The 229,410-nt window shown below is 71.7% G+C and carries 210 protein-coding genes and 1 tRNA gene (2 of these 211 running past the window's edge); 85 read left to right on the top strand and 126 right to left on the bottom strand.

All coding sequences use genetic code 11. From position 1 onward, the window contains the following. From ABTW72_RS23730 to efeU, 6 genes are all read right to left on the bottom strand, one after another. Positions 1-27: the beginning of an LpqB family beta-propeller domain-containing protein gene (locus ABTW72_RS23730; protein WP_350862229.1), read on the bottom strand. It extends 1,752 nt beyond the left edge of the window; the window shows 27 of its 1,779 coding nt (coding positions 1-27); it begins with the start codon at positions 25-27; the stop codon falls past the left edge of the window. A gap of 32 nt (positions 28-59) precedes the next feature. Next, positions 60-1,817 carry an MtrAB system histidine kinase MtrB gene (gene mtrB / locus ABTW72_RS23735; RefSeq protein WP_350861935.1) on the bottom strand — a complete coding sequence of 586 codons (1,758 nt, stop codon included), beginning with the start codon at positions 1,815-1,817 and terminating at the stop codon, positions 60-62. A 12-nt stretch (positions 1,818-1,829) separates the two neighbouring features. Next, positions 1,830-2,519: an MtrAB system response regulator MtrA gene (gene mtrA / locus ABTW72_RS23740; RefSeq protein ID WP_030331519.1), complete on the bottom strand. Its 690-nt coding sequence runs from the start codon at positions 2,517-2,519 to the stop codon at positions 1,830-1,832. A 223-nt stretch (positions 2,520-2,742) separates the two neighbouring features. Further along, positions 2,743-4,020, bottom strand: coding sequence for an iron uptake transporter deferrochelatase/peroxidase subunit (efeB, locus tag ABTW72_RS23745; RefSeq protein ID WP_350861937.1), 1,278 nt, complete (start codon positions 4,018-4,020; stop codon positions 2,743-2,745). A gap of 25 nt (positions 4,021-4,045) precedes the next feature. Then, a complete protein-coding gene (efeO, locus tag ABTW72_RS23750) occupies positions 4,046-5,179 on the bottom strand; it encodes an iron uptake system protein EfeO (RefSeq protein ID WP_091394006.1) in 1,134 nt (377 codons plus the stop codon). A 22-nt stretch (positions 5,180-5,201) separates the two neighbouring features. Then, on the bottom strand, positions 5,202-6,101 hold the full coding sequence (efeU, locus tag ABTW72_RS23755) for an iron uptake transporter permease EfeU (protein ID WP_350861940.1): 900 nt from the start codon (positions 6,099-6,101) through the stop codon (positions 5,202-5,204). Between the two features lie 169 nt (positions 6,102-6,270). Between efeU and ABTW72_RS23760 the strand changes: the two genes are divergently transcribed. After that, the gene (locus ABTW72_RS23760) at positions 6,271-6,429 is read left to right on the top strand and encodes a hypothetical protein (RefSeq protein WP_350861942.1); all 159 of its coding nucleotides are present in this window, start codon (positions 6,271-6,273) and stop codon (positions 6,427-6,429) included. A gap of 86 nt (positions 6,430-6,515) precedes the next feature. Here the strand turns inward: ABTW72_RS23760 and ahcY are convergent, their stop codons facing one another. From ahcY to ABTW72_RS23825, 13 genes are all read right to left on the bottom strand, one after another. Further along, positions 6,516-8,015 (bottom strand): adenosylhomocysteinase, encoded by a 1,500-nt coding sequence (gene ahcY / locus ABTW72_RS23765; protein ID WP_091394012.1) that lies wholly within the window; start codon positions 8,013-8,015, stop codon positions 6,516-6,518. 280 nt (positions 8,016-8,295) lie between these two features. Continuing rightward, the gene (manA, locus tag ABTW72_RS23770; protein WP_350861944.1) at positions 8,296-9,459 is read right to left on the bottom strand and encodes a mannose-6-phosphate isomerase, class I; all 1,164 of its coding nucleotides are present in this window, start codon (positions 9,457-9,459) and stop codon (positions 8,296-8,298) included. 3 nt (positions 9,460-9,462) lie between these two features. Then, positions 9,463-10,470 (bottom strand): cation diffusion facilitator family transporter, encoded by a 1,008-nt coding sequence (locus ABTW72_RS23775; RefSeq protein WP_350861946.1) that lies wholly within the window; start codon positions 10,468-10,470, stop codon positions 9,463-9,465. 67 nt (positions 10,471-10,537) lie between these two features. Continuing rightward, a complete protein-coding gene (locus tag ABTW72_RS23780) occupies positions 10,538-11,734 on the bottom strand; it encodes an SIS domain-containing protein (RefSeq protein ID WP_091394020.1) in 1,197 nt (398 codons plus the stop codon). Beyond that, positions 11,731-11,916: a Trm112 family protein gene (locus tag ABTW72_RS23785; protein WP_091394023.1), complete on the bottom strand. Its 186-nt coding sequence runs from the start codon at positions 11,914-11,916 to the stop codon at positions 11,731-11,733. The genes ABTW72_RS23780 and ABTW72_RS23785 overlap by 4 nt, the downstream gene beginning before the upstream one ends. Positions 11,917-11,977: 61 nt before the next feature. Then, positions 11,978-13,363, bottom strand: a complete 1,386-nt coding sequence (locus tag ABTW72_RS23790; protein WP_350861949.1) for a phosphomannomutase/phosphoglucomutase — start codon at positions 13,361-13,363, stop codon at positions 11,978-11,980. A 69-nt stretch (positions 13,364-13,432) separates the two neighbouring features. After that, on the bottom strand, positions 13,433-14,494 hold the full coding sequence (locus ABTW72_RS23795; protein WP_350861951.1) for a hypothetical protein: 1,062 nt from the start codon (positions 14,492-14,494) through the stop codon (positions 13,433-13,435). A 152-nt stretch (positions 14,495-14,646) separates the two neighbouring features. Then, positions 14,647-15,288, bottom strand: coding sequence for an endonuclease V (locus ABTW72_RS23800; protein WP_350861953.1), 642 nt, complete (start codon positions 15,286-15,288; stop codon positions 14,647-14,649). Between the two features lie 179 nt (positions 15,289-15,467). Continuing rightward, positions 15,468-15,716: a hypothetical protein gene (locus tag ABTW72_RS23805; RefSeq protein ID WP_350861954.1), complete on the bottom strand. Its 249-nt coding sequence runs from the start codon at positions 15,714-15,716 to the stop codon at positions 15,468-15,470. A 63-nt stretch (positions 15,717-15,779) separates the two neighbouring features. Then, positions 15,780-16,220 carry a hypothetical protein gene (locus ABTW72_RS23810; protein ID WP_350861956.1) on the bottom strand — a complete coding sequence of 147 codons (441 nt, stop codon included), beginning with the start codon at positions 16,218-16,220 and terminating at the stop codon, positions 15,780-15,782. Further along, positions 16,220-20,650 (bottom strand): toxin glutamine deamidase domain-containing protein, encoded by a 4,431-nt coding sequence (locus tag ABTW72_RS23815; protein ID WP_350861958.1) that lies wholly within the window; start codon positions 20,648-20,650, stop codon positions 16,220-16,222. The genes ABTW72_RS23810 and ABTW72_RS23815 overlap by 1 nt, the downstream gene beginning before the upstream one ends. 16 nt (positions 20,651-20,666) lie before the next feature. Then, positions 20,667-20,999: a hypothetical protein gene (locus ABTW72_RS23820; RefSeq protein ID WP_112582405.1), complete on the bottom strand. Its 333-nt coding sequence runs from the start codon at positions 20,997-20,999 to the stop codon at positions 20,667-20,669. Then, the gene (locus ABTW72_RS23825; RefSeq protein ID WP_350861960.1) at positions 20,996-21,418 is read right to left on the bottom strand and encodes a YbaB/EbfC family nucleoid-associated protein; all 423 of its coding nucleotides are present in this window, start codon (positions 21,416-21,418) and stop codon (positions 20,996-20,998) included. Before ABTW72_RS23825 ends, ABTW72_RS23820 begins: the two co-directional genes overlap by 4 nt. Positions 21,419-21,496: 78 nt before the next feature. Between ABTW72_RS23825 and ABTW72_RS23830 the strand changes: the two genes are divergently transcribed. Further along, on the top strand, positions 21,497-22,738 hold the full coding sequence (locus ABTW72_RS23830) for an SUKH-3 domain-containing protein (RefSeq protein ID WP_350861962.1): 1,242 nt from the start codon (positions 21,497-21,499) through the stop codon (positions 22,736-22,738). Positions 22,739-22,756: 18 nt separating this feature from the next. Here the strand turns inward: ABTW72_RS23830 and ABTW72_RS23835 are convergent, their stop codons facing one another. Then, complete coding sequence (locus ABTW72_RS23835) at positions 22,757-24,196, bottom strand: aldehyde dehydrogenase family protein (RefSeq protein ID WP_350861964.1); 1,440 nt, start codon at positions 24,194-24,196, stop codon at positions 22,757-22,759. Positions 24,197-24,338: 142 nt separating this feature from the next. Here ABTW72_RS23835 and ABTW72_RS23840 point away from each other — a divergent pair, with 142 nt between their 5' ends. Together ABTW72_RS23840 and gabT are read left to right on the top strand one after the other, a co-directional pair. Beyond that, positions 24,339-25,775 carry a gamma-aminobutyraldehyde dehydrogenase gene (locus tag ABTW72_RS23840; protein WP_238683549.1) on the top strand — a complete coding sequence of 479 codons (1,437 nt, stop codon included), beginning with the start codon at positions 24,339-24,341 and terminating at the stop codon, positions 25,773-25,775. Between the two features lie 27 nt (positions 25,776-25,802). Then, positions 25,803-27,110, top strand: coding sequence for a 4-aminobutyrate--2-oxoglutarate transaminase (gene gabT, locus ABTW72_RS23845; protein WP_350861966.1), 1,308 nt, complete (start codon positions 25,803-25,805; stop codon positions 27,108-27,110). Between the two features lie 47 nt (positions 27,111-27,157). On the opposite strand, the gene ABTW72_RS23850 is transcribed toward gabT, so the two are convergent. From ABTW72_RS23850 to ABTW72_RS23875, 6 genes are all read right to left on the bottom strand, one after another. Beyond that, positions 27,158-27,832 (bottom strand): hypothetical protein, encoded by a 675-nt coding sequence (locus ABTW72_RS23850; protein ID WP_266303627.1) that lies wholly within the window; start codon positions 27,830-27,832, stop codon positions 27,158-27,160. A 57-nt stretch (positions 27,833-27,889) separates the two neighbouring features. Next, on the bottom strand, positions 27,890-28,567 hold the full coding sequence (locus ABTW72_RS23855) for a M15 family metallopeptidase (RefSeq protein ID WP_350861969.1): 678 nt from the start codon (positions 28,565-28,567) through the stop codon (positions 27,890-27,892). After that, positions 28,564-29,694: a D-alanine--D-alanine ligase family protein gene (locus ABTW72_RS23860; protein ID WP_350861971.1), complete on the bottom strand. Its 1,131-nt coding sequence runs from the start codon at positions 29,692-29,694 to the stop codon at positions 28,564-28,566. The genes ABTW72_RS23855 and ABTW72_RS23860 overlap by 4 nt, the downstream gene beginning before the upstream one ends. Further along, positions 29,691-30,701: a threonine ammonia-lyase gene (locus tag ABTW72_RS23865; RefSeq protein WP_350861972.1), complete on the bottom strand. Its 1,011-nt coding sequence runs from the start codon at positions 30,699-30,701 to the stop codon at positions 29,691-29,693. Before ABTW72_RS23865 ends, ABTW72_RS23860 begins: the two co-directional genes overlap by 4 nt. Positions 30,702-30,774: 73 nt before the next feature. Continuing rightward, the gene (locus tag ABTW72_RS23870) at positions 30,775-31,839 is read right to left on the bottom strand and encodes a sensor histidine kinase (RefSeq protein ID WP_350861974.1); all 1,065 of its coding nucleotides are present in this window, start codon (positions 31,837-31,839) and stop codon (positions 30,775-30,777) included. Beyond that, on the bottom strand, positions 31,836-32,501 hold the full coding sequence (locus tag ABTW72_RS23875) for a response regulator transcription factor (protein ID WP_350861976.1): 666 nt from the start codon (positions 32,499-32,501) through the stop codon (positions 31,836-31,838). Before ABTW72_RS23875 ends, ABTW72_RS23870 begins: the two co-directional genes overlap by 4 nt. A 240-nt stretch (positions 32,502-32,741) precedes the next feature. Here ABTW72_RS23875 and ABTW72_RS23880 point away from each other — a divergent pair, with 240 nt between their 5' ends. From ABTW72_RS23880 to ABTW72_RS23890, 3 genes are read left to right on the top strand one after another with little or no spacing between them, the layout of a single operon-like run. Then, on the top strand, positions 32,742-34,019 hold the full coding sequence (locus tag ABTW72_RS23880; RefSeq protein WP_350861978.1) for a GAF domain-containing protein: 1,278 nt from the start codon (positions 32,742-32,744) through the stop codon (positions 34,017-34,019). Positions 34,020-34,067: 48 nt separating this feature from the next. Further along, positions 34,068-35,573: an aldehyde dehydrogenase gene (gene adh / locus ABTW72_RS23885; protein ID WP_091394080.1), complete on the top strand. Its 1,506-nt coding sequence runs from the start codon at positions 34,068-34,070 to the stop codon at positions 35,571-35,573. Then, positions 35,573-35,917: a DUF779 domain-containing protein gene (locus ABTW72_RS23890; protein ID WP_502892240.1), complete on the top strand. Its 345-nt coding sequence runs from the start codon at positions 35,573-35,575 to the stop codon at positions 35,915-35,917. The genes adh and ABTW72_RS23890 overlap by 1 nt, the downstream gene beginning before the upstream one ends. A 138-nt stretch (positions 35,918-36,055) precedes the next feature. Here the strand turns inward: ABTW72_RS23890 and ABTW72_RS23895 are convergent, their stop codons facing one another. The 8 genes from ABTW72_RS23895 to ABTW72_RS23930 all read right to left on the bottom strand — a co-directional run bounded on the left by ABTW72_RS23895 (position 36,056) and on the right by ABTW72_RS23930 (position 44,970). Continuing rightward, on the bottom strand, positions 36,056-36,868 hold the full coding sequence (locus tag ABTW72_RS23895) for a type IV toxin-antitoxin system AbiEi family antitoxin (protein WP_350861980.1): 813 nt from the start codon (positions 36,866-36,868) through the stop codon (positions 36,056-36,058). 308 nt (positions 36,869-37,176) lie between these two features. Further along, on the bottom strand, positions 37,177-37,935 hold the full coding sequence (locus tag ABTW72_RS23900) for a G5 domain-containing protein (RefSeq protein ID WP_350862233.1): 759 nt from the start codon (positions 37,933-37,935) through the stop codon (positions 37,177-37,179). A gap of 270 nt (positions 37,936-38,205) precedes the next feature. After that, the gene (locus ABTW72_RS23905; protein ID WP_350861982.1) at positions 38,206-39,387 is read right to left on the bottom strand and encodes a saccharopine dehydrogenase family protein; all 1,182 of its coding nucleotides are present in this window, start codon (positions 39,385-39,387) and stop codon (positions 38,206-38,208) included. After that, positions 39,387-40,853 carry an NAD(P)/FAD-dependent oxidoreductase gene (locus ABTW72_RS23910; RefSeq protein ID WP_350861984.1) on the bottom strand — a complete coding sequence of 489 codons (1,467 nt, stop codon included), beginning with the start codon at positions 40,851-40,853 and terminating at the stop codon, positions 39,387-39,389. The genes ABTW72_RS23905 and ABTW72_RS23910 overlap by 1 nt, the downstream gene beginning before the upstream one ends. A gap of 37 nt (positions 40,854-40,890) precedes the next feature. Beyond that, positions 40,891-41,727: an ABC transporter permease gene (locus ABTW72_RS23915; RefSeq protein WP_350861986.1), complete on the bottom strand. Its 837-nt coding sequence runs from the start codon at positions 41,725-41,727 to the stop codon at positions 40,891-40,893. Then, positions 41,724-42,632: an ABC transporter permease gene (locus ABTW72_RS23920; RefSeq protein ID WP_350861988.1), complete on the bottom strand. Its 909-nt coding sequence runs from the start codon at positions 42,630-42,632 to the stop codon at positions 41,724-41,726. Before ABTW72_RS23920 ends, ABTW72_RS23915 begins: the two co-directional genes overlap by 4 nt. Next, entirely contained in the window at positions 42,629-43,780 is a 1,152-nt protein-coding gene (locus tag ABTW72_RS23925; RefSeq protein WP_350862235.1) for an ABC transporter ATP-binding protein, read from the bottom strand. Before ABTW72_RS23925 ends, ABTW72_RS23920 begins: the two co-directional genes overlap by 4 nt. Before the next feature lie 5 nt (positions 43,781-43,785). Beyond that, positions 43,786-44,970, bottom strand: a complete 1,185-nt coding sequence (locus ABTW72_RS23930) for a polyamine ABC transporter substrate-binding protein (protein ID WP_350861990.1) — start codon at positions 44,968-44,970, stop codon at positions 43,786-43,788. 214 nt (positions 44,971-45,184) lie between these two features. Between ABTW72_RS23930 and ABTW72_RS23935 the strand changes: the two genes are divergently transcribed. Both ABTW72_RS23935 and ABTW72_RS23940 read left to right on the top strand, forming a co-directional pair. After that, positions 45,185-45,697 carry an Lrp/AsnC family transcriptional regulator gene (locus ABTW72_RS23935; protein ID WP_091394101.1) on the top strand — a complete coding sequence of 171 codons (513 nt, stop codon included), beginning with the start codon at positions 45,185-45,187 and terminating at the stop codon, positions 45,695-45,697. Positions 45,698-46,092: 395 nt separating this feature from the next. Continuing rightward, positions 46,093-47,439, top strand: coding sequence for an aspartate aminotransferase family protein (locus ABTW72_RS23940; protein WP_350861992.1), 1,347 nt, complete (start codon positions 46,093-46,095; stop codon positions 47,437-47,439). Between the two features lie 167 nt (positions 47,440-47,606). On the opposite strand, the gene ABTW72_RS23945 is transcribed toward ABTW72_RS23940, so the two are convergent. Next, positions 47,607-47,975 carry a DUF3499 domain-containing protein gene (locus ABTW72_RS23945; RefSeq protein WP_091394110.1) on the bottom strand — a complete coding sequence of 123 codons (369 nt, stop codon included), beginning with the start codon at positions 47,973-47,975 and terminating at the stop codon, positions 47,607-47,609. A gap of 153 nt (positions 47,976-48,128) precedes the next feature. Between ABTW72_RS23945 and ABTW72_RS23950 the strand changes: the two genes are divergently transcribed. Beyond that, positions 48,129-48,578 (top strand): metallopeptidase family protein, encoded by a 450-nt coding sequence (locus tag ABTW72_RS23950; protein WP_074316962.1) that lies wholly within the window; start codon positions 48,129-48,131, stop codon positions 48,576-48,578. A gap of 116 nt (positions 48,579-48,694) precedes the next feature. Here ABTW72_RS23950 and ABTW72_RS23955 read toward each other — a convergent pair whose 3' ends face one another. The 6 genes from ABTW72_RS23955 to ABTW72_RS23980 all read right to left on the bottom strand — a co-directional run bounded on the left by ABTW72_RS23955 (position 48,695) and on the right by ABTW72_RS23980 (position 55,544). Further along, positions 48,695-48,952: a WhiB family transcriptional regulator gene (locus ABTW72_RS23955; protein ID WP_007455784.1), complete on the bottom strand. Its 258-nt coding sequence runs from the start codon at positions 48,950-48,952 to the stop codon at positions 48,695-48,697. Between the two features lie 458 nt (positions 48,953-49,410). After that, positions 49,411-49,740: a phospholipase gene (locus ABTW72_RS23960; protein ID WP_350861995.1), complete on the bottom strand. Its 330-nt coding sequence runs from the start codon at positions 49,738-49,740 to the stop codon at positions 49,411-49,413. 18 nt (positions 49,741-49,758) lie between these two features. Beyond that, a complete protein-coding gene (locus tag ABTW72_RS23965) occupies positions 49,759-51,153 on the bottom strand; it encodes a DUF4331 domain-containing protein (protein ID WP_350861997.1) in 1,395 nt (464 codons plus the stop codon). Positions 51,154-51,204: 51 nt separating this feature from the next. After that, positions 51,205-51,483, bottom strand: a complete 279-nt coding sequence (locus ABTW72_RS23970) for a hypothetical protein (RefSeq protein WP_196921188.1) — start codon at positions 51,481-51,483, stop codon at positions 51,205-51,207. A 162-nt stretch (positions 51,484-51,645) separates the two neighbouring features. Continuing rightward, the gene (locus ABTW72_RS23975) at positions 51,646-54,189 is read right to left on the bottom strand and encodes a bifunctional FO biosynthesis protein CofGH (RefSeq protein WP_350861998.1); all 2,544 of its coding nucleotides are present in this window, start codon (positions 54,187-54,189) and stop codon (positions 51,646-51,648) included. Between the two features lie 356 nt (positions 54,190-54,545). Continuing rightward, complete coding sequence (locus ABTW72_RS23980; RefSeq protein WP_350862000.1) at positions 54,546-55,544, bottom strand: hypothetical protein; 999 nt, start codon at positions 55,542-55,544, stop codon at positions 54,546-54,548. A gap of 97 nt (positions 55,545-55,641) precedes the next feature. Between ABTW72_RS23980 and cofD the strand changes: the two genes are divergently transcribed. Both cofD and ABTW72_RS23990 read left to right on the top strand, forming a co-directional pair. Then, positions 55,642-56,589 (top strand): 2-phospho-L-lactate transferase, encoded by a 948-nt coding sequence (cofD, locus tag ABTW72_RS23985; RefSeq protein ID WP_350862002.1) that lies wholly within the window; start codon positions 55,642-55,644, stop codon positions 56,587-56,589. Further along, positions 56,586-57,671, top strand: coding sequence for a coenzyme F420-0:L-glutamate ligase (locus ABTW72_RS23990; RefSeq protein WP_350862004.1), 1,086 nt, complete (start codon positions 56,586-56,588; stop codon positions 57,669-57,671). Before cofD ends, ABTW72_RS23990 begins: the two co-directional genes overlap by 4 nt. Before the next feature lie 30 nt (positions 57,672-57,701). Here the strand turns inward: ABTW72_RS23990 and ABTW72_RS23995 are convergent, their stop codons facing one another. Beyond that, the gene (locus ABTW72_RS23995) at positions 57,702-58,694 is read right to left on the bottom strand and encodes an ArsR/SmtB family transcription factor (RefSeq protein ID WP_350862006.1); all 993 of its coding nucleotides are present in this window, start codon (positions 58,692-58,694) and stop codon (positions 57,702-57,704) included. A gap of 278 nt (positions 58,695-58,972) precedes the next feature. After that, positions 58,973-60,019, bottom strand: a complete 1,047-nt coding sequence (locus ABTW72_RS24000) for a hypothetical protein (protein WP_350862008.1) — start codon at positions 60,017-60,019, stop codon at positions 58,973-58,975. 39 nt (positions 60,020-60,058) lie between these two features. Here ABTW72_RS24000 and ABTW72_RS24005 point away from each other — a divergent pair, with 39 nt between their 5' ends. Next, positions 60,059-60,676, top strand: a complete 618-nt coding sequence (locus ABTW72_RS24005) for an NUDIX hydrolase (protein ID WP_350862010.1) — start codon at positions 60,059-60,061, stop codon at positions 60,674-60,676. Here ABTW72_RS24005 and ABTW72_RS24010 read toward each other — a convergent pair. Next, positions 60,645-61,736 (bottom strand): mannose-1-phosphate guanylyltransferase, encoded by a 1,092-nt coding sequence (locus ABTW72_RS24010; protein ID WP_350862012.1) that lies wholly within the window; start codon positions 61,734-61,736, stop codon positions 60,645-60,647. The genes ABTW72_RS24005 and ABTW72_RS24010 overlap by 32 nt on opposite strands. Positions 61,737-61,799: 63 nt before the next feature. Next, a complete protein-coding gene (locus ABTW72_RS24015) occupies positions 61,800-62,945 on the bottom strand; it encodes a glycosyltransferase family 4 protein (RefSeq protein WP_350862014.1) in 1,146 nt (381 codons plus the stop codon). A gap of 153 nt (positions 62,946-63,098) precedes the next feature. Between ABTW72_RS24015 and ABTW72_RS24020 the strand changes: the two genes are divergently transcribed. Continuing rightward, positions 63,099-63,788 carry a TIGR03089 family protein gene (locus ABTW72_RS24020; RefSeq protein WP_350862016.1) on the top strand — a complete coding sequence of 230 codons (690 nt, stop codon included), beginning with the start codon at positions 63,099-63,101 and terminating at the stop codon, positions 63,786-63,788. Positions 63,789-63,895: 107 nt separating this feature from the next. Here the strand turns inward: ABTW72_RS24020 and ABTW72_RS24025 are convergent, their stop codons facing one another. Next, complete coding sequence (locus ABTW72_RS24025; protein ID WP_350862018.1) at positions 63,896-65,893, bottom strand: acetoacetate--CoA ligase; 1,998 nt, start codon at positions 65,891-65,893, stop codon at positions 63,896-63,898. 143 nt (positions 65,894-66,036) lie between these two features. Then, complete coding sequence (locus ABTW72_RS24030) at positions 66,037-66,555, bottom strand: acyl-CoA thioesterase (RefSeq protein ID WP_091394150.1); 519 nt, start codon at positions 66,553-66,555, stop codon at positions 66,037-66,039. A 23-nt stretch (positions 66,556-66,578) separates the two neighbouring features. Between ABTW72_RS24030 and ABTW72_RS24035 the strand changes: the two genes are divergently transcribed. Then, positions 66,579-67,250: a hypothetical protein gene (locus ABTW72_RS24035; protein WP_350862020.1), complete on the top strand. Its 672-nt coding sequence runs from the start codon at positions 66,579-66,581 to the stop codon at positions 67,248-67,250. 49 nt (positions 67,251-67,299) lie between these two features. Here the strand turns inward: ABTW72_RS24035 and ABTW72_RS24040 are convergent, their stop codons facing one another. After that, positions 67,300-68,592: a multidrug effflux MFS transporter gene (locus ABTW72_RS24040; protein WP_350862022.1), complete on the bottom strand. Its 1,293-nt coding sequence runs from the start codon at positions 68,590-68,592 to the stop codon at positions 67,300-67,302. Between the two features lie 307 nt (positions 68,593-68,899). On the opposite strand from ABTW72_RS24040, the gene ABTW72_RS24045 reads away from it, so the two are divergent. From ABTW72_RS24045 to ABTW72_RS24065, 5 genes are read left to right on the top strand one after another with little or no spacing between them, the layout of a single operon-like run. After that, the gene (locus ABTW72_RS24045; RefSeq protein ID WP_350862024.1) at positions 68,900-69,451 is read left to right on the top strand and encodes an RNA polymerase sigma factor; all 552 of its coding nucleotides are present in this window, start codon (positions 68,900-68,902) and stop codon (positions 69,449-69,451) included. Next, positions 69,448-70,251, top strand: a complete 804-nt coding sequence (locus ABTW72_RS24050; protein WP_350862026.1) for a cupin domain-containing protein — start codon at positions 69,448-69,450, stop codon at positions 70,249-70,251. The genes ABTW72_RS24045 and ABTW72_RS24050 overlap by 4 nt, the downstream gene beginning before the upstream one ends. Positions 70,252-70,285: 34 nt before the next feature. Then, complete coding sequence (locus ABTW72_RS24055; RefSeq protein ID WP_210784928.1) at positions 70,286-71,086, top strand: ABC transporter ATP-binding protein; 801 nt, start codon at positions 70,286-70,288, stop codon at positions 71,084-71,086. Then, entirely contained in the window at positions 71,083-72,471 is a 1,389-nt protein-coding gene (locus ABTW72_RS24060; RefSeq protein ID WP_350862028.1) for a hypothetical protein, read from the top strand. The genes ABTW72_RS24055 and ABTW72_RS24060 overlap by 4 nt, the downstream gene beginning before the upstream one ends. Then, the gene (locus tag ABTW72_RS24065; RefSeq protein ID WP_350862030.1) at positions 72,468-73,082 is read left to right on the top strand and encodes a hypothetical protein; all 615 of its coding nucleotides are present in this window, start codon (positions 72,468-72,470) and stop codon (positions 73,080-73,082) included. Before ABTW72_RS24060 ends, ABTW72_RS24065 begins: the two co-directional genes overlap by 4 nt. Positions 73,083-73,126: 44 nt before the next feature. Here ABTW72_RS24065 and ABTW72_RS24070 read toward each other — a convergent pair whose 3' ends face one another. After that, complete coding sequence (locus ABTW72_RS24070) at positions 73,127-74,296, bottom strand: acyl-CoA dehydrogenase family protein (protein ID WP_350862032.1); 1,170 nt, start codon at positions 74,294-74,296, stop codon at positions 73,127-73,129. Between the two features lie 250 nt (positions 74,297-74,546). Between ABTW72_RS24070 and ABTW72_RS24075 the strand changes: the two genes are divergently transcribed. Together ABTW72_RS24075 and ABTW72_RS24080 are read left to right on the top strand one after the other, a co-directional pair. Beyond that, on the top strand, positions 74,547-75,974 hold the full coding sequence (locus ABTW72_RS24075; protein ID WP_350862034.1) for a UDP-glucose dehydrogenase family protein: 1,428 nt from the start codon (positions 74,547-74,549) through the stop codon (positions 75,972-75,974). A 151-nt stretch (positions 75,975-76,125) separates the two neighbouring features. Beyond that, complete coding sequence (locus ABTW72_RS24080; RefSeq protein WP_350862036.1) at positions 76,126-81,021, top strand: SCO7613 C-terminal domain-containing membrane protein; 4,896 nt, start codon at positions 76,126-76,128, stop codon at positions 81,019-81,021. Between the two features lie 165 nt (positions 81,022-81,186). On the opposite strand, the gene purE is transcribed toward ABTW72_RS24080, so the two are convergent. The 6 genes from purE to mca all read right to left on the bottom strand — a co-directional run bounded on the left by purE (position 81,187) and on the right by mca (position 89,148). Beyond that, the gene (purE, locus tag ABTW72_RS24085) at positions 81,187-81,678 is read right to left on the bottom strand and encodes a 5-(carboxyamino)imidazole ribonucleotide mutase (RefSeq protein WP_350862038.1); all 492 of its coding nucleotides are present in this window, start codon (positions 81,676-81,678) and stop codon (positions 81,187-81,189) included. Between the two features lie 32 nt (positions 81,679-81,710). Then, positions 81,711-82,886 (bottom strand): 5-(carboxyamino)imidazole ribonucleotide synthase, encoded by a 1,176-nt coding sequence (locus ABTW72_RS24090; RefSeq protein ID WP_350862040.1) that lies wholly within the window; start codon positions 82,884-82,886, stop codon positions 81,711-81,713. Positions 82,887-83,007: 121 nt separating this feature from the next. Further along, entirely contained in the window at positions 83,008-85,044 is a 2,037-nt protein-coding gene (locus ABTW72_RS24095; protein WP_350862042.1) for a thioredoxin domain-containing protein, read from the bottom strand. Between the two features lie 169 nt (positions 85,045-85,213). Further along, positions 85,214-87,745, bottom strand: coding sequence for a putative bifunctional diguanylate cyclase/phosphodiesterase (locus tag ABTW72_RS24100; protein ID WP_350862044.1), 2,532 nt, complete (start codon positions 87,743-87,745; stop codon positions 85,214-85,216). A 179-nt stretch (positions 87,746-87,924) separates the two neighbouring features. Then, the gene (locus tag ABTW72_RS24105) at positions 87,925-88,218 is read right to left on the bottom strand and encodes a hypothetical protein (RefSeq protein ID WP_091394183.1); all 294 of its coding nucleotides are present in this window, start codon (positions 88,216-88,218) and stop codon (positions 87,925-87,927) included. A 48-nt stretch (positions 88,219-88,266) separates the two neighbouring features. After that, a complete protein-coding gene (mca, locus tag ABTW72_RS24110; protein WP_091394187.1) occupies positions 88,267-89,148 on the bottom strand; it encodes a mycothiol conjugate amidase Mca in 882 nt (293 codons plus the stop codon). 202 nt (positions 89,149-89,350) lie between these two features. Between mca and ABTW72_RS24115 the strand changes: the two genes are divergently transcribed. Beyond that, positions 89,351-89,791: a DUF4307 domain-containing protein gene (locus tag ABTW72_RS24115; RefSeq protein WP_350862046.1), complete on the top strand. Its 441-nt coding sequence runs from the start codon at positions 89,351-89,353 to the stop codon at positions 89,789-89,791. Between the two features lie 156 nt (positions 89,792-89,947). Beyond that, positions 89,948-90,445, top strand: coding sequence for a transcription elongation factor GreA (gene greA, locus ABTW72_RS24120; RefSeq protein WP_091394193.1), 498 nt, complete (start codon positions 89,948-89,950; stop codon positions 90,443-90,445). Between the two features lie 95 nt (positions 90,446-90,540). On the opposite strand, the gene ilvA is transcribed toward greA, so the two are convergent. The 4 genes from ilvA to ABTW72_RS24140 all read right to left on the bottom strand — a co-directional run bounded on the left by ilvA (position 90,541) and on the right by ABTW72_RS24140 (position 95,551). Beyond that, the gene (gene ilvA / locus ABTW72_RS24125; protein ID WP_091397178.1) at positions 90,541-91,761 is read right to left on the bottom strand and encodes a threonine ammonia-lyase; all 1,221 of its coding nucleotides are present in this window, start codon (positions 91,759-91,761) and stop codon (positions 90,541-90,543) included. Between the two features lie 77 nt (positions 91,762-91,838). After that, positions 91,839-93,248 (bottom strand): amidase, encoded by a 1,410-nt coding sequence (locus ABTW72_RS24130; RefSeq protein WP_112733108.1) that lies wholly within the window; start codon positions 93,246-93,248, stop codon positions 91,839-91,841. Between the two features lie 13 nt (positions 93,249-93,261). Continuing rightward, positions 93,262-94,404 carry a cystathionine gamma-synthase gene (locus ABTW72_RS24135; protein ID WP_350862049.1) on the bottom strand — a complete coding sequence of 381 codons (1,143 nt, stop codon included), beginning with the start codon at positions 94,402-94,404 and terminating at the stop codon, positions 93,262-93,264. Between the two features lie 100 nt (positions 94,405-94,504). Then, positions 94,505-95,551: a YncE family protein gene (locus ABTW72_RS24140; RefSeq protein ID WP_350862051.1), complete on the bottom strand. Its 1,047-nt coding sequence runs from the start codon at positions 95,549-95,551 to the stop codon at positions 94,505-94,507. Between the two features lie 141 nt (positions 95,552-95,692). Here ABTW72_RS24140 and ABTW72_RS24145 point away from each other — a divergent pair, with 141 nt between their 5' ends. The 4 genes from ABTW72_RS24145 (at position 95,693) to ABTW72_RS24160 (ending at position 98,657) form a co-directional block, all read left to right on the top strand. After that, entirely contained in the window at positions 95,693-96,133 is a 441-nt protein-coding gene (locus ABTW72_RS24145; protein WP_350862053.1) for an HIT family protein, read from the top strand. 57 nt (positions 96,134-96,190) lie between these two features. Further along, positions 96,191-96,853, top strand: coding sequence for a peptide-methionine (S)-S-oxide reductase MsrA (msrA, locus tag ABTW72_RS24150; RefSeq protein ID WP_350862055.1), 663 nt, complete (start codon positions 96,191-96,193; stop codon positions 96,851-96,853). A 368-nt stretch (positions 96,854-97,221) separates the two neighbouring features. Further along, positions 97,222-98,151, top strand: coding sequence for a ribonuclease Z (locus ABTW72_RS24155; RefSeq protein ID WP_350862057.1), 930 nt, complete (start codon positions 97,222-97,224; stop codon positions 98,149-98,151). Beyond that, positions 98,148-98,657 (top strand): GNAT family N-acetyltransferase, encoded by a 510-nt coding sequence (locus ABTW72_RS24160; protein ID WP_350862059.1) that lies wholly within the window; start codon positions 98,148-98,150, stop codon positions 98,655-98,657. The genes ABTW72_RS24155 and ABTW72_RS24160 overlap by 4 nt, the downstream gene beginning before the upstream one ends. A gap of 150 nt (positions 98,658-98,807) precedes the next feature. Here ABTW72_RS24160 and ABTW72_RS24165 read toward each other — a convergent pair whose 3' ends face one another. Together ABTW72_RS24165 and ABTW72_RS24170 are read right to left on the bottom strand one after the other, a co-directional pair. Then, complete coding sequence (locus ABTW72_RS24165; RefSeq protein WP_210787667.1) at positions 98,808-100,178, bottom strand: cystathionine beta-synthase; 1,371 nt, start codon at positions 100,176-100,178, stop codon at positions 98,808-98,810. A 72-nt stretch (positions 100,179-100,250) separates the two neighbouring features. After that, positions 100,251-100,607, bottom strand: a complete 357-nt coding sequence (locus ABTW72_RS24170) for a YkvA family protein (protein WP_030328742.1) — start codon at positions 100,605-100,607, stop codon at positions 100,251-100,253. 150 nt (positions 100,608-100,757) lie between these two features. On the opposite strand from ABTW72_RS24170, the gene ABTW72_RS24175 reads away from it, so the two are divergent. The 3 genes from ABTW72_RS24175 (at position 100,758) to ABTW72_RS24185 (ending at position 103,959) form a co-directional block, all read left to right on the top strand. Then, entirely contained in the window at positions 100,758-101,810 is a 1,053-nt protein-coding gene (locus ABTW72_RS24175) for an SGNH/GDSL hydrolase family protein (protein WP_350862061.1), read from the top strand. Next, positions 101,807-102,619: an SGNH/GDSL hydrolase family protein gene (locus ABTW72_RS24180; protein ID WP_350862063.1), complete on the top strand. Its 813-nt coding sequence runs from the start codon at positions 101,807-101,809 to the stop codon at positions 102,617-102,619. Before ABTW72_RS24175 ends, ABTW72_RS24180 begins: the two co-directional genes overlap by 4 nt. Positions 102,620-102,696: 77 nt before the next feature. Further along, the gene (locus ABTW72_RS24185) at positions 102,697-103,959 is read left to right on the top strand and encodes an acetyl-CoA C-acetyltransferase (RefSeq protein ID WP_112582469.1); all 1,263 of its coding nucleotides are present in this window, start codon (positions 102,697-102,699) and stop codon (positions 103,957-103,959) included. Positions 103,960-103,970: 11 nt separating this feature from the next. Here the strand turns inward: ABTW72_RS24185 and ABTW72_RS24190 are convergent, their stop codons facing one another. The 4 genes from ABTW72_RS24190 to ABTW72_RS24205 form a co-directional block, all read right to left on the bottom strand. Continuing rightward, positions 103,971-104,291 carry a hypothetical protein gene (locus ABTW72_RS24190; RefSeq protein ID WP_112582470.1) on the bottom strand — a complete coding sequence of 107 codons (321 nt, stop codon included), beginning with the start codon at positions 104,289-104,291 and terminating at the stop codon, positions 103,971-103,973. Between the two features lie 46 nt (positions 104,292-104,337). Next, positions 104,338-105,096 (bottom strand): Bax inhibitor-1/YccA family protein, encoded by a 759-nt coding sequence (locus ABTW72_RS24195; RefSeq protein WP_350862065.1) that lies wholly within the window; start codon positions 105,094-105,096, stop codon positions 104,338-104,340. Positions 105,097-105,246: 150 nt separating this feature from the next. Further along, positions 105,247-106,062 (bottom strand): Bax inhibitor-1/YccA family protein, encoded by an 816-nt coding sequence (locus tag ABTW72_RS24200; RefSeq protein ID WP_091394231.1) that lies wholly within the window; start codon positions 106,060-106,062, stop codon positions 105,247-105,249. Between the two features lie 106 nt (positions 106,063-106,168). Further along, positions 106,169-106,249: transfer RNA gene (locus tag ABTW72_RS24205), tRNA-Leu, on the bottom strand. A gap of 101 nt (positions 106,250-106,350) precedes the next feature. Here ABTW72_RS24205 and ABTW72_RS24210 point away from each other — a divergent pair. Then, positions 106,351-108,210, top strand: a complete 1,860-nt coding sequence (locus ABTW72_RS24210; RefSeq protein ID WP_350862066.1) for a hypothetical protein — start codon at positions 106,351-106,353, stop codon at positions 108,208-108,210. 110 nt (positions 108,211-108,320) lie between these two features. Here the strand turns inward: ABTW72_RS24210 and ABTW72_RS24215 are convergent, their stop codons facing one another. The 13 genes from ABTW72_RS24215 to ABTW72_RS24275 all read right to left on the bottom strand — a co-directional run bounded on the left by ABTW72_RS24215 (position 108,321) and on the right by ABTW72_RS24275 (position 120,026). After that, positions 108,321-109,652, bottom strand: a complete 1,332-nt coding sequence (locus ABTW72_RS24215) for an NAD(P)/FAD-dependent oxidoreductase (protein WP_124857748.1) — start codon at positions 109,650-109,652, stop codon at positions 108,321-108,323. Between the two features lie 102 nt (positions 109,653-109,754). Further along, positions 109,755-110,315, bottom strand: a complete 561-nt coding sequence (locus tag ABTW72_RS24220; RefSeq protein ID WP_350862068.1) for a hypothetical protein — start codon at positions 110,313-110,315, stop codon at positions 109,755-109,757. A gap of 52 nt (positions 110,316-110,367) precedes the next feature. Continuing rightward, positions 110,368-111,810: a DUF58 domain-containing protein gene (locus ABTW72_RS24225; RefSeq protein WP_350862070.1), complete on the bottom strand. Its 1,443-nt coding sequence runs from the start codon at positions 111,808-111,810 to the stop codon at positions 110,368-110,370. Further along, entirely contained in the window at positions 111,810-112,817 is a 1,008-nt protein-coding gene (locus ABTW72_RS24230) for an AAA family ATPase (RefSeq protein WP_091394243.1), read from the bottom strand. Before ABTW72_RS24230 ends, ABTW72_RS24225 begins: the two co-directional genes overlap by 1 nt. Beyond that, positions 112,817-113,401, bottom strand: coding sequence for a hypothetical protein (locus ABTW72_RS24235; protein WP_350862072.1), 585 nt, complete (start codon positions 113,399-113,401; stop codon positions 112,817-112,819). The genes ABTW72_RS24230 and ABTW72_RS24235 overlap by 1 nt, the downstream gene beginning before the upstream one ends. Beyond that, positions 113,398-114,183 (bottom strand): DUF4129 domain-containing protein, encoded by a 786-nt coding sequence (locus tag ABTW72_RS24240; RefSeq protein WP_350862074.1) that lies wholly within the window; start codon positions 114,181-114,183, stop codon positions 113,398-113,400. The genes ABTW72_RS24235 and ABTW72_RS24240 overlap by 4 nt, the downstream gene beginning before the upstream one ends. A gap of 22 nt (positions 114,184-114,205) precedes the next feature. Then, entirely contained in the window at positions 114,206-114,919 is a 714-nt protein-coding gene (locus ABTW72_RS24245; protein WP_350862076.1) for a uracil-DNA glycosylase, read from the bottom strand. A gap of 19 nt (positions 114,920-114,938) precedes the next feature. After that, positions 114,939-115,625 (bottom strand): dienelactone hydrolase family protein, encoded by a 687-nt coding sequence (locus ABTW72_RS24250; RefSeq protein ID WP_112621668.1) that lies wholly within the window; start codon positions 115,623-115,625, stop codon positions 114,939-114,941. 199 nt (positions 115,626-115,824) lie between these two features. Beyond that, entirely contained in the window at positions 115,825-116,394 is a 570-nt protein-coding gene (locus ABTW72_RS24255; protein ID WP_350862078.1) for an LppU/SCO3897 family protein, read from the bottom strand. A 130-nt stretch (positions 116,395-116,524) separates the two neighbouring features. Beyond that, positions 116,525-117,529: an HAAS signaling domain-containing protein gene (locus ABTW72_RS24260; protein WP_350862080.1), complete on the bottom strand. Its 1,005-nt coding sequence runs from the start codon at positions 117,527-117,529 to the stop codon at positions 116,525-116,527. Beyond that, on the bottom strand, positions 117,526-117,858 hold the full coding sequence (locus ABTW72_RS24265) for a PadR family transcriptional regulator (protein ID WP_350862082.1): 333 nt from the start codon (positions 117,856-117,858) through the stop codon (positions 117,526-117,528). Before ABTW72_RS24265 ends, ABTW72_RS24260 begins: the two co-directional genes overlap by 4 nt. Positions 117,859-118,033: 175 nt before the next feature. Continuing rightward, complete coding sequence (locus tag ABTW72_RS24270) at positions 118,034-118,963, bottom strand: Ppx/GppA phosphatase family protein (protein ID WP_350862237.1); 930 nt, start codon at positions 118,961-118,963, stop codon at positions 118,034-118,036. Between the two features lie 22 nt (positions 118,964-118,985). After that, positions 118,986-120,026, bottom strand: coding sequence for an ArsR/SmtB family transcription factor (locus tag ABTW72_RS24275; RefSeq protein ID WP_350862084.1), 1,041 nt, complete (start codon positions 120,024-120,026; stop codon positions 118,986-118,988). 96 nt (positions 120,027-120,122) lie between these two features. Here ABTW72_RS24275 and ABTW72_RS24280 point away from each other — a divergent pair, with 96 nt between their 5' ends. Then, positions 120,123-121,013 (top strand): CE1 family esterase, encoded by an 891-nt coding sequence (locus ABTW72_RS24280; protein WP_350862086.1) that lies wholly within the window; start codon positions 120,123-120,125, stop codon positions 121,011-121,013. Between the two features lies 1 nt (position 121,014). On the opposite strand, the gene ABTW72_RS24285 is transcribed toward ABTW72_RS24280, so the two are convergent. The 4 genes from ABTW72_RS24285 to eno are packed head-to-tail and all read right to left on the bottom strand — an operon-like array spanning position 121,015 to position 124,094. Further along, on the bottom strand, positions 121,015-121,551 hold the full coding sequence (locus tag ABTW72_RS24285) for an amino-acid N-acetyltransferase (RefSeq protein ID WP_350862088.1): 537 nt from the start codon (positions 121,549-121,551) through the stop codon (positions 121,015-121,017). After that, positions 121,548-122,105: a DUF501 domain-containing protein gene (locus ABTW72_RS24290; protein WP_091397196.1), complete on the bottom strand. Its 558-nt coding sequence runs from the start codon at positions 122,103-122,105 to the stop codon at positions 121,548-121,550. Before ABTW72_RS24290 ends, ABTW72_RS24285 begins: the two co-directional genes overlap by 4 nt. Positions 122,106-122,139: 34 nt before the next feature. Next, complete coding sequence (locus ABTW72_RS24295) at positions 122,140-122,778, bottom strand: FtsB family cell division protein (RefSeq protein WP_350862239.1); 639 nt, start codon at positions 122,776-122,778, stop codon at positions 122,140-122,142. A gap of 32 nt (positions 122,779-122,810) precedes the next feature. Beyond that, positions 122,811-124,094, bottom strand: coding sequence for a phosphopyruvate hydratase (gene eno, locus ABTW72_RS24300; protein WP_350862090.1), 1,284 nt, complete (start codon positions 124,092-124,094; stop codon positions 122,811-122,813). 213 nt (positions 124,095-124,307) lie between these two features. Between eno and ABTW72_RS24305 the strand changes: the two genes are divergently transcribed. Both ABTW72_RS24305 and nudC read left to right on the top strand, forming a co-directional pair. Next, positions 124,308-125,003, top strand: a complete 696-nt coding sequence (locus ABTW72_RS24305) for a hypothetical protein (protein ID WP_350862092.1) — start codon at positions 124,308-124,310, stop codon at positions 125,001-125,003. Continuing rightward, the gene (gene nudC, locus ABTW72_RS24310; RefSeq protein ID WP_350862094.1) at positions 125,000-125,917 is read left to right on the top strand and encodes an NAD(+) diphosphatase; all 918 of its coding nucleotides are present in this window, start codon (positions 125,000-125,002) and stop codon (positions 125,915-125,917) included. Before ABTW72_RS24305 ends, nudC begins: the two co-directional genes overlap by 4 nt. A gap of 25 nt (positions 125,918-125,942) precedes the next feature. Here nudC and ABTW72_RS24315 read toward each other — a convergent pair whose 3' ends face one another. From ABTW72_RS24315 to mfd, 4 genes are all read right to left on the bottom strand, one after another. Then, a complete protein-coding gene (locus tag ABTW72_RS24315) occupies positions 125,943-127,562 on the bottom strand; it encodes a DUF885 domain-containing protein (protein ID WP_350862096.1) in 1,620 nt (539 codons plus the stop codon). Positions 127,563-127,682: 120 nt separating this feature from the next. Beyond that, on the bottom strand, positions 127,683-128,675 hold the full coding sequence (locus tag ABTW72_RS24320) for a nucleoside triphosphate pyrophosphohydrolase (protein ID WP_350862098.1): 993 nt from the start codon (positions 128,673-128,675) through the stop codon (positions 127,683-127,685). Between the two features lie 2 nt (positions 128,676-128,677). After that, positions 128,678-129,430, bottom strand: a complete 753-nt coding sequence (locus tag ABTW72_RS24325; RefSeq protein WP_350862100.1) for a hypothetical protein — start codon at positions 129,428-129,430, stop codon at positions 128,678-128,680. 140 nt (positions 129,431-129,570) lie between these two features. Next, positions 129,571-133,203, bottom strand: coding sequence for a transcription-repair coupling factor (mfd, locus tag ABTW72_RS24330; RefSeq protein ID WP_350862102.1), 3,633 nt, complete (start codon positions 133,201-133,203; stop codon positions 129,571-129,573). A gap of 519 nt (positions 133,204-133,722) precedes the next feature. On the opposite strand from mfd, the gene ABTW72_RS24335 reads away from it, so the two are divergent. After that, positions 133,723-134,091 carry a hypothetical protein gene (locus tag ABTW72_RS24335; protein ID WP_350862104.1) on the top strand — a complete coding sequence of 123 codons (369 nt, stop codon included), beginning with the start codon at positions 133,723-133,725 and terminating at the stop codon, positions 134,089-134,091. Here ABTW72_RS24335 and ABTW72_RS24340 read toward each other — a convergent pair. After that, positions 134,082-134,420: a helix-turn-helix domain-containing protein gene (locus ABTW72_RS24340; RefSeq protein ID WP_350862106.1), complete on the bottom strand. Its 339-nt coding sequence runs from the start codon at positions 134,418-134,420 to the stop codon at positions 134,082-134,084. The genes ABTW72_RS24335 and ABTW72_RS24340 overlap by 10 nt on opposite strands. 322 nt (positions 134,421-134,742) lie before the next feature. On the opposite strand from ABTW72_RS24340, the gene ABTW72_RS24345 reads away from it, so the two are divergent. The 3 genes from ABTW72_RS24345 (at position 134,743) to ppc (ending at position 139,762) form a co-directional block, all read left to right on the top strand. Then, positions 134,743-135,657 (top strand): cyclase family protein, encoded by a 915-nt coding sequence (locus ABTW72_RS24345; protein WP_350862241.1) that lies wholly within the window; start codon positions 134,743-134,745, stop codon positions 135,655-135,657. A 136-nt stretch (positions 135,658-135,793) separates the two neighbouring features. Further along, a complete protein-coding gene (locus ABTW72_RS24350) occupies positions 135,794-136,846 on the top strand; it encodes a hypothetical protein (protein WP_350862108.1) in 1,053 nt (350 codons plus the stop codon). A gap of 129 nt (positions 136,847-136,975) precedes the next feature. Further along, positions 136,976-139,762, top strand: coding sequence for a phosphoenolpyruvate carboxylase (ppc, locus tag ABTW72_RS24355; RefSeq protein WP_350862110.1), 2,787 nt, complete (start codon positions 136,976-136,978; stop codon positions 139,760-139,762). Between the two features lie 69 nt (positions 139,763-139,831). Here the strand turns inward: ppc and ABTW72_RS24360 are convergent, their stop codons facing one another. Beyond that, the gene (locus tag ABTW72_RS24360; RefSeq protein ID WP_350862112.1) at positions 139,832-140,656 is read right to left on the bottom strand and encodes a hypothetical protein; all 825 of its coding nucleotides are present in this window, start codon (positions 140,654-140,656) and stop codon (positions 139,832-139,834) included. A 54-nt stretch (positions 140,657-140,710) separates the two neighbouring features. Here ABTW72_RS24360 and ABTW72_RS24365 point away from each other — a divergent pair, with 54 nt between their 5' ends. Together ABTW72_RS24365 and ABTW72_RS24370 are read left to right on the top strand one after the other, a co-directional pair. Then, positions 140,711-141,871, top strand: coding sequence for a DNA recombination protein RmuC (locus tag ABTW72_RS24365; protein ID WP_350862114.1), 1,161 nt, complete (start codon positions 140,711-140,713; stop codon positions 141,869-141,871). Positions 141,872-142,020: 149 nt separating this feature from the next. Beyond that, a complete protein-coding gene (locus ABTW72_RS24370) occupies positions 142,021-145,317 on the top strand; it encodes a S8 family serine peptidase (protein ID WP_350862116.1) in 3,297 nt (1,098 codons plus the stop codon). Between the two features lie 71 nt (positions 145,318-145,388). Here ABTW72_RS24370 and ABTW72_RS24375 read toward each other — a convergent pair whose 3' ends face one another. Next, positions 145,389-145,823 carry a hypothetical protein gene (locus ABTW72_RS24375; protein WP_350862118.1) on the bottom strand — a complete coding sequence of 145 codons (435 nt, stop codon included), beginning with the start codon at positions 145,821-145,823 and terminating at the stop codon, positions 145,389-145,391. A 41-nt stretch (positions 145,824-145,864) separates the two neighbouring features. Then, a complete protein-coding gene (locus tag ABTW72_RS24380; RefSeq protein ID WP_091397205.1) occupies positions 145,865-146,851 on the bottom strand; it encodes a 4-hydroxy-3-methylbut-2-enyl diphosphate reductase in 987 nt (328 codons plus the stop codon). 157 nt (positions 146,852-147,008) lie between these two features. On the opposite strand from ABTW72_RS24380, the gene xseA reads away from it, so the two are divergent. Together xseA and ABTW72_RS24390 are read left to right on the top strand one after the other, a co-directional pair. After that, positions 147,009-148,253, top strand: coding sequence for an exodeoxyribonuclease VII large subunit (gene xseA, locus ABTW72_RS24385; protein WP_350862120.1), 1,245 nt, complete (start codon positions 147,009-147,011; stop codon positions 148,251-148,253). A 45-nt stretch (positions 148,254-148,298) separates the two neighbouring features. Then, positions 148,299-148,520 (top strand): exodeoxyribonuclease VII small subunit, encoded by a 222-nt coding sequence (locus ABTW72_RS24390; protein ID WP_030328827.1) that lies wholly within the window; start codon positions 148,299-148,301, stop codon positions 148,518-148,520. A 43-nt stretch (positions 148,521-148,563) separates the two neighbouring features. Here ABTW72_RS24390 and ABTW72_RS24395 read toward each other — a convergent pair whose 3' ends face one another. Continuing rightward, positions 148,564-149,409, bottom strand: coding sequence for a hypothetical protein (locus ABTW72_RS24395; RefSeq protein ID WP_350862122.1), 846 nt, complete (start codon positions 149,407-149,409; stop codon positions 148,564-148,566). A 204-nt stretch (positions 149,410-149,613) separates the two neighbouring features. Beyond that, positions 149,614-150,261 (bottom strand): DUF4245 domain-containing protein, encoded by a 648-nt coding sequence (locus ABTW72_RS24400; protein ID WP_350862124.1) that lies wholly within the window; start codon positions 150,259-150,261, stop codon positions 149,614-149,616. Positions 150,262-150,420: 159 nt separating this feature from the next. Here ABTW72_RS24400 and glpX point away from each other — a divergent pair, with 159 nt between their 5' ends. Then, positions 150,421-151,452 carry a class II fructose-bisphosphatase gene (gene glpX / locus ABTW72_RS24405; protein ID WP_238661612.1) on the top strand — a complete coding sequence of 344 codons (1,032 nt, stop codon included), beginning with the start codon at positions 150,421-150,423 and terminating at the stop codon, positions 151,450-151,452. Further along, entirely contained in the window at positions 151,449-152,420 is a 972-nt protein-coding gene (locus ABTW72_RS24410) for a DMT family transporter (RefSeq protein ID WP_350862126.1), read from the top strand. The genes glpX and ABTW72_RS24410 overlap by 4 nt, the downstream gene beginning before the upstream one ends. A 140-nt stretch (positions 152,421-152,560) precedes the next feature. Here the strand turns inward: ABTW72_RS24410 and ABTW72_RS24415 are convergent, their stop codons facing one another. The 6 genes from ABTW72_RS24415 to ABTW72_RS24440 all read right to left on the bottom strand — a co-directional run bounded on the left by ABTW72_RS24415 (position 152,561) and on the right by ABTW72_RS24440 (position 157,893). Further along, complete coding sequence (locus ABTW72_RS24415; RefSeq protein WP_350862243.1) at positions 152,561-153,529, bottom strand: NAD(P)/FAD-dependent oxidoreductase; 969 nt, start codon at positions 153,527-153,529, stop codon at positions 152,561-152,563. Positions 153,530-153,635: 106 nt separating this feature from the next. After that, positions 153,636-154,289 carry a rhomboid family intramembrane serine protease gene (locus tag ABTW72_RS24420; protein ID WP_091394326.1) on the bottom strand — a complete coding sequence of 218 codons (654 nt, stop codon included), beginning with the start codon at positions 154,287-154,289 and terminating at the stop codon, positions 153,636-153,638. A 106-nt stretch (positions 154,290-154,395) separates the two neighbouring features. Further along, on the bottom strand, positions 154,396-155,076 hold the full coding sequence (locus tag ABTW72_RS24425) for an aggregation-promoting factor C-terminal-like domain-containing protein (RefSeq protein WP_350862129.1): 681 nt from the start codon (positions 155,074-155,076) through the stop codon (positions 154,396-154,398). Positions 155,077-155,353: 277 nt separating this feature from the next. After that, entirely contained in the window at positions 155,354-156,769 is a 1,416-nt protein-coding gene (gene phoH2 / locus ABTW72_RS24430; protein ID WP_112581923.1) for an RNA 5'-3' helicase PhoH2, read from the bottom strand. A gap of 412 nt (positions 156,770-157,181) precedes the next feature. Next, the gene (locus tag ABTW72_RS24435) at positions 157,182-157,517 is read right to left on the bottom strand and encodes a hypothetical protein (protein WP_091394339.1); all 336 of its coding nucleotides are present in this window, start codon (positions 157,515-157,517) and stop codon (positions 157,182-157,184) included. A 31-nt stretch (positions 157,518-157,548) separates the two neighbouring features. Continuing rightward, positions 157,549-157,893 (bottom strand): hypothetical protein, encoded by a 345-nt coding sequence (locus ABTW72_RS24440; RefSeq protein ID WP_030328857.1) that lies wholly within the window; start codon positions 157,891-157,893, stop codon positions 157,549-157,551. A gap of 264 nt (positions 157,894-158,157) precedes the next feature. Here ABTW72_RS24440 and ABTW72_RS24445 point away from each other — a divergent pair, with 264 nt between their 5' ends. The 3 genes from ABTW72_RS24445 (at position 158,158) to otsB (ending at position 160,009) form a co-directional block, all read left to right on the top strand. Continuing rightward, complete coding sequence (locus tag ABTW72_RS24445; RefSeq protein WP_091394342.1) at positions 158,158-158,601, top strand: XRE family transcriptional regulator; 444 nt, start codon at positions 158,158-158,160, stop codon at positions 158,599-158,601. Positions 158,602-158,763: 162 nt separating this feature from the next. Then, entirely contained in the window at positions 158,764-159,117 is a 354-nt protein-coding gene (locus tag ABTW72_RS24450; RefSeq protein ID WP_091394345.1) for a hypothetical protein, read from the top strand. A gap of 67 nt (positions 159,118-159,184) precedes the next feature. Then, positions 159,185-160,009 carry a trehalose-phosphatase gene (gene otsB / locus ABTW72_RS24455; protein ID WP_350862132.1) on the top strand — a complete coding sequence of 275 codons (825 nt, stop codon included), beginning with the start codon at positions 159,185-159,187 and terminating at the stop codon, positions 160,007-160,009. A 45-nt stretch (positions 160,010-160,054) separates the two neighbouring features. Here otsB and ABTW72_RS24460 read toward each other — a convergent pair whose 3' ends face one another. From ABTW72_RS24460 to ABTW72_RS24475, 4 genes are all read right to left on the bottom strand, one after another. Beyond that, the gene (locus ABTW72_RS24460) at positions 160,055-160,825 is read right to left on the bottom strand and encodes an isoprenyl transferase (protein WP_091394347.1); all 771 of its coding nucleotides are present in this window, start codon (positions 160,823-160,825) and stop codon (positions 160,055-160,057) included. Between the two features lie 31 nt (positions 160,826-160,856). Continuing rightward, positions 160,857-161,999: a geranylgeranyl reductase family protein gene (locus ABTW72_RS24465; protein WP_350862134.1), complete on the bottom strand. Its 1,143-nt coding sequence runs from the start codon at positions 161,997-161,999 to the stop codon at positions 160,857-160,859. A gap of 274 nt (positions 162,000-162,273) precedes the next feature. Then, a complete protein-coding gene (locus tag ABTW72_RS24470; RefSeq protein WP_350862136.1) occupies positions 162,274-163,131 on the bottom strand; it encodes a hypothetical protein in 858 nt (285 codons plus the stop codon). A gap of 37 nt (positions 163,132-163,168) precedes the next feature. Continuing rightward, complete coding sequence (locus tag ABTW72_RS24475) at positions 163,169-165,013, bottom strand: phosphoenolpyruvate carboxykinase (GTP) (protein WP_350862138.1); 1,845 nt, start codon at positions 165,011-165,013, stop codon at positions 163,169-163,171. A gap of 439 nt (positions 165,014-165,452) precedes the next feature. On the opposite strand from ABTW72_RS24475, the gene ABTW72_RS32750 reads away from it, so the two are divergent. From ABTW72_RS32750 to ABTW72_RS24490, 3 genes are all read left to right on the top strand, one after another. Then, complete coding sequence (locus ABTW72_RS32750; RefSeq protein ID WP_502892242.1) at positions 165,453-165,989, top strand: GtrA family protein; 537 nt, start codon at positions 165,453-165,455, stop codon at positions 165,987-165,989. Positions 165,990-166,052: 63 nt separating this feature from the next. Then, on the top strand, positions 166,053-166,760 hold the full coding sequence (locus ABTW72_RS24485) for a GtrA family protein (RefSeq protein WP_350862140.1): 708 nt from the start codon (positions 166,053-166,055) through the stop codon (positions 166,758-166,760). Continuing rightward, positions 166,757-167,419 (top strand): MaoC/PaaZ C-terminal domain-containing protein, encoded by a 663-nt coding sequence (locus ABTW72_RS24490; RefSeq protein WP_350862141.1) that lies wholly within the window; start codon positions 166,757-166,759, stop codon positions 167,417-167,419. The genes ABTW72_RS24485 and ABTW72_RS24490 overlap by 4 nt, the downstream gene beginning before the upstream one ends. A gap of 44 nt (positions 167,420-167,463) precedes the next feature. Here the strand turns inward: ABTW72_RS24490 and ABTW72_RS24495 are convergent, their stop codons facing one another. After that, positions 167,464-168,036 (bottom strand): PH domain-containing protein, encoded by a 573-nt coding sequence (locus tag ABTW72_RS24495; protein WP_350862143.1) that lies wholly within the window; start codon positions 168,034-168,036, stop codon positions 167,464-167,466. A gap of 107 nt (positions 168,037-168,143) precedes the next feature. Continuing rightward, complete coding sequence (locus ABTW72_RS24500) at positions 168,144-169,019, bottom strand: biotin--[acetyl-CoA-carboxylase] ligase (protein ID WP_091394370.1); 876 nt, start codon at positions 169,017-169,019, stop codon at positions 168,144-168,146. 84 nt (positions 169,020-169,103) lie between these two features. On the opposite strand from ABTW72_RS24500, the gene ABTW72_RS24505 reads away from it, so the two are divergent. Then, the gene (locus tag ABTW72_RS24505) at positions 169,104-170,687 is read left to right on the top strand and encodes an acyl-CoA carboxylase subunit beta (protein ID WP_350862145.1); all 1,584 of its coding nucleotides are present in this window, start codon (positions 169,104-169,106) and stop codon (positions 170,685-170,687) included. 99 nt (positions 170,688-170,786) lie between these two features. Here ABTW72_RS24505 and ABTW72_RS24510 read toward each other — a convergent pair whose 3' ends face one another. The 4 genes from ABTW72_RS24510 to ABTW72_RS24525 all read right to left on the bottom strand — a co-directional run bounded on the left by ABTW72_RS24510 (position 170,787) and on the right by ABTW72_RS24525 (position 173,958). Then, entirely contained in the window at positions 170,787-171,653 is an 867-nt protein-coding gene (locus tag ABTW72_RS24510) for a hypothetical protein (protein ID WP_350862147.1), read from the bottom strand. Then, positions 171,646-172,146, bottom strand: a complete 501-nt coding sequence (locus ABTW72_RS24515) for a SigE family RNA polymerase sigma factor (protein ID WP_091394380.1) — start codon at positions 172,144-172,146, stop codon at positions 171,646-171,648. Before ABTW72_RS24515 ends, ABTW72_RS24510 begins: the two co-directional genes overlap by 8 nt. Before the next feature lie 62 nt (positions 172,147-172,208). Further along, on the bottom strand, positions 172,209-173,192 hold the full coding sequence (locus ABTW72_RS24520) for a ketopantoate reductase family protein (protein ID WP_350862149.1): 984 nt from the start codon (positions 173,190-173,192) through the stop codon (positions 172,209-172,211). Between the two features lie 22 nt (positions 173,193-173,214). After that, the gene (locus ABTW72_RS24525) at positions 173,215-173,958 is read right to left on the bottom strand and encodes a M50 family metallopeptidase (protein WP_350862151.1); all 744 of its coding nucleotides are present in this window, start codon (positions 173,956-173,958) and stop codon (positions 173,215-173,217) included. A 100-nt stretch (positions 173,959-174,058) separates the two neighbouring features. Between ABTW72_RS24525 and ABTW72_RS24530 the strand changes: the two genes are divergently transcribed. Both ABTW72_RS24530 and ABTW72_RS24535 read left to right on the top strand, forming a co-directional pair. Further along, entirely contained in the window at positions 174,059-174,610 is a 552-nt protein-coding gene (locus ABTW72_RS24530) for a Uma2 family endonuclease (RefSeq protein ID WP_350862153.1), read from the top strand. 127 nt (positions 174,611-174,737) lie between these two features. Next, positions 174,738-175,490 (top strand): GH25 family lysozyme, encoded by a 753-nt coding sequence (locus ABTW72_RS24535; RefSeq protein WP_203124209.1) that lies wholly within the window; start codon positions 174,738-174,740, stop codon positions 175,488-175,490. A gap of 82 nt (positions 175,491-175,572) precedes the next feature. Here the strand turns inward: ABTW72_RS24535 and ABTW72_RS24540 are convergent, their stop codons facing one another. Both ABTW72_RS24540 and ABTW72_RS24545 read right to left on the bottom strand, forming a co-directional pair. Beyond that, on the bottom strand, positions 175,573-175,800 hold the full coding sequence (locus ABTW72_RS24540) for a hypothetical protein (protein WP_350862155.1): 228 nt from the start codon (positions 175,798-175,800) through the stop codon (positions 175,573-175,575). 66 nt (positions 175,801-175,866) lie between these two features. Then, on the bottom strand, positions 175,867-177,891 hold the full coding sequence (locus ABTW72_RS24545; protein ID WP_350862157.1) for a serine/threonine-protein kinase: 2,025 nt from the start codon (positions 177,889-177,891) through the stop codon (positions 175,867-175,869). A 91-nt stretch (positions 177,892-177,982) separates the two neighbouring features. Here ABTW72_RS24545 and ABTW72_RS24550 point away from each other — a divergent pair, with 91 nt between their 5' ends. The 6 genes from ABTW72_RS24550 to ABTW72_RS24575 all read left to right on the top strand — a co-directional run bounded on the left by ABTW72_RS24550 (position 177,983) and on the right by ABTW72_RS24575 (position 182,732). Continuing rightward, on the top strand, positions 177,983-178,177 hold the full coding sequence (locus ABTW72_RS24550; RefSeq protein WP_350862159.1) for an acyl-CoA carboxylase subunit epsilon: 195 nt from the start codon (positions 177,983-177,985) through the stop codon (positions 178,175-178,177). An 89-nt stretch (positions 178,178-178,266) separates the two neighbouring features. Continuing rightward, entirely contained in the window at positions 178,267-178,725 is a 459-nt protein-coding gene (locus tag ABTW72_RS24555) for a hypothetical protein (RefSeq protein WP_091394404.1), read from the top strand. Continuing rightward, positions 178,722-180,080 (top strand): hypothetical protein, encoded by a 1,359-nt coding sequence (locus ABTW72_RS24560; protein WP_350862161.1) that lies wholly within the window; start codon positions 178,722-178,724, stop codon positions 180,078-180,080. Before ABTW72_RS24555 ends, ABTW72_RS24560 begins: the two co-directional genes overlap by 4 nt. Next, on the top strand, positions 180,077-181,249 hold the full coding sequence (locus ABTW72_RS24565; protein ID WP_350862163.1) for a S8 family serine peptidase: 1,173 nt from the start codon (positions 180,077-180,079) through the stop codon (positions 181,247-181,249). Before ABTW72_RS24560 ends, ABTW72_RS24565 begins: the two co-directional genes overlap by 4 nt. Positions 181,250-181,413: 164 nt before the next feature. Next, positions 181,414-182,082: a Maf family protein gene (locus ABTW72_RS24570; protein WP_350862165.1), complete on the top strand. Its 669-nt coding sequence runs from the start codon at positions 181,414-181,416 to the stop codon at positions 182,080-182,082. Then, positions 182,079-182,732, top strand: a complete 654-nt coding sequence (locus ABTW72_RS24575; RefSeq protein ID WP_350862167.1) for an O-methyltransferase — start codon at positions 182,079-182,081, stop codon at positions 182,730-182,732. The genes ABTW72_RS24570 and ABTW72_RS24575 overlap by 4 nt, the downstream gene beginning before the upstream one ends. Before the next feature lie 96 nt (positions 182,733-182,828). Here the strand turns inward: ABTW72_RS24575 and ABTW72_RS24580 are convergent, their stop codons facing one another. The 3 genes from ABTW72_RS24580 to ABTW72_RS24590 form a co-directional block, all read right to left on the bottom strand. Then, a complete protein-coding gene (locus ABTW72_RS24580; protein WP_091394415.1) occupies positions 182,829-183,584 on the bottom strand; it encodes an ABC transporter permease in 756 nt (251 codons plus the stop codon). Between the two features lie 18 nt (positions 183,585-183,602). Further along, a complete protein-coding gene (locus ABTW72_RS24585) occupies positions 183,603-184,562 on the bottom strand; it encodes an ATP-binding cassette domain-containing protein (protein WP_350862170.1) in 960 nt (319 codons plus the stop codon). A 121-nt stretch (positions 184,563-184,683) separates the two neighbouring features. Then, positions 184,684-185,295 carry a PadR family transcriptional regulator gene (locus ABTW72_RS24590; protein ID WP_350862245.1) on the bottom strand — a complete coding sequence of 204 codons (612 nt, stop codon included), beginning with the start codon at positions 185,293-185,295 and terminating at the stop codon, positions 184,684-184,686. Between the two features lie 150 nt (positions 185,296-185,445). On the opposite strand from ABTW72_RS24590, the gene ABTW72_RS24595 reads away from it, so the two are divergent. Further along, on the top strand, positions 185,446-187,197 hold the full coding sequence (locus ABTW72_RS24595) for an acetyl/propionyl/methylcrotonyl-CoA carboxylase subunit alpha (protein WP_350862172.1): 1,752 nt from the start codon (positions 185,446-185,448) through the stop codon (positions 187,195-187,197). A 17-nt stretch (positions 187,198-187,214) separates the two neighbouring features. On the opposite strand, the gene ABTW72_RS24600 is transcribed toward ABTW72_RS24595, so the two are convergent. Then, positions 187,215-188,108 (bottom strand): LysR family transcriptional regulator ArgP, encoded by an 894-nt coding sequence (locus ABTW72_RS24600; protein ID WP_350862174.1) that lies wholly within the window; start codon positions 188,106-188,108, stop codon positions 187,215-187,217. A 70-nt stretch (positions 188,109-188,178) separates the two neighbouring features. On the opposite strand from ABTW72_RS24600, the gene ABTW72_RS24605 reads away from it, so the two are divergent. Together ABTW72_RS24605 and ABTW72_RS24610 are read left to right on the top strand one after the other, a co-directional pair. Further along, positions 188,179-188,775: a LysE/ArgO family amino acid transporter gene (locus tag ABTW72_RS24605; protein ID WP_350862175.1), complete on the top strand. Its 597-nt coding sequence runs from the start codon at positions 188,179-188,181 to the stop codon at positions 188,773-188,775. Between the two features lie 159 nt (positions 188,776-188,934). Next, positions 188,935-190,374, top strand: a complete 1,440-nt coding sequence (locus ABTW72_RS24610) for a GuaB1 family IMP dehydrogenase-related protein (RefSeq protein WP_350862177.1) — start codon at positions 188,935-188,937, stop codon at positions 190,372-190,374. Between the two features lie 123 nt (positions 190,375-190,497). On the opposite strand, the gene ABTW72_RS24615 is transcribed toward ABTW72_RS24610, so the two are convergent. After that, entirely contained in the window at positions 190,498-191,058 is a 561-nt protein-coding gene (locus tag ABTW72_RS24615) for a TetR/AcrR family transcriptional regulator (protein WP_350862179.1), read from the bottom strand. A gap of 83 nt (positions 191,059-191,141) precedes the next feature. On the opposite strand from ABTW72_RS24615, the gene ABTW72_RS24620 reads away from it, so the two are divergent. The 4 genes from ABTW72_RS24620 to ABTW72_RS24635 are packed head-to-tail and all read left to right on the top strand — an operon-like array spanning position 191,142 to position 195,925. After that, complete coding sequence (locus ABTW72_RS24620) at positions 191,142-191,588, top strand: DoxX family protein (protein ID WP_350862181.1); 447 nt, start codon at positions 191,142-191,144, stop codon at positions 191,586-191,588. Between the two features lie 25 nt (positions 191,589-191,613). Further along, on the top strand, positions 191,614-192,096 hold the full coding sequence (locus ABTW72_RS24625; protein WP_091394443.1) for a MarR family winged helix-turn-helix transcriptional regulator: 483 nt from the start codon (positions 191,614-191,616) through the stop codon (positions 192,094-192,096). Then, positions 192,090-193,823 (top strand): ABC transporter ATP-binding protein, encoded by a 1,734-nt coding sequence (locus ABTW72_RS24630; RefSeq protein WP_350862183.1) that lies wholly within the window; start codon positions 192,090-192,092, stop codon positions 193,821-193,823. The genes ABTW72_RS24625 and ABTW72_RS24630 overlap by 7 nt, the downstream gene beginning before the upstream one ends. Next, positions 193,820-195,925 (top strand): ABC transporter ATP-binding protein, encoded by a 2,106-nt coding sequence (locus tag ABTW72_RS24635; RefSeq protein WP_502892241.1) that lies wholly within the window; start codon positions 193,820-193,822, stop codon positions 195,923-195,925. Before ABTW72_RS24630 ends, ABTW72_RS24635 begins: the two co-directional genes overlap by 4 nt. 39 nt (positions 195,926-195,964) lie before the next feature. Here ABTW72_RS24635 and thrS read toward each other — a convergent pair whose 3' ends face one another. After that, positions 195,965-197,182, bottom strand: coding sequence for a threonine--tRNA ligase (gene thrS / locus ABTW72_RS24640; RefSeq protein WP_350862185.1), 1,218 nt, complete (start codon positions 197,180-197,182; stop codon positions 195,965-195,967). A 508-nt stretch (positions 197,183-197,690) separates the two neighbouring features. On the opposite strand from thrS, the gene ABTW72_RS24645 reads away from it, so the two are divergent. After that, a complete protein-coding gene (locus ABTW72_RS24645) occupies positions 197,691-198,314 on the top strand; it encodes a DedA family protein (RefSeq protein WP_350862187.1) in 624 nt (207 codons plus the stop codon). Positions 198,315-198,432: 118 nt separating this feature from the next. Then, positions 198,433-199,098 (top strand): DUF998 domain-containing protein, encoded by a 666-nt coding sequence (locus ABTW72_RS24650; RefSeq protein WP_350862189.1) that lies wholly within the window; start codon positions 198,433-198,435, stop codon positions 199,096-199,098. On the opposite strand, the gene ABTW72_RS24655 is transcribed toward ABTW72_RS24650, so the two are convergent. Beyond that, positions 199,032-200,435: an NAD(P)H-quinone dehydrogenase gene (locus ABTW72_RS24655; RefSeq protein ID WP_350862191.1), complete on the bottom strand. Its 1,404-nt coding sequence runs from the start codon at positions 200,433-200,435 to the stop codon at positions 199,032-199,034. The two genes, ABTW72_RS24650 and ABTW72_RS24655, sit on opposite strands and share 67 nt — an antisense overlap. Before the next feature lie 106 nt (positions 200,436-200,541). Between ABTW72_RS24655 and ABTW72_RS24660 the strand changes: the two genes are divergently transcribed. After that, positions 200,542-200,997, top strand: a complete 456-nt coding sequence (locus tag ABTW72_RS24660; RefSeq protein WP_091394460.1) for a gamma-glutamylcyclotransferase family protein — start codon at positions 200,542-200,544, stop codon at positions 200,995-200,997. Between the two features lie 75 nt (positions 200,998-201,072). Here ABTW72_RS24660 and ABTW72_RS24665 read toward each other — a convergent pair whose 3' ends face one another. The 4 genes from ABTW72_RS24665 to ABTW72_RS24680 all read right to left on the bottom strand — a co-directional run bounded on the left by ABTW72_RS24665 (position 201,073) and on the right by ABTW72_RS24680 (position 204,549). Continuing rightward, positions 201,073-202,032, bottom strand: coding sequence for a GNAT family N-acetyltransferase (locus tag ABTW72_RS24665; protein WP_350862193.1), 960 nt, complete (start codon positions 202,030-202,032; stop codon positions 201,073-201,075). Positions 202,033-202,095: 63 nt separating this feature from the next. Further along, entirely contained in the window at positions 202,096-202,830 is a 735-nt protein-coding gene (locus ABTW72_RS24670) for an SCO6745 family protein (RefSeq protein WP_091397233.1), read from the bottom strand. A 98-nt stretch (positions 202,831-202,928) separates the two neighbouring features. After that, positions 202,929-203,912 (bottom strand): hypothetical protein, encoded by a 984-nt coding sequence (locus tag ABTW72_RS24675; RefSeq protein WP_350862196.1) that lies wholly within the window; start codon positions 203,910-203,912, stop codon positions 202,929-202,931. A gap of 4 nt (positions 203,913-203,916) precedes the next feature. Continuing rightward, positions 203,917-204,549, bottom strand: coding sequence for an MBL fold metallo-hydrolase (locus ABTW72_RS24680; RefSeq protein ID WP_350862198.1), 633 nt, complete (start codon positions 204,547-204,549; stop codon positions 203,917-203,919). Between the two features lie 93 nt (positions 204,550-204,642). On the opposite strand from ABTW72_RS24680, the gene ABTW72_RS24685 reads away from it, so the two are divergent. Further along, complete coding sequence (locus ABTW72_RS24685) at positions 204,643-205,605, top strand: DUF4349 domain-containing protein (protein WP_350862200.1); 963 nt, start codon at positions 204,643-204,645, stop codon at positions 205,603-205,605. Here the strand turns inward: ABTW72_RS24685 and ABTW72_RS24690 are convergent. Further along, a complete protein-coding gene (locus ABTW72_RS24690) occupies positions 205,562-206,821 on the bottom strand; it encodes an amidohydrolase (protein WP_112601945.1) in 1,260 nt (419 codons plus the stop codon). The two genes, ABTW72_RS24685 and ABTW72_RS24690, sit on opposite strands and share 44 nt — an antisense overlap. A gap of 456 nt (positions 206,822-207,277) precedes the next feature. Further along, positions 207,278-208,861, bottom strand: a complete 1,584-nt coding sequence (locus ABTW72_RS24695) for an acyl-CoA mutase large subunit family protein (protein WP_350862202.1) — start codon at positions 208,859-208,861, stop codon at positions 207,278-207,280. Positions 208,862-209,067: 206 nt separating this feature from the next. Here ABTW72_RS24695 and ABTW72_RS24700 point away from each other — a divergent pair, with 206 nt between their 5' ends. Together ABTW72_RS24700 and ABTW72_RS24705 are read left to right on the top strand one after the other, a co-directional pair. Then, positions 209,068-211,137 (top strand): serine/threonine-protein kinase, encoded by a 2,070-nt coding sequence (locus ABTW72_RS24700; RefSeq protein WP_350862204.1) that lies wholly within the window; start codon positions 209,068-209,070, stop codon positions 211,135-211,137. Between the two features lie 48 nt (positions 211,138-211,185). Further along, positions 211,186-212,853: a phospho-sugar mutase gene (locus ABTW72_RS24705; protein WP_350862206.1), complete on the top strand. Its 1,668-nt coding sequence runs from the start codon at positions 211,186-211,188 to the stop codon at positions 212,851-212,853. A 13-nt stretch (positions 212,854-212,866) separates the two neighbouring features. Here ABTW72_RS24705 and ABTW72_RS24710 read toward each other — a convergent pair whose 3' ends face one another. Both ABTW72_RS24710 and upp read right to left on the bottom strand, forming a co-directional pair. Beyond that, positions 212,867-213,544 (bottom strand): GOLPH3/VPS74 family protein, encoded by a 678-nt coding sequence (locus ABTW72_RS24710; protein ID WP_238684464.1) that lies wholly within the window; start codon positions 213,542-213,544, stop codon positions 212,867-212,869. Between the two features lie 72 nt (positions 213,545-213,616). Beyond that, on the bottom strand, positions 213,617-214,249 hold the full coding sequence (upp, locus tag ABTW72_RS24715) for a uracil phosphoribosyltransferase (protein ID WP_124862038.1): 633 nt from the start codon (positions 214,247-214,249) through the stop codon (positions 213,617-213,619). 134 nt (positions 214,250-214,383) lie between these two features. On the opposite strand from upp, the gene deoC reads away from it, so the two are divergent. The 10 genes from deoC (at position 214,384) to ABTW72_RS24765 (ending at position 226,411) form a co-directional block, all read left to right on the top strand. Continuing rightward, positions 214,384-215,343: a deoxyribose-phosphate aldolase gene (gene deoC, locus ABTW72_RS24720; RefSeq protein ID WP_091394490.1), complete on the top strand. Its 960-nt coding sequence runs from the start codon at positions 214,384-214,386 to the stop codon at positions 215,341-215,343. A gap of 6 nt (positions 215,344-215,349) precedes the next feature. Further along, positions 215,350-216,780, top strand: coding sequence for an aldehyde dehydrogenase family protein (locus ABTW72_RS24725; protein ID WP_350862209.1), 1,431 nt, complete (start codon positions 215,350-215,352; stop codon positions 216,778-216,780). Further along, complete coding sequence (locus ABTW72_RS24730; RefSeq protein ID WP_350862211.1) at positions 216,773-217,597, top strand: aldehyde dehydrogenase family protein; 825 nt, start codon at positions 216,773-216,775, stop codon at positions 217,595-217,597. The genes ABTW72_RS24725 and ABTW72_RS24730 overlap by 8 nt, the downstream gene beginning before the upstream one ends. Positions 217,598-217,990: 393 nt before the next feature. Continuing rightward, entirely contained in the window at positions 217,991-218,464 is a 474-nt protein-coding gene (locus ABTW72_RS24735; RefSeq protein WP_091394501.1) for a BlaI/MecI/CopY family transcriptional regulator, read from the top strand. A gap of 10 nt (positions 218,465-218,474) precedes the next feature. Then, positions 218,475-219,380 carry a M56 family metallopeptidase gene (locus ABTW72_RS24740; protein ID WP_350862213.1) on the top strand — a complete coding sequence of 302 codons (906 nt, stop codon included), beginning with the start codon at positions 218,475-218,477 and terminating at the stop codon, positions 219,378-219,380. Positions 219,381-219,936: 556 nt separating this feature from the next. Beyond that, positions 219,937-221,190 carry a cytochrome ubiquinol oxidase subunit I gene (locus tag ABTW72_RS24745; RefSeq protein ID WP_350862215.1) on the top strand — a complete coding sequence of 418 codons (1,254 nt, stop codon included), beginning with the start codon at positions 219,937-219,939 and terminating at the stop codon, positions 221,188-221,190. 10 nt (positions 221,191-221,200) lie between these two features. Further along, positions 221,201-222,208, top strand: coding sequence for a cytochrome d ubiquinol oxidase subunit II (locus ABTW72_RS24750; RefSeq protein ID WP_350862217.1), 1,008 nt, complete (start codon positions 221,201-221,203; stop codon positions 222,206-222,208). Continuing rightward, on the top strand, positions 222,205-223,881 hold the full coding sequence (cydD, locus tag ABTW72_RS24755; protein ID WP_350862219.1) for a thiol reductant ABC exporter subunit CydD: 1,677 nt from the start codon (positions 222,205-222,207) through the stop codon (positions 223,879-223,881). The genes ABTW72_RS24750 and cydD overlap by 4 nt, the downstream gene beginning before the upstream one ends. Further along, positions 223,878-225,668 carry a thiol reductant ABC exporter subunit CydC gene (gene cydC / locus ABTW72_RS24760; RefSeq protein ID WP_350862221.1) on the top strand — a complete coding sequence of 597 codons (1,791 nt, stop codon included), beginning with the start codon at positions 223,878-223,880 and terminating at the stop codon, positions 225,666-225,668. The genes cydD and cydC overlap by 4 nt, the downstream gene beginning before the upstream one ends. A 68-nt stretch (positions 225,669-225,736) precedes the next feature. Next, positions 225,737-226,411 carry a permease prefix domain 1-containing protein gene (locus ABTW72_RS24765; protein ID WP_350862223.1) on the top strand — a complete coding sequence of 225 codons (675 nt, stop codon included), beginning with the start codon at positions 225,737-225,739 and terminating at the stop codon, positions 226,409-226,411. 21 nt (positions 226,412-226,432) lie between these two features. Here ABTW72_RS24765 and ABTW72_RS24770 read toward each other — a convergent pair whose 3' ends face one another. Continuing rightward, positions 226,433-226,771, bottom strand: a complete 339-nt coding sequence (locus ABTW72_RS24770) for a PadR family transcriptional regulator (protein ID WP_091394524.1) — start codon at positions 226,769-226,771, stop codon at positions 226,433-226,435. 160 nt (positions 226,772-226,931) lie between these two features. Between ABTW72_RS24770 and ABTW72_RS24775 the strand changes: the two genes are divergently transcribed. Beyond that, a complete protein-coding gene (locus tag ABTW72_RS24775) occupies positions 226,932-227,873 on the top strand; it encodes a SatS C-terminal domain-containing protein (RefSeq protein ID WP_350862225.1) in 942 nt (313 codons plus the stop codon). A gap of 39 nt (positions 227,874-227,912) precedes the next feature. Then, positions 227,913-229,410: the 5' portion of a transposase gene (locus tag ABTW72_RS24780; RefSeq protein WP_350862247.1), read on the top strand. It continues 947 nt past the right edge of the window; the window shows 1,498 of its 2,445 coding nt (coding positions 1-1,498); the start codon lies at positions 227,913-227,915; its stop codon lies beyond the right edge, outside the window.

The raw sequence follows: 229,410 nt of genomic DNA on the forward strand, positions 1-229,410 counted from the left end.
GCCACAGCCGGCGCCCAGCAGCACCATCACGCCGAGGGCCCCGAGCACAGTTGGCCGTCTCACGAGCGCACCTCCGTCCGCTGCCCGTCTCCGGCCGGAGCCGGGCCGATCGCCAATGCACCGCCGGTGCCGGGACCGATGGCCAGTGGCCCACCGTCGCGGGGGCCGCCGAACGGCAGCGCGGCGTCGGCGGGCACCAGCCGCAGCGGTGAGGTGGTCAGCCGATCGCCCGCACGGGCCGGCAGGGTGAGCCGGAACTGCGCGCCCTGCCCGGGCGCACCCCACGCCTCCAGCCAGCCGCCGTGCAGCCGTGCGTCCTCCAGGCTGATCGACAGCCCCAGCCCGGTGCCCCCGGTCTGCCGGGCCCGGGACGGGTCCGCCCGCCAGAACCGGTTGAACACCAGCTTCTCCTCGCCCACCTTCAGCCCCACACCGTGGTCGCGGACGGTGATCGCCACGGCGGTCTCGTCGATGCCGAGGGTGATCAGCACCGGGCGGGCCTCACCGTGCTCGACGGCGTTGCCGACCAGGTTGCGCAACACCCGCTCGACCCGGCGGGGGTCGACCTCGGCGATCACCGGCGTGCCCGGCAGGTCGAGTTCGATCGGTACGCCCACCCGCTCGGCCAGGCCAGCCAGCCGGTCGACCACCCGGTGCACCACCGGCACCAGGTCGGTCGGCTCGGAATCCAGCATGGCGAAGCCCGCGTCGAACCGACTGATCTCCAGCAGGTCGGTGAGCAGCTCCTCGAATCGATCCAGCTCGGCCTGGAGCAGCTCGGCGCTGCGGGCGACCGCCGGGTCGAACTCGTCGCGCTCAGCGAAGATCAGGTCGGCGGCCATCCGGACCGTGGTCAGCGGGGTACGCAGCTCGTGGGAGACGTCTGAGGTGAAGCGGCGCTGCAACCGGGACATCTCTTCCAGGCGCAGGATCTGCCGTTGCAGGTTGGTGGCCATCTGGTTGAACGACGCGGCGAGCAGGGCCAGGTCGTCCTCGCCGTTGACCACCATCCGTTGATCGAGCAGGCCCGCGGAGAGCCGCTGGGCGGTTCGTGCGGCGACCCGGACCGGGTTGACCACCAGCCGGGTGACCAGTGCCGCGAGCAACCCGAGCAGGATCACCAGCGCGACGCCGGTGGCCACCACTGTGGCGCGGGCGTCGGCGGCGGTGACGTCCTGCTGGCCCAGCGGGACCAGATAGTAGAGCTCGATCTGGCCGAAGCGGGTGGGCACCGGCGAGCCGTAGACCAGGTATTTGGTGGTCTCGCCGGTGAGTCGCCCGGTGCGGATCTGGCTGGCCACCTTGCCGTCGGCGATCGCGGCCCGCAGCTCGGGGCTGATCAGCGACTGCACGTTCGCCGACGGGGCGGTGCGCGTCTGGATGTCGTTGGGATAGTCGTCGGCGGTGATCGCCACCACCACGCCGCTGGTCTGCTGAGGGTCGCCGCCGGCCAGGTAGTTGACCGTGCCGTCGATGGTCTCCTGGAGCTGCGCCTCCTGCGGTTGCCCGTAGAAGGAGACCTGCTTGGCCGCGTAGCTGGCACCGCTGGTCACCCGCTGCCGGACGTCGCTGCGCGCGCTGTCGAGCAGGATGGTGGTGATCTTGTCAGCGATCAGGAACGCGAACCCGCCGACCAGCAGACTGGACGCGACCAGCGTGATGGTCACGACCCGGACCTGGAGCGAGCGGCGCCAGGTCTGGTGCGCCCGACCCACCGCACGGGCGACCCGACCGCTCACCGCACGCCAGAGCTCCCCGCCGGCGCTGGGCCGGCGGGCAGCCGTACTCGGGGAGGGTGGGGGCGGCGTGGTCGACACAGTGCGACCAGGCTATCCGGTCCCTGCCTTGTAGCCCACGCCCCGCACGGTGAGGATGATTTCCGGTCGCTCCGGGTCCGGCTCGATCTTGGCCCGCAACCGCTGGACGTGCACGTTGACCAGACGGGTGTCGGCAGCGTGCCGGTAGCCCCAGACCTGTTCGAGCAGCACCTCGCGGGTGAAGACCTGACGTGGCTTGCGGGCGAGCGCGACCAGCAGGTCGAACTCCAGCGGCGTCAGCTTCACCTCCTCGTCGTTGCGGCTCACTGTGTGCGCGGGCACGTCGATGGTGATCTGGTTGTCCGGAGGGCCGATGGTGAGCATCTCCGGGGCCACGTCCTCGCCTCGGCGCAGTCGGGCCCGCATCCGGGCCACCAGCTCCTTGGGCTTGAACGGCTTGACCACGTAGTCGTCGGCGCCGGACTCCAGGCCGAGCACGACGTCCACGGTGTCGCTCTTCGCGGTCAGCATGACGATGGGCACGCCGGACTCCGCCCGGATCGACCGGGCCACGTCGATACCGCTCATACCGGGAAGCATCAGGTCAAGCAGCACGATATCGGGACGACTGTCGCGAAAGGCGGCCAACGCCCGCTCGCCGTCCGCCACAAACGAGGGCAGGAAACCCTCACTGCGCAGCACGATGCCGAGCATCTCGGCGAGCGCGGGGTCATCGTCGACCACCAGTACGCGGGCTCTCATGGGATTAATATTGCATCCTCATTCAGTTCGGTGGGACCGGCGTCCGCCGGTAACGCTTCGCGCCGCCGGCAAACCGGTGACCGCGGTCCGCGGCGGCGGCGCCACGGCTGCGGTGCCTGGCGCGCGAACGGGCCGTCGCCAGGCTGCCACCATGATCCCCCTTTGGCGCCGCCCGGCGCCACCGCAGGCTGGGCCGATCCGGTTGTCGCAATCCGGACGACGGTCAGCCGAACAGCCCACGCCCCCAGTGGTCTCCGCCGTCGCGTACCCCGGGAGGGCAGGCGAACACCCCACTGGAGACGTGTCGCAGGTACTCGTTCATCACGTCGTGCCGGGCCAACTGCGTCTGGATCGGCACGAACTGACGGCGTGGATCGCGCTGGTAGGCGATGAAGAAGAGGCCCGCGTCGAGTCGGCCGAGGCCGTCCGAGCCGTCGACGAAGTTGTAACCCCGGCGCAGCAGCTGAGCGCCGCCGTTCCGACTCGGGTGGGCAAGCGTGACATGGGCGTGCTCGGCGATCACCGGCTTCCCGTCCGCGCCACGGGCGGCGAAGTCGGGCTCGTCGAACTCGTCGCTGCGCCCCAGCGGCGCGCCGCTGCCCTTGGCGCGGCCGACGATCTCCTCCTGCTCAGCGAGGGAGGTCCGGTCCCAGGTCTCCACGAGCATCCGGATCTTGCGGGTGACCAGGTACGAGCCTCCGGCCATCCAGTCCGGTCCGTCGCCCGGCTGCACCCACAACTGGTCGCGCAGCAGGTCGGTGTCCTCGGCCTTGAGGTTGGCCGTGCCGTCCTTGAACCCGAAGAGGTTGCGCGCGGTGGCCTGCTCCCGGGAGGTCGACGAGGTGCGGCCGAAGCCCAACTGCGACCAGCGGACGCTCACCACGCCCATGCCGAGCCGGGCCAGGTTGCGGATCGCGTGCACCGCCACCTGCGGGTCGTTGGAGCAGGCCTGGACGCAGAGGTCGCCGCCGGAGAGCTGCGGCTGCAACGCGTCGCCGGGGAACTTCGGCAACTCGGCGAGGGCGGCCGGCCGACGGTCGGCGAGGCCGAAGCGGTCCCGTCCGTCGGCGTCGCGGAACAGCGTCGGCCCGAAGCCGATGGTGAGGGTGAGCTGCGAGGGAGGCAGGCCGAGTGCTTCACCGGTGTCGTCCGGTGGGGCCTCCGGCATCCCGCCGACCGCACCCAGTACCCCGGCGTCGCGCCCCGCGGTCATCCGGGCGGCGGCGGCCGTCCACTCCTCCAGCAGTTCGACGAGTCGGGCCCGGTCCTTGGTGATCACGTCGAAGGCCACGAAGTGCAGCCGGTCCTGCGCCGGGGTGACGATGCCGGCCTGGTGCTCACCGTGGAACGGCACGGCCCCGGCCGGGTGGTCGTTCGCCGCGGCCGGGTCGTGGGAGCCGTTCAGCAGCGCCCCCGCGCCGGCCGCCACCCCGGCGACCCCGGCCACCCCGGCGCCGGCCAGGGTGATGGCCCGGCGCCGGGTGAACCTGCTCCCGCTCATGGACTCGACTCTTTCTGCCAGGTGGTCACTTCGCGACGGCCGCGGCGACCTTGCTGATCGGCTCGGCGAGCGCGTTGATCCCGTCGGAGAGCTCCTTGAGCTCGGCCTTGCTCAGCGCGGTGTGCAGCTTCCAGCCGTCACCGTCGCGGTGCTTGCCGAGCAGTCCCTCGACGTTGGCGAACTCGGTGTCCAACTGTGTGACCAGCTCCGGCGAGCGCTGCTGCAACGCCGGACGCAGGGCGGACACGGCGGCCTTGGAACCTTCGAGGTTGGCGGCGAAGTCCCACAGGTCGGTGTGCGAGTAGCGGTCCTCCTCGCCGGTGATCTTGCCGCTGGCGACCTCGTCGAGCAGTTCCTTGGCACCGTTGGCGAGCTGGAGCGGGGAGAGCTTCTCGGCGTTCGCCTTGGCCACGATCTCCTTGACGTCGACCAGCAGCCGGTCGGCGATCGGGCCGTCCTTGCTGATGTCACCGGACTGCCAGAGGTCCTTCTCGATCCGGTGGAAGCCGGTGAACTCCATCCCCTCCTCGATGACCTCCTCGCGGCCGTCGATCTTGGGGTCGAGGTCACCGAAGATCTCGGCGACCGGCTCGATCCGCTCCCAGTAGGTGCGGGCGACCGGGTAGAGCGCCTTGGACTTCGCCACATCGCCGGCCTTGACCGCGCCGACGAACTCCTCGGTCTTGTCCAGCAGCGCGGCGGTCTGGCTCTTGACGTAGCGCTGGTAGTTGTCGGTGGCGTCACCCAGCGCGGCGTCCGCGGTGAGCGGCTGCGCCGACCCGCTGACCTTGAGCGCACCCCGGATGCCCTTGCCGCTCATCCCTGGCTTGCAGGCCGTCTGGTACGTGCCGGCCGGCAACTCCACGTGCAGCTCGCGGCTCAACCCGGGGGCGATGTTCTCCACCTCGCCCATGACGCGGTCGCCGTCGGCGTACACGTAGAACTCGGTCACCTTCGCGCCCGAATTGGTGATCTTGAAGGTGGCGGTGCCGGCACCCAGGTCGGTCGAGCCGACCTCACAGGCGGTGTCGCTGGCCTTGACCACGATCGGCCCGCCGGACGCGGCCGAGTCACCCTTGTCGGAGTCGGAGCAGGCGGCCAGACCGGCCGTCGCCAGCACGCCGGCGGCGGCCAGCGCGAAGAACTGGGTGGTACGCATCTGGACTGTCTCTCCTCGTGGGTCAGGCACGCTGCGGCGTGGACGCCGCCTCGGCCTCGGCGCCGGTGTCGGCCCCGCGCTCGGTGACGGTGGTGGTGGTCGCGGTGGGTGCCGGCTTGCGCCGGGCCGGTCGCAGGAAGAGCAGGAGCACCGGTACGGCGTACGCGACCCAGGCGATCGTCTCCAGCACGGTCGGCGCGGGAGTCACGTTGAACATGCCGGCGAGCAGGGCCGCGTACCAGGTGCTCGGGTCGAGCGTGCCGGTGATGTCGAAGGCCAGGTCGTTCAGGCCGGGCAGGACGCCGGCCTCCTGGAAGTCGTGCACGCCGTACTTGAGGATGCCGGCGGCGACCAGGATCAGCAGCGCTCCGGTCCAGGTGAAGAACTTGCTGAGGTTGATCCGCAGAGCGCTGGCGTAGAGCAGCACACCGAGGACCACGGCGGTGACGATGCCGCCGATCAACGCGAGCAACGGACCGCTGTCGCCGGCCGCGCCCTGGGCGGCCGAGTAGAAGATCAGCGCGGTCTCCAGGCCCTCGCGGATCACCGCGAGGAAGGCCATGCCGGCGACGGCGAGAGACCCGACGGCCAGGGCCTCGGTGAGTTTGCCCCGCAGTTCGCCGGCGATGGTCCGGGCGGCCGGGCGCATCCAGAAGATCATCCAGGTCACGAAGACCACGGCGGCGACCGAGGTGATCGCCTCGAACAGCTCACGATCCTCGGAACGGGACAGCAGCGAGGTCGACGTGTACTCGATCAGCCAGCCGAAGAGCACCGAGAGCGCCACGGCCAGGCCGACGCCGGCCCAGACCTGCGGCAGCCGGTCCCGGCGCTGCGACTTCACCAGGAAGGCGACCAGGATGCTGACCACCAGGGTGGCTTCCAGCCCTTCCCGCAGGCCGATCAGGTAGGTGGCGAACATCCGGGCTCCGAGTAGTTAGGCACGCCTTGGCTGACTTAGGGCAGGCATACCTTCCTCCCTGCTCAGGGCCCTCGTCAAGTCGTTCACGACAAGCTCACCAGGTCCGTGGCGAGGACGACGCCCGCCGGCAGCCGGCCTGTCGCCGGTCGGCTGTGGAAGGATCCCCGCCGTGAGGGGATTCCTGCCGTGGTTGACGGTGCTGGCCGTGGTGCTGCTGCTCAGCGCGCTACGCCTGCGGGCGCTGGCCACCGTCGTGTCGGTCGGCTGGCTGATCTGGTGCGTCTGGACGTGGTTCCGGCCCACCCGACGCGGCCCCCGTTCCAGCTGAGCCGGAGACGCCGAGCCCGCCGAGCCGGCGGCGGAGACGACGAACCGGGCCGGCTGCGAACAGCCGACCCGGTCCGGAGATGTCGATCAGTAGCGGTAGTGATCCGGCTTGAACGGACCCTCCGTGGAGACGCCGAGGTAGGCGGCCTGCTCCTTGGTCAGCGTGCTCAGCTTGGCGCCGAGCGCGCCGAGGTGCAGCCGGGCCACCTTCTCGTCCAGGTGCTTGGGCAGCACGTAGACGCCGATCGGGTACTCCTCGGTCTTGGTGAAGAGCTCGATCTGGGCGATCGTCTGGTTGGCGAACGAGTTCGACATGACGAAGCTCGGGTGCCCGGTCGCGTTGCCCAGGTTCAGCAGGCGGCCCTCGGAGAGCACGATGATGGCGTGCCCGTCGGCGAAGCGCCACAGGTCGACCTGCGGCTTGATGTTGATCCGCTCGACGTCGGACCGCTTGGCCAGCCCGGCCATGTCGATCTCGTTGTCGAAGTGGCCGATGTTGCCGACGATGGCCTGGTGCTTCATCCGGGCCATGTGCTCGTTGGTGATGACGTCGAAGCAGCCGGTGGCGGTGATGAAGATGTCGGCCTGCTCGACCACGTCGTCCAGCGTGGCGACCTGGTAGCCGTCCATCGCGGCCTGCAACGCGCAGATCGGGTCCACCTCGGTCACCACGACCCGGGCGCCCTGGCCGCGCAGCGACTCGGCGCAGCCCTTGCCCACGTCGCCGTAGCCCATGACGACCGCCATCTTGCCGCCGATCAGCACGTCGGTGGCGCGGTTGATGCCGTCGATGAGCGAGTGCCGGCAGCCGTACTTGTTGTCGAACTTGCTCTTGGTCACCGAGTCGTTGACGTTGATGGCCGGGAAGAGCAGGGTGCCAGCCCGGTGCATCTCGTAGAGCCGGTGCACGCCGGTGGTGGTCTCCTCGGTCACGCCCTTGATGCCGGCGGAGATCCGGGTCCACCGCTGGCCGTCCTCGCCGAGCGAGCGGTGCAGCAGTTCGAGGATGACCGCGTACTCCTCGGAGTCGGCGGACTCGACCGGCGGGACCGCCCCGGCCCGCTCGAACTCGGCACCCTTGTGTACGAGCAGGGTGGCGTCGCCGCCGTCGTCGAGGATCATGTTGGGGCCCTGCCCGTCCGGCCAGGCGAGCACCTGCTCGGTGCACCACCAGTACTCCGGCAGGGTCTCGCCCTTCCAGGCGTACACCGGAACCCCGGCCGGAGCCTCGGGGGTGCCGTCCGGGCCGACGACGATCGCCGCGGCGGCGTGATCCTGGGTGGAGAAGATGTTGCAGGACGCCCAGCGCACCTGCGCGCCGAGCGCGACCAACGTCTCGATCAGGACGGCGGTCTGGATGGTCATGTGCAGGGAGCCGGTGATCCGCGCGCCGGCGAGCGGCTGCGCCTCGGCGAACTCGCGCCGGATCGCCATCAGGCCGGGCATCTCGTGCTCGGCGAGCTGGATCTCTTTACGCCCGAACTCGGCGAGCGACAGATCCGCCACCTTGAAGTCGCCGTCGGCGAGCGTGCTCGGCCGGGCCTCGGACGGCGTGCCGCTGGCGGACGCCGGGAGGGTGCTGGTCATGAAAGCTCCTGTCGAACGATGTCTGCGCCGACCCTCCACCTTACGCGCGTCGGCGACGGGCATCAGGCACGGTCGGCGGACAGCGCACGGGGCGGTCGGTGATGGACGGACCTTCCCGCCCACGTCCCGCCCGCCCCGTGCATCCCCCCGGTTTGGTTTCCCCCGCACGTTCTCGGACCGTCGTCGCGATAACGCTGCGTACTCATAGAGTCACACTCAGGCAGGGTGACGTCAAGCTATTCCGGGAAAGTCGGACTTGTGTCGTTGGCCCGAGTCGAGGTCAGCGCAGCCCGGACGTCGCCACGTACGCCACACCGGCGCCGTCGATCCGCAGCGGCGCTCCCAACGCCGTACCGATCGCCGCCTCGCCCGAGACCAGCGTCAACGCGCCGGCCCCGTCGTCCACGGTGATCGAACCGCCAGCGCAGAGCACCACCCGGGGGCCGGGCAGCGGCAGCGTCACCGAGGGCACCGCCTGGTCGACCCGCACCCGGTGCAGCGCGAAATCGTCCACCGGCACGGGCCACCAGTCCACGCCCGGGCCGACCGGCTGCGCGGCCCGCACCGGATCGTCGAGCACCTCGAAGCGCAGCACCCGCAACAACTCGTCGACGTCCACCCGCTTCGGGGTCAGGCCGCCGCGGAGCACGTTGTCGCTGGCCGCCATGATCTCCACGCCGCAGCCGCTCAGGTAGGCGTGCAGGTTGCCGGCGGGCATCCAGATCGCCTCCCCCGCCTCCAGCCGCAGATGGTGCAACAGCAGCGCGACCAGCGCACCCGGATCCCCCGGGTACGCCTCGGCCAGCCGGCGGGTCAGCTCGGCGTCCGGGCCGTCGGCCGGCGCTGCCACCACCGCGGCCAGCAGGTCGTGACGCCTGGCGACCGGCCAGCCGAGCAGCGTCCGCACCGCCGTCCGCAAACCCGCCGGCCCGGCCCGCAACGCGGCGACCACGGGCGCCAACGCCGGTACGCCGAACGCGGCGAGCGCCTCGGCCGACTCCGCCGGATCCCGGAAACCGCACAGGGCCTCGAACGGGGTGAGCGCGACCAGCAGCTCCGGCTTGTGGTGCGGATCGGAGTAGTTGCGCTGCCCCTCGGGACGCCCCGCCTCCGCCGCGTAACCGGCCTGTGCCTGCTCGGCGTCCGGGTGGGCCTGCAGGCTCAGCGGTGCGTCGGCCGCGAGCACCTTGAGCAGGAACGGCAGCCGGCTGCCGAACCGCTCGGAAACCCGCTGGCCGAGCCACTGCCCTGGCTCGTCCCGCACCAGGTCACAGAGGCTCACCCGCAGACCGGCGCGATCCACGTGTGCCGGGGCGCCCGGATGGGCCCCCAACCACAGCTCCGCCTCCGGACCCGCGCTCGGCACCGATCGCCCCTGGAGAAGGGCGATGGCCGAGCGCGAGCCCCAGGCGTAGTCCCGGATCGGCCCGTACAGTGGCTCCACCCGTCAGCCCCCGGGCCGCCCGGCCGGCTCGCCCGACGTGTCCTGCGGTTGGGGCACGGCGGTGGCGGCCGCGGCACCGGTGCCGGCCTCGGCGGCAGCGGCGCTGTAGACGTCCGGCTCCAGATAGATCACCCGGGCGATCGGCACCGCGGCGCGGATCCGCGCCTCGACGGCGTTGATGCCACGGGCCAGGTCGCGGGCGCTCTCCCACTCCGGAACGGCGATCTTGGCAGCCACCATCAGCTCTTCCGGGCCCAGGTAGAGCGTCTTCATGTGGATGATCCGCTCCACCTCGGGGCCGTCGGTGACGGCCCGCTCGATGGCGGCCAGCTCGGACGCCTCGGCGCCCTCACCGAGCAGCAGGCTCTTCGTCTCGATGGCCAGCACGACGGCGATGACGACCAGCAGGATGCCGATCATCGCGGTGCCGGCGGCGTCCCACTCGCCGTTGCCCGTGATCAGCGTCATGGTGACGCCGAACAGGGCGAACACCAGACCGACCAGCGCGCCGAAGTCCTCCAGGAGCACCACCGGCAGCTCCGGCGCCTTGGCCCGCCGGATGAAACGCACCCAGGACTGGTTGCCCCGGACGTGGTTGGACTCCTTGATGGCGGTCCGGAAGGAGAACGACTCCATGATGATCGCCGACACCAGCACGACCACCGGCAGCCAGTGCCAGGACTCGATGCCGCCCTTGTGATGCCACTTGTGGTACGCCTCGTAGAGCGCGAACAGGCCACCGATGCTGAACAGCACGATGGACACGATGAACGCGTAGATGTAGCGCTCCCGGCCGTACCCGAAAGGGTGTTCCGGGGTGGCCGCGCGCTTCGCCCGCTTGCCACCGAGCAGCAGGAGGCCCTGGTTACCGGAGTCGGCGACCGAGTGGACCGCCTCGGCCAGCATCGACGACGAGCCGGAGAGCAGGAACGCGATGAACTTGGTGACGGCGATGCCGATGTTGGCCAGCAGGGCGGCGACAATCGCCTTCGTCCCACCGTTGGCGCTCATGCCACCGCTCCGCTTCGCCGCACGAAGCCGCCCGGTCCGCGCATGACGCGCCGCCCCCTACGTTCGTTCACTGGTTCGACAGCTCCTTCATCTCGGTGATGGCCGGAACGGCCATCGGGTCCAGCCCATGTGCCAGAGCAAGGTAGATCGAGGCGAAATCCGGAACGGCGATCAGCGACGCCAGCCGTTCCAGGGCGGAGCCGCCCTCGGCGGTCACCACGTCGCACCGCACGCCACGGCGCTCCGCGAGGGTCTGCACCGCGTCCGCACGGCGCTCCTCGACGGCGAGCGGCTCGTCGGTGTCGTCCTCGGCGTTGAGCCCGCCGTCGCGCAGCAGCACCAGCCGCAGCCTGGTGCCCTCGCCGTCGTCCTCGGCCGGGTCGGCGAAGATGTCCCGCTCCCCCTCGGCCAGGCCGCCGAAGACGCCGTCGAGCAGCCCGACCCGACCCCGCCCGGCCTCACCCAGCGCTCCGGTGACCACCGGGTAGCGGGCGTTGGCCGACAGGGTGTCGCCGAACCGGCGGGCCGCCACCGTGGCCAGCGGGGACGAACCCCAGACGATCGGGATCGAGCCGGCCAGGCCCAGCGCCAGTGACTTCGCCGGATTGACGAAGGACTCGGCGGCGGACCGGCAGCGGTCGGCGTCCGCGTCGAGCCGGGCCGCGGTCTCTGCCAGGTCCGCCTCGTTGACCTTCACGAGCCCGAGGGAACGGGCGGCGAGCAGGACCGGCACGGTGAGCGCCCAGAGGCTGGCCCGGGCCGGGGCACGCCGGGGCACCGGGATGAACGGCGCCCGGGCCTGCTCGGCGATCGACTGCAACTGCGAGTCCGGGGCACCCACGGCGACGAGCCGGGCACCGCGGCGGTGGGCCGCCTCGGCCGCGCCGAGCGCCTCCGGGCTACGTCCGGACGCGCTCACCGCGATCACCACGTCGGCCGCGCCCACCCAACCGGGTACGCCGGCGGAGCGGTGCCCGATGATCGGGACCGGGCAGCGCGGCCCGGCGACCGTGGCCAGCACGTCCCCGGTACGCCCGGCGGTGCCGATGCCGGCGATCACGACGGCTCGGGGCCGCCCGTCGTCGGCGAGCACCGCGAGGTTCGCCTCGGCTGCCAGTGCGGCGCTCTCGCGAACCTGCGCACCGGCCGACGCCGTGTGCCGGAGCATGCCGCCCGGGTCGGCCTCGGCCAACGCCTGCGGGTTGTCGAGCAGGGCCTCGTCGGCGTCGCGGCGCCCACTGACCCCGGCCGTACCGTCGATCATGAGGACTGCCCGGGGCCGCCGCGCGCCTCGTCGAGCAGCAGCACCGGCACGTCGTCGCGGACCTCGAAGATCCGGCCGCACTCCGTACAGGTCAACGTCTGCGCCTCGGCGTCATAGGTGAGCGGGGCGTGGTGCGTGTCCGGACAGGCAAGAATCTCGAGCAACTGCGGATCCAGGGCCATGGCGCGGCTCCTTCCACGTGTACGGCTTGACCGACGGCGGTGCCGACCGGCGCAGGCGATCTTATCGGCGAACGCGGTCGAGCACGTCGTCCCGGAGCGAGACCATCCGATCCCGGGTGGGCGCCTCGACGTTGAGTCGCAGCAGCGGCTCCGTGTTGGAGGCGCGCAGGTTGAACCAGGCGCCGTCGGGGAAACGCAGGGTGAGCCCGTCCATCTCGTCGGCCACCGCGTCGGGGTACGCGGCGCGCACCTCGGCCACCGCTGCCGCCTGGTCGACCACCGTCGAGTTGATCTCGCCGGAGGCGACGTAGCGCTCGTACTCACCGGCCAACACGGACAGCGGCAGCGACTGCTCGCCCAGCGCGGCCAACGTGTGCATCGCCGCGAGCATCCCGGTGTCGGCGAACCAGAAGTCCCGGAAGTAGTAGTGCGCCGAGTGCTCGCCGCCGAAGACGGCGTTGGTGCGGGCCATCTCCGCCTTGATGAAGGAGTGCCCGACCCGGGCGACGACCGGCTGCCCACCGTGCTCCCGGATGATCTCCGCGACGGCGCTGGAGGTGATCAGGCCGTGGATCACCGTGGAACCCGGGTGCTTGGCCAACTCACGGGCGGCCACGAGTGCGGTGATCGCCGACGGTGAGACCGGCTCACCGCGCTCGTCCACCACGAAGCACCGGTCGGCGTCACCGTCGAAGGCCAACCCGATGTCGGCCCCGTGCTCGACCACCGCGCGCTGGAGGTCGACCAGGTTCGCCGGGTCAAGTGGGTTGGCCTCATGGTTGGGGAAGCTGCCGTCCAACTCGAAGTAGAGCGGCACGATCTCCAACGGCAGCGGCGACAGGGCCGCGTCGCCCAGCACTGTCGGAACGGTGAAGCCACCCATGCCGTTGCCGGCGTCGACGACCACCTTCAACGGCCGGATGCCCGACAGGTCGACCAACTTGCGCAGGTAGCCGGCGTAGTCGGGGAGCAGGTCGCGCCGCTCGGCGGGCCTGGTCGGCGCACCGGCGGGACGAGCGTCGCCCGAGTCCAGGAGGGCCTGGGCCCGCTCCCGGATCTCGGCCAGGCCGCTCTCCTGCCCGATCGGGCGGGCACCGGAGCGGCACATCTTGATGCCGTTGTACTGCGCGGGGTTGTGGCTGGCGGTGAACATCGCGCCGGGCAGGTCGAGCGAACCGGACGCGTAGTAGAGCAGGTCGGTGGAGGCGAGGCCGATCTCGATCACCGAGCGGCCCTCGGCGCGTACGCCGGCAGCGAACGCGGCGGCCAGGCCGGGCGAGGTGGCCCGCATGTCGTACCCGACGACGACGGCGTCGCCCGGCTCGTCGGTGGAGTTGAGCAGTTGGGTGAAGGCGGCGCCCAGTGCCTCGGCGACCCGTTCGTCCCACTGGTCCGGCACCGTCCCGCGGACGTCGTACGCCTTCACAATCTGGGACAGATCAGACACGTGTTCCACTCCTTGGCCGCAGGTTAGACACCGATCCTGAGCCTAACGGAGGGTCGGGCCGTACTCCGCTCAGCCGGGGAGCCGGGGAATGAACACGGTCTGACCGCCACCATCGGTGGGCGGGTCACCAGGCTTCGGGCGACCGTCGGGCCGACCCGGCATCGGCTGGGTGGCCTCCGGCGCCGGGGTGTCCGGCCGGGCACCGTAAACCCCGCCGGTGGCGGGACGCGGTGACGGCACCGCACCACCCCAGGCGGCGCCCGGCGGCTGCTGGCCGTACACCTGGCCAGGGCGACCGGGCGCGGGCGGCAACCCACCCCCGGCGCGGTAGGTGGTGCCGCCGGGGTTGCCCGGCAGGGTGCCGGGCGCGTCGTCGGACGGCTTCCGGTCCTGCCGCGAGCGACGGAACAGCAGCACGATGAGCAGCAGACCGACCGCCACCAGCACAATGCCGAAGTACATCACCGGTGATCCTCCTCCGGACGACTCGGCGGCGGTCGCCGTGGTGTTCGGCGCCGCGGAGACGCCAGCCTGCGCGGCCGGGTTCACCGCCTCGTCCACGGTCGCGACCTCGGTCGGGCTCGGGGTCGGCGTCGGCTTCTTCGACCGCGACGGAGTCGGCGACGGAGTGACCCGCGCTCCGGTCAGCCGCGCCGCGTCGGTGGCGTGACCAAGCGTCTGGCCCGCGGCGCTGATGCCCGCGCCGGAGACCACGAGACGGCCGCCCGGCGAACCCGCCGCGAACGCCACCCGGTACCGCACCGTGATGCTCTTGCCCTTGCACAGCGTCGGCTTCAAGGGTGACGTCTGCGCGGTCGACACGGTGCCGGTGCCGCCGGTGACGGCGACCGGGAACCAGCGCCCGCCCGCGTTGACCTCCACCGCCACCTGGTTCGGCTGGAGACCCTCCAGGCTGAAGCCCAGCGCGGTACGCAGCAGGACGCACCCGTCGGTGCGCTTGCGCACCGCGACGTTCACCCCCTGTGCGGAACCACCGGCGGCGAAGCTACTGGCCGCGCCCACCCGGACCGAGTCCTGATCGGCCAGCGCCGGTGACGCACCGAGCATCACCAGGCCGCCCGCAAGACCGCAGACCGCCGCGAGCCGTGCCACGCGTCGACGCACTGTCATGATTACCTCGCCTGTTCTCCCCGGGTGGGGTCCGCAGGTCAGGCTACTACCGGCCCACCCACCCCACCGGTCATAGAGCGCCCCGCATGTGTGCGGCGTTACGGTTTACGGCTCCTCCGGCCGACCTCCTGGTGGCCGGACTGACCAGCCGATCAGCGGGCCTGCTCCGCCTCTGCGAGGGCGTCACGGCACAGCCGGTCGGCGGTGCGGGTGGTCTCCGGCAGCCGGTGGCGCGGAGTCAACGCGAGCACCCGCGCGGTCGCGTTCTCCAGGCTCACCCGATGGCCGACGCTGACGAAGACCGGCTTCACCCCGTCACGGGTCCGCAGCACCCGACCGACGACCTCGTCACCGTCGCGCAACGACGACCAGGAACCCCGCTCGGCGGACGGCTGATCCCACACCCCGACCAGTGGCGTCTTCGCCACCCCGATCGCGGGCAACCCGGTGACCACCCCCAGATGGCAGGCGAGCCCGAACCGGCGCGGATGGGCCAGCCCGTGCCCGTCGCAGACCAGCAGGTCCGGGATGGTGGTCAGCCGGTCGAGCGCAGCGAGCAACGCGGGCAACTCACGGAAGGCGAACAACCCCGGCACATAGCCGAACGCGGGTCGCCCCACACCGACCGCGGAGTCCACCACCGCCAGGGTCCGGGCGTCCAGGACCGTCACGGCCGCCGCCAGCAGGTCACCACCCTCGGCGTACGCGACGTCCAGGCCGGCCACCGTCGCGGGCGCGCTCGGCCCCGGCCCCACCAGGTCCACCAGCGGTCGCAACTCCTCCTGTACGGCCACCGCCTCGGCGACACTGCCCGGCCCGGTTGTCCCCGTGGCCGGCGCGCCGCTCGTGCCCGGCGTGCCCGGCGCTCCCGGCGCTCCCGGCGCTCCCGGCGCTCGCCATGATCCACTCGGCTCTACGGAAGTCGGGCCGTCCCACGGCCCTGGATGCCCCGACTTCGAGGAACCGGAGTCGATCACCCTCGGCCTGGGGCGTCGACGCCATTCCCGGCGGCCCTACCGTCCGGGCCACCCCGAGCGGGCTCACCGTCGGCCCGGCCCCTGATCACACCCAGCCCGAGCGCAAAGGCAATGCCGAGAGCGACACCGAAGGCGACGCCACCCTTCGCGCCGAACACCGGAATGCCGATCGCCAGGCCGATCAGAATGCCGACCGGCCAGGCCCAGACCGTGGACCTGACGCTGTGCGTACCGAATCTCGCCATGCGTCGATCTTATTCGGCCCCGCCACCCACCCGTCCCTCCGTCTGTCCATCCGCGAAGCGCGCCTACTGCCCTCTCGCTATGTCCGGGTCCGCGCCAGGATCACCGGCCGCGCGAAGCTGCTCCTCGAACATGACGAACGTCCGCTGCCGGATCCCACGAATGAGCGCCTGCTCCTTCGGCGTCAGGTGACGATCTTCCGCCTTCGCCACGTCCCTGACCGCCTGCACCGTTTCGTAGAGAGCGAAGATCGGGCCTTCGCCCTCGAGATAGTGAGCCCGAAAGCGCTCCACCTCCTGCACAAAGTCCTCAGGAGTGCGCCGAAATACGTCGCCCCCGATGTCAAAGACGATCTCGCTGAACAGGTCGTTCTTCTCCTGCCAAGCGCCAGTGTCGATCGCAACACGCCAAACCCTGGCGCCGCCGTCGGGCGTCTCCACGATTTTGACGGGCGACTGGTAGTACAGGTAGTAGGACGGGAGCACCAGACCTGGCATTTGGGCCATCAAGCGTTCCCCTCGTAAGTCGACTGCAGCGCCTGCCAAAACAGCTGTTGTTCGCGACGAAGGATTCCGTCTGCGATCGCTCCCTCGCGCCTCGTCAAGGCTCGACCCTCGATCCGGGCCACGGCGTCCACATCGCGGCGCACCTCATACAGCGCATGTTCCCAGACCGCGATTTCGTCGAGCGCGGCCAGGTGTAGACGAAACTCCGCAAGGTGCCCGTTCCGGGTCCTTAGTACGAGTTGTACGTCCCGGTAGCCACTGTCCTCGGGAGACACGAACCGGTCCTGGAAATTCACGATGACGACGTCAGGGTGGTCGCGTAGCCGCCCGAGTGCCGCGTAGAGGTCGTCGAGGTTGCGGAACTCGACCTTCGCGGCGGCCAGGTCGAGCAGCTTGGAAGCATCGCCCTGGTGTTTGGCCACCTTGTCCTCGGCTCGACGACGATCCTTGGGCTGCTCACGCCAGCCGGGCTCACCGACCCGACGATCACCGACAAGGGCCAGGGACGTAGCCAACTGATTCAGCTCCGCCTGGGCAACAGTTGCCGCCGCATAGAGATCGTCGAGGTAAAGCTGCCGATAGGAGGGGTCAGACTGAAGACGCTTCTCGAATCCCGGTTGGGTAGGTGGATCATCCGGAATCCGAATACGCGCGCTGATCCGCCGCTGGTCGTCCGTGAGTGGCGTTGGTTGTGGTTGATCCACATCGTTGCCGGTACCGGTTGTCTGTCCCAACAGCCCGGGCCCCATGGCCTCCTGCTGGGAGACGTCGTCCAGCACCTCGGCGAGGACGTCGATGGCCTGTTGATGGCTGGCCAGGTGGTACAGGGTCAGCGGACGGGCCGTCAGCGACTTCGCGAGTTCAGGCGTGGACTGGATCATGTGCGCCAGGTCGGGGTGCTGCACCAACTGCCGCACCAGCAGCTCGGCCAGGTCCGGCTCGTTCGGGGGCGGCTCTCGCCGGGCGCTGTCGAGCATGTCCCGGACCCGGTCGTCGGCGAACAGTCGCACGAGATCCCGTGCCGACGCTTCGTCCAGGTCCGGTACCAGCCGACGAAGGGTGGGCGGGTCGACCGCCGTCGCGAACTCGACGGGAGTCACACCCGCGGCGAAGACGTCGTCCACGCTGTCGGCCGACAGAACGGCGCGGGTAGGACCGCCACCCGGTGTGGGCTGGTCGAGGTCGGCGCTCGCTGGAACGTTGGCGTCGGCATCGGGGGCCGAGCCCGGGCCGTCGAGGAGCAGGTACATCCGGTTGATGTACGGGTCGCCGTGGCCGCCGTCGTCGTGCGTCGGCGGGTGATCCGGCAGGTCGGGCCGTTCGCTGAACCGGCCCCGGGGTAGTCCGCCGAGCGGCATCGGTCGGCCGTCTCCGCTCAGCACCAGCGCGTCGATGCCGACCACGTTGGGGTAGAGCGGCCGGTCCCGGACCACGCCGTTCTGCGGGTCAACGAAGAGCACCGTGCCGTTCTGGTTGAGCGCCACCCAGGCGTGCGAACCACCGTGCGCCCACTCGGTGACCAGGAACGAGTAGCTGCCGTGGCCGCCCAGCAGCAGTTGGTCGTGCAGGTTGCGGTAGCCCCGGTCGGCGGCCTGCCGCGCCTGCGCGGGGTCCGTACGTTGACCGGACGCCGGGGCGAGGAGTTGTTGGAAGCGCCCGCCGGTCACGTCCTCCACCCGGCCTGGGCCGCCTGCCTCGCCACGGATGGGGCGCCGGATGTCACCGTCGAGGTAGCCGTCGAAGGTTCGGGGCGCCGACACGCGGGGTCGCCCGTGCACCCACGTCTCGAACAGGGACAGCGTGCAGTCCAGGCAGTTGATGCCCCGGGTGGCGTCGGCCGCGGGACCGCCGTCGTTGAGCAGCCCGAACCAGCCGCCGTGTCGGGGGTCGGCGGTGCGGGTGACGGTGCCGTCTGGATCGCGGGGCATCTGCCGTTCGACGTCGACCTGGTGCAGGGCGAGCGGTGGCCGGAGTCCTCCGGGTTGCCCGTACGGCCGGGAGTCGTCGATCGGCGGCGGGTCGTCGTCGCCGGTGAGCCTGGACGGGCCGGCAGTCTCCACCGCGCCGAGCGCGAGCGCGCCCACGTCCCGGTTGGCGTGCTCGAAGGTGGCGCTGATGTCCACGACCGGCGGGGCCGTGGTGCCGGCCAGTACCGCGTCTGCCACGTCACGCCATTCGGCGTACGCGCGAGCTTCCTCGTTCGCGGCGCGCTGCCAGCCGTCGGCCCACTGCCGGTTGCCGGCCTGGTGCAGTTGTCGGGCGTAGGTGGCGTACTCGACGGCTCGGCGATCGTGCTCCACGGCACGGGTGCGCAGTCGGGCGGCCTCGGCCTGCCGGCGGTTGTTCTCGAACCCGATCCGCAGCGACTCGTAGTGGTCCTGGTAGCGCCGCCGCTCGGCGGCTTCCGCCGCTGCGGCCCACTGCGCCGCGTACGCGTCGTTGGTCTCGGGCTCGCGCACCGACGGGGCGCCGAACGCGGCCACGTCGACGGGGATCGACGCTCTTCCCCGGGCGGGATGGTCGGGCGCTCGCACCGGTGCGGGCGTCTCCCGGGTCGGGACACGCGACGGCACGGCGAACCGACCCACCACCGGTGCCGGGGTGGCGACCGGCAGCGGCCCGTTGGTGGTGGTCGGGACGCCGAAGGTGACCGGTGCCGCCGGGCCGGGGGTGATCGTCGGTGCGGAGGGCCCGGTCGTCGGAGACCAGGTGGTCGGCCCGGCGGTGGTGGGGTGCGGCGAGTTGCCGGGCTGGACCGGCGGCACACCGGTGGCAGCCGGCCCGCCGCTCGATTCGAGGGGGCCGGCCACCGGCGCGGACGCCGACGAGAGCCTCGGGTCGGCACCCACCACCGACCGACTCGGATCAGCCACCGCCGAAGTGGTCGGATCGGCAGCCGAAGCCGACGCGATCGGACCGGCACCCACCGCTGACGTGGCCGGGTTGGTGGTCGCCGCCGAGAGCACGGGGTCGGCCGGGTGCGCGACGCCCGCTCTGTCGCCGAACGATCCGCCCGCCGATGATGTCACCTCGGACGCGCCCACCGAACGGTCGACCGCGTCCACGTCGGACACCGCAGCGACCGGCATCGGTGACGAGGTGTGCAGGTCGGGCGCGACCGGAGACGCCAGCCCGGCTCCCCGTGACTGCTCGACAACGGGTGGCGTCGGCGCCGCCAACTGGTTCGGCGGCGTGGTGGCAACGGCCTCCGTCGCCTGCACCGGAATGCCGGCGGCTGTGACCAGACCACCCGAGGCCACACCACCGACAGCCCCCGTAGAGGCAGCCCCCGCTGCGGCGGAGGCCGCAGCGGACGAGACCCCGGGAGAGGGAGACGCCCCCGCAGAGGCCGCATCCCCCGCGACAGGCAGCACGGCCGGGAGGGAGGGACCCGTGAACGATGCTCCGGCGAGGGCGTTGGCCTGTGCGTCGAGCCGGGCGCGTAGCGCGTGGTCGGTCTGCCCGGTCGCCGAACCGGTGGCCCCGGACGCGGCGGCGCGCGCCACGTCCTCCATCGAGGTCAGACCCTGACCGGTGGCCAGGCTCGCCGCGCTGTCGGCGAGCACCTCGCCGGTCATCTCCCGCCCCAGGTGCTCCCCGACCTTCGCCGCTCGCCCGGTCGCGTGCCGGCCCAGGCCGGCCAGCGGCGCCACCGCCCCGCCGGCCAGCCCGCCGACCGCCGAGGCACCGAGATCGGTCAGGTCCAGGCCGTGTGCCCGCCCGGTGGAGTTCTGGTACGCCTGGGTGGCCAGGGTGACCCCGGCCTCCTCGGTGGCCTCCTCCAGCCCTCCCCGGACGGCCCGCTTGGCGAGCCCGCGTGCACCACCCCGGGCGACCTCCTTGGCGGCCCGCTCGCCGGCCTCCTTGAGCCCGTGCCTGAGGGACTTGCTGGCCAGTTGGCCCATCAGCCGCTTGAAGATCTGTTGGACCAGCAGCCGCGTCGCGGTGATCGCCGCCCCGGCGGCGGGGCTTGCCGCACCGGCGGTCAACACCGCCGCCACCGCCACGGTGAGAAGCTCGATGACCAGGATGCCCAGCTCGATCCAGACTTCCAGCTTGGCGCCCTCGATGTCGCAACCGCACTCCTCGACCAGTCGGCCCAGGTCGGCCGTGACCGCGAGCAGCACGGGCAGCGGCGCGTCGGCGCCCTCGGCGATCCCCCGCCAGGCCGCCTCGAACGCCGCGTCGACAACCCCGACGCCGCCGTACCCGTTGTGCACCTCGACGGCGGCCGCGGCGGCGTCGGCGTGCGGCCCGGCGAGCACGGAGGCGACCGCGTACCACTGGTCGGCGACGTCCCAGACGGCCCGCTCGTTGCCCTCCGGCCACTGCACGCCGACCACCCAGTCGAGGGCCTCGTAGATCCAGCCGGGCACGTCCCACGGCGCGTAGTCCAGGGGGTGCGGGATGGGGCTCGGCAGCACGCTCATCTCAGATCGTCGGCCGTCAGCGCCGGTCGGCGGCCCGACCGACCCGGGCGGCGCTGGCCCCGTCGGTCTGCACGCTCGCGTCGACCGCCTCGACCACGTCGCTGCCCAGCTCGGTGAGCCGGTGCCCGACGCCGGCCCAGGCCCGCAGCACGGTCTGCTCGAACCCGCGGTAGTTGCGCTCGAAGGCGGCGCCGATGTCGTCGCGACCCCAGGGCCGGGCACCGCTGGCGGCCTCGATCGCGCCTCCCTCCGCCGCGCGACGGGCCGTCACCGCCTCGCCGGCGAGCGCCAGGTCGGCGCCACCGCGGCGGGCCCGGGACGGATCAAGCCAGAGCTGCCCGTCGGTCATGGCTTCGCCTCACCCTTGCCGAGTACGGCGTCGGCCCGACCGAGCAGCGTGGCGTAATCGCCGGTCCTGAGGAAGTCCGTCGCCCCGGAGCCCGCCGGCATGCTCTCGGCGACGAGGTCGCGCGTGGCGTCGGCGGCGGCAGTCGCCGCGGCCCGGATCGTTTCGGTGACATTTCGGCCGAGCGCGTCAGCGTCGCGGTCCCGGTAGATGGCCGGCGTCAGCTCGACCTCGATCAACTGGCCCTGCGCGCCCACGGTCGCGGTCACCTGCCCGTCGGCCGACCGGCGGGTCACCCGCAGCGCGGCGAGTCGCGTCTGGAGGGTGTCCAAACCGGATCTGAGCTGCTGGTACTGCCCATAGACCTCGTCGAATCGGGCCCGTAGCTCGCGATTGACGCCCCGGTCCGCCTGTTCGTCCACCGCCGCCCTCCCGTCACCGTCGGTAGAGCGAAACAATACCGGCCGCCATCGATCCGTGTAGTCCGGTAGTTTCAATGCGTGATCGACCGTCAACAGGCCGAGCAGCTTGCGGCCACCTGGGCCCGCCGTGACTCGCAGCGCCTCGGCCACGAGTGCACAGCGATGGTCGACGAGTTCGACCTGGGGTGGGTCATCACGTCCGTCGTGCCCACCGAGGTGCGCACGGTGCCGGGTGACCTGCCGACGACCGTCATCGACAAGCAGACCGGCACGGTCACCACCTGGCCCCGGGTGCCGAGCACGGTGGTGGCGGAGCTGTACCGGCGTAGCCAGCCCTCGGGGCCGACAGCTCCCCGCACTCTCGACCCGTCGAGCCTGCTGGTCCGGGAAATCCATCGCGGTGCCACCCCGAACACCGCCGCGCACCTGACCATCGACGGCCGGATCTGGACGGCCCAGGGCACGAAGGCCGACGTGCCACTCAACCATCACCCGCTGGTCCGCGACTATCTCGACCAGTTGCCGCCCGGCGAGCTGGTTCGCGGTGGGGAGGCGCACGCCGAGCTGATCGTGGTCTCCGACGTCCTGCACGAGTACGACCACCGCCGCGCCGCCGAGGGCATCGCGCCGATGGGGCGGGCCGAGGCAGCGGCGCTGCTGGAGGGCGCCCGCTTCGAGATCTTCCGGATCCGCGAGCCGGGCGATCCCGCTGGTGGGCCCGCCGAGCGGCCCTGCGACTCGTGCATCGCCTTCCTGGTGCGGGCGAACGTCCTGCCGGAGTCGTCTCGCGCCTACACCGAGACCTGGAACGCGCCGGAGGCACCCGACCCCGATCCTGGGCGGTTCCCGGCGGAGGTCGCGAACGCGCTGGTCGCCGCCGGGTGGCGGCCACACATCGGGGATCAGATCATGGCCGCCGCCGCCGTACGGGACGTCACGTCGGTGCCGGGGCGCAACCATCGACACGAGGTCTTTCCCGCCGCCGTGGAGGCGCTCACCGCGTTCCCCAGCCTGGTCGGTGCGCGGCGCGGCCGGGGCGAGCAGGTGTGGATCTCCCGTTTCGACATCCGCCCGCACACCATCGCGCACACCGCCGACACCCTCGCGGACTTCGGCGCGGTGCTCGGCGTACGCCTCTTTCCGATCGGCACCGAGCAGCAGGACAGCATCCTGGCGGTGGACGAGCGCGGCCGGGTCTTCGCGCTCGACCAGGCCGGCGAGTGGTTCCTCGGCGACACCATCGACGCCGCGCTGACCACCCTGCTGCTCGGCCGCGCGCCCGCCCGGGTCCGCGACGACGGCACCTGGCAGGCCGACTAGCCCGGCAGCGTTGCCGGCCTAGAGAGCGAGGCCGGTCAGCACCATGACCCGGGGCTCGGTGTAGTCGTCCATCGCGCTGCGCAGCCCCTCCCGGCCGACGCCGCTGCCCTTCACCCCGCCGTAGGGCATCTGGTCGGCACGGTACGACGGCACGTCACCGATGATCACCCCGCCCACCTCCAGCGCGCGGGCGGCGGCGAAGGCCACGTCCAGGCGCCGGGTGAAGACGCCGGCCTGCAAGCCGTACGCCGAGTCGTTGACCGCCGTGAACGCGGCCTGGTCGTCGGCGACCGGGGTGACCACCAGCACCGGCCCGAACACCTCCTCGGCCACGACCTTGGCGTTCGCCGGCACGCCGGTGAGCACGGTCGGGGGGTAGGTCGCGCCGTCGCGGAGGCCGCCCACCTCGACGGTGCCGCCGGCGGCGACGGCCTCGGCCACCCACGTCTCGACCCGGCGGGCCGCGTCCTCGGACACCATCGGCCCGACGTCGGTCAGCTCGGACGCGGGGTCTCCGGTCCGCAGCCCCCGCACCGCCGCCACCAGCCGGGGCAGGAAGTCGGCGTGCACCGCGTGGTGCACGTACACCCGCTGGACGGCGATGCACGACTGGCCGGCCTGGTAGTTGGCGAACGTCGCGATGCGCTGCGCGGCGAAGTCCAGGTCCTCGTCGGCCGTCCAGTCCGCACAGAGCACCGCGGCGGCGTTGCCGCCCAACTCCAGCGTCACGTGCTTCTCCGGCGCGGCGCGGCGGATGGCCGCTCCGACCGGCCCGGAGCCGGTGAACGACACCACCGGTAGCCGGGGTTCGGTGACCAGTTCGGCGGCGCGGTCGTTGGGCAGCGGCAGCACCGAGAACATCCCGGCCGGGAGGTCGGTCTCGGCCAGCAGTTCGCCGAGCAGCAGCGCGGTCAGGGGCGTCGCGGGCGCGGGCTTGACGATGATGGGCGCGCCGACGGCGATGGCCGGCGCCACCTTGTGGGCGACGAGGTTGAGCGGAAAGTTGAACGGCGTGATGCCCAGCACCGGCCCACGCGGCACTCTTCGGACCAGCGCGATCCGCCCGCCGGCGGCCGGGTCGGTGTCGAGTCGTTGCAACTCGCCGGAGAAGCGGCGGGCTTCCTCGGCGGCCCAGCGGAAGGTCGACACCGCACGTCCGACCTCGGCGCGGGCCCACTTGAGCGGCTTGCCGTTCTCCGCGGTGATCAGGGCGGCGATCTCTCCCGCACGCTCGGCGAGCCGCCGGGACACGTGGTCGAGGGCCGCCGCGCGGGCGTGCGCGGGCAGGGCCGCGGCCTGCGCGGCCACCCCGGCCGCCGCGGCGACGGCGGCGTCGACCTGGTCGGGCGTGGCGACTGTGGTACGCCCCACCGGGCGGCCGTCGTACGGGTGGTGGACGGTCAACTCACCCTCGCCGGTGGCGGGGCGGGAGGCGACGAAGAAGGCTGCGGGCTCCACGCCGAGCAGCGTAGCCGAGCGACCAGTCGACGGAAACAGTCGCGATAACCCTTGTCTGCCGCGAATTCAGTAGCGAAGATGGCAGAGAGATTGCGATAACCGCCGCAGAACCGCGCCCCCGGCCCCCTCGGAGTGATCCCTCATGAGTGACCAGCAGCAGCTGCGCAACTTCGTCAACGGCTCCTACGTCGACCCGTCCGATGGCGGTTACGCCGACCTCGTCGACCCCTGCACGGGCGAGGTGTTCGCCCAGGCCCCGGTCTCCGGCGCCGCCGACGTGGACGCGGCGATGAGCGCCGCCGCCACCGCCTTCGAGAGCTGGCGGGAGGTCACCCCCGCCGAGCGGCAGCGGGCACTGCTCAAGCTCGCCGACGCCGTGGAGGCGCGCGCCGCCGAGCTGGTCGACGCCGAGGTCCGCAACACCGGCAAGCCCCGCCAGCTCACCGCCGAGGAGGAGCTTCCTCCGGCGGTGGACCAGTTCCGGTTCTTCGCCGGTGCCGCCCGGATGTTGGAGGGACGGTCCGCCGGGGAGTACCTGGCCGGGCACACCTCCTACGTGCGGCGTGAGCCGATCGGCGTCTGCGCGCAGGTCACCCCCTGGAACTACCCGCTGATGATGGCGGTCTGGAAGATCGCCCCCGCGCTCGCCGCCGGCAACACGGTGGTGCTCAAGCCGTCGGACACCACCCCGGTGTCGACGCTGCTGCTCGCCGAGATCGCCGCCGAGTTCTTCCCACCGGGGGTGTTCAACGTGGTCTGCGGCGACCGCGACACCGGTCGTACCCTCGTGTCGCACCCGACCCCGCAGCTGGTGTCGATCACCGGCTCGACCCGCGCGGGCATGGAGGTCGCCGCCGCGGCGGCCCCCGACCTGAAGCGCACCCACCTGGAGTTGGGCGGCAAGGCCCCGGTGGTGATCTTCGACGACGCGGACGTGGCGGCGGCCGCCGAGGCCATCGCGCTGGGCGGCTACTTCAACGCCGGGCAGGACTGCACGGCGGCCACCCGGGTGCTGGCCGGCCCCGGCGTCCACGACGACTTCGTGGCGGCGCTCGCCGAGCAGGCCCGCAACACGAAGACCGGCGCCCCGGACGACGCCGACGTGCTCTACGGCCCGCTGAACAACGCCAACCAGCTCACCCGGGTCAGCGGTTTCGTGGACCGCCTGCCGGACCACGCGGCGATCCAGACCGGCGGGTCCCGGCAGGGCGAACGCGGCTACTTCTACGCGCCGACGGTGGTCTCCGGGCTGCGTCAGGCCGACGAGATCATCCAGGACGAGGTGTTCGGGCCGGTCATCACCGTGCAGCGCTTCTCCGACGAGGACGAGGCGGTGCGCTGGGCCAACGGCGTCGACTACGGCCTGTCCGCGTCGGTCTGGACGCGGGACCACGGCCGGGCCATGCGGATGACCCGTCGACTGGACTTCGGCTGCGTCTGGGTCAACACGCACATCCCGTTCGTCTCCGAGATGCCGCACGGTGGCTTCAAGCACTCCGGGCACGGCAAGGACCTCTCGGTCTACAGCCTGGAGGACTACACCCGGATCAAGCACGTCATGCACAACATCGAGGGCTGAACCGTGGGCGCGAGGAGTGAGCCGGGTTTGCGAGCCCCGCAGCCGCGAACGAAAAGCGCCGCCGCGCCGACGTCCGAGGAGCTGCACAAGCGGCGCGGCGATGCCGTGGCCCGGGGTGTCGGCAGTGTGATTCCGTCCTACGTGGACCGCGCCTCCGGCGGGACGATCACCGACGTGGACGGCCGGGAGTGGATCGACTTCGCCGCCGGCATCGCCGTGACCAGCGTGGGCAACTCGGCCCCGAGGGTGGTCGAGGCGGTCCGGGCGCAGGTGGAACGGTTCACCCACACCTGCTTCATGGTCGCGCCGTACGAGTCGTACGTGGCGGTGTGCGAGCAGCTCAATGCGTTGACGCCCGGCGGGTTCGAGAAACGCTCGGCGTTGTTCAACTCCGGCGCGGAGGCGGTGGAGAACGCCGTCAAGGTCGCCCGGCACGCCACCGGGCGGCCGGCGGTCGTGGTGTTCGACCACGCGTACCACGGCCGGACCAACCTGACCATGGCGTTGACCGCGAAGAACATGCCGTACAAGCACCGGTTCGGGCCGTTCGCCGGGGAGATCTACCGGGTGCCGATGTCGTACCCGCTGCGCGATGGTGGGCTCTCCGGCGCGGAGGCGGCGGCCCGGGCCGTCGAGATGATCGAGAAGCAGGTCGGCGCGGAGAACGTAGCCGCGCTGCTCATCGAGCCGATCCAGGGCGAGGGTGGCTTCGTCGTACCCGCGCCGGGTTTCCTGCCCGCGCTGCGGGCCTGGGCGACGGCGGCCGGGGTGGTCTTCGTCGCCGACGAGATCCAGACCGGTTTCTGCCGTACCGGCGACTGGTTCGCCTGTCAGCACGAGGGCGTCGAACCCGACCTGGTGGCAGTGGCCAAGGGCATCGCCGGTGGCCTGCCGCTGGCAGCGGTGACCGGTCGGGCGGAGCTGATGGACGCGGTGCACGTCGGTGGGCTCGGCGGCACGTACGGCGGCAACCCGATCGCCTGCGCCGCCGCGCTGGCCACCATCGAGACCATGCACGAGCTGGACCTCGCCGGTGCGGCCCGACGGATCGAGTCGGTGCTGGTCCCCCGACTACGGGCCATCGCCGAGCGGGATCCCCGGGTCGCCGAGGTACGCGGCCGGGGCGCGATGCTCGCCGTGGAGCTGGTGCTGCCGGGCACCCTCACCCCCGACCCGGTCGCCACCGCGGCGATCTCGGCGGCCTGTCACGCCGCCGGCCTGCTCACCCTGACCTGCGGCACGTACGGCAACGTGCTGCGTTTCCTGCCCCCGCTGGTGATCTCCGACGGGCACCTCGGCCGGGGTGCCGACCTCCTCGACGCCGCCTTCGGCTGAGCGGCTGAGCGGTGGAGGGGCCCGGTGCACGGGCCCCTCCACCGATGTCAGCGAAGCACCTCGACCGTGTTGCGGCGCACCAGGTTCTTGCCCGGCTCGCGGATCTGCTCCATGGCGGCGGAGTTGAGCAGCACGCAACTGCCCGACGGGCCGGTCACCGTCACAGTGGTCGCCCGGTTGTTGTCCAGGTTGGTCACCCGCAGCCGGGTCCCCACCGGGAACTGCCCACTGGTCGCCGCCGGTCCGGCCGCCTCCTCGAAGAAGGTGATCGCCCCCGAGCAGGCCGACTGGGGCGCCGGGCCGGGCGCACCGGGAGACGCGGCGCCGGGGCGGACGGTGCCGGGGGCCGGAGCGCCGGCGGGCGGGGCCGCGCCGTCGACGCGTTCCACCACGTTGCGGCGGATCACGTTCTTCCCCGGCTCGCGGACCAGCTCCATGGCCGCCGCGTTGAGCAGCACGCAACTGCCCGACGGGCCGGTCACCGTCACCGTGGCCGCCCGGTTGTTGTCCAGGTTCGTCACCCGCAGCCGGGTCCCCACCGGGAAGCGGTCGCTGGTCGCCGCCGGCGCCCCGCCCTCCGCGGAGAAGGTGACCGAGCCGGAGCAGACCGACGACCGTGCCGGGGCCGTGTCGGCGAACCCGAAGCTGGTCCCCACCGACACGCCCACCGCGGCGAGCACCGCCACGCTCGCTGCCAGCACGTGCCTGCGCTGCACCCTCATCGCCGTCACTCCCGTCCTCGGTGGTGTCCTTCACCCACCGGTACGGACCAAAGCGCCCTACCGTTCAGCCGGCACGGGTATCGATCGTGCGGCGGCCAGGTCCACCGGCCCGTACCGGGTGCGCGGGGCCCCGGTGATCAGCGCCCAGTAGCGGTCGCCGTACGACCAGTGCCACCACTCGGTCGGGTAGTTCACCATGCCCGCGCCGCCGAGGGCGTCCACCAAGATCTGCCGGTGCCGACGGGCGGTGCCGCCGATCGTCGGCGCGTCGGTGAAGCAGGCGTCGGCGCTGTCCTCCGGGGTGGCGTCGATCGCCGTGCCCAGGTCCAGCTCCACACCGTCGTCGGTGCAGAGCGTCAGGTCCACCGCGCCGCCCGTGCTGTGCGGGGCCACCTCGACCGGCGAGACGAACTTCGTGGTCTCCCGGTGCAGCCGCTGCGGTGACCACTCCGGGTGCCGTCGGCGCAGCTCGTCGCGGTAGCCGGTGAAGATGACCAGCTGCGCCTGGTACGGCCGGTAGCCCTCGACCACCAGCAGCCGCAGCCCACCGGGCAGGGCACGCTGCGCGGCCAGCAGGCGGTCCACGACACCGGCGCGCAACCGGGCGTACGCCCCGGCCGGGTCGGCCGCCCGGCCGTCGAGCCGCAGCTCCGGCAGCTCACGCAGGTCCACGAACTCCTCGCCGTCGTCGGCGCTGGGCACCGCCGCCACCCGGGGGTCGGAGAGCAGGATCATCGGATGCTCCCCGCCGTGCTCGCGGACCGTTCGGCGTGCCGGAGCCGGGCCAACTCGACGAGGCGGTCCACCACCTCCCGATAGCTGACCCCGACGGCGGCCCACACCTTCGGGTACATCGAGTGCGCGGTGAAGCCGGGCATCGTGTTCAGCTCGTTGACGTACAGCTCACCGGTCGTCTCGTCGTAGAAGAAGTCGACCCGGGCCAGACCCCAACCGCCGATCGCGGCGAACGCGCGCAGCGACAGCTCGCGGACCCGCGCGGTCACCTCGTCCGGCAGTACGGCGGGGACGATCATCGGGTCGGCGTCGCCGAAGTACTTCTGCTGGTAGTCGAACCAGCCGCCGCTGACCTGCACCTCGCCCACCGCCGACGCCTCGGGACGCCAGCCACCGAGCACCGCGCACTCCAGCTCCCGGCCGGCGACCCCCTGCTCGACCATGACGAGTTGGTCGTGGCGAAGCGCCTCCTCCACGGCGGTGGCCAGGTCGTCGCCCTCGCCGACGCGGGAGATGCCGATCGACGAACCCATGCTGGCCGGCTTGACGAAGAGTGGCCGGCTCAGCCCGGTCACCAACTTCTGCGGGTCGTCGACCGCCCGGTAGGTCTGCGCGTCGAACGACACGTACGGGGTGACGGGGATGCCCTCGGCGCGCAACGCCCGCTTCATCGCCACCTTGTTCATGCCGACCGCCGAGGCGAGGATGCCGCACCCGACGTACGGCACGTTCAGCGACTCCAACAGCCCCTGCACCACCCCGTCCTCGCCGTACGGACCGTGCAGCACCGGGAAGACCACGTCCAGCTCGGCGTGCACCGCGCCGGGGGCGTTACCGGCGGACACCTGCACGACACCCGGACGCGGACCGGCCCGCAACTCGACGGCCGGCCCGGTCACCACCAACTGGTCGTCGATGGCCCGCTCGCCGGCCGGTCGGTCGCGCAACTCGGCCAACAGCGCGTCGGGCATCAGCCGGAACCCGCCACTGCGGGTGACGCCGATGGCGACAGTGCGGTAGCCGCCACCGGCGAGCGCCCGGGCCACCCCGAGCGCGGAGGCACAGGAGACCTCGTGCTCCGCCGACGGTCCACCGAACAGGATTCCGATCCGAACTGGCGCGCTCACGCCGCCGCCCCTTCCTCAGCCAGGTCGGCGGATCGCGGGGCCATCAACCGGGCCACCAGCGACTCCTCCACGTTTCCGCCGGTCAGCACCACGCCGACCGTCCGCTGCCGGTCCCTCTCCGGGGCGAGCCGGAGGGCGCCGGCCAGGCCTGCCGCCCCGGACGGCTCGGCGAGCACCTTGAGCTCCGTCAGGATCAGCCGGAACGCCGCCGCGATCTCGTCGTCGTCGACCCGGACGACCCCCCGCAGCGTGTCCCGCACGATGGCGAACGGCAGCTCCCCCACGCAGGACGGCCGCAGCCCGTCCGCGATGGTGGGCGCCGGCGTGACCGGCACCCGTACACCTGCCGCCAGGCTGCGGGCGAGCGAGTCGCAGCCCACCGGCTCCACCCCGTACACCTCGATGCCGGAGCCGGCGGCGGCCAGGCACGCGCCGGCCACCCCGCCACCACCACCCACCGGTACGACCAACGCGTCCAACGGCGTCCCCGCGCGCTCGGCGTCCTCGATCAGCTCCAGGCTCGCGGTGCCCTGCCCGGCGATCACGTCCGGGTGGTCGTACGCGTCGACGACGGGGTGGCCGCTCTCGTCGCTGAGCCCGTCGGCCACCGCCACCCGCTCCTCGACGCCGGTGCCGGCGAACACCACCCGCGCCCCCGCCGCGCGCGCCCGGTCGACCTTCGTCGGTGCCGCGTCGACCGGCAGCACCACTGTCGCCGCAAGCCGGTGCTGCCGGGCCGCCAACGCCACCGCCACCGCGTGGTTGCCGGTGCTCTGCGCGATCACCCCGGTGTGGCCGGCCATCGCGAGGCGGCCGACCGCGCGCAGCGCGCCCCGCATCTTGTACGAGCCGCCGTTCTGGAGGTTCTCCGCCTTGAGCAGGACCCGCGCCCCGGCTAGCTCGTCGATCACCGGGGACCGCAGCACGGGGGTGCGGACCACGCGGCCGGCAAGCCAGCGGCTGGCCTCCTCGACATCGGCCCGGACCTGGCCAACGGTGCGTGTCATCGTGTCTCCTTTTCGGGCACACCACAGGCGGGGTCCAGCGGTACGTGGACCCCGGTGAAGGTGGGTGGAAGTGTCAGTTCACGGTGGGTAGCTGGACGTCGACCCGCAGGCCGCCGTACTCGGCGGGCCGGGCCGCGATGATGCCGTCGTGGGCCTGGGTGATCGAGCGGGCGATGGCCAGGCCCAGGCCGGCCCCGCCGCCCTGCGAGGTCCGGTCCCGGGCGAGCCGGCGGAACGGCTCGAACAGACCGGCCACCGCCTCGGCCGGCACGGGCTGGCCGGTGTTGACCACTGACAGCGCGGGCACGCCGCTCACCACGACGGTCAGGGAGCCGCCCGGCCGGTTGTACTTGATCCCGTTCTCCACCAGGTTGGTGACCAGGCGTTCCAGCAGCACCCGCTCGCCAACGACGACCCGGGGTACGAGGTGGGTCTCCACGGTGACCCCGGCCTCCCGGGCCCGGTCCAGGTATCCGGCCAGCACCGCCTCGACGATCGTGTCCAACCGCTGCGGTATCCGCGATCGGAGGCCCTGGTCGCTCTCGCTCAGCGCGAGCAGGCCCTCGATCAGGCGTTCGTTGCGCTCGTTGGTCTCCAGCAGTTGGCTGGTCAGCAGCTCCAACTGCTCGCCGCTGAGCGCCCTGGCCATGCCGACCTCGATGAGCGTCCGCTGCACGGCGAGGGGCGTCCGCAGCTCGTGCGAGGCGTTCGCGGCGAACCGCCGCTGCCCCTCGTACCCGGCGGAGACGCGTTCCATCATCTCGTCGATCGCCCGGGACAGCCGGGCCAACTCGTCGCTGCCCCGGGGCCGGATCCGGTGACCGAGGTTCTGCGGGCCGAGGTGCCCGATCGGCCCGGCCAGGTCGGCGACCGGGCGCAGGCACCACGCCGCGGCGAACCAGAGCCCCACCAGGACGGCCACTGTCACGAGCAGGACGGCCACCAGGGGCAGCATGAACGCCCCGGGCCGTACGTTGCCGCACACCGTCGACAACCCGGGCATGGGCACGTCACAGAACTGCTGCCCCCAGGCCCAGGTCATCCCCGACAGCCACTTGCCCATCGCCGGCAGTATCGGGCCGGCCAGCAGCGCCAGCAGCCCCACCAGCAGCACCCGTCGTCGGGGCGTCCAGCTCACGCCGTGCCGCCGATGCGGTAGCCGGCCTTCGGAACGGTGTGGATGATCGCGGGATCGCCGAGCTTCTTGCGCAGGGTCATCACGGTGACCCGTACGGCGTTGGTGAACGGGTCGGCGAACTCGTCCCAGGCCTGCTCCAGCAACTCCTCGGCGCTGACCACCTGACCGTCCGCGCGCAGCAGCACGTGCAGCACCGCGAACTCCTTGGGGCTCAACGCGAGCGGGCGGCCGTCCCGGGTGGCCAGGTGTCGGCCCACGTCCAGCGCCAGGCCGTCCTGGGCGAGCACCGGTGGCAGCGCCGGCGTGGACCGTCGCCCGAGGGCCTGCACCCGGGCCACCAGCTCGGCGAAGGCGAACGGCTTGGTCAGGTAGTCGTCCGCGCCGAGGCCGAGGCCCTCCACCCGGTCCCGGATGCCGGCCGCCGCGGTGAGCAGCAGTACCCGGGTGCCAACCTGGGAGTCGGCGATGCTGCGGCACACCTCGTCGCCGGTGTGTCCGGGCATGTCCCGGTCCAGCACCGCGACGTCGTACCGGTTCACCCCGACCCGCTCCAACGCACCGGCACCGTCGTAGCAGACGTCGACGGCCATCGAGAGGCGGCGCAGCCCTTCGGCCACCGTGTCCGCCAACAACCGCTCGTCGTCCGCCACCAGCACCCGCACGTTTTTCCGCTCCCCCAGTTCGGCTTGCCCGGCATACCGTCGCAGGCCCGGGTTAAGGGTTCTGTAAGCACCCGCCGCAGCCATCCTCCACGTGGGTGTCCAGCGGGCAAACCACCGCAAGCCAGTCCTGGTCGACTTCGTGCCCGTGTCACGTCTTCTGGGTCGTCCGTCCCCCGAAGGCCCCGGCGGTTGGCGTGCAGGGGTGAGCTGCGTCACGATGGGGGCCGAGGAGGTCGCCCGATGGCTGACCCGTGGCTCGCCCTGGAGTTCGGCGTCGATCCGGCGGAGAGGATCGCGCAGGTCGGTGCCGCCCACGAAGCCTTCCTGACCGCCGGCGCGGCGCCGCACCGGGTGCGGGAGGTGGTCCGCCGCTCCTGGGAGCGTTCGGCACGGCTCGACCCGGAGGCCACCCCGCCGGTCGACCTGGCCGACGACGTTCTGGCCGCGTACCGGGCGGTTCACCCGTTGGCCCGGGTGCTGCCGCTGTTCCGGGACCTGCTCGGCGGTATCGCCCAGGACGGCGCGCACCTGATGGCGGTCTGCGACGCGCACGGGCGACTGCTCTGGGTCGAGGGGCATCCGGGTGTGCTGCGGCACGCCGAGCGGATGAACTTCATGCCCGGCGCCCGTTGGGACGAGACGCACGCCGGCACCAACGCCCCCGGCACCGCGCTGGCCGTGGACCACAGCGTGCAGATCTTCGCCACCGAGCACTTCAGTCGCCCGGTCCAGCGGTGGACCTGCGCGGCCGCGCCGATCCACGATCCGACCACCGGGCGGCTGCTCGGCGCGATCGACATCACCGGCGGGGACCATCTGGCGAACCCGCAGAGCCTGGCGCTGGTCCGGGCCACGGCCCGGGCCGCCGAATCGCAGCTCGCCGCCGACCGACCACCGGAACCCGGCGTCGCCACCGTGACCGCGCTCGGCCGGGACGAGGCGGAGCTGCGGTTCGAGGGCCGACGGATCCGGTTGGGTCGACGGCACAGCGAACTGCTGGTGCTGCTGCTCCAGCACCCCGAGGGGCGCACGGGCGTTCAGCTCGGCCTCGACCTGTACGGCGACGACCGACTGCACCCGGTCACCCTGCGCGCCGAACTGTCCCGGTTGCGCCGGGTGCTCGGTCCGGAGCTGCTCGATTCCCGCCCGTACCGGCTACGCGGGACCGTCCGCGCCGACTTCACCACCGTCGCCGACCGGCTGGACCAGGGCGATCCGACGGGCGCGCTCGACGCGTACCCCGGGTCGCTGCTGCCCGGCTCGGACGCGCCGGGAGTGGCCCGACTGCGCCGGCTCATCGACGGCCACCTCCGCGCGGCCGTGCTGGCCGCCGCGGACCCGGCGCTGCTCGCGGCCTGGACTGCGACGCCGGCCGGTGCCGACGACCTGGCCGCCTGGCAGGCCCTGGCACGGGCGCTGCCGCTGGGCGCGCCGCGTCGGCCCCTCGCCCTCGCACGCATCGACCAGCTCGCCGGGGAGTACGACCTTCCGCGCGCAACGTGGCTGCAACGTCGCTGAAACTACCGTCGCCGTCGGCACACCCGCACAACGACGGCGGAGGTAACCATGACGCGCTACGACGCGCCCACCCACTGGCAGTCCCGTTACGACCACTACATCGGTGGCGAGTACGTCAAGCCGCACGGCGGCGCCTACTTCGAGAACCCGACACCGGTCACCGGGCAGACCTTCACCGAGGTCGCCCGGGGCACCGCACCCGACGTGGAGAAGGCCCTCGACGCCGCCCATGGCGCCGCCGACGCCTGGGGCCGCACCTCGGTGGCCGAACGGGCGCTGATCCTCAACCGGATCGCCGACCGGATGCAGGAGAACCTGGAATCCCTGGCCGTGGCCGAGAGCTGGGAGAACGGCAAGCCGGTCCGGGAGACCCTCGCTGCCGACATCCCGCTCGCCATCGACCACTTCCGCTACTTCGCCGGGGCGATCCGGGCCCAGGAGGGCTCCCTGGGCGAACTCGACGACGACACCGTGGCGTACCACTTCCACGAGCCGCTCGGCGTGGTCGGGCAGATCATTCCGTGGAACTTCCCGATCCTGATGGCGACCTGGAAGCTCGCGCCCGCGCTGGCCGCCGGCAACGCCGTGGTGCTCAAACCCGCCGAGCAGACACCGGCGTCCATCCACTACTGGCTGTCGCTGGTGGCGGACCTGCTGCCGCCGGGAGTGCTGAACATCGTCAACGGGTTCGGTGTGGAGGCTGGCAAACCGCTGGCGTCCTCGGCCCGGGTCGCGAAGGTGGCCTTCACCGGCGAGACGACCACCGGGCGGCTGATCATGCAGTACGCCAGTGAGAACATCAAACCGGTCACGCTGGAGCTGGGCGGCAAGAGCCCGAACATCTTCTTCGACGACGTCAGCGCCGCATCCGACGACTTCCTGGACAAGGCCCTGGAAGGCTTCACCATGTTCGCGCTCAACCAGGGCGAGGTCTGCACCTGCCCATCCCGGGCGCTGATCCAGCAGGGCCACTACAGCGACTTCCTCGCCGCAGCGGTCTCCCGCACCGAGCAGATCGTGCAGGGGCATCCCCTGGACACCGACACGATGATCGGAGCACAGGCCTCCAACGACCAGTTGGAGAAGATCCTGTCCTATCTCGACATCGGGCGGAAAGAGGGCGCCAAGGTGCTCACCGGCGGGTCACGCGCCGATCTGGGCGGCGACCTGTCGGGCGGGTACTACGTCGAGCCGACCATCTTCGAGGGCGACAACTCGATGCGGATCTTCCAGGAGGAGATCTTCGGACCGGTCGTCTCGGTGACCTCCTTCGCCGACCTCGACGACGCCGTGAAGATCGCCAACGACACCCTGTACGGGCTGGGCGCGGGTGTGTGGAGCCGGGACATGAACACCGCGTACCGGGCCGGGCGGGCCATCCAGGCCGGGCGGGTGTGGACCAACTGCTATCACGCGTACCCGGCGCACGCCGCGTTCGGCGGGTACAAGCAGTCCGGCATCGGCCGGGAGAACCACAAGATGATGCTGGAGCACTACCAGCAGACCAAGAATCTGCTGGTCAGCTACTCCACCAAGAAGCTCGGCTTCTTCTGATGCCGGTCGTTTCCGTCACCCCCGCCGCGGCCGAGTTGATCCGGTCGCTGCGGGGGCGGCACGGTCCGCTGATGTTCCACCAGTCCGGTGGCTGTTGCGACGGCAGCGCCCCGATGTGCTTCCCGGCGGGCGAGTTCCGCACCGGCTCGTCCGACGTGCTGCTCGCCTCCCTCGCGGTCGACGGGGTGACCGAGCCGGTCGAGTTCTGGATGTCGAAGTCCCAGTGGGAGCTGTGGAAACACACCACGCTGACCGTCGACGTGGTCCCCGGCAGGGGCAGCGGCTTCTCCCTGGAGGCCCCCGAAGGCGTCCGCTTCCTCATCCGCTCCCACCTCGCCGCCTGAGACGGGTGCCCCAGGCTCGGCGGCACTCGCCCCACTCCCGTCGATCTTGCAGTTCGTGTTGCCGTAATGCCCCTTGATGAGCTGTTTGTCGGGACAGAAAGCGCAAGATCGGCGGGGACGGGGGTGGGGGTGGGGCGGTTAGGAGAGTGCGGCGCGGATGGTGGCTTTGATGTGCTGGGGGCGGCGGTAGAGGTCACGATCGGTGAAATAGCGCATCCGCCAACCCGCTGCATCCAGCCAGTTGACCCGCTCTCGGTCGTGCCTGAGCCTGTCACGGTCCAGGTGCGACAGTCCGTCGTACTCGATACCGATCCGGCGTTCGCGGTAGCCCAGATCGAGCCGGTAGAGAGGTATGCCATGACGGTCGGCCACCCATAGTTGCGGTTCCGGTGGAGGCAGTCCCCCATCGATCAGAATCAGTCGCAACTGGCTCTCCTGTCGGCACTCCGCCCTGCCGTCCGCCAGCGGTATGAGTTGTCGAGCTTGACGGACACCACGCAACGCGTTGTGGGCTGCGACCTCGGCGAGCAGTTCATCCTGGGTGACCAAGCCCGACCGGAGCGCGGCATCGAGTACCGGGAGTGCGTCGAGTCGCCGAACGGCGCGAGCCAGGTCGACTGCACAGCGAGCCGCCGGCACACAGGGCAGACCGCCGACGAAGACCGGCCGAGCGGGTAGAACCGTCCGGTGAACGACCACCCCGGGTAGACGGGGTTTTGGCACCTCGGCGGGCAGATGAACGTGGATCAGATCATCACGCAGCACCCCGAAGCCGTGTCGGCGGGCGGCGCTCTGCCTCGCCAACATCGCCCCATCGGGCAGCCGGAGCATCAGTGCACGCAGCGCGTCATCGTCGCTGCAGGGTTGGTCGGCGTAGACCCCTCTGCGTACGCGGTGCAGTTCTTCGCGGTCGAGCCGACTACGGATCCGACCAACGGTGAGCTGCCGCATGAGTGCGTCAGTACGCCACAACTGAGTAGCCATGGGAGCAGGCTGACCAACCCAGGACCCCGTAGAGGTCCCGCGACGACCACCTGTGGAAAACCCTCCCCCCTGTGGAAAACCCCCAACCCCATCTCCTGCCGTGCTAGCGCCGCACGCCCCGGACTCTCCGCCCCCGCGATCTTGCATTTCCTGTCGCCGATACGCCCTATATAAAGCGAAAGGTGAGCACAGAAACTGCAAGATCGCGGGGGCGGGGGCGGGGGCGGGGGCGAGGGCGGGCGGGCAGGGGCGGGCGGGGCGCGGGGGCGCGGGGGTTAGTCGCAGGCGATGCCGTCGCCGTCTCGGTCCAGGTCGTAGATGTCGTCGCCGATCACCCTGATCGGTCCGCTGACGTAGGCGGGGCCGTTTCCACTGCCACCCGCGCAGTCGACGTCGCTGGCGATCGGGACGCAGCCGCTGTAGTTCGGGTCGCACTTCGACGACTGCTGCTTCTTGGTGCCGACGGCGACGACCTGGGTCACCGGCTGCTTCGTCACGGCGGATTTGACCAGCTTCCTGGCCGTCCGCACGCCGTCGGTGGTGGTCACCTCGTAGGTCAGGGTCCGGACGCCGTTCACGCCCTTGGTCCGGACGACCCGCTTGCCCTCGGCCAGTGACGAGTCCTTGACGGTCCGCTCGCCGTACCTGATGGTGGCCTGCTCGGTCACTGTCGTCACCTGCACCACCGGCACGGCTGCCGCCGACGAGGGTGCAGTGGCGGGCGCCGACGAGGGTGCGGCGATCGGCGACTCCTCCTGGGCCGGGGCTTCCTGGGTCGGCTCGCCGGGTGCGGCCAGGATGGGCTGCTGCGGCTGCTCGGCGGCAGTGCCGCCAGCCTTGGTCGGTTCCGCTTCGCCGGTCAACGCGCCGACGATGGCGGTGCCGGTGCAGCAGAGCAGCAGGAGCGACAGCGTCACCGAGCCGAGGATCACGGCGACCCGGCCGGCGGGAGTGGCCCGGCGGAACCAGTTCGGTCGGGGTGTCTGGTCGAACGACGGCGGGTACGGCGGCCCCGGGTTCTGTGGTGGTTGCATCGTCACGGCGATGAGTGTCGTCGCAAACACAGCCTGCAATATCCCCCGTCGCGTTCGTCACCTGCGCCTTTCGCTTGGCGGGGAAGATCGGTGGGCGCGCTCGCCGGCGACGAGTCGGCAGGTGCGGCACACCTCCAGGTCGGCGGGGCAGGGCCGATCGTGCGGGTGTCAGCACCAACAAAAGCCGCAGATCACCACGCACCGAATCGACGAGGGATCGGGGGCCATCGGCGACGGCGGAACTGTCGCGATGCCGTCAGCGGGGTGGGCTCACCGCTCCTCCATCGCCCATGGCGACCCGTAACCGTTCAGCAGGTCGAGGAAGGGCATCGGGGGCAGCGCCTCCGGCCCGAGCACCCCGACACCGGCCCACGCGCCGCTGGCGAGCAACTCCAACGCGACGACCGGGTTGACGGCGGTCTGCCAGACCACCGCCTGGTGCCCGTACTCCCGCATCGACCACTCGTTGTCGACCACGTGGTACAGGTAGACCTCGCGGGGTCGCCCGTCCGGGCCGAGGCCGCGTACCCAGGTGCCGGCGCAGGTCTTGCCGCGCATCCGGGCACCGAGCGTGGCCGGGTCGGGCAGGCTCGCGGCCACCACGTCACGCGGGGAGACCTCGACGCCGCGTACCCGCACCGGGGAGACCGCGTCCAGACCGAGCTTGTGCAGGGTCTTGAGCACCTCGATGAACTCGTCGCCGAGGCCGTACTTGAAGGTGACCCGGCGGGCCTTGACCCAGCGCGGGATGAGCAGAACCTCCTCGTGCTCGACGTTGACGCACTCGACCGGCCCGATCCCTTCCGGAAAGTGGAAGACCTCCGGCTCGGAGAACGGTTCGGTGGTGAACCAGCCCCGGTCCCTCTCCCAGACGACCGGCGGGTTGAGGCACTCCTCGATGGTGGTCCAGATGGAGAACGAGGGCGCGAAGTCGTACCCGTCGACGGTGAGGTTCGCCCCGTCCCGGACACCGATCTCGTCGATCTCACTGAACAGTTCGTCGGCGGCGTAACGGGCGAACACGTCGGAGAGGCCGGGCTCGACCCCGATGCCGCACAGCGCCAGCCGACCGGCCGCCGACCAGGTGTCGGCCAGCGCGAACTGTTCGTCGCCAAGCTTCACGCCGGTCTCGACGTGCGACAGCGACATCGCCATGTCCAGGTAGTCCGCGCCGGCCGCGAACGCTCCATCGAAGATCGGCATGACGAACCGCGGGTCGACGGCGTTGAGCACGTGCGTGATCCGGTGCTCCCGGCACAGCGCGGTGACCGCGTCGGCCGAGGCGGCGTCCACCTGGGCGGCGACGAACCGGTCACCGTGCCCGGCGACCGCACGCCGGGCCCGAACGGGGTCGTGGTCGGCGACCACCATGGTCTCGAAGAAGGTCCGTCGGGCGGCGATGGCTACGGCGGCGGAGCCGACGCCACCGGCGCCGACGAGGAGGACACGCATCAGGAATCAAACCCCAAACCGAAACGATCGAGAGTACGGAGCCAGAGGTCGCGCCGGCCCTCGCGCGCGTCGGCGCGGGCCAGTGACCAGCGGGTGAGATTGATGCCGACCGCGCGGACGGGTTCCGGCGGGAACGGCAGTGGCTTGCGGCGAACCAGGTCGAGCCGGGTCAGCGGGGTGTTCCCGCCGTCGAGCAGGTCGAGCAGCACCCGGGCGCCGAAGCGGGTGGCCCCGACGCCGAGACCGGTGTAGCCGGCCGCGTACGCCAACCGACCGCCGTAGGCGGTGCCGAAGAACGGGCAGAACCGGGTGCAGGTGTCGATGACCCCGCCCCAACGGTGGCTGAACCGCACGTCAGCGAGCTGCGGGAACGTGGTGAAAAAGTGGCGGGCGAGGGTGGTGAAGGTGGCCTGTCGTTGCTCCAGCTCGGGCGCGACCCGATTGCCGTAGTGGTAGACGGCGTCGTAGCCGCCGAAGAGGATCCGCCCGTCGGCGGTGATCCGGTAGTAGTGGAACTGGTTGGCGGTGTCGGCGAGCCCCTGCCGGTTGCGCCAACCGATGGCGTCGCGCTGGGCCGGGGTGAGCGGCTCGGTCATCAGCACGTGGTCGTAGACCGGCACCAGGTACGCCCGCAGCCGGCGCAGCAGCGGCGGGAACGCGTTGGTGGCCAGCACGACCCGGCGCGCCCGTATCGAGCCGGGCAGGCCGGCGGCCCGGGTGTCGGCCCGGCCACTGTCGGCCGATCGGGGGGCGGGACCGGTGCCCAGGGTGCTGGCGTGCAGCGCGGCACTGTCGGCGCGCAGGCCGGTGACCCTTGTGTGTTCGTGCACGCGTACGCCGAGGTCGAGGCAGGCGCGGCGAAGCCCCCAGGCCAGCTTCGCCGGGTCCACCATGGCCACCCGGTCGGCGTCGAACATCCCACCCAGGTACGTCGGTGAGTGCACCTCGGCGCGCACCTCGTCCCGGTCGAGCAACCGCACCCGGTGGCCGTACCGGCGGGCCAGGTCCGCGTCGGCGGCCAGCCCGTCGAGTTGGTACGGCTCGACGGCGACGGCCAGCTCACCGGTGCGCTCGAAGTCGCAGTCGATGTCGAACTTCGCGACTGTGGCGGCAATGGCGTCCAGGTTGTCCCGGCCGAGACGTTCCAACTCGCCGACCTCGTCGGGGAACCGGTCGACGCCGTTGGCGAGGCCGTGGGTCAGCGAGGCGGCACAGAAGCCGCCGTTGCGCCCGGACGCGGCCCAACCGCAGGTCCCGGCGTCGACGAGCAGCACGTCCCGGTCCGGGTCCGCCTGCTTCGCCAACAACGCGGCCCACAGTCCGCTGTAACCGCCACCGATCACCAGCAGGTCGGCGGAGTGCCGACCGGTCAGTGGCGGTAGCGGGTCGGGGCGGTCCGGGCGATCGAGCCAGTACGGCACGGGTGCCGCGTCGGCCAACGCCCGGCCGGTGTGCGGAATCGTCATGACGGAACACCGGTCGGAAGACCCGCATCCGGGAGGGTCATGACGACCGACGCAGGTGACCCGGCGGCCCGGCCAGCAGGTTGGCGCGGCGGGCCCGTCGACCGCGCAGCGAGCTGAGCCCCACCAACAGCAGCGCGACCGCGAACATCGCGGTGCCGATCACGTTGACCTGCGGTGGGATGCCACGCTGGGCAGCGCCCCAGACGTACATCGGGAACGTGACTGTGGTGCCGGCGTTGAAGTTCGTGATGATGAAGTCGTCGAAGCTCAGCGAGAAGGCCAGCAACGCGGCGGCCACGATGCCGGGCAGCACCAGCGGCAGGGTGATCCGCCGGAAGGTCTGCCACTCGTTGGCGTAGAGGTCCATGGCGGCTTCCTCCAGCCGCCGGTCCATCCCGGCGAGCCGCGCCTTCACGGTGACCACGACGAACGACACGCAGAACATCACGTGCGCGATCACGATGGTCCAGAAACCCTGCGGTACGCCCGCCGACACGAACAGGGCCAGCAACGACGTGCCCATCACCAGTTCCGGGGTGGCCATCGGCAGGAAGATCAGCACGTTGATCCCGGATCGGCCACGGAAGCGGTGCCGGACCAGCGCGAACGCCATCAGGGTGCCGAGCACGGTGGCGACCACGGTGGCGATGAAGCCGATCTGCACGCTGCGGACCACCGCGTCGCACATGTCCGAGGTGGCGCACGGCTGCCGCCAGTTGTCCACTGTGAACTCGTTGAAGTCGTACGACAGCCGGCTCGACGGCCGGTTGAACGACAGCGCGGCCACCACCAGGATCGGCAGCGCCAGGTAGCCGAGCACCAGCAACGCCACGATCATCACCCAGCGGTCCGCGAGCCAACGGGAAACCCTCACAGGACCTCCTCCGTGCCGGCTCGACGGAGGTAGCCGAAGACCACCGCGAGGATCGCCGCCATCAGCAGGAACGACAGCGCGGCGCCCTGCGGGTAGTCCAGTCGGACCAGGAACGCCGAGTCGATGACGTTGCCGATCATGTATTCGTTCGGGGTGCCGAGCAGTTCGGCGTTGATGTAGTCGCCGCTGGCCGGGATGAAGAACAGCAGGGTGCCGGCGACCAGACCGGGCATGGACAGCGGCAGCGTCACCCGACGGAACGCCTGCACCGGGCTCGCGTACAGGTCGGTGGCCGCCTCCAGCAACCGGGGATCCAACCGCTCCAGGCTCGCGTACAGCGGCAGCACCAGGAACGGCAGGAAGTTGTACGTCAGGCCGAGCACCACCGCGAACGGGGTGGCCAGCAGCCGACCGTCCGGGGCGAGCAGGTGCACGTCGCGCAGCAGACCGACGAGCGCACCGTTGTCCGACAGGATCGTCTTCCAGGCCAGCGTGCGGACCAGGAAGCTGGTGAACATCGGCGCGACGACGCAGACCAGCAGCAGGTTCTTCCAGCGGCCGGCCTTCTGCGCGATGGCGTACGCCAGTGGGTAGCCCAGCAGCAACGCCAGCACCAGGGCCAGCCCGGCGTAGCCGAACGAGCGCAGGAACTGCGGCCAGTACGCCTGCAGCACGTCCGGGTAGTTGCTGACCGCCCAGGTCATCGCGTACCCGGTGGAGAGCGAGCCGCTGGGGTCGTACAGGCTGGCCGCCGCCAACTGCACCAGGGGCACACCGAAGAAGATGAGCAGCCAGGCCGCACCGGGCAGCAACAGGAGGTACGGCAGGAGTCCGCGCCGCCCGGATCGGGCTGCCGGTGGCGCGGGTGGCGGGTGCCCCGCCCTGGTGGGGGCCAGCAGGGTCACGACGACGCACCCACCGGCTCGTCGAGCACCGGCGACGTCCGGTCGGTGTCGGCGGCGTCGCGGGGCAGCAGGAACGCGTGCCGCGGATCCCAGTACGCCACCGCCTCGCTGCCGACCGCCACGGGCGTCGACGTCCCGCTGTTGGCGGCGAAGACCGACAACTCGGTGCCCCAGCCGGTGCGCAGCAGGTATTGCGTGCTGACTCCCACGTAGGAGGCGTCGGTGACGACTCCGGTGACGTGCTGATGCCCGGCGGGCACCTGGTCGGCGGAGCCGACCAGAATCAGCTTTTCGGGGCGTACCCCCAGGTGGACCGGGCCGTGCTCGGCCCGCGACCGGCCGGCGGGCACGGAGAAGCGCGTGCCGTGCGCCGTCACCGCGACGTCGCCGCCACCGGCGCCGGTGGCCTCGCCGGCGAGCAGGTTGGACTGGCCGAGGAAGTTCGCCACGAAGGCGGTGGCGGGGAACTCGTAGATGTCGGCCGGGGCACCCAACTGCTCGATCCGGCCGGCGTTCATCACCGCGACGGTGTCGGCCATGGTCATGGCCTCCTCCTGGTCGTGGGTGACGTGCACGAAGGTGATGCCGACCTCGGTCTGGATGCGCTTCAGCTCGATCTGCATCTGTCGGCGCAGCTTGAGGTCGAGTGCGCCCAACGGTTCGTCGAGCAGCAGCACCTGCGGCCGGTTGATCAGGGCGCGGGCCAGCGCGACCCGCTGCTGCTGACCCCCGGAGAGCTGGGCGGGGCGGCGGTTGCCGTACCCGTCGAGTTGCACCAGCGACAGCATCTGGGTGACCTCGTCGTCGACCGAGCGGATGCCACGTCGACGCAGCCCGAAGGCCACGTTCTCGAAGATGTTCAGGTGCGGGAAGAGCGCGTAGCTCTGGAAGACGGTGTTGACCGGCCGCTTGTACGGTCGCAGCCGGGCGATGTCCCGGTCACCGAGCAGCACTTGGCCGCTGGTCGGCTCCTCCAGGCCGGCGATCATCCGCAACGTCGTGGTCTTGCCGCAGCCGGACGCGCCGAGCAGCGCGAAGAACGAGTCCTGCTCGATGGTCAGGCTCAGGTCGTCGACAGCGGTGAAGACGCCGAACCGTTTGGTGAGGTCGGCCAGGCGCAGGTCGCCGGCGGGTGTCTCGCGCGCCATTCCCGTCACGCCCCGATGACCTGTTGGAACTTGCCCTCGTACTCCTTCTCCTGCTTCTCGTCCAGGGCCATGAACACCTTGGACTTCGACAGCAGCGCGTCGTCGGGGAAGATCAGCGGGTTGGCGGCCAGCTCGGGGTCGATCTTCTCCATCTCGGCCTGGGCGCCCTTGACCGGGCAGATGTAGTTGACGTACGCGGCCAGCTTCGCCGCGACCGCCGGCTCGTAGTAGTAGTTGATCAGCGTTTCGGCGTTGCCTTTGTGGGTGGCCTTGTTGGGGACCATCATGTTGTCGCTGTAGAGCATCACGCCCGAGTCCGGCGCGACGAACCGCACCTTCTCGTCCTCACCGGACAGTTGGATGACGTCGCCGGACCAGCCGATGCACGCGGCGATGTCGCCCTTGGCCAGATCGGGCGCGTAGTCGTTACCGGTGAACTTGCGGATCTGCCCGGAGTCGACGGCCTTCTTGAGTTTGTTGAGGGCGTCGTCGAACTGGGCGGCGGTGAAGTTCGCCGGGTCGTGCCCGTTCGACCCGAGCAGCAGGCCCATGGTGTCGCGCATCTCGCTGAGCGCTGTCACCTTGCCCTTGAGGTCGGGGCGGGTGAGCAGTTCGTCGACCGTCCGCAGTTCCTTCGTGACGTTGCCGTTGTAGGCAAGGCCAGCGAGGCCGGACTGCCACGGAATGGAGATGCGGTTCTCGGTGTCGAAGGGGCGGTTGAGCAGCGACGGAAGCAGGTTGGCCTGCACGTTCGGGATCTTCGCCGGGTCCAGTTTCTGGATCCAGCCGAGCCGGATCATCCGGGCCGCCATCCAGTCGGTCAGCACGATGATGTCCCGGTCGGTGCTCTGGCAGGCGGCGAGCTGGTTCTGCACCTTGCCGAAGAATTCGTTGTTGTCGTTGATGTCCTCGGTGTAGGTCACCTGAATGCCGGTCTTCGTGATGAACTCGTCGAGGCTCGGCCGCTTGGACTCGTCAGTGTCGTCGACGTCCATGTACTGCGGCCAGTTGGCGAAGGCCAGTTTCTTCTCGGTGCCGGAGAGGTCCTCGCTGACGCAGCCAGCTTCGGTCTGTTGCGCGCCCTTGGTGCCGCAGCCCGCGAGGCTGCCACCCATGGTGAGCAGGGCGGCCGAACCGAGAGTGCCGGTGAGCAGTCCACGCCGGGAGAGGGGCCGGAGGGGAGTACGCATGACGACTCCTAGGGGGTCATCGTCGGCGGGCGGGACGGGGAGGCGCGCCGGCGGGAATGTCGGGAGGGTCAAGTGCCATGGACGACTGATCCTGACATGAGGTGACCTCCCTTACAAGGGATTCCGTTGCGGGAATAGCGATACACGACGAAATACGCCAGACTACGCGGGGATACACGCGCGACATCACGATTCGGGACATGGGGAGCGGGCAATGACAAACCGGCAGCACGAGAACAGCAATGGCGGTCGACGCGTCGCTGTCCGTGACGGTGCCAATCACGCTCTGCTGGATGACGTGGCCAAGCAGATCATCGAGCAGCTCCAGGAGGACGGCCGCCGCCCGTACGCGACGATCGGCAAGGCGGTGGGGCTGTCCGAGGCGGCGGTCCGGCAGCGGGTGCAGCGACTGCTCGACTCCGGCGTGATGCAGATCGTGGCGGTGACCGATCCGCTCCAGCTCGGCTTCAACCGGCAGGCGATGATCGGCCTACGTACCGACGGCGACCTGGAAGCGGTCGCGGACCGGCTGGCCGAGTTGGACGAGGTCGACTACGTGGTGATCACCGCCGGGTCGTTCGACCTGCTCACCGAGGTGGTCTGCCGCAACGACGACCACCTGCTGGAGATCCTGCAACGGCTGCGCGCGGTGCCCGGGGTGCTCTCCACCGAGGCGTTCGTCTACCTCAAGCTGCGCAAGCAGACCTACACCTGGGGTACGGCCTGAGGGCGGTGATCGCCTGTTGATCCACTCGGCTCTCCGGAAGTCGGGGTGTCCCGGCCGCCGTGATGCCCCGGTTTCCGTGATGCGGGGTGGATCGAGCCGGCGGCCGAGGGAGGCGCTACCACCAGGCGGGCCCTTTGGAGCTGATGCCGCAGACGATTCAGCTCCAAAGGCACCCACCAGCACACCTCCAACTCCTGCCGACTGCCGACTGCCGACCAAGCGGTCAACGACGGTGCGGATTCCGTTGCATCGGTGAGACCTCTGCGCTAAATCCGTCGCCAACCGACCGTGATACCGCCGATAACACTTGCCTCGGAGGTTGAGACTGTGCGATAACCGTTGGCAGAGCGGCCGGCCTCACCCCGTTGACCGGCCCGACGACCGATGGGGCTGACATGGCCAACGCCACCGACCACCTCTGGATGCACTTCACCCGGATGGCGAGCTACTCCGCCGGTGAGGTGCCGACCATCGTGCGCGGCGAGGGAGCGTACGTGTGGGACGCGCAGGGTCGCCGCTACCTGGACGGGCTCGCCGGGCTCTTCGTGGTCAACGCCGGCCACGGCCGCACCGAACTGGCCGAGGCCGCCGCCAAGCAGGCCGGCGAGCTGGCCTACTTCCCGCTCTGGTCGTACGCGCACCCGAAGGCCATCGAGCTGGCCGAGAGAATCGCCGCACTCACCCCCGGCGACCTCAACCGGATCTTCTTCACCACCGGCGGCTCCGAGGCCGTCGAGGCGGCGTGGAAGCTGGCCCGCGCGTACTTCAAGCGCACCGGGAAGCCCACCAAGTACAAGGTGATCAGCAGGTACATCGCCTACCACGGCACCTCAATGGGCGCCCTGTCGATCACCGGCCTGCCCGGCATCAAGAGCGACTTCGAGCCGCTGGTGCCGGGCGCGATCAAGGTGCCGAACACGAACTTCTACCGGGCGCCCGAGCACGGCGACGACCCCGAGGCGTTCGGCCGCTGGGCCGCCGACGAGATCGGTCGGGCCATCGAGCGCGAGGGGCCGGACACTGTCGCCGCGGTCTTCCTTGAGCCCGTGCAGAACTCCGGCGGGTGCTTCCCACCACCGCCCGGCTACTTCGAGCGGGTGCGGGAGATCTGCGACGCGTACGACGTGCTGCTCGTCTCGGACGAGGTGATCTGCTCGTGGGGGCGGTTGGGCGAGTACTTCGGCGCGGTGCGCTACGGCTACCAGCCGGACATCATCACCACCGCCAAGGGCATCACCTCCGGCTACGCCCCGCTCGGCGCGATGATCGCCAGCGACCGGCTGATGGAACCGTTCCTCACCGAGACCGGCATGTTCGCCCACGGGGTGACCTTCGGTGGCCACCCGGTCTCCTGCGCGGTGGCCCTGGCCAACCTGGAGGTGTTCGCCCGCGAGGACCTGGTCGGGCACGTACGCGCCAACGAGGACGCCTTCCGGGCCACCCTGGAGAAGCTGTACGACCTGCCGATCGTCGGCGACGTCCGCGGCGACGGCTACTTCTACGGCATTGAACTGGTCAAGGACAAGACCACCCGGGAGACCTTCACCGAGGCCGAGTCGGAGCGTCTGCTGCGCGGCTTCCTCTCGACCGCCCTGTTCCAGGCGGGCCTCTACTGCCGGGCCGACGACCGGGGCGACCCGGTCATCCAACTGGCCCCACCCCTGATCGCCGAGCAGCAGCACTTCGACGAGATCGAGCAGATCCTCCGCACAGTCCTGACCCAAGCCTGGACCAAGCTCTAACCCCAACCCCAACCCCAACCCCAACCCCAACCCCCGTGTTGATCAAGAGGTTTGCGTCAAGGACGCGCCGGCTGATGACCGGAACCTCTTGATCAACGCAGAGAGGGACGCGGAGCGCTGGGGGCCGGGGTGGGGTGGGGTGAGGTGGGGTGAGGTGGGGTGGGGGGTTAGTGGTTGGGGGGGATTACTCGGAGGTGGCCCCGGCGGCCGGTCTGGTGGGGGTTCTCGGGACGGTTCTGGTCCGGCTCCGGGGGGCGGGGGGCCGGGCGGGCGGCTTCGCGGACCGCTTCGGCCAGCGCGACCAGGTCGTCCGTGGTGGGCGGCGGCGGCTCGAACTCGCCCTCGTGGCGGACGACGTCCCAGCCCCGCGGCGCGGTCAGGCTGCGGGCGTGCGGCTCGCACAGGTCGTACGTGTGCGGCTCGGCGAACGCCGCCAGCGGCCCCACCACCGCTGTCGACTCGTTGTAGACATAGGTCAATGTGGCGACCGCTTGCCGGGGGCAGCCGTTACGGGAGCAGCGCCGTGGTGACCTCACGTGCGGCAGGGTATCTCCATTACCGGGTCCGGCGCATCGCTTCGCGTTGCGACACGCCCGTCATGGTGATCACAGTCGACCGTCCTGGGCGCGCCGCGCCACGGTAGCGGCGCTGCCGCTGACCAGCCCGACGCGGGCGCTACCCTTTGCCTCATGACGAGCCCGGAACACCGCCGCCCCGGCTCCGGCCGGCGCGCGCATCGTGACCGGCACGGGCGCGGCCTGCGCGGGCGGCTGGTTCCGGCCACCGTGCCGCTGGCCCGGACCAAGGCCGAGGTCTTCGACGACCTGGTCCTGGACACCGTCGAGACGCTGGAGCGTCGGTTCGCCAAGGAGCTGGCCGGGGTCGAGTTCGCGGTCGAGGACGTCCCGCCGGACCTGAACGTCTACGACTCGGACGTCCTGGAGGACGGCGAGGTCCCGTTGGCCCGGCTGCTGCCCGGCCGCCCGGGCCGGCAGGAGGTGCCGCCGCGGATCGTGCTGTACCGGCGGCCCCTGGAGTTCCGGGCGATGGACCGTGAGGACCTCGCCGATCTCGTTCATGACGTGATCATCGAGCAGGTGGCGAACCTTCTCGGGGTGGACCCGGACGAGCTCGCCTGAGCCACCCCCCGAGCGGAGAGTCGGGCGGCCCCCACCGCCTCGACCTCACACCGCTCAGGCGGCCCCTCGCCCAGACCTGCACCGCTCAGACGCCCGCCGCCTCGACCTCACACCGGTCAGGCGGCCCGCCGCTTCAACTTGCGCCGCTCCCGCTCGGAGAGCCCACCCCAGATGCCGAACCGCTCGTCGTGACCCAGTGCGTATTCGAGGCACTCGGTCTTGACCTCGCAACGCGAGCAGATCCGCTTCGCCTCGCGGGTCGAGCCGCCCTTCTCGGGAAAGAACGCCTCGGGGTCGGTCTGCGAGCACAACGCCCGCTCCTGCCACTCCGGCGCGTTTCCGAGCAGGTCGGCCACCTCAAGCTGGCCGTCCATCAAATGCCTCCTTGTCGCGCACCGGCGTCATCGCCGCTGCAACCCCCCACGCGAAAGGCGTGCTTGTCCGTCCGGTCCCGTTTTGTTGCGTTCCGTGCGAACAACCCCATTCAAATTACACGCGTGTAATGCGTGCGCCGTCAAGCCAAACTTGATAATGGAGTCGCCCTCCCGACACCCCCGGCCGGCCACTCGGGCCGTCCAGCCTCGCAACCTGCCCTATCGATTCAGACCCCGGCCGAGTAACGCCCTCTCCGGCGAGTTGCCCGACTTTTCTGCCGTGGCGCTTCACCGACGAGTCGCCGACCGGACGGCACCAGAGACCTCCACCCCTAAGCTGATCTTGGTGGGGGACAGGTTAACGCGGTGCGGCGCAGACCGCCCGTCGAGCTGCGGACAGCACTCGCGCCCCGTCCACATTGTGGACGGGGCGCGGTGGTGAAACCGATGCGACGAGGTCAGCCAGCGGCCCCGAAACCGCTGCTGGGCCAGGCAAATTCGGCTATCTCTCCACCATGGACGGAAATGGTGCCCGCAGGCGTACGATCGTCCCACCAGACGGTATAAATTCCGCTCGGCAGATCGGGATAGACCGCAGTGTGGAACGAGCCGTCCCGCACCCGACGCTCACGCACCGCCGAGTGGACCCGCCGTTCGCCGTTGCGACTGATCTCGATCTCCCGGCCGTGCAGATCCCGACCCGTGTGGACGATCAGGGCACCGGTGTCGCCGCCCAGATCGAGGACGACGCTCCCAGTCTCCGACGGTCCGTACGTGTGCTCGTGCATCCGCTCCCCCCGCCCCGATCAGGACTCCGCCGGCGGGTTGTTGAACCCGTCGTACGGCGTACCCAGGTAGGGGAAGTTTCCGAGGAACGGCGCTGTCACGTCGGCGGCGCTCAGCCCCGGGGTGACCGCGGCGGCCGCTGCGTCCGGTTGGAACGTCTTGTCCACCAGCGGGACGGTGACCCCGGCGATCGCCCGCAACGCGATGCTGACCACGTCGTCACCGACCCGCCGGCCGTTCGGAAACCCGGCCAGGTCGCCACCGAGCACCCCGAACCGGTCCGGACGCCTGGTCGGCGGGATCGCCGTGTTCAGTCGCAGCATGTCGGCCTGCACCTCACCGGTGGCGTTGGTGAAGCCGTCGATCAGCCCGGACGGCACCCCGGTGAGCAGGATCGCCACCAGGTCGGCTCGGGCCTTCTTGGCCTTGGTGAGCTTGTCCAGGTTGGGGAAGACGTCCGGGTAGAGCGCCGGCAGCAACGCGGCCAGCTCCGGTTGCTCGACGAACTGGGCGAACCGCTTGTCCTCCGTCGGCGGCAGCGAGTTCCACAGGTCCTTCTTGGACATCGGCACGATGACCTCGTTGAACAATGGATTACCCAACCGCGAGACCTGTGTGAACGGGCCGGTGCTGGTGTCCGCCCCGCCCCGGTCGCCGAGCACCCGCACCTGCCGGCGCGACGCCGACGTCCACACCCCGATCACCGACGCCCGATCGGCGGCACCGTACCGGTTGGCGCGCCGACGCACCCGCTCCAGCGGCACCTGCACCGCGATGCTGTGCACGTTCATCCGGTCGGTGGCGTTGACCGGCTCCCCCTCGGCCTTGAAGATCCTCTTCCCGGCGACGTGCAGTTGCTGGAACGGCCGCAACGTGCCGAGGTCGAAGATCGCCCCGAGGTCGACGAAGAACCCGTCGGCGCGCTGCCCGGCGAAGACCCGCTCCCCCGTGGAGAGCGAATAGGTGGCCTGCCGCACCAGGTCGGCGTAGCTCGGGGTGGACAGCGGGCCGACGTTGCACGGCGGGCACTGCAGCTTGTGCGCCAGCCGGTGCTCGCGACCGTCGGCCACCCGGGTCAGGCTGTAGAACTGCCGCCGGTTCCAGTTCTTGCTGTCCAGCGAATCGATCGGACCGGTGTTGTAGAGAAAGCTGTTCGGGTTGGTGATCTCGGTGGTGAATTCGAACCGGTAGGTGACATCCGGACGACCGTCACCGTCGTTGTCGATATGGATCTCGTACCGCACGTCGTCGCCGAACTCGAAGAAGTTCGGGCCCCCGGAGGGAAGCTGCAACGGCACGTAGTTGGCGATCAACGTGACCGTGTCGCGTTTGTCGGGGCTGACGAACGCGTACAGGTCGGAGCTGTCGGCGACCGGATCCTTGGCTATCTCCGGGGCCTCGCGGTGGGAAGACATGACGGACCAACCTCACTGGGCGGGGACAGGATGGCGGGGCGGAGGGTCGGGTCAACGCCGGGCGGCGCGCCGCAGCCGGTCCGCCAGGCCGCGATCGCGTACCTCGATGCGCGTCTCACCGACGAAGACGTCCATCGTTCCGGAGTCGGCGTCACGCAGGTGCACGACGATTGGTTCGTCGGCTCGTCCGGCCGCGCCGGGGGCGTTCTGCGCGGCCGACAGGCCCGGCACGGTGAGCGCGGCGGCGCCGAGGGTGGCGCTGGCCGCGGCGGTCAACGTCTGCCGGCGGGTCAGTCGCGGCCACTGCCGCTTCCGCTGGTCACTGGTCATGGGCAACCTTTCCGACGGTGGCGCGAGCGCGCCCGCGGAGACGGACGGGTCCGGTGCCGTCTCGCGACGCCGCCGGGCCCCTGAGGGGACACCGGCGGCGGTCCTCGCCGCGACCGCCACCGGCATCGCGTGGTACGGCCGGTGGCGGGGAAAGGTTCGACGTCAGGGCCGGGCGTGACCGTACGCAGTCGACCGCTTGCGCGCCGGACGACCGGCGGCCTTCGCGATGGCCCGCAACTGCTCCTCGGTACGCGCCGAACCGTTGTCGGAGCCGGCCATCCGGGAGATGGTCTCCTCCATCAGCGTGCCGCCGAGGTCGTTGCAGCCGCCCTGGAGCATCGCGACAGTGCCCTCGTCACCGAGCTTCACCCAGGAGCACTGGATGTTGTCGATCCGGCCGTGCAGCAGGAGCCGGGACATGGCGTGCACCACTCGGTTCTCCCGCCAGGTCGGGCCCGGTCGGGCGATACCCGCCAGATAGATCGGAGCATTCGTGTGCACGAACGGCAGCGCCACGAACTCGGTGAACCCACCGGTGCGGTCCTGCACCCCGGCCAGCACCCGGAAGTGCGCCAGCCACTGCCCGGGGTGGTCGACGTGGCCGTACATCATGGTGGAGCTGGACCGGATGCCCATCTCGTGGGCGGTAGTGACCACCTCGACCCAGGCGGCGGCCGGGAGTTTGCCCTTGGTCAGCACCCAGCGCACGTCGTCGTCGAGGATCTCGGCGGCGGTGCCCGGGATGGTGTCCAGCCCGGCCTCGCGCAGCTGGAGGAGCCACTCACGGACCGGCACCCCGGCCTTCGCGGCGGCGGTGACGATCTCCATGGGCGAGAACGCGTGCACGTGCATCTCGGGCACCCGGGCCTTGATCGCGCGCACGATGTCGGCGTACCCGGTGACCGGCATCTTCGGGTCGATGCCGCCCTGGAGGCACACCTCGCTGGCGCCGAGGGCCCACGCCTGCTCGGCCCGGTCGGCGACCTGTTCGACGGAGAGCCGGTACGCGTCGGCGTCCCGCTCACGCTGCGCGAACGCACAGAAGCGGCAGCCCACGTAGCACACGTTGCTGAAGTTGATGTTGCGGTTGACCACGTAGGTCACGTCGTCGCCGACCGTCGCGCGGCGAACGTCGTCGGCGAGGCGGCACAGCTCGTCGAGCGCCGGCCCGTCCGCGCCGAACAGCGCCAGCGCGGCATCGGTGTGCCCGGGGTCGAGCAGCGCCGCCGGGTCGTCGGCGGCGAGCTTGAGCCCGGCCGCCAGGTCACGGTCCGCACCACTCCCGGCCGGCGCCACGGGTACGCCCGCCCGGCGGGCGGTCGCCTCCGGGGTGACCTTGCCAGCGACCTCGGACCAGTCGCCGTAGACGCTGTCGAAGTCGCCGCGCCGGTCGTCGGTGCGGCCGGTGGTGTCGATGGTGGCGTGCAGGTCGACCCGCCCGCCGAACACCTCCTCCGGCTCCTGCCACGGTCGTCCCTGCGGCATCGCCGACTCGACCGCCATGCCCGTCGACGGATCGGCCAGGGCACCGACGTGCGGCAGCAACCGTGGGTCGAGCCACGGGTCACCCGCGCGCACGTACTCGGGGTAGATCGTCAACCGCTCCCGCAACGTGAACCCGGCCAGCTCGGTGTGCCGGGCCAGCTCGTCGATCTGCGGCCAGGGGCGCTCCGGGTTGACGTGGTCGGGGGTGAGCGGGGAGACGCCGCCCCAGTCGTCGATGCCGGCGCGCAGCAGCAGGTCGTACTCGCCGGCGATGAGGTTCGGCGGGGCCTGGATCCGGGCCTTCGGGCCGAGCAGCAGCCGGGCCACCGCCACCGTGGCGGCCAGGTCGTGCAGCTCCGCGTCGGGCATGCCGCGCATCGCCGTGTCCGGCTTGGCGCGGAAGTTCTGCACGATCACCTCCTGGAGGTGCCCGTACTCCCGGTGAGCGCGGCGGATCGCGAAGAGCGCGTCCACCCGCTCCGCCGGGGTCTCCCCGATGCCGATCAGGATGCCGGTGGTGAACGGCATTCCGACCCGCCCCGCGTCCTCGAGCACCCGCAACCGGACCGCCGGCTCCTTGTCCGGTGAGCCGAAGTGCGGGCCACCCGGCTCGGACCAGAGCCGGGTCGCTGTCGTCTCCAGCATCATGCCCATGCTCGGCGCGACCGGCTTGAGCCGTTGCAGCTCCGACCAGGACAGCACCCCGGGGTTGAGGTGCGGCAGCAGGCCGGTCTCCTCCAGCACGGCCACCGCACAGGCACGCAGGTAGTCCAGGGTCGAGTCGTAACCACGTTCGTCCAACCAGGTCCGGGCCGCCGGCCAACGCTCCTCCGGCCGGTCACCCAGGGTGAACAGCGCCTCCTTGCAGCCCTGCGCGGCACCGGCCCGGGCGATGGCCAGCACCTCGTCGCGGTCCAGGAACGGCGCCGGCAGCCGGTGCGGCACTGTCGCGAAGGTGCAGTAGTGGCAGCGGTCCCGGCAGAGCCGGGTCAGCGGAATGAAGACCTTCTTGGAGTACGTGACCACACCCGGCCGCCCGGCATCCCGCAGCCCGGCGTCGCGGATTCCCCCGGCGAGCCGCAGCAGTTCGTCGAGCGCGTCGCCACGAGCGGACAACAGCGCGGTCGCCTCGTCGACATCCAGCGCCCGCCCGTTCGCGGCCCGGCCCAGGGCCCGCCGCACGCTCGCATCGCTCGGGCCGGAGTGGGTGCGATCAACCATCCACTCACCCTATGCGCAGCCCGACGCCTCCCAACCAGTCCCAGCCCGCACCGTGGGAAACGGCACTCGACGATCACGGCAGCGTCGCCCACGACGAGAAGTAGCTCCACCCCTTGGCGTTGGCGGCCGTCCGAGGACCACCCGGCCTCGTCGATCATGGAGTTGTGGTGGGCGCGACAGGTGGCCCGCGCCGCGACCCAGGCCGTTCACACCCCCGCAGCTGGCAATCTTGGACAGTTTCCGTCAACGCGGAACGGAAAGTGTCCAAGATCTACCCTGCCGGCTCCCACCCGCGCCGCTACCGGCGTAGCCGGCACGGGCGGGACCGTCAGACTGGGCTGCTGATCGTGACGGACTCAGCGGGGCTGGTCGGGGTGGTCGTTGGGCCTGATGTGTTGGGTGCGGTCGGTGTCCGGGTCGGCAGGGTGGGAGATGACCTCGGTCGGGTCGGCGGACTGGCGCGGGATCGCCTGAGTGGGGTCGGCCGACGGTGGCTGCCCGAACGGCGGCGCGGCCGGGGACGGCGGCGCCGACTGGGGAGCGGGGTTCGCCGGCGGCGCGGACTGCGGTGCCTGGAACGGCGGCGCGGACTGCGGGAACGGCGGGGCCGACTGCGGGTGCGGCGGGGCCGACTGCGGGTGCGGCGGCGCGGACTGCGGGGCCTGGAACGGCGGCGACTGCTGGCCGTACTGGCCCGCCTGCGGGTAACCACCCGGCTGACCGGCCTGCGGGTAGCCGCCGCCAGGCTGGCCCGGAGCGGGCCATCCACCCTGCGGCTGGCCGCCGGGCTGACCCGGGGCCGGCCAACCGCCCTGCTGCTGCGGCCAGCCCGGCTGGGGCTGGCCGTAGACGCCCGGCTGCGGCTTGGGGCGCGGCACGTAGTAATGGGCGCGCCAGATGGTGTAGACCACCCAGGCGGCGACCGCGAGGATCACCATCCAGGCGAACCGGGTGAGCACGCCGAGCAGCGCGTCGAGGACCTCGGCCTCGGCCAGCCGACCCACCGTCCAGATCAGCATGGTCAGCGTGCCGAACAGGGCGCTGACCGCGTACTCGACGACAGCGGCCTGCGTGATCAGCTTCGCCTTCGCCAACACCGGCGAGATGTGCGTGGCCAGGAGCACCGCCAGCAGTGGCAGACCCACCGCCTCCACCCCGACGAACGCGTAGAAGGCGCTGCCCGCGCGGTCGGTGAAGGAGCTGTAGTCGTTCGGGGCGATGAGCCGGAGCAGGCCCACGAAGAGGAACACGGCGTTGGCGCCAAGCAGCGCGAGCGCGGCGAGCTCCCGTAGCGGCTTGGTCAGCTGGCGGGCCTGCGTCGCGTCGGCGGACGCGGGCTCGGCGGGGCTGGTCACGAGCTCCCCCTCGGGGCATCAACGGACAGGTGCACGTGAGCCTAGTCTCCCGGGCCACCCACGGATCGGAGGCGTCACGTGCGCGAGGATGGTCGACATGCGCATCGTGGTACTGGCCGGCGGCATCGGCGGCGCCCGGTTCCTGCTCGGGGTCCGGGCGTACGCCCGTGACGTCGGCGCGGAGGTGACCGCCGTTGTCAACGTCGGCGACGACCTGTGGTTACACGGGTTGAAGATCTGCCCCGACCTGGACAGCGTCATGTACACCCTCGGCGGGGGCGCCGACCCGGAACGGGGCTGGGGTCGGGTCGGCGAGAGCTGGACGGTCAAACAGGAGCTGGCCGCGTACGGGGCGGAGCCGACCTGGTTCGGCCTCGGCGACAAGGACATCGCCACCCACCTGGTCCGCAGCACCATGCTCAACGGCGGTTACCCGTTGAGCGCGGTCACCGAGGCGGTGGCCAGCCGCTGGGAGCCGGGCGTACGCCTGGTGCCGGCGACGGACGACCGCCTGGAGACCCATGCCGTGGTGGAGGACGACCAGGGTCAGCGGGCGATCCACTTCCAGGAGTGGTGGGTGCGGTATCGGGCCGACATCCTCACGCACCGTTTCGTGTTCGTCGGCGCGGAGACGGCGAAGCCGGCCCCCGGGGTGCTGGACGCGATCGCCTCGGCCGACCTGGTGCTGATCGCGCCGAGCAACCCGGTGGTGAGCGTCGCGCCGGTGCTGGCCGTACCCGGGCTGCGTGCGGCGGTGGCGGACGGCCCGGCGCCGGTGGTGGGTGTCTCTCCGATCATCGGCGGCGCGCCGGTGCGGGGGATGGCCGACCGTTGCCTGGCCGTGCTCGGTGTGGAGTGCAGCGCGGCGGGGGTGGGTCGGCTCTACGGCGGCCGGGCGAGCGGCGGTCTGCTCGACGGTTGGCTGGTGGCCGAGGAGGACGCGGGCACCGTGGTGCCCGAGGTGACGGTCCGCGCGGTGCCGCTGCGGATGACCGACGAGGCGGCGACGGCGGCCATGGTCCGCGCCGCGGTGGAGTTGACGTGAGGCTGGAGATTCTGCCGGTGCTCGGCATCGGCCACGTGACCGAGGGTGACGACCTGGCCGCGGTGATCGCGACCGCTGCGCCATGGCTGCGCAACGGCGACGTGCTGGTGGTGACCAGCAAGATCGTGTCCAAGGCGGAGGGGCGGCTCGTCGACGTGCCGGCGGACGGGCCGGAACGGCTGGCCGCCCGGGACGAGGTCCTGGCCGGTGAGACCGCCCGGGTGGTCGCCAGCCGGGGGGCGACCCGGATCGTGCAGACCCACCACGGCTTCGTCATGGCCTCGGCGGGGATCGACGCGTCGAACGTGGACAAGACCCAGCTGGTGCTGCTGCCGGTCGACCCGGACGCCTCGGCGCGGGCTCTGCGGGGCGCGCTGCGGGAGCGCTACGACCTGGACCTGGCTGTGATCATCAGCGACACGATGGGCCGGCCCTGGCGCAACGGGCTCACCGATGTGGCGCTCGGGGTGGCCGGGATGCCGGCCATCCGCGACCACCGGGGCGAGGTCGACCCGTACGGCAACGAGTTGCAGTTGACCCAGATGGCCGTGGTGGACGAACTGGCGGGCGCCGGCGAGCTGATCAAGGGCAAGTGCGATCAGGTGCCCGTCGCGGTGGTGCGGGGTTACCTGCCCGCCACCAACCCGGACGACGCCGGTGGGGCGCGGGCGCTGATCCGCGACGCGGCGCAGGACCTGTTCTCGCTCGGTACCGCCGAGGCCCGCGCCGCCGGGCTCTCCGACGCCGCCACCCTGACCGACGGTCCCGGTCCGACACCGGCCGACCTGACCGCGGTGCGACGGGCCATCGACGCGGTCGCCGAGGTGATCGCCCCCGGTACGGTCTTCACCCTGGTGGACGAGGCCGAGGTACGCGCCGGTCTGGTCGCCGAGATGCCCGGGTGGCCGGACGGCGCCGACCTGCTGCTCGGCTCGGCCCCGACGCCCGTCGAGCCGCTCGGTCTGGTCCGCTTCGGCGCCGACCTGCACCGGCTGCGCGTCGCCCTGGCCGCCCAGGGCGTCGGGTCGACCCTGTTGCCGCCACCGCCCGGCAGCCCGGCGAGCGCCGCGCTCGCCCTGTAGCGCCGCCCTCGGCCTGTGCGAACGGCCGGGTCACGCGTCCAGCATGGCCCGGCCCAGCGGGGTCAACGTGTGCAGCACGCTGTTGCGTTCGCGGTGGCTGACCAGCAGACCAGCGTTGCGCAGCACCGTGGCGTGCTGGCTCGCCGCCGCCGGCGAGATGTTGAGCTGGCGGGCGACTTCTCCGGTGGTGCAGCCCTCGTCGCTGGCCTGCAACACCGCCGCCCTGGTGCGGCCCAGCAGCGCGGCGAGTGATTCGCGGCCGGCACCGGACGCGGCGCTGGCGTCGGCGGAGACCAGCGCGCCCAGCCGGTCCACCGGGTAGACCAGCACCGGTGGCAGCGCCGGGTCGAGCAGTGCGACCGGAGTGGCCGCGCAGAAGAACGACGGCACCAGCAGCAGCCCACGGCCGTCCAGGTGCAGCTCCCGGCTGTGCGGGTAGCTGCGGACCTCCAGCACCCCGCTCTCCCAGCGCATCGCCGGCCGGAGGCTGGTGAGCAGGCCCTCGACGCCGCCGTCGAGCAGCGCCCGCGCCCGTCGCGCGCGGTCCGCCGCAACCGCGGCCTGGATCCGGCTCCAGTACGGGCTGATCGCCAACGAGCGGTACTGCTCCATCGACTCGGCCAGGTGGTGCAGCGCCGACACCTCACCCCGAGCGAGCGCGGCCGCCGAGGCGGGCAGCTGGTTCTCGGCGGCCAGGACGCTCAGGTCCCGGTGCAGCAACTCGACGGGGGTACTGCGGAGTGCGTCCAGCCCGGCCTCGAAGCCCTCGACGCTGGCGTACGGGGTGAGGAAGTCGGGGAAGTAGCCGCGCGGCGGGTTCAACGCGAAGAGCAGCCGGAGCTGCTCGGAGCCGGAGTCCTGGCGCAGATCCCGGGCCACACTGCGCCGCCAGTTGGCCGTCAGCGGATCGCGGGTGCGACCGCGCAGCACGTGCAGGCTGAGGACCAGCTCCCAGACCGGGTCCGCCGCCGGCGCCACCCGGGTCCGGAGGATGTCCTCCCCAGAAAAGTGGATCTTCAGCATGGAGCGCTCCCGTGTCGCCGGCAGGGGGATGCCGGTTGACCGTTCGACTCTACCTGGCCGGCAGTAATCTCCATCTTTAAGCCTGGACTGAAAAACCTCGACGCTTCCGGGGCCGGTTGGGCATGCTTCCCATGCCCGAACACGGCGCCGCGCGTCCTAGACGCCCGTGCTGACAGGGCACCGGGACCGGGGAGGCCCCGGTGATCGGACGGCACCACGAGGGTCTGCGGCCCTTGCTCCGCAGAGGTGCCGTCCGGTCATCCCGCCCCCGCGCCGGCTCAGCCGACCCAGAGCGCGACACGATGGTCCTCGTCCGTGACGTAGAACGACAGTCCGTCCAGCTCCGCCACCCCCTCGACGTGGTGGAACGGGGCCAGGTCCGCCACCTGCTCCCCGACGAGCCGCCGCCCGTCGCCCGCCTCGCCGCCGGTGAGCCGGAACCGGACGTGCCGGGAGGTGACCTCGCCCCCGCCCGGATGGTCGTCGAGCAGAACCGATCCCTTGCCCAACGCGTCGATCGACCCGATCACGGCCGTGTACCCGCCGTCCACCGTCGGGGTGATCGCGCGGAAGCCGGTCAGCTGCCCCGGCGGAGTGACCCCGGTCAACACGTACGCGCCCAACGCCCGCGGCCACGCCTGGTCGGCCGTGAACATGCCCGGCACGCCGGCCACCTCGACCAGGATCGGCTCACCGGCATCGGTGACCGGGAAACGCAGCCCGAGCAGCACCGTCCCGGCCGGGGTGAAGGCCGACGCCTCCACGTTCAACGGCAGGTCGCCCGGGGCCAACCGACTCACCCAGCTCTTCTCCCGGAGGGTCCCCCGGGCCAGCGTCTCCACGATGAACCGCTCCCGCACCCGCTCCCCCGCCGGCAGGAGGGTCAGCGGCGCCGCGGCGAGAGCATCGTTCACCGCCCGGTGCAGTCGAAACGAGTTGCGCACCACGTGCACCGGCACCGGCCCGGCCGCCGCGTCGTCCTCACGGAACCGGGCCACGAAGGCGCGCCGAGGTCGCAGCGGGCCAGCCTTCGAGCCGAAGTGGGAGCCGAAGACGTACACCCAGCCGTCGTGGTGGGCGAGCGCCTCACCGTCCTCGGTCCGCCCGTTCTCCACACCGGCGTCCGCCCGCACGTGCAGGGCCGTCCACTCCCCGTCGTCGCGCTCCAGCAGCAGCGCGAGGCAGCGCTCCACCGGCCCCTCGTCCAGCACCGTCCAGAAGCCCCGCCGGGCACCGTACGCGCGCAGCAGCGCCGCCGACCGCACGGGCAGCAGATCGCTGGCCTCGTTACCGGCCACCACGAATTCGACGAGTCGCAGGGTCACCGAGCCAGCGTACGGAGCACACGCTCGTACAGTGGCGGGGTGCCCGACACCGTGATTACCGGCCCGACCGCCCAGACGACCGACCCCGAGACGTACAAGGCGCTGCACGCCGACGCCACCGCTTTGCTGGAGGGCTGGCAGCCCACCAGCCCGGACGCGGCCAGCGCGCGCGACCGGACCCTCGCGCTGCTCGCCGCCGGCCCGGTAGCGATGAGCCGGCAGCACCGGCCCGGGCACGTCACCGCCAGCGCGTTGGTGCTGGACTCCACCGGCTCCCGGGTGCTGCTCTGCCTGCACCTCAAGTTCGGGCGTTGGGTGCAGCTCGGCGGGCACTGCGAGCCGACCGACCAGACCCTGGTCGCCGCCGCGCTCCGCGAGGCCACCGAGGAGTCCGGGATCGCCGGCCTGCGCATCGACCCGGTGCCGATCGACGTGGACGTGCACCAGGTGCAGTGTCAGGGCGGCTCGGCGCACCACGACGTCCGGTTCGCGATGATCGCCCCGCCCTCGGCGGTGGAGCAGGTCAGCGACGAGGCCGAGGAGCTGGGCTGGTTCCCAGCGGACCAGCTGCCCGAGCCGCTGGCCGGCGGGACCGTCCAACTGGTCGCACCGGCCCTCGCCGCCCTCAGACGTAGCCCTCTTCGCCTCGCTCCTTGAGCTCGTCGACCAGGGTCTTGACGTCCTGCGCCCGGTCGCGCGGACAGACCAGCACCGCGTCCGGGGTGTCCACCACGATCAGGTCGCGCAGGCCGAGGACGGCCACCAACCGACCCGACTGCGGCACGACCACGAGGTTGCTGCTGTCCCGCAGCAGCACGCCCGGCTTGGCCTCCGTGCCGAGCACCACGTTGCCGGCGTCGTCAGTTGGCAGCACGTCACCCAGGGTGTGGAAGTCACCGACGTCGTTCCAGCCGAAGTCGCCCGGCACCGTCGCGACCCGACCCGCCGTGGCCGCACCCTCCATCACCGCGTAGTCGACGGAGATTTTCGGCAGGGTCGGCCAGATCGCGCCCAGGACGTCGTCCTGCTCCGGGGTGCCCCAGGCGGCGGCGATCGCGGCGACGCCGGCGTGCAGCGCCGGCTGCTGGCGAGCCAGCTCGGCGAGGAAGACGTCCACCCGCCACACGAACATGCTCGCGTTCCACAGGTGCCGGCCCGAACGGACGTACGCCTCGGCGACCTCGGCGGCCGGCTTCTCCTTGAACTCGGCCACCGGCCGCCACGGCACACCCTCGGTCGGATCGCCGGTCTCCAGGTACCCGTAGCCGGTCTCCGCACGGGTCGGAGTGATCCCGACGGTCATCAGCAGGCCCTGCTCGGCCCCGCGGACCGCCTCCTGGACCGTGCAGACCCAGCTGTCCGTGTCGCGGATCAGGTGGTCGGCCGCGAAGCTGCCCATCACCGCGTTCGGGTCACGCGACGCGATCACCGCGGCGGCCAACGCGATCGCCGCGCAGGAATCCCGGGGGGAGGGCTCGACCAGGATGTTCTCCTCCGGCAGCACGGTCAGCTGCCGTGCCACCGCCGCCACGTGCGCGGCACCGGTGACCACAAGGGTCCGATCCGGTGTGGTCAGCGGCGCGAGCCGTTCCACGGTCGCCTGGAGCAGCGAGGCGCTGGTGCCGGTCAGCGGGTGGAGGAACTTGGGATGGCCAGCGCGGGACAACGGCCACAACCTCGTGCCACTGCCACCTGCCGGAATGACCGCATAGAGCATCCGCACATCATGCCCGACGTACCTGCCCAAAGTGGCACGGGTCACCCGCAGCGGCGCGGAGGATCAGGAACGGGCGCGACTCCACGCCGCGATGTGCACCTCGGCGCTGGACTCCCAGGTGAACTCCTTGGCCCGGTCGAACCCCGCCTTCGCCAGCGACAAGCGCCGCTGCTCGTCGTCGAGCAGGGCGGCCAGGTCGGTGCCGATCTGCTCCGGGTCCTCCGAGGTGTACGCGACCGCGTCGCCGCCCACCTCGGGCAGCGAGAGCCGGGGCGTGGTCAGCACCGGGGCGGCGCACGCCATCGCCTCCAGGATCGGCAGCCCGAACCCCTCGCCGTAGGACGGGTAGGCGGCGACCAGGGCACCGCCGAGGAAACCCGGCAGGTCGCCGTAGCGCAGGTAGCCGGGGCGCAGCAGACGCAGGTGCGACGGCACCTCGGCCACCGCCCGGTCGATGTCCTCGTCGTGCCCCTGCCCGCCGGCGATCACCAGGGCCGGCGGGTCGACCCGGTCAGCCACGGCCCGCGCCCACCCACGGATCAGGTTGGGCACGTTCTTGCGAGGCTCCTTGGCACCGAGGAAGGCGACGTAGCTGCTGTTGCCCAGCCCCAGACGCGCACGTACCCGCGCCTTCTCCTCCTCGGTGGGAGCGTGGAAGGCAGCCTGGTCGACGCCGTGGTAGGCCACGTCGATCCGCGTCGGGTCGGCGTCGAGCAGACGGATCAGCTCGTCCCGGGTGGCCTTGCTGGGCACGATCACGCGGTCGGCGCGGCGCAACGAGGTCTTGATGGCGCTGCGGAAGAACGTGCGGCGCGACTTGTCGTAATGCTCCGGCTCGGTGAAGAACGTCGCGTCGTGCACGGTGACCGTGACCGGACACCCGGCCCGAAGCGGGCAGGTGTAGAAGGGCGAGTGCAGCACCTCTGCGCCCACCTGCTGAGCGAGCAGCGGCAGGCCGGTCTGCTCCCAGGCCAGCCGGGCCGGGCGGTGCGCCACGGCGGCCGGGGCCGGGATGATCTCCGCGCCGGGCAGCATGCGGGTGTAACGCTCCAGATCGGTGCGGAGACTGACCACCGCCAGCTCCACCCCCGACCCGCACACCTTGCCGAGGGCACCGAGCAGACCGTCGACGTATCGACCGACACCACCACGGTCGGCGGGGACACTCGTGGCGTCGATGAGCACGCGGGGCGGGCGACCGGCGGTCACGGGGCGACTCCTTGTACTGGCGGGCTGTGGGGAACAACACTCCGGGGGTAAAGCCTACGCCGGGGCGTGGGGCCGACGCTGACTGCGACCCGACGGTACGCCGACTTGTCATCGTCATCGAGTACGGCCCGCAGGGGCGTATCGTTCGCGCCGATGGCCGACAACATTGCCCGGGTGTTCGCCGACGCGATCGCGACCGACCCGACCCGACCGCTGCTCACCTGGTACGACGACGCCACCGGCGACCGCACCGAACTCTCCGGCGTCACCTTGGCGAACTGGGTGGCGAAGACCGCCAATCTCCTCGTCGACGAGGTCGGCCTCGCGCCGGGCACCCCGGCCGGCGTGCTGCTGCCGCCGCACTGGCAGACCGCGGCCGTGCTGCTGGCCTGCTGGTCGGCCAAGCTGAGCGTCGTCGACACGCCGGGCGACGTGGGGGTGCTCTTCGCCGCCGCCGACCAGTTCGACGAGGCGCAGTCCTGGTCCGCCGACGAGCGGTACGCCCTCGGGTTGGCCCCGCTCGCCGCCCCACTTCGGCAGGTGCCGCCCGGGTTCGCCGACTACGTCGTCGAGGTACGCGGACACGGTGATCACTTCACGCCGCAATCCGGCCCTGGCCCCACCGACGCGCACCTGCTGGCTCGCGCCGAGGCCCGCGCTGTGGAACTGGGCATCGAGCCCGGCGCGCGGATCTTCGTGGACGCCACCCGTCACCCCGACCCGGTCGACTGGCTGCTGGCCCCGCTGACCCGGGCCGCCACAGTGGTCCTCAACGCCAACCTGGACCCGACCCGGCTGACCGCCCGACTAGCCACGGAAAAGGTCACGCACCCCCTCCCCTAGCCCCCACCCCCACTCGGTCGATCATGGAGTTGCAGTGGGCAACTGATGCTGGTATGCCCTTTTTGCGAGGCACCACAGCTCCGTGATCGACGCCTGAGGGGCGGGGGTCAGGACGTCGTGCGGGATCGGGCCAGGGCGGCGAAGGCGGTCAGGGACTCGGGGTTGACCAGGGCGCCCTTCGCCGCGGCCTGGTCGACCGGGGTGCCGGTGAGGATCTTCTTGACCGGCACCTCCAGCTTCTTCGCCGAAAGGGTGCGCGGCACCGAACGCACCTGGTGGATCTCGTCGGGCACGTGCCGGGGTGAGAGCGCCGTGCGCAGTTCACGGCAGATCTTCGCGCGCATCGGGTCGTCCAGCTCCAGACCCTCGGCCAGCACCACGAAGAGCAGCAGTTCCCCGGCACCGCCCTCGTCGTCCTCCAGGTGCACGACGACCGAGTCGAGCACCTCCTCGAGCCCTTCCACCACCGAGTAGAACTCGGCGGTGCCGAGGCGCACCCCGCCTCGGTTCAGGGTGGCGTCGGAGCGGCCGGTGATCACGCAGCCACCCCGCTCGTTGATGGTGATCCAGTCACCGTGCCGCCAGACGCCCGGGTAGACGTCGAAGTACGCCTCGCGGTAGCGGGTGCCGTCCGGGTCGTTCCAGAAGCCCACCGGCATGCTCGGCATCGGTTCGGTGATCACCAGCTCGCCCAGCTCGCCGATGACCGGCGTGCCGTCCGCGGAACGGGCCTCCACCTTGGCGCCCAACGCCCGGCAGGCGATCTCACCGGCGTACACCGGCAGCAGCGGCACCCCACCGACGAAACCGGTGCACACGTCGGTGCCTCCGGAGAGCGACTGGAGCTGGACGTGGTCGCCGACGGTCTCGTACACCCAGCGGAAACCCTCGGCGGGCAGTGGAGCACCGGTGGAACCCACGCCGCGCAGCGCCGACAGGTCGGCGACCTCCCGGGGGATCAACCCGGCCTTACGGCAGGCCAGCAGGTACGGCGCGGAGGTACCGAAGTACGTCGTGCCGGTCTCCGCCGCCAGCCGCCACAGCCCGCCGAGGTCAGGCTCAGCCGGCCGGCCGGGCTCCGCCCGGACCCCGGGGTTGCCGTCGAAGAGCACGATGGCCGCCCCCACCGCCGGGCCGGAGACCAGGAAGTTCCACATCATCCAGCCGGTGGTGGTGAACCAGAAGAACCGGTCGGCCGGGCCCAGATCGTGGTGCAGGGCGAGCATCTTCAGGTGCTCCAGCAGGATGCCGCCGTGGCCGTGCACGATCGGCTTCGGCAGCCCGGTGGTGCCCGAGGAGTACAGCACGTAGAGCGGGTGGTCGAACGGCACCGGCGTGAACGTCAACGGCTCGTCGGTGGGTGCGGCCAGCTCGGCCCAGCCCAGTGCGCCCTCGGGCGCGGCGCCCGTCGGGTCGAGGTAGCCGATGCTGACGGTGTGGCGCAGCGACGGCAGGGCGGCCCGGATCGCGGCGACCTCGGCACGCCGGTCCACCGGCTTGTCGCCGTACCGGTAGCCGTCCACGGCGACCAGGACGGCCGGTTCGATCTGCTGCCAACGGTCGGTGACGCTACGGGTGCCGAACTCGGGCGCGCAGGACGAGAAGATCGCGCCCAGGCTGGCGGTGGCCAGCAGCAGGACGTACGTCTCGGCGATGTTCGGGGCGTACGCCGCCACCCGGTCACCGGCGGTGACGCCGAGCCGGCGCAGCCCGGCCGACACCCGGCGGACCTGCTCGCGCAGCTCACCGGCGGTCAACGTGACCGGCGGGCGGGTCTGCCCGTGGGAGATCACCACCGGGTCGTCGTCGGCCCGCCCCGGCATCCGCAGCACGTTCTCCGCGTAGTTGAGCGTGGCGCCGGGGAACCAACGGGCGCCGGGCATCCCCCGCTCGGCCAGGGTGGCGGTCGGCGGGGTGTGCGCGATCACCTCGAAGTGGTCCCAGATCGAGCGCCAGAACCCGTCCAGATCGGTGGTGGACCAGCGCCACACCGCGTCGTAGTCGGCGAAGTCCAACCCGCGGTGCTCCCGCAGCCAGCGCAGGTAGGCACCGATCCGGGACCGCTCACGTACGTCCGCCGGCGGCGTCCACAGCATGTCACCCACTGCTCCACCCTCCCCCTGGCCCGACACGACACTGTGACTGGGCCGTGGCGCCATCTTGCCCTACCTCGAAGCGCCATTCTGCGCACCGGGTAGGCCAACCGACGCGTGCCCGTCCCACACTCCAACCCGCCACCTCATGTGGGTCAGCCGGCGCGGTGGGCCTGGATGGCGCGACGGCGGGCCAGCCGGTGGGCACGGCGGATCTCCGCCTCCTTGTACCGGCGCTCGTCCTCCGCCGTCTCCGGCAGCACCGGGCGGACCGCCCGCGGCGCCCCGCCGACGTCCACGCCGACGAACACCAGGTACGCGGTGGCCACCCGGACCGGTGCGTCCTCGGCCGAGTCCCACCGTTCGGCGACCACCCGCACGCCCACCTCCATGGAGGTCTGGCCGGTCCAGTTCACCTGGGCGTGCGCGTGCACCAGGTCGCCGACCCGGACCGCCTCGGAGAAGACGATCTCGTCGATCGCCGCGGTCACCGCGGTCCCGCCGCTGTGTCGGGCGGCAGCGGCCCCGGCCACGTCGTCGACGAACTTCATCAGAACCCCGCCGTGCACGGTGCCGTAGAGGTTGACGTCCACCGCGGTCATGATCTTGCTGAGAGTGACGCGCGAGTACGACGTCGGCTTGCCGGTTGGAGCGGCGGAGAGGTGCTCAGTCATGTCGAAAACGGTACGGTGCGCGGATGCGACATCTCTGGAGCTTCCTCGCCGGGCTGGTGGTGGCGCCCATCACCTGGGTGCTGGTCACACTGGGGCAGGACGGGTCGAGCCGGACGGTCGACCGCTGGGTGGAGATCGGCACGTTCAACACCGCCAACCTGATCGAGCCGGCCGTGTACCTCGGTGTCGGCGGTGTCCTGCTGGGCCTGCTCGGCACGCTGCGCTTCTCGCCGCTGGGCCCGATGGTGGCCGGTGCGCTGCTGGTCACCCCGTACATCGGGATGTTCGTGGCGCCCTTCTCGGTGCGGGACGCGATCCCGCACGAGTGGAAGGTGCTCGGCGATCCTCTGCCGCTGCGACTGCCCGTGGAGAACGGCACGCTCTTCCTGCTCGGCCTGCTGCTGCTGATGGCGACCTTCAGCCAACAGCGTTGGCGGCAGTGGCCGAGCCCGGCCGCCGAGCCGGCCGCGGCACCCACCCCCGCGTCGGACGGAGGCCCCCGCAACGACGACTTCACGTTGACCGACTGGCCGGCCCCCGCGCCCGCGGAGCGCGACAGCGCCCCCCTCACACTGGGTTACCCGACGGACTCGACACCGACCGAGCCGCTGCCCCGCCGTGTGGGTGGAGAATCACCCTGGTCCGCCCCACCGCGCGGCCAACCGCGCCCCGAGGACACCACCGAGATCCGCTGATCGTCGGGGCGGGCCGGTGGACCGGCCCGCCCCTTTCGTCTCTTCCGAGCTAGTGCAGCGCGACCGCCAGATCCGGGTCGACAGTGCCGAGGCTGGCGCGGGGAACCACGAGGAGCATGACGATCAGCGCGGCGGCCATGCCACCCGCGATGACGATCGCCATCGGTACGCTCCCGGTGCCGAACAGACCGGCCAGTGGGGCCGAGACCGCGCCGATGCCGAACTGCACCGCGCCGAGCAGCGCGGCGGCGGTGCCAGCGGCCTCGCTGTGCCGGCTCATGGCCAGCGCCGGCGCGTTGGGCAGGGCCAGGCCGGCGGCGGCCAGGACCAGCCACAGTGACGCGAGCAGGGTGCCCAGGCCACCGATGCCGGTCGCCGCGAACATGACCAGCAGCAGGCCGGCCGCCGTTCCGGCGATCAGGGCGCTGACCAGGATCTGCTGCGGGGTGTAGCGGCGCAGCAGCCGAACGTTGAACTGGGTGGCCCCGATCAGGCCCACCGCGCCGGCCCCGAAGGCGATGCCGAACTGCTGCTCGTCGAGGCCGTACTCCTGCTGGAGCACGAACGACGAACCCGAGACGTACGCGAACAGGGCCGCCATCGCCAGCCCGGCGACCAGCACCAGCCCGACGAACGCCCGGTCGTTGACCAACCCCCGGTAGTCGCGCAGGGTGGCCCGCACCCCGCCGTGCCGCCGACGCGCGACCGGAAGGGTCTCCGGGAGCCGGAACGCGGCCACGACGATCAGCAGCGCGCCCAGCACCGCCAGCGCCGCGAAGACGCCCCGCCAGTCGGTCCAGCTCAGCAGGCCGCTCCCCAGGGTCGGCGCGAGGATGGGCGCCAGGCCCATGACGAGCATCAGCCGGGAGAAGATCCGGGCGAAGGAGGCCCCGCTGAACAGGTCGCGAACCACTGCCGTCGCGACCACTGTGGCGGCGGCGACGCCGAGACCCTGGAGTACGCGCAGCCCACCGAGCACCGCGATGTTGGGTGCGAAGACGCACAGCACGGAGGCCACGATGTGCGCGGCCAGCCCGGCCAGCAGCGGCACCCGCCGTCCGACCACGTCGGAGAGCGGCCCGATCAGCAACTGGCCCAACGCGAGGCCGACAAGCGTGCCGGTCAGCGTCAACTGCACAGCGGTTTCGGTGGTCTGCAGGCCCGCCGTGATGGCGGGTAGCGCGGGCAGGTACATGTCGATGGTCAACGGCCCGATTGCAATCAACGCGCCCAGCACGAGGACGAGTTGCGCCCGCTGACGGTTGGTCATCAGGTCGCCGGGCAGCACTTCTTGCGCGACGGCGGAATCGCGTCCGGTCTTCTCCACCAACTGCTTCATCATCTCGATCTCTCTGCGGGCGCGTCGTCCCGAGCGGCGGCGCGGGACGTCACCGGGACCGCGTGGACGTGGCGGCACGGCGTGGGGTGCCCGACGGTGGGCGGCGTGGACGTGACGAGGCAGGGGGCGTGGCGGGGGCGGCCGGGTGGGCCGATGATCCGAGGGTGATCCTCTCGCTCGGCAACACCTCGGCGACGGGTGACGTTCCCGGTGTGTGGAGAGTCACCACGCCCCGTTCACCCCGGCCGACTGTGACCAGGGTCACAGCAGGGTCAGAACCGGCGTGGGGGTACGCGTCGTCTTGCCTGGTGTGAAACAAAGTCTGGACGGACTCGACGAGGGTGAACTCCTTCGCCGCGTCGCTCGGGGCGACCGGCGCGCGTTCGACGCGCTGTACCGGCGTACCGCTCCGTGGTTGACCGCGCGACTGCGTCGGCGCTGCGCCGACGAGGACGTGGTGGCCGAGGTGTTGCAGGAGACGTACCTGGCGGTCTGGCGGTCGGCCGGCAGCCAGGCGCAGTCCTCCACCTCCGGCAGCGCGGTGGGCTGGTTGTGGACGATCGCCGCGCACCGGCTGATCGACGCGTTCCGCCACCGGGCCCGACGGGAGCGGGTCCCGTCGGTGCCGACCTTCGAGACCGTGGCTCCGGCGGCCGAGGACGAGGCGCTGGCCGGCGGGTTGGACGCCAACCTGGAGCGAGCCCTGCACGAGTTACCGGCGGAACTCCGTCAGGTGCTGCGTTCGATGGTCCTCGACGGCTTGACCGCACGGGAGACCGCTCTGCTGCTCGGCATGCCGGAGGGGACCGTGAAGACCCGGGCCCGGCGGGCCCGAATCGCCCTCCGGGAGGCGCTGTCATGACCACTCACCCGACGCCCACCCTCATCACCCAGTACGCCTCCGGTGCTGCCGGCGTCGACGACACGACCATCTGGGCGGTCGAGGCGCACCTGGAGAGCTGCGCCGCCTGCCGAGAGGTGCTCACGGACGCCGTCGACCCGGGCACCCGCGACCTGCTGGACCGGGTGGCCGACGGAATCGCCACCGGAATCGCCAGCGGCCCGGGTCCGGTACGCCGTCACCGGCTGCTGCGCACCGGGATCGCCGCCCGGGTGCTGCCCTGGCTGGTCACCGCCACCGGGTTGATGCTGGCCGCGGCCCTGTTCGAGTGGACGTTCAACAGCCTTCCGTCGCTGGTGCTCCTGATCGCGCCGGTGGCGCCGCTGCTGCCGGTGGCCGCGGTCTGGAGCCGGCGCCTCGACCCGGCCTGGGAACTGACGGCCACCATGCCCCGCAGCGGGCTGCCGCTGCTGATGCGCCGCACGTTGGGGGTGCTGTCGGCGGTCATACCGGTGCTGGCGGTGGCGGGCTGGGTCACCGGGCACTCCCCCGGTCTCTGGTTGCTGCCCGCCCTGGGTTTCACCGCCGGCGCGTTGGCGCTGGGCACGGTGGTGGGGGTCGACCGCGCCGCACTCGCGTTGACCGTCGCCTGGTCCGCCGGTGTGGTCGTGCCGAGCCTCGCCGACGGGCGACTTCCGACGGTCCTCACCGGCGGCAGCCTGCCGGGGTGGGCGCTCGCCACCGTGGCGTCGACGGCCGTCGTACTCGTCCGAGCCCGGCGACGGCCGTACGGACCGCACCAGAACCTTCTGCACCGATGACGACATCGAGCCTGGGCCGAATGGAGAGATCATGATGCGTACGGTCAGCGTGGCCGAGACCGCCCCGTCCACCTACGCGTGGGCGGTGCACGCCGAGAAGTTGCAGGTACGGGCCGGCCGACACCTCGCGGTCAACGAGCTGGACCTGAGGTTGGGCACCGGTGTGCACGGGCTGCTCGGCCCCAACGGCGCCGGAAAGACGACATTGATGCGAGCCCTGGCCACGGTGTTGAAGCCGGCCGGTGGGCGGCTGACCCTGCTCGGTGGCGAGGTCACCGGCAACGCCGACCTCCGCCAGGTACGCCGCGGCCTGGGCTACCTGCCGCAGCACTTCGGCTTCTACCCGCGCTTCACCGTCCGGGAGTTCGTCGAGTACATCGCCTGGCTCAAGGAGATGCCGAAGGCGGTCATCCCTGGCGCGGTGCAGCGGGCAGTCGAACGGGTGGGTCTGGCGGACCGCGCCGACTCCCGGATGAAGACGCTGTCCGGCGGGATGCTGCGCCGCGCCGGCATCGCCCAGGCGATCGTCAACGACCCGGCGGTGCTGCTACTCGACGAGCCGACGGTCGGCCTGGACCCGGAGCAGCGCCTCGACTTCCGCGAACTGCTGCGGGAGATCGGCCTGGACAGCTGCGTACTCGTCTCCACCCACCTGGTCGAGGACGTCGCGGTGGCCTGCTCCGACGTGGTGCTGATCAGTGAGGGCCGGTTGGTGTGGCAGGGCACCACCGGGCAACTGACCGAACAGGGCGGGGCCGGCGACGCCGGTGACAGCGCCACCGAACGTGGCTACTCGTCGGTCCTGCGCGCCTACCGTGGGCGGGTGTCGGCATGACGGGACGCATCCTCCGCATCGAACTGCGCCGCTCGGCGGCACTGGGCACCGCCCTGCTGATACTGGTGGCCGGCGCGGCGTTGCTGCTGTCGTCCACCCAGTTCTTCGCGGGGCGGTGGATGCAGCTGGCGGTGATGGCCCGGTCGCTGCTGATGGTGCTGCTGCCGCTCGCGCTGGCCGGTGGGGCGTGGATGGGCCGGCGCGACGCGCGTCACCGGGTCAACGAGTTGTTCGCCAGCACCGTCCGGCCGCGGTGGCAGCGCGTCGTCCCGACCGCCGGCGCTCTCGCGGTCTCGGTCGTGACCGCGTACCTCCTGGTGTTTCTCATCGCGGCCGGGTGGGTGGTGCCGACGTCGAACTACTTCCCGAGCGCGACGATCGTCGTCTTCGCGGTCGGCGTTCCGGCGCTGATCGCGGCGGGTTGGCTGGGCATGGCCGCCGGCCGGGCCGTGCCCCGGGTGATCACCGCGCCGGTCCTCGCCGTGGTCGGGTTCGTCCTGGTGGGGTTGGTGCCGGAGCTGGCCATGTCACCCGCGATGAGCACGGATCTCACGCAGCTCCGCCCGGAACCGGCGGCGGTGCTGCTCGTGCCGGCGATCACCGGCCTGGACGACTTCCAGACGATCGCGACGCGGGTCAGCCTGCTCCAGGCGCTGTGGCTGGTGTCCCTCGCCGCGACCGGCCTGCTGCTGCTGGGCGCGGTCCGTCGCCGCGCGATCGCGTTCGCCGTGCTCCCGGCGCTGCTCGGCGTCGCGGTCGCCCTACCGCTGCTGCCCGTCGGCGGAGCCCGCGGGGCGGCGGTCGTCGACCCGGTCGCCATCGAGCTGGTCTGCGACAACGACGGCCCACAGGTCTGCGTGACGCGGGCACACGCCGGGCTGCTGCCCGCCGTCGTCGGCCCCGCCCGCCAGGCGCTCGACATGATGGCGGCGAAGCTACCCAACGCACCCGTCCGGGCGGTGGAGACCCGACAGGTCACCTACTGGGCGCGGCTGGACCCGCACACCGCGCCGGCCCGGCACTCCGCCGACACGATCGTCTTCGACACCCCCACCATCGACCGCGTCGGCCGCGCCGACCTGTCCGGTGACTACTTCCTGCCGTCCCTGCTGGAGGCCGCCTGGCAGCAGGAGTGCGGCGACCAGTCGGTTCGGGGCGACGTGTACCGGGCCCGGATGGTCGCCGCCGCCTGGCTGACCGGTCGACCACCGGCCCCGCAGACCGGATGGGCACCCGAGGAGATGGCGCTGCTGACGAGCGCGTACCAGGCGCTGGTGAGCCTGCCGGAGGTCGAGCAACGACGTCGGATGGCAGCGGTACGCGAGGGCGTACTGGCCTGCCGGGACGACGAGCTGGTGGCGATCCTGCCGGGGGACCAGCCGTGAGGTGGCTCCAGCTGCACCTGCGCTCCCGCCGGGTGCCCCTCGCCCTGGCCACCGCTACCTCGTTGATCGCGCTGACCTGGGCGCTGTCGCTGGCCTACACCGACTCGACGGTCATCAGCGCCCGGACGGCCAGCCTCGTCATCATGCTGGCGGTGGTCGCGGTCGGCACCACCCTCAACGGGGCCGACGACGCCCTCGACCACACCATGGCGGTCAACTGGCCGGTACGCCGTGCCGGGCACCTGCTGCTCGCCGCCGCCGCGATCACCGCGCTGCTGTCCCTCAGCATGATCACCGACACGCGCTACGAACCGTTCGTCCTCATGCTGCGCAACACCGCCGGGCTGCTCGGGCTCACCGCGCTCGGCGCCACGGTGCTGGGTGCCGCCCTGGCCTGGATCGCTCCGCTGACCTGGACCCTCGTCGCGGTGCTGCCGATGATGGGGCCCAGCCAGGATCTGAAGATGCAGCTCGCCGGCTGGTTGATCCAACCCGCCGGCAGCACCGCCGCCACCGCGTGCGCCGCCGCCCTGGCGGTGACGGGTCTGCTCGCGTACGCCCTGCGGGGTTGCCCCGTGCGGCCGGTGAGCGAGACGGCCCCGGACCGGTGACGGACGCTCCGGTGCTCCGGGATCCCGGAGCACCGGAATCCGACCTAGACGACGCCGGCCAGCAGCTGCCGCGCCATGACGATCCGCTGGACCTGGTTGGTGCCCTCGTAGATCTGAGTGATCTTGGCGTCGCGCATCATCCGCTCGACCGGGTAGTCCCGCGTGTAGCCGTAACCACCGAGCAACTGCACCGCGTCGGTGGTGATCTCCATGGCGGCGTCGGAGGCGAAGCACTTCGCCGCCGCGCCGAAGTAGGTGAGATCGGCGTCGCCACGCTCCGACTTGCCGGCAGCCGCGTACGTGAGCTGCCGGGCCGCCTCCAGCTTCATGCCCATGTCGGCCAGCATGAACTGGATCCCCTGGAACTCGGCGACCGCCTTGCCGAACTGGCGACGCTCGGCCACGTACCCCTTCGCGTAGTCGAGCGCGCCCTGCGCGATCCCGACGGCCTGCGCGGCGATGGTGACCCGGGTGTGGTCCAGGGTCTTCATCGCGGTCGCGAAGCCGGTGCCCTCCGCGCCGATCATCCGGTCGGCCGGGATCCGCACGTTGTCGAGGTAGACCTCGCGGGTGGGCGAGCCCTTGATGCCGAGCTTCTTCTCCGGTGCGCCGAAGCTCACCCCGGGATCGGACTTCTCGACCACGAAGGCCGAGATGCCCCGGGACCGGGCGGACGGGTCGGTGACGGCGAAGACGGTGTAGAACTCGGACACGCCGGCGTTGGTGATCCAGCGCTTCACACCGTTGAGCACCCAGTGATCCCCGTCACGTACCGCCCTGGTGGTCATGGACGCCGCGTCGCTGCCCGCCTCCGGTTCGGAGAGGCAGTACGAGAACATCGCGTCACCGGCCGCGACCGGCGTCAGGTAACGAGTCTTGAGATCGGCGGAACCGGACAACAACAACGGCATGGTGCCGAGCTTGTTCACCGCCGGGATCAGCGAGGAGGACGCGCAGGCGCGGGCCACCTCCTCGATCACGATGGCGGTGGCCAGCGCGTCCGCGCCCGCGCCGCCGTACTCCTCCGGAATGTGCGGTGCGTGGAAGTCGGCCGCTCGCAGTGCGTCGTAGGACGCCTTGGGGAACTCCCCCGTCTCGTCGGCCTCCGCGGCGTGCGGAGCCACCTTCGCGGCGCAGACCTCCCGCACGGCTTCCCGGATCGCCTGGTGCTCCTCGGGCAACCGGTAGACGTCGAACGACTCCCCTGCGGCCATCTCGGCCCTCCCCTTCACCACTATCATGCGCAGTCTGTGACGACTCCTGACCGCCGACCGCGCAGACTGAAGACTAGCGACTGCAGTTCAGGTGATGTTACCGGCGCGTAGGTACGGGCAGGACGGTGCACCTAACGCGCTCAGCGATGATGGAGATTGAGACAGTGAGCCACCCTCCGGTGCCCCGCCCAGGCGCCGCAGCAGAATGCGACGCGACGACGCGGCGCCAGCGCGAGCGGAGAAGACAGGCGTGACGATCCCCTACCCCACCATCCAGCCGACCCCCGCCATCGCCGCGGTGACCCCGCCCTCGGGCGCACCCCGGCCGCGGGTGACGTTCCTAGGGACTGGTTACCTCGGTGCGACGTACGCCATCTGCTACGCCGAACTGGGCTACGAGGTTCTCGGGTTCGACGTCGACGCCGACAAGATCGCGATGCTGAACGCCGGTCAGGTGCCGATCCACGAGCCCGGCCTGGACGAGCTGCTCCGGCGCAACCTCGCCGCCGGCCGCCTCCGGTTCAGCACCGACATCGCCGAGACCGCCGAGTTCGGTGACGTGCACTTCATCTGCGTCGGCACCCCGCAGCGGGCCGACGGCATGGGCGCCGACCTGTCGTACGTCGAGGCGTCGGTCACCAGCCTCGCGCAGCACCTGACCCGCAAGGCGTTGATCGTCGGCAAGTCCACCGTGCCGGTCGGCACCGCCGAGTGGGTCGAGCAGCTCGTCGGCAAGCACACCCCGAACGACCTGGACGTCGAGGTGGCGTGGAGCCCCGAGTTCCTCCAGGAGGGCTTCGCCGTCGACGACGTCCTGCGGCCCAACCGGATCGTGGTCGGCGTCAAGAGCGAGTGGGCCAACGGCATGCTCTACGCCGCGCACAAGGGCGTGTTCGACCTGGCCGCCACGGAGGACCGCGAGGTGCCCCTGGTGGTCACCGACTTCTCCACCGCCGAGCTGGTCAAGGTCGCCGCGAACGCCTTCCTGGCCACCAAGATCTCCTTCATCAACGCGATGGCCGAGGTCTGCGAGGCCTCCGGTGGCGACGTCACCCAGTTGGCCCGCGCGATCGGCTACGACCCACGGATCGGCAACCGGTTCCTCCAGGCCGGCCTCGGCTTCGGCGGCGCCTGCCTGCCCAAGGACATCCGGGCCTTCCAGGCCCGCGCCCAGGAGCTGGGCGCCGGCGAGGCGCTGCGCTTCCTCCACGAGGTCGATCTGATCAACCTGCGCCGGCGTACCCGGGTGCTCCAGCTCGCCGCGGACCTGCTCGGCCGCCGCTCCGGCCCGGCCGGCCCGGACTTCTCCGGCACCCGGATCGCCGTGCTCGGTGCCACCTTCAAGCCCAACACCGACGACGTCCGCGACGCCCCGGCGCTCGCCGTCGCCGCACTGCTGCACAAGGCCGGCGCCGACGTGCACGTGTACGACCCGCAGGGCACCGAGAACGCCCGCCGCGCGGTTCCCGAGTTGACCTACGAGAACAGCATCAACGAGGCGGTCAACGAGGCCGACCTGGTCTGCGTCCTCACCGAGTGGGCCGACTTCCGCAACGCTGACCCGGTCGCCCTCGGCGAGTTGGTCAAGGGTCGCAAGGTCGTCGACGGCCGCAACTGCCTCGACCCGGCACTGTGGGCCCAGGCGGGCTGGGAGTACCGGGGCATGGGTCGCCCCTGACCCGACCGACGCACCACCGGCCGGCCATCGAGCATCTCGATGGCCGGCCGGTGTCGTTGTTTGCCCCGGACCCGCCGACAAGAGTCGAAATCCGCGCCAGCTTTGGGCATGCTGCGACAGTGGGAGTCCACAGTGCGGGTGGAGGGGTGTCGTGGCGACCTTTCAATGCTCCTCGTGCGGCCGGGAGATCAAGCCGGCCGTCCGATGCCCGCACTGTGGGGCAGATCAACCACAGTGGGTCGAGCACCTGGCCGACATTGAGCGTTCGATCGCGGAGATGAAGGCGCGCGACGCCGCCATCGCCCGCGAGCAGCGGCAGATCGCCGCCAAGATGCAGGCCGCGCTCTTCCAGCGGGACATCCTCGCCCACGCCGGCGAGGAGCGGATCAAGCAGGCCACCCGGCCGCGCCGGGTGCTGCGTCGGCGCCCCGGCCGGCGGCCACCGACGGCCACCATGGGAGCGCCGCCCCGGGTGCCCCGCCAGGGCACTCCGTCCGCCCCGGAGGATCCGCCGCCGCCCCCGCCCCGAGCCGCCTGGCTGGACGTGGACGACCCGGAGCACCCGCCGGAGGCGTCCTCGCGCGAGGTGCAGAACATCCCCCTCGGGCTGGGCGCGCTGCTGCTCGGCGTCGCCGCGGTGGTCTTCGCCGCGGTGGCCACCAGCTCGATGGACGCGCTGGCCCGGCTCGGCATCCTGCTCCTGGCCACCGTGCTGATGCTGCTCGCCCCACCGGCGCTGGCCCGGCGCGGGCTCACCTCGACCGCCGAGACCATTGCCGCGGTCGGCCTGCTGCTGGTGCCGCTCGCCGGCAACGCCCTCTGGGCGGTGGACCGGATCGGCACCGGTGGCGGCTCCGGCACGGTCTTCGCCGGGGTGATCTTCGCGGTCACCGCCGCCGTCGCATTCGGGTACGCCGGTTGGACCGGTCTGCGCGCGCCCCGTTTCGCCACCGTGCTCGCCGCGCAGCCGGTTCTGCCCCTGCTGGCGTACGACCAGATCACCGGCCCGGGCGGCTGGGCGCTGGTGCTGGCGCTGGTCGCCCTCGTCAACCTCGGCCTGGCCCGCTCCGGCGTGACCGTCGAACGCCCCGTCCGGCAGGACCTGCCCTCGCCGGGCACGCCGTCCGCGCCGCGCCGACGCGACGCGGAGAGCCGGCCGGAGGGCGACCCGGAGGAGGCCGCCGAGCTGATCGACGCCACCGGCGGTGCCACCGAACCGCGGCCGACCCGGCCGGTGCCGGGCCTGCGTGAGCTGACCTGGTTGCTGCACGCACTGGCGGTCGCCGTCTCGCTGGCGTACGCGGTCACCGCCCTGCTGCGGGCGCAGACCGTGCCGACCGCGACCGGCGCCGGGGTGGTGCTGCTGCTCGCCGCCATGATCGGGCTGGCCGGCGCGTTGGTGCTGCGTCGCCCGCCGCTGCCGGACGTCGCGGCCGGCATCGTCACCCTGGCGGTGATCGGCTCGCTCAGCCGAATCGCCTCGGTGGCACTCCCCGGCCGGGCGCTGCTGCTGATCGCGGCGGTCATCACGGTGACCGGGCTGGCGGTGCGCGCGGTCCCGGAGGCGGCCCGACGTGGCCCACAGCTGGCCTCCGCGGTGGCGCTGACCGTCAGTGGGCTGGTGGTCGCCGGCGGCGCGCTACGCGCCGGGGTGGCACCGGTCCGGGCGGCACTGCCCGCCTGGAACCCCGACCTCAGCCGGTACCCGGGCGAGTTGGCCGCCGCCGTCGGGCCGACCACCTGGCAGCTCGCGGGTGCCGCGTTCCTGCTCACCATCGCGGCGGTGCTGGCCCTGCCGACCGAGATCCGCCGAGAGTTCGCGGTCGCCGGCGCTGCGTTGACCGCGCTCGCCGTCCCGGCCTCGTTCGGTCTCGGCTGGGCGGCGGCACCCTGGCCAATGGTGATCACCGCGATCGGCATCGGGGTCATCGGGCTGTCCGCCCGCACCGACCGAGCCGCGGTGGCCCACGCCATCGGGGCGGCCGTGGTCGGCCTGTTCGGCGCGGGCGCCAGCCTGGCCAGCCCCACCCTCACCGCTGCGGTCCTGATCACCCTGTTCGTGGCCGGCACCCTGGTCACGCTGGCGCCCCGGGTCCGGATCGCCTCGGCCGCCTCCGACACGGTCACCGCCTGGGCCGCCGGTGGCGCCGCGTTCGCGCTGCCCGGGGCGGTGGCGGCCTTCGTGGCCGCGACCATGCCGAGCGACCCGACCCCCACCCCGGCGAGCCTCCGCGAGGTGACCGTCCCGATCCTGGCGGCCAGCTTCCTGGCGGTCTGCGTGACCCTGGGCTACGCCGCCGTCGTGCAGGTCTCCCAGCGCCACATCCCCGCGCCGCTGTCGGTCGGCACCGGGTTGGGCGCGCTGATGGTCACCGCCGCCGCGTTCGGGGCGCCCGGCGCGACCGTCGCCGACGCCTGGGTGGGCGCGCTCCTGCTGGTCGCGGCGGTGCTGCTCTTCCTGGCCCCCTCCATCGACGCCGGCCGTCGAGCCGATCTCACCCTCGACGGCTCGGACCTGGCCGCCGCGGCGGTCACCACCGCCCTGATCGCCACCCTGGTACGGATCGGGGCGGTGCTCGCCCCGGGTGGGCAGCTGGCGGTGGCCGCCGCCCTGCTCCTGGTGGTCGCCGTGGGCGCCCGCAGCATGCCGGAGGAGTGGCGACGCGGTCCGATCCTGGGTCTCACCGTCGGCGGTGCCCTGATCGGCGTCCTCGCCGGCTGGTCGGCGATCCGCGGTGGGGTCGGCGTGCTGGCCACCCCCGGCCCGATCTGGAGGGGCGATCTGAGCGACTGGCCGGCCGCCCCCGTCGGCGGTGCCACCTGGCAGGCGCCGGTCGCGCTGGCGCTGCTGGCCCTCGCCGCCGGCATCCTGCTCCCGCCGCCGTGGCGCTGGGACGTGTCCGGCGTGGCGGTGGTGCTCGCCACGATCGGCGCGCCGGCCGCATTCGATCTGGCCTGGTGGTCACCGGTCCTGGTCGGCGGAATGGTCGCCACCGTGTTCGGCATGGCAGCGGTGGCCACGGAGGAGGCACGCGCCGGGCTGTCCCGGGCCACCGTGGCCGGGGTCGTCGCGCTGCACGCCGCCGGAGCCGGACTGGTCCGCCCGTGGACCACGGCCCTGGCGCTGGGCAGCATCGCGCTGATCGGCGTGGTGGTGGCCACGCTGGCCCGCGTCCTCGCCGGTCCACAGGTCGCCGACATCGAAACCGAGGGGATGCCGCCGCACCTGGCGCAGATCGGCGGCGCGGCGATCGGTGCCGCCCTGCTGGCCCTCCCCGGTGCGGTGGCGGCACTGTCCGCCGAGTTCGAACACTCGGCGCAGGTGGTGCTGACCGCCGCGCTTGCCGCGACCAGCCTCGGCCTGGCCGCGGTGGCCGCGGTCCGCCGGCTGGTGCCGCAATATCTGCCCTGGGTCAGCGTGGCGGTGGTCGGCGGGGCCACCATCAGCGCCCTCGCCGCCATCCCCACCGGCCTCGCCGCCGGCGTCTACGCGGCCGCCGCCGCCCTGCTCGGCGTACTGGCCGAGCTGATCCGCGCGGCCACCGTGCCGCCCACCGGCGCGGCCCAGCCGGTCCGGCGCTGGGCGGTACGACTCGACGGCGCCCTCCGGCGGCTGCCGGACGACCCGGAGCGACGACGGTGGCGGGTCAACCCGGCAGCGGGCTCGTTGGCCGCGGCGGCGCTGCCGACCGCCCTGGCGCTCGCCTCGATCGCACCCGCGCTGGTCACCGCCCTGGTCGAGCCGCACCGCACACTGACCCGGATCTGGCAGGGTCCGCCACCGGAGTTGCTCACCCCACCGTCGGACGTGGTCAACCCGACCCACGTCCTGACGGCGTTGCTGCTCACCGCGACCGCCGCGCTGGCCGCCACCGGGTTCAGCGGTGGGCGACGGTCCCGGGCCGTGCCGGTGGTACTGCCCGGGGCGGCCGTCACGCTGCTGATCGCACCCATCGCGCTGGGCCGGGGCTGGCCCGCCAGCACCGTCGCCGCGCTCTCCGTCTTCACCATCGCGATGCTCGGTCTCGCACTGACCCCACCGCCGCCGCTGGTCGAGCGGGCCCGCTCACTGCGGCTGGCCCGGGTGCTGGTGTTCGCCATCGGTCTGGCCGGTGGCAGCGCCGGGCTCGCCGGCAGCCTGGCCGACCGGCAGATGACCCTGTTCACCCTGGGCAGCGCGGTCGGGGTGGGCGCGGTGGCGGCGCTGTTCGGCACCACCCAGCGGGCGCGCATCCTCGGCTGGCTCTTCGCCTCACTCATGGCGCAGCTCTTCGTCCTCACCGCCGGCCTGGTCGCCGGGCTGGCGGCGGTCTGGTCCGCGTTCGGGGTGCTCGCCGTCGGCGCGGTCCTACAGGTGCTCGCCGCGACCCTGCCCCGGCTGCGCCGCCCCGAGGCGCAGCGGGAGGCATCCACGGTGGAGTGGAGCGGGTACGCTGCCGCGCTGATCGCGCTGGCTCTCGCCTTCGACTCGCCCCGCCACATCGCCGCTCTGCTGGCCGCCTGGGGTGCTGTCCTCGGGGTGGCGGCGACCCGACCGGGTCGCCGGCCGGTGGAACGAAGGATCCTGTTCTGGGCGGTGGTGGTGTGTGAGATCACCGCGTGGTGGATCCTGATGCGAGTGGCCGACGTGGCGTTGCCCGAGGCGTACACGCTGCCGTTCGCCGTGTTGGCCCTCCTCGTCGGAGTCCTGGAACTGCGCCACCGACCCGACATGAGCAGTTGGGTGGCGTACGGGCCGGCGCTGGTCGCGGCCTTCGTGCCGACGCTGGCGATCGTGCTGGCCACCGAGTCCAGCACGCTGCGGCAGATGCTGCTGCTGCTCGGCGCGGTCGCGGTGCTCATCTTCGGCTCGTCCAGCCGGCAGCAGGCCCCGGTGATCGTCGGCGCGTCGGTCACCGCGATCACCGCGATCCACGCCCTGTTCAGCCTCGGCCCGTGGCTGGCGCTGATCCCGGTGGGCATCCTGCTGCTGGTGCTCGGCGCGAGCAACGAACGCCGCCGTCGCGCCCAGGAACGCCTACAGACCGCCCTGCGCGGCATGAGATGAGTCGGAGGGTCACGGCGGGGTGCGTGAGTGCGCGCGGTGAGTGGGCCGGGGCCTGGCCTCGCGCGATCTTGCACTTTCTGTCGCGGCATAAGGGGTAAAAGCCGCGAAGCAACGACCGGAAGTGCAAGATCGCGGGTGGGGTAGGGCGGGGGCGGGTGAGTGGGGTTAGCGCAGGGTGGCCTGGAGGGCGGCTTCCTTTGTTGCAACCAGCTCTTCCAGGTCCTGCTGGTAGGTCGTCATCTTGGCGCGCAGGCTCTCGTCGGCGGCACCGAGGATCCGTACGGCGAGCAGACCGGCGTTGCGGGCGTTGCCGATCGACACGGTGGCGACCGGGATCCCGGCCGGCATCTGCACGATGGACAGCAGCGAGTCCATGCCGTCGAGGTGCTTCAGCGGCACCGGCACACCGATCACCGGCAGCGGCGTCACCGAGGCGACCATGCCCGGCAGTGCGGCGGCACCCCCGGCCCCCGCGATGATCACCTTGAGGCCCCGGTTGGCGGCGTCGCGCCCGTACTCGATCATCGCGACCGGAGTCCGGTGCGCCGAGATCACCCGGACCTCGTACGCCACGCCGAAGTCGTCCAACACCTCGGCCGCGGCCCGCATGGTCGGCCAGTCCGAGTCGCTGCCCATGATCAAGCCAACCGTGCTCACTGCGGCCCTCTCCTCGTTCCCGAAACCGTGACTCACTCGTGGCCCTCGCGCAGCCAACGCGCGGCCCGCGCGGCCCGCGCCCGCAGGTCGTCAAGGTCGTCACCGAGCACCGTGACGTGCCCGATCTTGCGGCCAGGTCGCACCTGCTTGCCGTACAGGTGCACCTTGGCACCCGGCTCGGCGGCGAAGAGGTGGTGCAACCGCTCGTCGATCGACATCCCGCCCGGCTCACCGCCGAGCACGTTCGCCGACACCACCACCGGGGCGGTCAGCGCGGTGTCACCCATCGGGTAGTCCAGCACGGCCCGCAGGTGCTGTTCGAACTGCGAGGTCCGGGCACCCTCAATGGTCCAGTGCCCGGAGTTGTGCGGACGCATCGCCAGCTCGTTGACCACGATCGCGGGCCGGCCGGCGTCGTCGCGCACCTCGAACAACTCCACGGCCAGCAGGCCGATCACACCGAGCGCGGTGGCCAGGTCGATGGCGAGCTGCTGAGCAGCGACCGCCAACTCCTCGTCCAGGCCGGGCGCCGGGGCCAGCACCTCCACGTTGATGCCGTCGCGCTGCACGGTCTCGACCACCGGGTACGCAGCCACCTGACCGAACGGCGAACGGGCCACCTGCACGGCCAACTCCCGCCGCAGCGGCACCCGCTCCTCGACGATCAGCCGGGTGCCGCCGGCGAGCAGCGTGGTCGCCAACTCGGTGGCCTGGGCGGCGTCGTCGACCATCCAGACGCCCCGGCCGTCGTACCCACCACGGGCCGCCTTGAGCACCACCGGCCAGCCGATCTGCTCGCCGAAGCCGACGAGGTCGGCGGGCTCCCCGACCGGCCGCCAGGCCGGGTTGGGCGCACCCAGCTCGGTCAGACGTTCCCGCATGACCTGCTTGTCCTGGGCGTGCAGCAGCGCGTCAGCCGGCGGGTAGAGGGGCACCCCTTCGGCCGCCAACGTGCGGATGTGCTCGGAGGGTACGTGCTCGTGGTCGAAGGTGACGACGTCGCAGCCCTTGGCGAAGGTGCGCAGGGCGGCCAGGTCGGTGTGGTCGCCGTACTGGACGTCGGCGGCGACCAGCGCCGCGCCGTCGTCGGGGGCGGTCGCGAGCACACGCAGTGACTGGCCGAGGGCGATCGCGGCCTGGTGGGTCATCCGGGCCAACTGGCCGCCACCCACCATGCCGACAACTGGCAGACCGGTACGGGAATCCATAGCGCGGCCAGCCTATCCGGGACGCCGACGCGCCCCGCCGGAGGGCTGGCGACCGGCCTGGGAAGCGCTGGCGGAACCAGCCGGCGGGCGACGCGGGTGACTACCGGGCGTGGCCGTGCGCTCAGCTCAGCTCGGCGACCAGGTCCTCGACCGAGGTGACCGGCCGCTGGCAGACGAAACCCCGGCAGACGTACGCGGCGGACCGCCCCTCGACCAGCGGACGGTCGGCGAGCAGCGGCACACCCGGCTGGTCCGGACGCCCGGCGACGACCACAGCTCCGGGCGGTGCGTGCCGGCGGGCGGCGGCCACCAGAGGGTCGCCGGACGGGTCGTCGGTGACCACGGCGATCTCGTACGGACCGGAGAGCAACGCCTCGCCGACCATGGCCGCGTACCCGGTGAACCGGGGGTGCTTGCCGACGATCGGCGCGACTGTGCCGAGGGCCGCCTCGGCGGCCTCCCGGTAGCGCGTCTCCCCGGTCAGCGCCGAGTACGCCACCAGCCCGGCGATCAACGCCGACCGGCCGGACGGGGTGGCGTTGTCGGTCGGGTCGGCCGGGCGGGCGACGAGCTGCTCCGCGTCGTCGGCGGTGTCGTAGAAGGCGCCACCGGGCGCGGCGAAGTGCGCCAGGGCGGTGTCCAGCAACTCGCCGGCCAGGGTGAGCCAGCGGCCCTCGCCGGTGAGGTGGTGCAGCGCGCAGAAGGCCTCGGCCACACAGCCGTAGTCCTCCAGGACACCGGCCGGCTCACCGACCTTGCCGTTTCGGGAGACCCGGCGCAGCCGGCCGTCCACCAGGTGCACGGTTGCCAGGTGCTCGGCGGCCTGGTGCATCGCCCCGTCGGCGACGATGGTGACGCCGTCCATCAGGTTGGCGTCCTCGTCCTGCGGGGACGCGTACACGGCGGCGACCTGCTGGAACTCGGCGATGGCGGTGATCGCCAGACCGTTCCAGGCGGCCACCACCTTGTCGTCGAGGGCCGGCTGAGGGCGGGTGTCCCGGGCGGCGAGCAGCCGTCCGACCACCTGCTGCCAGCGGGCACGCACCTCGGGCGCGGCATCGTCCACGTCCCGGGCGAGCTTGAGCACGCTCATGCCGTGCTCAAAGGTGCCCTCGTCCGTGACGGTGAACAGGTCGGCGGCGAACCGGCCGTCCTCCTCGCCCAACGCCTCCACGAGTTGGGTGGGCGTCCAGGCGTAGGTGAGCCCCTCGACGCCCTCGGTGTCGGCGTCCAGTGCGGACGCGAACCCCTGCCCAGGCCGGTGCAGCTCGTCGGCGAGGAACCGGGCGGTGTCCCGGGCCACCCGGCGGGCCAGCGGGTCACCGGTGAGTCGCCACAGCTGGGTGTAGACCCGCAGCAGCAGCGCGTTGTCGTAGAGCATCTTCTCGAAGTGCGGCACCGTCCAGTGCGCGTCCACCGAATAGCGGGCGAAGCCGCCCGCGAGCTGGTCGTAGATGCCGCCTCGGGCCATCGCCTCGGCGGTGTGCCGGGTGATCTCCAGGCTGCCCGGGTCGCCGGTGCGCTGGTGGTGGCGCAGCAGGAAGAGCAGGTTCATGTGCGGCGGAAACTTCGGGGCGCCACCGAAACCGCCGTTCGTGGCGTCGTACTCGCTGGCCAGCCTTGCGGCCGCCGCGTCGAGCAGCGGGGCGTCCAGCGGCGCGGTGGGGCCGCCCACGGCCTGCGCGCCGCCGATCGCCTCGACCACGGCGGCGCCCTGGCCCAGCACCGCCTCGCGCTGCTCCCGCCAGGCGGTGGCGACCGACTGGAGCAACTGGACGAAGTTGGGTCGCGGGAAGTAGGTGCCGCAGAAGAACGGGGTGCCGTCCGGGGTGGCGAAGACGGTCATCGGCCAACCGCCCTGGCCGGTCATCGCCTGGGTGGCGGTCATGTAGATCGCGTCCACGTCCGGACGTTCCTCACGATCCACCTTGATCGACACGAAGTTGTCGTTCATCAGGGCGCCGACCTGCTCGTTCTCGAACGACTCGTGTGCCATGACGTGGCACCAGTGGCAGGCCGCGTAGCCCACCGAGATGAGCACCGGAACGTCCCGCCGCTTCGCCTCGGCGAACGCCTCGTCCGACCACGGCCACCAGTCGACCGGGTTGTCGGCGTGCTGGAGCAGGTACGGACTGGTGGCGTCGGCGAGTCGGTTCACCTGACGACCATAGCCAGCCCCGGCGCGGACCGCGCGGGCTCCACCCGGACGGTCCACTGCCCGCCGCCCCACCGGGCGCGGTCGTCCGCCTCGCCGGAGAGCGATCAGCCGAGGTCACACCGACTGGGCAGAAGGCGCCGGCGGCCGTTCAGGACGGGCCGCAGGCTGCTCAGGAGGCGCCGTCGGCGCGGAGCCGGAACACGTTCGACTCCGCCGAGTCGCGCAGCGACCCCAGCACCGCGCCGATCTTGTCCGCCGGCATCGGCTTGAAGAAGTGGTAGCCCTGCGCGGAGGTGCAACCCAGCTCGGCCAGGGCCATCCGCTGCTCGGCGGTCTCCACCCCTTCGGCGACCACCCGCAGCCCCAACTCGTGAGCGAGGCCGACGGTCGTCCGGACGATCGCGGCGGCCTCCGGCGAGTCGGCCATCCGGATGACGAAGGAACGGTCCACCTTCAACTCGTCCACAGCGATCCGGGTGAGGAAGGTCAGCGACGAGAAGCCGGTGCCGAAGTCGTCGACCGCGAGTTGCACGCCCATCGACCGGAGCGTCGCCAGCACCTCGTCGATGACCTCCAGCTCGCTCATCACCACCGTCTCGGTGATCTCCAGGACGAGCCGGTGCGGCGGCACCTGGTGGCGGCGCAACGCCTCGGCGATCTCCGCCGGCAACCGGGGGTCGAGCAGGCTGCGCGCCGAGAGGTTGACCGAGATCGGGACGTCCAACCCCTCACGGGCCCAATTGGCGGCCACGCTGAGCGCCTTGTTCAGCACGTAGCGGGTGAAGGTGCCGAGCTGCTCGCTGTTTTCCACCGGCCTGATGAAGTCGGCCGGGTTCAGCCACCCACGCCGGGGGTGCTGCCAACGGATCAGCGCCTCCACCCCGGTGGGCGCACCCGTGGCCAGGTCCACCGCCGGCTGCAACGCCAGCACCAGCTGATCGTCGACCTTCAACGCCTCACGCAGCTCGGCCAGCAGGGCGAGCTGGTCGGTGCTGGCCGCGTCGCGCGCCCCGTCGTACGCGGCGACGTTGCCGCCGCCCTCCTTGGCCTGGTACATCGCGATGTCGGCCCGCCGCAGCAGCTCGGTCAGGTCCGCGGTGCCGGCGGCGGCCACCACCACCCCGACCGAGACCTCGATGGACATCCGTACGCCGGCCACCTCGGTCGGTGCGGCCAGCCGTTCGGCGATCTCGCGGGCCTGACGCAACGCGTGGGCCATCGGGGCGGTCCGGTCGCCGAGCACCGGCACCGCCGTGAGCAGCAGGGCGAACTCGTCGCCACCGAGTCGACCGAGCAGGTCACCGGCGCGGACCAGCGCGTTGAGTCGGTTCGCGGTCAGTCGCAGCAGCTGGTCACCCGCCGCGTGGCCCAGGGTGTCGTTGACTTCCTTGAACTGGTTGATGTCCAGCAGCAGCAGCGCCACCGGATGGTCGTGGCTGAGCTGTCGCAGCGACTGGTCGCCCTTGCTCAGCATCGCCGCCCGGTTGGCGAGCCCGGTGAGCGGGTCGTGCACCGCCTCGTACGACGAACGGGCGGTCACCAGCCGCAGCTCGCGGTGGGTCGCGGCGTCGTGCAGCGCGGCGGCGAGGGCGTCGCCGAACGCGGCCACCGCGTCACGTTCGCGGGCCGTGGGCGGGGCCGAGCGGGGGAACCGCACCCGCAGCCGACCGACCGGCGTGGCGCCGACCGACAGCGCCCGGCTCAGCTCGTGCTCGTCCAGCTCCGACTGGTCCGGTGAGCTGGTCTCTCGGTCGACCAGCTGACCGCTGGCGTCGCCCCGGTAGCGGTGCCACCGGCCGTCAACCCGGGCCACGTCGACGTCCACCAGCTCGGCGTTGAACAGCGTCAGCGCCCCGGTGACCGCCGCGCTGGCCACGCCCCGCTCGTCGAGCTGGTTGAGGGCCGCGGTGGCCTCGGCGAAGGCACGCCAGGTGCGGCGCTCCTGATCGGAGCGCAGCCGGTAACGGTAGGTCTGCTGCAGCAGCCACAGCAGCGGCGGCAGCAACAGCAACCAGCGCGGGTCGAGTTCCAGCAGGGCGACCACCACCAGGCCGACCGCCACGTTGCCGACGAACATCAGCAGCTTGCCGCGCAGCGCGGCCAGCAGCGGCGGCCCGATCGGCAGCCCGTGCCGCAGGCCCAGCGTCACTCCGCCGAGCCAGGCGGTCACCAGGAGGTACGTCACCGAACCGGCGATCACGGCCAGGGCCAGGATCGGGGTGGGTGGCGAGAGCAGCGGCCGCCCGAGCGCGGTGGTCACGGAGACGGCCAGTGCCGACGCGGCGGCCAGCGACGCGGCGATCCGGACGATCTCCAGGGCCGGACGGCGGTCGTTGTGCAGTGACAGCAACGTCCAGGCCAGCCCGGTGCCGAGCAGCGTGGCGGACGGGAGCCAGCCGGCTGGAGTCAGGTAGAGGCAGACGATCAGGGCTGCCTCGCCCCAGGTGATGCTGACCATGCCCGCGGCCGAGCGGAATCGCAGCCGGGCGAGCTGGGCGAGGGCCAGGACGGCGACGGCGATGCCGAAGCGGGCCGGACCGCCGAGGGGGTCGTCGGCCGGCAGCCGGACCGGGAGGGTCAACCCGACCGCGGCGGCGGCCAGGGCGGTCAGCGTGACGGCGGCGGTGAGCACGAGCAGCCGGCCCGGTGTGCCACGCACCCCGAGCCGATCGAACGGGTCGTCGGCCGGACCGGAGGTCATCGACCTCCCCCGTCAGCCGACCGACCGACGTCGCGGTGGGCGGCCGGTGCTGTGCTGGTCATCGGCGCCCCCTCCCGCACACGGCTCGGAGACTTTTGGTCCCCCCGGCGGAAGGCTAAGCCAAACCGGGTGGCCGCAACAGGGGGCGACCACCCGGTTCAGCGTGATTCACGCGCGGACTACCCGTTCAGGTGCTGCTGGTGCCCGTTGGGAGCGGGCGTGGATGAATCACGCCCCCCGGTCCCGTCTGTCGGATCGACGACTGCCGCATCGGCCCTGGTCGGATCGGTCGGCCCGGACTGCTGGGGGAAACGGTCGGGCAGACGGCGCAGCCGAGCGTTCATGTTGCGGATCAGCAGGATGGTCGCGGTGGCCAGCAGCAGGATGAGGAACAGGCCCATCGGCCCGGCCAGACCACCCGTGCGGGTGTCCCCGAAGTTGTTCTCCGCGAGCACCTGGGCAGCGGTCAGCATGGCGTTCCTCCGATGTGCGGTTGGTAACCAGGGTAGCCCCGCCGGGAATCAGCGCGCGTGCGCCGTCTCCCGCACCCCGGCGAAGAGATCGGACTCGGGCAGCGGGCTGTCGACCATCGAGCGGGCCAGCTCGTAATCCTCGGTCGGCCAGGCGCGCTGCTGGAGCTCCATCGGCACGTGGAACCAGAAGCCGTCCGGGTCGACCTGGGTGGCGTGGGCGCGCAGCGCGTCATCGCGGACCGGGAAGTATTCGGCGCACTCGACCCGGGTGGTGATCCGTGGGCCCTTGTCGGGGCGATCCTCCCACCGCTTGAGCCACTCCTCGTAGGGCGACTCCAGACCGGCGGCCAGCATGCCCTCGTGCAAGGCCATGATCTTGCCCTTGGAGAAGCCGATGTCGTAGTAGAGCTTCAGCGGCTGCCAGGGCGCGCCCAGCTCGGGGTAGCGCTCCGGGTCACCAGCGGCCTCGAACGCGGCCACGCTCACCTTGTGGCACATGATGTGGTCCGGGTGGGGGTAGCCACCCTCCTCGTCGTACGTGGTCACCACGTGCGGACGGAACTCGCGCATCAGCCGCACCAGCGGGCCCGCGGCGACCTCGACGTCCTGGAGGGCGAAACAGCCCTCTGGCAACGGCGGCAGTGGATCGCCCTCGGGCAGACCCGAGTCGACGAAGCCCAGCCAGGCCTGGTCGACGCCGAGGATGGCCCGCGCGGCGTCCATCTCGGCACGCCGGATCTCGCCGATGTTGGCCCACACGTCGGGTCGGTCGAGCTTGGGGTTGAGCACGCTCCCGCGCTCGCCACCGGTGCACGTCACGACCAGGACGTCCACCCCCTGAGCGACATATTTCGCCGTCGTCGCCGCGCCCTTGCTCGACTCGTCGTCCGGGTGCGCGTGCACGGCCATGAGACGCAGTTGCTCTGCCAACTTCGGCGCTCCTCGTCTGTGCCGGACGGTGGACCCGACCGGGCTCGACCGGCTGACCTGCCGGGATCTTCCTCACCGCACCCTGTCACCGGCCACCAGCGCCGGGCATGACCTGCCATTCCTGCCGCTGGACCGGGTGGGAGGATGGTGCTCTGTCATTCTTGCCGATGCCGCCGACAACAACGCCAGGAGATACCCGCCGGTGACCGAGACGCACGCCACAATTTCACCAGGCGCGCCGGTATTCCCGGCCGGGCGCTACGGTCGCCGTCGGGCACCGGGCGGAAAGCGCCGCCGTACGCTGCTGGCCGCGCTGGCGCTGTTGGCGCTCGTGGCGACGCTGACCGTGATCTCGGTCCGGCTCTACCGCCAGTACGGCGACCCGGTCTACGACGCCCAGGTGATCACCTACACCGACATCACGGACAAGCAGGTGCTTGTCGACTTTCGGGTGACCGTCCCGCCCGGTGGATCAGCGGTCTGTGTGCTGCGCGCCCGGGACCGTGCCGGCGCCGAGGTCGGCCGGGAACAGGTCACCGTGACCGCCGACCCCGGGGAGCGGCACGTCACGACCCAGCACCGCCTGGCCACCACGGCACGGCCGTTCATCGGCGAGGTCCTGCGCTGCCGACCACCGTCCTGAGCTGCTCGAACAGCACCAGGAACAGGGCTGACGGGGCACCTACCGACGGTGTGGGATCCGGACACCGGCGGTGATGGCCGACACGCTGTGTCGTACCGCACTGGTAACTTGGTAGTTCACCTGTCAGCCAGCCACGCACAACTGAGGAGAACGCCTGTGTCCACTGGCAACGAGGCGCCCGCCACCTGGCTGTCGCAGGACGCGTACGACCGCCTCCAGGCCGAGCTCGACGAGCACATCGCCAACCGTCCGGCGATCGCAGCTGAGATCAACGCTCGGCGCGAGGAGGGCGACCTGCGGGAGAACGGCGGCTACCACGCCGCCCGCGAGGAGCAGGGCAAGGCCGAGGGTCGCATCCGCTACCTGCAGGAGCTGCTGCGCACCGCGAAGGTCGGCGAGGCCCCGACCGCCGACGCGGTGTCGCCGGGCATGGTGGTGACGATCTACTTCGACGACGACACCAACGACACCGAGACCTTCCTGCTCGGTTCCCGGGAGATCGCGGCCACGACCGACCTGACCGTCTACAGCCCCGAGTCCGCGCTGGGCAAGGCGATCCTGGGCGGTCGGGCCGGGCAGACCTGCACCTACACGGCGCCCAGCGGCGCCGACATCAAGGTGACAGTGGTCAGCTTCGAGCCGTTCTCCGGCTGACCGCCGCCGGTCGCGTCACCCGCTGCCGGCCGCTCGACCGACCCCGGCACCCGCTGTCGAAACACCGCGTATCCGAGGCGTGGCACCCACCGGTGTCACGCCTCGGCCGCGAAGACCACCTGGTAGCCGCTGGCCCGTAGGGCACTGATCAGGGTGTCCGAGTGCTCGACGCCGCGGGTCTCCACCGACAGCGCCACCTCCACCTCGCCGAGGCTGAGGTGCGGGTTGGCCCGCTGGTGCTCCACGTCCACCACGTTGGCCCGGTGCTCGGCGATCTGGCTGAGCAGCGACGCGAGCTGCCCCGGCCGGTCCGAACAGCGGACTGTCACCCGCAGGTAGCGACCCGCCGCGGCCAACCCGTGCTCGATCACCCGCAGCATCAGCAGCGGGTCGATGTTGCCGCCGGAGAGCACCGCGACCACCGGCGTCTCCACCTCGACCACACCGGCCAGCAGCGCGGCCACACCGACCGCGCCGGCCGGCTCGACCACCTGCTTGCCCCGCTCCAGCAGCATCAGCAGGGCCCGGGAGATGTCCTCCTCGGAGACGGTGACGATCTCGTCGACCAGCTTGCGCACGTGGTTGAAGGTGATCTCGCCCGGCCGGCCGACCGCGATGCCGTCGGCGATGGTGGAGAAGACGGGCAGCCGGACCGGCTCCCCGGCCACCAGTGAGGGCGGGAACGCCGCCGCCCCGGCCGCCTGCACGCCGATGATCCGGACGTCCGGGCGCAACGCCTTCGCGGCCACCGCCATGCCCGAGATCAGACCGCCGCCACCCACCCCGGTGATGATCGTCTTCACCTCCGGGCACTGTTCGAGGATCTCCAGCGCCACGGTGCCCTGCCCGGCGATCACATCGGGGTGGTCGAACGGGTGGATCAGCACCGCGCCGGTGCGCTCGGCGTACGTGTGCGCCGCGACCAGCGACTCGTCGACGGTGTTCCCGGCCAACTCGACCTGCGCGCCGTACCCCTTGGTGGCAGCCACCTTCGGCAGCGGCGCGTTGACCGGCATGAAGACGGTGGCGTGCGTGCCGACCAGGCCGGCGGCCAGAGCCACGCCCTGCGCGTGGTTGCCGGCGCTCGCCGCGACCACGCCGCGCTCCCGCTCCGCCGCCGACAACCGGGAGATCCGCACGTACGCGCCGCGCACCTTGTACGAGCCGGCGCGCTGCACGTTCTCGCACTTGAGCCACGTCGGCCCGCCCAGCGCCGCGCTGAGCGGCCGGGAGGGCTCCAGCGGGGTGGTGCGGGTGACGCCAGCGAGCAACTCCCGTGCGGCCCGCACGTCGTCGAGACCGACCAGTTCCGTCATGCCCCGATCGTGCCACCCGACTCCGGAACCCTCGGCGGCGACACCGGAGTGCCCGACAGCGCACACACCGTCGACGGTCAGGCGGTGGCCGGCGACTCCGTGCCGACCCGGGGGTAGCCGGGGGCGTGGCGCGTCCACGGGGCAGCCATCTCGAACTGACCGGCCACACCGAGCAGCAGCAGCTCCGAGCCGGGCGGACCGACCAGCTGCACGGCGACCGGCAGGCCGTCCGGGCGGCGGCCGACCGGCACGACGACCGCCGGGAGGCCGGCGATGTTCCAGGGTGCGGCGTACGGGGCGTACCGGATGTTGGCTGTCATGTTCGCCCGCCAGGACCGCTCCGACCAGCGGGCCGCCTCCGGTGGCGCGCTGGCCAGCGCCGGTGTGAGCAGCAGGTCGACCGAGTGGTCGGTGAAGAAGTCGACCGACCGTTGCCGCCAGGCGGCACGGTCCGCCTCCCGCACGTAGCCGCGACGCTGCGCCCACTCGCCGAGCGCGACGTGCCGCCGGGTACGCCGTTGCAGGCCACGCCGGTCCAGGCCGGAGGCCCGGACGTCGGTTGCGGCCGCGGCGAACCAGGTGGCGATGCCCTGGAGGCCGAGCGCTGTCGGGTAGACCGGATCGGCCGGCACGGTGTCGTGCCCGGCCGCGGCGAGGAGCCGACCGGCGGCGGCGACCGCGTCCCGGTTGGGCGCGTCCGGTGCGACACCGCGCACCGGGGAGCGCAGCGAGACTCCCACCCGCAGCCGCTGCGGGGGAACCAACTTCTCGGGACGCCGGCCGGCGAGCACCGAGAAGCCGACCGCCGCGTCGGCGACGGTGCTGGTCAGCATGCCGTGCTCGGTGAGGCCGAACCAGTCGTCCGCCCCGAGCTGGCAGGGGACCACGCCCCGGCCGGGCTTGAGCCCGACGAGTCCGCAGCAGGCCGCGGGAATCCGGATCGAGCCGAGACCGTCGTTGGCGTGCGCGATCGGCACCAAGCCGGCGGCGACCGCGGCGGCGGCACCGCCCGAGGACCCACCGGGGGTACGCGTGCTGTCCCACGGGTTACGGGTCACCGCACTGTCGTCGTCGGTCAGCGCCCACAGCCCCAGCTCGGGCATGCGGGTCACGCCGAGGATCACCGCGCCGGCGCCGCGCAGCCGACGCACCACCTCGTGGTCGGCCTCCGCCACGTCGGTGCGGGCGGCGGCCGACCCGTTCCAGGTGGGCAGGCCGGCGACCGGGGTGTTCTCCTTGACCGCCACCGGAACCCCGGCCAACGGCAGGTTGGCCAGGTCCTCCTGCTCGTCGACCTTCTCCGCCTCGGTGATCGCCTCACCGCCACGAACGGCGCGGAACGCGGCCAGCTCACGGTCGGCTCGGGAGATGTACTCGAGGTGGTCGGCGACGACCTGGGTCGCCGATACGTCACCTCGGCGTACGCCCCGGGCGATCTGCTTTGCGGTCGCTCCGACCCAGGTCGCCATGATGTCCTGCACGGCCATCCTCCCCCAGCGGTCAGCCCAGCGCCTGCTCCAGATCGGCGAGTAGGTCGTCGACCGTCTCGATGCCGACAGACAGTCGCACGAGATCGCCGGGAACTTCAAGCGGCGAGCCGGCAGCACTTGCGTGTGTCATCCGACCCGGGTGCTCGATCAGGGATTCCACACCACCCAGCGACTCGGCGAGCACGAAGAGCTTGGCCCGGTTGCAGATGTCAACGGCGTGCTCCTCACCACCGGCGGCGCGGAACGAGATCATGCCGCCGAACCGGCGCATCTGCTTGGCGGCCACCTCGTGACCGGGGTGCGAGGGCAGCCCCGGATAGAGCACCTGGGCGACCTTGGCGTGACCGTCGAGGTACGCGGCGAGCCGCTCGGCGTTGTCGCAGTGCCGGTCCATGCGTACCCCGAGGGTCTTGATGCCCCGCAGGGTGAGCCAGGCGTCGAACGGGCCGTTGATCGCACCCATCGCGTTCTGGTGGTAGCGCAACTCCTCGCCGAGCCCGGCGTCGGCGACGACGAGCGCGCCACCGACCACGTCGGAGTGCCCGCCGACGTACTTGGTGGTGGAGTGCACCACCACGTCCGCGCCGAAGGCGATCGGCTGCTGCAGGTACGGCGAGGCGAAGGTGTTGTCCACCACCAGCAGGGCGCCCGCGTCGTGTGCCACGGCGGCCAGGGCGGCGATGTCGGCGATGCCGAGCAGCGGGTTGGTCGGCGTCTCCACCCAGACGATCTTCGTGCGGCCGGGCTGCACGGCCGCCCGGACCGCGTCCGGGTCGGAGACCTTGGCCGGGCTGAACTCCAGGCCCCAGCGCTGGGCGACCCGGGCGAAGAGCCGGTACGTGCCGCCGTACGCGTCGTCCGGGATCACCACGTGGTCGCCGGGCTGGCACACGGCCCGCAGCAGGGTGTCCTCCGCCGCGAGGCCGCTGGCGAAGGCGAGCCCCACCGGCCCGCCCTCCAGCGCCGCCAGGCACTCCTGGAGCGCGTCACGGGTCGGGTTGCCGGAGCGGCTGTACTCGTAGCCGAGGCGAGGTGCGCCGACGGCGTCCTGGGCGTACGTGCTGGTCTGGTAGATCGGTGGGATCACCGCGCCCGTGCGGGCCTCAGGGTCCTGACCGGCGTGGATGGCGAGCGTCTCGAAGCCGTGACTCATTCTGGTGAGGCTAGTGCCCCGTCCCGAGGGCTGGAACGGAACCCGCGCTCCCGGGCGAGGGTCGGGCCGGCCGGCCCGACCCTCGCGCTCCGCAGGCCGGTCAGGCGGCCGGGACGGGCAGGACGTGCAGGGTCGCCGGACGGGCTCCGGTCCAGTCCGAGGTGACCGCGTAGACCCGGGCTTCGTTCGGCGCCCAGGCCAGCCCTCCGGCACTGAGCTCATCGCCCAACTCGTAGCGGGCCTGTTCGGTGCCGTCCGCCGCGAACACGAAGACGTCCGGGGCGTAGGCCGCGTCGGCGCCGGCGGCGATCCGGGTGCCGAGACGCGACAACTCGACCGCCCGCGGGTAGGGACCGGTGGGGTACGTCGCGCTGGGGGTGGCGATGTCGGCGAACGGGAACGCCTGCACCAGCGGTGGGGAGCCGGCAGCCGTGTAGAGGGTGGAGCCGGTCGGGTCGAGGGCGACGTCGCGCAGGTTGCTGCCGACGGCCGAGAACTGGTTGGTCCGCAGCATGGTCAGCGCTCCTGCGGCACCGATGCCGTAGGCGTACACCGACGCCGGGCTCAACCCCGGCTGACCGGCGAGCAGCACCGCCCGGTTCTGACTGGCGGCGGCCAGCAGCGGAGCGTAGTAGAAGTCCTCGCTGACCACGCCGGTGCTGAGGCGGGCCGGCTGGCGTCCCAGGTCGATCCGGCCGATGTTGCCGCCCCACTGGTCACAGCCGTAGCCGAACCACAGGTACCGCCCGGTCAACGCCAGCGACGACGGGCACTCACCCGCCCCGGTGTCGTACCGGGCGGACTCGAGCAGCGAACCGGTGTCGAAGGCGGCGATGGCGTTGGCGGTGGGCAGCGCCACGTAGAGGGTCCGCCGGTCGGCGCTGAGCAGCAGGTCGGTGGGGCCGGGCAGGCCCGACAGCGTGCCGACCACAGTGCCCGTCGCGCTGGTCACCACGACATCGGTGGCGGAGCTGCCACCGCTCACGAAGACCCGGTCACCGGCCGACACCACGTCGGCCACCGTGCTCAGCGGCAGCGGGGTGGCGGTCGGCGCGGCAGCCGCCCGGGCGTGGCCCGGGGTCGCGCCGGTGAGCAGCCCGGCGGTGAGCGCCGCCAGCGCCAGGGTGATGCCTCTTCTGATCTGCAAGCTTGGTCCTTTCGGAGCATCGACGCGCACGCCGATGGCCGGGGTTGCCCCGCACTCATTCATTCACGTAGATGATTACCACAGTCGGTTCACGCGTGGGGGGCGGCGTGACCCGCGAGGCCGCCGGCATAGCCTGGCCCGATGAGCGGTTGCGTGTTCTGCGGGATCGTGACGGGCGAGGTGCCGGCGTTCCGGGTGGCCGACACCCCGGACGGGGTGGCGTTCCTGGACACCCGGCCGGTGTTCAAGGGGCACGTCCTGGTGGTGCCCCGGGTGCACCTGGTGACCCTGGCGGAGTTGCCGGCCGACCTGCTGCCCGACTACTTCGCCATGGTGCAGCGGCTGGCGGTGGCGGTGGAGACCGCTCTTGGCGCCGGTGGGACGTTCGTGGCGATGAACAACAAGGTGTCCCAATCGGTGCCCCACCTGCACACCCACGTGGTCCCGCGAACGAAGGGCGACGGCTTGCGGGGCTTCTTCTGGCCACGCACCCGGTACGACGACGACACCGAGGCCCAGACGTACGCGGACCGGATCGCGGCGGCGCTCCCCGGGAAGCCTGACTCATCCTCACGCGGGTAAGAAAGCCAGACCCTCCGGTGTTACACGCTGGGAGTGGTACGAGAGGAGATCCCCACCGTGTTTTTGCGCCGTATGAACGCCGATATGGTCTCGCCCGACCAGGCCCTTCCGGGCCGTCCGATCGCCATGCCGGTCGCCGACCGCCACGAGGTGCTGGGCACCCCGTTGAAGGGCCCGTTCCCTGAGGGCCTCCAGGTCGCGGTCTTCGGCATGGGCTGCTTCTGGGGTGCCGAGCGGCTGTTCTGGACGCTGCCCGGCGTCTACACCACCTCCGCCGGCTACGCGGGTGGCATCACCGAGAACCCGACGTACGAGGAGACGTGTTCCGGCCGGACCGGGCACGCCGAGGTCGTCCAGGTGGTGTACGACCCCACCAAGATCAACTACGAGGATCTGCTGAAGGTCTTCTGGGAGAACCACGACCCGACCCAGGGCATGCGCCAGGGCAACGACGTGGGCACCCAGTACCGCTCGGCGATCTACACGACCACCGACGAGCAGCGGACCATCGCGGAGTCGTCCCGGGACGCGTTCCAGCCGATCGTGACGCGGGCCGGCAAGGGTGAGATCACCACTGAGATCGCCCCGCTCGGCAGCTACTACTTCGCCGAGGACTACCACCAGCAGTACCTGGCACCGACCAAGAACCCGAACGGGTACTGCAACCACGGCCCGAACGGGCTGAGCTGCCCGGTCGGCGTGGCCCGAGTCGGCGGCTGACCACGACTTACCACCACACGTGTGATGCCCGGCCACCGACGAGGTGGCCGGGCATTCCCGTTCGGCCCTGTGATCGAAATCCGTTGCCGAGCCCGACGAGAACTCGATAACGTGGCCGTACACGTGAAAGGAGGTGGTCCAGACTTGTATAGCAATCGGACTCGTGAGGTGGCTGTCAGCTAGCCGCTGTCCTCGACAGTGATCGGCCTGCCGCGAGGCGGGCAAAAAGCACCATCGTCGAGACCGTGTGGCAGCGGTGCGGCGAATCCACGACAGCCACCCGACCCCCGGGGTGCCGGCCAAGTCCAGCCGGCCCGCGCACATGCGCGGAGCGCCCCGGGGGTCGCTCCATATCCGCGGGAGTGGCGATGTCCATGCGCGAGCTGGTGGTGCTGGGGACGGCCAGCCAGGCGCCGACCCGTCAGCGCAACCACAACGGGTACGTGTTGCGCTGGGACGACGAGGTGATCCTCTTCGACCCGGGTGAGGGCAGCCAGCGTCAGCTCCTGCACACCACGGTCACCGCCACCGACCTCACCCGGATCTGCGTCACCCACTTCCACGGCGACCACTGCCTGGGCCTGCCCGGCACCATCCAGCGACTCTCCCTGGACCGGGTCGCGCACCCGGTCGCCGTGCACTTTCCCTCCGGCGGCGCCGAATACTTCGCCCGGCTGCGGTACGCCACCTCCTTCCACGAGACCGCCGAGCTGCGGGTCGAGCCCATCGAGGCGGACGGGCAGCGGATCGCCCTGCGCTGCGGCACCCTGGAGGCACGCCGGCTCCGGCACCCCATCGAGACGTACGGGTACCGGCTGGTCGAGCCGGACGGGCACCGGATGCTGCCGGAGAAGCTGGCCGCGTACGGCATCGCCGGGCCGGCCGTCGGCGAGCTGATCCGCGTCGGGCACCTGGACCTCGACGGGCGCCGCGTCACCCGGGCCGAGGTGAGCGTGCCCCGGCCGGGGCAGCGGTTCGCGTTCGTGATGGACACCGGCCTCTGCGACGGGGTGTACGCCCTCGCCGAGCACGCCGACCTGCTGGTCATCGAGTCGACGTTCCTGGAGTCGGAGGCCGCGCTCGCCGCCGAGGTCGGCCACCTGACCGCGGCGCAGGCAGCCCGGGTGGCGACCGAGTCCGGGGTACGCCGACTCGTGCTCACCCACTTCTCCCAGCGCTACCCGGACCCGCGCCGGTTCCACGACGAGGCGCGCGCGCACTTCGACGGCGATCTGATCATCGCCGAGGATCTGACCACGGTGCAGCTCCCGCCGCGCCGGGTAGCCTCGGCCGGGTGACCGTCACGCTCCGCCCCGCGACCGAAGGCGACCTGATGGCGGTGGGTGCCCTGCACCAGCGCTCCCGGGTCGCCGCGTACTCCGCCTTCCTGCCGGCCGAGGCGCTGGCCGACCCGACACCGGAGGCGATGGGGCGGTACTGGGTCGAGCGGTGGATCTGGGAGCGGGACACCCACCGGATGACAGTGGCCGAGCGGGCCGGGGCGCTGGTCGGGTTCAGCCACCTGGGCCCGGACGACGAGGACGACCCCGCCACCGGCCTGCTCAACGCGATCCACCTCGACCCGGCCGAGCAGGGCCGCGGCGTCGGCCGCACCCTGATGGTGGACGCCCTGGACGCCATGCGGGCGCAGGGCTGGCGGCGTGGCGTGCTCTGGGTGCTGCGGGACAATGCCCACGCCCGCTCGTTCTACGAGCGCGGCGGCTGGACCCCCACCGGCGACGAACGCGACGAGGCGATCGGGTCGGCCCCGACCCGACAACTCCGCTACACCCGCCCCCTCTGACCAGCGCCCAGCCCAGGCCACCCCACCCCACCCCGGGCCCCACCCGATCACGTCGATCATGAAGTTGCGGTGGGCGCTTTAGGCACAGATGCCCGTATTGCACACCATCACAACTCCATGATCGACCAGGTGGGGGTTGGGGGTGGGGGGTTAGTGGGCGCCCAGGTGGGACAGGAGGTCCTGGCGGGTGAGCACGCCCTTGGGCTTGCCGTCGACCAGCACCAGGGCGGCGTCGGACTTCTCCAGCATGCCCACCGCCTCGCTCACCGGCTGACCACCACCGATCATCGGCAGCGGGTCGCCCATGTGCCGCTCGATCGTGTCGTGCAGGTGGGCCTGCCCGGTGAACAGCGCGTCGAGCAGGTCCCGCTCGGCGATCGAGCCGGCGACCTCACCGGTCACCACGGGCGGCTCGGCCTTGAGCACCGGCAGCTGCGAGACGCCGTACTCGCGCATGTAGTCGATCGCGTCGCGGACGGTCTCGGTCGGGTGCACGTGCACCAGCTCGGGCAGCCCGCCCGGCTTGCTGGCCAGCGCGTCGGCCACCGTCGGCTCTGCGCCGGAGTTGTCGAGGAAGCCGTACCGGGCCATCCACGAGTCGTTGAAGATCTTGGAGAGGTAGCCACGACCGCCGTCGGGCAGCAGCACCACCACCACGTCGTCCGGGCCGGCCCGGCGGGCGACCTCCAGGGCGGCGACCACCGCCATTCCGCAGGAACCGCCGACCAGCAGCCCCTCCTCGCGGGCCAGTCGCCGGGTCATCTCGAAGGACGCCTTGTCGGAGACCTCCACGATCTCGTCGGCGACACCCCTGTCGTACGTCTCCGGCCAGAAGTCCTCGCCGACGCCCTCCACCAGGTACGGCCGGCCGGTGCCGCCGGAGTAGACCGAGCCCTCCGGGTCGGCCCCGACGATGCGCACCCGACCCTCGGACGCCTCCTTGAGGTACCTGCCGATGCCGGAGATGGTGCCGCCGGTGCCGACGCCGGTCACGAAGTGGGTGAGCTCGCCGTCGGTCTGCTTCCACAGCTCCGGGCCGGTCGTCTCGTAGTGCGAGCGCGGGTTGGCCGGGTTGCTGTACTGGTTGGGCTTCCAGGCGCCGGGGATCTCCCGGGTCAGCCGGTCGGAGACGTTGTAATACGAGCGCGGGTCCTCCGGCGCGACGGCGGTCGGGCAGACCACCACCTCGGCGCCGTACGCCCGGAGCACGTCCTGCTTGTCCTGGCTGACCTTGTCGGGGCAGACGAAGACGCACTTGTAGCCCTTGAGCTGGGCCACCAGGGCCAGCCCGACGCCGGTGTTGCCGCTGGTCGGCTCGACGATGGTGCCGCCGGGCTTGAGCAGGCCGGCGGCCTCGGCGTCCTCCACCATCCGCAGCGCGATCCGGTCCTTCACCGAGCCGCCCGGGTTGACGTACTCCACCTTGGCCAGCACGGTGGCCTGGATGCCCTCGGTGACGTTACGCAGACGCACCAGCGGGGTGTTTCCGATCATGTCGACGACGTTGTCGTAGTACTGCACGGTGTGCCCTTCGTTGCGGCGCCGGCGGTGGCGGCCGGGAAGACGTTTGCTCACCGCCCAGCGTACGTGTCGTCAGGGCACCAGCCCCCCGGGGATGACGGAGCTGCGGCGGGCCTCCCACTCCAGGAACCGGTCGGTCTCGGCGAGCACACTGCCGGCCAACCAGGTGACCATGACCGCGTCGTCGGCCAGCCCGAAGATCGCCAGCGGGATCTCCGGGAGAAGGTCGATCGGCGAGACGATGTACGCCGTCGCCGCGGTCATCAGGGCCAGCCGAAGGCCGCCGTCGTACTCCCCCTTGGCGGTGGCCCGGATCATCCGGGGCAACGCTGCCAACCGCGTGCCGATCGACGGCCCGTTGCGCGCCCCGGCCGCCAGGGCCCGCGCCAGGGCCGTGAACGCCGCGCTGCGCTTCAGTGTCTTACCCATCGTCGCGCTCCTCTCCGCCGGATCAGCGTGGCGGGTCGGCGCAAGTCGGCCGGCCTCTGGAACCCAGGTACCCCGTCGCGTCGGTTTCCAGGCACCCGGGTGCCGTCACGACGACAGCGGTGTGTCGGGCCAGCGCGATAATGTCGCGGTATGGGGGTGGCACATTCCGTCGTACCCGGTGGTGAGCGCTGGCGGCAGGCCCGGCGGTTCGTCCGGCTGGCCGCCATCGGGACAGGCGCCACCGCGGCGGCCGCGGTGGCGACCGGCGGGGTGCTGGTCGGTCAGGCCCGTCAGGCTCGACGGACCATCCCGATGGCCGAGGCGCCGCCGCCCCGCTGCGACGGGATGTACGGCGCGAAGTTCCCCGGTCCGGCGCTCACCATGGTCGTGCTCGGTGACTCGTCGGCGGCCGGCTACGGGGTGCACCGCCGTCGGGAGACGCCCGGGGCGCTGCTCGCCACCGGCCTGTCCCGTCGACTGCACCGGCCGGTGCAGCTGCACCGCTTCGCGGTGGTCGGCGCCATCTCGGCCGCGCTGCGCCACCAGGTGGAGGCGGCGCTGGAGTGCCAACCCGACATCGCGGTGATCCTCATCGGCGGCAACGACATCACCAACCGCACCCCGCGCGGCCTGGCGGTGCGCTATCTGGTCGAGACGGTGCACACCCTGCGCGACGCGGGGTGCGAGGTGGTCGTCGGCACCTGCCCCGACCTGGGCGCGATCCGTCCGATCCAGCCACCTCTGCGCTGGCTGGCGCACCGCTGGAGCCGCCAGCTCGCCGCCGCTCAGACGGTGGCCGTGGTCGAGGCGGGCGGGTGGACGGTCTCCCTCGGTGACCTGCTCGGCCCCCGGTTCGCGGCCGAGCCGACCCGGATGTTCGCCTGGGACCGGTTCCATCCCTCCGCCGAGGGGTACGCGATGGCCGCCGCCGCACTCCTGCCGACGATGCTCTCCGCCCTCGGCGCGACCCCGGAACGACGGGCCACACCGACGCTCGGCGACGGCGTACGGTCGCTGCCGAAGGCCGCGCAGGAGGCGGCTCGACACGCCGGCACGGAGGTCAGCGGCGTCCAGGTCCGGGGCCGCGACCGAGGGCCGGCAGGCCGGTGGGCGCAGCTGCGCCGACGGGCGTTCTTCGGTGTCGGCGCGGTGCCGCAGCACGGGCCCGCCTCGGGCACCTCGACAGTGGAGGGACTGGCATGAACGAGCGCAGCGCGCGGAGCGTGACCTCCGGCCTCGCCGGCCGACTGGGTCGGGCGGCGGCGATCTCGCTGTTCGCCGGCACCGTCGGGGGCGCCGCCGTCCTCGCTGGCGAGGCGTTCATCGCCCGGCACCGACGCTATGCCGAACCGGAGCTCGGCCTGGCCCTGCGCGCCACGATCGGCCGGGCGGGCGCTGCCCCGCTGCGACTGGTGTTGCTGGGCGACTCGTCGGCACTGGGCGTCGGTGTCGACCGTCTGGAGGACACCATCGGCGGGCAGTTGGCCAACCTGCTCGCCGAGGGCCCGACCGGCCGCCGGGTGCACCTGTCCAGCGTCGGCGTCTCCGGGTCCCGCTCGACGGACCTCGCCACCCAGGTGGCCCGGGCCCTGCTCGGTGAGCGGCCCGACGTGGCGTTGATCCTGATCGGCGCGAACGACGCCACCGGGCTGCGCAGGCCCTCCGACGCGGCGGCCTATCTCGGCGCGGCGGTGCACCGCCTGCGTGAGGCGCGCGTCGAGGTGGTGGTGGGCACCTGCCCCGACCTCGGGGCGGTGCGTGCCATCGCACCTCCGCTGCGCCAGGTGGTCGGCTGGTCCGGGCGTCGGGTGGCCCGCGCGCAGACCACTGCCGTGCTGGAGGCGGGCGGCTCGGTGGTCGACCTGGCCACCGAGACCGGGCCGGTGTTCCGGGCCGACGCCGGGACGCTCTGCCAGGACGGCTTCCACCCCTCCGCCGACGGTTACCGGGTGTGGGCGCACGCGCTGCTGCCCGCCGTCGTCGCCGCGGCGGCGGCCACGACCCGGCGCTAGATCGTCCCGGCCAGGGTGACATTTCCCGCCGCGCCGGCTTCTTCCGCGCCATGTTACCGGCGGGTTAACGTTGGTCCATGCCGATTGAGTCGTCCCGCGACGCCGTCATCGTCGCCACCGCCCGCTCCCCCATCGGCCGGGCGCACAAGGGGTCCCTGCGCGACGTCCGCTCCGACGACCTCGCCGCGACCATCGTCCAGGCCGCGCTGGACAAGATCCCCGCGCTCGATCCGACCACGATCGACGACCTCTACCTCGGGTGCGGCCTGCCCGGCGGCGAGCAGGGCTTCAACATGGCCCGGGTGGTGTCCACCCTCCTCGGTCTGGACACTGTCCCCGGCGCCACGCTGACCCGCTACTGCGCCTCCTCGTTGCAGACCACCCGGATGGCGATGCACGCGATCCGGGCCGGCGAGGGCGACGTGTTCGTCTCCGCCGGGGTGGAGATGGTCTCCCGCTACGCCCGGGGCAGCTCCGACGGGCTACCGCCAGAGGCGCAGGCCCTGGTCGGCGGCGGCTGGGAGAACCCCCGCTTCGGGCCGGCCGGTGAGCGCTCGAAGCGCCGCGCACAGGGCGGCGCCGAGGTGTGGACCGACCCGCGTGAGGCCGGGGAACTGCCCGACATCTACCTGACCATGGGGCAGACCGCGGAGAACCTGGCCCAGGTGTACGACGTCACCCGCGCCGACATGGACGAGTTCGGCGTACGCAGCCAGAACCTCGCCGAGAAGGCCATCGCCGACGGTTTCTGGGCCCGGGAGATCACCCCGGTCACCACGCCGGACGGCACCGTGGTGAGCACCGACGACGGGCCCCGGGCCGGCGTCACCCTCGACGCGGTCGCCGGCCTGAAGCCGGTGTTCCGCCCGGACGGTCGAATCACCGCCGGCAACTGCTGCCCGCTCAACGACGGCGCCGCCGCCGTGGTGGTGATGAGCGCCCAGAGGGCCGAGGAGCTCGGGCTCACCCCGCTGGCCCGGATCGTCTCGACCGGTGTGACCGCCCTGTCGCCGGAGATCATGGGTCTCGGGCCGGTCGAGGCGTCCCGGCAGGCGCTGCGCCGAGCCGGCATGACCATCGACGACGTCGACCTCGTCGAGATCAACGAGGCGTTCGCCGCGCAGGTCATCCCCTCCTACCGCGAGCTGGGCATTCCGGAGGAGAAGCTGAACGTGATGGGCGGGGCCATCGCGGTCGGCCACCCGTTCGGCATGACCGGCGCCCGGATCACCGGCACCCTGCTCAACGCACTGGAGTGGCACGACAAGACCATCGGTCTGGAGACCATGTGCGTGGGCGGTGGCCAGGGCATGGCCATGGTGCTCGAACGGCTCAACTGAGCCGAGCTGCCTCAGAGCGCGCTGCGGGTCGCCGTCACCTCGGCGGCGGCCCGGCTCAGCGCCTCGTCCCCCGGGTCGGCGGCCAGCAGGTCCGCCGTGACCACCCGCAGCTGATCGGGTAGGGCCAGGTCGTTGTCGAGCCGGGGCACCACCCGACGGGGCTCCCCCTCGGCGTCGGCGGCCAGGTTGGCGACCTCCTGCACCAGGCGGTGCACCAGGTCGGCGCGGGACACGTTGCCGGCGGTCGCGACCGCCGCCCACCGGGGCTGCTGCCAGTGCGCGATCTGACGGACCAGCAACTGCACGGCCTTGTCCAACTCCGCTGCGCTCATCGCCGCCGAGTCTACGGCCGACACCGACCGCGCCGGGTGGGGCCGGTCAGCGGCGCAGGTAACTGAGCAGCCGCAGCAACTGCCAGTAGAGGAAGACCAACCCGGTGAGCAGGCCGAACGCGCTCAGCCACGCGTACCGACGGGCTCGGCCGTCGCGCACCGAGCGTTCGACGAGATCGAAGTCGAGGATGAAGCTGAACGCCCCGGCGATGATGGCCACCACCGAGAAGGCGTACGGCAACCAGCCGACCTCCCCGCTGACGCTGTAGACCTCCAGGCCCGGCCGCCCGGAGATCAGGTACGACACCAGGTTGACCACGCTGAGCACGGCGATGCCGAGCAGGGTGCCGATCACCAGGCGGGCCAGCCGAGGCGTCGCCCGGATCACCCGGGCCCGGTAGAGCGCCGCCATGCCGAGGAAGACGCCGAAGGTGCCGGCCACGGCCTGCACCACGATGCCCGGGTAGACCTGCTCGAAGGTGCGGCTCGCCACCCCCAGCAGCAGGCCCTGGAGGACCGCGTAGCCGACGATCGGCACCGGGTTGGTGATCGCTCGCAACGAGATGACCAGGACCAGCGCGATCGAGGCGAGCGCGCTGCCGGCCAACGCGGCGCCCAGCCACACGGCGTCGGGGATCACCGCCCAGGACACCGCGGCGGTCGCGCCGGTCACGAGCAGCAACCCGACGGTACGGACCACCACGTCGTCGACGGTCATCGGCTCGACGTCGCGGGCGCCGAGCACCCGTGCCTCCACCCGGCCGGGCTCGTCCAGCCGGTTGAGCACCGGGTTGTTGCTGCGCACCGCCGCCTCCTTCGCCCGCGTACCCCCAGGGCATGTGTCCTCGCAGTCACTCTGCCCCGGGCGGACCGCCGGCGGCGGGCAAACGGCGCGGACGACGGCGCCCGCCCCCACCGGAGTGGGGACGGGCGCCGGTCGGCAGTGCGGACGAGGTCAGTCGTCGCCCTGGAAGTAGCTCAGCAGGCGCAGGATCTCGATGTAGAGCCAGACCAGGCTGACCAGGATGCCGAACGCGGCCACCCAGGAGTAGCGCTGCGGCAGGCCCATCCGGACGCCGTCCTCGATCTCCTTGAAGCTGAGCACGAAGCTCAGCGAGGCGACCACGATGCAGACCAGGCTGAAGCCGATGGCCAGCGGGCTGCCGTCACGCAGACCGGTGTTGACGCCGAACAGCGCCAGCACCAGGTTGATCATCATGACGGCGAAGAGGCCGACCATCACCGCGATCATGCCCTTGACGAAGGCCGGGGTGGCCCGGATGACCTTCGCCTTGTAGAGCATCGCCATCAGGAAGAAGATGCCGAAGCTGGCCACGGCGGCCTGGAGCACGATGCCGTCGTAACGCGTCTCGAACGCCTTGCTGACCATGCCGACGAACACACCCTCGACGACCGCGTACGCGATCACGAGCGCCGGGTTGGCCATCCGGGAGAACGAAATGATCAAGCCGAGGACCAGGCCGACCACCGCCGCGCCGATCCACGCGGTACCGACCAGCGCGTCGGGCACGAGCACCCAGGCGGCCGCGGCGGTGATGCCAAGGATGCCGAGCAGAGCGACCGTCTTGACGACCACGTCGTCGACGGTCATCGGCGCCACGGTCGGCGGCGCGGCCGGGTATCCGGCCTGGGACGGGTACTGCTGGGGAATGCCGGGCTGTCCGTACGGCCCGGCCGGGGCGTACCCGGCGGAGCGCTCCCGCTCGGCCGCCTGGCCGAGCCGGGCGAGCACCGGGTTCGAGGTCTTCACTGTCTGGCCTCCCTCAGGGGGTCGTTTGCACGTGAACGTGCCCTCCAAGAGTAGACGGCACAGCCAAGTCCTGGAGATCACGAATGAGAATGTGTGAGTCGACCGGTGCCCGGGGCGGGGGTCGAACCCGCACGCCTTTCGGCAGCCGCTTTTAAGGCGGCCGTGTCTGCCTTTCCACCACCCGGGCGAGTGGCACCGGCGCGCCGACACGCCTGGTGCAGTGTCACCGTAGCCGGTCTGCGGCGACCCGGCGTACCCCGCCGGCCTGGCCACATTAGGGTCGATGCCGTGAGCAGCGCAGCCCCCACGGCCCCCGACGCCGCCCCTGAGCAGGCATTCCGCCTCGCCGATCAGGTCAACCGCCGATCCCGGGCCACCCGGCTGCTGGCCGCCGTCCGTCGCCACCGGGCGGACCTGCTGGCCGCTCTGATCTTCGCGCTGCTGGCGGGCTGGCTCACCCACGGGCTGTGGCCCGAGCCGGGCGCCCGCATTCTGGCGCTCAACCCGGAGGACCAGGCCCTCTACGAGTGGTTCCTGGCGGTGGACGCCCGCGCGCTGCTCGGCGACTTCGACCTGCTCACCGACAGGCTCAACGCTCCCGACGGTGTGAACCTGATGGCCAACACCACGGTGATCGCCCTCGGCGTCCTCTTCGCGCCGGTCACCCTGCTGCTGGGCGCACCTGTCACCTTCGCGCTGCTCGCCGCCGGCAACCTCGCCGGCACCGCACTCGCCTGGTACCTGCTCTACCACCGGACGCTGCGCGTCCGCCGGGTGGCCGCCGCACTCGGCGGCGGGCTGTGCGGATTCGGACCCGGCATGGTGTCGCAGACCAACAGTCACCTGCACATGACCGCCCAGTGGCTGGTGCCGGTGATCGTCTGGCTGGTGGTCCGGCTGCTGCGGGCGGCCGACCCGGGGCCCGGGGCCCCCGACCAGGCCGGCAACACCCGAGCCAGCGGGCCGGACCGTCGTCGGCTGTTCACCTCCGCGGCGGGGCTGGCCGGCGTGATCAGCGCGCAGGTCTTCATCGGCGAGGAGGTGCTCTTCCTCGCCGCGATCACGCTGCTGGTGATGGCGATCAGCTACGCCGTGGCGGACCGGGACCTGGCCCGCCGGGCGCTCCCCGGGTTCGCCGGCGGGTTGGCGATCGCCGCCGGGCTCGCCCTGCTGGTGCTCGGCTACCCGCTGTGGTTCCAGTTCGCCGGGCCGCAGGGAGTCGCCGACGGGATGTTCACCCCGGCGTACTTCTCGGCCGACCTGAGCAGTTGGTGGGCGCTCTCGCCGCTGTCGGTGGCCGGCGGCGACGAATCCGCCCGGCTGACCACCGGCCCCGCCGAGTACAACACCTTCCTCGGCTGGCCACTGCTGCTGGTCGCCGCGGTCTGCGCGATCTGGGCGGGGCGACGCCGCCTGGTCTTCGCCTGCGTCGCGGCGGGCCTGGTGATGGGGGCGCTCTCGCTCGGCCCCGAGGTGGTGCTCGGCGGCACCAGGACGGCGATCCCCGGCCCGTACGCCCTGATCGGAGGGCTGCCGGTGGTGGACGGGGCGTTGCCGATGCGGTTCGCCCTGGCGTTGCTGCCGATCGTCGCGACGCTGCTGGTGCTCGCTGTCGACCGGGCCCTGCGCAGTTCCGGTCGGGCGCGCCGGCTGGTGCCCCTGGCCGTCGGAGTGGCGCTGCTGCCGATCTTCCCGACCCCCCTGCCGACCGCCGGACGACCCGCCGTGCCGGAGTTCATCACCGGTGGCCACTGGCGGCAGTGCGTACCGTCGGGCGGGGTGCTGGTCCCGGTGCCACTGCCCACCCCGAAGGAGCCCTGGCCGATGCGCTGGGCGACCGCCGCCGACGCCGGCTTCGGGCTGCCGGAAGGCTTCTTCATCGGCCCGTACGGGAGGGGCGGCACCGCGGCGATGGGCACCTTCAAACAGCCCACCTCCGCGCTACTGGCGGATGTCGCACGGCGCGGCGACCAACCGGCCATCGGCGACGAGCAGCGCCGCCAGGCCGTCCGCGACGCCGACTTCTGGGGCGCCTCCTGCGTGGCGTTGACCGACGACGCCCCCCACGCCGAGGCGCTGCGCGCCACCCTGGAGCAGCTCTACGGCCCACCCACCCGCATCGCGGACGCCTGGACGTGGCGGGTCTAGACCAACGAAAACCCCGCCGATCTTGCACTTTCTGTCCGGACAAGACGCACCAGAAGGTGCATTACAGCATCCGGAAGTGCAAGATCGACGGGGTCAGCGTCGGTCTCTGGTCAGACGCGGGGCGCGCCGACCGGCTGGGAGGCCTCGACGAACTCCTCGCGCGGGTCGTGCAGCTGGCCCAGAGCGACCACCTCACGCTTGAGGAAGAACGCCAACGACCAGTCCACCACCACGCGGACCTTGCGGTTGAACGAAGGGATCCGGCTCATGTGGTACGTCCGGTGCATCACCCAGGCCGGCCAACCGGTCATCTTGATCCCGTACACCTGGGCCACGCCCTTGTGCAGGCCGAGGCTCGCCACACTGCCGACGTGCTTGTGCTTGTAGTTCACCGGCTCGCGACCCCGGATCACGGCCGCGATGTTGTCGGCCATCCGGGCGGCCTGGCGCACCGCGTGCTGAGCGCTCGGCGAGCAGAAGTTGCCCGGCTCCTTGGTCAGGTCCGGCACGGCGGCGCAGTCCCCGGCGCTCCAGGCACCCTCGAGCACCTGGTCACCGTCGACCACCTGGAGCGTGGGCAGGCAGGTGATCCGTCGACGGTCGTCGCGCGGGAAGTCGGTCGAGTCCAGCATCGGCGACGGCTTCACACCGGCCGTCCAGACGATCGTGTCGGAGCGGAAGCTGTCACCGTCGGAGAGCTTGACCACGCCGTCGACGCAGGACTCGAGGCGGGTGTCCAGCCGGATGTCCATGTTGCGCTTGAGCAACTGCTGCACGGTGTAGGCACCCATGTCCCGGTCGACCTCCGGCAGCACCCGCTGGGTGGCCTCGACCAGCACCCAGCGGACCTCGTCCTGCTTGAGCTCCGGGTAGTAACGCAGGGCGTCGCGAGCCATGTCCTCCATCTCGGCGAGCGCCTCGATGCCGGCGTACCCACCGCCGACGAAGGTGAAGGTCAGCGCCGAACGGCGGACGTCCGGATCCGGCGTGGCGGCCGCCACGTCGAGGCGATCCAGCACGTGGTTGCGCAGGTAGATCGCCTCGCCGATGGTCTTGAACCCGATGCCCTGCTCGTGCAGGCCGGGGATCGGCAGGGTGCGGGAGACCGAACCCGGAGCCACGATCACGTGGTCGTACGTGATCTCCCGGGCCGGGCCGCTGATCGGCTGCACGGTGGCCACCTTGCGGTCGTGCTCGATCCGCGTGACCGTGCCGGCCACCATCTTGCACCGCCGCAACTCCCGCCGCAGCGGCACCACGGAGTGCCGCGGAGAGATGTTGCCCGCCGCCGCCTCCGGCAGGAACGGCTGATAGGTCATGTGGGGTTGGGGGTCAACCACCATGACCTCAGCCTCACGGGAGCTGAGCTTCTTCGACAGGCGCAGGGCCGCGTACAGACCGACGTGCCCGGCACCAACCACAAGGATCCGCTTCGGATTCACGTTGTCTATCTTTCCCCGGCCTGCTCAGGTAATCCCGCTCGCGCCCCCCATCTGTGACGGAGCACAACCCATGTGACCTGCGTAACCCTCAGATCGCAGTGGTCACCGACGCCGCAGCAGCCAGCCCAGCAACACTGACATCCCCACCGCCACCAGCAGACCCAGCACGGTCACCCACTGGTATCCGGCGCCGCCACCCGTCCCCGTCGCCTGCAGCAACAGCACACCGAGCACGGCGGAACCCAACAGCACGGCGGCCGACCGCACCAACCAACGGGTGATCAGCTCGGGGTCCACCATCGCGTCATAGGGCAGCAGCGCGGCCAGCGCGCAGAGGGTGTGACCCAGGTAGAGCAGGGCCGCGACGGCGAGCAGCCGCCAGAGGGCGACCGGACGGCCGTACCCGTCGGTGGCGAGCAGCCAGCCGCCGACCGTGAGCAACGCCGTAAAGGTCGTCCAGACCTTGCGCGGCCCGAACGCGGGCAACAGGGCCGCCACCGCCAGGAAGAAGATCGGCCGGCCGGAAAGCACCTCCGCGGGGAACGCCAGGGCGAACCCGGCAAACACGATGACGAAGATCCCGGCCCGGACCAGCAGCGGGGCCACGCTGACGCGAGCGACGGCGTACTGCGCCGCCCGAACCCGCTCCACCACAGCGTTCACCGCGCCCGCCTTCCGTTCGCGACTGCGGGGCTCGCAAGCTCACTCCTCGCGCTCACCGGCCACCCACCCTCGGGGCCGTCGCCAGCCGCGCCACGTCCCGCAACACCTGGTCCAGGCTGCCGGCACCGGCCCAGCGCACCACCGGTACGCCGTGCTCCCGGAGCTGCCCGATCATGATCTCCCGATCCAGGCGCCACAGCCGGTACGCCACCTCGGCCCAACCCCGGTCCTTCGGCGACGCCAGGTCGCTAGGCAACGTGTCGACCGCCACCACGAACCGCCCACCGCGGGCCAACCGGGCGAGCATCTGCGCCGACCGTTCGTCCAGCAGCGGGGTGAGCACCACCACCAACGCGTCCGAGGAGAGCAACTGCGGGCCGAAGACCTGGTCGTACGGTTCGTGCGCGGACGCGTGGACCCGGACGTCGAGCAACCACTCCAGGACGGTCAGGTACTGCCGCCGCCCGGCGGCCGGCCGGAGCCGGCGGGCGGCCGGCCCGTACTCCAGCAGCGAGACCCGGTCACCGCGGTGCAGGTAGTGCTCGGCGATCGCGGCGGTGGCCCGGACGGTGGTGTCCAGCACCGAGGCGGCGCCGTCCACCCCACCGGAGCGGCCTGCCTCGGCGAGCACGTCGAGCAGCACCACCACCTCCGCGTCCCGGTCGGAGAGGGTGGCGGCCACGTGCAGCTGCCGGGCCCGCAACGAGACCCGCCAGTCGATCCGGCGCAGCCGGTCCCCGGGGGCGAAGACGCGTACGCCGGCAAGCTCGCCGCCCTCTCCTGGCCGGCGAGAGTGGTGCGCCCCGACCAGGCCGGCGGCGCGGGGCATCGCCTCGACCGCCTCGAACGGCTCGGTGCGGGGGTACACCCGCACCCGGACCGGCTCGGTGATGACCGCCCGGGAGACCAGCAGACCCCCGGCCGTGGCGACCCGGGCACCGGCGGGGCCGACCGGGTGCCGGCCCCAGCGCAGGGCCTTGCCGGCCAGACCCAGGTCCACCGCGGCGCCGATCGGCACCGACGTCACGAACGGCCGGTCCGCGACGGAACGACGCCCGCCGTTGCCCTGCGCCGTCGCACCGGATTCCGGGGTGGTGCTCCTCTCCGCGTCGTCGACGGCCCCGTCGCTGGCGAAGCCGGCCCGGTCGATCCGCAGCCACGGCGAGACGCGGGTACGCATCACCACCAGGTCGTAGTCGACAGTGTCCGGGTTGCCGACGCTCACCGCCGCCGCCACGTCACCGCCCTCGACCAGCGGCCCACCGTCACCCTGGCTGATCCACACCTGGGGCAGCGCCGTGGGCCGTCGACGCAGCGCGTACGCGGTACCCAACGCGAACGGGGCGGCGAGCACGACGAGGTCCACCCGGCCCAGCAGCACCCCGGCCACCAGCAGCAGGCCGGCGAGCAGCACCGCGCGGCCGAGCGCCGGGGTGGGCGCCCAGCCGGCAGCCGGTTCCGCTTCGGTGGCCGTCGCCACGGTCGGTCCGGACATCAGTGCCGGGGCCCGCCGGCGGCGTAGCTGGGCAGCGCGCCACTGGCCGGGGCGGGAGTCGCCTCCAGCACCTCGCCCACCACGAACGCCGGATCGACCCGACGCAACCACATCTCCGGGCGCAGGGTGATCCGGTGGGCCAGCGCGGGCGCCGCGACCGACTTGACGTCTTCCGGCACCACGTAGTCCCGTCCGCCGAACACCGCGCGGACCCGGGCCAGCAGCAGTAGCGCCAGCGAACCGCGAGGTGAGGCGCCGACCAGCACCGACGGGTGTTCCCGGGTGGCCGCGGTGAGCGACACGATGTAGCGGCCGATGGAGTCCTCCACCACCACGTCCTCCAGGGCGGCCTGCATGGCCCGCAGCGTCGCCGCGTCGACCACCGCCTTGATGTCCGCCTCCTCCCGGCGACGGCTCATCCGACGGCGCAGCACCTCCCACTCCTCTTCGTGCTGGGGGTAACCGAACGAGACACGCAGCAGGAACCGGTCGAGCTGCGCCTCCGGCAGCGGGTAGGTGCCCTCGTACTCGATGGGGTTGGCGGTGGCCAGCACGTGGAACGGCTCGTCGAGCTTGTAGGTCACACCCTCGACCGACACCTGCTTCTCCTGCATCGCCTCCAGCAGCGCGGACTGGGTCTTCGGCGGCGTCCGGTTGATCTCGTCGGCGAGGAGCAGGTTGGTGAAGACCGGGCCGGCCCGGAAGGTGAAGTCACCGTTGCGCTGGTCGTACAGGAAGGAGCCGGTGACGTCGGCGGGAAGCAGGTCGGGAGTGAACTGCAACCGACGGAAGTCCAACCCGAGGGCCTGCGCGAACGAGCGGGCGGTGAGTGTCTTACCGAGCCCCGGCAGGTCCTCCAGGAGCACGTGCCCGCCCGCGAGGATGCCGGCGAGGACCAGCTCCAACGCGTCCCGTTTGCCGACCACGACGGTGCCGACCGCGTCCAGGACCGCCCGAGCCAGGTGCCCGACCTCGGCGGGGGCAATGCTCCGGTCCACGTCGTTCATCAGATGCTCTCCAGTTCGGCGACGATCACCGCGAGGTCGCGCGGCGACGGGGTGCGGCGAGGCGGGGTCTCCAGGAACGTCCACAGGCGGTCACCCAGCAGGACGCGAGCGCGGGCGGGATCCGACTCACGGGTGACGCCGTGTTTCAGCCGCATCCGCTCGTCGGCGAGTTCGCCGATCCGGGGCAGGACCGTCCCGGTGAACCGTTCGGGTCGGGACGAGGACCAGTCCAGGGGCCATTCCCACCGGTTGATCGCGCTGCGTAGCGCGTCCCGGGCACCCCAGTTGTAGCTGCCGTCCTCCTCGCCCGCGCCGACCCGACCACCGCCGGGCGGCGGGGGCGGCGGCGCCAGCAGGGCGGTGGCCCGGCGGACCGCCAGCACGGCGAGCACCCCGGCGATCAGCACGGGCAGCGAGACCTGGAGGCCCACCGCGCGGAGGCCGACCAGCAGGACCGCGACCAGCGCGGCAGCCCACGCGAGCGAGCGCAGCACCGGACGCCATCGGGAGTCGCGGGCCTGCGGACCGACCGGCGCGGCCTCCTCCTCGAACGCGAGCAGATCGTCGATGCTGGTGCTGCTCATGAGGTCACCGCCGCGGTCAGCTCTCTGCGCAGCCGACCGAGCGCGGCGCGGGCCTGGTCGCGGGTGCGTTCGCCGACCGGGTGGGTGGCGTACCGGGCCTCCCGGTAGACGTGCGCGAACTCGGCCAGCACGTCGGTGCTGGCGATGGCCGGCACGCCCGCCGCGGGGTCACCCTGCAACAGTCGGCTGACCAGGTCGGTGGGGGTGTCTCCGGCGAGCCTCGGCACGCCGGCCGCGGCGGCGGTCTCCTCCAGGCGTACCCAGCAGGCGATCACCGCCACCCGGGGGTCGGTGTCCCGGTCGTCGAGTTCCACCAGGCCGGCGTCGAGGGCGGCGACCACCTCGCGGGCGGTGCCCTCGGCGGTACTGCGGGCCCGCTGCGCAGGTAGTGCCCGGGTGGTACGGCGCAGCGCGCCCCGGATCAGGACCCAGCCGAGGTAGCCGAGCGCGGCGAGGATGGCCAGCCCGAGCAGGACCACAGCCACCGTGCCGACCCACTGCGGGATGTGCGCCTGGGTGGCCTCGCCGGCGTCGCGGGGTTCGATCGGGATGGACGGCGATGGCTCGACGGTCGGGTACTCGGGCACCCAGGGAACGTTGTCCGCGGCCGGCGGGATGCGACTGGCCCCGATCGACGAGTGAGCGGACGCCAGCGCGGCACCGGCGAGCAGGGCGGCGACCGCGCCGACCGGCCACCACCGGCGGAGCAGGCCGAGCACCGGCGGCAGCGCACCCGACTCGGCGGACGGTACCGGTGTGGGCGGGCGTGTTCCGTCTGTCATCGCCACCACCCCACGCGTCGTCTCAGTCCACTCCGGCCAGCTGCTTAGCCTGGCCGAAGACATCGTCCAACATCCCTGGTGTCAATCGCCCGGTGAAGGTGTTCTGCTGGCTGACGTGGTAGCAGCCGAGCAAGTCCGGAGCGTTCGTGCCGGACCAGTGTGCCCCATGACCGAACGCCGGTCGCGGGCTGGGCGGGCGCTGCCCGTACACCGCACGGAGCACCGGCCACCACGCGGCCCAGGCGAACGCGCCCAGCGCGACCACGACCCGCAGCGTGGGCCGGATCAACGTGACCTCGCGGTGCAGCCAGGGTGCGCAGGTGTCCCGTTCCAGGGGCGTCGGCTTGTTGTCCGGAGGCGCACACCGGACGGCCGAGAAGATCCGCAGGTCGCGCACTGTGAGCCCGTCGTCGGCGGCGACGCTGGTCGGCTGGTTGGCCAGCCCGGCCCGGTGCAGCGCGGCGAACAGCACGTCGCCCGACCGGTCACCGGTGAAGATCCGGCCGGTGCGGTTGCCGCCGTGTGCGGCGGGCGCCAGCCCGAGGATGGCGATCCGTGCGTCACCCGTGCCGAGGCCGGGCACCGGCCGACCCCAGTACTCCTGGTCGCGGAAGGCGGCCCGGCGGGTGCGCGCGACCTCCTCCCGCCATTGGACCAGCCGCGGGCAGGCGAAACAGTCGCTCACCGCCGCGTCGAGGTCGGCCAGGTCGGTCGCCCGCGCTGCGCGGGCGACCACCTGTGCGGGGGTACGCGTCTCAGCCAAGCTTGGCCCGGAAGAGTTCCAGGGTGCGGGCCCAGGCGCTGGCGGCGGCGCGCTGGTCGAACGCCTCCGGCCGGTCGTCGTTGAAGAAGGCGTGCGAGGTGCCCGGGTAGTCGTAGAGGTGGCAGTCGCCGCCGGCCTCCTCAATGGCCCGCCGGGCGGTCTGTACGCCCTCATTGGCCGAGGTGCCGTCCTCTTCGGAGCAGTGGATGACCGCTGCCTTGCCGGCGTAGTCGGCCCAGTCGGGGCGCATCGACTCCCAGGGCAGCACGGGATAGAAGCCGGCGGTCGCGACGATCCGCTCGGAGATGGTGGCCGACCAGAGGGCCAGGCTGCCACCGGCGCAGAAGCCCACGGCACCGACCTTACCGGTGACCTCGGGCCGCCCGGCGAGATAGTCGGCCGCTCCGGCGATGTCCTTCGCCGCCTCGTCCATCCGCATCGCCAGCAGGAGCCGCTGCGCCTCGTCCGGCTCGCTGGTCGTCTCACCGTGGTAGAAGTCCGGGGCGAGGGCGACGAAGCCGGCCTCGGCGAACCGGTCCGCCACCGACCGGATGTGCGGGACCAGACCCCACCATTCCTGAATGACGATGACGGCGGGGCTGGCCGTGCCGCTGGCGGGTATCGCGAGATACCCCTCGCTCGTGCCCCCGTTGCTGCGGTAGCTCACCATTTCGCCCATGGGCCGTCCTCCTAGCGGTCAGTCATCGTTGGCTGGTCGCCCAGTGGTCCTACGTGCCGGTAGCCTGCCACGCCACGCGGCCGTCGGGAAGACGCCGGAACAGTGGCATTCACCTCCTGTTCGCCCCCCGGTGACTCCGGGTACGCCGACGGCGGCGGGGTCTGCTCCCGCCGCCGTCGATGCCGAGCTACCGCTGTGGTCAGACCTTCTTGGTCAGGCAGAGCACGTAGCCCGTCTTGCCCGGCTCGATGCTGGAGAAGACGTACCCCTCCTCGCCCTCCTTGAAGAACTGGGTGCAGGTGGTGTCGGCCTTGGCCTGAGCCTCGCTCTGGCCGTCCACCCGACCGACCACGCTGTATGCCGCGTCGGTGGAGGTGCACTCGACGACCTTGGCGCCGTCGACCTCCTCCTGCTCGGTGCCGGTGATCTCGGGCAGCTCGGCGATGCAGTCGCCGGTCTTGGCGGCTGCGGTCTCGTCCTTGTTGAAGTAGTTGCCGATCGCCGAGGCGACGCCGAACTTCAGGCCGGCGATGACGACGACGGCGAGGACCGCACCGACGATGCCGATGGCCTTCTTCGCACCGGACTTCTCCGCCTTCGGCTCGGTCGCCGGCTGCTGCTCGGCGGCCGGCTGCGGCTCGGCGGCCGGCTGCGGCTCGGCCGGCTGCGGCTGCTGCGCGGACTGCGGCGCGGCCGCTTGCGGCGTCTCGACGGCCGGCTCAGGGGTTGCGGCGTCGGGCGCGGGGGGCGGTGCGACCTGCTCTGACACGGGGGTTCCTTCCGAGGGGTTGATGAGCAGACGACACCGTAACGATCATTGATTTACGGTGTCGTCCCGCTCGCCTCGTCCGTTCAGCTATTTCCCAGCTTGGTCAGCATGATCCAGTTCACACCGTGGTTCAGCGCGTCGGGGTCGGGGTCGGGGTGTCGCTCGGCGTCACGGTCGGGCTCGCCGAGGGCTCGCCGGGCGTTCCACTCGGCGTCGGTGTGGCTGTCGGTTCCGGCGTCGGCGTGCTGATCGCGGCCGGCGCCGACGGCGGGGACGCACCCGGGCCCCGGGGCCCGAAGGGCGCCCGGCCCACGCAGTACGGGTACGGCCGCAGCAGCGGGTTGCCGTACTCGTCGACGCGTCCTTCACAGTCCGGGAAGCCGAGCCGGATCGGATTGCCGTTCTGGTCGAAGAGCCGGGCGTTCTCCACCAGCCGGCCCTCGCTGTCGTAGACGAAGACGTCCCGGACATGGTCGTACGGGCCGTTGATCGACGTCGGATCGATGCCGTAGTCGCCGTAGCGCATCCGGTCCTCGGCCTGGATCAGCGCGGCGAATGCGAAGACCACCAGCACCACGCTGCCGACCTGCACGACCGAGCGCGGCCAGCGGGTCAGCTGGGCCGAACGGCGACCGATCCAGATCGAGCCGAGCACGAAACCGACCAGCATGATCATGCCGGCGAGCAACTCGCCACCGAACCTCGGCAGCAGCCCGAAGCTGCCGCCGGTGCTGATCACCGTGACCAGCATCGCCGCCAGGTAACCCCGGAGCACCCACCAGCCGGGGCGCAGCAGCCGGAGGAAGTCGCTGGCCGTCGCGTACCCCAGGGGTGGGCCGAGCCGGGTGTCCATGGTGCGCAGCCGGCCGCGGACCCGGGCCATGGCGCTCGCCACCCGCTGGTCGAGGTTGCGCCCGCTGCCCGGCGCGGCGCCGGCCGCGGCGCGCAGCTCGGCGGCGTACGTCTCGGGCTCGCCCAACCGCTCGACCAGGGTGCCCTCGGACTCGGCGGCGACCTCGGCGAGGTGGTCGGCGAGATCCTCGGTCAACTCGTCGCGTTGCCCGGGCGGCAGGTCGGCCAGAGCGGCCCGGACCCGCGCCACATAGTCGGTGATCTCCTGCTCCGCGACGGTCATGCCGCCATCCCCCGATCGTCGAGCAGACTGTCCATTGTGGTGGAGAACGAGCGCCAGAGCTTGCCGGAGCGGGTCAGCTGGTCACGCCCCGCGGCGTTGAGTGAGTAGTACTTGCGGTGCGGCCCGGATTCGCTCGGCACGACGTAGGTGGTGAGCAGGCCGGCGGCGAAGAGGCGGCGCAACGTCCCGTAGACCGAGGCGTCACCGACCTCCTCCAGGCCGGCCTCGCGCAGCCGGCGCAGGATGTCGTAACCGTAACCGTCCTCCTCTCGGAGCACGGCCAGGACGGCCAGATCGAGCACGCCCTTCAACAACTGTGTGGTGTCCACGCATTGCACACTAGTGCGTAATACGAAGTAGCGTCAACGAGTTCGTCGCGACACGCACGGCGCGCGGCTCCGGGGTGGTGATCGACTCGGTTTTCAGGAGGTCGGGGCACCCGAGGCACTCGGACACCGCGGTTTCAACGAAGGCGAGTTGATCAAGCTCGCTCGCGCGCGGTGGCTACTGGAGGCTCCAGGCGATGCCGTCGAGGATGTCGTGCTCCGAGGCGACCACAGACGGCATCCCGGCCCGCTCCATGATCGCGCGAAGCACCAGCGCGCCGGCGCCGATCACGTCGGCGCGGCCCGGGTGCATCACCGGGTTCGCCAACCGCTGCGCACGGGTCTGACCCAGCAGCTCCGCTGTCACCCGGGCGACCTCCTCGTACGCCACCCGGGCGTGGTGGATGCGCTCCGGGTCGTACTCCCGCAGGCCCTGCGCGAGCGCGACCACTGTGGTGACCGACCCGGCGAGGCCGACCAGGGTGGCCGCCTCGCGGCCGGGCACCACGGCCAGCGCCCGGTCCACCACCGCGGCTACGTCGGCCTGCGCCGCCGCGACCTGCTCGGGCGTCGGCGGATCGCCGGGCAGGTGCCGCTCGGTCATCCGGACGCAGCCGATGTCCACCGAGATCGCCGACCGCACCCCGGCGGCCCGGTCACCGACCACGAACTCGGTGGAACCGCCACCGATGTCGACGACCAGGAACGGCTCCTTCGCGTCGGCGGGCAGCCCGCGTACCGCGCCGGTGAACGACAGCCGGGCCTCCTCGTCGCCGCTGACCACCTCCGGCGCGACACCGAGGGTGGCCTGCACCATCTCGGTGAAGTCGGCGGCGTTGGCGGCATCGCGGGAGGCCGAGGTGGCACACATCCGCACCCGCTGCGCGCCCAGCTTCTCGATGTCGGCGGCGTACGACGCCAACGCCACCCGGGTCCGCTCGATCGCCTCCGGCGCCAGTCGGCCGGTGCGGTCCACGCCCTGCCCCAACCGGACGATCTCCATCCGCCGGGTCAGGTCGACCAGCGGCGCCTGCGGCCCGGCCGAGGCGTCGGGCAGGTCGGCGACCAGCAGTCGGATCGAGTTGGTCCCGCAGTCGATGGCCGCCACACGCGTCGTCACGGCAGCAACCTTACGGCAGGACGGGCGGCGACCCGGCGGCTTGGTGGGGCGTGGGCCACGACTCGCCCAGGTCGCCCGACGGGCCCCGCAACAACCCCATCCCGAGCGCGGTCAGGTGATGCCGGACGGCCCCGCCCTCCCGCTCGCTGGTCACCAGACCGGCGGTCCGCAGCGCGCGGGCGTGCTCCGAGGCCGAGGAGAGACTGATCCCGACCGCCCGGGACAACACGGTGGTGGTCAACCCGCCGTCGGTCGCCAGTCGGCGCAGCACCAGCGCCCGGGTGACGCCGAGCAGCCGCCCGAGGGCATCATCGTCGGCGGGAGCCCCGCCCGCGGGCATGACCACCGGGTAGACGAGCAGGATCGGGTAACCCTGCTCGACGAGCACCCGAGGCCGCGGCCCGGCCAACGGGGAGGGCAACAGGATGATCCCGTGGCCGGTGCCGGGGAGGTCGCCGTCCCACCACGTCCGTACCTCCAGCACCGGCTCCCGCCACCGGATCGCCGGGTGCAGCCCGGCGAAGAGGCTGGCCAGGCCATGCTGCGCCAGCCGCTGGCTGGCAGACGTCACCTGCTGACGGTACGCGGACACCAGCTCGGCCCAGTGCGGTTCGAGCACCGCGTCGAACCAGGTCCGCACGGCCCCGCCGAACAGGTCCAGCACCTCCGGGTCGGCCGCCGCGAACCGCCGCCGCAGCGGGCTGACCGACGTGTCCGCGTACGCGAGGGTGACCTCGGCGCGGACCCGCCGCGCCGGGGTGGCCCGGATCGCCTCCAGCCCGGCCTCCACCGACTCCAGGCCGTCGAAGGGAGTGACGAAGTCCGGCAGACGTCCCCGGTCGGGCAGCAGATGCCGCAGGACCGCGGTGGCAGCCTGGGCGGCAGCCGTGCCCTCGGCCGCTGCCGCACGCTCGGCCAGGGTCGGCGCCATCGCCGCGACCGTGGGATCGCGCAGCCACTGACCAGCCAGCAGCGCGATCCCGACCGGATGCAGCCGATCGGCGAACCGCACCCGGCACAGGTCGGCCGACCCGAGCTGGAGGCGAAGCATGGCAACAGCCTGCCTGCCTTCGCCCAGGACCGAAAGGGTTGATCCGCGGCCGAGCGGCCTCCAGTGTGGACCCTGGGTCGACGGGGGGTGGCCGGCGTGCGGCGAACAGTGGCGGTGTTGACGGGGCTCTGCCTCATGGTCGTTGCCGTAGCTTGTGGTGAGCGGGGGCAACCCTCGTCGGCCCCGCCAGCCGCGCCGTCCGCGTCGAGCGAGCGACCTGCGGCCGGTGACCACCAGCTCACCCTGCACCACAACGGACTGGACCGCACCTACCTGCTGCACGCGCCCCCGGGGTACGACCCGGGCAGGTCCTCCGCGCTGGTCATCGCGCTGCACTTCTATCCCGGCCTCGGATCCTCGATGCGGGAGTTGGCGGGCCTGGACGCCAAGGCCGACAAGGACAACGTGCTGGTCGCCTACCCCGACGGGCAGGGCGGCGGCTTCAACGCGCTGATCTGCTGCGGCAGCGCGGACGACGTCGGCTTCCTCAACGCCCTCACCGACCATCTGGTGCAGACCTGGCACGCGGATCCGAACCGGGTTTTCCTCACCGGCATTTCGAACGGCGGCGACATGAGCTTCCGGGCGGCGGTGGAGAGCACGGGCAGGTTCGCCGCGATCGGTGTGGTCAGCGGTGGTTACAGCGGAAATCTGACCACCGCCGACAGTTACGTGCCGAAGAGCCCGGTCTCCGTGATCACCTTCATCGGCGGCCAGGACCGCTATGCCTCGATCTTCCAGACCGGCATGCGGACCTGGCAGCAGCGGCTCGGCTGCCGGCCGAGCCCGAAGGCGTCCGGGGTGCCGGGTGTGACGCACACGGTGGCGGGCTGCGCGGACGGCAGCGAGGTCAGCGTCTACACGATCGCCGACATGGGCCACAGTTGGCCGGGAGCGACGACGGGCCAACTCGCCGCATCCTCGGCGGGGCTGTCCGCCACCGACCTGATGTGGGAGTTCTTCGCCGCCCACCCGCGCAAGGCCTGACCTACAGGCGCAGCAGCATCCGGGTGTTGCCCAGCGTGTTCGGCTTGACCCGCTCCAGGTCCAGGAACTCCGCGACACCCTCGTCGTACGAGCGCAGCAGCTGCTCGTAGACCGGCTGCGGCACCGGAGCGCCGTCGATCTCGCGGAAACCGAACGAGCCGAAGAACCGGGTCTCGAACGTGAGCACGAAGATCCGCGCCACGCCCAACTCCCGGGCGGCGTCGATCAGCTCACCGACCAGCCGGTGACCGATGCGCCGGCCCCGGCAGGACGGATCCACCGCCACCGTGCGGATCTCGGCCAGGTCCTCCCACATGACGTGCAGCGCGCCGCAGCCCACCACGACGTCGTCCTCGGCCCGGACCGCGACCCGGAACTCCTGCACGTCCTCGAAGAGGGTGACGGTGGCCTTGCTCAGCAGCCGCCGGTCGTCGGTGTAGGTGTCGACGAGTCGTCGGATGCCCCGCACGTCCCCGGTGCGGGCCCGCCGTACGAGGATCTGACTCTCGGGTGCCTCGGACCCGGCCTGCGCGCTCATTCGGCCGCCGGCACGTCCACGCACGGCCCCGCCGACCACCAGGGCTCGACCAGGCCCAACGTCTCGTCGCCGAACGGGTTCACCCCGGGGCCGGCGCCCAGCGCGTGGCCCAGGTGCACGTGCAGGCACTTCACCCGGCCCGGCATCCCGCCGGCCGAGATGCCGGCGATCTCCGGCACCTCGCCGATCGCCTCCCGGCGCGTGAGGTAGTCCTCGTGCGCGGCACGGTAGTGGGCGGCCAACTCCGGGTCCGTCGTCAGCCGGTCCGCCATCTCCTTCATCAGCCCCGCCGACTCCAGTCGGCTGCACGCGGCGGTGGCCCGGGGGCAGGTCAGGTAGTAGAGCGTCGGGAACGGGGTGCCGTCGGCGAGGCGGGGGGTCGTCTCCACCACGTCGGGAAGGCCACACGGGCACCGGTGGGCCACCGCCCGGGTGCCCCGGGGCGTCCGGCCGAGCTGCGCGGCCACCGCGGCCAGATCGGCCTCGGTGGCCGGCTCGCGCTGCGGCAGGGGAACGGAATCCGCCGCCGGCTCCGACGGTGGTACGACAGTCACGGTGCCCATCTCTCCTGGTGTGCTGGTCGGTGGATCACTGGCCCGGCTGCTGGCTGTCCGCCGCCCGCACGCTCGACCAGAGCGTGTCGTACCAGGTCGAGGGCCCGGCCGGCGGGGCCGAACCGGCCGACTTCCCGGCGTCCCGGGCGGCGCCCTCCGGGTCGTGCAGCACCACCATCATCTTCTCGCCGGGCCGGCCCATGAAGAACCGTTCCCGAGCCTGCGTCTTGATGTACTCGGGGTCTTTCCAGTTGGCGGCCTCGGCGGCGAGCTTGGCGATCTCCCGTTCCTGCACCGCCTGGGCCGCCTCCATCCGCTCGATGTCGGCCTGCTGGTCCAGGTAGACCCGGACGGGATAGGTGTAGGCCAGAGCGAGCGCGATCAGGACCGCGAACAGCACTGTGGCCCGGCCGGTGAAGCGACGGGGGTGGGGTGCGACGAGCCGCTTCACGGAACCAGCGGCAGCGGTACGCCGAGCGGCGGCGGGACGATTCGCGGAGCGCACGCCTTCGGCGCCGCGGGCAGCACCCGGCGCGCGACCGGCTGCGCGCGGCTCGGCGCGTACGCCGGCCTCCCGGACCGATCCCCGCGTGGCACGCCCGCCGCCCGGCCGACCGGACTGACCCGGCCGGCGGGCGGGACGCTGACCACCCGGTGTGCGGCGCTGCTGCATCGTCACACCCCTCCCCCGAGGCTTCGTGCGTCTCAGGCCGAACGGTAGCGCGGGAACGCGCCAGCGCCGGCGTAGCGCGCCGCGTCGGCCAGCTCCTCCTCGATCCGGAGCAGCTGGTTGTACTTGGCGACACGGTCCGAGCGGGCCGGGGCACCGGTCTTGATCTGGCCGCAGCCGGTGGCCACCGCCAGGTCGGCGATGGTGGTGTCCTCGGTCTCGCCGGAGCGGTGGCTCATCATGCACTTGAAGCCGGCCCGGTGCGCCAGGTCCACCGCGTCCAGGGTCTCGGTCAGCGAGCCGATCTGGTTGACCTTGACGAGAACCGCGTTCGCCGCCTTCTCCGCGATGCCGCGGGCGATGCGCTGCGGGTTGGTCACGAACAGGTCGTCACCGACGATCTGCACCCGGTCGCCGATCGAGGCGGTCAGCGTCTGCCAGCCGCTCCAGTCGTCCTCGGCCAGCGGGTCCTCGATCGACACGATCGGGTACTCGTCGGCCAGCTTCGTGTAGTAGGTGCTCATCTCCTCGGCGGACTTCGCGGCGCCCTCGAACGTGTAGGTGCCGTTGTCGAAGAACTCCGTGGCCGCCACGTCGAGCGCGAACACGATGTCGGTGCCGAGCCGGTAACCGGCCTTCTCGACCGCCTCGGCGATCAGGTCCAGGGCCGCCGCGTTCGTCGGCAGGTTCGGCGCGAAGCCACCCTCGTCGCCGAGCCCGGTGGAGAGGCCCTTCTTCTTCAGCACCGACTTCAGCGCGTGGTAGACCTCAGCGCCCGAGCGCAGCGCCTCACGGAAGGTGGGCGCGCCGATCGGCGCGATCATGAACTCCTGGATGTCGACGTTCGAGTCGGCGTGCGCGCCACCGTTGAGGATGTTCATCATCGGCACGGGCAGGAGGTGCGCGTTCGGGCCACCCAGATAGCGGAAGAGGCTCAGCTCGGCGCTGCCGGCAGCGGCCTTCGCCACCGCCAGGGAGACCCCGAGGATGGCGTTCGCGCCCAGCTCCGACTTGCTCTCCGTGCCGTCGATGTCGAGCATCTTCTGGTCGATCAGCCGCTGCTCGCTGGCCTCGTACCCGATGATCTGGTCGACGATCTTGTCTTCGACGTTGGAGACCGCCTTCTCCACGCCCTTGCCCTGGTAGCGGTCGTCGTCACCGTCGCGCAGCTCGATCGCCTCGAAGGCGCCGGTGGAGGCGCCGGAGGGCACGGCGGCGCGGGCTACCGTGCCGTCGTCCAGACCGACCTCGACCTCGACCGTCGGGTTGCCCCGCGAGTCGAGAATCTCCCGGGCGACGATTCCCTCGATGGTTGCCACTAAGTCGCTCCTCGTTGTTGTGATCCGGTCCGTGGGTGGGCCGCGACGGTGCGGCTGAGGCAGGTGTTGAACGCAGCGTATCGGGCGGCGCGAACGGGCACGGCGTCGCCCGCGCACCCGGGTCACCCCGCGTTGACGGACATTCCCGGATTTCCGGGCGTCAACCGGCAACGGGTTTGCGCTGCGCGGACCAGATCCACCAGGCTGGTCGCCATGCCCGCCGCCTCGACCACCCTCCGCATGCTCGCCGTGTCGGTCATCGCGTCGCTCACGGTCACCGGCTGTCAGACATTCGAGGACGCCGGAGTCGCCATGGGCCGCTCGGAACTCGTCAACGACCTCGCCGCCCGGCTCGATCGAGCACTGGAGTTGACCTACTCGGCCGACTACCAGTTGCCCGGCGGCCAACGCGCCGCGATCGTGCAGGCACAGGACCCGGCACGATCCACGTACACCTACCCGGGCGGGCAGCTCACCGTCACCCCGGAGGCCGTCACCCGGTGCACGACGACCGGCGCCCGCCCGCAGTGCACCCTGATCACCCCGCCCACCCCGGGCAGCAAGCCCACCGTGACGCTCTTCGGCGAGGCCAACCAGCAGGGCCTCGTCACGCCGCCGGTGGTGGTCGGGCTGCTCACCGCCGCCGCGCTCGACCCACAGGCGGTCATCAAGCAGAGTGACACCACCGTCGCCGGGCGCCACGCCGCCTGCGTCGCGGTGCAGAGTTCGTCGTCCGGCGACTTCACCGCCTGCGTGACCACCGAGGGCGTGCTCGGCAGCTTCACCGGGCCGGTCGACGGCAAGCCGATGGAGCTGGCACTGAGCAACTACACCGCGACCGTCGACGAGGGCGCGTTCGAACCGCCCGCCGGCGCCGACGTCGTCGACCGCCGCCCCGGCGGCTCGTGACCGACCAACCGGCCGGGCCCACGACCGTCGCGCAGCCCGGTGGGTCCGCGTCCGGAACGCCGCTCGGCGGGATCACGCCCGCACCGCCCGGCGGGTTCCTGCCGGGGGCCGATCGGAGCCGGCCTCCCGGCCCCGGCGACCTGGCCCTGCCGGTGACCGGCGCGAAGCTGCTGACCGGCGTCGACGGCCAACTCCTCCGCGTCGCCGACCTGCCCGCCGACACCGAGTGGGTGCCGCTGGGCACGCTCGACGGAGTGCCCGCCTGGGGCACCGACCTGAGCACCACCGACGACCTTCCGGGCCGGGCGCGCGGCTGGGCGTCACTCGCCGCCGAGGTGCCGGAGCCGCACGCCACGCTCGCCGGCCGGGCGCTGGCGGTGCTGACCTGGCGGCGTACCCACCGGTGGTGCGGCGCCTGCCGAGCGGAGCTGACCGACCGACCCGGCGAGACGGCCCGACAGTGCCCCGACTGCGGCCTGTACGTGCCGATGCAGCTCTCCGCCGCCGTACTGGTGGCGATCACCCGACCCGGCCCGCCCGGGCACGTTGACGAGCTGCTGCTGGTCCGGCACGCCACCGGTCCGACCGGGCTCTGGGCGTTGGTGGCCGGCTTCGTCGAGGCCGGCGAGACACTGGAGGCGGCGGTACACCGGGAGGTCGGTGAGGAGGTCGGGCTGCCCGTCGACCGGCTGGCCTACTTCGGCAGCCAACCGTGGGCGATCTCCGGCCCGGGCGTGCTGCTCGCCGGCTTCACCGCCCGTGCCGCCGACCCGCACGCCGAACCAGTGGTCGACGGGCGGGAGCTGACCAGGGCTCAGTGGTTCGGCCTGGATGCGCTGCCGGCGCAACTGCCGCCCGCGTACTCCATCTCGCGCTGGCTCATCGACGCGACGGTGACCGCCGGGCGGCGCTGAAACCCGCGCGGCCCGGCGTTTCTCCTCAGAGACCGAGCAGGGTGCGCAGGTGGCGCGGGGGCGGGCAGTCGTGGGCGAGCATCGCGTCGTGCCAGTCGCGGACCGACACCCCGTCGGGGCGGGCGGCGGCGATCTCGGCCACCTCGCTGTACCCGACGAAGTAGGTGGAGAGCTGGGTGGAGGTGAGCTGGGCGCGCCGCCACTTGCCGGCCGCCTCGCCCTCCTCCTGGAAGCCGCGCCCGGTCATCAACGCCATCGCCTCGGCCTCGGGCAGGTCCTCGGCGTGCACCAACTGGTCGAGCAGCGCGTTGATGGTCATCCGCAGTTGCATCTTGAGCTGCTGCAACCGCACCGGCAGACCACCGAAGCCGAGCCCCGTCATCACCTCCTCCGCGTAGACCGCCCAGCCCTCGATGAACGGGCCGGACTCGGCCAGCGCGCGCACCCGCGTCCCGCCGACGTAGCGGCGAGCATGGGCGAGCTGGAGGAAGTGCCCCGGCATCGCCTCGTGCACAGTGAGGTTGCGGATCATGTGGTCGTTGTATTCGCGGTAGAACGACTCGACCCGCTGCGCCGGCCAGTCCGACGGGGTGGGCGCGATGCAGTAGAAGGTCGGCACGACGGCGGTCTCCAACGGGCCGGGCGCGTCGCAGTACGCCACCGCGACCCCCCGGGCGAACTCCGGCATCTCCTGGATCACGCACCGGTCGTCGACCACTGTGACCAGGTCGTGAGCGCGGACGAAGTCGGTCGCCTCGTCCAGGGTCACCCCGGCCAGCTCGACGATCGTCGCGTCGTCCGGGTGCTCGCCGGCGAGCAGGTCCAACGCCCGACGTACTGTCGCGTCGTCGGCCGGACCACCGACCAGCTCGACGGCCGCCTCGCGGATCTCCGCGGTGACCCGGTCCAGGTTGGCCCAGGCGCGACGCTGGATCTCGGCGGCGCCCAACTCGGTGTCGAGGGTGTGCCAGAGCCGGGCCTCCCAGCGGCGCCGGCCCAGTCGCGGGTCACGGCCGGGGCCGGCGTCGGCGGCCAGGCCGGTGCGCAGCCAGGCGACGAACTCCTCCAGCGCGGCGATCGCGGCGGTGGCCGCCGGCTCGACCCGGTCGAGGTGCCCCGGCGCCTGGGCGAGCAACGGCGGCAGCTCGTCACGGATCAGCGCGGCCGTGCCGGTGAACTGCCCGACCGCCGTCTCCGCGTGGATGCGCGGCATGTCCCGCAGCGTCGCGCGGGCGGTGGCGAGGGCGTCCGGTACGGCGGCGAGCCGACCGGCCAGTTGGGTCAGCCGCACGTCCGCGGGGGCGTACGGGCGGGCCAGCAGCGGGTGCAGCAGCGGGCCGGGGTTGTGCCGCAGCGGATCCCACTCGTGCGAGCGGATCTCGGTCAGCTCGAACAGCTCCCGGTCCACGAATGAGGTGAGCAGCGCGTGGTCGACCTGCTCGTCGACGTCGAGGGAGTCGGGGTCCAGTTCGGACAGTGCGTTTGCCGCGTCGGAGAGCATCGCCCGATCGGCGGTCAACCCGTCGGCGGACAGGTCGGGCAGTCGGTCGTCGAAGCGATGGTCCCCGGCGGCGGTGGCAACCCCCGGCCGCGACTCCAGTAAAGCCTCGACAACCCGCTCAGCCAGCACTCCAAACGCTTCCACCGCCCCACCCTACCGACCGCCCCACCCCCCGCCGCCGGTTCCGCCCACCGCCCCCGCACCAGCGGGTTGATCAAGAGCTCTCCGTCAGGCTCGAGCCGAAATCTGACGCAAACCTCTTGATCACCGTGGGCTGGCGGGTGGGGGTGGGGGTTCGGCTTGGCGGATGGCTTGGGCGTGGGCGAGGGTGGTGCGGCGCAGGGCTGCCTCGGGGTCGATGCCCGCCTCGCGGGCCGCAACCACCCTTGCCAGCAGGTCGGCGCCCAGTTTCGCCTCGGCGTCCGGCTGGGTGTCGGCCGGCGGGGGCGGCACGTCGATGCCCCTGCGGGCGGCCCGGTCCAGGATCTGCGTTGCCAGGGCCAGCGCGGGCTGACTCAGGGCCACGCCGTCCAACACCGACTGCCGTGCCTTCTCGGCGCGCTTGATCCGCTCCCAGTTCTCGGTGATCTCCTCCAGGGTGCCCGCCTCGGCACCGGCGAAGACGTGCGGGTTACGCCGGATCATCTTGTCGACCAGACCACCGGCCACGTCGTCGATGGTCCACCGCTCGTCCTCGGGCAAGTCCTCGGCGAGCCGCGCGTGCAACACCACCTGCAACAACACGTCGCCCAACTCCTCGCGCAGCGCGTCGGTGTCGTCGGCGCTGATGGCGTCGTACGCCTCGTAGCTCTCCTCCAGCAGGTAACCGGCGAGGCTGCGGTGCGTCTGCGCCCGCTTCCACGGGTCGCCACCCGGAGAGGCCAGCCGATCCAGCACGGCCACCGCGTCGAGCAGCCGGGCACCCGGCGGATCCCACGAGCCGTACATCAACTCCATCTCGGCCAACCCCGGCTGCCGGGCCAGCCGCAGACCCAACTCCCGGGCCAGCGCCTCGTCACCCGCCGGACCGGCCAGCCACACCACCGTGCCGTGCGCCGCCACCGCGTCCAGCAACGGCTGCGTCGCCGGGCCGTCCACCACAGTGACCTCGGCGCCCGCCTGGCGCACGGCCGTGGTCAACTCGCTGTCCGCGCCGGTCAACACCGGGTGCTGGCGTACGACGTCCCAGGCCGCGGCCGTCAACAGGCCGGCCGGCAACCGAGGTGAGGTGACCAGGAGGACGATCCGTGCGGTCATGCTCAGCTGGCCGTGCCCTCGGCCTCCGGCGTTCCGGTCGGCCCCTCCGGGGTGGAAATGTCCGTGACCGCGTCGGAGGCCGGCTCACCCAACGGCACACTCACCGCGGGTGCGTCACCGGCGAAACTGAGCAGCGGGAACTCCAGCGGACGGTACCGAGGGCTGACGGTGACGTCGTAACGACCGACCGCCTCGGCGAGGATCCGCTTGGTCGCCAGCGCGCCGCGTAGCTGCTCGCCGTCGAGCTGCTGGGCGGCGTCCGCATCGGTCACCTCAGCTGGGATCTTGCCGGCCGCACGCCCGGCGGCGATCACGTCGGCGATCTCCTCCTTGGTCGGCTCGACCGGCTCGGCCGGCAACCCGGACAGGCAGGTGAAGAGCTTCGCCACCTCCCGCACGTGCCCGGTCTCCGGGTCGAGACCGAGCTGCTGGGCGGCCTGGTCGGCCGCCACCTGGCCGCGCGGCTGATAGTTCTTCTCGGCGGAGAGCTTCTCGCACACCTTGGTCAGCACCATGGTCCGAACCACGTCGGCCACCTTGGGCAGGGCCGGTTGCGGCGCCCCGGGCTGCCCACTGGCGGACGACTCCGGCGCCGGGTTCTTCGTCCGCAGGTCCTTCATTGCGGTGGTGACCTGAACGTCGGTGATGCGCTGGTCACCGATGTAAGCGGCGATACCAGGCTCAGCACGGCAACCGGAGAGGGCGACGAGGCCGAGCGCCACAGTGGCGACGGCGGCAAGACGGCGAGCACGCATAGCCGTCACTCTCTCACGCCGTCACCCGGGGTTGTGACACCCCCCACCTTCGCTCACCGCAGGACCAGGGACGGCGTCGACGCACCGTCCCTGGTCGAGAGCACACCCTCGGCTCAGGCGCTCGCGGCCTCGGTGACCGCTCAGGCGCTCGCGGCGACAGCGAGTGGGGCGGGAGCACCGAGCACATCGGAGAGCAGTTGCGCACACCACTGGAGCAGCGCCTGGTCACGCAGCGGCTCGCCACCGATCCGGCGGGTGGTCGGTCGGGGCACGCTGACCTGGTCGGTGGCCTGCTTGTAGACGGCATCCGGGTGGTAGCGCTTGAGCCGCAACTGCTTCGAGTCCGGTAGGGGCAGCGGGCCGAACCGTACGTGCTTGCCCTGCATCGACACGTCGGTCAGGCCGTAGCGGCGGGCCAGCAGACGGAACCGGGCCACCTCCACCAGGTTCTGCACCGGGGCCGGCGGCTCGCCGTACCGGTCGGTCATCTCGGCGATCACCTCGGCCAGCCGCTCCTCGTCGCGCGCCTCGGCGAGCTTGCGGTACATCTCCAGGCGCAGCCGCTCCACGCTCACGTAGTCGTGTGGCAGGTGCGCGTCGACCGGCAGGTCGATCTTGACGTCGGTCTCCTCCTCCGGCCGCTCACCCTTGAACGCGGAGACCGCCTCGCCGACCATCCGGACGTACAGGTCGAAGCCGACGCCCTCGATGTGCCCCGACTGCTCGCCACCGAGCAGGTTGCCGGCGCCGCGGATCTCCAGGTCCTTCATCGCCACGTACATGCCGGCGCCCAACTCGGTGTGCTGGGCGATGGTCGCCAACCGCTCGTGGGCGTGCTCGGTGAGCGGCTTCTCCGGTGGGTAGAGGAAGTAGGCGTACGCCCGCTCCCGGCCCCGGCCGACCCGGCCCCGGATCTGGTGCAGCTGGGCCAGGCCGAGCAGGTCGGCCCGCTCCACGATCAGCGTGTTGGCGTTCGGAATGTCGATGCCCGACTCGACGATCGTGGTGCAGACCAGGACGTCGAACTCCTTCTCCCAGAAGCCGACCATGACCTTCTCCAGGGCGTCCTCGCCCATCTGGCCGTGCGCCACCGCGACCCGCGCCTCGGGCACCAGCTCCCGCAGTCGCCGTGCCGCCCGGTCGATCGACTCGACCCGGTTGTGCAGGTAGAACACCTGCCCGTCGCGGAGCAGCTCACGGTGGATGGACGCGGCCACCTGCCGGTCGTCCTGCGCGCCGACGAAGGTGAGCACCGGGTGCCGCTCCTCCGGCGGGGTGGCGATGGTGGACATCTCCCGGATGCCGGTGATCGCCATCTCCAGGGTGCGCGGGATCGGGGTGGCCGACATGCTGAGCACGTCGACCGACGCGCGCAGCGTCTTCAGGTGCTCCTTGTGCTCGACACCGAAGCGCTGCTCCTCGTCGACGATCACCAGACCCAGCTGCTTGAAGCGGGTCGCCGTCTGCAACAGCCGGTGCGTACCGATGACGATGTCGACGGTGCCGTCGGCGACCATCTCCAGCGTCCGCTCGGTCTCCTTCGGCGTCTGGAACCGGGACAGCTGCCGGATCTGGACCGGGAACTGACTCATCCGCTCGGCGAACGTGTTGTAGTGCTGCTGAACCAGCAGGGTGGTCGGCACCAGCACCGCCACCTGCTTACCGTCCTGCACCGCCTTGAACGCCGCCCGGACCGCGATCTCGGTCTTGCCGTAGCCGACATCACCGCAGATCAGCCGGTCCATCGGAACAGTCTGCTCCATGTCCCGCTTGACCTCGTCGATAGCGGCGAGCTGGTCCGGCGTCTCCTGCCAGGGGAAGGCGTCCTCCAGCTCGCGCTGCCACGGAGTGTCCGGGCCGAACGAGTGCCCCTTGGACGCCTTGCGGGCGGCGTAGAGCTGGATGAGCTGCGCGGCGATCTCCCGGACCGCCTTGCGGGCCCGGGCCTTGGACTTCTGCCAGTCCGAGCCGCCCATCTTGTGCAGGGTCGGCTGCTCGCCGCCCACGTAGCGGGAGAGCTGGTCGAGCTGGTCGGTCGGAACGAACAACCGGTCGCCGGGCTGGCCCCGCTTGCTGGCCGCGTACTCGATGACGAGGTATTCCCGGCTGGCACCGTTGACGGTGCGCTGCACCAGCTCGACGTAGCGGCCGATGCCGTGCTGCTCGTGCACCACGTGGTCGCCGGCCTTCAACTCCAGCGGGTCGATGGTGTTGCGCCGCCGGCTCGGCATCTTGCGCATGTCCCGCGTCGAGGTGCCCCGACCGCCGGTCACGTCGTTGCCGGTGAGCAGCACGAAACGGGACGCCTCGTCGACGAACCCGCTGCTCAGCGCACCACAGGTGACCACCAGCTCGCCGGGGACGGGCGCGGTCGGCACCTCCTCGGTCAACCGGGCACCCAGGCCCGCGTCGCGCAGCACCTCCACCGCCCGCTGGGCGGGGCCGTGCCCCTCGAAGACCAGCGCGATCGACCAACCCTCGCCGGCCCAGCGCTTGAGGTCCTCGACCACTCGCGAGGTCTCGCCGTGATAGAGCGGCGCCGGTTGGGCGGACAGGGTCACCGCGATGGCGTCGTCCGGAGTGACGGCGGCCTGCTCGGGCGCGTCCTCCCAGGGCTGCCGCGTCTCCGCGGTCTCCCCCTCGACGAGACCGAACGGGGACAGTGTCCACCACGGCTGGCCGAGCCTGCCCGCGGCGGCGCGCACCTCGCCGAGGGTGCGGAAGGCGGCGGCGCCGACGTCCACCGGGGCCTGGCCGCCGACCGCGGCGGCGGCCCAGCTGGCCTGCAGGAACTCCTCCGAGGTACGCACCAGGTCGTGCGCTCGCGTGCGGATGCGTTCCGGGTCGCAGAGCAGGACGTGGGTGCCGGCCGGCATGGCGTCCAGCAGCAGCTCCAGTGAGTCGGGACCGACCAGCACCGGGGCCAGCGACTCCATCCCCTCCACCGGGATGCCCTCGGCCAGCTTGTCGAGGATCTCGGCCAGCTCGGGGTGCTGCTCGGCGAGCGCGGCGGCCCGGTCGCGGACCGCCGGGGTGAGCAGCAGCTCCCGACAGGGCGGTGCCCAGAGCAGCGGAACCTGCTCGATGGTCCGCTGGTCGGCGACGGCGAAGGTGCGGATCTCCTCCACCTCGTCGCCCCAGAACTCGACCCGCGACGGGTGCTCGTCGGTGGGCGGGAAGACGTCCAGGATGCCGCCGCGCACCGCGAACTCGCCGCGCTTGGTGACCAGGTCGACCCGGGCGTACGCCATGTCGATCAGCCGGCGGGCGACCTCTTCCAGGTCCGCCTCCTCGCCGGCGGCAAGCTGCACCGGCTCCAGATCGCCGAGCCCCTTCAACTGCGGCTGGAGCAACGAACGGACCGGGGCCACGACCACTCGCAGTGGCCCGGTGCCGCCGTGCGCGTCGGTCGCCTCCGGGTGCGCCAACCGGCGCAGCACGGCCAGCCGCCGGCCGACGGTGTCGGAGCGGGGGGACAGCCGCTCGTGCGGCAGCGTCTCCCAGGAGGGGAAGACCACTACCTGCTCGGCAGGCAGCAACCCGCCCAGCGCGGCGGCCAGGTCGTCGGCCTCCCGGGTGGTGGCGGTCACCGCCAGCACCGGTCGCCCGGCGCCGTCGTTGTCCGCGGCGACCGCCGCGACGGCGAACGGGCGCAGCGCCGCCGGGGCGGTGATGTCGAGGCCGTCGACCTGGGCGGCACCGGAGCGCGCCAGGTCACGCGCCCGGGTCAGCCCGGGGTCGGCCAGGGCGGCGGTGAACAGACCGGTGAGCAAGGGAATCCTTCCCGGGGAGTCGACGCACACGACGGCGGCCCCTCGTCCAGCCGGACGGGGGGTGCACCCGGCAAGCCTATCTCCGCCGGTCAGCCATTTCCCGCTCCCTAGCCGGCCGAGACGCAACGGGTACGCCGACCCCGTCCCGCGCTCCTCCAGCAGCGCGCGCGTCCCGGTCGATTGGACCACCGCTCGTTGGGCGACGACCAATGCCAACTTGAGTGGACCACCGTCGCGTCGTGATCGACAAGCCAGGCCGAGCGCTGTCGACTCGCTCGATCAGCTGAACGCGCCGGGGCTCCGCCGCGCACCAGCGTTGGCCGGCCGAATTCCACCTTACGACAGTGGCAGCCACGAAAGAATCGGCCGGACCGTACCGCCTGCATCTTTGCGCAGCACAATTGCGCAAATCGATAGTCGATCCTCGATAGCCGCATGTACCGTGAACGAAATCGTCGCGATGACACCGACCATTGAGCCCACAGGGGTTCCGGAGAGGAGATGGAAAGCGTGAAGAAAATGCAGGCAAGGGTGGGGGTGGCCGCAGCCACCATCAGCGTCGCCCTCGCGGGTCTGACCGGCCCGGCGTCCGCCGTCGGCGCCACGTCCGACCGGACGGCGGCAGTGGTGGTCGGCGGGTCAGCGACCATGGCGGCCGGAGAGCTCGGCATGTGCTACAAGCTCCCGAACCCCGCCAACTCGCGCAGCGGCGGCGGGTTTTGCGACGGCACGGGGCCGGACGCCCGCTACTACGGCCGGGTCACCTGCAGCAACGGCATGAATTACTACGGGCCGGAGCGCTGGGCCGGCGATACGCGCAACTCGTACGGAACCTGCCCGAGCGGAACGTCACGGGCCTCGTGGGGGGTGTACGGCTACTACGTGTGACCCTGTCGACCAGGGGGACGTGTGGCACTGGCGCGTCCCTCTGGCGATCGGCCGCTCCGATCGGAGTGCGCCAACGACTTCAACAGCCAGGCGAGCTGGAACCTGCTCCCGGCGCCCATCCGCACCATCAACCCTCGCACGGCATAGCAGACCGTTCGTCGACTGATCTCCAGCTCGCGGGCTGCCGCCTCGTCCGTATAGCCTGCGGCCAGCAATTTCACGATGCGGCGCTCCCGAGGCGTGAGAGGAATCTCGCCGACGTCGGCAGCCGTCGGCGCACCGACCCGCCCGGAATGCGCTTTCGCACGTACGCCCTTCTCCATGACCATCCCCCGTAACTTGCGGCACCTATCCTCGATCACCTTCACCCTTAGCGGACCATGACGGAAGCCACTGTATTAGATCGACGCAGCAATTGTATTCCCGCATTGACCCGAGTCTGAATGGCGACACCGGGCAGCAACCATTCCTGCCGTCCAGGCGTCTGGCTCGAAACCATTGATCCACTCGGCTTCAAGGAAATCGGGGCATCCTCGGCACGTCAACACCGCGCTTTCCTTGAACCCCAGTGGATCTTCCCCCGCAAGACCGGTTGTCGCGCCATCCTGGCGGATCTTGACCGACTGCCGGCTGGCGTGGTCGGGTTTCGGTATGGGTGAGCAGTGGCGGGCACAGTTCGACGCGGAGGTGAGCTTCGCCAACGGCGGCGGGCTGCGTACCGAGGGGTTCCGGCTGGACATCCCCGGTCGGGAGATCACCGACGACGACCTGGCGGCGTTGTTCGTCCGGCACCTCGGGCTGCTGATGGTCGCCGAGGTACGGATCAGCGCCAAAACGGTCATCGAGGAGCCGCACAAGGGCGGCCGGGGCGTCGCGGTCGACGGATCCGGCGCCGACCGTCGGCTGGTCGAGCTGAGCCACGTGATCAACGACGGGATGACCACCCTGCCGGGTTGGCCGGGCCCCCGGATCACCGAGTGGCTGACCTTCGCGGCATCCCGTGAGCGGTACGCCCCGGGCACCGAGTTCCACGTGGCCCGGATCGACATGATCGCCAACACCGGCACGTACCTGGACACGCCCGCCCACCGCTGGTCCGGGCGGGACGACCTGACCGGGGTGTCGCTGGACCGTCTCGCCGACCTACCGGGGGTGGTGGTCCGGGTGCCGGCCGGCTTCCGCGCGGTGGACCGGCTGATGCTGGCCCCGTACGAGGTGACCGGCCGGGCGGTGCTGCTGCACACCGGGTGGGACGCGCACTTCGGCACCGAGCGGTACGGCGCGCCGGACGCGCCGTACCTGACCGGGGACGCCGCCCAGGCGCTGGTCGACGCGGGGGCGGCCCTGGTCGGCATCGACTCGATCAACATCGACGACATGAGCCCGGCGGCCGCCGGCGTACGCCCCGCACACAGCGCGCTGCTCGCCGCCGGCATCCCGATCGTCGAGCACCTGACCGGTCTGGACGGGTTGCCGCCGAGCGGGTTCCGGTTCACCGCGGCCCCGCCGATGGTGGCCGGCATGGGCACCTTTCCGGTCCGCGCCTTCGCCGTCGTCAACCCCTGACGCCACCCGCCTCTGACGCCACCCGCGACGCCGTCGACGCACGGCCAGCGGCCGCACCGGTCTCCGTGGCGACGGGTCAGCCGCCGGCCAACCGGTTCCGTCCGGCTGGCCATAAAACCAGCCATAGGCTGACAACGTGGACAAAGAATCGCACGGCACAGCTCGCGACTGGGCGCCGCGCAGCATCGGACTGCTCCTCGGCACCCTCGTGCTGGCCACGGCGTTCATCGCGGCCTACGTCGGCGCGTTGCACCAACCCACACCCCGCGACGTGCCGATTGGCGTCGTCTCCGGCGACCAACGCGCCCGGGCGACGCTCGACGCCGTGCGCGGCCAGACCAACATCCTGAAACCCATCGAGTACGACGACCCGGCCGCCGCCGAGCACGGGCTGCTCAGCCGCGCGGTGTACGCCGTGCTCAGCACCGGACCCGACAACGGCCTGCTCCTCACCGTGGCGAGCGCCTCCGGCCCCTCCGCCACCAGCGCGATCAAGGAGGTCCTCGGCACCGCCACCACCCGCACCGGCACCCCGCTCCAGATCGTCGACAAGGTGCCGGTCACGCCGACCGACCCGCGCGGGGTGGTGCCCTTCTACCTGAACGTCGGGTACGTGCTCGGCGGCTATCTCGGCTCGACAGTGCTCGGGATATCCGCCGGCACCACCCCCCGTACGGCGCGACGGGCCGGGCTGCGGATCGCCGCCCTGGCGGTCTACAGCGTGCTGCTCGGCATCGCCGGCGCGGTAGTGGTCGGACCTGTCCTGGACATCTGGCACCACGACGTACCGACGATCGCCGCCATCGGCGCGCTGGCCGTCTTCGCCGCCGCCATGTTCGCCAGCGCCATCCAGGGCTGGCTCGGCGTCGCGGGTACCGCGCTGGTCATCCTGCTGCTGGTGGTGCTCGGCAACCCGGGCTCCGGCGGCATCTACGCGCCCGAGTTCCTGCCCGGGGTGCTGCGCGGCATGCACCGCTGGAACATCCCCGGGCTCGCCAACGACCTGACCAAGGCCGCCGTGTACTTCGACTGGCGGTCGGCCGGCTGGCCGGCTGCCGCCCTCGGGATCTGGACGGTGCTCGGAGGGCTCGGATTGGTCAGCGCGAGCCTGGTCCGGGGTCGCCGGGCCGTCACCTCCGCCACCGGAACGACCCGCTCCGGCCCCGCGCCGGACCACGACGGTGGTTGAGATCACCCCGGAAAACACCCTCCCGAGGGCAGTGGATCACCAGGGGGCCCTCCAGACATCCCCGGCGCGCGGATACCATCCAGTAAGTCGGACAGCGCTGTCCTTCGTACCCACGTGAGGGAGCGCATCGTGACCGACCAGCACGACCATGACGGCCCGGACGCCGCACTGCGCGCCGACATCCGCCGACTCGGCACCCTGCTCGGCCAGACCCTGGCCCGCCAGGAGGGCCGCCCGCTTCTCGACCTCGTCGAGGAGATCCGCGCCCAGGTCCGCTCCGACGCCCCCGCGGCCGCCCAGCGCCTCGGCGGGCTCGACGTGACCACCGGCACCAAGCTGGCCCGCGCCTTCTCCACCTACTTCCACCTGGCCAACATCACCGAGCAGGTGCACCGTGCGCGGGATCTGCGCCGCCGTCGCGCGGTGCAGGGCGGCTGGCTGGACCAGGCCGCCAAGATGATCGCCGAGCGCGGGGTGCCGGCCGAGGAGATCGCCAACGCGGCTCGCCGGCTGGCGGTGCGACCGGTCTTCACCGCGCACCCGACCGAGGCGGCCCGTCGCTCGATCCTGTCCAAGTTGCGGGCGATCGCCGACGAGCTGGACACCGAGACCGCCAACGCGATCCTCTACGGCGCCAGCGACGAGGGCCCGGCCAACCGCCGGCTGGCCGAGTTGCTGGACCTGATGTGGCAGACCGACGAGCTGCGGCTCGACCGGCCGGACCCGACCGACGAGGCCCGCAACGCGATCTACTACCTGCGTGACCTGTACGCCGAGGCCGCCCCGCAGGTGCTCGACGACCTGGCCGACACGTTGCGCACGCTCGGCGTGGAGACCTCGCCGACGGCCCGGCCGTTGAGCTTCGGCACCTGGATCGGCGGCGACCGCGACGGCAACCCGTTCGTCACCCCGGCGGTCACCCGCGAGGTGCTGACCATCCAGCACGAGCACGGCATCGCGGCCACCGAGAAGGCGATGGACCAGCTGATCAACGAGGTCTCGGTGTCGCGCCGACTGCGCGGGGTGTCCCTGGACCTCTCCGCCAGCCTCGCCGCCGACCTGGACGCGCTCCCCGAGGTGGCGCAGCGCTTCCGCCGGGTCAACGCGGAGGAGCCGTACCGGCTCAAGGCACGCTGCGTGAAGGCGAAGCTCGCCAACACCCGGCTGAGGTTGCGCCAGGGCACCGCGCACGTACCGGGCCGGGACTACCGGGGCTCCGCCGAGCTGATCGCCGACCTGGACCTGCTACGCGCCTCGCTGGCCCGCAACTCCGGGCAGCTCACCGCTGTCGGCCGGCTGGCCTCCACCATCCGTACGGTCTCCGCGTTCGGCCTGCACCTGGCCACCATGGACGTCCGGGAGCACGCCGAGGCGCACCACGCGGTGCTCGCGCAGCTCTACGAGGCGGTCGGCGAGGTCTCGGACTACCCGGCGCTGACCCGGCTGGAACGCACCAAGCTGCTCGCCGACGAGCTGACCGGTCGCCGTCCGCTGTCGACGGTGGACACGTCGCTGTCCGAGCCGGCCCGCAAGACGTTCGACGTGTTCGGGACCATCCGGGAGGCCCAGGACCGGTTCGGCGCCGAGGTGATCGAGTCGTACATCATCTCGATGACCCTGGGTGTCGACGACGTGCTGGCCGCCGTGGTGCTGGCCCGCGAAGCCGGCCTGGTGGACGTGCACAGCGGGCGGGCCCGGATCGGGTTCGTGCCGCTCCTGGAGACCCCGGCCGAGCTGAACTCCGGCGGCGAACTCCTCGACGAGCTGCTGTCGCTGCCCGCGTACCGGGCGCTGGTGACGGCGCGGGGTGACGTGCAGGAGGTCATGCTCGGCTACTCCGACTCGAACAAGGAAGCCGGGATCACCACCAGCCAGTGGTCGATCCACCGGGCGCAGCGCGCGCTGCGCGACGTGGCCGCCCGGCACGGTGTGCACCTGCGGCTGTTCCACGGCCGGGGCGGCACTGTCGGGCGCGGCGGCGGGCCGACGCACGAGGCGATCCTGGCGCAGCCGTACGGCACCATGGACGGCGCGATCAAGGTGACCGAGCAGGGCGAGGTGATCTCCGACAAGTACACCCTGCCCTCGCTGGCCCGGGAGAACCTGGAGCTCACCCTCGCCGCGGTGCTCCAGGCGACCCTGCTGCACACCGCACCCCGGCAGCCGGCCGAGATGTTGGAGCGCTGGGACGCGACGATGGACGTGGTCTCCGAGTCGGCGTTCCGGTCCTACCGGTCGCTGGTGGAGGACCCGGACCTGCCCGCGTACTTCTGGGCGTCCACCCCCACCGAGCTGCTCGGCGCGCTGAACATCGGCTCCCGGCCGGCGAAGCGCCCGAACACCGGCGCCGGGCTGTCCGGGCTGCGAGCCATCCCGTGGGTGTTCGGTTGGACGCAGACCCGGCAGATCGTGCCGGGCTGGTTCGGCGTCGGTTCCGGGCTGGCCGCCGCCCGCGAGGCCGGTCTGGCGGACGTGCTGGCCGAGATGCACCGCAACTGGCACTTCTTCCGCACGTTCCTGTCGAACGTCGAGATGATGCTGACCAAGACCGACCTGAGCATCGCCCGCCGGTACGTCGAGACGCTGGTGCCGAAGAAGCTGCACCCGATCTTCGAGCAGATCGAGCAGGAGTACGAGCTGACCAAGCGGGAGGTGCTGGCGGTGACCGCCTCACCGGCCCTGCTGGAGAACTCGCCGGTGCTCCAGCGCACCCTGGCCGTCCGCGACACCTACCTGGAGCCGCTGCACCATCTCCAGGTGGCGCTGCTGCGGCAGTACCGGGAGTCGGGCGCGGCCGGGCGGGCGATCGCCACCGCACCGGGCGGCCGACGCGCACCGAGCGACGGCACCGCCCTGGAACGCGCGCTGCTCACCACCGTGAACGGCATCGCCGCCGGGATGCGCAACACCGGCTGATCAACAGGTACGGAAAAACGGGCCCCGGTCGCTGCGACCGGGGCCCGTTTCCGTAGCTCTGAACGACGGTCAGAAGTCGCCGCCGCCGAAGTCCCCGCCCCCGAAGTCCCCGCCCCCGAAGCCGCCACCACCGAAGTCCCCACCACCGAAGTCCCCGCCGGCGTAGTCCCCACCCTGTTCGCCGCCGCCGAAGTCCCCACCCTGGTCGCCGCCGCCGAAGTCGCCGCCCTGGTCGACACCGTCACCGAAGCCCTCCTGGTAGCCGGCGTCGTAGCCGTACCCCGGGTCGGCGAAGGCGGGAGAGAAGAGCGCGTCGGCGATCAGGATGCCGCCGAGCACACCAGCGCCGGCACCCAACGCCGTCTTCCACCAGGGCGTCGAATACCAGCCGGCGGGCACCGGGCGACCCTGATAACGCCCACCGGGGTAGTAGTAGGGCGTTTCCCGGCCGGGTTGCGGCCCGGCGCGGAAGGTCTGCCCCTGCACATCGACCTCGCGCTCCTTGGTGAGCTGCCCGACGCCGCGGGCGGCGGCCAGGGCCGGCACCTCGGGGCCCGGATCGATGCCCAGCGCCGTACGCGCCGCCCGAATGTACGCCAAACCCTCCAGCGCGGTCTCCCGGGCCAGCGCGAACTGGTGCGGCGTGGACGCCTGCTCCAGCTGGGAGCCCGCCGCGTTGTACCGCTCACCGGCGTCGGCCAGCGCCTGGCGGACCGCTGGCTCCTCGCCGTGCAGGTTCATCAACTGGCCGCCGAGGCGCTCGTACCACCGCTGCGCCTCCGCGCGGGCGTCGCCGAGCTCGGTGCGCCGACGGGCACCGGCCTGAGCGCGGACGAGCGCGGCGGCGCCCAGCGCGCCGACCAGCACAACGGCGAGGCAGAGCACAAGTTCCATGTCATCGAACGTACCCCCGGGTCGCACGTCGTATCCGTCTGGCAAGCTCCGGTGATGGACGTCTCGACAGTGCTCCTGGTGATCGTGTGCCTCGGCGCCGGCGGGGCGGTGGGCTGGCTCGCGGCCCGGTCCCGGTCGGCCGCCGACATCGCCCGCCTGGATGCCACCCTGGCCGCCACCCGGGAGGGCGAGGGTCGGCTGGAGCAGTCCATGCGGGCGTTGAGCTACGAGGCCACCGCGCAGTCCCAGGAGGCGGTGGCCCGGGCGGTCGCGCCGCTGCACGACACCCTGCGCCGATACGAGCAGCGGGTGGCCGAGCTGGAGCACGACCGCGTCGACGCGTACGCCGAGCTGCGTGAGCAGGTCCGCTCGATGACCGCGGTCTCCGGTGAGCTGCGCACCGAGACCAAGCAGTTGGTGGCGGCGCTGCGCGCACCGCAGGTGCGGGGCCGCTGGGGCGAGCACCAGTTGCGCCGGATCGTCGAGGCTGCCGGCATGCTGGAGCACTGCGACTTCTCCGAGCAGGTCACCGCCGCCACCGACCAGCAGGTCGTCCGACCGGATCTGGTGGTCCGCCTGCACGGCGGTCGCTCGGTGGTGGTGGACGCCAAGGCCCCGTTCGACGCGTACCTGACAGCCATGGAGGCCCGCGACGAGCGCGGCCGGGACACCCACCTCGACGCGCACGCGCGGCACCTGCGGGGGCACGTCGACGCCCTGGCCGCCAAGTCGTACTGGTCGGCGTTCGACAACTCGCCCGAGTTCGTGGTGCTGTTCGTCCCCGCCGACCCGTTCCTCGACGTCGCGCTCCAGCGGGACCCGACGCTGCTGGAGCACGCCTTCACCCGCAACGTGGTGCTCGCCACGCCGGCCACGCTGGTCGCCCTGCTCCGCACGGTGGCCTACTCCTGGCGACAGGAGGCACTGGCCCGCAACGCGCTCGCCGTGCACACCCTGGCCCGGGAGCTGTACGGCCGGCTCTCCACCCTGGGCGACCACGTGGGCAAGCTCGGGTCCTCGCTGGCCGGTGCGGTGACCGCCTACAACCGGGCGGTCGGCTCGCTGGAGGCCCGGGTGCTGGTCAGCGCCCGCAAGCTCGCCGAGCTGGGCGTCTCGGACGACGAGTTGGCCACCCCGGCCCAGGTCGAGTTGGCACCCCGGCAGCCGCAGGCACCCGAGCTGGCCGATCCGGCCGACGAGGTCTCGGCCCGCTAGCCATCTATGTGACAGTGCGTATGCCCGCATATCACGAAGTGGTCACAAGGAACTGGCCACTAGTGACAGTGCTCGCCGACACCCCGAAAGATTCTGCTCACCCGAGCGCCCTTCTCTGAAGGGCCCTGTTCTCTGGAGGTAAAGAGAACGTGAGCAGACTTCGAAACCTGAGCCGGCGCACCTCAGCCGCGCTCTTCGCGTCGGTCCTGGCGGCGAGCGCCATGACGACCATGGGGGGTGCCGCCACCGCGGCCGCCGCTCCCGCCACCACACCGGACGCTTCCCCGGCCACCGCCGCCGAGACGCTGGGCGCCCACGACGCCAAACTGCTCAGCGAGGCCCGCGCCAAGAAGGCTGCGACCGTCACGTTGATCGTCGCCACCGAGAAGGGTGAGGCAGGAGACGTCGCCGACAGCCTCACGAAGCTCGGCGGCACTGTCAGCCAGCGGCAGGACCGGGTCGGCTTCGTGCTGGCCAAGGTCCCGACCGACCGGGTCCTCAAGGCGGCACGGCTGCCCGGCGTCTCGGCCGTCGACCTGGACGAGGTCATCCAACTGCCGGACCCGGCCCCGGAGAACACCCCCACCGGCACCGCCGGCGCGCGGCAGGCCACCGTCGCGGCGCCGGGAGAGACCACCCCGGCCGACAACCCCTACATGCCGACGAACGAGACCGGCGCGGTGGCGTTCACCGCGGCCCACCCCGAGTGGGACGGCCGGGGCGTCACGATCGGCATCATGGACTCCGGTGTGGACCTTGCCCACCCGGCGTTGCAGCAGACCACCACCGGCGAGCGCAAGATCGTCGACTGGGTCACCGCGACCGATCCGCTGGAGGACGGCTCGTGGCGGCGGATGCAGGCCGAGGTCGCCGGCCCGTCGTTCACCATCGCCGGCGGCACGTGGACGGCACCGGCCGGCGCGTACCGGTTCAACCTGTTCAGCGAGTCGGTCACCGCCGCGAGCGACGCCCGGGGTGACGTCAACCGCGACGGCGACACGACCGACACCTGGGGTGTGCTCTTCGACCCGGCCACCAACAACATCCGGGTGGACGCCAACCAGAACCTCAACTTCACCGACGACCCGGTCATGCGGCCGTACAAGGAGAAGTACGACATCGGCTACTTCGGTACCGACAACCCGGCGACCCCGGTCGCCGAGCGGCAGCCCTTCGTCGTCGAGTTCCGCAAGAACGTGAACACCACGCCGATCGGGCTGCCGGGCACCTACGACTACGTCAGCATCGGCATCGTCGAGAGCACCCACGGCACCCACGTCGCCGGCATCACCGCCGCCAACGACATGCTCGGCAACGGGGCCTTCGACGGCGCCGCGCCCGGCGCCAAGCTGGTCTCCGCCCGCGCCTGCTCGTGGGGCGGCGGCTGCAGCGCGGCGGCCCTCACCACCGGCATGATCGACCTGGTGGCCAACCGTGGCGTCGACATCGTCAACATGTCGATCGGTGGCCTTCCGGGCCTGAACGACGGCAACAACGCGCGGACCAACCTCTACAACGAACTGATCGAGACGTACGGCGTGCAGTTGGTCATCTCGGCCGGCAACTCCGGCCCGGGTCTCAACACCGTCGGCGACCCGTCGGTGGCCAGCAACGTGATCAGCGTTGCCGCCAACATCAGCAAGGAAACCTGGCTGGCCAACTACGGGTCGGTCGTCAAGAAGAAGAACGCCCTGTTCAACTTCTCCTCCCGTGGCCCGCGCGAGGATGGCGGCTTCAAGCCGAACATCGCCGCCCCCGGCTCGGCCATCTCCACCGCACCGACCTGGCAGCTCGGTGCCCCGGTCCCCGAGGCCGGGTACGCGCTGCCCCCGGGCTACGCGATGCTCAACGGCACTTCAATGGCGTCTCCGCAGACCGCCGGCGCCGGCGCGTTGCTGCTGTCGGCCGCCAAGGCCACCGACCGGGGCGTCAGCCCGGCGGCACTGCGGCGGGCGCTGTTCAGCTCCGCCAAGCCGATCGCGGACGTGCCGACGTACGCGCAGGGCTACGGCATGGTCAACGTTCCGGGCGCCTGGCAGCTGCTGCGCCAGGGCGTCGAAACCCGGTCGTACGTCTCGGACGCGCCGGTCTGCAGCCCCCTGGCGGAGCAGCTGACCATCTGGAACGGTGTGAAGTTCGTGCCGAACCCGGGTCGGGGCACCGGCGTCTACAACCGCTGCACCTCGTCCGAGGGCGGCCACAAGGTCGGCCAGAGCAAGACGTACCCGGTCAAGCTCACCCGCACCAGCGGCCCGGCCGGCACCATCAAGCACAACATCACGCTCCAGGGCAACGACGGCACCTTCAAGGCACCGAAGACCGTCGCGTTGCCGCTCAACAAGGCCGTCACCATCAGCGTCACCGCCAAGCCGGCCACCGAGGGTGCGCACGGCGCGATCGTGCGGATCGACGACCCGGCCACCAACGTCGTCGACTTCGAGGTGTCCACCGTGGTGGTGGCCTCGAACGACGTGAAGAAGCCCACCTTCTCGTACGCCAACGAGGGCTCGGTCGACCGCAACGGCTTCACGTCGTACTTCGTCACGGTGCCGGAGGGTGCCAAGGCCCTCCAGGTGAACCTCTCCGGGATCGCCACCGGTTCGCAGACCCGGTTCATCGCGATCAACCCGTTGGGTGTGCCGGTGGAGGCCACCACCAGCACCGTCTGCTACACCAACTTCTCCGACGTCAACGTCTGCAAGCCGCAGGAGCGTGACTACCAGAACCCGCTTCCCGGGGTCTGGGAGATCGAGGTGGAGTCGCGGCGCACGTCCCCGGCGCTGAACAACCCGTTCAAGCTCCAGGCGCGGGTGCAGGGCCTGACGGTCGAGCCGGCACTGGTCGAGCTGCCCAGTGTCGAGGCCGGCGAGCCGACCCCGGTGAGCTGGAAGGTCACCAACGCCTTCGGTCCGGTCTCGGTCAGCGGCCGCAGTGGCGCGCTGACCGGTGTGCGGACCGAGCGTCCGACCATCACCGAGGGCGGCCCCAACCAGGAGTGGACCGTCGAGATCCCGGCGGGTACGTCGACGTTCACCGCCCGGATCGGCAACCCCGCCAACGCGGGAGCCGACCTGGACCTGTTCGTCTACCGGGGTACCACCGAGGTCGGCCGGGCCGCGGACGGCGACTCGGAGGAGGCGGTCACGCTGACCAACCCGGCCGCCGGCACCTACCGTGTCGTGGTGGAGCCGTACGGGGTCGACGGGCCGGGGACCAGCACCGCCTACGACTACTACGACGCGTTCGCGTCCGCGTCGCTGGGCACGATCACCGCCCCGGCCGCCGCGGTGCCGCTGATGCACGGCGAGTCGGCCACCATCACCGGCACGGTGACCGCTGTGGCCGTTCCGGCCGACGGGCGTCAGCTCTCCGGTGAACTGGCGATCGTCACCAGCGAGGGTGCGATCGTGGGTCGTGGCAACGTGTCCATCGGTGCCGTGAACTGACCCGCTCGTAACACCGGCAGGAGCCCGTCCCCACGTTCGGGGGCGGGCTCCCGCATGTCAGGGGTGAGTGGTCAGGATCGGTGGGCGGCCGTGACGACGAACGGGGTGCCCTGCTGGCAGGTGGTCATCATGCCGGGCTCCACCCGGCCGGTGACCTCGACCCGCGCGCCCGGCGTCAGCACGTCACGAGGGCCGCCGAGCAGCAGGTAACCGTCGAGCAGGACGCACCCGGGCTCCACGCCGCCCTGCAGGGTGCCGCTCAGGGTGGTGGCTCCGACGCCCGGCGGCGTGCTCGGGCCGCCCGGCTTGGGGGTCTTCACTCCGGGCGGCACGGTCGTAGTGCCGGTCGCAGGCGGGGGCGTCGGGTCAGGCGTGGGCTGGCTGGTCACCGGCTGCGCTCCCGTCGGTGTCGGGGTGGGTGTGCCGCCCCCGACACCCTGGCCGCCGCAGGCGCTCAGCGCCACGCAGACGGCCAGCGCGGGGACGGCGAGCCGAAGAGTCCTCATGCCGAATCTGACGTACGCCGACCCGAGTTCGTTCCCGCGCTTCAGCCGCGCGCCGCGGCGGCCTTCATGTCCCGCCTCAGCTCCTGCGGAAGCGAGAAGGTGAGCCGCTCGTTGGCGGTGGTGATCTCCTCGACGTCGGCGAAGCCGCGGGCGGCGAGGTGGACCAGCACCTCCTGGACCAGGTCGTCCGGGACGCTCGCGCCCGAGGTCAGACCGACCGTGGTGGCCCCCTCCAGCCAGGCGTCGTCGATCTCGTGCGCGAAGTCGACCAGGTGACCGGCGCGAGCGCCGGCGTCCAGGGCGACCTCGACCAGGCGGACCGAGTTGGAGGAGTTCGTCGAGCCGACCACGATCACCACGTCACAGTCGGCGGCGATCTCCTTGACCACGTGCTGCCGGTTGGAGGTCGCGTAGCAGATGTCGTCGCTGGGCGGGGACTGCAACAGCGGCAGCCGCTGCTTGAGGCGGGCCACCGTCTCCAGCGTCTCGTCGACCGAGAGCGTGGTCTGGGAGAGCCAGACCACCTTCTCCGGGTCACGTACGGTGATCTTGTCAGCGCCGTCCGGGCCGTCCACCAGCTGGATGTGCGCGGGGGCCTCACCTGCGGTGCCGATGACCTCTTCGTGCCCCTCGTGGCCGATGAGCAGGATGTCGTAGTCCTCGGCCGCGAAGCGCCGCGCCTCGTGGTGCACCTTGGTGACCAGCGGACAGGTCGCGTCGATCGCCTTGAGCGACCGCGCCTTGGCCTGCTCGTGGACCTCCGGCGCCACACCGTGCGCGGAGAAGACGACGGTGGCGCCCTCCGGCACCTCCTCGTTCTCCTCCACGAAGATGGCGCCCTGGGCCTCCAGGGTCTGCACCACGTGCTTGTTGTGCACGATCTGCTTGCGCACGTAGATCGGGGCGCCGTAGAGCTTCAGCGCCTCCTCCACGGTCTGCACCGCGCGGTCGACACCCGCGCAGTAGCCGCGGGGCTTGGCCAGGAGCACGCGCTTGCCGGTCCGGTGAGTCGCCTGAGCCTCAGTCACCACCCCATCGTACGTGCCGCCCCGCAGCCCGGCACCGGCCCGCAACCCACCCCCGCCCCACCCCCCCAGCCCCCGGTGATCAAGAGGTTTACGTCAGGAACACGCTCAGCGCCGACGCAAACCTCTTGATCACCGGGGAGGTCCGTAGGGTGGGCGGGTGAGCGAGGGTGGGCGGGTGGGAAGCGGCGGGGGCGGCGGCGGGCCGAGCAGCGCTGAGGAGCCTTGGCCGGTACGGGTGGTCAGCCAGAAGGTGGGGGCCTGGATCGCCAAGCTGGGCTGGGTGTGGGTGGACGGGCAGGTCGCGCAGATCAGCCGCCGCCCCGGGGCCAGCACGGTCTTCCTCACCCTGCGTGACCCGTCGGCCGACCTGAGCCTGACCGTCACCACCAACCGGGACGTCCTGGACTCGGGCGCGCCGGAGCTACGCGAGGGCGCACGTGTGGTGCTGCACGCCAAGCCCGAGTTCTACGCCGCCCGGGGCACGCTGAGCCTGCGGGCCGACGAGATTCGCCAGGTGGGGCTCGGGGAGCTGCTGGCCCGGCTGGAGAAGCTCAAGAAGCTGCTCGCCGCCGAGGGGCTCTTCGACCGCGCCCGCAAGCGTCGACTGCCGTTCCTGCCCGGCCGGATCGGGCTCATCACCGGTCGCGCGTCGGCGGCCGAGCGGGACGTGCTGACCAACGCACGGCGGCGCTGGCCCGCTGTGGAGTTCCGCACTGTCAACGTGGCCGTGCAGGGACCCGCCGCGGTGCCCGACATCGTCGCGGCGCTCAAGGTGCTCGACGCCGACGAGAGCATCGACGTGATCGTCATCGCCCGCGGCGGCGGCGGCATCGAGGACCTGCTCCCGTTCTCCGACGAGGCGCTCTGCCGGGCCGTCTTCGCCTGCCGTACCCCGGTGGTCAGCGCCATCGGCCACGAGACCGACGCGCCACTGATCGACTACGTCGCCGACCTGCGGGCCTCCACCCCCACCGACGCGGCCAAGCGGATCGTCCCCGACCTCACCGAGGAGGTACGCCTCATCGGCCAGGCCCGCTCCCGGCTGCAACGGGCGGTCCGCAACCTCGTCGACCGGGAGACCCACCGCCTCGACCTGCTGCGCTCCCGACCGGTGCTGGCCCGGCCGCAGGTGATGGTGGAGCATCGGGCCACCGAGCTGGCCGCGTTACGCCAACGGGCCGGCCGCTGCCTGGACCACCGGCTCGCCACCGCCGACGACGAGCTGCGGCACACCCTCGCCCGGCTGCGCGCCCTCTCCCCCGCCGCCACCCTCGACCGGGGGTACGCGATCGTGCAGCGCGCGGACGGCCACGTGGTCCGCGCGGCGGCGGAGGTCGGCAAGGGTGACCCGCTGCGGGTACGACTGGCCGACGGCGAACTGGCCGCCACTGTCGATGGCTGAGTGGCGACGCGGCGCGGTGGGGAGTGGTGTGCTGAGATGGACGCGATGACTGACGACACGAAGGCCGGGCCGGACGAGCGGCTCAGTTACGAGCAGGCCCGTGCCGAGCTGGCCTCGGTGGTGGAGCGGCTGGAGGCCGGCGGCACGTCCCTGGAGGAGTCGCTGGCGCTCTGGGAGCGCGGCGAGGCGCTGGCGGTGATCTGTCAACGCTGGCTGGATGGTGCGCGGGCGCGGATCGACGCCGCCCGGCAGGAGCCCGCCTCCTGACCGACCGCCGGTGGGGCGGCCGGAGCCGCCCCACCTCGGTAGGTCAGTTGAACAGGCTGTACAGCTCGGCCGGCGCCTCGACGACCTGGTCCGCCGGCGGCTTCTGCGCGGCGGTGGCGGCACCATAGTCGGAGTAGGTCATCTTGATCTCCTGGGCGGCGGTCTGCCCGGCGGCCGGCAACTGCAGCACCAGCTCGCTGAGCCGGCCCTGCGGGTCCACCTTCGCGGTGAACGGGACGGTCTTCGCCTGGGTGCCCAGCGCGGCGATCGTGGCGGCGTTCAACGAGCCCGCCTCGGCGGCCTTGGTGACGTCGATGGTTCCGGCGTACGCGCCGGTGCCGGTGCTGCGGACCTCGGTGATGCCCTGGGTGAGCACCGCGCTGCCGGCCGGGTCGACCTTCTCGAAGTCGAAGCCGAGGTTGCGGTTGCCCTTGATCCGGTTCTGGTCCAGGTGCTGGTACTTGCCGAGGTTGAGCTGCTTGATGGCGGGCAGGCTGTCGGCGGTGGGGCCGCTCAGCTCCAGCTTCACCCAGCTGTCCGGCTTGTAGTGGACAACGTCGAGCTTCATCGCCAGGTCGGCCGAGGGGCCCCCGATCGAGATCTTCATCGCCGCGCTCTGGCTCGGCTGGTGCACCAGCCCTTCCGCCGTCGAGCCGGCACCGGCGAGGGTGAACCGGAAGTTCCCGTTGCTGATCTCCTTGGTGGAGTCGAGCAGGGCCTGCTTGGCGTCACCCGCCACCGGGGCACCGGACGGGCTCGCCGTGCCGGAGGCGCTCACCGTCGGGGACGGCGTCGATCCGGCGGTGCCGGTTCCGCTGGCGCAGGCGGCCAGTGCGGGCGTGATCAGAGCGGCGGCTACCAGGCCGGCGCCGAGTCGTCGAACAGTCATACGTGTCTCCCAAGGGGGTCACCCGACGACCTGGACGGCGCCGGAAACCGGGCGACGCAGCAGCACCGTCGGCTGCGTCGCGCGACCCGGGCCGAGCAGCGCGCCCGGATCACTCCCTCCTTGTTCCCTGTCGACGCGTCGGACAATCACCCTTCGGGCCTGTTGCCCAGATTCGGCGCCAGCGGGGCACCCCTCCGGGTCCGGTCAGCGCAGCGAGCCGGCCAGTTCGCGGAGTTCGTTGTCCCGGGCGTCGCCGACGACGATCACCGTGCGGGTCGGCTCCAGCAGGACCAGCGCCTGCTGGTTTCCCCGGGCCGTGTAGAGCTGCCAGGTGCGCCCGGCCAGCTCGGTGGGGCCCTGCGGCTGGCCCTGACTGGTCAGCTCGGCGGGGAGCAGACGGTCCGCCGGGACGCTGCTCTGCAGCAGTTGGACGCCCCGCCCCTCCGGCGTGAGGTAGCCGAGTCGCAGGTTCGCACCGCCCTCGACGGTCTGGTAGCGGGCGCTCACCGTCTTCCAGTCGCCGTCGAGCCCCTGCGGCTGGCTCACCGGAAAGACGTTCGCCGAACGGGCCTGCTCGATGGCGGGCGCCGGATCCACCGTGGTGGCCTGGTCGCCGCCGAGGAATCCCCGGTAGAACGCCAGCAGGAGCGCGATCGGGACGAGCAGCACCAGCAGCGAGATCGCCATGTCCTTCGGCGACCGCTCGGACTTGCCGGACACCGCCGGCGGCGGTGGGGTCGGGTCGGTCGCGGCGGGCTCACCACCGCGGCCGGCGGGGACGTCGGCCGGCGGCTGACCGTCGGGCGGCGTGCGATCGGCGGGTACGCGGTCGGCTGGCTGTGCGGGTTCCACCCCCTTATCTTCGCAGCCGCCCGACCGGCGGTATCCGGGCCATCACCGCCCCGCGCCGACGCCCGGTCGGCCATCGTGTGAGGATCAGCGACAAAGCCGGCAGTGGGGGCCTCCCCGCCGCCGGCCGTCCCCGCACCGTCGCGAGGAGGAGTAGCCGTCATGACGAACACCAGGACGCGGATCCCACAGGATCTCGACCGAAACCTTGCCCTCGACCTGGTCCGGGTCACCGAGGCCGCGGCGATGGCCGCCGGCCGGTGGGTCGGTCGAGGCGACAAGGAGGGCGGCGACGGGGCCGCGGTCGACGCCATGCGCAAGCTGATCAACTCGATCCAGATGCGCGGTGTGGTGGTGATCGGCGAGGGCGAGAAGGACAACGCCCCGATGCTCTTCAACGGCGAACACGTCGGCGACGGCACAGGCCCGGAGGTGGACGTCGCCGTCGACCCGGTGGACGGCACCACCCTGATGAGCAAGGGCATGCCGAACGCGGTGGCGGTGCTCGCCGTCTCCGAGCGCGGTGCGATGTTCGACCCCAGCGCCGTGTTCTACATGGAGAAGCTCGCCGTCGGGCCGGCGTACGCCGACGTGATCGACATCAACGCCGGTGTGGCGGAGAACCTGCGCCGGATCGCCAAGGTCAAGGGCACCGACGTCTCCGAGGTGACCGTCTGCGTACTGGACCGGAGCCGTCACGACGACCTGGTCACGCAGATCCGCCGGACCGGGGCGGGGATCCGGTTCATCTCCGACGGCGACATCGCGGGCTCCATCGCGGCGGCCCGGGGCGAGTCGGACGTCGACGTCCTGATGGGCATCGGCGGCACCCCGGAGGGCATCATCTCCGCGTGCGCGCTGAAGTGCATGGGCGGTGCGATGCAGGCCAAGCTGTGGCCGCGCGACGAGCAGGAGCGGGAGAAGGCGATCGCCGCCGGGCACGACCTGGACCGGGTGCTGGGCACCGACGATCTGGTCACCGGCGACAACTGCTTCTTCGTGGCGACCGGGGTCACCTCGGGCGACCTGCTGCGCGGGGTGCGTTACCGGGCGGGCGGCGCGTACACCCAGTCGATCGTCATGCGCTCGAAGAGCGGCACCATCCGGGTGATCGACTCGTACCACCGGCTGGAGAAGCTGGCCCTCTACTCCGCGGTCGACTTCGACGGTCGTCCGCTGGCCGAGCAGGAGTGACAGTCACCGACACGGCGACCCCGCAGACCCTGTCGGCCGCCCGCCGGATCACCGGCGTCGCGCTGGCGTCGGCCTCCGGGGTCGCGGTGGCGGTGCAGTCGCGCATCAACGGCGAGTTGGGGGTACGCCTCGACGACGGTTTCGCCGCCGCGGTCGTCTCGTTCGGCGTCGGTCTGCTGGTGCTGCTGGTGCTGGTGCCCGCGACCCCCGGTGGTCGGCGAGGGCTGGTCGCGACGCGGCGGGCCCTGCGGACCGGCGCGCTGCGGCCCTGGCAGTGCCTCGGCGGGATGTGCGGGGCCTTCCTGGTGGCCACCCAGGGCCTCACCATCGGCACGTTGGGCGTGGCGGTCTTCACCGTGGCGGTGGTCGCCGGCCAGAGCGGCAGCAGCCTCGCCGTGGACCGAGCCGGGATCGGGCCGACCGGCCGGCAGCCGGTCACCCGACAGCGGCTGGCCGGCGCGGTGCTCACCGTGCTGGCGGTCGGCCTGGCGGTCGGCGACCGTCTCGGCGACCCGGGCGCGCTGGCGCTGGCCCTGCTACCGCTGCTCGCCGGGGTGGGTATCGCCTGGCAGCAGGCCGTCAACGGCCGGGTCCGAGCGGCGGCCGACAGCGCGTTGACCGCCACGCTTGTCAACTTCGCCGTCGGCACTGTCACCCTGCTCGTCGCATTCGCGATCGACATCGCCGTACGTGGCTGGCCCTCCGGCCACCTGCCGAGCGAGCCGTGGCTCTACCTGGGCGGCCCGATCGGCATCGTGTTCATCGCGATCGCCGCCGCGATCGTCCGCTTCACCGGTGTGTTGCTGCTCGGCCTGGCCACCATCGCCGGGCAGATCGTGGGCGCCGTCCTGTTGGACCTGATCCTCCCCACGGCGGCCTCGCACCCGGGAGTGAACACCCTGCTCGGGGCGGCGCTGACCATGGTGGCGGTGCTGATCGCCGCGCTGGCGCCACCCGCCCGCCGCTGACCAGCCGCCCGCCGAAGGTTCAGCCGCACCCCGGAGAGTCAGCCGCACCCCGGAGAGTCAGCCGGAACCCGTCATCCCCTCAGGATCCGGTCGACCCGTCTCGATCCGGACTCAGGTCGGCGTGGGTCCGATACCGACGCTCAGCCGGCGTCGGAGGAGTGCCCGGGGAAGAGGTGTGCGCTCGGGTCGATGGCCACTGCCGCGTTGTTGACCGCCGTCGCCGCCTCACCGAAGCCGGTGGCGATGAGCCGGACCTTGCCCGGGTACTCGATGATGTCACCCGCCGCGAAGACCCGGGGCAGGTTGGTGGCCATCGCGCTGTCGACCAGGATGTGCCGGCGGTCCAGCCGTAGCCCCCACTCGGCGAGCGGGCCCAGGTCGGCCGTGAAGCCGAGGGCGGCCACCACGGTGTCCACCGGCAACGTCTCGGTCGCGCCGCCGCGCACTGTCACCTCGGCACCGGTCACCGTGCCGTCCCCGAGCAGCTTGGTGACCTCGGCGTTGACCACCACCCGCACCGGCAGGGACAGCACCCGGGCGACCGTCGAGGCGTGGGCGCGGAACTTCTCCCGCCGGTGCACCAGGGTCACCGACCGGGCCAGCGGTTGCAGCGCCAGAGCCCAGTCGAAGGCGGAGTCGCCGCCACCGACGATCAGCACGTCCCGATCGGTCAGCTCGGTCGGCTCGGTCACGAAGTAGACGATCCCCGCGCCGGGGGCGCCGTCGGCGCACGGCAACGGCCGAGGGCTGAAGCTCCCGAGCCCGCCGGTGACCACGATCGCGCCGCACGCAAGCTGCTCGCCACCGGCCAGGCCGAGCACCGGGCGACCGTCGGCGTACGCGAGCTTCTCCGCCCGGGTGCCGAGCAGGTACTGCGGACCGAACGGGGCCGCCTGGGCCACCAGGTTGGCCACCAGGTCGCGGCCCTTGACCGCGGGGAAACCGGCGACGTCGAGGATCAGCTTCTCCGGGTACATGGCGGTGACCTGCCCGCCCGGCTCGGGCAACGCGTCGATCACCGCCACCGAAAGCCCCCGGAACCCCGCGTAGTACGCGGCGAAGAGGCCGGCCGGACCGGCCCCGATCACGGCGATATCGACCTCGCGCATGGCGTACCGTCGCTTTCCGCTCACGGATCAACGCGTGCTGATCTCGACCGTAAGCGGGCGGCGACGGTCGGGCAAGCACGTCCCAGAGGCGCGCCGGAGAATCGCCTCAGGGCAGGCTGAGCGTGGAGCCCGAGTAGTCCGGGCCGCCCACGGCGGGTCGCCGCCGACGGAACAGGATCGCCGCCACCACCCCGCCGAGCAGGCCGAACAGGTGCCCCTGCCAGGAGATCCGCTCGTCGGTGGGGAGGATGCCGACCAACTGCCAGCCGTAGAGCAGACCGACCAGGAGGAAGACCGCGAAGTTCCACCAGCTGCGCTCGACGATGCCCCGGGTGAGCAGGATGCCCAGGTAGCCGAAGATCACACCGCTGGCACCGACCACCACCGAGTTGGGCGAGCCGGTGAACCACACGCCGAGGCCGCTGACCAGGATGATGACCAGGGTCGACCAGAGGAACCGGCGGGCGCCGGCGGCGAGGACGAAGGTGCCGAGCAGGATCAGCGGGATGCTGTTGCTGTAGAGGTGGTCGAAGCCGTGGTGCAGGAACGGGGAGAAGAAGACTCCGTCCAGCCCGTCGATGCGCTGCGGGATGATGCCGGCGGTGGCGTCCAGGCCGAACGCGAGCCCCTGGTCGACGGCCTCGATGAGAAAGAGAAACGGGACCACCGCGCACATGGCGACGAACGCCCGGCCGAGCGCGGCGTAGAACGCCTCGGTGCCGAACCGGTAGGGGTCGCCGCTTGACGGGTGCAGGGTCACTCCACAACTGCTATCAGCAAAAGCGGCCGACCGCCACTCACGTCCTGTGCGGAGTACGCGCGAAGGCGGGGCGGTGGAGAACCACCTGCCCCGCCTTCGACAGCCGTCAGTAGTGCCCGTTGTTCTGGAAGTAGGTCCAGGCACCGCAGGGCGTCTTGTACCTGCCCTTGATGTAGCCCAACCCCCACTTGATCTGCGTGGCCGGGTTGGTCCGCCAGTCGGACGCGACGGAGCCCATCTTGCTGCCCGGCAACGACTGCGGAATGCCGTACGCACCGGACGAGGAGTTGCTGGCCTTGTGGTTCCAGCCGCTCTCCTTGGTCCAGAGCTTCTCCAGGCAGGGGAACTCGGCGATGCCGAAACCCGCGCTGATCATCAGGGCGCAGCCGGTCTTGCGGTTGCCGCTGTACTCGGCGCAGGACGCCGGGATCGGCCCGTCGTACGGCTTGGCGGGCGCGTTGGCGGCGGCGGCGCGCTCGCGCTTGCGGGACGCCGCGGCGGCCTCGGCCCGGCGGGCCCGCTCAGCGGCTTCCTTGGCGGCCTGCTTCGCCCGCAGCTTGGCCTGGTACTCGGCGGCCCGCTGCTTGGAGAACTGCACCTGGTGGGCGGCCTGCCGCTCGCGCTGGTACGCGAGGTCGGCCCGGTCGACCTCGAGACTGACCTGCTCGGTCAGACCCTGTTGCTGGGTTTCCCGGTCTTCGCCCAGGTAGAAGCCACCGGCAACGCCCACGGAGAGCAGCGCTACAGCAGCCGTACGGGCGCCCAACCGGCTCCACAGCCGACTCACGAAGTGGTCCCTTCGTCGGGAGCAAGGACGCGGCGCGGCGCAGACCACAGGTGGGCCGTCAGCCGTGCCACGAGCGCCCCGACCGGTTGCCGGTCGCGCCGACGCACCGACCTTCGCCGATGCCGTCCGTCTCGGGACGAACGATCGCCAACGATTCCGGTGGTGCGTGGACGCTCGTGGGACACGATTGCGCACAGTGAGGCTGATGGGAAACCAACCAGGCTGTTTGTGATCTGCGCCACACCAAAAATGCGGACAAAAGCCCACATAGAGCCCGTCAGATCGGGATGTCCTCCAGGAGGTCGGTGACCATCGCGGCGATCGGCGACCTCTCCGAACGGCTGAGGGTGACGTGCGCGAAGAGCGGATGGCCCTTGAGCGCTTCGATGACAGCAGTCACCCCGTCGTGCCGGCCGACCCGCAGATTGTCCCGCTGGGCCACGTCGTGGGTGAGCACCACCCGGGAGCCCTGCCCGATCCGGGACAGCACGGTCAGCAGAACCCCGCGCTCCAGCGACTGGGCCTCGTCCACGATCACGTAGGCGTCGTGCAGGCTGCGCCCACGGATGTGGGTCAGCGGCAGCACCTCCAGGATGCCCCGCGAGGTGACCTCCTCCAGCACGTTCTCGTGCACCACCGCGCCGAGCGTGTCGAAGACCGCCTGGGCCCACGGCGACATCTTCTCCGACTCCGAGCCCGGCAGGTAACCCAACTCCTGGCCACCGACGGCGTACAGCGGGCGGAACACGATCACCTTCTTGTGCCGGCGGCGCTCCATCACCGCCTCCAGCCCGGCGCAGAGCGCCAGCGCCGACTTGCCGGTGCCGGCCCGGCCACCCAGCGAGACGATCCCGATCGACTCGTCCAACAGCAGGTCGAGAGCGATCCGCTGCTCGGCCGAGCGGCCGTGCAGCCCGAACGCCTCCCGGTCGCCCCGGACCAGACGCACCGACTTGTCCGGCAGCACCCGACCGAGCGCGGAGCCACGCCCCGAGTGCAGCACCAGACCGGTGTGGCAGGGCAGCCCGGCCGCCTCGTCGAGGTCGAGCGTCTCGCCGGCGTACAGCTGGCCGATCTGCTCCTCACTCAACTCCATCTCCGACATGCCGGTCCAGGTCGGGTCGCTGGCCTGGCCGTGGCGGTACTCGTCGGCACGCAGACCCACGGAGGCCGCCTTGACCCGCAACGGCATGTCCTTGCTGACCAGGGTCACCTCCCGACCCTCGGCGGCGAGGTTGAGCGCGACGGAGAGGATCCGGGCGTCATTGCTCTCGGTACGGAAACCGGGCGGCAGGACGCCGTCGTCGGTGTGGTTGAGCTCCACCCGCAGGGTGCCGCCGACGTCGTTGGCGGGCACCGGGCGGTCGAGTCGGCCGTGCCGAACCCGCAGGTCGTCGAGCATCCGCAGCGACTGCCGGGCGAACCAGCCCAGCTCCGGATGGTGCCGCTTGCCTTCCAGTTCGGTGATGACCACCAGGGGTAGCACCACCTCGTGCTCCGCGAACCGGTGGAACGCCGCCGGATCGGAGAGCAGCACCGACGTGTCCAGGACGAAGGCCTGGCCGGCTGGTCGTGGCTCCTTGGGGTCGGCCGGCGCGGTGGCCGCCGAACGGCGGCTCCTGGTGGCTCGGCGGGGCGTGGCAGTCGCGGCCGGGGTCTGGTCGGCACCGGCGATGGTACGGCGAGTCGTCACAGGCCTGCTCCGACGGATGGGCACCCGCCACCCGTGTTCCGCCTCCTCCGGTGCCCGGGGACACGGGGTCGGATGCGGAACCCCATGCGCGAGGTCGCAGATCCGGGCGGACCGGCTGGCTCGGGAGAACCCCGTGCCATGCCTAGACGCTAGCCCCGCCTGACCTTCCCGGCTAGTGGCCGAACGTGGATCTCCCAAGACGCGCTCATGAACAGGGCTCCGCCGGTGCTCGCACCAGCCGAAAGGCATTGTCGCGAGCGCGGCGGAACCGGCCGGGATGCATGCCCCCTGCGCGCATCCCGGCCGGTGGGGCCACCGTCACCGGTCTGACGTGACCCCGACGGTGCGTGTCCGCCGCGGACGACGCACCGCGTTCGTGGCGCCGGTCGGCGGGGCAGCCCGCCGACCGACCTCACCCGGTACGTCGGACGAGCGTGCCGGTCGGGTGCCGCCCGGTGATCGGGGCGGCCGGCGCGCTGAACGACGAGCCGGTGTATGTCGTGCCGGGGCGTTCGACCGCACCTGCGGAGCGGACCACGCCAGCGGGCGAGACCGACAGGGCCGAGGCGATCGCCGCCTGGGCGTCCCGACGACGCCGGTTCCAGGCGCCCCGGTCACCGTCGAAGTAGCCCTGCCGGTAACCGAAGCGGTAGCCGATGCGGTAGCTGAGCTGCCCGTGCAGACGGCCGGCCGCGTAACTGGTGGCACCGAGCACCAGGACGAGGAACACCGCGAGAAACGGGCTCATCGGGCTGCTCCGCCCCAGCCGGGACGCCAGGTCATCGCTCCTCCGGCTCGATCGTGGTGGGGTCGGCGACGAGCAGCCGGTCCAGGTCGTCGGTGCTGACCTCCTCGACCAGCTCGACGCTGATCCGGCAGCCGTCCAGCACGACCTCGGCCACCGAGGACCGGCGGATCTCGCCGCCGGCGTCGTAGACCCGGACGCTCAGCTCCGGGCAGCCGAGATGGGTACGCCAGGCGTTCCACTCGGCACGATCACCGACGCTCAGCGACAGGTAGCGGCAGCCTCGGGCCAGGTAGAGGCGCCAGGGGGCGGTCAGCCCCGCGGCGACCCCCTCGGCGATCAGCCCGAAGGCCTGGGCGCGGGTGGCGAGCTCGGTCACCACGACCCCCTGGCACCGGGGGCGTGACGCATGTGAGCACCAATCGTCTCATGCACGTGACACACCGTAGATTGTCCCATGGGCGTGACAGTATCAGCTTTTCGTCCGCTTACGTTTGCCACTACGTTCATCTATTCTGCCCGCGTGACACCCCTCAACAGTGGCACTGACTCGTTTACCGGAAATCCGAACCCTGCGTCACGTCCGCGTGACAGTGGCGAGCCGGGGCGCGCACCCTCAGCCGGCTGGCCGTACCGTCACGGAGTGACCGAGACGGCCAATGCGCGGAAGATCGCCTTCGCCACCTTCGTCCGGCGGGCCCTGGACGAGGCACGGGCGACCCGAGCCTGGAGCGGCACCGAGGTGTCCCGGCGCACCGGCGTCTCCCGGCAGACCATCAATCGCTGGGTCCGCGGCGACTGGGCCAGCGATCCGGAGGCCGAGCGGGTGGTGGCCTTCTGCGAGGGCCTGGGGTTGAACCCGGCCGCCGCCTTCGCCGCACTCGGCTGGGACCGCGCCGCGGCCGGCCCCCGCACCGGCCAGGCCGCCCCTCCGATGGACCCCGACGTGGAGGCGCTGCTGCGCCGTCTGGTCGATCCGCAGGTGTCGGACGCGGAGAAGTTCCACATCCGCGAAACCATCAGATATCTCGCATACCGCCCAACGCTGCCGGTCGATGTCCGAAAAAGGGGTAATCAGGCAGGCTAGTTCCTCAGATAGCGAAAGAACGCCTGGTCAGGTTCATTCGTTTGCCTCCGGGGCTGGAACGGGCACGCTAGCGTCCCTATTCGTACTGCTTGGGCTCGTCATCGGCGGGGGGACGGGACAAGGCCGAACCCAGCCCTGCGGGACAGAAGGAGGGGTCTGTCCATGACCCTGAAGTGGTTGGCAGTCGTGGTCGCAACGGTGTCGGTGACACTGTGGGCGACCGGCAACACGGTGACCCTCGCGGTCGACGGCGGGCAGCTACCGCTGCTCGTCAACCTCTTTGCGCTCATCACCGCCGGCACCGCGGTCGTCCTGGCCGTCGTCGCCGAGCTGCACGAGCGTCTGAACAACCGAATCAGCGCGCTCACCGAGTTCCTGGTGGCACGGCTCAACGAGATCGAGAACCACACCGGTGATCGCAACACCGGGTTCGTGGAGGGCTACCTGTTGAGCCACGGCCAGGAGGCGGCGGTGGTGCCGTTCGGCCGGCGCGGACGAGGAGCCGCCGAACGCTGATCGCGTACCGCTCAATGGGCCCGCTCGGCCAGGAATGAGCCTGGATCGCCGGGGTACGCTGACGCGCGTGCCGCCGTTGAATCTGGGCAATCAGCAGCCGAGAACCCCGTTGAACGCCGACCAGGCCTGGCGGACAACCGCCAGCCGGGCGGCCGGGACCGTGCTCTTCTTCGACTTCGACGGCACGCTCGCGCCCGTCGACGACGATCCGACCGCGGTACGCCCGGCGCCCAAGGCGTTGGCCGCGATCGAGGCGCTCGCCCCGGTCGTGCAGCGGGTCGCGATCGTCTCCGCCCGACCCGTCGAGTTCCTTCGGGATCAGCTCGGCGGGCTCGTCGGCGTGGACCTCTACGGCCTCTACGGGCTGGAGCACAGCCACTCCGGCGGCGAGACAGTCACCGAACCGGCCGCGCTGCCCTGGGTGCCGACGATGGCGGAGCTGGCCGACCTGGCTCGGGCGGAACTGCCGCCCGGCACGCTCGTGGAGTACAAGCGGCTCTCGGTCGCGCTGCACTGGCGTACCGCCCCGCAACTCGGCGCGACCGTGCAGCAGTGGGGGCAGGCACAGGCCGACCGTCTGGGGCTGCGCTCGCAGGCCGGGCGGATGGTGCTGGAGCTCAAGCCACCGGTCGACCGGGACAAGGGCATGGTGATCGGCGAGGCGATCAAGGGTGCCACCGGCGCCTGGTACTTCGGCGACGATGTCTCCGACATCAAGGCCTTCGCCGCGCTGCGCGCTCGCGCCGCCGCCGACCCGGACTTCCTCGGCGTCTGCGTGGCGGTGGCCAACCCGGAGACCGGACACGAGGTGGCCAACGCCGCCGACCTGACCATCGAGTCGCCGGCTGCCCTGGGCGACTTCCTCACCCGGGCGCTGACCCACCTGCCCTGACCGTGACCTGACCGGGCGGCGACCGACGACGTCGTCGCCGCCGGGTCAGGCTCCGTAGCGGCGTTGTCTGGTGGCGTACGAGCGCAGGGCCCGCAGAAAGTCGATGTGCCGAAAATCCGGCCAGTTGAGCTCGCAGAAGTAGAACTCCGAGTGCGCCGACTGCCAGAGCATGAAACCGGACAGCCGCTGCTCGCCACTGGTGCGGATGACCAGGTCCGGGTCGGGCTGGCCCCGGGTGTAGAGGTGCTCGGCGATGTGCTCGACGTCCAGCACCTCGGCCAACTCCTCGATCGTGCCCCCGGTGGCGGCGTGCTCAAGCAGCAGCGAACGGACCGCGTCGGTGATCTCCCGGCGACCGCCGTAGCCCACCGCGATGTTGACCTCCGCGCCGCCGGTGCGCTCGCGGGTGCGCTCCTCGGCGCCCTTGAGCGCCGCCGCGGTCTGCGCCGGCAGCAGGTCGAGCGCCCCGACGATGCGCAGTCGCCAGGGGTTGCCCTCCTCGGAGAGCTCCACCACCAGGTCCTCAATGATCTTGAGGAGCGGGTCCAGCTCGGCGGCCGGACGGCGCAGGTTGTCGGTGGCCAGCAGGTAGAGGGTCACGTGCCCGACGCCGGCCTGGTCACACCAGCCGAGGACATGCTTGATCTTCGCCGCGCCGACCCGGTGCCCGTCGTTCGGGTCGACGAAGCCCATCTCCCTCGCCCATCGGCGGTTGCCGTCGCACATCACCCCGACATGCCGGGGCACCGGCTTACCGGCGAGCTTCGCCGTGAGCCGGCGCTCGTACACGGAGTAGATAAGGTTCCGCAGCGTCATCACCTAGCAGCGTAGCGACCCTTGCGCCAGTTCACTGCCTCGGAGCCCCATCCCCGCCGCCCAGACCGGCGCCGATCAGTGCGAGCGTACGAGCGGTGAGGCGTCCGTCACCCAGTCCCAACTCGACCACGTCGTAGAACACCCGGTCGTCCCGACGGGCGGCCCGGACCGCCGCGTCCACCACCCGGCGTCGCCGGGCCAACCAGGCCGCGACCGAACTGTGCCGCAGGTGGGTGCCGAGGCGGCGACGCAACCCGTCGGCGTAGCGGCCGGCCGCGCCCTCGGGCGACCGGGCCGCCGCCGACCCGGCGAGCGCGCCGGAGAGCAACGCGTAGAAGATCCCCTCGCCGGTGAACGGATTGATCAGTGAGAGGGCGTCCCCGGCCAGCAGGGTGCGCCCGCGCCCCGGCGACGGCCGGTGGGTGGAGAGCGGCAGGTGATGCGCGCGCAACGCGGTCACGGTCGCCAGATCGGTGCCGGGCAGCAGAGCGACCAGCCGATCCAGCAGGTAAGCGCGGCTCAGCGGCTCACCGCGCAGGACCTCCCCGTACCCGACGTTCGCCCGTCCGTCACCGATCGGAAACGACCAGGCGTACGCCGGCCAGCGCGCCTTCGAGGTGACGATGAGCTGCTCGGACGGGCCGGGCAGAGCCGGGGCGTACCCCCGGATGGCCAGCGCGAGGTGCCGGTCGGGGTTCTGCGGGTGGCCGAGCGCCCGACGTACCACCGAGCCGGCGCCGTCCGCGCCGATCACCACCCGACCGGACACCTGCCCGTCGAGCACCACCCGGTCCGCGCGCGGCTCGACCTGGCGCACGGTGTGCCGGCGAAGCTGCGCGCCGGCGGCCACCGCGGCCGCCACCAGCCGCGCGTCGAAGACCTCCCGGGGCACGGTGTACGCGGGTCGGGGCAGCGCCCGGGCCACCGCACCGCCGCCGGGCGAGATCATGCGTAACGCCGGCAGCGGCGCGTAGCCCGCCACGGCCTCGGTCACCCCCAGCTCGGCGAGTACGTCCACCGAGTGCGCGGCGATCCCGTCACCACACGCCTTGTCCCGGGGAAAGTCGGCCCGGTCCAGCAGCAGCACGCTGGCACCGGCCCGGCGCGCCGTCAGGGCGGCTGCCGCCCCGGCCGGCCCCGCCCCCACCACCACCACGTCGAACTCGTCGCCCACCGCGCGCCTCCCTCCGGTCGACGCGACTGCTCCCGCACCGCCCCGACGATCCACCTGCGCCGCCCACGCCGACCGTTGTGACCGACGCCACCCCGCCATCCTGCCCCCTACCCGGCCACACGGGCCGCTCCCGCACGGCGCCGTCCAGCCCCACGCCGGTCGATCATGGACTTGTGGTGGGTCACAGAAGCGGCAAACCGGATTACACCGGGCGCCACAACTCCATGATCGACAGGGGCGGGTGCGGGGGTGGGGCGCGGGGTGCGGGGCGCGGTCAGGCTGGGGTGGCGTCGGGGATACGGGCGGCGCGGCGGAGGCCGTAGAGGGTCAGCCCGGCGGCGGCGAGCAGGGGGGCACCGTCGCGGATCAGGCCGTCCACGCCCAGCAGCCACCAGCACAGCGGCAGGTCCACGGCGAGTACGGCGACCGTGACGACGACCAGCAGGCCACGCGCCCAGTCCTTGCCCCGCATCAGGAACGCGGTGCAGAACAGCACCGCGTAGCTGGCCGTGATGCCCGCACCGAACCAGAACAGCACGGCGGGCACCGCGTGCAGTCGACCATCCAGGATGGAACCCCCGGCCACCAGGGCCGGCACCAGCATCAGCGGGCTGTAGGTGAAGGCCGCCACCCGGCTGGTCAACAACCAGGCACTGGCCTGTGGTCGACGTGGAGGGGTCTCCCGCCACGAGATGCCGTCCCGGTCGATGACGAGCCGTGGACGGTGCCGGACCAGGTGCCCGGCCAGCGCCGACGAGCGGTAGAGCAACCAGACCACCGCGACACAGAGTGCCGTGAGAATGGCGAAGCCGAGCAGGCCGGGCAGTGGCGGCACCCCCTGCCGGGGCACGATGAGCCGGCCGACCGCGAAGATCGTGGTGACCGCCAGGATCAGCCCGAACGGCCGGGCCACCGTACGACCCCGTCGCACGTGCCCGATCAGCAGCAGAAAGCCGAACGAGCGCAGCATGGCCCAGCCGGTCCGTACGGCAAGCCCGAATCCCTGCTCCGGGGCGTACCACCAGTTGAGCAGCTCGACCACGACGGTGGCCGCCGCCGTCGTCGCCAGCAGGGTGGTGAGCACCCGGACGGCGGACGGCCGCCGGACCTGGGTCTCGGCGGCCGTCCTCATGAAATCCGATGTTGCCCGCGACGGGCCTCGTTCACACCTACCGCTGCGGCTGCGCGGCGTCCAGGCGGGCGCGCAGCGCGTCCAACTCGGCCCAGAGCACGCCGGGGAGCTTGTCACCGAACTTCTCGAACCACTCGGTGATCATCGGCAGCTCGTTGCGCCACTCGTCCGGGTCGACCTTCAGCGCGATCCGGACGTCCTCCGGGGTCATGTCCAGGCCCTCGACGTCCAGGGCGTCCGGCGCGGGGACCATGCCGACCGGCGTCTCTACCGCGTCGGCCGTGCCCTCGATCCGCTCGACGACCCACTTGAGCACCCGGGAGTTCTCACCGAAGCCGGGCCAGAGGAACGAGCCGTCCGGGTCCTTGCGGAACCAGTTGACGTAGTAGATCTTCGGCAGCTTCGCCTCGTCGCCGTCGGTGCCCTTGCCCATCTCGATCCAGTGCCGGAAGTAGTCCCCGGCGTGGTAGCCGATGAACGGCAGCATCGCCATCGGGTCCCGCCGCACCACGCCGACGGCGCCGGACGCGGCGGCGGTGGTCTCCGAGGAGAGCGTGGCACCCATGTAGACGCCGTGCACCCAGTCGCGGGCCTCGGTCACCAGCGGGATGGTGTCCTTGCGGCGTCCGCCGAAGAGGATCGCGTCGATCGGCACGCCGTTCGGGTCGAAGTACTCGTCGGCGAGGATCGGGCACTGGGTGATCGGGGTGCAGAACCGGCTGTTCGCGTGGGAGGACAGGCTGTCGCTCTCCGGCGTCCAGTCGTTGCCCTTCCAGTCGATCAGGTGTGCCGGCGGCTCACCCATACCCTCCCACCAGATGTCGCCGTCATCGGTGAGGCCGACGTTGGTGAAGATGGAGTTACCCCGGTCCAGGGTGCGCATGGCGTTGGCGTTGGTCTTCCAGTCGGTGCCGGGCGCGACGCCGAACAGGCCGTACTCGGGGTTGACGGCGTAGAGGCGGCCGTCCGGGCCGAACCGCATCCAGGCGATGTCGTCGCCGATGGTCTCGACCTTCCAGCCGGGAATCGTCGGCTCCACCATGGCGAGGTTGGTCTTGCCGCAGGCAGATGGGAACGCGCCGGCGATGTGGTAGACCCGACCCTCCGGCGAGGTGATCTTGAGGATCAGCATGTGCTCGGCCAGCCAGCCCTCGTCCCGGCCCATCACGCTGGCGATCCGCAGCGAGTAGCACTTCTTGCCCAGCAGCGAGTTGCCGCCGTAACCCGAGCCGTACGACCAGATCTCCCGGCTCTCCGGGAAGTGCGAGATGTACTTGGTGTCGTTGCACGGCCAGGCGACATCCTGCTGGCCGGGGGCGAGCGGGGCGCCGATCGAGTGCAGCGCGTGCACGAAGTCCGCGTCGTCACCCATGGCCTCGAGGACCCGGGTGCCCATCCGCGTCATGATGCGCATCGAGGCGACCACGTACGGGCTGTCGGTGATCTCGACACCGAACATCGGGGACTCGGCCTCGACCGGCCCCATGACGAACGGGATGACGTACATGGTGCGACCGCGCATGGAGCCCCGGTACAGGTCCGTCATCGTCCGCTTCATCTCGGCCGGCGCCATCCAGTTGTTGGTGGGGCCGGCGTCCGCCTCGTCGACGGAACAGATGTAGGTGCGCTCCTCGACCCGGGCGACGTCCGTCGGGTCGGTGCGCGCGTAGAACGAGTTGGGCTTCTTCTCGGGGTTGAGCCGGATCAGGGTGCCGGCCTCGACCAGCTCATCGGTGAGGCGGCGCCACTCCTCGTCGGACCCGTCCACCCAGACGACACGGTCGGGGGTGGTCAGTTCCGCGACCTCACGGACCCAGGCGAGCAGTTTCGGATGGGACGTCGGGGCCTGATCAATACCCCGCACAACAGCCGGAGCAACCATGACACATCTCCTTGTGGTCGACGCTGACCGATCTATGGGATGCACGAGACTCGGCGGCGCGATGCGTCGCCTTCGTGGAAACCTGGGATTGGCCTCAGCGTAAACCGGGCAGCCTTCCGAGTCAGTGGGACAGGTTGTGAAGAACTGCACAAGCTACGGCCTCGCTGCGGCATCACGAGCTGATACCCGCTTTCCCGCGCAGTTTCACGCAAATCTTGTTGTGCACCCCGGCGGACGCTTGTTGCGGTCGGGCCGTGGACCTGCCCCGCCGACCGGTGCGGTGATTCCCGTTCCGCGGCGGCTCAGTCCTCCCAATTGGTTACGCTCTGTGCGGTGGTTACGCACGCGGCGCTGGGCCCCTCCGGGAGACCACGCCTGCTTGCCGTTGCTACCCCTCTGACTGGCCGGCAGCCGGTAGGCTCCCTCCGTGGCCGCCACGATGACCGGGGAACAACCGGGTCCCCGGCAGACCCGACCGGGTCTCGTCGGCATACTCCTCGACCGCTTCGGTCACCTCATCCGCGAGATGAGCAAGTTCGCCACCGTGGGTGGTTTCGCGTTCCTCGTCGACTTCGCGCTCTTCAACTACCTGACGAGTAAGCACGGCGTCGAAGAGCTGACGGCGAAGACGATCTCCACCGTGATCGCGGCGTCCGTCGCCTTCGTGGGCAACCGGTTCTGGACGTGGCGGCACCGCCAGCGCAACAACGCGGCCCGCGAGTACGCACTCTTCTTCTTCTTCAACGCGGTCGGTCTCGGCATCACGGTGGCCTGCCTCGCGCTCAGCCGCTACGGGCTCGGCGCCATCTGGCCGGCCGTGTTCCAGACGCGCCTGGCGGACAATCTCGCCAGCTACATCGTCGGCACGGGGTTCGCCACGCTGTTTCGATTCTGGTCGTACCGGCGGTTCGTCTTCGTCGAAGCGGGAACCCCGACCCTTCCGCAGGTGAATCCCGACCGAGACCACGGGGCGTGACCTGCCGCCCACCTCGTTCGGCCGGTGATCGCCGGCCGTACCGACTGCCCTAAGGTGTTTCGCATGCGTCTTGTCCGCCTGCTGCCTGAGCGCTGGCAGAAGTTCATCCACGAGGCGCTCAAGTTCGGCATCGTCGGCGGCATCAACACCGTCATCAATTACGCGGTGTTCAATGCCCTTGCACTGACCGTTTTCGTCAACGGTCAGTTGAAGGCGACCGTGATCGCGACGATCGTCGCCACCATCACGTCGTACCTCATGAATCGGCACTGGACGTACCGCGATCGCCCGAAATCTGCACTTCGCAGGGAATATCTCCTTTTCTTCCTTTTCAACGGCGCGGGCCTGCTCATTGAGCTGGGGGCCGTTGCGGCGGCCAAGTACGGCCTCGGCGTACACGGCCTGCTGGCGCTGAATGTGGCCAAGACCGTCGGCGTCATGCTGGCCACGCTGTTCCGGTTCTGGTCATACCGCACCTTCGTCTTCCAGCCCGTCGCACCGGCCGAGGACGAGACCGCGAAGCCCGACTCCACCTGGCACGACATTCCGCGCGACGAGTGGGACACCATGGCGGAGATGGACCCGGTCGCCGAGTTGGCGGAATCGGTGTCCGAGCTGGAGGAGGCGGAGTCGGCACAACGCCTCGACTCCCCAGCCGGCGCACCGACTCAGGGCCGGTCCCCGCGGCTGAGCGTCAGCCCCGCCGTCGACCTGGACGCGGAACTCGCTGCGGAGCTGCACGTCAGCACCCGCCGCGCGCCCCGCCGGTGACGACCCCCGACGCCCGCTCCGGCACGGGGCGGCCGGCCGAGCTGTTCTTCGAGGATCTCGTCCCGGGGCTCACCGTCGACCTCGGCGTGGTCACCGTGGACGCCGACGAGATGGTCGCCTTCGCCCGCCGCTTCGACCCGCAGTGGTACCACGTCGACCCCGACCTGGCCGCGGAGAGCCGACACGGTGGTCTGATCGCCAGCGGCTTCTACACGGTCAGCCTGTTCATGCGCGCGTACGTCGACCACCTGCTGTCCCGGGCCGCCGCGGACGCGTCCCCCGGCCTGGAGGAGCTGCGCTGGCTCGCCCCGGTGCGGGCCGGCGACCGGCTCGCGGTCCGGGTCGACGTGATGGGTGCCCGGCCGTCGACCGCCCGCCCCGGGCTCGGCACCGTCAGCCTCACCGGCACCATGCTGCGCCTCGGCCCGGACGACCGGCCCGAGCAGGAGGTGCTGCGGACCCGCTTCCGTGGCTGGTTCGCGGTGCGACCGGTGGAGGCCGACCCCGCCGAAGCCGAAGCCGTCCCGACCGACGCGGATCAGCCCGGAGTCGACCAGCCCGACAGTGGCCCGACCGCAGCGGACCCGTCCACCGTCGGGCCGTCCGACGGCGACCCGACGCAGAGCAGCGGCTCACCCGAGGCCCAACGACCCGACTGACCCGCCCCCGACAGTGCGGCAGGGGCGGGTCCCGACCGTCCCGTTCAGGTCGTGGTGTCGCGCAGCGGCTTGCCGTCCTGCATGTCGGCGAGCATGTCGCGCATCTCGCCATCGCCCAACGAGTGCTTGTCGTGCTGTGCCTCGACCAACTCGTACAGGGTGGTCTGCACCCTTCCGACGTCCGGCACGTCGTGGAGCACCGACTGGCCGCGCTCACCCGCCGACTCGATGGTGAGCGTCCCGCAGCCGAGCAGACGCTCGACGAAACGCTGGTTCATCGAGTGGTCGTTGACCCGGGCGAGCGGGAGGTCCCGCCGGTCCCGGGAGAACACACCCTGCTGAAGCAGGACTCGCTCGTTCGTGAACAGGTAGTGGGTGGTCCGCCAGACCAGGAACGGCCACAGGCCGAGCCAGAGCACCGCGACCAGGGCGATCGCCCCGATCACGGCCAGCGCGACCGAACCGCCGCCACTCTCGGGCAACAGGAGCACGCCGACCACCACCGCGGCGATGGCCAGCACCAGCACCGCGATCGGCCGGATCAACGCCTTCCAGTGCGGATGCAGGTGCAGCACGACGTGCTCGTCCTCGGTGAGCACGTCTTCAGGAAACGCCACGGGAACCTCCAACGCGATTTTCTGGACGCGCAGACGGTAAACCCCCCAAGCCCCACCACAACATCCGCCGCGCGGGCCCACTCGGCTCTTCGTGATCTTGCCCGTCCTCAGCGGAGGTGCAGGACGTCGCCGGCGGCCAGGGTCCGGGCTCCGGTTGACGTGGTGACCATCAGTTGGCCGTCCGGGTCCACTCCGGTGGCGGTGCCGGTCAGGGAGTCGCCGTTGGGGAGCAGAACGCGTACCTCCCGGCCGATCGTCGCGCAGGCCGCCAGGTAGGCGTCGCGCAGGCCGCTGGCCACCGCGTCGCCGCCCGCCGAACGCCAACGGTCGTACCAGTCGGCGACCGCCCGCAACAGCGCCCGCAGCAGCGGATCCCGGTCGGTGGCCACCGCGCCGGCCAACTGGAGCGAGGTGGCCGGCAGCCCGGTCGGATTCACCGGCAGCTCGTCGGCGCGCAACGTCACGTTGAGCCCGATGCCCAGCACGATGGCCGGCGGTTGGTCCGGCGCCCGTCCGGGCACCGCCTCGGCCAGCACGCCCGCGCACTTCGCGTCGTCGATCAGCAGGTCGTTCGGCCACTTGAGGGTGGCTTCCAGCTCGGCCAGCCGGGCCACCGCCTCGACCAGCGCCACGCCGGCCAGCAACGGCAGCCACCCGTACCCCGTGGGCGTCGCCGGCAGCCAGCCGCGGTCCGGCACCGCCTCGCCGGGCCGCAGCAGGACGCTCGTCGCGATGCCGGCCCGCGCCGGTGACTGCCAGACCCGACCGCGCCGGCCGCGCCCTTCGGTCTGCCGCTCGGCGACCACGACCAGACCCTCGGGCTCGTCGGCCCGGGCGGCCTCGGCCACGTCGGCGTTCGTGGAGCCGGTCTCGGCACGCAGCTCCAGCCGGGCCCACGGCCCGTTCGGCGCGGTCAACGCGCGGCGCAGCCGGGCCGCCGACAGCGGCGGCCGGTCCAGATCGGTGTACGGGGAGCCCGACATTCCGCCAGCCTACGGCGGTGCTCCGGTCGACACTGAGGCGTACTGCACAGCGGCACCCACCTGAACCATCGTTATATTCCCTGGGTGACTACCGAGACCGGGACCAACATGCACAGCACTGCGGGCAAGCTGGCGGACCTGGAGCGCCGGGTCGACGAGGCGGTGCACGCCGGGTCGGCCCGCGCCGTGGAGAAGCAGCACTCGCGCGGCAAGAAGACCGCCCGCGAGCGGATCGAGATGCTGCTCGACGAGGGCTCCTTCGTCGAACTGGACGAGCTGGCCCGGCACCGGTCCACGGCCTTCGGGCTGGAGAAGAACCGCCCGTACGGCGACGGCGTGGTCACCGGCTACGGCACGGTGGACGGCCGGCAGGTCTGCGTCTTCGCCCAGGACTTCACGGTCTTCGGTGGCTCCCTCGGCGAGGTCTTCGGCGAGAAGATCGTCAAGGTGATGGACCTGGCCATGAAGATCGGCTGCCCGGTGGTCGGCATCAACGACTCCGGCGGTGCGCGCATCCAGGAGGGCGTCGTCTCGCTCGGCCTCTACGGCGAGATCTTCTTCCGCAACGTGCGGGCCTCCGGCGTCATCCCGCAGATCTCGCTGGTGATGGGGCCCTGTGCCGGCGGCGCGGTCTACTCCCCGGCGGTCACCGACTTCACCGTGATGGTCGACCAGACCTCACACATGTTCATCACCGGCCCCGACGTGATCAAGACGGTGACGGGCGAGGACGTCGGCATGGAGGAACTGGGCGGCGCGCGTACGCACAACACCCGCAGCGGCAACGCGCACTACCTCGCCAGCGACGAGGAGGACGCGGTCGACTACGTCAAGGCGCTGCTGTCGTACCTGCCGTCGAACAACCTCGACGAGCCGGTCGTCGTCGAGGTCCCCGCCGAGCTGGCGATCAGCGACGAGGACCGGGAGTTGGACACCCTCATCCCGGATTCCGCCAACCAGCCGTACGACATGCACACCGTCCTCGAGCACGTCCTCGACGACGGGGAGTTCCTGGAGGTCCAGCCGCTCTACGCGCAGAACATCGTGGTCGGCTACGGCCGGGTCGAGGGGCGACCGGTCGGTGTGGTGGCCAACCAGCCGATGCACTTCGCCGGCACCCTGGACATCGCCGCCTCGGAGAAGGCCGCCCGCTTCGTTCGCACCTGCGACGCGTTCAACATCCCGGTGCTGACCTTCGTGGACGTGCCCGGCTTCCTGCCCGGCACCGGTCAGGAGTGGGACGGCATCATCCGCCGGGGCGCGAAGCTCATCTACGCGTACGCCGAGGCGACCGTCCCCAAGGTCACCGTGATCACCCGCAAGGCGTACGGCGGGGCGTACGACGTGATGGGCTCCAAGCACCTCGGTGCGGACCTGAACTTCGCCTGGCCGACCGCGCAGATCGCGGTGATGGGCGCGCAGGGCGCGGTGAACATCCTCTACCGCTCCGAGTTGGCCGGTGCCGAGGACCCGGCGGCGGTCCGGGCCGAGAAGATCGCCGAGTACGAGGACACCCTGGCCAACCCGTACGTGGCCGCCGAGCGCGGGTACATCGACTCGGTGATCCCGCCGCACGAGACGCGTACCCAGATCGTCCGGGCGCTGCGCGTCCTGCGCACCAAGCGGGAAACCCTGCCGCCCAAGAAGCACGGCAACATTCCGCTCTGAGCGCGCTCGCGGCCTGCGCAACTTCAGGGAAAGAGTGGCCTCGGGACGCCCGGAGGCGCGTACATCCCTGAAGTTGCGCCGATCAGGAACCGGTTCACGTCAGCACGGGGGGTTGGCGGCGAGGCACATGCGGCGGGCAGCCACCTCGGCGAGGCGGCTCAGCTCCGGCTCGGTGCCGTCCCGTCCCAGGGTGAGCACCGCGACCACATCGCCCACCTGCACCACCGCCGTGCTGGTCGGTCGGGGCGCGTCGCCAATGATCTCGCCGGTCTTCTGGTCGCGGACCGGCGACTGGGTGTGGCGCACCATGGCGGCCTCGTCGCCTGCAAAGCTCCGCTGGACGACGGTCCAGTTGTGCACCGCCCGCGCGGTGCCCGTCTGTTCCGCCGTCGTGTAGGGCCCGGCGCTCGCCCACTCGGCGCAGGCGGCCAGCAGTCGGTCGAGGTCGGCGAACAACGGCGCAGCCGTCTCCGGCGCCACCCGGTACAGATCCTGCTTGAGCAGCAGGTCACCGACGGTGGGGTCGACGCCGACGGGGCGTTCCCGCAGCAGGGTCTGCGACCGTGACCAGCGGGACATCGGCCAGGTGGGCGTCATTCCCCGGCTCTGCCCGCAGTGACCCAGCATCGAATCCACCAGGATCGGCTGCGCGAAGTCCGACTCGCTGAGCTGCACCTGCGCCGTTTGCGACACGTCGGCCGGTTGCACCAGGGACTCAACGGCGATCTCGCCACGGGCGGATGGGGTCGGGGACGCCGAGGCCGCCACCGGAGGCGGCGCCGACTCTCCACCGCCGCCGGTCGCGACGAAGGCGGACACGCCCGCCAGCATCAGCACGACCGTCGCCGCCACGGCGCTACGACGGCTCCGCCGCCGTGCGCGGGCCCGGATCTCCCGTGGCTCCGGCCATCGCACGTCCTCCAGGTCACGGCGGATCTCTTCGACGAATCCCAGGTCGTCACGCATCGGTAGCCTCCTCCAGATCAGAGACGGCGAGCAGCCCGGCGAGCGCGGCGCGCCCCCGGGAGAGACGGGCCTTGACCGTGCCGACCGGGGCCGCGGTCTCCCGCGCGACCTCGGCGACCGGCATGCCTACCAGGTAGTACAGCGCGATGGCGACGCGTTGCTCCTCGGGCAGTCGACGCAGGGCGGCGACCACAGCGACGGTGTCGGTGCCCGGCCCGGGAACGGTCTCGGTGGCCCCGTGTCGCAGGTAGGCGCGGGCGCGGCTACGCAGGCTGCGCCACCGGCTGACGGCGATCCGACTGGCCACCACTCGGACCCACGCCTCCGGGTCGTCGTACGCGCTGACCGTCGACCAGCGCTGCCACGCCCGGACGTATGCCTCCTGCACGGCGTCCTGCGCCTCGCCCCGATCGCCGGTGAGGGCGTAGACGAAACCGAGAAGTCGTTGCCGACTCCCCCGGTAGAACTCGTCGAACCCGTCGACGTCCGGCACCCGCTACCTCCCCGTGTCGGTCGCTGGGAACACGCACCGGGCGGGGTCGCCGGTTGCCCCGGTCAGGCGATCATCTTCTGCAATTCGGTGAGCGGGAACGCCCCGGCCCCGATCCGCTCCCGGACCGCCCGGCGTACGGCCCGCTGCACGGCGACGTTGACCGGCGTCGGTACGCCGTGCAACCGACCGAGCAGTGCGATCTCGCCGTTGAGGTGGTCGACCTCGGTCGAGCCGGTGCCCCGGGCCAGGCTCTGCCAGGTCGAGCCGCCGGAGCGGGCCTCGCCGTCGACCGGGCGCTGCCCCACCAGGTCGCCGCGTTCGGCCTTCTCCTCCTCCGGCGAGGTGTGCGCGATGCCGGCGGCGGCGAGCGCGGCGACGCCCTCGGCGCGTACCCGTTCGACCAGCGCGTCCGGGATGTCCCGACCGAGCAACGCCTGAAGGCCGTTGCCGAGGTTGCTGAGCAGCTTGCCGTACTTCCAGCGCAGCACGTCGGTGCGGACCGGGGCGACGAAGCCGGCGGCGGTCAGGTCGGCGGCGACCGCCCGGTCGGTGTCGTCGGTGCCCCCGGGGTACCGCCCGATGTGGAGCATCCCGGGATGCGGGTAGCCGTTGGCGACCACCACACCCGGGTCCAGGTGGGTGGCCGGCAGCCAGACGCAGACCGGGTGCACGTCGGCGAAGAGGCGCAGCGCGGCCCGCTCGTTGGCCACCCCGTTCTGCGCGGTCACCAGCGGCAGACGTTCGCCCGCCGTGCCGCCGCCGACCACCGGCGCGTCCACCCAGGCGGCCAACGCGCCGGCGGTGTCCTGCGACTTCACGGTGAGGATCAGCACGGTGTCCGCCGGCAGCGGCTGGTCCGTGGGCCGGTCCACCGCCGCGAGTCGGGCGGTGACCTCACCGTCGGGCTGCCGCAGGGTCAGACCCCGCGCGCGGATCGCGTCCAGGTGGGCACCGCGGGCCACCACTGTCACGTCCCGGTCGGCCTGGGCCAGCCGTACGCCGATGGTCCCGCCGACTGCACCCGCCCCGATGATCACGTATCGCATGGCCTCATTCTGCCCGGTGGGGTCAGAATGTCAGGCCGGCGTCGGTGAGGATCGGGCCGGCGAGCAGGAGCGCGCCAGCGACCAACGCCGCCAGGTTGACCAGGGCGAAGACGCCAACCCAGAAGAGCGGCGGAAACGGGGTGAGCCCGGCGAGCTGGTCGGCGTCGGAGGCGGGCATCCGGCCCCGCGAGCGCAGCCGTTGCAGCTCGACCACCGGCCGGACCCCACCGAGCAGCAGAAACCACACCCCGGCGTACGCGAACGCGGCCTGGACCTGTGGCGTCGCGTACCACGAGACGGCGAACACCAGCGCCCCGGTGATCAGCAACGACACCACGCCGAAGACGTTGCGGATCATGACGAGCATGGCCAGCAGCAGCGCCACGGCCACCCAGAGCAGCAGGGTGATCCGGTTACCACCGAGCAGCCAGGCACCGGCCAGCCCCACCAGCGGCGGTGCGACGTAGCCGGCGAGCAGGGTGAGGATCATGCCCGGCCCGGTGGGACGGCCGGCGGAGAGCGTCAGCCCAGACGTGTCCGAGTGCAGCCGGATGCCGCGCAGCTTACGGCCGGTGAGCAGGGCGACCAGGGCGTGCCCACCCTCGTGCGCGATGGTGATGGCGTTACGGGCGATCCGCCACGGCAGCCGGGTGGAGACCACCACCAGCGCGACGACCCCGGTGATCAGCACCAGCAGCGCGGGCGGGTCCGGCTGCGCGCCGAACAACGTGTCCCACAGGTCGCTCAGCCCGTCGATCGACATCATGGGGCGCGAGCCTACCGGCGACGTTCCGTGTCGCTCCCGAGGCACCGACTCGTATCCTGTGAAACTGATCGGGTGGCGACTGGAGCGGAGGTGAGCGCGGATGAGTGCGGAACCCCTGGGACACCACGTCGGGCTCTGGACCGAGGCCGACTACTTCGCCTTGGGTGAAACCCCGGACCGGATCGAGCTGCTCGACGGGAGCCTGATCGTGAGCCCTGCCCCGAGCAAGCGGCACCGGTTGGTGTCGTGGGAACTCGTCTACAGCCTGCGTCGAGCGGTGCGACCACAACCCCTCCTCGTCTTCGAGGCGGTCAACGTTCGGCTCGGGGTGGATCGGATCGTCATCCCCGATGTGGTTGTCGCGGACACCGACGACGAGGGCACGGCGGTGGAGGCCGCCGAGGTCGTGCTCGTCTGCGAGATCGTCTCGCCCGGCAACGCCGCTGCCGACCGGCTGGTCAAGATGCAGCTCTACGCCATCGCGCGGATCCCCTGGTATCTGGTGGTCGAACAGGACGGGGACGGTCATTCGTTGCGGCTGTTCCGGCTGGACGGTGAGCACTACGTCGAGGACCAGGTGGCCAAGCCCGGCGAGACGCTGACCGTCGTCGAGCCGTTCCGCTGGCAGCTCGATCCGGCCACGCTGCGCTGACCCGTTCCACTCCCGTCATCGGGACGTCCGACGGCCGTCGATGAAGCTTTTTTCCGGTCACCCTTGTGATCTAGGGTACTTACCTCCAAAGATGAATGTCGATAGAACGACGTCCTTGGAGGCACTCATGGCCCGTACCCGTTCATCGCTGCGCCGCGCGCTCGCGGCCGGCCTCACCGTCCTCGCCACCGCGGCGGCGGCCCTGGTCGCGACCGCCGGACCGGCGGCCGCCGCCACCACACCCGGTGTCGACGTCTCCCGCTACCAGGGCACCATCAACTGGACCAGCGTCCGCAACGCGGGCATCCAGTTCGCCTTCATCAAGGCGACCGAGGGCACCAGCTACAAGGACCCGAACTTCAACGCCAACTACGTCAACGCGTACAACGCCGGGGTGATCCGCGGGGCGTACCACTTCGCCCGCCCGAACATCTCCGCCGGCTCCACCCAGGCCAACTACCTGGCCTCCAACGGCGGGGCCTGGTCCGCGGACAGCCGCACCCTGCCGGCCGCGCTGGACATCGAGGGCAACCCGTACGCCGGCGGCTACTGCTACGGGCTCAGCACGACCGGGATGCGCAACTGGGTGCAGGACTTCCTGAACACCTACCGGTCCCGCACCGGCCGGTACGCGGTCATCTACACCACCACGAGCTGGTGGAACCAGTGCACCGGCAGCTGGACCGGCCCCTGGGCGAACCACCCGCTCTGGCTGGCCCGCTGGTCGAGCACGCCCGGCGCCCTGCCGGCCGGCGCGTCGGTGTGGAGCTTCTGGCAGTACACCAGCACCGGCGCGGTCTCCGGGATCAGCGGCAACGTGGACCGCAACTACTGGAACGGTGACCGGAGCCGCCTGATCGCGTTGGCCAACAACACCTGACCGGGCCGTTGGCGGCAGCGGGATCGACGGTCACCACACGGTCGACAATCGGTCCGGCTGCCGCCACACCACCGGGTACGGGTCAGGCCCGCCGCCGGCTCAACACCGGCACCACAGCATCCTCACGAGCCAGCGCGCCCCGGCGGGTCAACCGCCAGGCGGCAACGCCAAAGCCGGCAACGATCACGACGCCGAGCAGTGCGATGAGCACCGAAACCCCCGCGCTGACCAGCAGCAGGATCGCGTCGCCGAGCGCCACGAGCATCCACAGTGCCAGCCGGGGCCGAGTGTCCCTCCGTCGGTAACCCATGTTCGTGCCTCCTTCCGTCGTCGAAGGTCAATTACCCCGGACGACGCAAGGTCATGCGAATGAGTTTCAGTCCTGACGGTCGGGCACGAAACCCTTGGCGATCCGGTCGAAGTTCGGCAGGTTGGCCTGCCAGTCCTTCTGGGCGATCTCCCACCGCAGGGCGTAACCGCGGTTCTTGGCCGTCACGAACCCCCGGTTACGGACGTGGATCCGCTGCCCGTCCCGGGTCTCCAGCCACTCCCAGTCACCGCAGGTCTTCCAAAAGTCGCACGCCTTGATGCTGAGGTACTGGTAGTTGTTGACGCGGCTAGCGCGATTCGGCTCCTGCTCCCGCCAGTCCGCGACCGCATCCTTCTTCGGGGTGTTGGTCCACTGCACGAGCAGCTTTCCCGGCCCGTTGGACTGGTTGAAGACAACCGTGAAGCTGTCGACCTGGCTCCGCACCCAACCATCGGGGATCGGCAGGGCGAAGCCGGCCGGGTCCCGGTGCAGCTTCCAGCCCGCCGGCAGCGCGTTCGGGTCTACCGAGGGGGTGGCCGAGGCGGACGGGCTCGGGGCACCACTGGTGGGCGGCGGTGGCGCAGCAGCGGAGGTCGGTGCGGGCGCCGACGTCGCGGCGGCACCGGTCGGGTTGGCCTGCGGGCTCCTGTTGTCGTCGTCCTTCGTCAGCATCGGCACGACCACCACGAGGCCGATCAGCAGCAGCGCGACCACGGCACCGATCAGTACGTTACGTCGGGTGTTGTTCGGCTTCGTGCCATCCGAGAGCGGCACCGACGCGCGGCCGGCCGGACCCACCGGCGGCATGAGCGACGTCGGGGTGGTCGGCTTGCGCTGCTCCGGAGCCACCGGCGGGCCATCGACAACCGTCGGCTCGTCGTCGACGTCAGTCGTACCGCCGCCGCTCGTGTCGGGCGTTGCAGTGACCTTCGAGGTCGGCTCGGCATCGGACGGGTCGGCATCGGACGGGCGATCGATCGTGGCGGTCGGCTCGGCCGGCGCCGCTGCGGTCGGCTCGGCTGGCACCACCGCGGTCGGGTCGGCGACCGCACCGGACGAGACGACGGCCGTCGGAGTGGCATCGGCGGCCGGAGTCGCGGCGGCAGCGGAGGTGGCGGCGGAGGTCGTCGGGGCGGCGGCCGGCGGAGGTGACACCGGCCGGTCGACAGTCTCGGCCGGTCGCGGGGCCGGCACCACGGGCAGGCGCGGCTCGCGCGGACCGTTCGGCCCAGGCCGGCGTACGCCATCAAGCAGTGAAATGCCGCGCGACCGCTTGCCTCCGGCGCGGCGCAGCAACCGCTCCGCCACCTCGGCGGTGATCCGCTCGTTCGGGTCCTTGCGCAGCAGCCCGTTGAGGACGGCCTTGAGCGGACCGGCGTTCTTCGGCGGCGGAATCGGCTCGGTGGCCAACGCGGCCAGGGTGCCGATCGCCGACGGCCGGGCGTACGGCGACTTGCCCTCGACCGCCGCGTAGAGCGTCGCGCCCAGCGACCACAGGTCGGCCTCCGGCCCGGCCGTGCCGTCCCGGGCCCGCTCCGGTGAGATGTACGCGGGTGAGCCGAGCACCATGCCGGTGCGGGTCACATTGGGGTCACCGGGGATGGTGGCGAGACCGAAATCGGTCAGCACCACCCGACCGTCGTCGCCGAGCAACACGTTGCCGGGCTTCACGTCGCGGTGCATGACACCCGCCTTGTGAGCGGCGCTCAACGCACCCAGCACACCCAGGCCGATCTCCACCGTGCGGGCCACCGAAACCGGGCCGTCCTCGGCGAGAGTGTCCTGCAACGACTTCGACGCCACGTACTCCATGACGATCCACGGATCGCCGTCAGTGCGCAGCACGTCGAAGATGCGGACGACGTTGGCGTGGTTGAGCCGGGCGATGGCCCGCGCCTCCCGCAACGAGCGCTCGCGCATCTCGCGGCGCTCCTCATCGGTGAGACCGGGAGGCGGCACCAACTCCTTGATGGCGACGTCCCGATGCAGCACCTCGTCGCGCGCCTTCCACACCCGGCCCATGCCGCCCTGGCCGAGCGGCGACAGGAGCCGGTATCGGTCAGCGACGAGTTGGGGAAGCGCGTTCGACATCGGTGAGACGGTACCCGGACCGGCTGACGCTCACACCGCCGGCACGCCACTGTGCGCTTCGCGTTGCTTCGCGCCCGCGTACCCTGGCGGCATGTCTGCCGAAGAGCCGCTGTTCCGGGTCGTCCGCGGCGTGCCCACCGCCGAGGAGTTGGCCGCTCTGGTGGGGGCGATCATCGTCCGAACCCGTCCGGCCGCCGCCCCCGTCCCGGCGGCCACGTCCGCCTGGGCGCGCAGCGGTCGACCCGGCGGCTCCCGCGGGTGGCGCGCCGCCGGCCTGCCCCGCTAACCCGAGACCTGCCGCACGGGGGCTGCCACGGTGGCGTTGAGCCGTTAACCTCACTCAGGGAAACGGTGCCGCTACGGTAGGGAGGATCCATGATCCCCGAAGAGGACCGGCCAGCACCCTGGCTACGCGGTTACGGCGGCATCGAAGCCGACATCAGCCAGCTCAGAGAGTTCGCCGACCGGCTCGCCGCCGAGGTCGAGAGCAATTACGCGCCGCATCTGTCGTACATCGCCGAAGACATGTCCGCGAAGCTGCCCAACCCCTGCGACGCCTTCATCGAGCTGGTCACCTTCCTGCACGCGCACCACGAGACGCAGCAGGCCACCGCCGACATGGTGTACGCCGTCCGAGGCGCCACCGGCCACCTGGCCGCCGCCGCCGATCAGGTCGCCACCCACTACGCCGACAGCGACGCCTTCACCGCCGCCCGAGTGGTGGACGTGCAACGAGCCCTCGCCAACCCGGCCAGCGTCCTCCCCGGCGGCCCGACGCCGACACTGACCGACCCCACCAGCCCCGACGCCGCAGGGCCGGTGGTGCTGCCGTGATCGAACGGGGCACCGGCCGCACCTCCGGCCTCACCGACTGGCACCTCATGGACGTCAACAGCATGTGGGCCTGCCTCCAGGACCACGACACCGCCAACCACTGGAAACAGGTCGCCGGCTGGCGCAAGGTCTGTGACCTGGCGCAAACCCACCTCGGCCGCCTCCAGCAGTACCGACGCGGACTCGCCGAGGCATGGCCACCCGAAACCAGCGCCGCCTCCCGCACGTACCTCGCCGAACTCGACGAACTCATCGACAAGGTCCAGCGCACCCACGACGCCGCCGCCGCGAACTACACCGCACTCTCCGCCGCAACCCAGGCCATCGGCACCACCCGCGCCGCACTCCGCAAGATCTACGAGGAGTACGCGACCAAGTTCCAACAGAAGCAGGCGTACGAGTCGATGGTCGCCGACCCGAAAGCGGTGATGGGCAACCGGGCCACTACGCCGCCTGTCGCTGATGGGGAACTCGAACGGCTCAACGTGCAGGCCCGATCCATGATGTTCAACCTGAGCGGCGAACTCCAACAAGCCCAAGCAACCCTGCAAAAACCACCTACCGCACCTCCGCAGTCTGGTAAGGATATTTCGAACCCGGATGTGTACGGCAGCGTTTCAGCGCCCATCATTCCGCCAATATTGCCAGCACCTATGCCAACAAAGACGACCGCGACCCCGTCCACCACTAAGCCCACCGCAGCCGCGCCAGTGTCCATCGCGACCGGAAATGGTCCAATTCTTAATGGCGCTGGAACAGGTGCTCCGTTAAGCCCGCCCAGCACCGCGCACCCCGGCCCATCCACTGCATCGAATCCCCCTTCCTTGCCGGGGGTGCAGCCCGTCCTTCCGCCGGCTGCCACTACCGCGCCAGTAAGCCACCAGCCGGCGCGACCGATCGGGATGCCTGGCTCGAATGGCCCGTCTCGCGCACCCGGGCTGGATCCGTCGCGGACGATGCCGCCCGGAGGCCTTATCGGCAGCGTTCCCGGGTCACTGCCCCGTCAGCCCGACAACAACAGCGTTCCCCCACGACGAGTGAACCCTGTTGGAGGCGTGATTGGTGGCGGTGGGGCAGGGACTACTCCTACTGGCGCGGCCGGATCCCGCCCTTCCGCAGGCAGAGGCCTCTCTGGTGCACACGGGATGCCTCCGATCGGCGGAGCACCGGGATTTTGGAGTTCCGGGATGAGTGGAACTGGTCATCCTAGGCGGAACGACGGCAATACGGCAGAGCCGAATCGCTGGGATCCGGACAATCCTTGGAAAACGGAAAAAGGGGTTAACCCAGTGGTCCGCCCTCCCGACGACGAGGGGCCAATAGACCCAGGACCGGCAATCGGCATCGGCCGGTGAAAAGGTCGACCACACACGCCTTCCTCGCGATCCTGATATCGGTCGGGATTGTCGCAATATCCTCTAACCCTATCGCCGCGAGGGCACCCAGCCTACCTCCTGACGATGGCTCAAACCGTATTCGGGCCGACCAGTGGCATTTAGCAACCCTCAACTCCGTAGAGGCCAACAAGATCAGCCAGGGCGAGGGCGTAACTGTGGCAGTACCAGACACAGGCGTTTACCCGCATCCAGACCTAAAAAGAAATCTCCTGCGCGGCATCGACCTTACCGATGCGGGAGGAAGCAACGATGGCCAAGGCGATCGAAATAGCCACGGCACCGGGATGGCCGGCCTCATCGCTGCTCACGGCCAAGAAGGAAGCCGAGGAGCTCGAGGTATAGCACCGAAAGCCAAAGTCTTGCCAATTATTTCCTCTACAGCCGATAATCAGAGCAGCCCAGACAATCTGGGCAGATCAATCGATTATGCGATTTCCTCTGGCGCTGGCGTCATCAGCATTTCCAGCGCAGGAGGCTCCAGTCCTGCCCTGCGTCGCGCCATCAGGGGAGCTGTTCTCGCGAATGTCGTCGTTGTCGCCGCTGCAGGTAATCGACCAGCTGACACTGAGGTTGGTTACCCCGCATCGGAGGAAGGCGTCCTAGCCGTGGGTGGCGTTGACAAATCCGGCACTCACGCTGCCGTCTCGGTGACTGGGCCGGAGATTGACGTGGTTGCTCCAGCCGTCGACATCTACAGCACGAGCATCGACGGCAAGTACCGCAAAGGCACCGGCACCTCTGACGCGACGGCGATCGTGGCGGGCGCGGCTGCGTTGATCAGGTCCAAGTACCCATACCTGCCGGCCCGGGAGGTGGCGCACCGACTCACGGCCACTGCCGTCGACAAGGGACCTCCTGGGCGTGACGACGAGTACGGCTACGGAGTGATCGATCTTGTGGCGGCGCTGACGGCAGACGTACCGCCGCTCGGATTTGAATCGGTGAGCGCTCCGGCCGGTGCCGGCCCGACCACGACGGCTGGCGCTCAGCCGGGTGATGGGAGCGATAGCGCGACCGCGCGCGGCCTGGCCACCCTCGGGGTGCTCGTGGCTGCCGGGGTCGGGTGGGCCGTGATAGCGCGGCGACGCCGGCGTGGTGATGATCCGCCGCCCAGAATCAGTCGCTGATCGATCAACGAAGCGGTGATCCACTCGACTTTCACTGAACTGCGGTGTCCGGAGCGAGGGGGCACCCCGTTTTCCTGAAAGTCGAGTGGTTCAAGGGCGCCCGGGCGGTGGGTGCTGGGCGGGGTGTCGGTCTTGGTGGGGGGCTGGGCGGTAACGTCGGGCTGGTGTCTGAGACTTTGCCGCTCCGCCTCGTGCTCGCATCGGCGAGCCCTGCCCGTCGTAAGTTGCTCCAGGCTGCCGGCGTCGAGCCGGAGGTGCTGGTCAGTGGGGTGGACGAGTCCCTGGTGGTGACCGAGCGGGCCGAGGAGTTGTGCCTGGAGTTGGCTCGTCTGAAGGCGCAGGCGGTGTTGACCCGGCTGAATCCGACCGCCGATCAGCGGACGTTGGTGATCGGCTGCGACTCGGTGCTCGCCTTCGACGGGGAGATCCTCGGCAAGCCCGCGGATGCGGCTGATGCGACCCGGCGGTGGCTGCGGATGCGGGGACGCAGCGGCGTTCTACACAGCGGGCACTGCCTGGTCGACGTCACTGCGGGCCGGCGGGCGGAGGCGGTCGCGTCGACCACGGTCCACTTCGCCGACATCAGTGACGACGAGATCGCCGCGTACGTGGCCACAGGTGAGCCGCTGGCGGTGGCCGGCGCGTTCACGATCGACGGGCTGGGTGGGCCGTTCGTGGAACGGATCGAGGGTGACCCGGGGACGGTGGTCGGGCTGTCGATGCCGCTGCTGCGCCGGCTCCTCGCCGAGCTGGATCTGCGGATCACCGACCTGTGGACGAAGGTCGCGCCGGGCGGTCAAGCGGTCGAGCCGCTCGGTAACGTCCGGTCATGACCACCAAGTCGATCCCGCTCACCAACGAGCTGCACGCCTATCTGGTCGCACACGGCTCTCCGCCGGACGAGATCATCCGTGACCTGGCCGAGGAGACCCGGTCGGTGCTGCCCGAGCACGCCACCATGCAGGTGGCTCCGGAGCAGGCCGCTTTCCTGACGTTCCTCACCCGGCTGCTCGACGTGCGGCAGGCCGTCGAGGTCGGCACGTTCACCGGGCTCTCGTCGCTGGCGATCGCCCGCGGGTTGCCCGAGGGTGGGCGACTGACCTGCTTCGACATCTCCGAGGAGTTCACCGGAATCGCCCGGCGCTACTGGGCGCGGGCCGGCGTGCAGGACCAGATCGACCTGCGCATCGGCCCGGCCGCGGACGGGCTGCGGGAGTTGCCGCACGAGCGGCACCTGGACTTCGCGTTCATCGACGCGGACAAGACCGGCTACCCGATCTACTGGGCGGAGCTGGTGCCTCGGATGCGTCCGGGTGGGGTGATCGCCGTCGACAACGTGTTGCGTGGCGGGCGGGTCATCGCCCCGCAGGACGCTGGTGACCGGGCCATCGCCGCGTTCAACGACGAGGTCCTCGCGGACGTACGGGTGGACCCGGTGATGCTGCCGATCGCGGACGGTCTCACCCTCGCCCGGGTCCGCTGACCGCCGACAGCGCTCACCGTCGGCAAGCGCCGGACACGGGCATTGGGGTGTCCCCACCAGGGGACACCCCAATATCAAGGAACAGCGACGCCTGCGTCAGCGGACGCTGCGGGCGAACTGGCGGGCGGCCCAGTAGACGCCCAGCGCGGCAAGGACCGCGGTGATGCTGAGGCCCTGCCAGACCTTGTCGCTGCCCAGGTCACCGGCGAACAGCGCCCGGGTGCCGTCGACCGCCCAGGAGAACGGGTTCCAGTTGGCGATGCCCTGCAACCAACCGGGTGCGAAGGTCAGCGGCAGCAGGATGCCGGAGAGCAGCAGCACCGGCTGCGCCACGGTGTTCATCAGCGGAGCCAGCGCGTCCTCGCTCTTGACCTTGAGGGCGACGCCGTAGGAGACGGCCGAGGTCATGAGGGCGATAAGGGCGAGCATCAGGTACGCCAGCAGCAGGTCCCCGATGAACACCCGCAGGTCGAAGATGAGCGCCAGGAGCGTGATGATGACCGCCTGCACCATGAGCGAGACCACGTCGCGCAGCGAGCGGCCGAGCAGCAGTGCGAGCCGGCTGATCGGGGTGACCCGGGAGCGTTCGATGACGCCGGCTCGCAGCTCGGCGATCAGGCCGAAGCCCTGGAACAGGCCACCGAAGATGGCCAGCAGCACCAGCAGACCCGGTACGAAGATCTTGTAGGCGGCGGCCTGGGTGGGCGCGTTCAGTGCGGGCTTGAGCAGCGGGGCGAAGAGCAGCAGGTACATGACCGGCTGGAACACGCCGACGAAGACCCAGACCGGGTTGCGTAGCAGGAGTTGGGTCTGGCGCTGGAAGATCAGCCACGTGTCACGGGCGAATTTCATGAGAGTCGTCTCCGGTGGTCAGGACTCGCGCAGCGAGCGGCCGGTCTTGGTGAGGAAGACGTCGTCCAGGCTGGGTCGGTGCAGCTCGATCGAGCGCAACTCCAGCCCGGCGTGGTCGAGTCGGCGCAGCACCTGCGGAATGGCGGTGGCGCCCTCGTCGACGTAGAGGCGCAGGCCGCCCTCGTCGACCGTCTCCAGCTTGTTGACGTACGGCTCGCCGTCGAGCGTCTGGGCGGCCTGCGGGGTGGCGGCCAGGTCGAGACCGACCAGCACCACGTCGCCGGAGATCTCCCGCTTGAGCTCGGTCGGCGTGCCCTCGGCCACCACCTCGCCGTTGTCCATGATCGCGATCCGGTCGCAGAGCGCGTCGGCCTCGTCCAGGTAGTGCGTGGTGATGAAGACGGTCATCCCGTCGGCGCGGAGCCGGCGGATCTCGTCCCACATGTGGGCGCGGCTCTGCGGGTCGAGGCCGGTGGTCGGCTCGTCCAGAAAGACGATCTTCGGCTCGTGGATGATGCCGAGGGCGATCTCCACCCGGCGACGCTGGCCGCCGGAGTAGGTCTTGCACTTGCGGTCGGCGTACTCGGTGAGCTGGAAGGCGTCCAGGGCGCGGGCGGCGCGCTGTTGCGCGTCGGCCTTGCTGATGCCGTACATCCGGGCGTGCAGCACCAGCTCTTCGCGGGCGGTGGACTCGTCCCAGGTGCTGCCGCCCTGCGGGACGTACCCGATACGGCGGCGCACCTCGGCCGGGTCCTTGCGCAGGTCGGCGCCCGCGATGGTGGCCTCGCCGCCGTCCGGCTCGATCAGCGTGGCGAGCATCCGCAGCGTGGTGGTCTTGCCGGCGCCGTTCGGGCCGAGGAAGCCGAAGATCTCGCCCTTGGCAACGTCAAGGTCGACGCCCCGCACGGCGTCCACCGTCTTCGTCTCTCGACCCGCGCGGGAGCGGAACGACTTCCGCAGCCCCCTGGTCTCGATCATTTCTGCTCCTGGTCGTTCGGGCCGGTCGGGCCGGCCGTCGGGTGGGACGGCGCCGGACGGCGCACTCCCCCGCTGTGCCGCCAGCAGGCTAACGCGATATAGCTTTTTTAGTCAACGTTGATTATTCCGCGTCGGTGTCGAGCGGCTCCGCGCCGTCCCGCCACCCCGACCAACCCTGCGCTTCATCCAGCTCAGCAGGCAGGTACGACACTCCGGAATCGATCCGCTCGGCGATCCGCTCGCACCAGGTCATCTCCGCCTCCGCCCGCGCCGACCACAGCTCGAACATCCAGCCGACGTGCGCCGGCTTGCGGTTGCGCACCCAGTCCGACTCCAGCGAGGCGCGCATGGACTCGACGCCGGCGCGCAGCAGGTTGGCCCGGTTACGCAGGGCGGCCGCCGCCTCGGCGCGCGGCATGGCCGGCAGGAAGGAGAAGGCCGCCACGAACGGGTCGGCGGGCTCGCTGATGGTCCACCAGGAGTTGCGCAGCAACGTCTCGAACTCGTCCTCCCCCTTGACCGTCACCTCGTACGTGGTCCGCGCCGGACGGGCGCCCACCTGCTCGGTCGCGACGGCGCGCAGCAGCCCTTCCTCGGTGAGTTTGCGCAGGGCGTGATAGATCGATCCGGGCTGTATGTTCGCCCACTTGTCGGCGCTCCAGCTCAGCAGCTCACGGCGCACGTCGTAGCCATGCACGGGCTGCATCCACCGCACCAGACCGAGAATCATCATCCGAGTCGAAGACACCCGATAAGCGTAATAGCCAAGTTTGACTAAACCGTGGCGGGTGCAGTGCGGCATCCCACACTGAGCGATCGTTAGGGCCGCCGAGGGCGGCCGATACACTCCCCGTCAGTAACCCGCCCGGGAGGAGCCACGAAGGTGCGCAAGGTACTCATCGCCAACCGCGGCGAGATCGCCGTCCGGGTGATCCGCGCGTGCCGCGACGCCGCCCTGGGCAGCGTCGCCGTGTACGCGGACTCCGACCGCGACGCCCTGCACGCCACCCTCGCGGACGAGGCGTACGCGCTCGGCGGGGACAGCGCGACCGAGACCTACCTGCGCATCGACAAGCTGCTCGACGTCGCCGCTCGGGCCGGCGCCGACGCCGTACACCCGGGTTATGGCTTCCTCAGTGAGAACGCCGACTTCGCCCAGGCCGTCATGGACGCCGGGCTGACCTGGATCGGCCCCACCCCGCAGGCGATCCGCGACCTGGGCGACAAGGTCACCGCCCGGCACATCGCCCAGCGGGCCGGCGCGCCGCTGGTCCCCGGCACCCCGGACCCGGTGGCCAGCCCGGACGAGGTGATGGCCTTCGCCGTCGACCACGGCCTGCCGGTCGCCATCAAGGCCGCCTTCGGTGGCGGCGGGCGCGGCCTCAAGGTCGCCCGCACGATGGAGGAGATCCCCCAGCTTTTCGAGTCGGCCACCCGGGAGGCGGTCGCGGCGTTCGGTCGGGGCGAGTGCTTCGTCGAGCGGTACCTCGACCAGCCCCGGCACGTCGAGGCGCAGGTCCTCGCCGACCAGCACGGCAACGTGATCGTGGTGGGCACCCGGGACTGCTCGTTGCAGCGACGTCACCAGAAGCTCGTCGAGGAGGCGCCCGCGCCGTTCCTCACCGACGCCCAGCGCGCGCAGATCCACGAGAGCGCCAAGGCGATCTGCCGCGAGGCCGGCTACCACGGCGCCGGCACCGTCGAATACCTGGTCGGCGTCGACGGCACCATCTCCTTCCTGGAGGTCAACACCCGGCTTCAGGTCGAGCACCCGGTCACCGAGGAGACCGCCGGCATCGACCTGGTCCGCGAGCAGTTCCGGATCGCCGACGGCGAGAAGCTGCGGATCACCGAGGACCCGACGCCGCGCGGGCACGCGATCGAGTTCCGGATCAACGGCGAGGACCCGGGCCGCAACTTCCTGCCCGCCCCCGGCACTGTCACCGCGCTGCGCCTGCCCAGTGGGCCGGGTGTGCGGGTCGACACCGGCATCTCGGCCGGCGACGTGATCGGCGGCAACTTCGACTCACTGCTCGCCAAGGTGATCATCACGGGTGAGACGCGGACCGAGGCGCTGGAGCGCGCCCGCCGCGCGCTGGACGAGATGGTCCTCGACGGGATGGCCACCGCGCTGCCGTTCCACCGGCTCGTGGTGCGGGACGAGGCGTTCACCGCCGAGCCGTTCACCGTGCACACCCGGTGGATCGAGACCGAGTTCGACAACACCGTGCCGCCGTTCACCGCCGCCGCCGGCGCCGCCGAGGCGCCGGCCGAGCGCGACACCGTCGTGGTCGAGGTGGGCGGCAAGCGCCTCGAGGTCAGCCTCCCCGCCGGCTTCGGCGGGAGTACGACCACCGCGGCACCCGCCGCCCGTAAGCCGACCCGGCGTGGCGGCGGCGCGAAGGCCGGTGCTCCGGTCGGCGGCGACGCGCTCACCTCGCCCATGCAGGGCACCATCGTCAAGATCGCGGTGGCGGACGGCGACACCGTGGCCGAGGGTGACCTGGTCGTGGTGCTGGAGGCGATGAAGATGGAGCAGCCGCTGCACGCGCACAAGGCGGGTACGGTCAGCGGCCTCAGCGCCGAGGTCGGCGCCGTGATCACCGCCGGTGCCTCCATCTGCACCATCGCCTGAGCCGTCCGGCGGGCGGGTCAGCGCAGGGTTTCGGTGGCGACCGCGCGGACGGCGGCGGTCAGGGCGTTCAGCACGTCGGACTCCAACCGCCAGTGCTGCCAGTACAGCGGAACGTCGAGGTGTCGGCCCGGCGCGAGGTCGACACAGCGACCGGCGGTCAGGTCGGCCCCGGCGATCTGTTCCGGCACCAGGCCCCAGCCCAACCCGAGCCGGATCGCCTCGCTGAACGCCGGCACCGACGGCACGTAGTGCACCGGCGGGTCGAGCGATCGACCGACCACCGCCCGGATGAACCGGTGTTGCACCCGGTCCTTCCGGTCGAAGACCACCAGCGGGATGCTCGCCAGCGGGGCTGCGCTGAATCCTCCGGCGAAGTGGGACGCCGCGAATTCCGGGGTGGCCAACGCGCGGTAGCGCATGGCCCCGAGCCGCAGCACGCGACAGCCCTGCACGGCCTCCCGCTGGGCGGTGACCGCCGCCGTCACCGAACCGTCGCGGAGCAGCTCGGCGGTGTGGTCCTGATCGTCCTGCCGCAGGTCGAACGAGAGCCCGGCCCGCTGCGGCAACCGGGCCAGCGCGGCGGGAAACCAGGTGGCCAGCGAGTCCGCGTTGACCACCACGGCGACCCGGGTCAGGCCACCGCCGGCCAGCGGGCCGCGAGCATCGACCAATGCCTCCCGTTCGAGCAGCGTGAGCTGGCCGGCCAGGCGCAGCAGCGGACGGCCGGCGTCGGTTGCCACGCACGGCCGGGCGCGGCGGACCAGCACCTGGCCGACGGCTTCCTCCAGCGCCTTGATCCGTTGGCTCACCGCCGATGGCGTGACGTGCAGCAGCCGGGCCGCCGCGTCGAAGCTGCCCTCCGCCACCACCGCCGCGAGCGTCCGTAGCTGCGCCGAGTCGAGACCTTCCATTAGCCGAGCTTAAGTTGCGTCAGGATCTTTAGTTGGACTGGTGGCTGTCGGCAGCCCTAGCGTCGGCTGCGTGCTCACCTCCGCCGTCGCCGGCTTCTCGATCTCCATCGCGCTCATCGTCGCCATCGGCGCGCAGAACGCCTTCGTCCTGCGCCAGGGCCTGCGACGCGAACACGTCGTACCCGTGGTGCTGACCTGCGCCGCGTCGGACGCGCTGCTGATCATGGCGGGAGTGGCCGGGGTCGGTTCGCTGGTGACCGGCCGACCGGGCCTGCTGATGGCGATCCGCTGGGGCGGTGCGGCCTTCCTGCTCTGCTACGCGGGGCTAGCCGCCCGCCGCGCCCTGCGTCCCGGCGCCCTGCTGCCCACCGAGCGGCCGCCGGCCACGTTGGGGGCGACCCTGCTCGCCTGCGCCGCCTTCACCTACCTGAACCCGCACGTCTACCTGGACACCGTGCTGCTCCTGGGCAGCGTGGCCCAACAACACCCGCACCGGTGGGTCTTCGGCGTCGGCGCCACCCTGGCCAGTGTGGTCTGGTTCACCGCGCTCGGTGTCGGCGCGCAGCGCCTCGCACCGCTGCTCGCCCGCGCCAGCGCCTGGCGGGTGCTGGACGCGGTCATCGCCGTCGTGATGGCCGGGCTCGCCGTGGCACTACTGCTGGGCTGACCGGTTCGTACCCGGCCGGGCTCGCCGTGGCACTTCCACCGGGCTACCGGCACATCCGGCAAGCACCGACGACGCCACCGGGACCAGGACCGACGACGATGCGAGTGTTTTCCGCGACCACCGGCGGTGGAACTGGCCGCGAGCGGGAATGATTGTCGGGTGCGGTTCCTTCACGGCGCGGCTCCCGCGCACGACCTGACCTATACCGACGTCTTCATGGCGCCGGCCCGCTCCGACCTGGGCTCCCGACTCGACGTCGACCTCTCCACCGGCGACGGCACCGGCACCACCATTCCGTTGGTGGTGTCGAACATGACCGCGGTCGCCGGACGGCGGATGGCGGAGACGGTCGCCCGCCGGGGTGCCATCGCGGTGATTCCGCAGGACATTCCGATCGAGGTGGTGGCGAACGTCGTCGCCTGGGTCAAGCAGCGCCACCTGGTCTACGACACCCCCATCACGCTGGGCCCGACCGAGACCGTGGGCGATGCCATCCACCTGCTGCCCAAGCGCTCGCACGGCGCGGTGATCGTGGTCGACGACGCCGGCCGGCCGATGGGTGTGGTCACCGAGGCGGACACCACGGGCGTGGACCGCTTCGCGCAGCTGCGCCACGTGATGTCCACCGAACTGCACACCGTCCCGGCGGACGCGGATCCTCGTACCGGATTCGATCTGCTCTCGGCGGGCCGTCGCCGACTCGCCCCCGTGGTGGACGCCGAAGGTCGGCTGGTCGGGGTGCTGACCCGACAGGGCGCGTTGCGCGCCACCCTCTACACGCCGGCCGTGGACGACCGGGGTCGGCTTCGGATCGCGGCGGCCGTCGGGATCAACGGAGACGTGACCGGGAAGGCCGCTGCGTTGCTGGAGGCGGGGGTGGACACGTTGGTCGTGGACACCGCGCACGGCCACCAGGCACGGATGATCTCCGCACTTCAGGCGGTCCGGAAGCTGGACCCGGGGGTGCCGGTGGCGGCCGGCAACGTGGTCACCGCCGAGGGCGTACGCGACCTGGTGGAGGCGGGGGCGGACATCATCAAGGTCGGCGTCGGCCCGGGGGCGATGTGCACCACCCGGATGATGACCGGCGTGGGTCGACCGCAGTTCTCCGCCGTGCTCGACTGCGCGGCCGCAGCCCGCCAACTGGGCCGGCACGTGTGGGCCGACGGCGGGGTGCGGCACCCCCGGGACGTGGCGCTCGCGCTCGCCGCCGGCGCGTCGAACGTGATGATCGGCTCCTGGTTCGCCGGCACCTACGAGTCCCCCGGTGACCTCTACACCGACGCGGACGGCCGGCGGTACAAGGAGAGCTTCGGGATGGCCTCGGCTCGGGCGGTCAGCGCCCGGACCGCCGACGACAGCCCGTACGACCGGGCCCGCAAGGCGGTGTTCGAGGAGGGCATCTCCTCGGCCCGGATGCACCTGGATCCGGCCCGCCCCGGTGTCGAGGACCTGATCGACGAGATCATCGCGGGGGTACGCAGCGCCTTCACCTACGCCGGCGCACGGGACCTGACCCAGTTCCACGAGCGGGCCATCGTCGGCGTGCAGAGCGCCGCCGGCTTCACCGAAGGAATGCCCCTCCCCACCAGCTGGTAACCCACCCCCACCCCCACCCCCAGCCAAGTTGATCATGGGGTTATCGCCTCCCGCATCGGCGCGTCGTGGCGGTAACCCCATGATCAACTCAGCAGGGCCGGGATCGGCGGGGGAACCTTGCTGTCAGGTCGACAGCCGGCGCAGCACGGCGCGGGCCGCCTCGCGGGGGTTGTCGCCCACGCGGTCGGGCAGTGCGCCGGCCAGCCAGAGGGTGGCGAAGCCGTGCGCGATCGACCAGGCCGCGAGCGAGTCCCGGTCGGTGTCGGCGGGCGCGCCGCCGCCGGACAGCGCCGCCACCCCGGAGCGGAGCGCGGCTCCGGCCCGGCCCCGCGCCGCGATCAGCTCGGCATCGTCGGCCCGGTAGAGCTCCGGCCGGAACATCACCTCGAAGTACGCCCGGTGTGTGACGGCGAAGTCGACGTACGCGACGCCGGCCTCCAACAGGTCGTCATCCGCCTCGGTCAACGTCCGGGCCAGCAGGTCGAAGCCCTGCGCGGCGAGCGCGGTGAGCAGGCCCGCCTTGTCGCCGAAGTGGTGTGCGGGCGCGGCGTGCGAGACACCGGCCCGGCGGGCCAGGTCGCGCAGGCTCAGCGCGGCGGGTCCGACCTCCGCGACGGCCTCCAGCGCCGCGGCGAGCAGGGCGCGGCGCAGGTCGCCGTGGTGGTAGGCGCGGGTGTCGGTCATGCGCGAATCCTATCTTGCCATTGACAAGATGGGCCTCTGACGCGCAATCTTGTCACTGGCAAGTTTCACGGAGGAGGATTCCGGTGGCACCCCTGATCGCCCTTGTAGTCGGCACCGCGCTGGCCCGAGTCGCCGGCCTGGCGGGCATCTCCGCACTGGACGGTTGGCATCCCGCACTGCGCGTCGGACTGGCCGCGATGTTCACGCTCACCGCCGTCGCGCACTTCGTCGGCCAACGCCGCGCCGACCTGATCGCGATGGTCCCGCCCCGACTGCCCCGGCCGGACCTGCTGGTCACCGTGACCGGCGTGCTGGAACTGGTCGGCGCGGTCGGCCTCCTGGCACCGGCGACCGCCAGGGTTGCGGCGGCCGGGCTCGGCCTGCTCATGCTCGCCATGTTCCCGGCCAACGTCTCGGCCGCCCGCCGCAAACTGACCCTCGCCGGTCGCCCGGTCACCCCGCTCGCACAGCGGACCGCCCTACAGATCGTGTTCGTGGCCACCGCTGCGGCAATTTCGTTTGGCCCCTGACTATCAGGGAGCTAACCTGCCTGTCGTGGAACTCGTGACCCTCCAGGACGTGCCGCTCGGCCGGCTGCTGGTGGTGGCCGGGCACCTGGTCGGGCAGCGGTGGAACCGCTACCTCGCCGAGGAGCACGGCCTCACCCAGGCCGGCATGATCACCCTGATGACGCTCGCCCGACACGGCGAGCTGCCGCACCGGGCGGTCGCCGAGAAGGGGTTCGTCCGGCCGGCGACCCTGACCGGCATCGTCGACACGCTCGAGCGCGACGGTCTGGTCGAGCGCCAGCGCGACGACAACGACCGACGCAGCATCCGACTCGCCATCACCCCCGCCGGGCGGGAACGGGTGGCCGCGCTCGGCGCACTCATGCACTCCGGACGGCCCCTCACCTCGGTCGACGCCGACCCGGCGAAGGCCCAGGTGATCCGGGAGTTCCTGCTTGAGGTCATCGGCAGCGGAGACGACCCGCGGATGACCGGACGCCCTACCGAAACGAAGGACCCGGCGTGCTGATCCGACTCCTGCGCACCCAACTGCGCGCCTATCAGAGACCGTTGCTGGCGGTCGTGCTGCTCCAGTTCGTGGGCACCATGGCCTCGCTGTACCTGCCCAGCCTCAACGCGGACATCATCGACCAGGGTGTGGCCCGGGGCGACACCGACTACATCGTGCGGACCGGCGGCTGGATGCTGCTGGTCAGTCTCATCCAGATCGTCTGCTCGATCGCGGCGGTCTACCTGGGCGCCCGGGTCGCGATGGGCTTCGGCCGCGACGTACGCGCCGAACTGTTCGGGCACGTCAACCGCTTCTCCGCCCGCGAGGTGGCGCGGTTCGGGGCACCGTCACTGATCACCCGCAACACCAACGACGTGCAGCAGGTGCAGATGCTCGTGCTGATGAGCTGCACGATGCTCGTCGCCGCACCGATCATGAGCGTCGGCGGCGTGTTCATGGCGTTGCGTGAGGACGTCGGGCTCTCCTGGCTGATGCTGGTCAGCGTGCCGGTGCTGGCCATCGCCCTCGGCGCGATCATCCGTCGGATGGTGCCGGGCTTCCGGCTGATGCAGACCCGCATCGACACCGTCAACCGGGTGCTGCGGGAGCAGATCACCGGCATCCGGGTGGTCCGCGCGTTCGTCCGGGAGCCGTACGAGACGGACCGCTTCGGCGTCGCGAACGCCGACCTGACCGCGACCGCGCTGCGTACCGGTCGGTTGCTGGCGTTGATCTTCCCGGTGGTCATGCTGGTGCTGAACGTCTCCAGCGTGGCGGTGCTCTGGTTCGGCGCGCAGCGGGTGGACGCCGGCGCGATCCAGGTCGGCGCGCTCACCGCGTTCCTCCAGTACCTGATGCAGATCCTGATGGCGGTCATGATGGCCACCTTCATGCTGATGATGGTGCCGAGGGCGGCGGTCTGCGCCGAGCGGATCGTCGAGGTGCTGGACACCGACTCCTCGGTGGTCCCGGCCGCCGCGCCGGTCACCGAGCTGCCCACCCGAGCCGAGTTGGAGCTGCGCGGGGTGCGCTTCCAGTACCCCGGCGCGGTGGAGCCGGTGCTGCGCGACATCTCCTTCCGGGCGACCCCGGGCACCACCACGGCGATCATCGGCAGCACCGGCGCGGGCAAGACGACGCTGCTGTCGCTGATCCCCCGCCTGGTCGACGTCACCGACGGCGCGGTGCTGGTCGACGGGGTGGACGTGCGGGAGTTGGCGCCGGACGAGCTGTGGCGACGCATCGGCCTGGTGCCGCAGCGGCCGTACCTGTTCACCGGGACGGTCGCGAGCAACCTGCGCTACGGCAACCCGGACGCCACCGACGAGGAGCTGTGGACGGCGCTGGAGATCGCCCAGGCCCGGGACTTCGTGGCCCAGATGCCCGGCGGCCTCGACGCCCCGATCGCGCAGGGCGGCACCACCGTCTCCGGTGGGCAGCGGCAGCGCCTGGCCATCGCCCGGGCCCTGGTCCGGCAACCGGAGATCTACCTCTTCGACGACTCGTTCTCCGCGCTCGACCTGGGCACCGACGCGCGGCTGCGAGCGGCCCTGCGGCCGGTCACCGCGCAGGCGGCGGTGGTGATCGTGGCCCAGCGGGTCTCCACGATCATCGACGCCGATCAGATCATCGTCCTGGAAAACGGAGGGGTCGTCGGAGTGGGACGACATGCGGAGCTGTTGGACACCTGCCCGACGTACGCCGAGATCGTGGCCTCGCAGCAGACCACGGAGGTGGCGGCATGAGCGAGCGTGACGAGCCGCGCACCGCGGCCGTACCCAGTCAGAAGCCGGCCGGCGACGGACGGACGCCGGATGGGACCGCGCAGCAACCCGGCGGGGAGACCGCGCCGGAGACCGGCAGTGGCGCGCCGACGCCGAAGCGGCTGCCGCCCGGCCGTCAGGGCGGCGGCCCGGGATGGATGAGCGCCGGGATGCCCGCCGAGAAGTCGATGAACTTCGGGCCGTCGGCCCGACGGTTGCTCGGCCGGTTGCGCTCGCACCGACTGCACCTGGCCGCGATCATCACGTTGGCCGTGGTGAGTGTGGGGTTCAGCGTGGCCGGGCCGAAGATCCTCGGCCACGCCACCGACCTGATCTTCACCGGGGTGATCGGTCGGCAACTGCCCGCCGGCACCACCGCCGAGCAGGCCGTCGCGGCGGCCCGGGCCAGTGGCAACGACAGCTTCGCCGACATGCTGGCCCGGATGGACGTGGTGCCCGGGGTGGGCATCGACTTCAGCGCCCTGAGCCGGGTGCTGCTGCTGGCGCTGGGGCTCTACCTCGCGGCGAGCCTGCTGTCCTGGTGGCAGGGCTGGCTGCTCAACGGGGTGGTCCAGCGCACCGTGCTGCGGCTGCGTGCCGAGGTGGAGGAGAAGCTCAACCGGCTGCCGCTGCCCTACTTCGACCGACAGCCGCGCGGTGAGCTGCTCAGCCGGGTCACCAACGACATCGACAACATCTCCACCAGCCTCCAGCAGACCCTCAGCCAGCTGCTCACCTCGCTGCTGACAGTCGTCGGCGTGCTGGCCGTGATGTTCTGGATCTCGCCGGTGCTGGCCCTGGTGGCCCTGGTCGCGGTGCCGTTGTCGGTGCTGGTCACCCAGCGCATCGCCAAGCGCTCGCAGAAGCAGTTCATCGCCCAGTGGACCCACACCGGCGAGTTGAACGGCCAGATCGAGGAGGCGTACACCGGCCATGAGCTGGTGAAGGTCTTCGGCCGGCAGCGTGAGGTCGAGGCCGCTTTCCACGCGAAGAACGAGGAGCTGTTCCGGGCCAGCTTCGGGGCGCAGTTCATCTCCGGGATCATCATGCCGTCGATGATGTTCATCGGAAACCTGAGCTACGTGGCGATCGCCGTGGTCGGCGGGCTGCGGGTCGCCTCGGGCACGATGAGCCTCGGTGACGTGCAGGCGTTCATCCAGTACTCCCGCCAGTTCACCCAGCCGCTCACCCAACTCGCCTCGATGGCCAACCTGCTCCAGTCCGGGGTGGCCTCGGCCGAGCGCGTCTTCGCGGTACTCGACGCGGACGAGCAGACCCCCGACCCGGTCGCGCCGGCCCGGGTCACCGACCCGCACGGTCGGGTCGAGTTCGAGCACGTCTCGTTCCGCTACGAGCCGGACAAGCCGCTGATCGACGACCTGTCGCTGGTCGCCGAGCCCGGACACACAGTGGCGATCGTCGGCCCGACCGGCGCCGGCAAGACCACCCTGGTCAACCTGGTGATGCGCTTCTACGAGCTGGACGCCGGCCGGATCACGCTCGACGGGGTGGACATCACCACGATGCGCCGCGACGACCTGCGCGGCCGGATCGGCATGGTGCTCCAGGACACCTGGCTGTTCGGCGGCACCATCCGGGACAACATCGCCTACGGGCGGCCGGACGCGACCGAGGAGGAGATCCTCGCCGCCGCCCGGGCCACCTTCGTGGACCGGTTCGTGCGCAGCCTGCCCGACGGCTACGACACCGTCATCGACGAAGAGGGCAGCAACGTCAGCGCCGGCGAGAAGCAGCTCATCACCATCGCGCGGGCGTTCCTCGCCGAGCCGTCACTGCTGATCCTCGACGAGGCCACCAGCTCGGTGGACACCCGCACCGAGGTGCTGCTGCAACGGGCGATGGCCGCGCTGCGCTCGGACCGGACCAGCTTCGTGATCGCGCACCGGCTCTCCACCATCCGCGACGCCGACCTGATCCTGATGATGGAGGACGGTCGGATCGTCGAGCAGGGCACCCACGAGCAGTTGCTCGCCGCCCAGGGCGCGTACCACCGGCTCTACCGCTCACAGTTCACCGGGGCGGTGGTCGACGAGGAACCGGCCGCCCAACCGGCGTCGGTCTGAGGTCGGGCGGCCGTGCGCGCGAGACGATCGGTGGGCGTGTCAGTCCGACGGCAGCAGGTCGGTCGCGCGGGCGGCGACCTGCCCGCCGATCAGGGCGAGAGCCGCATCGGCGGGCATCGGAGCCAGCGCGCGGCCGCCGCGCAGGCGCAGCGCGAGGTGCCCGTCGGCCACCTCCCGGGAACCCAACACCCCGAGGTACGGGACGCGGCGGCGGGCCGCGTCCCGGACCCGGGCACCCAGCGAGCCGGCGGCGTCGACCTCGACCCGCAGGCCGGCGTCGACCGCCCGTCGGGCCAGGTCGGCCGCCGCGTCGACCTGACCGTCGCCGACCGGCAGCAGCACCAACTGGACGGGCGCGTACCAGGCCGGGAACGCGCCCTCGTGCACCTCGATGAGGTACGCGAACAGCCGCTCCATGCTGCCGACCAGGCTGCGGTGCACCATGACCGGCCGACGCCGGCTTCCGTCCGAGTCGGTGTACGAAAGGTCGAACCGTTCCGGCTTGTCGAAGTCCAGTTGAATGGTGGAGATGGTCGACTCCCGACCGGCGGCGTCGACGATCTGGATGTCGATCTTCGGACCGTAGAAGGCAGCCTCCCCCGGTGCCTCGACGTACTCCACCCCGGCCAGCGCCTCCCGGAGCAACTCCTCGGCGCGGGCCCACTGGGCGTCGTCGCCGACGTACTTCTCGCCCGGCCCGCGCAGCGACAGCCGGAACCCGGCCGGCCGGACACCGAGCGCGGCGTGTGCGGCACGGATCAGCCCGAGGATCTCGACGACCTCCGCGCCGACCTGCTCGGGGGCGCAGAAGGTGTGCGCGTCGTTGAGCGAGATGGCGCGTACCCGCGACAGCCCGCCGAGCACACCGGAGCGCTCCGAGCGGTACATCCCGCCCAGCTCCGCGATCCGCAACGGCAACTCCCGGTAGGAACGGCCCCGCGCCCGGAAGACCAACGCGTGGTGCGGGCAGAGCGCCGGCCGGAGCACGAACTCGTCGTCGGCGCTCAGCCGCATCGGCGGGAACATGTCGTCGGCGAAGTAGCCGAGATGGCCGGAGAGTTCGAAGAGTTCCCGCTTGCCCAACGGCGGCGAGTAGACGTGCTGGTGGCCGGAGCGGCGCTCCAACTCCCGGACGTACTCCTCGACGGCGTGCCGGGCTGCGGCGCCGGCCGGCAGCCAGATCGGCAGGCCGGCACCGGCCAGCGGATCGGAGACGAAGAGGTCCAGCTCGCGGCCGAGCCTACGGTGGTCGATCATGTCGGACTCCTGGATCGGGTACGACCCGGAGGCGACCTGAGCTCCGAACGGCGCGCTGCCCTCGGGGGCGGATCGCCCCGGGGCCTGGTCGACGGTGGTTACGTCAGAGCGGCGCGCCGGGGACACCCGGCGTCGTGGTCATCATTACCGCGCTGCGCATACGGCGACAGTACCCGCGCGACGTTCGGGGATGCACCCGGATTTGCGGCGGAGGGGTGGGCCGCCGGCGCGGGACCCGCCGGCGGCCCTGGCGGCCGAATCGTCAGGAACGGGGGACCCGACGGGCGTGGCCGCGCCGACAACGGTACGCCGACGAACGGCGTTCTGCCGCCCGCCTCGAACGGGTGGAACAGCCTCCGAACCCGTCACCCGGCAGCGATCGGCCTCGTTGTAGCTGGGTGGCCCAGTCGTGTCGACGGTCACGACGGGCCGGGGCCGTCCACCGTGACGCCGGACACGACGTCAGGCTCAAGACACCCAATCGGCCGCATCCGGCGAGGTGGCAGGCGTGCCCGAACTTCTGACTGACGTCGCATCGCCGACGTGGGCGTACCTGGTGCTGCTCGCGCTGCTGATCGCGGACGCCTTCGTGCCGGTGATCCCCACCCAGATCGTCATGATCACCAGTGGTGCGCTCACCGTCTACGGCGGGCTCAGCCTGCCGGTCACCATCGCCGTCGGCGCGCTCGGCGTATTCGCCGGCGACCTGGCCTGCTACCTGCTCGGACGCAGCGCACCGGACCGGCGGCCGCCACGGCACGCCGAGCTGAGCCGCGCCCGCCGGGTGGCCAGCCGGGTCACCCAGGGGCTGCGACAACCCGGGCCGCTGGTGATCCTGCTCTGCCGGTTCGTGCCCGGCGGCCGGATGGCGGCCTGCTTCTCGGCCGGGCGCAGCCGCTACCCGTACCGTCTGTTCGTGCTCTACGAGGCCGTCGCCGCGCTGGGCTGGGCCACCTACGGCGCGCTGGTCGGGCACCTGGGCGGCACCGCACTGACCGAGTCGGCCTGGCGGCTGGCCATCATCGCCACCGCCGCGGCGGCCGGCTTCGCCGCGGCCGGGTGGGCGATGACAGTGGTCAGCGCCCGCCACGCCCGCGCCGCCGCCGCCGCAGTCGACGTCCCCATCGACTGACCCGGTCCCCGGAGGCAGGATCGCCGCAACCACCGAGGGCCTCTAGGGGTGGTCCCGGGGAACGATTTCGGTGGCTGTCCCGGATTCGGCTGGGGTGGCTGCGGCGACAGGCTGGGGCATGCCTGTTACCCGGAGTACCGGCCTGCTGGCCCTGGGCGGGATCGCCCTGGCGGCGCTGCTCACCGTGATCGGCCACCTCGAAGTCAACGACGACCTGAACCCGTGGGCGTTGACCATCAGCGACTTCGCGGTCTCCGACCGCGGCGGCGTCATCGACATCGCCATGGTGGTGCTCGCGCTCGCCACCGTGGCGTTGCTGTACGGACTGCGCCGCGCCAGCCCACCCCGGCCACGCTCCGGTCGAACGGCCGAGCTGCTGCTCGGCGCATGGGTGGGTGGGCTGCTGCTGGCCGCCGTGGTGCCGACGAACGAGCCGGGCACCGCCATGACCACCGCCGCCTACCTGCACCGGTACGCGTCGGTGGTCGCATTCCTGGCGTTGCCGGCGGCCGGTTGGCTGCTCGCCCGCCGACCCGACCTGACGCCCGCCGCCCGGACGCTACGCACCCTGGTCCTGCTGAGCCTGGCCCTGGCGGTGGCCATGATCTGGTCCGCGTACCCCGGCGACCGGATGCTCATCGGCCTGGCCGAACGCCTCCTGATCCTCACCGAGGTAGCGGTCCTGACCACGGTAGCGGCGACCCTCACCCGACGCGTCTACTCCAGCTCGTGCAGCATGAGCTGGCGGGCCGCCTCGGTGATGGAGCCGGACAGCGACGGGTAGATGGTGATGGTCTGGGCCAGCTCGTTGACCGTGAGGTTGTTCTCCACCGCCATGGTGATGGGCAGGATCAGCTCGCTGGCCTTCGGAGCGACCACCACACCGCCGATCACCTGGCCGCTGGCGGGACGGCAGAACAGCTTCACGAAACCGTCGGAGAGGTCGTCCATCTTGGCCCGGGCGTTGCCGGACAGCGGCAGCATCACCTGCCGGGCCGGCACCTTCCCCGCGTCCACCTCGTCCTGCGAGACACCCACGGTGGCCAGCTCCGGGTCGGTGAAGACGTTCGCCGCGACGGTACGCAACCGCAGCGGGCGGACCGCCTCGCCGAGCGCGTGCCACATGGCGATCCGGCCCTGCATGGCAGCGACGCTGGCCAGCAGCAGCACGCCCGTGCAGTCGCCGGCGGCGTAGATGCCGGGCACGTTGGTCCGGGAAGCCCGGTCGACCGTCAGGTAGCCGCCCCGGCCCAGCTCCACCCCGTACTCGGCAAGGCCCAGGTTGGCGGTGTTCGGGATCGAACCGACGGTGATCAGCGCGTGTGAGCCGGTCACCTTGCGGCCGTCGGAGAGCTCCACCTCGACGCCGTCGGCGGTACGCCGGACCGCGTCGGCCCGAGAGTTGTTGAGGATCTCCATGCCCCGGTTGCGGAACACCCGCTCGATGGCGGAGGCGGCATCGGCGTCCTCGTGCGGCATCACCCGGTCCCGGCTGGAGACCAGTGTCACCTCGACCCCCATCGCCAGGTACGCGCTGGCGAACTCCGCGCCGGTCACACCGGACCCGACCACGATCAGGTGCTCGGGCAGCTCCGGCAGGTCGTACACCTGGCGCCAGGTCAGGATGCGCTCACCGTCCGGTACGGCGGTGGGCAGCTGGCGGGGCGTCGAGCCGGTGGCCACCAGCACGGTGGACGCGTCGATCGAGTACTCCTCGCCGCCGTCGGCGGGGGTGACGACGACCCGGTGGGTGTGCCCGAGGGAGTCCTCGCCGAGCCGGGCGGTACCGGCCACGAAGGTGACCCCCGCCTTCAGCAGCTTGGCGTGGATGTCCGCGGACTGCGCCAGGGCCAGCCGCTTGACCCGCCCGTGCACCGCCCGCGCGTCGACGGTGACCGCCTCCAGACCGTCCGAGTGCACCCCGAACTCCTCGGTGTCGCGGTAGCCGGTGACCACCCCCGAGCTGGCGATGAAGGTCTTCGACGGTACGCAGTCGGAGAGCACGCAGGCACCGCCCGCACCGTCGGCCTCCACCACTGTGACATCGGCGTCCAGCTGGGCGGCGACCAGTGCCGCCTCGTACCCGGCCGGCCCCCCACCGATGATCACGATCCGGCTCACAGCGTTCGCCCTTCGTCCATGCTCACAGTGACTTTCTTCTCCCGAGCGCATTCGACACGCACTGTCGTATTCTCCCCCACCCGTCGGCCGGGCTATCGTCATCGCCGTGCGTCATCACGCCGCCTACGGCTCAAATCTCGATCCCGCCCGGATGCGCGCCTACTGTCCGCATTCGCCGATGGTTGGCACCGGCTGGCTGGAGGGCTGGCGGCTGACCTTCGCCGGGGCGGACGTGATCGGCTGGGAGGGTGCGGTGAGCACCCTGGTCGAGTCTCCCGGCGACCGGGTCTTCGTGGCGCTCTACGACATCCACCCCTACGACGCGGGCCAGCTCGACGAGATCGAGGGGGTGACCGCCGGCACGTACCGCAAGCTGCACGTGCGGGTCTCCACCCTCGACGGCGACGTGACCGCGTGGATCTACGTCTTCAACGGGTACGAGGGTGGCCTGCCGACCTCGTGGTATCTGTCGGAGATCGCGAACGCCGCCGAGAAGGCGGGCGCCCCGGACGACTACGTCACCGAGTTGCGGGCCCGCCCCACCGGCACCGCCTCGCCGTAGCAGCGCGTATCGCACCCCTCCAGTCTGCTACCGCTGTCGAGCGGAGCGCCGGCCGGGCCGGACCAGGGTCGTCAATCACACACCTGCCGCCGGAACGGAAAGTTCGTACATGTCGGTCCACTGGGTCTCCCGCAGGCCCACTGACCGGTACAGCGACAGCGGGGCGGTCGGGTTGGTGAGGTCGACGCCCAGGCCGACCGCCCGCCGCCCCTTCTCGGCGTAGCGGGCGAAGGCGCGGCGCAGCAACGCCGCACCCACCCCCCTGCGCCGGTACGCGGACAGCACCGACAGACTCTTCACCCAGCCCGACTGCTGATCGAGCGCCTGGTCCGAGGACTGCAACGCGCCGACCGGCACCCCGTCCACCTCGGCGACGAACCACTCGTCCCAGGCGGTCAGGTCGCCGATCCGGGCCCGCCACCGCTCGTACGACAGCGGCTCGTGATCCGGGGTGTCGCCGAACGCGGCCTCGTAGATCCGGTGGAACTCCACCAGGTCCGCCTCGTCATCCGGGCGGACCGGCCGCACCGTCACGGCCGATGGACCGGCCGGCTCGTCGGGCAGGTCGTCCAACGGCCGGCTCATCCGGACGTACCGCTTGACGAGGGCGAACCCGAGCCCGCGCAGGGCGTGTTCCCAGTCACGCTCCGGGGCGAAGACCGCGCAGCGGACGGTGAGCGACGGCAGCCCCCGCTCGGCAGCGCGCTCGGCGACTCGGTCCAGTTGGCGGAGCAGCAACGGCGCGCGGACGGCGGCAGCGCGTACCGGATCGACGTAGACCTCCACGAACTCCCGGCCCACGGCGGTCGGGTTGTCCACCGTCGCCCAGCCGACGACGGTGTCGTCCGGGTCGATGGCCAACCAGGAGTCCCGGGTCGGGTCGAAGTGGGGGGCGGTCAGCGACGCCGCGACGTCCTCGGCGTCAAAGTCGGGATGGCCGATGGCGAAGGTGTCGGCGGCGTGCACCACCGCGAGGATCGCCGGCACGTCGTCGAGGGTGGGTCGGCGCGTCGTCCAACCAGCGGGAAGGGTCACGGCAGGACATCCTGGCAGCCACCCGGCGGCGGCGCCGCCCATTTTTTTCGGTCGACGAGAGGCTCAGCCGAGGTCGACCCGGGTGCGGTGCAGCAACTCCACCAACTCAGCGCCGTCGGCGGGCCCGAGGGCCGTGAACGCCGGCGCGGCCAGCCGGTTGGTCACCGCCTCCGCCCAGAGCCGGCGGCGCACCAGCGGCCCGATCGGCGGGTACGGCGGCGGCCAGCCACAGGCCACCGCCCCGGCCTCGCCCTCCGGCCCGGCCAGCACGGCCTCCAGCGGGGTCATCCCGGCGGCGCGTACCGCCAGCAGGTAGGCGCCGGTGAAGTGTTCCCGGAGCAGCCGCAGCCCGGCGGCGCTGCGAGCCCCGGGCGAGAGATCCGGAAGCGGCATGGCCCGCCACGCGGCGAAGAGTGGCATCCCACTGGCCTCCGCCGCCACCACGGCCCGCTCGACGAGCGCCGAGAGGCGCTCGGTGCCGGGCAGGGGGCCGAGCTGCTGCGCCCCCCACCGACAGCATTCGGCGAGGCTCGCGGCGGCCACCTCGAACGGCGGAACGACCCGGGCGGCGGCGTCCCACCCGTCGGCGACCGCGTCCGGGGCGATGAACCCGAGGGCGGCAGCGGCCGTCTCGGCCCGCACACCGCCGAGCGCGCCGGCCCGGCCGCTGATGTAGAAGGCCCAGCCGGAGATGCCGAGCAGTCGGGCCCGGCGCAAGGTGGTCGGGTCCCGGCTGAAGGCGTCGCCCAGGTCGAGCACGACGGGCTTACTGGCGGCCGCGACCTGCTCCGGAGTCACCGCGCCGCCCCGCTCGGGCTACCCGACCCGGCGACCACGCCCCGACTCGGGGCCACTCGCCGTGTACGGCCCGCACACTCGTCGTCGTCCATCGATGGTCAGTCTGCCGCGCCACCGCCCGCGTCCGCATCCCCCTCTTCGGCCGCCAGTGCCTCGACCGCCGCCTCGACCTCGCCGGCGCGCCGCCGGGCCACGGTGACCGCCCGCTCGGCGGCACGCCGGGCGAGCTTGGCCCGGCTGAGGTCCTGCTCGGCGACCGCGCGCCGCCGCTCCAGCTCGGCCAGCTCGGCCTCAAGACGATCGAGTACGGCCACACCGTCGCGCTCCTGCCCGGTCGCCTCGGTCAGCTCGGTCTCGGCCCGCTCCTGGTCGGCCTGGGCCTTCGCCAACTCCCGGTCCAGGGCGCGGCGCTGCCGGGCCCGCTCGGCTCGGGCCGCCCGCTGTGCGGCCCGTTCGGCCTGCTCGGCACGCTCGGCCGCCCGGTCCGTACGGGGTGCCGCCTCGGGACGGCCCCGTTGGGCGCCGGGTCGGCGGGCCGGGCGCTCCTTCTCGCGCTCCTCGTCATCGCCGGTGACCAGACGCAGTTGCGGCCGGGGCACCTCACCGAAGCCGGCGTAGCTGGCCGCCCGCAGCAGGCGGCCCGCCCGCACCTGCTCGGCGACCTCGACGTCGGAGAACGCCGCGTTCAGCGTCCCCTCCACCTCGGCCAGGGGCAGCCGGCTCGCCGGCGGCGCGTCCGGCTCGGCCGCGGCAAGCTTGCGAACCTCGGCGACCAGGGCGCCAACCACCGCCCGGCGCTGCGCGGACAGCTCCCGCAATCGGGGCCCGCGCAACTCCCGCTGGGCGACTCGCAGGGCGTCGGCGAGCTGCACCAGATCGGCGACCAGTTCCGGGCGTCGGATGGCGAGCAGATTCACCAACCAGGCGGCCACCGTCGGGCGACGCAGCCGGGCCAGTTGCCGCGCGGTGGTCGGGTCGCCGGCCTGGCGGGCCTCGGCCACAGCGGCGTCCCGGGCGGCCACGAACCGGTCCGGTGGGGTGCGGTAGAGCTGCTGCACCAGCTCCGCGGAGAGGTCGGGCATCGAGTCAGACGTCCACCCGGCTACCGGGCTCCAGTCGCTGGTATTCGGTGCCGGACATCGCGGTGTACTGCCCGTCGAGCACGCCCAGCCCGTTGTCGTTGAGCAACGCGTCGTGCAGGGCGTACGCGCGCCGCGGCGCGACCGCGCGGATGAAGTCGACCACCTCGGAGAACTTCGACCAGGGCGCGTGGATCGGCGCGAAGAGCGTGTCGACGGGTGTCTCGTCGGGCACCACCAGGGAGTCTCCCGGGTGGTAGACCACGTCGTTGATCAGGTAACCGAGGTTGTCGATCACCGGGATGTCGGGGTGGATCACGGCGTGCTGCCCCCCGTACGCGCGCACCGCGACCCCGGCGGCGGTGAACGACTCGCCGACGCCGACCGGGCGCAGCACGTCGGCCGCGTCGCCCAGGGTCTCGCCGAGTGAGGCGGGCCCGTGGATCGGGAAGGGCTGTCGGTCGAGTTGGAGACGTACCGCCGCCAGGTCGAGATGGTCGGGGTGCTTGTGGGTGATCAGCACCGCGTCCGCACCGTCCAGCGCCGCGGCCGCGTCGCTGAACACCCCGGGATCGACGACGAGCACTCCCCCGTCGTGTTCCACCCGAAGGCAGGAGTGGGCGTACTTGGTGAGCCGCATCGTGACTCCTCGATTATCGAATCGTGACGTCCTCAGCGCAGTCTGCCGGAACCGGCCGGTGTGCGCGTCGCGTCCGAGCTATCGCCACACCGGTTGACGACGATGGGAGCGGGGATGGACGGACAGGCGGGACGACGCCGCAGTGCGCTGCTGGCGGCGACGACACTGGCGGCGGCCCTGGCGCTGACGGGGTGCGGTGCCGGCGACAGCGGGGCGCAGGACACCGCAGGCAAGGCGGCCGAGGCGCCGGCGGCCAACGGCGGCGAGGCGGGCCGGGACGCCGCCGCGGGCGCGCCGGAGGGGGCCGGCGCCGGCGCACCGGACCTACAGGTCGACCAGCGGGCGATCATCTACACCGGAAAGATGCGGGTGCAGGTGGACAATGTGGACTCCGCCGCCCGCGAGGCGGCCGCCGTGGCCACCCAGGCCGGCGGCTTCATCGGCGGCGACCAGCGTCGCAGTGCCGATGCCGACGCGGTGGCGGAGTTGGAGCTGCGGGTGCCGGCGGCGAAGTTCACCGTCGTGGTGGAGGAGATCGCGAAGCTCGGTCGGCAGCAGAGCCGGCAGATCGACACTCAGGACGTCACCGAGGAGACCGTCGACCTGGAGGCCCGGATCACCAGTCAGCGGGCCCGGGTGGAGAGCGCCCGCCGGTTGCTGTCCCGGGCCACCTCGATCACCGACCTGGTGTCGCTGGAGAACGAGTTGGGTCGGCGAGAGGCCGACCTGGCCTCGCTGGAGGCCAAGAAGCGGCGTCTGGCCGACCTGACCGCCCTGTCCACGATCACCGTGTCGCTGGCGGGCCCGGCGGCGAAGGACACCGAGGAGGAGGCGGAGACCGGCTTCCTGGTCGGGCTCAGGGGCGGCTGGAAGGCGTTCGTCGTCTCGATGACCGTCCTGCTCACCGTGCTGGGCGCGTTGCTGCCGTGGCTGGTGGCGCTCGGCGTACCGCTGGCGGCGCTGCTGGTGGTGCTGCGCCGACGGCGTAAGTCCCCGGCTCTGGTCGCGCCGGTCAGCGCGCCGCCGCCAGTGCCCGCAACGCGGTCTGCACCATGACGCGGACGCCGACCGCGATGGACCGCTCGTCCACGTCGAAGCTCGCCCGGTGCAGGTCGACGTTGGGGCCGGAGCGACCCACGCCGAGCCGGGCGAGGGCGCCGGGGACGTACTCCAGGTACCAGGAGAAGTCCTCGCCGCCCATGCTCTGCGGTGTCTCGGCGATCCCGTCCGGGCCGAGAGCGGCGGCGGTGGCGGCGGTCAGCACCTGGATGGCGCGGGCGTCGTTGCACACCGGCGGCCGGCCGCGCAGGTATTCCAGGTCGACAGTGGCACCGGTCGGCGCGATCACGTCCCGCACCACCTGAGCGACGATCTTGGGCGCCTGCTCCCAGGTGTCGCGGTCCATCACCCGGAGGGTGCCGGACGCGCTCGCCTCGGACGGGATGACGTTGTAGCGGGTGCCGGCCGAGGCGTGGCCGAAGACCAGCAGCAGGCCGCTGTTGGCCGGCACCCGGCGACTGACCAGGGCCGGCACCTCGGTGATCAACCGGCCGAGCGCGTCGACCATGTCGACGGTCAGGTGCGGACGGGCGGTGTGCCCGCCCGGGCCGGAGAGTCGGACGGTCACGTTGTCGGCGGCGGCGGTGATCGGGCCGACCCGCAGGCCGACCTGGCCCACCGGCAGGTTCGGGTCGCAGTGCAGCGCGAAGATCTGCACCACGTCGTCCAGGCCGCCGGCCTCGATGACCTCCAGCGAACCGCAGGGCAGGATCTCCTCGGCCGGCTGGAAGATGAGCCGGACCCGACCGTCCAGCTCACCGAGGTCGGCGAGCTGGGCCAGCAGCATGCCGACGCCGAGCAGGACGGTGGTGTGCACGTCGTGCCCGCAGGCGTGGCAGACGCCCTCCACGGTCGACCGGTACGGGACGTCCTTGGGATCGTCCAGCGGCAGGGCGTCGATGTCAGCGCGCAGCGCCACGACCGGGCCGTCCGGCCTGCCGTTGACGTCGCAGATCACGCCGTTGCCCTTGGGCAGCAGGCGCGGGTTCAGCCCGGCCAGCGACAGCTCCCGGGCGATCAGCGCGGCCGTCTCGAACTCGTTGCCGGAAAGCTCCGGGTGCGAGTGAAGGTGACGGCGCGTAGCGATCAGCCCCGGTACCCGGAGCGCGAGAAGGTGGTCCAGCTCGCGGGGCAGGGGCTGGGATCCCGGTGGCGTCTCCGGCCAGGACGACGCCAGCTGGCCGCTTGTGGGCAGCGTCAACGCACTCGTCACGTCGAATTCTCGATCACTAGGAATGGATGGATCATCGGGGACAGCAGACAGCCTAGACCTCCGACGGTGACGCTGCGCAACCTCGTTACGGTAATGATCGGACCGCACAGCGTCACGTATGCCCTGCTGGGGGCGCTCCTCAAGGCGGGGGACAGCAGGTAGATCACGGTCAAACGCCGTCATCAGCCCCTCACCTCCTACAACGCGTAACCGATCGCGGCGGTCACGAATCCCGGCGCCAGTCGGAGACCCGTTGCCAAATTGTCGCATTAGTCGGGGTGATGAACTGACACTCCGACAATTAGCCGACCACACACCGCAACGAGCCGGATAAGGACGCTCACACGCACCCACCCACCGTGGGCGCACACGGTGTGCGTCCCGGCTCAACCGACCGGATACCCGCTGAGAGCGCCGGACACACCGCGCCCCGACGCCGCAGTCGCGGCCGAGCGCTCAGAATCGGTCGGTGGGGCGGTACAACCCCCATACCTCGCGCAACGTCCCGCAGACCTCACCCACTGTCGCCCGGGCCCGCAGCGCCTCCTTCATCGGGTACAAGACGTTCGCCGTGCCCTCGGCGGCGGCCCGGAGGTCGGCGAGCGCCCGTGCCACCGCGTCGGCGTCCCGCTCGGAGCGCAGCCGGGCCAGCCGGTCGGCCTGGGCCGCCTCGATCGTCGGGTCGACCCGCAGCGGCTCGTACGGCTCCTCCTCGTCCACGGTGAACCGGTTGAGCCCGACCACCACCCGTTCCCCCGAGTCGATCTCCTGGGCGATCCGGTACGCGGACTGCTCGATCTCCCGCTTCTGGAACCCGGCCTCGATCGCGTCCACCGCCGAGCCGTGGTCGGCCACCCGCTCCATCAACTCGACGGCGGCGGCCTCCATCTCGGCGGTCATCGCCTCCACCACGTACGACCCGGCGAACGGGTCGACGGTGGCGGTCAGGTCCGTCTCATAGGCCAGCACCTGCTGGGTACGCAGCGCGAGCCGCGCCGCCTTCTCGGTGGGCAGCGCGATCGCCTCGTCGAAGCTGTTGGTGTGCAACGACTGGGTACCACCGAGCACGGCACCCAGACCCTGCACCGCCACCCGGACCAGGTTCACCTCCGGCTGCTGGGCGGTGAGCTGCACGCCCGCGGTCTGGGTGTGGAACCGCAGCATCATCGACTTCGGATCCTTGGCGCCGAAGTCGTCCCGCATCAGCCGGGCCCAGATCCGCCGGGCGGCGCGGAACTTCGCCACCTCCTCCAGCAGCGTGGTGCGGGCCACGAAGAAGAACGACAGCCGGGGCGCGAAGTCGTCGACGGCGAGCCCGGCAGCCAGCGCGGCCCGTACGTACTCCACCCCGTTGGCCAGGGTGAACGCGATCTCCTGCGCGGGCGTCGCGCCGGCCTCCGCCATGTGGTAGCCGGAGATGGAGATGGTGTTCCACTTCGGCACCTCGCTGCGGCAGTACGCGAACGTGTCGGCCACCAGGCGCAGCGACGGCTTCGGCGGGAAGATGTACGTCCCCCGGGCGATGTACTCCTTGAGGATGTCGTTCTGGATGGTGCCGTTGAGCGCCGTGCCCGGCACCCCGTTCTCCTCGGCGACGAGTTGGTAGAGAAGCAGCAGCACCGAGCCGGGCGCGTTGATGGTCATCGAGGTGGACACCTTGTCCAGTGGGATGTCGGCGAAGAGCAGCCGCATGTCCTCGATGGAGTCGATCGCGACACCCACCTTGCCGACCTCGCCGTGCGCGATCGGCTCGTCCGAGTCGTAGCCCATCTGGGTCGGCAGGTCGAACGCGACCGAAAGGCCCATCGTGCCGGCCCGCAACAGCTGGTGGTACCGCGCGTTGGACTCGGTGGCGGTGCCGAAGCCGGCGTACTGGCGCATGGTCCACGGGCGGGAGGTGTACATGGTGGGGTAGACACCCCGGGTGTACGGGAATTCGCCCGGGCTGCCGAGCCGGGAGTCCAGGTCCTCCGGAAGGTCGGCCTCCGTGTAGACGCCGTTGATCGGGAAACCGGACTCACTTGACCGCCGTTGGTTCATCCCCGGATGGTAGGACGCCTGGCCACGTCGTCGGGTGAGGGATACCGCACAGTGCGTCCCGACCGGTCGACATCAGGTGAACGACAGTGCACGTTCTGTCGACTTCGACAAACGTCCGCCGCGTCGGCTTTCACATCGGGCGTCGGAACCAGCAAGATAGGGGGGTTGTGTCCCAGCCCCCCTCGATTTCCCCCGGTGGCTTTTCTGTGACTCAGATCCCGACGTGGAGCGGCGGACCAGTTAGTCCCGCCAACGGACGAGCGGCGCCCGGCACCACCATTGGTGGCCGGTACTCGCTGCGGTCCTCGGTGGGCAACGGCGGCATGGGCACGGTGTGGCGCGCCACAGACACCCTGCTGCGCCGTGACGTGGCGGTGAAGGAGGTCGTCCTGCCCCCGGGGCTGGCCCCCAGCGACCGCGACGCCATGTACGAACGCACCCTGCGCGAGGCCCGCGCCGCCGCCGCCATCCAGCACCCCGCGGTGGTGCAGGTGTACGACGTGGTCACCGAGGCCGGTCGGCCGTGGATCGTGATGGAGCTGCTGGACGCCCGCAGCCTCGCCGACATGGTGATCGAGGACGGGCCGGTCGCGCCCCGCGCCGTCGCCAAGATCGGCATCGCGCTGCTCGGCGCGTTGGAGGTCGCGCACGCGATCGGTGTGCTGCACCGTGACGTCAAACCCGCAAACGTGCTGATCTGCACCGACGGGCGGTGCGTGCTGACCGACTTCGGGGTCGCCCGGATGCCCACCGACGTTCAGCTCACCACCCCCGGCATGGTGCTCGGCTCGCCGCACTTCATCTCGCCCGAGCGGGCCATGGGGCAGGAGTTCGGCCCGCCCAGTGACCTCTTCTCGCTGGGTGTGACGCTCTACACCGCTGTCGAGGGGCGGCCCCCGTTCGACAAGGGCGACCCGATCGAGACCATGCACGCCGTGGTGGAGGACCCGCCCGCCCCACCGCAGCGCAGCGGCCCGCTGACCCGGGTGCTGATGGGTCTGCTCGAGAAGGACCCGGCGCGCCGACTCGACGTGCACACCTCCCGGGCCATGCTGCGCGAACTGCTCGCCGGCCCGCTGGGCAGCACCGCGACGGCTGTGCACTCGGTCACCGACCCGTACGCCGTGGTGCCGGTGCAGCAGCGCCCCATCCCCGTCCTCCCGCCGGCCCAGCCGGAGCCGAAGCCGGACAGCCAGATCGGTGGCAAGGCGATGCTGGCCCCGGGCGAGTCCCTGACCGACCGGCTGGCCTCGCTGCGCCGGGGGGAGCGCCCGCAGGCAGCTCGCCCGGCCGACTCCACCGGTGGGCTCGACGAGACCAGCGCCGACGCGTTGGCCGGCCCGCTGCACACGCCGACCGGCGCGATGCCGGCTCCCGGTCGACCGGCGGCCGGGCGCACCTACGGCGGCAACGCGGACGCCACCCAGCGGGTGGACGCCGGCGGGCACCCCGACGCCACCCAGCGGGTCAGCTACGGCAGCCCGGCCGATGCCACCCAGCAGGTCGGGTACGGCGGCGCAGCACCGGAGGCCACCCAGCGCGTCGGCGGCACCTACGGCGGCGGCAACCAGTGGTCGGTGCCGGGCACCGGCCAGCCCTGGGCCACCACGCCCGCCGCTTCGGGTGGCGGCGCGCTGGACAAGGTCCGGGCCACCGGTGGTCAGCTCGTCACCACGGTCAAGGGCTGGCCGCGCAAGGTGCAACTCGCCGCGGCTGGCGGGTTGGTCGTCGTGCTGCTGCTCACCGTGGTGGCGCTCTCCGGCGGCGAAGACCCCCCGCCGAACACCCCGGCGGCGCAGCCCACCGCGTCGTCCGCCCCGGCGGCTCCCACTGTCGAGATGCAGGAGCACACGGCCCGCGGAATCCAGGTCATGGTGCCGAAGGGCTGGAAGAAGGCCACCGGCGGCTCGTACACCGACTACATCGACCCGGCCGACAGCGGCCGCAAGGTCCGCATCATCACCGAGAAGTGGAGCAGCAGCTCCGTCCGGTGGGCGGAGACGGCCGAGAACGGCCTCAAGACCCGGAGCACCTCCTGCGTCAAGCCGTACAACCAGATCTCCTCCACCGAGACCGAGCTGGCCAGCAAGCCGGCAGCGGAATTCGAGTACACCTGCGGCGAGGGTGACGCGATGCGGCACGGCATCTGGCGGGGCGTGGCCCAGGACGGCAAGGCGTACTCGTTCTACCTCACCGCCACGGACGCCAAGTTCGCGGAGAGCAAGCCGATCTTCGAGGAGATGGCGCGGACGTTCCAGCTCACCGGAAACGGCTGAGCCGGAGGGAACCCACAGGGGTGATCCGCCGCCGTGCTATCAAGGGGCATGGCGGCGGACACCACTGACATCGACGACATTCGCGAGCAAGCCCGGCGCTGGCTGGCCGACGACCCCGACCCGGTCAGCCGGGACGAGCTGACGGCGGTGCTCGACCGGCTGCCGGCGAGCGCCCCGGAGCTGGCCGACCGGTTCGCCGGCCCGCTGACCTTCGGCACGGCGGGCCTACGCGGCCCGCTGCGCGCCGGCCCGAACGGCATGAACCTCGCCGTGGTCACCCAGGCCGCTGCCGGCCTGGTCACCTGGCTCGCCGCCCAGGGAGGCACCGGCCCGCTGGTGATCGGGTACGACGCCCGGCACGGCTCCCGGCAGTTCGCGGAGCGCACCGCCCAGGTGGCCACCGGCGCGGGCCGCCCGGCGCTGCTGCTGCCCTACCCGCTGCCCACCCCGGTGCTGGCGTACGCCGTGCGGCACCTCGGCGGTGTCGCCGGCGTGATGGTCACGGCCAGCCACAACCCGCCGCAGGACAACGGCTACAAGGTCTACCTCGGCGCGGAGCTGGGCGGCGAGTTGGGCGCGGGCGCGCAGATCGTGCCACCCGCCGACGCCGGTATCGAGGCGGCCATCCGATCGGTCGGACCGCTGGGCCAGGTGCCGTTGGGCGAGCCCGGTCAGGTGCTCGGCGACGACCTTGTCGCCTCGTACGTCGAACGGGCCACAGGGGTGATCGACCCGGACGGGCCACGGGACCTGACGGTGGCGTACACCCCGCTGCACGGGGTGGGCGCTGCGGTGCTCACCGCCGCCTTCGCCCGCGCTGGCTTCCCGACCCCCGGGGTGGTGCCCGACCAGGCCGAACCGGATCCGGCGTTCCCCACCGTGTCGTTCCCCAACCCGGAGGAGCCGGGTGCGGTGGACCGGCTCATCGCCCTGGCCGACTCCACCGGCGCGGACCTCGCCATCGCCAACGACCCGGACGCCGACCGTTGCGCCGTGGTCGTCCGGGACGACCGCGACGGCTGGCGGATGCTGCGCGGCGACGAGGTGGGCGTCCTGCTCGCCGACCACCTGATGCGTCGGGGGGTGACCGGGCTCTACGCCACCACCATCGTGTCGTCGTCACTGCTGCGGGCGATGTGCGCGGCTCGGGGCCTGCCCTACGACGAGACGCTGACCGGCTTCAAGTGGATCGTGCGGGCCGGCGGCGGAAGCGCGCCGCTGGTCTTCGGCTACGAGGAGGCGCTCGGCTACTGCGTGGCCCCGGAACACGTCCGGGACAAGGACGGCATCACCGCCGCGCTGACCGTGGCCGAGTTGGCCGCCGGCCTGAAGTCGCAGGGTCGTACGCTGACCGACCGGCTGGACGAGCTGGCCGCCGAGTTCGGCGTACACCACACCGACCAGCTCTCCGTCCGGGTGGACGACCTGCGGGTCATCGCCGACGCGATGGCGCGGATCCGCAAGCACACCCCGACCACCCTGCTCGGGCAGCCGGTGGACAGCGTCCGGGACCTGCTGCCCGAGTCGGACGTGGTGATCCTGCGGACCGCGGTCGCCCGGGTGGTGATCCGCCCGTCCGGCACCGAGCCGAAGCTCAAGGCGTACCTCGAGGTGGTGGAACCGGTCGTGGACGGTGACGTCCAGACGGCCCGCAGCAGGGCGGCGCAGGCGGTCGCCGCCCTGCGTGGCGAGATCGCCGCAGCTCTGGGGCTCTGACCGGCGCCTCGGGTCAGCGGCGCGGGCCGAGTGCCTGGTCGACGGCCCTGGCCAGGGCGGCGACGACCAGGCCGACCGACGGGCGGACCACCGAGTCGTCGGTGCTCACCTCGCCGGAGAACCCGGCGCCGGTGGCGATCTCCGTCAGCCGACGGCGGGCGTCGGCGGCGGCCTCGCCGCTCACGCCGAGCGCGGACTCCATCCGGAGCACCACGACCAGGGTGGCCAGCGCGGCGGTCCGCTCGTCCGGGGCTGCCGCGCCGGTCAGCGCCTCGGCCAGCCGCTGCCGGGTCTCCGCCTCGACGGAGGTGTCCACGACCGGGTAACGGTGCACGTGGATGAAGCCCAGCTCGGTCTCGTCGACGTCCCGGACGACGCCCTGCCGGCACAGGTCAGCGAGGATCCGGTCGCGCAGGCCGTGCCGCAGACGCTGCACCCAGGACGCCGGGGTGTGCGGGGTGTCGGCGGCGATCCGGCTGAGGACATCGTCGCTGAACGGCTCGCCGGTCGGCGTCGGGTCGATCACCGTCAGGGACCCGTCGGCGTACGCGATCCGGCCGGCCAGAGCCAGCTCGACCAGCACCGCGGCGGCCATGCCCAGGTCCAGGCTGATCCGTGGCATGGTCGCCTTGCCGGTCGTGTCGTCGTAGGCGAGGAGCAGCAACTCCTCGGCGAGCGCAACACCAGTCATGGCCGGAGACGGTAGCGGGTCCGGGCACCCCGCGCACGGACCCGCCGGACCCGGCACCGACCGGGTATCGCCTCAGAAGCGGGGCATGCCACCGAACTGGCGGTCGCCGGCGTCGCCGAGGCCGGGGACGATGAACATGCGGTCGTTGAGCCCCTCGTCGATCGAGGCCGTGACCAGGCGCAACGGCAGGCCGGAGCGCTCCAGCCGCTCGATGCCGACCGGGGCGGCGAGCACACAGAGCACCGTGATGTCGGTGCAGCCCCGATCGGCCAGCAGCCGACAGGAGTGCTCCAGCGAACCACCGGTGGCCAGCATCGGGTCCAGCACCAGCACCGGCAGCCCGGCCAGGTCGCGGGGCAGCGACTCCATGTACGCGCGGGGCTCGTAGGTCACCTCGTCGCGGGCCAGGCCCACGAAACCCATCGACGACTCGGGCAGCAGGCCCAGCGCGGCGTCCGCCATGCCCAGGCCGGCGCGCAGTACCGGGACCAGCAGCGGCGGATTGGCCAGCCGGGTGCCCTCGGTGCCGGTGACCGGCGTCTGCACCGGGTACCGCTCGACGGGGAAGGTGCGCGCCGCCTCGTACACCAGCATGGTGGTCAGTTCGTGCAGCGCCGCCCGGAACGTCGAGGAATCGGTGCGCGCGTCCCGCATGGCAGTCAACCTGGACTGGGCCAGCGGGTGGTCAATGACGTGTACGTCCACGATCGCTCAACCTACCGGTCCGTACCGCGCGGCGGTGCGGGTGCGGTCGGACCAGGGGACGTCGCTCACGTCGGCACGTCATCGAGCGGTCGTGAGCAAGATCACTCGGTGGTCTGGTGCGTAGACTTCTCGGCATGACGGCGACAACGACGTCGGCCCGGTCGGAGCTCTCCGAGCTGGGACGATCCGAGACCGCTCTGCGGACCTTCCTGCACGGCCTGCCCGGCGTGGACCAGGTCGGCGCGGAGCAGCGGGCGGCACAGCTCGGCACCCGCTCCATCAAGACCACCGCCAAGGCCCAGGCGATCGACCTGGCGATCCGGATGGTCGACCTGACCACCCTGGAAGGGGCGGACACCCCGGGCAAGGTGCGCGCGCTCGCCGCGAAGGCCCTGCGTCCGGACCCGGCCGACCCGTCCTGCCCGCACGTCGGCGCGGTCTGCGTCTACCCGGCGATGGTCCCCTACGTGGCGGAGGTGCTGCGCGGCTCCGCCGTGCACCTGGCCAGCGTGGCGACAGCGTTCCCGTCGGGTCAGGCGCCGTTGGAGATCAAGCTGGCCGACACCCGGGCCGCCGTCGCGGCCGGCGCCGACGAGATCGACATGGTGATCAACCGGGGTGCGTTCCTGGCCGGGCGGTACAAGGAGGTCTACGACGAGATCGTGGCCACCAAGGAGGCTTCCGGGGACGCCCACCTCAAGGTGATCCTGGAGACCGGCGAGCTGGCCACCTACGACAACGTCCGGCGGGCCTCCTGGCTGGCCATGCTGGCCGGTGGCGACTTCATCAAGACCTCCACCGGCAAGGTCCCGATCGCGGCGACGATGCCGGTGAGCCTGGTGATGCTGGAAGCGGTCCGTGACTTCCGCGAGGCGACCGGGCGGCAGGTGGGCGTGAAGCCCGCCGGTGGCATCAAGACCACCAAGGACGCGATCAAGTACCTGGTGATGGTCAACGAGACCGTCGGCCCGGACTGGCTCGACCCGGACTGGTTCCGCTTCGGCGCGTCCAGCCTGCTCAACGACCTGCTGATGCAGCGCACCAAGCTGACGACCGGCACCTACTCCGGTCCCGACTACTTCACCCTGGACTGATAGCCGATGTTCGAATACGCCCCCGCCCCCGAGTCCCGCTCGGTGGTGGACCTCAAACCCTCGTACGGGCTGTTCATCGACGGCACGTTCGTTGACCCGACCGACGGTGGCAGCTTCAAGTCGATCAACCCCGCCTCCGAGGAGGTGCTGGCCGAGGTCGCCGAGGCCGGCGCCCAGGACGTGGAACGCGCGGTGCGCGCCGCCCGCAAGGCGTACGACAAGGTCTGGGGCCCGATGCCGGGCCGGGACCGGGCGAAGTACCTGTACCGGATCGCCCGGCTCATCCAGGAGCGCTCCCGCGAACTGGCCGTCCTGGAATCGCTGGACAACGGCAAGCCGATCCGCGAGTCCCGGGACGTCGACCTGCCGCTGGTCGCCGCGCACTTCTTCTACTACGCGGGCTGGGCCGACAAGCTGGAGTACGCCGGCTTCGGTTCGAATCCGCGGCCCATCGGCGTGGCTGCGCAGGTCATCCCGTGGAACTTCCCGCTGCTCATGCTGGCCTGGAAGATCGCCCCGGCGCTCGCGGCGGGCAACACGGTGGTGCTGAAGCCGGCCGAGACCACCCCGCTGACCGCGCTGCTCTTCGCTGAAATCTGCCAGCAGGCCGAGCTGCCGGCCGGTGTGGTCAACATCCTCACCGGTGCCGGCGACACCGGCCGCGCGCTGGTCGAGCACCCCGGCGTGGACAAGGTCGCCTTCACCGGCTCCACCGACGTGGGCCGGGCCATCGCCCGGTCGGTCGCCGGCACCCGCAAGAAGCTCACCCTGGAACTGGGCGGCAAGGCCGCCAACATCGTCTTCGACGACGCACCCATCGACCAGGCCGTCGAGGGCATCGTCAACGGCATCTTCTTCAACCAGGGGCACGTCTGCTGCGCCGGCTCGCGACTGCTGGTCCAGGAGAACGTGGCCGACCGGGTGCTGGAGTCGCTGAAGCGGCGGATGGCTCAGCTCCGGGTCGGTGACCCGCTGGACAAGAACACCGACGTCGGCGCGATCAACTCGGCCGCCCAGCTGGAGCGGATCCGCGAGCTGTCCGACGCCGGCTCGGCCGAGGGCGCCGAGCGCTGGTCACCGCCGTGCGACCTGCCCGATCGGGGCTTCTGGTTCGCGCCGACCATCTTCACCGGCGTCACCCAGGCACACCGGATCGCCCGCGAGGAGATCTTCGGCCCGGTGCTGTCGGTGCTCACCTTCCGCACCCCGGCCGAGGCCGTGGAGAAGGCCAACAACACGCCGTACGGGCTGTCGGCCGGGATCTGGACCGACAAGGGTTCCCGCATCCTGTGGATGGCCGACCGGCTGCGCGCCGGCGTGGTCTGGGCCAACACCTTCAACAAGTTCGACCCCACCTCGCCGTTCGGTGGTTACAAGGAGTCGGGCTACGGTCGCGAGGGCGGCCGGCACGGGCTGGAGGGCTACCTCAATGTCTGAGCGGGTCGCGGTACGCAAGACGTACAAGCTCTTCATCGGCGGGAAGTTCCCGCGCAGCGAGTCGGGACGGTCGTATCTCGTGCAGTCCTCGAATGTGTCACTGGCCTCCCGCAAGGACGCCCGGGACGCGGTGGTCGCCGCCCGCGCCGCCGTCAAGGGCTGGGCCGGCGCGACCGCGTACAACCGGGGTCAGATCCTCTACCGGGCCGCCGAGATGCTGGAGGGCCGCCGCGAGCAGTTCGTCGCCCTGGGCATCCCCGGCGACGAGGTGGACGCCGCGGTCGACCGCTGGGTCTGGTACGCCGGCTGGGCCGACAAGCTGGCCCAGGTGTACGGCGGCGCCAACCCGGTCGCCGGCCCGTACTTCAACATCTCCGCGCCCGAGCCGACCGGCGTGGTCGCGGTGGTCGCCCCGGAGCGTCCGGCGCTGCTCGGCCTGGTCAGCGTGATCGCCCCGGCGATCGTCACCGGCAACACAGTGGTGGTGGCGGCGTCGGCGACCGAGCCGCTGGCGGCGGTGACGCTGGCCGAGGTGCTGGCCACCTCCGACCTGCCTGGCGGTGTGGTCAACATCCTCACCGGCGCGATCACCGAGACCGCGCCGACGCTGGCCGCGCACATGGACGTCAACGCGATCGACCTGACCGGGGTCACCGACGCCGCGCTCGCCACCGACCTGGAGGTCAAGGCGGCGGAGAACCTCAAGCGGGTGCTCCGGCCGGCTCCGGCCGACCACGACTGGTCGGTCGACCCGGGCCTGGACCGGATGACGACGCTGTTGGAGACGAAGACGGTGTGGCACCCCAAGGGGGTGTGATCGTCTTTTCTCGGCCTTCTGGGTTTTCGGGGGAGCCCCACCCGCTCCGGGCGGTCAGGCTTGATCCCTCAGCGGGTGGGGCTCCCCCGAAAACCTGACGTGGGCCGGGTTCGTCGGGTGGGTCAGCTCGGGTGTACTGCCTCGGGTTGGGTTACCGGTCAGCGGGCCGTCGGCCGCCCCGCCCCACCGGGTACGTCCCCGCGCCCCCCGCTGCCCCGCTTCCCCGCTGATCCGCCGATCCTGGCTGGTGATCATGGGGTTGGCGGGGTGTTTGATCTCCGTCGAGCCGGTCAACCTCATGATCACCGCTGGGGTGGGGTGGGGGTGGGTGGGGGTGGTGGAGCGGGGGCGGCTGGGTCGGTGGGGGTCTACTACCGGGGGTAGGATTGTTTCGTGACTCGGTTGGGCGATCTTGAGCGTGCGGTGATGGACGTGCTGTGGGACGTGGTTCCCGGCACGTCGGACGGGGTGACCGTACGCGAGGTGGCCGACGCGCTCGATGGCCGTGAGCTGGCGTACACCACGGTGATGACCGTGCTGGACCGGCTCGCCGGCAAGGGCATGGTGCAACGGGAGCGGGAGGGTCGGGCCTGGCGGTACCGTCCGGCGGCCAGCCGCGAGGCGCACATCGCTCAGCTCATGCTCGACGCCCTCGACCTGGGTGGCAGTCGGGACGCCGCGCTGGTGCGCTTCGCCCGCTCGGTGACCGGCACCGAGGCCGAGGTGCTGCGAGCGGCCCTCGGCAGTGAGGCCGGCCTGACCGGGCCGGGCTCCACCGGCGGCGACGCGGGCGGGGCCGACGCCCTGACCGACCGGGTGGACGGGCCGGCGGGCCGACGACCCGCCGGCGAGGCAGCGGAGCGGTAGGGCGCGCGCCATGGCCTACGCCGTGCACTTCGCCGCCACCATGCTGGCCTGCTATCTGACCGCCCAGGTGTTGGCCCGCTCCACCTGGACGTGGCGCAGCCCCCGGGTGGCGATCATCTGCTGGCAGGCCGTCGGGTTGGCGTTGGGCCTCTCGGCGATGGGCCTGCCGATGGCGCTCGGGTTGAGCGCGTACGACCGGCCGACCGGTAGCGCACTGCTCGCCCTGGCCAACGACCTCGCCCACGGCGCCCTGCCGATCGGGGTGGGCACGTTCCACCTGGCCGGCGTCGGCGTGGGCTTCGGCATCGGGGCGGTACTGGTCACGACGACCGTGCGCAGCATCCACGGCACCGTACGCGCCCAGCGTCGCCACCGGGACCTGCTCTCCCTGGTCGCCCGGAACGACCCGGCCGCGCCGGGCGCGCTGGTGCTGGATCATCCGAGCGCCGCCGCGTACTGCCTGCCGGGCGTCAAGCCGCAGGTGGTGGTCAGCGCCGGCACCCTGAGCCTGCTGGACCGGGCCGAGCTGGCCGCGGTTCTCAGCCACGAGCGTGCGCACGCCCACGAGCGGCACGACCTCGTGCTACTGCCGTTCACCGCGCTGTGCCGGGCGCTGCCGTGGTTCGGCTGGGTGCGCGACGCGCACGAGCGGGTCGCCCTGCTGGTCGAGATGCGCGCCGACGACAAGGCCCGCGAGTTGCACGCCGAGGCCCCGCTGGCGGGTGCGCTGCGCCGGTTCGCCGCCGCCGGGCACCGGATCACCCCGGCCGGTGCGCTCGGCATGGGCGACCGGGATCTCGACGTACGGGTGCAGCGGCTGCTGGTCAGCGACCGGCCGCCCCGGGTTCTCGGTGCCACCGCCCTCGCTGTCGCCACCACCCTTGTCGCCCTCCCGGTCACCCTCTTCCTGAGCTGACGCCCACAAGGCGTCACTGAGCCCACGCGGCAGAACGCGCCCAGGGCGCTGCCTCGTGCGCCGCAACGCACCCCACACGCGGCCCGCCCGGTCCGCACTCCACGCGCCGCCCGCACGGCCCGCACCCCACGCGCGGCCCCGCCCGGTCCGCACTCCACGCGCCGCCCGCCCGGCCCGCACCCGACGCGCGGGCCGCCCGGTCCGCACCCCACGCGGCCGCACCCCACGCGGGCCCCCGAGCCCTCGCCCCGCACCGTCGCCCCGTGCGCCCGCCCCACGCCCCCGCGCGCCAGCTCCGCACGCTCGCGCCAGCCCCCGCACGCCCGCGCCCGCGCCCGCACCGCGCGCCCGGCACTCCCTCGCAAGATCGCACTCGATCCAGGATCGAGGGGCATCCCGGGGCCTTGGAACCACCACATCCAGGATCGAGTGCTTCCCCCCATGTACTACGTGGCGTAGTAGGGTTGCCTACGACGGCGCGTAGTAGTTCCTACCAGTAGGCAAACTACGTGTAGGGTGGCTACGACAAGGGAGCCAACGCTATGGAGGGCTGGTCATGGACACCCTGCTCCTCGCCCGCCTGCAGTTCGCCACCACCACCTCGATCCACTTCCTGTTCGTGGTCGTCACGCTCGGCCTGGTCACCCTGCTGGTCGGCATGCAGACCGCCTGGGTGCTCACCGGCAACCCGAAGTGGGAGCGGCTAACCCGCTACTGGGGCCAGCTCTACGTGATCAACTACGTGCTCGGCATCGCCACCGGCATCGTGATGGAGTTCCAGTTCGGGCTGAACTGGAGCGGCCTGTCGCGCTACGTCGGCAACGTCTTCGGCGCGCCGCTGGCCATCGAGACGCTGGTGGCGTTCTTCCTGGAGTCCACGTTCCTCGGCATGTGGATCTTTGGCTGGCACCGGCTCGGCAAGGGCGTCCACCTCGCGTTGCTCTGGGGCGTGGCGATCACCGCGTACGCCTCAGCGTTCTGGATCATGGTGGCCAACTCCTGGCTCCAGAATCCGGTCGGCTACGAGGTCCGCGACGGGATCGCCCACCTCACCGACTTCGGTGCGCTGCTCACCAACCCCAGCCTCGGCATGGCCTTCGGGCACGTGGTCTCGGCGGCGCTGCTGGTCGGCGGGATGCTGATGGCGGCGGTCAGCGCCGGGCACCTGATCCGGCGTACCCCGGACTTCGCGCTCTTCCGCACCTCACTGCGGATCGGCCTGGTCACCGCGGCACTGGCCATCACGATGGTGCAGGGCTTCGGTTTCGCCCAGTTCGGCCCGGTGGGCGCGGTGCAGCCGACCAAGTTCGGCGGCGACGGCCCGGAGAGCCAGGCGATGATCGCCGAGTGGACCACGCGGTTCGGCCCCGGGGACTACACCCCGCCGGTGCTGGCCAGCGTCGGGTTGGGCTTCATGATCCTGATCGGTTTCACCCTCGGTTGCGTCTGGCTCCTGCTGCCCCTGCTCTTCCGGGACTGGGTCATCCGACTGCGCTTCCCGCTCTGGCTGATCCTGCTCGCCCTGCCACTGCCGTTCATCGCGGTGATCCTCGGCTGGATCTCCCGGGAGGTCGGCCGTCAACCCTGGGTGGCGTACGGGCTGCTCCCCACCGAGCAGGCCGTCTCCCCGGTCAGCGCACCGCTGATGCTCGCCTCGCTGATCGGGTTCAGCCTGCTGCTGGGCACCCTCGCCGTCACCAACTGGGTGCTGCTCGCCCGGCACGCCAGGCGCGGGGCGGCCGACCCGGCGCTCGGCCGCCCGCCGGCACCGCCCAGCGAGCCGGCCCACCCCGAACCCGCCCTCCTCTGAGGAGTAGACCGTGGACCTCGCCTGGTACGCCCTGCTCGGCCTCTTCTTCGCCTGCTACCTGGTGCTCGCCGGCTACGACTACGGCGTCGGGCTGCTGCTCGCCCGCGGCGTCGGCCCGGCCGGGCGGCGGGAGGCGCTCACCGCGCTCGGCCCGTTCTTCCTCGGCAACGAGGTCTGGCTGGTGGCCGCCGTGGGCATCCTCTTCGGCGCGTTCCCCCTCCTGGAGGGCGAGTTGCTCGCCGGCTGCTATCCGGTCGTCGCCGGTGCCCTGGTCGGCGTCATCCTGGTCACCGTCGGCGTACAGCTGCGCAGCCGACCCGACGACGAGCGGATCCGGGCCCGCTGGGACCGCGTCGTGATGATCGGCAGCGCCCTCGCCGCGCTGGGCTGGGGTGCGCTGCTCGCCGCGCTGTTGCAGGGCGTACCCCTCCAGGCCGACGGGCACGTCGCCGGGGTGACACACCTGGCCACCCCGTTCGCGGCCGCCGCCGGGCTGGCCATGGTCACAGTGGTCGCGGTGCACGGGGCGACCTTCCTCACAGTGCGGCTGTCGGCCGAGGCCGCCGCCGTGGTCGGTCGTACGGCCCGCCGGCTGGTGCCAGTGGCGCTCACCGCTGTCGCCCTGGCCACCGTCGTGGGCCTGCTCTCCGCCCGGGTACGCGACTCCGTGCAGCGGCCGGGGGCGGCCTTACTCCTACCGGTGCTGCTGGTGGCGGCGCTGCTGGCGGCCCGCGCGGCGCTGACCCGGCGGCGGCCAGGGTGGGCTCTGGTCGCCACCGGCACCGCCCTGGCGCTGCCGGTGCTGCTGGTCGGAGCCGCTCTCTGGCCCTACGTGCTGGTGTCCACGACCGACCCGGACGCCTCGCTGCGGGTGGCCGACGCCGCCGCCAGCGCGCCGACACTGCGGCTGCTGGGCTGGGTGGCGCTGCCGCTACTTCCGGCCCTACTAGGCTTCCAGGCGATGTGCTGGTGGGTTTTCCGAGGACGGACCGACGGTAGGGCACCGGTGTACTGGTGAGCCGCCGTCCGTTCGACCCGCGTCTGCTGCGCCGGGTCCCTGCGGCCCGGGGCGACCTTGCCGTGCTCGCGCTCCTGGGGGTGCTGGCCGCCGGGTTGATCGTGGCGCAGGCCACCGCGCTCGCGTCGCTGCTGGCCACCGCGATCGACGGTCGGCTGGATCGACCGGCGCTGGCCGGCTTCGTGGTCGCGGTCGCCGCCCGCTCGGCCCTGGTCTGGGCGCAGGGCACGGTCTCGGCGCGGGTCGCCGCCACGGTCAAGGCCACGCTGCGGGCCGACCTGCTCGGCGCGGTGGGACGGCACGGGCCCGGCTGGGTGGCCGGGCAGCGGGCCGGTGAGATCGCCACCCTGGCCGGGCGTGGGCTGGACGCGCTGGACGCGTACTTCACCGGGTACCTGCCGCAACTGGTGCTCAGCGTGACGGTGCCCGTGGCGGTGCTGGCCCGGGTCGTCTTCGCCGACTGGAGTTCGGCGGTGATCATCGCGGTGACCCTGCCGCTGATCCCGGTCTTCGGCGCGCTGCTCGGCTGGCAGGCGCAGGCCGCCACCGAGCGGCAGTGGCGGCGGCTCGCGCTGCTCGGCGGGCACTTCCTCGACATGGTCACCGGGCTGCCCACGCTGCGCGCGTTCGGGCGGGCCCGGGCGCAGACCGACGTGGTGCGCCGGATGGCCGACGGTCACCGCGTCGCCACCATGAAGACGCTGCGGATCGCGTTCCTCTCCGCGCTGGTCCTCGAGTTGGTCGCCACCCTCTCGGTGGCGCTGGTCGCGGTGCCGGTCGGCATCCGCCTGCTCGGCGGCGGGCTGGCACTGCAGACCGCGCTGCTGGTGCTGCTGTTGACCCCGGAGGCGTACCTGCCGCTGCGAGCCGCCGGTAGCCGCTTCCACGCCAGCATGGAGGGGCTGGCCGCGCTGGACGAGGCGTTGACGGTTTCCGCCGCACCCGCCGCGCCCCGGGCCGCCGAGGGCGCCTCCGTCCCGGACGCTCGGGCCGAGATCCGGTTCGAGGGGGTGACCGTGGCGTACGAGCGGACCACCGCCCTGCGCGACGTGACACTGACCATCCGGCCCGGCGAGCGGATCGCCATCATCGGGCCCAGCGGTGCCGGCAAGAGCACGCTGCTCGGCCTGCTACTGGGTTTTGTGGTGCCGACCAGCGGCCGGATCACGGTGGACGGGGTCGACCTCACCACCGCCGACCCGGACGCCTGGCGCCGGCAGCTCGCCTGGGTGCCGCAGCGGGCCCACCTCTTCGCCGCCTCGCTGGCTGACAACATCCGCCTCGGCGCACCGGACACCCCTGCCGACGTACTCACCGCCGCGGTGCACGACGCCGCCCTGGACGACGTGGTGGCCGGCCTGCCCGACGGCCTGGACACCCTGCTCGGTGAGCGCGGTCACGGGCTGTCCAGTGGGCAGCGGCAGCGGGTGGCACTGGCCCGGGCGTTCCTGCGCGCCGCCCCGGTGGTGCTGCTCGACGAACCCACCGCCCGACTCGACACGGCGGCCGAGGCGGTGGTGCTCGACGCCACCCGTCGCCTGGTCGCCGGGCGGACGGCGCTGCTGGTCGCGCACCGACCGGCGTTGCTGGCCGACGCCGACCGGATCCTGCGCATCGAGGACGGTCGGGTCACCGAGTTGACACCCGAACCGACCGGGAAGGCCGCCCGATGACCGCCGAACACAGGCCGGCGGTGGTGGCCGACGCCGCACCGGCCGGGCGGGCCGCCGCCGAGCGGGCCGTGCTGCGACTGGCCCGGCCGTACCTGGGCCGCCTGGTCGGAGCCGGGCTGCTGGCGGCCGCCACCGAGTTCGCCGGGCTGGCCCTGATGGCCACCGCCACCTGGCTGCTGATGAGCGCCGCCGGTCAGCCTCCACTGGACCGCCTCACCGTGGCGATCGTCGCGGTCCGGGCGCTGGCGATCAGCCGGGGCGTGTTCCGCTACACCGAACGGCTCGCCGGGCACGACGCGGTGCTCCGCATGATCACCGACGTCCGGGCCCGGGTCTTCGCCACCCTGGCCGCCCGCCGGGGCACGGCGCACCGCTCGGGGGACGTGCTGAGCCGACTGGTCTCCGACGTGGAGGCCGTCCAGGACCTGTTGCTGCGGGTGCTGGTGCCCGCTTCGGCGGCGGCAGTGGTCGGAGTGTCGGCGGTCGCCGTGGCGGCGCTGATCTCACCACCGGCGGCGGGCGCGCTCGCCGTCGGGCTGCTGGTCGCCGGGGTGGCGCTGCCCGCGTTGGCCACCGCGGTCACCCGTCGCAGCGCCGCCGAGGTGGCCCCCCTGCGGGGTGCGCTGGCCACCGACGCGATCGACCTCACCCACGGCGCGGCCGACCTGGCCGCGTTCGGGGCGACCGACGTCACGCTGCGCGCCGCCGCGCAGCGCGCCCACCGGCTGGCCCGGCTGGAACGTCGGCTCGCGGCCACCGGGTTCGCGGTGGACGCGGCCGGCGTGCTGGCCGCCGGCGTGACCGCCGCGGCGGTGGTGCTGGTCGCGCTCGCCGCCGACGTGCCGGGGGTGCTGGTGGGCGTCCTGGCCGTCGGCACACTGGCCGCCGTCGAGGTGACGCTGGCGTTGGTAGCGGCGGCCCGACAGTGGACGCAGCTGCGGCCCGGCCTGACCCGGGTGGCCGACCTGCTCGACGCCGACCCGCCGACCGCGCCGCCGGCGACCGGTCCAACGGACCTGACCGGCCCGCACGAGCTGCGCTTCGTCGACGTGACAGTGCGGTACCGGGCCGGTGCGGCACCCGCCCTGGACGGGTTCAGTCTGGACCTGCCGGCAGGACGCCGGATCGCGGTCGTCGGCCCGAGCGGCGCCGGCAAGAGCACAGTGGCCGCCGTGCTGACCGGCACCGTCCGGCCCGCGTCCGGCCGGGTCACCCTGGACGGTCACGACCTCTCGGCGTACGCCGAGGAGGCGCTGCCGCGCGCGGTCGGCGGGCTGCTGGCCGAGGCGTACGTCTTCCATGCCACGGTGCGGGAGAATCTGCTGCTCGGGCGGGCCGGAGCGGGCGAGGAGGAGCTGACCGCCGCTACCGCCGCCGCCGGCCTGCTGGACTGGGTCCGCGCTCAGCCGGCAGGCTGGGACACGCTGGTCGGCGAGGAGGGCGGGCAGCTCTCCGGTGGGCAGCGGCAGCGGCTCGCGCTCGCCCGGGCCCTGCTCGCCGCGCCGCCGGTGCTGGTGCTCGACGAGCCCACCGAAGGTCTGGACCCGACCGCAGCGGACGCGGTGCTCGCGTCCGCCCTCGCCGCCACCCCCGCCGGGCACTCGGTGCTGCTGATCAGCCACCGGCTCAGCGGGCTGGCCGAGCTGGACGAGATCGTGGTCCTGGACGGCGGCCGGGTGATCCAGCGCGGTCGGCACGCCGAGTTGGTCGCGGCCCCGGGCTGGTACCGGGACCAGTGGCTGCTCCAGGCCGCGGCCGAACGGGGTTACCTGGCGCTCGCCCCCTGACCCGACTCGGGGGCGGACCAGGGTTTTCCCGGACGTCGACCGGCCGGAGTCCATGGCACTGTGGTGCCATGGGGCGCGGTGAGGACGTGATGGTCGACGAGCACCTGCGGGAGCTGGCCGCTCGACTGCAGGGGCCGGCGCGGCTCAAGTCCGACCTGCTGACCGAGGCCCGGCACGGGTTGCTGGACGCCGTCGAGGCGTACCGCGAGAGCGGTGTGCCACCCACCGAGGCGCAGCGCCGGGCGGTGGTGGAGTTCGGCTCACCGGCGCAGCTGCTCCCGTCCTGGCAGGCCGAGCTGGCGGTGGGCGCCCTGCGTGGGCTTTCCCTGCGGATGCTGGCCATCGCCGGGGTGGGGGTGGTCGCCGGTGATCTGACCTGGCGTGGGTCGAGTTGGAGCGGTGGCCCGCGTCCCCCGGCCGGCTACCTGCTGCTCGCCGCCTCGGTCGACTGGATCTGGATGGGTGCGCTGCTGCTCGCGGTGGCCGGTCTGCTGGTGGTCTGGGCGAGCGCGCGGGCGCCCCGGCCGGGCCTGGCTCTGGCCCAGCGCGCGGTGGGCGCCGGCCTGACCGGCGTGCTGGTCCTCGGCATAGTGGCCGGTAGCGCCCTCTTCACCTGGTCACTCAACCTCTGGGACGCGGCGCTGCACTGGCCGCCGATGATCATCGGGGCGGTATTGGTGGGCGGCGCCTACTTCTCGCTGACCCGCGCGGCGCGCGGCTGGCTGCTGGCCGCCGCCCGCTGATCGGCGTCGGATCCGAGCGGGTCAGGCCGGGGTGGGCGGGCTGCCGGGATCGAGGAACCGGCCGACGGTCAGTTGGAACTCGCGCCAACCGGCCCGCTCCCCGGCCAGCGCCCGCCGGCCGGAGTCGGTGAGCTGGTACGTCCGCCGTTCCCGGCCGCTGACCGTGCTCCAGGTGCTCGCCACGTGGCCGGCGCGTTCCAGGCGACGGAGTGCCGGATAGATGGTGCCGGTGGGCAGATCCAGACTGCCGTCACTGCGGGCGCGCAGCGCCTCGATGATCGCGTAGCCGTGCAGCGCGCCCTGTTCGAGCACGGCGAGCAGCAGAGCGTCGAGATGGCCGTGCAGCGCCTGGGCCTTCATACGTAGCTACGCTACTTGTCGAACCGCCGCTTCGCCAGCGGTGACGACCAGCAGGTCGGACCCGTGCGCCAACCGGCCACCGGGGTGCGGGCATCGGTCACCCAGGGCCGCCGACTAGGGTATGTGCCCAGAGTCACTCGCCGGTCAGAGACCCCGGTGGGTGGGCAACCCGAAGCACACGGAGGTCAGCGTGGCCCGCCAGTCGCCCCAACGGCCCGACGCCGACGAGCCCGAGCTCGACGACACCACCGGCGCGGCCGAGCCAGACGAGACCGAGCGCCCGTCGGCATCGACCGACCGCTCACTCTGGGACGAGCTGCGCATCGACCCAGTGGAGATCGCCCTGCCCGCCGGCACCGGCTTCACGCTCCGGGCGTACCGACCGGCCAGCTCGCTGACTCCGACCGACGTGACCGAGCGCGACCAGGACGATCCGTTCCTCGCCCGCCGCCAGGTCATCGAGGAGGAGGAGGACGACGAGACCGTCGTCATCCTCGACGAGGAGCTGGCCCAGGAGTTCGCCGACGAGGACGACGAGTCGACGCGCCGCCGGGACGGCGCCGCCACCGCGACCGACGAGGAGTCGGACGAGGCCGTCACGGACGAGGCGGACGACGAGGAGGTGCCGGTCTTCCTCAGCCACCGAGGCAAGCTGCTGCTGTTCAAGACCCCCGAGTCGCTTGTCAGTTTCATCCGATCCGGTGCGCCCAACGATCTGTCCCAACTGGACAGCTGGAATGAATTGTCCGAACGGGTGGAGCCGGCAGATATCGCTCCGCTCGACGAGGACACCTACGAGCTCGACCTGGTCGTGGAGAACCTGCGCGGCGGACACGACACGTGGGATTCGACCCTGCTGATCGAGGCGGGCGAGGCCGCGCGTGACCTCTCGTACGCATTGCGGCTGCCTGCGGTACTCGACATGCTCTCCGCCGGCTCCAGCCTCGACGACCTGGACGAGGCGCTGCGTGGCACCGCCAACGGTGGGATCGGCGCGTTCATGGCTCGGCGACGGCTGAAGAAGATCGGGGCGCAGACCGCAAGTTTGGGTTGGCGCACCATTGTCGGCAAGATCTCTGCGGTGGTGGACTGGCGCGACTGACCCGTACCGGGGAGCATCAGTTGCTGGCAGAGGAAAGACCTGTCCCGGGAGGAGGACGACGCCGTGGCGCTCGTGCGCGTTTACTGCGGTCTGGCCTCGGCGGATCCGGCTGACCGACCGGCCTCCGCCGGTTCGACGCTGACGTCCGCTGTGGTCGACGACGCAGGCCGTCTGCTGCATGTCTGCGAGATCAGCGATGACGCCGCTGGCTACGCCCAGCTCGTCGCGCTGCTCGTGGAGCGGTCGGGCGGGCCGAGCGGTGCGGCCATCGCCGCCGACAGCGACGACCACACGGTCACCTCGCTGCTGAGCGCGGCGGGGCGACCCCTGGCGATCGCCGACGACGACTCGGTGGACGACTTCGCCGAGCGGTTCGCCGACGACGACTCCCTTGAGGAGATGCAGTCACCTCCGGCCGAACGGCGGGCGGTCGGCCTCGCCCGCGCGTTGCAGGCGGGGGCGCTCTCCGCCGTCACCCTGCCGGCACCCCGGGACCTCGCCGGTTACAAGCAGGTGCTCTCCGCGCACGCCGCGCTGGCCAGTGGCCGACACTCCGCCGCCGTGGCGCTGCGCGAGGTCCTGCGTGAGCTCTACCCGGCGGCCCTGCGCGCCTACCCCGACCCGGCCGAGCCGGTCTCCCTGGCCGTGCTGGACGCGCTGCCCGAGCCGGGCATGCTCGGCGGCACCGTGGCCCGGGGCCGCGAGGTGTCGGTCGCGGCGGATGCCATCGCCGCGCACCTCGCCGCGGACGGGGTCGCCGACGCGGAGGAGATCAACGAGGCGGTCACCGCCCTGCGGGTCGCCATCTCCGAGACACCCCGACGTGCCGCGGTCAACCGGGCGCTCACGTCCGCGGTGGCCGAGACGGTCCGCCAGGCCGTCGCCTCCGTACGGGCCTGCGACGCCGGCTGTGAGGCGCTGGTCAGCGCGCTCAGCTCACGGGTCAGCACGCCTGCCCAGGCACCCGGCCGCCGGGCCGCGGCCCGCCGTGGCGAGTCCGTCGGCGAGCTGACCGGCCTGGCCGGCACCAACGCCGGGTTGACCGGCCTCGCCGGCACCAACGCCGGGTTGCGGTCGGTCCGACCCACCCCGGCAGCCGCCGACCCGGCACCCGCTGTCGGGCGGCGCAGCCGTCCCGAGCCGGTCCCCGGTAACGCGCCGTTGGCGTCGCCCCGCCCGCTCGGGCCACCGCCGGTCGCCCCCGCCCCGGTCACGCCGCCGCCGGTCGCACCCGCGCCGATGACTCCGGCGGCGATGGCTGGTCCGCCGGCGTCCACGCTGCCCAGTCGCAGCGAGCCGCTGCCCAGCCGGATCGACGGCCCGACCAACCGGCCCGTCTCCTCGCCGCCGCCTCCGCCGCCCGGGATCACCCCGATCGCGCCGGCGCAGCGCGGCACGGTGCCGCCGGCCGAGGCCGGTGAGCCGTTCCGGCCGACGCTGACCACCGCCGCGATCAACAACGCGCGGGCCGAGCGGCAGCGGACTGTCATTCCGCCCCGCCCCAAGACCAACGGCGAGCCCCGGCCGAGCCACCTGC

This window comes from Micromonospora sp. NPDC127501 (assembly GCF_040302185.1).
In the GTDB taxonomy this organism is placed as follows: domain Bacteria; phylum Actinomycetota; class Actinomycetes; order Mycobacteriales; family Micromonosporaceae; genus Micromonospora.

Bases quoted from the DNA above. Each gene is read 5' to 3' on its own strand.
- mtrA (WP_030331519.1), bottom strand. From the start codon at position 2,519: ATGAGAGCCCGCGTACTGGTGGTCGACGATGACCCCGCGCTCGCCGAG.
- efeB (WP_350861937.1), bottom strand. From the start codon at position 4,020: ATGAGCGGGAGCAGGTTCACCCGGCGCCGGGCCATCACCCTGGCCGGC.
- efeO (WP_091394006.1), bottom strand. From the start codon at position 5,179: ATGCGTACCACCCAGTTCTTCGCGCTGGCCGCCGCCGGCGTGCTGGCG.
- efeU (WP_350861940.1), bottom strand. From the start codon at position 6,101: ATGTTCGCCACCTACCTGATCGGCCTGCGGGAAGGGCTGGAAGCCACC.
- ahcY (WP_091394012.1), bottom strand. From the start codon at position 8,015: ATGACCAGCACCCTCCCGGCGTCCGCCAGCGGCACGCCGTCCGAGGCC.
- ABTW72_RS23775 (WP_350861946.1), bottom strand. From the start codon at position 10,470: ATGAGCGCCAACGGTGGGACGAAGGCGATTGTCGCCGCCCTGCTGGCC.
- ABTW72_RS23780 (WP_091394020.1), bottom strand. From the start codon at position 11,734: ATGATCGACGGTACGGCCGGGGTCAGTGGGCGCCGCGACGCCGACGAG.
- ABTW72_RS23785 (WP_091394023.1), bottom strand. From the start codon at position 11,916: ATGGCCCTGGATCCGCAGTTGCTCGAGATTCTTGCCTGTCCGGACACG.
- ABTW72_RS23795 (WP_350861951.1), bottom strand. From the start codon at position 14,494: ATGACAGTGCGTCGACGCGTGGCACGGCTCGCGGCGGTCTGCGGTCTT.
- ABTW72_RS23805 (WP_350861954.1), bottom strand. From the start codon at position 15,716: ATGGCGAGATTCGGTACGCACAGCGTCAGGTCCACGGTCTGGGCCTGG.
- ABTW72_RS23810 (WP_350861956.1), bottom strand. From the start codon at position 16,220: ATGGCCCAAATGCCAGGTCTGGTGCTCCCGTCCTACTACCTGTACTAC.
- ABTW72_RS23815 (WP_350861958.1), bottom strand. From the start codon at position 20,650: ATGAGCGTGCTGCCGAGCCCCATCCCGCACCCCCTGGACTACGCGCCG.
- ABTW72_RS23820 (WP_112582405.1), bottom strand. From the start codon at position 20,999: ATGACCGACGGGCAGCTCTGGCTTGATCCGTCCCGGGCCCGCCGCGGT.
- ABTW72_RS23840 (WP_238683549.1), top strand. From the start codon at position 24,339: ATGAGTGACCAGCAGCAGCTGCGCAACTTCGTCAACGGCTCCTACGTC.
- ABTW72_RS23850 (WP_266303627.1), bottom strand. From the start codon at position 27,832: ATGAGGGTGCAGCGCAGGCACGTGCTGGCAGCGAGCGTGGCGGTGCTC.
- ABTW72_RS23855 (WP_350861969.1), bottom strand. From the start codon at position 28,567: ATGATCCTGCTCTCCGACCCCCGGGTGGCGGCGGTGCCCAGCGCCGAC.
- ABTW72_RS23865 (WP_350861972.1), bottom strand. From the start codon at position 30,701: ATGACACGCACCGTTGGCCAGGTCCGGGCCGATGTCGAGGAGGCCAGC.
- ABTW72_RS23880 (WP_350861978.1), top strand. From the start codon at position 32,742: ATGGCTGACCCGTGGCTCGCCCTGGAGTTCGGCGTCGATCCGGCGGAG.
- adh (WP_091394080.1), top strand. From the start codon at position 34,068: ATGACGCGCTACGACGCGCCCACCCACTGGCAGTCCCGTTACGACCAC.
- ABTW72_RS23890 (WP_502892240.1), top strand. From the start codon at position 35,573: ATGCCGGTCGTTTCCGTCACCCCCGCCGCGGCCGAGTTGATCCGGTCG.
- ABTW72_RS23895 (WP_350861980.1), bottom strand. From the start codon at position 36,868: ATGCGGCAGCTCACCGTTGGTCGGATCCGTAGTCGGCTCGACCGCGAA.
- ABTW72_RS23900 (WP_350862233.1), bottom strand. From the start codon at position 37,935: ATGCAACCACCACAGAACCCGGGGCCGCCGTACCCGCCGTCGTTCGAC.
- ABTW72_RS23905 (WP_350861982.1), bottom strand. From the start codon at position 39,387: ATGCGTGTCCTCCTCGTCGGCGCCGGTGGCGTCGGCTCCGCCGCCGTA.
- ABTW72_RS23910 (WP_350861984.1), bottom strand. From the start codon at position 40,853: ATGACGATTCCGCACACCGGCCGGGCGTTGGCCGACGCGGCACCCGTG.
- ABTW72_RS23925 (WP_350862235.1), bottom strand. From the start codon at position 43,780: ATGGCGCGCGAGACACCCGCCGGCGACCTGCGCCTGGCCGACCTCACC.
- ABTW72_RS23930 (WP_350861990.1), bottom strand. From the start codon at position 44,970: ATGCGTACTCCCCTCCGGCCCCTCTCCCGGCGTGGACTGCTCACCGGC.
- ABTW72_RS23935 (WP_091394101.1), top strand. From the start codon at position 45,185: ATGACAAACCGGCAGCACGAGAACAGCAATGGCGGTCGACGCGTCGCT.
- ABTW72_RS23940 (WP_350861992.1), top strand. From the start codon at position 46,093: ATGGCCAACGCCACCGACCACCTCTGGATGCACTTCACCCGGATGGCG.
- ABTW72_RS23950 (WP_074316962.1), top strand. From the start codon at position 48,129: ATGACGAGCCCGGAACACCGCCGCCCCGGCTCCGGCCGGCGCGCGCAT.
- ABTW72_RS23955 (WP_007455784.1), bottom strand. From the start codon at position 48,952: ATGGACGGCCAGCTTGAGGTGGCCGACCTGCTCGGAAACGCGCCGGAG.
- ABTW72_RS23960 (WP_350861995.1), bottom strand. From the start codon at position 49,740: ATGCACGAGCACACGTACGGACCGTCGGAGACTGGGAGCGTCGTCCTC.
- ABTW72_RS23965 (WP_350861997.1), bottom strand. From the start codon at position 51,153: ATGTCTTCCCACCGCGAGGCCCCGGAGATAGCCAAGGATCCGGTCGCC.
- ABTW72_RS23970 (WP_196921188.1), bottom strand. From the start codon at position 51,483: ATGACCAGTGACCAGCGGAAGCGGCAGTGGCCGCGACTGACCCGCCGG.
- ABTW72_RS23975 (WP_350861998.1), bottom strand. From the start codon at position 54,189: ATGGTTGATCGCACCCACTCCGGCCCGAGCGATGCGAGCGTGCGGCGG.
- cofD (WP_350862002.1), top strand. From the start codon at position 55,642: ATGCGCATCGTGGTACTGGCCGGCGGCATCGGCGGCGCCCGGTTCCTG.
- ABTW72_RS23995 (WP_350862006.1), bottom strand. From the start codon at position 58,694: ATGCTGAAGATCCACTTTTCTGGGGAGGACATCCTCCGGACCCGGGTG.
- ABTW72_RS24010 (WP_350862012.1), bottom strand. From the start codon at position 61,736: ATGCTCTATGCGGTCATTCCGGCAGGTGGCAGTGGCACGAGGTTGTGG.
- ABTW72_RS24020 (WP_350862016.1), top strand. From the start codon at position 63,099: ATGGCCGACAACATTGCCCGGGTGTTCGCCGACGCGATCGCGACCGAC.
- ABTW72_RS24030 (WP_091394150.1), bottom strand. From the start codon at position 66,555: ATGACTGAGCACCTCTCCGCCGCTCCAACCGGCAAGCCGACGTCGTAC.
- ABTW72_RS24035 (WP_350862020.1), top strand. From the start codon at position 66,579: ATGCGACATCTCTGGAGCTTCCTCGCCGGGCTGGTGGTGGCGCCCATC.
- ABTW72_RS24040 (WP_350862022.1), bottom strand. From the start codon at position 68,592: ATGATGAAGCAGTTGGTGGAGAAGACCGGACGCGATTCCGCCGTCGCG.
- ABTW72_RS24050 (WP_350862026.1), top strand. From the start codon at position 69,448: ATGACCACTCACCCGACGCCCACCCTCATCACCCAGTACGCCTCCGGT.
- ABTW72_RS24055 (WP_210784928.1), top strand. From the start codon at position 70,286: ATGCGTACGGTCAGCGTGGCCGAGACCGCCCCGTCCACCTACGCGTGG.
- ABTW72_RS24060 (WP_350862028.1), top strand. From the start codon at position 71,083: ATGACGGGACGCATCCTCCGCATCGAACTGCGCCGCTCGGCGGCACTG.
- ABTW72_RS24070 (WP_350862032.1), bottom strand. From the start codon at position 74,296: ATGGCCGCAGGGGAGTCGTTCGACGTCTACCGGTTGCCCGAGGAGCAC.
- ABTW72_RS24090 (WP_350862040.1), bottom strand. From the start codon at position 82,886: ATGGATTCCCGTACCGGTCTGCCAGTTGTCGGCATGGTGGGTGGCGGC.
- ABTW72_RS24100 (WP_350862044.1), bottom strand. From the start codon at position 87,745: ATGACCTCCGGTCCGGCCGACGACCCGTTCGATCGGCTCGGGGTGCGT.
- ABTW72_RS24105 (WP_091394183.1), bottom strand. From the start codon at position 88,218: ATGCTGACCGCTGCCCAGGTGCTCGCGGAGAACAACTTCGGGGACACC.
- ilvA (WP_091397178.1), bottom strand. From the start codon at position 91,761: ATGACGGAACTGGTCGGTCTCGACGACGTGCGGGCCGCACGGGAGTTG.
- ABTW72_RS24130 (WP_112733108.1), bottom strand. From the start codon at position 93,248: ATGGCCGTGCAGGACATCATGGCGACCTGGGTCGGAGCGACCGCAAAG.
- ABTW72_RS24135 (WP_350862049.1), bottom strand. From the start codon at position 94,404: ATGAGTCACGGCTTCGAGACGCTCGCCATCCACGCCGGTCAGGACCCT.
- ABTW72_RS24145 (WP_350862053.1), top strand. From the start codon at position 95,693: ATGAGCGGTTGCGTGTTCTGCGGGATCGTGACGGGCGAGGTGCCGGCG.
- ABTW72_RS24155 (WP_350862057.1), top strand. From the start codon at position 97,222: ATGTCCATGCGCGAGCTGGTGGTGCTGGGGACGGCCAGCCAGGCGCCG.
- ABTW72_RS24170 (WP_030328742.1), bottom strand. From the start codon at position 100,607: ATGGGTAAGACACTGAAGCGCAGCGCGGCGTTCACGGCCCTGGCGCGG.
- ABTW72_RS24175 (WP_350862061.1), top strand. From the start codon at position 100,758: ATGGGGGTGGCACATTCCGTCGTACCCGGTGGTGAGCGCTGGCGGCAG.
- ABTW72_RS24180 (WP_350862063.1), top strand. From the start codon at position 101,807: ATGAACGAGCGCAGCGCGCGGAGCGTGACCTCCGGCCTCGCCGGCCGA.
- ABTW72_RS24185 (WP_112582469.1), top strand. From the start codon at position 102,697: ATGCCGATTGAGTCGTCCCGCGACGCCGTCATCGTCGCCACCGCCCGC.
- ABTW72_RS24190 (WP_112582470.1), bottom strand. From the start codon at position 104,291: ATGAGCGCAGCGGAGTTGGACAAGGCCGTGCAGTTGCTGGTCCGTCAG.
- ABTW72_RS24225 (WP_350862070.1), bottom strand. From the start codon at position 111,810: ATGTCCGGACCGACCGTGGCGACGGCCACCGAAGCGGAACCGGCTGCC.
- ABTW72_RS24230 (WP_091394243.1), bottom strand. From the start codon at position 112,817: ATGAACGACGTGGACCGGAGCATTGCCCCCGCCGAGGTCGGGCACCTG.
- ABTW72_RS24235 (WP_350862072.1), bottom strand. From the start codon at position 113,401: ATGAGCAGCACCAGCATCGACGATCTGCTCGCGTTCGAGGAGGAGGCC.
- ABTW72_RS24240 (WP_350862074.1), bottom strand. From the start codon at position 114,183: ATGACAGACGGAACACGCCCGCCCACACCGGTACCGTCCGCCGAGTCG.
- ABTW72_RS24250 (WP_112621668.1), bottom strand. From the start codon at position 115,625: ATGGGCGAAATGGTGAGCTACCGCAGCAACGGGGGCACGAGCGAGGGG.
- ABTW72_RS24260 (WP_350862080.1), bottom strand. From the start codon at position 117,529: ATGACCGTCGCGGAGCAGGAGATCACCGACTATGTGGCGCGGGTCCGG.
- ABTW72_RS24275 (WP_350862084.1), bottom strand. From the start codon at position 120,026: ATGCTTCGCCTCCAGCTCGGGTCGGCCGACCTGTGCCGGGTGCGGTTC.
- ABTW72_RS24285 (WP_350862088.1), bottom strand. From the start codon at position 121,551: ATGAGCGCGCAGGCCGGGTCCGAGGCACCCGAGAGTCAGATCCTCGTA.
- ABTW72_RS24295 (WP_350862239.1), bottom strand. From the start codon at position 122,778: ATGCAGCAGCGCCGCACACCGGGTGGTCAGCGTCCCGCCCGCCGGCCG.
- ABTW72_RS24305 (WP_350862092.1), top strand. From the start codon at position 124,308: ATGCCCGCCGCCTCGACCACCCTCCGCATGCTCGCCGTGTCGGTCATC.
- ABTW72_RS24320 (WP_350862098.1), bottom strand. From the start codon at position 128,675: ATGACCGCACGGATCGTCCTCCTGGTCACCTCACCTCGGTTGCCGGCC.
- ABTW72_RS24325 (WP_350862100.1), bottom strand. From the start codon at position 129,430: ATGCGTGCTCGCCGTCTTGCCGCCGTCGCCACTGTGGCGCTCGGCCTC.
- ABTW72_RS24335 (WP_350862104.1), top strand. From the start codon at position 133,723: ATGCAGGCAAGGGTGGGGGTGGCCGCAGCCACCATCAGCGTCGCCCTC.
- ABTW72_RS24340 (WP_350862106.1), bottom strand. From the start codon at position 134,420: ATGGTCATGGAGAAGGGCGTACGTGCGAAAGCGCATTCCGGGCGGGTC.
- ABTW72_RS24345 (WP_350862241.1), top strand. From the start codon at position 134,743: ATGGGTGAGCAGTGGCGGGCACAGTTCGACGCGGAGGTGAGCTTCGCC.
- ABTW72_RS24360 (WP_350862112.1), bottom strand. From the start codon at position 140,656: ATGGAACTTGTGCTCTGCCTCGCCGTTGTGCTGGTCGGCGCGCTGGGC.
- ABTW72_RS24365 (WP_350862114.1), top strand. From the start codon at position 140,711: ATGGACGTCTCGACAGTGCTCCTGGTGATCGTGTGCCTCGGCGCCGGC.
- ABTW72_RS24375 (WP_350862118.1), bottom strand. From the start codon at position 145,823: ATGAGGACTCTTCGGCTCGCCGTCCCCGCGCTGGCCGTCTGCGTGGCG.
- ABTW72_RS24390 (WP_030328827.1), top strand. From the start codon at position 148,299: ATGACTGACGACACGAAGGCCGGGCCGGACGAGCGGCTCAGTTACGAG.
- ABTW72_RS24395 (WP_350862122.1), bottom strand. From the start codon at position 149,409: ATGACTGTTCGACGACTCGGCGCCGGCCTGGTAGCCGCCGCTCTGATC.
- glpX (WP_238661612.1), top strand. From the start codon at position 150,421: ATGACGAACACCAGGACGCGGATCCCACAGGATCTCGACCGAAACCTT.
- ABTW72_RS24415 (WP_350862243.1), bottom strand. From the start codon at position 153,529: ATGCGCGAGGTCGATATCGCCGTGATCGGGGCCGGTCCGGCCGGCCTC.
- ABTW72_RS24435 (WP_091394339.1), bottom strand. From the start codon at position 157,517: ATGAGCCCGTTTCTCGCGGTGTTCCTCGTCCTGGTGCTCGGTGCCACC.
- ABTW72_RS24450 (WP_091394345.1), top strand. From the start codon at position 158,764: ATGACCCTGAAGTGGTTGGCAGTCGTGGTCGCAACGGTGTCGGTGACA.
- ABTW72_RS24460 (WP_091394347.1), bottom strand. From the start codon at position 160,825: ATGACGCTGCGGAACCTTATCTACTCCGTGTACGAGCGCCGGCTCACG.
- ABTW72_RS24470 (WP_350862136.1), bottom strand. From the start codon at position 163,131: ATGAGGACGGCCGCCGAGACCCAGGTCCGGCGGCCGTCCGCCGTCCGG.
- ABTW72_RS24475 (WP_350862138.1), bottom strand. From the start codon at position 165,013: ATGGTTGCTCCGGCTGTTGTGCGGGGTATTGATCAGGCCCCGACGTCC.
- ABTW72_RS32750 (WP_502892242.1), top strand. From the start codon at position 165,453: ATGACCGGGGAACAACCGGGTCCCCGGCAGACCCGACCGGGTCTCGTC.
- ABTW72_RS24485 (WP_350862140.1), top strand. From the start codon at position 166,053: ATGCGTCTTGTCCGCCTGCTGCCTGAGCGCTGGCAGAAGTTCATCCAC.
- ABTW72_RS24500 (WP_091394370.1), bottom strand. From the start codon at position 169,019: ATGTCGGGCTCCCCGTACACCGATCTGGACCGGCCGCCGCTGTCGGCG.
- ABTW72_RS24510 (WP_350862147.1), bottom strand. From the start codon at position 171,653: ATGCGTGACGACCTGGGATTCGTCGAAGAGATCCGCCGTGACCTGGAG.
- ABTW72_RS24520 (WP_350862149.1), bottom strand. From the start codon at position 173,192: ATGCGATACGTGATCATCGGGGCGGGTGCAGTCGGCGGGACCATCGGC.
- ABTW72_RS24525 (WP_350862151.1), bottom strand. From the start codon at position 173,958: ATGATGTCGATCGACGGGCTGAGCGACCTGTGGGACACGTTGTTCGGC.
- ABTW72_RS24530 (WP_350862153.1), top strand. From the start codon at position 174,059: ATGAGTGCGGAACCCCTGGGACACCACGTCGGGCTCTGGACCGAGGCC.
- ABTW72_RS24535 (WP_203124209.1), top strand. From the start codon at position 174,738: ATGGCCCGTACCCGTTCATCGCTGCGCCGCGCGCTCGCGGCCGGCCTC.
- ABTW72_RS24540 (WP_350862155.1), bottom strand. From the start codon at position 175,800: ATGGGTTACCGACGGAGGGACACTCGGCCCCGGCTGGCACTGTGGATG.
- ABTW72_RS24545 (WP_350862157.1), bottom strand. From the start codon at position 177,891: ATGTCGAACGCGCTTCCCCAACTCGTCGCTGACCGATACCGGCTCCTG.
- ABTW72_RS24550 (WP_350862159.1), top strand. From the start codon at position 177,983: ATGTCTGCCGAAGAGCCGCTGTTCCGGGTCGTCCGCGGCGTGCCCACC.
- ABTW72_RS24555 (WP_091394404.1), top strand. From the start codon at position 178,267: ATGATCCCCGAAGAGGACCGGCCAGCACCCTGGCTACGCGGTTACGGC.
- ABTW72_RS24575 (WP_350862167.1), top strand. From the start codon at position 182,079: ATGACCACCAAGTCGATCCCGCTCACCAACGAGCTGCACGCCTATCTG.
- ABTW72_RS24580 (WP_091394415.1), bottom strand. From the start codon at position 183,584: ATGAAATTCGCCCGTGACACGTGGCTGATCTTCCAGCGCCAGACCCAA.
- ABTW72_RS24585 (WP_350862170.1), bottom strand. From the start codon at position 184,562: ATGATCGAGACCAGGGGGCTGCGGAAGTCGTTCCGCTCCCGCGCGGGT.
- ABTW72_RS24590 (WP_350862245.1), bottom strand. From the start codon at position 185,295: ATGATGATTCTCGGTCTGGTGCGGTGGATGCAGCCCGTGCATGGCTAC.
- ABTW72_RS24600 (WP_350862174.1), bottom strand. From the start codon at position 188,108: ATGGAAGGTCTCGACTCGGCGCAGCTACGGACGCTCGCGGCGGTGGTG.
- ABTW72_RS24615 (WP_350862179.1), bottom strand. From the start codon at position 191,058: ATGACCGACACCCGCGCCTACCACCACGGCGACCTGCGCCGCGCCCTG.
- ABTW72_RS24635 (WP_502892241.1), top strand. From the start codon at position 193,820: ATGAGCGAGCGTGACGAGCCGCGCACCGCGGCCGTACCCAGTCAGAAG.
- thrS (WP_350862185.1), bottom strand. From the start codon at position 197,182: ATGATCGACCACCGTAGGCTCGGCCGCGAGCTGGACCTCTTCGTCTCC.
- ABTW72_RS24650 (WP_350862189.1), top strand. From the start codon at position 198,433: ATGCCTGTTACCCGGAGTACCGGCCTGCTGGCCCTGGGCGGGATCGCC.
- ABTW72_RS24675 (WP_350862196.1), bottom strand. From the start codon at position 203,912: ATGCCCGACCTCTCCGCGGAGCTGGTGCAGCAGCTCTACCGCACCCCA.
- ABTW72_RS24680 (WP_350862198.1), bottom strand. From the start codon at position 204,549: ATGCGGCTCACCAAGTACGCCCACTCCTGCCTTCGGGTGGAACACGAC.
- ABTW72_RS24695 (WP_350862202.1), bottom strand. From the start codon at position 208,861: ATGAACCAACGGCGGTCAAGTGAGTCCGGTTTCCCGATCAACGGCGTC.
- ABTW72_RS24705 (WP_350862206.1), top strand. From the start codon at position 211,186: ATGGCGGCGGACACCACTGACATCGACGACATTCGCGAGCAAGCCCGG.
- ABTW72_RS24710 (WP_238684464.1), bottom strand. From the start codon at position 213,544: ATGACTGGTGTTGCGCTCGCCGAGGAGTTGCTGCTCCTCGCCTACGAC.
- deoC (WP_091394490.1), top strand. From the start codon at position 214,384: ATGACGGCGACAACGACGTCGGCCCGGTCGGAGCTCTCCGAGCTGGGA.
- ABTW72_RS24725 (WP_350862209.1), top strand. From the start codon at position 215,350: ATGTTCGAATACGCCCCCGCCCCCGAGTCCCGCTCGGTGGTGGACCTC.
- ABTW72_RS24730 (WP_350862211.1), top strand. From the start codon at position 216,773: ATGTCTGAGCGGGTCGCGGTACGCAAGACGTACAAGCTCTTCATCGGC.
- ABTW72_RS24740 (WP_350862213.1), top strand. From the start codon at position 218,475: ATGGCCTACGCCGTGCACTTCGCCGCCACCATGCTGGCCTGCTATCTG.
- ABTW72_RS24745 (WP_350862215.1), top strand. From the start codon at position 219,937: ATGGACACCCTGCTCCTCGCCCGCCTGCAGTTCGCCACCACCACCTCG.
- cydC (WP_350862221.1), top strand. From the start codon at position 223,878: ATGACCGCCGAACACAGGCCGGCGGTGGTGGCCGACGCCGCACCGGCC.
- ABTW72_RS24765 (WP_350862223.1), top strand. From the start codon at position 225,737: ATGGGGCGCGGTGAGGACGTGATGGTCGACGAGCACCTGCGGGAGCTG.
- ABTW72_RS24770 (WP_091394524.1), bottom strand. From the start codon at position 226,771: ATGAAGGCCCAGGCGCTGCACGGCCATCTCGACGCTCTGCTGCTCGCC.